228 protein-coding genes (1 of these 228 only partly in view) are annotated in these 226610 nt (G+C 66.1%); 94 read left to right on the forward strand and 134 right to left on the reverse strand.

The features are described from left to right. The first annotated feature begins 141 nt into the window (after positions 1-141). The 6 genes from BJ987_RS29520 (at position 142) to BJ987_RS29545 (ending at position 8376) form a co-directional block, all read left to right on the forward strand. A complete protein-coding gene (locus BJ987_RS29520; RefSeq protein ID WP_209896305.1) occupies positions 142-477 on the forward strand; it encodes a WhiB family transcriptional regulator in 336 nt (111 codons plus the stop codon). Positions 478-628: 151 nt separating this feature from the next. Then, a complete protein-coding gene (locus tag BJ987_RS29525) occupies positions 629-3991 on the forward strand; it encodes an ATP-binding protein (protein ID WP_209896306.1) in 3363 nt (1120 codons plus the stop codon). Positions 3992-4108: 117 nt separating this feature from the next. Next, positions 4109-4597 (forward strand): DUF1269 domain-containing protein, encoded by a 489-nt coding sequence (locus BJ987_RS29530; protein WP_209896309.1) that lies wholly within the window; start codon positions 4109-4111, stop codon positions 4595-4597. A gap of 28 nt (positions 4598-4625) precedes the next feature. Continuing rightward, positions 4626-6467 (forward strand): glycoside hydrolase family 15 protein, encoded by a 1842-nt coding sequence (locus tag BJ987_RS29535; RefSeq protein WP_209896310.1) that lies wholly within the window; start codon positions 4626-4628, stop codon positions 6465-6467. Continuing rightward, positions 6464-7840: an MFS transporter gene (locus BJ987_RS29540; RefSeq protein WP_307869796.1), complete on the forward strand. Its 1377-nt coding sequence runs from the start codon at positions 6464-6466 to the stop codon at positions 7838-7840. Before BJ987_RS29535 ends, BJ987_RS29540 begins: the two co-directional genes overlap by 4 nt. Next, positions 7837-8376 carry a hypothetical protein gene (locus BJ987_RS29545; RefSeq protein ID WP_209896312.1) on the forward strand — a complete coding sequence of 180 codons (540 nt, stop codon included), beginning with the start codon at positions 7837-7839 and terminating at the stop codon, positions 8374-8376. The genes BJ987_RS29540 and BJ987_RS29545 overlap by 4 nt, the downstream gene beginning before the upstream one ends. 114 nt (positions 8377-8490) lie before the next feature. On the opposite strand, the gene BJ987_RS29550 is transcribed toward BJ987_RS29545, so the two are convergent. Together BJ987_RS29550 and BJ987_RS29555 are read right to left on the reverse strand one after the other, a co-directional pair. Next, positions 8491-8799: a hypothetical protein gene (locus tag BJ987_RS29550; RefSeq protein WP_209892829.1), complete on the reverse strand. Its 309-nt coding sequence runs from the start codon at positions 8797-8799 to the stop codon at positions 8491-8493. Positions 8800-8859: 60 nt separating this feature from the next. Beyond that, positions 8860-10101: an oxygenase MpaB family protein gene (locus BJ987_RS29555; protein ID WP_209896314.1), complete on the reverse strand. Its 1242-nt coding sequence runs from the start codon at positions 10099-10101 to the stop codon at positions 8860-8862. A 524-nt stretch (positions 10102-10625) separates the two neighbouring features. Between BJ987_RS29555 and BJ987_RS29560 the strand changes: the two genes are divergently transcribed. The 3 genes from BJ987_RS29560 (at position 10626) to BJ987_RS29570 (ending at position 12737) form a co-directional block, all read left to right on the forward strand. Next, a complete protein-coding gene (locus BJ987_RS29560; RefSeq protein WP_209896316.1) occupies positions 10626-10841 on the forward strand; it encodes a hypothetical protein in 216 nt (71 codons plus the stop codon). Continuing rightward, positions 10838-11842 (forward strand): oxygenase MpaB family protein, encoded by a 1005-nt coding sequence (locus BJ987_RS29565; RefSeq protein ID WP_209896318.1) that lies wholly within the window; start codon positions 10838-10840, stop codon positions 11840-11842. The genes BJ987_RS29560 and BJ987_RS29565 overlap by 4 nt, the downstream gene beginning before the upstream one ends. Before the next feature lie 139 nt (positions 11843-11981). Then, entirely contained in the window at positions 11982-12737 is a 756-nt protein-coding gene (locus BJ987_RS29570) for a DJ-1/PfpI family protein (protein WP_209896320.1), read from the forward strand. A gap of 17 nt (positions 12738-12754) precedes the next feature. Here BJ987_RS29570 and BJ987_RS29575 read toward each other — a convergent pair whose 3' ends face one another. The 12 genes from BJ987_RS29575 to BJ987_RS29630 all read right to left on the reverse strand — a co-directional run bounded on the left by BJ987_RS29575 (position 12755) and on the right by BJ987_RS29630 (position 24921). Next, positions 12755-13423 (reverse strand): hypothetical protein, encoded by a 669-nt coding sequence (locus BJ987_RS29575; RefSeq protein WP_209896322.1) that lies wholly within the window; start codon positions 13421-13423, stop codon positions 12755-12757. 46 nt (positions 13424-13469) lie between these two features. Further along, positions 13470-14657, reverse strand: a complete 1188-nt coding sequence (locus tag BJ987_RS29580) for a nitroreductase family protein (RefSeq protein WP_209896324.1) — start codon at positions 14655-14657, stop codon at positions 13470-13472. Between the two features lies 1 nt (position 14658). Continuing rightward, positions 14659-15375 (reverse strand): class II aldolase/adducin family protein, encoded by a 717-nt coding sequence (locus BJ987_RS29585; protein WP_209896326.1) that lies wholly within the window; start codon positions 15373-15375, stop codon positions 14659-14661. A 5-nt stretch (positions 15376-15380) separates the two neighbouring features. Continuing rightward, positions 15381-16073: a dihydrodipicolinate reductase C-terminal domain-containing protein gene (locus tag BJ987_RS29590; RefSeq protein WP_209896328.1), complete on the reverse strand. Its 693-nt coding sequence runs from the start codon at positions 16071-16073 to the stop codon at positions 15381-15383. After that, on the reverse strand, positions 16070-16333 hold the full coding sequence (locus tag BJ987_RS29595) for an acyl carrier protein (RefSeq protein ID WP_209896330.1): 264 nt from the start codon (positions 16331-16333) through the stop codon (positions 16070-16072). Before BJ987_RS29595 ends, BJ987_RS29590 begins: the two co-directional genes overlap by 4 nt. Then, a complete protein-coding gene (locus tag BJ987_RS29600) occupies positions 16333-17775 on the reverse strand; it encodes a class I adenylate-forming enzyme family protein (RefSeq protein WP_209896332.1) in 1443 nt (480 codons plus the stop codon). Before BJ987_RS29600 ends, BJ987_RS29595 begins: the two co-directional genes overlap by 1 nt. Before the next feature lie 4 nt (positions 17776-17779). Beyond that, a complete protein-coding gene (locus BJ987_RS29605) occupies positions 17780-18922 on the reverse strand; it encodes an acyl-CoA dehydrogenase family protein (protein ID WP_209896334.1) in 1143 nt (380 codons plus the stop codon). 9 nt (positions 18923-18931) lie between these two features. Continuing rightward, positions 18932-21157 (reverse strand): MMPL family transporter, encoded by a 2226-nt coding sequence (locus BJ987_RS29610; protein ID WP_209896336.1) that lies wholly within the window; start codon positions 21155-21157, stop codon positions 18932-18934. Positions 21158-21190: 33 nt separating this feature from the next. After that, positions 21191-21634 (reverse strand): type II toxin-antitoxin system Rv0910 family toxin, encoded by a 444-nt coding sequence (locus BJ987_RS29615; protein ID WP_209896338.1) that lies wholly within the window; start codon positions 21632-21634, stop codon positions 21191-21193. A 44-nt stretch (positions 21635-21678) separates the two neighbouring features. Further along, positions 21679-22917 carry an aminotransferase class I/II-fold pyridoxal phosphate-dependent enzyme gene (locus tag BJ987_RS29620; RefSeq protein WP_209896340.1) on the reverse strand — a complete coding sequence of 413 codons (1239 nt, stop codon included), beginning with the start codon at positions 22915-22917 and terminating at the stop codon, positions 21679-21681. Positions 22918-23207: 290 nt separating this feature from the next. Continuing rightward, positions 23208-23996 (reverse strand): oxygenase MpaB family protein, encoded by a 789-nt coding sequence (locus tag BJ987_RS29625; RefSeq protein ID WP_209896342.1) that lies wholly within the window; start codon positions 23994-23996, stop codon positions 23208-23210. 28 nt (positions 23997-24024) lie between these two features. After that, positions 24025-24921 carry an oxygenase MpaB family protein gene (locus BJ987_RS29630; protein ID WP_209896344.1) on the reverse strand — a complete coding sequence of 299 codons (897 nt, stop codon included), beginning with the start codon at positions 24919-24921 and terminating at the stop codon, positions 24025-24027. Positions 24922-25634: 713 nt separating this feature from the next. Between BJ987_RS29630 and BJ987_RS29635 the strand changes: the two genes are divergently transcribed. The 13 genes from BJ987_RS29635 (at position 25635) to BJ987_RS29695 (ending at position 37651) form a co-directional block, all read left to right on the forward strand. Next, positions 25635-25859 carry a hypothetical protein gene (locus BJ987_RS29635; protein ID WP_209896346.1) on the forward strand — a complete coding sequence of 75 codons (225 nt, stop codon included), beginning with the start codon at positions 25635-25637 and terminating at the stop codon, positions 25857-25859. Beyond that, the gene (locus tag BJ987_RS29640; RefSeq protein WP_209896348.1) at positions 25859-26047 is read left to right on the forward strand and encodes a hypothetical protein; all 189 of its coding nucleotides are present in this window, start codon (positions 25859-25861) and stop codon (positions 26045-26047) included. Before BJ987_RS29635 ends, BJ987_RS29640 begins: the two co-directional genes overlap by 1 nt. A 12-nt stretch (positions 26048-26059) precedes the next feature. Beyond that, positions 26060-26935 carry an MlaE family ABC transporter permease gene (locus BJ987_RS29645; RefSeq protein WP_209896350.1) on the forward strand — a complete coding sequence of 292 codons (876 nt, stop codon included), beginning with the start codon at positions 26060-26062 and terminating at the stop codon, positions 26933-26935. Between the two features lies 1 nt (position 26936). Next, a complete protein-coding gene (locus tag BJ987_RS29650) occupies positions 26937-27800 on the forward strand; it encodes an ABC transporter permease (protein WP_209896352.1) in 864 nt (287 codons plus the stop codon). 8 nt (positions 27801-27808) lie between these two features. Next, entirely contained in the window at positions 27809-29239 is a 1431-nt protein-coding gene (locus BJ987_RS29655; RefSeq protein WP_209896354.1) for an MlaD family protein, read from the forward strand. Beyond that, positions 29236-30258 carry an MCE family protein gene (locus BJ987_RS29660; RefSeq protein WP_209896356.1) on the forward strand — a complete coding sequence of 341 codons (1023 nt, stop codon included), beginning with the start codon at positions 29236-29238 and terminating at the stop codon, positions 30256-30258. Before BJ987_RS29655 ends, BJ987_RS29660 begins: the two co-directional genes overlap by 4 nt. Beyond that, a complete protein-coding gene (locus BJ987_RS29665) occupies positions 30255-31274 on the forward strand; it encodes an MlaD family protein (protein ID WP_209896358.1) in 1020 nt (339 codons plus the stop codon). Before BJ987_RS29660 ends, BJ987_RS29665 begins: the two co-directional genes overlap by 4 nt. Then, positions 31274-32380, forward strand: coding sequence for an MCE family protein (locus BJ987_RS29670; RefSeq protein WP_209896360.1), 1107 nt, complete (start codon positions 31274-31276; stop codon positions 32378-32380). Before BJ987_RS29665 ends, BJ987_RS29670 begins: the two co-directional genes overlap by 1 nt. After that, positions 32377-33534 (forward strand): MCE family protein, encoded by a 1158-nt coding sequence (locus BJ987_RS29675; protein WP_209896362.1) that lies wholly within the window; start codon positions 32377-32379, stop codon positions 33532-33534. Before BJ987_RS29670 ends, BJ987_RS29675 begins: the two co-directional genes overlap by 4 nt. Further along, entirely contained in the window at positions 33531-34706 is a 1176-nt protein-coding gene (locus BJ987_RS29680) for an MCE family protein (protein WP_209896364.1), read from the forward strand. The genes BJ987_RS29675 and BJ987_RS29680 overlap by 4 nt, the downstream gene beginning before the upstream one ends. Before the next feature lie 8 nt (positions 34707-34714). Then, entirely contained in the window at positions 34715-35395 is a 681-nt protein-coding gene (locus tag BJ987_RS29685; protein ID WP_209896366.1) for an Rv1363c family protein, read from the forward strand. Positions 35396-35489: 94 nt separating this feature from the next. Beyond that, positions 35490-36716, forward strand: a complete 1227-nt coding sequence (locus BJ987_RS29690; protein WP_209896368.1) for a TetR/AcrR family transcriptional regulator — start codon at positions 35490-35492, stop codon at positions 36714-36716. Positions 36717-36793: 77 nt separating this feature from the next. Next, positions 36794-37651: an oxygenase MpaB family protein gene (locus BJ987_RS29695; RefSeq protein ID WP_209896370.1), complete on the forward strand. Its 858-nt coding sequence runs from the start codon at positions 36794-36796 to the stop codon at positions 37649-37651. A 24-nt stretch (positions 37652-37675) separates the two neighbouring features. Here the strand turns inward: BJ987_RS29695 and BJ987_RS29700 are convergent, their stop codons facing one another. Then, a complete protein-coding gene (locus tag BJ987_RS29700; RefSeq protein ID WP_209896372.1) occupies positions 37676-39325 on the reverse strand; it encodes an acyl-CoA synthetase in 1650 nt (549 codons plus the stop codon). Between the two features lie 266 nt (positions 39326-39591). Here BJ987_RS29700 and BJ987_RS29705 point away from each other — a divergent pair, with 266 nt between their 5' ends. The 4 genes from BJ987_RS29705 (at position 39592) to BJ987_RS29720 (ending at position 44013) form a co-directional block, all read left to right on the forward strand. Beyond that, entirely contained in the window at positions 39592-40452 is an 861-nt protein-coding gene (locus tag BJ987_RS29705) for an oxygenase MpaB family protein (RefSeq protein ID WP_209896374.1), read from the forward strand. Between the two features lie 363 nt (positions 40453-40815). Then, positions 40816-41253 carry an SRPBCC family protein gene (locus BJ987_RS29710; protein WP_209896376.1) on the forward strand — a complete coding sequence of 146 codons (438 nt, stop codon included), beginning with the start codon at positions 40816-40818 and terminating at the stop codon, positions 41251-41253. A 21-nt stretch (positions 41254-41274) separates the two neighbouring features. Beyond that, positions 41275-41718: a type II toxin-antitoxin system Rv0910 family toxin gene (locus BJ987_RS29715; RefSeq protein ID WP_209896378.1), complete on the forward strand. Its 444-nt coding sequence runs from the start codon at positions 41275-41277 to the stop codon at positions 41716-41718. A gap of 582 nt (positions 41719-42300) precedes the next feature. Continuing rightward, a complete protein-coding gene (locus BJ987_RS29720) occupies positions 42301-44013 on the forward strand; it encodes an acyl-CoA dehydrogenase family protein (RefSeq protein WP_209896380.1) in 1713 nt (570 codons plus the stop codon). A gap of 219 nt (positions 44014-44232) precedes the next feature. Here BJ987_RS29720 and BJ987_RS29725 read toward each other — a convergent pair whose 3' ends face one another. Next, the gene (locus BJ987_RS29725; protein ID WP_209896382.1) at positions 44233-44727 is read right to left on the reverse strand and encodes a hypothetical protein; all 495 of its coding nucleotides are present in this window, start codon (positions 44725-44727) and stop codon (positions 44233-44235) included. 620 nt (positions 44728-45347) lie between these two features. Between BJ987_RS29725 and BJ987_RS29730 the strand changes: the two genes are divergently transcribed. Further along, positions 45348-49076, forward strand: a complete 3729-nt coding sequence (locus tag BJ987_RS29730) for an nSTAND1 domain-containing NTPase (protein ID WP_209896384.1) — start codon at positions 45348-45350, stop codon at positions 49074-49076. 174 nt (positions 49077-49250) lie between these two features. Continuing rightward, the gene (locus tag BJ987_RS29735) at positions 49251-49514 is read left to right on the forward strand and encodes a hypothetical protein (protein WP_209896386.1); all 264 of its coding nucleotides are present in this window, start codon (positions 49251-49253) and stop codon (positions 49512-49514) included. 20 nt (positions 49515-49534) lie between these two features. Here the strand turns inward: BJ987_RS29735 and BJ987_RS38120 are convergent, their stop codons facing one another. Both BJ987_RS38120 and BJ987_RS29745 read right to left on the reverse strand, forming a co-directional pair. Next, positions 49535-50455 carry a pentapeptide repeat-containing protein gene (locus BJ987_RS38120; RefSeq protein ID WP_209896388.1) on the reverse strand — a complete coding sequence of 307 codons (921 nt, stop codon included), beginning with the start codon at positions 50453-50455 and terminating at the stop codon, positions 49535-49537. Between the two features lie 437 nt (positions 50456-50892). Next, a complete protein-coding gene (locus tag BJ987_RS29745; RefSeq protein WP_209896390.1) occupies positions 50893-51525 on the reverse strand; it encodes a winged helix-turn-helix transcriptional regulator in 633 nt (210 codons plus the stop codon). 120 nt (positions 51526-51645) lie between these two features. On the opposite strand from BJ987_RS29745, the gene BJ987_RS29750 reads away from it, so the two are divergent. Next, positions 51646-52047 carry a PPOX class F420-dependent oxidoreductase gene (locus BJ987_RS29750; protein ID WP_209896393.1) on the forward strand — a complete coding sequence of 134 codons (402 nt, stop codon included), beginning with the start codon at positions 51646-51648 and terminating at the stop codon, positions 52045-52047. Positions 52048-52083: 36 nt separating this feature from the next. Here the strand turns inward: BJ987_RS29750 and BJ987_RS29755 are convergent, their stop codons facing one another. Continuing rightward, positions 52084-52986: an alpha/beta hydrolase family protein gene (locus BJ987_RS29755; RefSeq protein ID WP_209896396.1), complete on the reverse strand. Its 903-nt coding sequence runs from the start codon at positions 52984-52986 to the stop codon at positions 52084-52086. Between the two features lie 118 nt (positions 52987-53104). Between BJ987_RS29755 and BJ987_RS29760 the strand changes: the two genes are divergently transcribed. Next, on the forward strand, positions 53105-53668 hold the full coding sequence (locus BJ987_RS29760; RefSeq protein ID WP_209899289.1) for a TetR/AcrR family transcriptional regulator: 564 nt from the start codon (positions 53105-53107) through the stop codon (positions 53666-53668). A gap of 123 nt (positions 53669-53791) precedes the next feature. Here BJ987_RS29760 and BJ987_RS29765 read toward each other — a convergent pair whose 3' ends face one another. Both BJ987_RS29765 and BJ987_RS29770 read right to left on the reverse strand, forming a co-directional pair. Further along, positions 53792-54190, reverse strand: a complete 399-nt coding sequence (locus BJ987_RS29765; protein ID WP_209896398.1) for an ArsR/SmtB family transcription factor — start codon at positions 54188-54190, stop codon at positions 53792-53794. Further along, complete coding sequence (locus BJ987_RS29770) at positions 54190-54846, reverse strand: SRPBCC family protein (RefSeq protein WP_209896400.1); 657 nt, start codon at positions 54844-54846, stop codon at positions 54190-54192. Before BJ987_RS29770 ends, BJ987_RS29765 begins: the two co-directional genes overlap by 1 nt. A gap of 836 nt (positions 54847-55682) precedes the next feature. Between BJ987_RS29770 and BJ987_RS29775 the strand changes: the two genes are divergently transcribed. Together BJ987_RS29775 and BJ987_RS38125 are read left to right on the forward strand one after the other, a co-directional pair. Then, the gene (locus BJ987_RS29775; RefSeq protein ID WP_245366185.1) at positions 55683-56816 is read left to right on the forward strand and encodes a DoxX family protein; all 1134 of its coding nucleotides are present in this window, start codon (positions 55683-55685) and stop codon (positions 56814-56816) included. Positions 56817-56921: 105 nt separating this feature from the next. Further along, a complete protein-coding gene (locus BJ987_RS38125; protein ID WP_209896402.1) occupies positions 56922-57884 on the forward strand; it encodes a tyrosine-type recombinase/integrase in 963 nt (320 codons plus the stop codon). A 126-nt stretch (positions 57885-58010) separates the two neighbouring features. Here BJ987_RS38125 and BJ987_RS29785 read toward each other — a convergent pair whose 3' ends face one another. After that, a complete protein-coding gene (locus tag BJ987_RS29785) occupies positions 58011-59366 on the reverse strand; it encodes a 2OG-Fe(II) oxygenase (protein WP_209896403.1) in 1356 nt (451 codons plus the stop codon). Positions 59367-59461: 95 nt separating this feature from the next. Further along, on the reverse strand, positions 59462-60919 hold the full coding sequence (locus tag BJ987_RS29790; protein WP_209896404.1) for an FAD-binding oxidoreductase: 1458 nt from the start codon (positions 60917-60919) through the stop codon (positions 59462-59464). A gap of 590 nt (positions 60920-61509) precedes the next feature. Between BJ987_RS29790 and BJ987_RS29795 the strand changes: the two genes are divergently transcribed. After that, positions 61510-62061, forward strand: coding sequence for a pyruvoyl-dependent arginine decarboxylase (locus BJ987_RS29795; protein WP_245366186.1), 552 nt, complete (start codon positions 61510-61512; stop codon positions 62059-62061). A gap of 70 nt (positions 62062-62131) precedes the next feature. Here the strand turns inward: BJ987_RS29795 and BJ987_RS29800 are convergent, their stop codons facing one another. The 3 genes from BJ987_RS29800 to BJ987_RS29810 form a co-directional block, all read right to left on the reverse strand. Continuing rightward, positions 62132-62539, reverse strand: a complete 408-nt coding sequence (locus BJ987_RS29800; protein WP_209896405.1) for a hypothetical protein — start codon at positions 62537-62539, stop codon at positions 62132-62134. Between the two features lie 61 nt (positions 62540-62600). Further along, positions 62601-63425 (reverse strand): SAM-dependent methyltransferase, encoded by an 825-nt coding sequence (locus tag BJ987_RS29805; protein WP_209896406.1) that lies wholly within the window; start codon positions 63423-63425, stop codon positions 62601-62603. Positions 63426-63456: 31 nt separating this feature from the next. Then, the gene (locus tag BJ987_RS29810; RefSeq protein WP_245366187.1) at positions 63457-64350 is read right to left on the reverse strand and encodes a helix-turn-helix domain-containing protein; all 894 of its coding nucleotides are present in this window, start codon (positions 64348-64350) and stop codon (positions 63457-63459) included. Positions 64351-64504: 154 nt separating this feature from the next. On the opposite strand from BJ987_RS29810, the gene BJ987_RS29815 reads away from it, so the two are divergent. The 3 genes from BJ987_RS29815 (at position 64505) to BJ987_RS29825 (ending at position 67909) form a co-directional block, all read left to right on the forward strand. Continuing rightward, on the forward strand, positions 64505-65944 hold the full coding sequence (locus BJ987_RS29815; RefSeq protein WP_209896407.1) for an NsdA family TPR-like regulatory protein: 1440 nt from the start codon (positions 64505-64507) through the stop codon (positions 65942-65944). A gap of 166 nt (positions 65945-66110) precedes the next feature. Beyond that, on the forward strand, positions 66111-66683 hold the full coding sequence (locus tag BJ987_RS29820) for a hypothetical protein (protein WP_209896408.1): 573 nt from the start codon (positions 66111-66113) through the stop codon (positions 66681-66683). A gap of 758 nt (positions 66684-67441) precedes the next feature. Continuing rightward, positions 67442-67909, forward strand: a complete 468-nt coding sequence (locus BJ987_RS29825) for a transglycosylase SLT domain-containing protein (protein WP_372446901.1) — start codon at positions 67442-67444, stop codon at positions 67907-67909. A gap of 6 nt (positions 67910-67915) precedes the next feature. Here BJ987_RS29825 and BJ987_RS29830 read toward each other — a convergent pair whose 3' ends face one another. From BJ987_RS29830 to BJ987_RS29860, 7 genes are all read right to left on the reverse strand, one after another. After that, on the reverse strand, positions 67916-69220 hold the full coding sequence (locus BJ987_RS29830) for a metal-dependent hydrolase family protein (protein ID WP_209896410.1): 1305 nt from the start codon (positions 69218-69220) through the stop codon (positions 67916-67918). 41 nt (positions 69221-69261) lie between these two features. Next, complete coding sequence (locus tag BJ987_RS29835; RefSeq protein WP_209896411.1) at positions 69262-69843, reverse strand: pyruvoyl-dependent arginine decarboxylase; 582 nt, start codon at positions 69841-69843, stop codon at positions 69262-69264. 12 nt (positions 69844-69855) lie between these two features. Then, the gene (locus BJ987_RS29840; RefSeq protein ID WP_245366189.1) at positions 69856-70506 is read right to left on the reverse strand and encodes a cupin domain-containing protein; all 651 of its coding nucleotides are present in this window, start codon (positions 70504-70506) and stop codon (positions 69856-69858) included. Then, on the reverse strand, positions 70500-71786 hold the full coding sequence (locus BJ987_RS29845) for an adenosylhomocysteinase (RefSeq protein WP_209896412.1): 1287 nt from the start codon (positions 71784-71786) through the stop codon (positions 70500-70502). Before BJ987_RS29845 ends, BJ987_RS29840 begins: the two co-directional genes overlap by 7 nt. 12 nt (positions 71787-71798) lie before the next feature. Next, a complete protein-coding gene (locus tag BJ987_RS29850; RefSeq protein WP_209896413.1) occupies positions 71799-72416 on the reverse strand; it encodes a hypothetical protein in 618 nt (205 codons plus the stop codon). A gap of 87 nt (positions 72417-72503) precedes the next feature. Continuing rightward, a complete protein-coding gene (locus tag BJ987_RS29855; protein WP_209896414.1) occupies positions 72504-73607 on the reverse strand; it encodes a carboxylate-amine ligase in 1104 nt (367 codons plus the stop codon). 566 nt (positions 73608-74173) lie between these two features. Next, on the reverse strand, positions 74174-75631 hold the full coding sequence (locus BJ987_RS29860) for a PLP-dependent aminotransferase family protein (protein WP_209896415.1): 1458 nt from the start codon (positions 75629-75631) through the stop codon (positions 74174-74176). 389 nt (positions 75632-76020) lie between these two features. Here BJ987_RS29860 and BJ987_RS29865 point away from each other — a divergent pair, with 389 nt between their 5' ends. Then, complete coding sequence (locus tag BJ987_RS29865; RefSeq protein WP_209896416.1) at positions 76021-77112, forward strand: methyltransferase; 1092 nt, start codon at positions 76021-76023, stop codon at positions 77110-77112. A gap of 40 nt (positions 77113-77152) precedes the next feature. On the opposite strand, the gene BJ987_RS29870 is transcribed toward BJ987_RS29865, so the two are convergent. From BJ987_RS29870 to BJ987_RS29905, 8 genes are all read right to left on the reverse strand, one after another. Beyond that, positions 77153-77782, reverse strand: a complete 630-nt coding sequence (locus BJ987_RS29870; protein WP_209896417.1) for a Pr6Pr family membrane protein — start codon at positions 77780-77782, stop codon at positions 77153-77155. A gap of 265 nt (positions 77783-78047) precedes the next feature. Beyond that, complete coding sequence (locus BJ987_RS29875) at positions 78048-79142, reverse strand: AMP-binding protein (RefSeq protein WP_209896418.1); 1095 nt, start codon at positions 79140-79142, stop codon at positions 78048-78050. After that, positions 79139-79816: an O-methyltransferase gene (locus BJ987_RS29880; RefSeq protein WP_307869798.1), complete on the reverse strand. Its 678-nt coding sequence runs from the start codon at positions 79814-79816 to the stop codon at positions 79139-79141. The genes BJ987_RS29875 and BJ987_RS29880 overlap by 4 nt, the downstream gene beginning before the upstream one ends. After that, positions 79813-80613, reverse strand: a complete 801-nt coding sequence (locus tag BJ987_RS29885; RefSeq protein ID WP_504739758.1) for a 3-methyl-L-tyrosine peroxygenase-related protein — start codon at positions 80611-80613, stop codon at positions 79813-79815. The genes BJ987_RS29880 and BJ987_RS29885 overlap by 4 nt, the downstream gene beginning before the upstream one ends. A 53-nt stretch (positions 80614-80666) precedes the next feature. Next, the gene (locus BJ987_RS29890; RefSeq protein ID WP_209896420.1) at positions 80667-82145 is read right to left on the reverse strand and encodes an aromatic amino acid ammonia-lyase; all 1479 of its coding nucleotides are present in this window, start codon (positions 82143-82145) and stop codon (positions 80667-80669) included. Between the two features lie 243 nt (positions 82146-82388). Then, positions 82389-83597, reverse strand: a complete 1209-nt coding sequence (locus tag BJ987_RS29895; RefSeq protein ID WP_245366190.1) for an aldehyde dehydrogenase family protein — start codon at positions 83595-83597, stop codon at positions 82389-82391. Between the two features lie 238 nt (positions 83598-83835). Continuing rightward, the gene (locus BJ987_RS29900) at positions 83836-84933 is read right to left on the reverse strand and encodes a serine hydrolase domain-containing protein (RefSeq protein ID WP_245366191.1); all 1098 of its coding nucleotides are present in this window, start codon (positions 84931-84933) and stop codon (positions 83836-83838) included. Positions 84934-85070: 137 nt separating this feature from the next. Further along, positions 85071-85661, reverse strand: a complete 591-nt coding sequence (locus BJ987_RS29905) for a GNAT family N-acetyltransferase (protein WP_209896422.1) — start codon at positions 85659-85661, stop codon at positions 85071-85073. Between the two features lie 929 nt (positions 85662-86590). Between BJ987_RS29905 and BJ987_RS29910 the strand changes: the two genes are divergently transcribed. After that, the gene (locus tag BJ987_RS29910; protein WP_209896423.1) at positions 86591-87535 is read left to right on the forward strand and encodes an alpha/beta fold hydrolase; all 945 of its coding nucleotides are present in this window, start codon (positions 86591-86593) and stop codon (positions 87533-87535) included. Positions 87536-87576: 41 nt separating this feature from the next. Here the strand turns inward: BJ987_RS29910 and BJ987_RS29915 are convergent, their stop codons facing one another. Then, positions 87577-88281, reverse strand: coding sequence for a TetR family transcriptional regulator (locus tag BJ987_RS29915; protein ID WP_209896424.1), 705 nt, complete (start codon positions 88279-88281; stop codon positions 87577-87579). Between the two features lie 79 nt (positions 88282-88360). Between BJ987_RS29915 and BJ987_RS29920 the strand changes: the two genes are divergently transcribed. Continuing rightward, positions 88361-89101 (forward strand): hypothetical protein, encoded by a 741-nt coding sequence (locus BJ987_RS29920; protein WP_209896425.1) that lies wholly within the window; start codon positions 88361-88363, stop codon positions 89099-89101. 40 nt (positions 89102-89141) lie between these two features. Here BJ987_RS29920 and BJ987_RS29925 read toward each other — a convergent pair whose 3' ends face one another. The 4 genes from BJ987_RS29925 to BJ987_RS29940 all read right to left on the reverse strand — a co-directional run bounded on the left by BJ987_RS29925 (position 89142) and on the right by BJ987_RS29940 (position 93226). After that, positions 89142-89582 (reverse strand): pyridoxamine 5'-phosphate oxidase family protein, encoded by a 441-nt coding sequence (locus BJ987_RS29925; protein ID WP_209896426.1) that lies wholly within the window; start codon positions 89580-89582, stop codon positions 89142-89144. A gap of 66 nt (positions 89583-89648) precedes the next feature. Next, the gene (locus tag BJ987_RS29930; protein WP_209896427.1) at positions 89649-90398 is read right to left on the reverse strand and encodes a class I SAM-dependent methyltransferase; all 750 of its coding nucleotides are present in this window, start codon (positions 90396-90398) and stop codon (positions 89649-89651) included. Between the two features lie 179 nt (positions 90399-90577). Further along, positions 90578-92038: an FAD-binding oxidoreductase gene (locus tag BJ987_RS29935; RefSeq protein WP_209896428.1), complete on the reverse strand. Its 1461-nt coding sequence runs from the start codon at positions 92036-92038 to the stop codon at positions 90578-90580. A 69-nt stretch (positions 92039-92107) separates the two neighbouring features. Continuing rightward, positions 92108-93226 carry a cytochrome P450 family protein gene (locus BJ987_RS29940; protein ID WP_307869799.1) on the reverse strand — a complete coding sequence of 373 codons (1119 nt, stop codon included), beginning with the start codon at positions 93224-93226 and terminating at the stop codon, positions 92108-92110. A 384-nt stretch (positions 93227-93610) separates the two neighbouring features. Between BJ987_RS29940 and BJ987_RS29945 the strand changes: the two genes are divergently transcribed. Continuing rightward, positions 93611-94591 (forward strand): AraC family transcriptional regulator ligand-binding domain-containing protein, encoded by a 981-nt coding sequence (locus BJ987_RS29945; RefSeq protein WP_209896430.1) that lies wholly within the window; start codon positions 93611-93613, stop codon positions 94589-94591. Between the two features lie 137 nt (positions 94592-94728). Continuing rightward, the gene (locus BJ987_RS29950) at positions 94729-95925 is read left to right on the forward strand and encodes a phosphotransferase (protein ID WP_209896431.1); all 1197 of its coding nucleotides are present in this window, start codon (positions 94729-94731) and stop codon (positions 95923-95925) included. Positions 95926-95991: 66 nt separating this feature from the next. Here the strand turns inward: BJ987_RS29950 and BJ987_RS29955 are convergent, their stop codons facing one another. Continuing rightward, entirely contained in the window at positions 95992-96720 is a 729-nt protein-coding gene (locus BJ987_RS29955; protein WP_209896432.1) for an SDR family NAD(P)-dependent oxidoreductase, read from the reverse strand. 104 nt (positions 96721-96824) lie between these two features. Here BJ987_RS29955 and BJ987_RS29960 point away from each other — a divergent pair, with 104 nt between their 5' ends. The 4 genes from BJ987_RS29960 to BJ987_RS29975 all read left to right on the forward strand — a co-directional run bounded on the left by BJ987_RS29960 (position 96825) and on the right by BJ987_RS29975 (position 100240). Then, entirely contained in the window at positions 96825-97220 is a 396-nt protein-coding gene (locus tag BJ987_RS29960; protein ID WP_209896433.1) for a winged helix-turn-helix transcriptional regulator, read from the forward strand. A gap of 331 nt (positions 97221-97551) precedes the next feature. Further along, entirely contained in the window at positions 97552-97764 is a 213-nt protein-coding gene (locus BJ987_RS29965) for a hypothetical protein (RefSeq protein WP_209896434.1), read from the forward strand. Positions 97765-98036: 272 nt separating this feature from the next. After that, on the forward strand, positions 98037-98762 hold the full coding sequence (locus tag BJ987_RS29970) for a GAF and ANTAR domain-containing protein (protein WP_209896435.1): 726 nt from the start codon (positions 98037-98039) through the stop codon (positions 98760-98762). Beyond that, entirely contained in the window at positions 98759-100240 is a 1482-nt protein-coding gene (locus BJ987_RS29975) for a PP2C family protein-serine/threonine phosphatase (RefSeq protein ID WP_209896436.1), read from the forward strand. The genes BJ987_RS29970 and BJ987_RS29975 overlap by 4 nt, the downstream gene beginning before the upstream one ends. Positions 100241-100264: 24 nt before the next feature. On the opposite strand, the gene BJ987_RS29980 is transcribed toward BJ987_RS29975, so the two are convergent. The 5 genes from BJ987_RS29980 to BJ987_RS30000 form a co-directional block, all read right to left on the reverse strand. Further along, complete coding sequence (locus tag BJ987_RS29980) at positions 100265-101320, reverse strand: cytochrome d ubiquinol oxidase subunit II (protein WP_209896437.1); 1056 nt, start codon at positions 101318-101320, stop codon at positions 100265-100267. A 3-nt stretch (positions 101321-101323) separates the two neighbouring features. Then, complete coding sequence (locus tag BJ987_RS29985) at positions 101324-102736, reverse strand: cytochrome ubiquinol oxidase subunit I (RefSeq protein WP_245366193.1); 1413 nt, start codon at positions 102734-102736, stop codon at positions 101324-101326. A gap of 65 nt (positions 102737-102801) precedes the next feature. After that, positions 102802-103176 (reverse strand): hypothetical protein, encoded by a 375-nt coding sequence (locus tag BJ987_RS29990; protein WP_209896438.1) that lies wholly within the window; start codon positions 103174-103176, stop codon positions 102802-102804. A gap of 144 nt (positions 103177-103320) precedes the next feature. After that, positions 103321-104607, reverse strand: coding sequence for an RNA polymerase sigma factor (locus BJ987_RS29995; protein WP_209896439.1), 1287 nt, complete (start codon positions 104605-104607; stop codon positions 103321-103323). A 13-nt stretch (positions 104608-104620) separates the two neighbouring features. Continuing rightward, a complete protein-coding gene (locus tag BJ987_RS30000; protein ID WP_209896440.1) occupies positions 104621-105040 on the reverse strand; it encodes a YciI family protein in 420 nt (139 codons plus the stop codon). Between the two features lie 243 nt (positions 105041-105283). On the opposite strand from BJ987_RS30000, the gene BJ987_RS30005 reads away from it, so the two are divergent. Beyond that, positions 105284-105499 (forward strand): hypothetical protein, encoded by a 216-nt coding sequence (locus BJ987_RS30005; protein WP_209896441.1) that lies wholly within the window; start codon positions 105284-105286, stop codon positions 105497-105499. Between the two features lie 168 nt (positions 105500-105667). Here the strand turns inward: BJ987_RS30005 and BJ987_RS30010 are convergent, their stop codons facing one another. The 7 genes from BJ987_RS30010 to BJ987_RS30040 form a co-directional block, all read right to left on the reverse strand. Further along, positions 105668-105916, reverse strand: a complete 249-nt coding sequence (locus BJ987_RS30010; protein WP_209896442.1) for an SCO4226 family nickel-binding protein — start codon at positions 105914-105916, stop codon at positions 105668-105670. A 102-nt stretch (positions 105917-106018) separates the two neighbouring features. Then, a complete protein-coding gene (locus tag BJ987_RS30015) occupies positions 106019-107116 on the reverse strand; it encodes a TIGR03857 family LLM class F420-dependent oxidoreductase (RefSeq protein ID WP_209896443.1) in 1098 nt (365 codons plus the stop codon). Continuing rightward, positions 107109-108215, reverse strand: coding sequence for a phosphotransferase family protein (locus BJ987_RS30020; protein WP_245366194.1), 1107 nt, complete (start codon positions 108213-108215; stop codon positions 107109-107111). Before BJ987_RS30020 ends, BJ987_RS30015 begins: the two co-directional genes overlap by 8 nt. A gap of 337 nt (positions 108216-108552) precedes the next feature. Further along, positions 108553-109101: a hypothetical protein gene (locus BJ987_RS30025; RefSeq protein ID WP_209896444.1), complete on the reverse strand. Its 549-nt coding sequence runs from the start codon at positions 109099-109101 to the stop codon at positions 108553-108555. Between the two features lie 119 nt (positions 109102-109220). Next, positions 109221-111026, reverse strand: a complete 1806-nt coding sequence (locus BJ987_RS30030; RefSeq protein WP_209896445.1) for an AMP-dependent synthetase/ligase — start codon at positions 111024-111026, stop codon at positions 109221-109223. Continuing rightward, on the reverse strand, positions 111019-111474 hold the full coding sequence (locus BJ987_RS30035; protein ID WP_209896446.1) for a MarR family winged helix-turn-helix transcriptional regulator: 456 nt from the start codon (positions 111472-111474) through the stop codon (positions 111019-111021). Before BJ987_RS30035 ends, BJ987_RS30030 begins: the two co-directional genes overlap by 8 nt. 205 nt (positions 111475-111679) lie before the next feature. Beyond that, positions 111680-112081, reverse strand: coding sequence for a PaaI family thioesterase (locus BJ987_RS30040; RefSeq protein WP_209896447.1), 402 nt, complete (start codon positions 112079-112081; stop codon positions 111680-111682). Between the two features lie 70 nt (positions 112082-112151). On the opposite strand from BJ987_RS30040, the gene BJ987_RS30045 reads away from it, so the two are divergent. Next, the gene (locus BJ987_RS30045; RefSeq protein WP_209896448.1) at positions 112152-112724 is read left to right on the forward strand and encodes a TetR/AcrR family transcriptional regulator; all 573 of its coding nucleotides are present in this window, start codon (positions 112152-112154) and stop codon (positions 112722-112724) included. A 9-nt stretch (positions 112725-112733) separates the two neighbouring features. Here the strand turns inward: BJ987_RS30045 and BJ987_RS30050 are convergent, their stop codons facing one another. Then, positions 112734-113399, reverse strand: a complete 666-nt coding sequence (locus tag BJ987_RS30050; RefSeq protein ID WP_209896449.1) for a TetR/AcrR family transcriptional regulator — start codon at positions 113397-113399, stop codon at positions 112734-112736. Positions 113400-113586: 187 nt separating this feature from the next. On the opposite strand from BJ987_RS30050, the gene BJ987_RS30055 reads away from it, so the two are divergent. Further along, a complete protein-coding gene (locus tag BJ987_RS30055; RefSeq protein ID WP_209896450.1) occupies positions 113587-114657 on the forward strand; it encodes an alkene reductase in 1071 nt (356 codons plus the stop codon). 80 nt (positions 114658-114737) lie between these two features. Here BJ987_RS30055 and BJ987_RS30060 read toward each other — a convergent pair whose 3' ends face one another. The 4 genes from BJ987_RS30060 to BJ987_RS30075 all read right to left on the reverse strand — a co-directional run bounded on the left by BJ987_RS30060 (position 114738) and on the right by BJ987_RS30075 (position 119683). Beyond that, positions 114738-116759 carry an ATP-binding protein gene (locus BJ987_RS30060; RefSeq protein WP_209896451.1) on the reverse strand — a complete coding sequence of 674 codons (2022 nt, stop codon included), beginning with the start codon at positions 116757-116759 and terminating at the stop codon, positions 114738-114740. A 146-nt stretch (positions 116760-116905) separates the two neighbouring features. After that, positions 116906-117721, reverse strand: coding sequence for an alpha/beta fold hydrolase (locus tag BJ987_RS30065; protein WP_209896452.1), 816 nt, complete (start codon positions 117719-117721; stop codon positions 116906-116908). Continuing rightward, on the reverse strand, positions 117721-119160 hold the full coding sequence (locus BJ987_RS30070; protein WP_209896453.1) for an NAD(P)/FAD-dependent oxidoreductase: 1440 nt from the start codon (positions 119158-119160) through the stop codon (positions 117721-117723). The genes BJ987_RS30065 and BJ987_RS30070 overlap by 1 nt, the downstream gene beginning before the upstream one ends. A 217-nt stretch (positions 119161-119377) precedes the next feature. Next, positions 119378-119683, reverse strand: a complete 306-nt coding sequence (locus BJ987_RS30075) for an NIPSNAP family protein (RefSeq protein WP_209896454.1) — start codon at positions 119681-119683, stop codon at positions 119378-119380. Positions 119684-120118: 435 nt separating this feature from the next. On the opposite strand from BJ987_RS30075, the gene BJ987_RS30080 reads away from it, so the two are divergent. Together BJ987_RS30080 and BJ987_RS30085 are read left to right on the forward strand one after the other, a co-directional pair. Continuing rightward, positions 120119-121372: a cytochrome P450 family protein gene (locus tag BJ987_RS30080; protein ID WP_209896455.1), complete on the forward strand. Its 1254-nt coding sequence runs from the start codon at positions 120119-120121 to the stop codon at positions 121370-121372. 498 nt (positions 121373-121870) lie between these two features. Then, a complete protein-coding gene (locus BJ987_RS30085) occupies positions 121871-123637 on the forward strand; it encodes an acyl-CoA dehydrogenase family protein (RefSeq protein ID WP_209896456.1) in 1767 nt (588 codons plus the stop codon). 148 nt (positions 123638-123785) lie between these two features. Here the strand turns inward: BJ987_RS30085 and BJ987_RS30090 are convergent, their stop codons facing one another. Both BJ987_RS30090 and BJ987_RS30095 read right to left on the reverse strand, forming a co-directional pair. After that, positions 123786-125135 (reverse strand): family 1 glycosylhydrolase, encoded by a 1350-nt coding sequence (locus tag BJ987_RS30090; protein ID WP_209896457.1) that lies wholly within the window; start codon positions 125133-125135, stop codon positions 123786-123788. 229 nt (positions 125136-125364) lie between these two features. Continuing rightward, the gene (locus tag BJ987_RS30095; protein ID WP_209896458.1) at positions 125365-126300 is read right to left on the reverse strand and encodes a GlxA family transcriptional regulator; all 936 of its coding nucleotides are present in this window, start codon (positions 126298-126300) and stop codon (positions 125365-125367) included. 72 nt (positions 126301-126372) lie between these two features. Between BJ987_RS30095 and BJ987_RS30100 the strand changes: the two genes are divergently transcribed. Further along, on the forward strand, positions 126373-126708 hold the full coding sequence (locus BJ987_RS30100; RefSeq protein WP_209896459.1) for a cupin domain-containing protein: 336 nt from the start codon (positions 126373-126375) through the stop codon (positions 126706-126708). Between the two features lie 6 nt (positions 126709-126714). Here BJ987_RS30100 and BJ987_RS30105 read toward each other — a convergent pair whose 3' ends face one another. Together BJ987_RS30105 and BJ987_RS30110 are read right to left on the reverse strand one after the other, a co-directional pair. Next, a complete protein-coding gene (locus BJ987_RS30105) occupies positions 126715-127578 on the reverse strand; it encodes a 3-hydroxyacyl-CoA dehydrogenase (RefSeq protein WP_209896460.1) in 864 nt (287 codons plus the stop codon). Between the two features lie 143 nt (positions 127579-127721). Next, on the reverse strand, positions 127722-128432 hold the full coding sequence (locus tag BJ987_RS30110; protein WP_245366195.1) for a GTP pyrophosphokinase: 711 nt from the start codon (positions 128430-128432) through the stop codon (positions 127722-127724). A gap of 163 nt (positions 128433-128595) precedes the next feature. On the opposite strand from BJ987_RS30110, the gene BJ987_RS30115 reads away from it, so the two are divergent. Together BJ987_RS30115 and BJ987_RS30120 are read left to right on the forward strand one after the other, a co-directional pair. Next, on the forward strand, positions 128596-129204 hold the full coding sequence (locus BJ987_RS30115; protein WP_209896462.1) for a TetR/AcrR family transcriptional regulator: 609 nt from the start codon (positions 128596-128598) through the stop codon (positions 129202-129204). Between the two features lie 53 nt (positions 129205-129257). Beyond that, the gene (locus tag BJ987_RS30120) at positions 129258-129692 is read left to right on the forward strand and encodes a nuclear transport factor 2 family protein (protein WP_209896463.1); all 435 of its coding nucleotides are present in this window, start codon (positions 129258-129260) and stop codon (positions 129690-129692) included. 127 nt (positions 129693-129819) lie between these two features. Here BJ987_RS30120 and BJ987_RS30125 read toward each other — a convergent pair whose 3' ends face one another. Next, positions 129820-130773, reverse strand: coding sequence for a ferritin-like domain-containing protein (locus BJ987_RS30125; RefSeq protein ID WP_209896464.1), 954 nt, complete (start codon positions 130771-130773; stop codon positions 129820-129822). A gap of 293 nt (positions 130774-131066) precedes the next feature. Beyond that, positions 131067-131666 carry a TetR/AcrR family transcriptional regulator gene (locus BJ987_RS30130; protein ID WP_209896465.1) on the reverse strand — a complete coding sequence of 200 codons (600 nt, stop codon included), beginning with the start codon at positions 131664-131666 and terminating at the stop codon, positions 131067-131069. Positions 131667-131721: 55 nt separating this feature from the next. Here BJ987_RS30130 and BJ987_RS30135 point away from each other — a divergent pair, with 55 nt between their 5' ends. Both BJ987_RS30135 and BJ987_RS30140 read left to right on the forward strand, forming a co-directional pair. Then, on the forward strand, positions 131722-133077 hold the full coding sequence (locus tag BJ987_RS30135) for a flavin monoamine oxidase family protein (protein WP_245366196.1): 1356 nt from the start codon (positions 131722-131724) through the stop codon (positions 133075-133077). A 35-nt stretch (positions 133078-133112) separates the two neighbouring features. Continuing rightward, on the forward strand, positions 133113-134270 hold the full coding sequence (locus BJ987_RS30140) for a lipase family protein (RefSeq protein WP_245366197.1): 1158 nt from the start codon (positions 133113-133115) through the stop codon (positions 134268-134270). Between the two features lie 33 nt (positions 134271-134303). On the opposite strand, the gene BJ987_RS30145 is transcribed toward BJ987_RS30140, so the two are convergent. The 8 genes from BJ987_RS30145 to BJ987_RS30180 all read right to left on the reverse strand — a co-directional run bounded on the left by BJ987_RS30145 (position 134304) and on the right by BJ987_RS30180 (position 143690). Continuing rightward, positions 134304-135302: a LacI family DNA-binding transcriptional regulator gene (locus tag BJ987_RS30145; RefSeq protein WP_209899320.1), complete on the reverse strand. Its 999-nt coding sequence runs from the start codon at positions 135300-135302 to the stop codon at positions 134304-134306. Between the two features lie 62 nt (positions 135303-135364). Continuing rightward, on the reverse strand, positions 135365-136615 hold the full coding sequence (locus BJ987_RS30150; RefSeq protein ID WP_209896467.1) for an alpha-hydroxy acid oxidase: 1251 nt from the start codon (positions 136613-136615) through the stop codon (positions 135365-135367). Next, entirely contained in the window at positions 136615-138075 is a 1461-nt protein-coding gene (locus BJ987_RS30155) for a rhamnulokinase (protein ID WP_209896468.1), read from the reverse strand. Before BJ987_RS30155 ends, BJ987_RS30150 begins: the two co-directional genes overlap by 1 nt. Then, entirely contained in the window at positions 138072-140108 is a 2037-nt protein-coding gene (locus tag BJ987_RS30160) for a bifunctional aldolase/short-chain dehydrogenase (protein ID WP_209896469.1), read from the reverse strand. Before BJ987_RS30160 ends, BJ987_RS30155 begins: the two co-directional genes overlap by 4 nt. Before the next feature lie 52 nt (positions 140109-140160). Then, complete coding sequence (rhaI, locus tag BJ987_RS30165) at positions 140161-141318, reverse strand: L-rhamnose isomerase (RefSeq protein ID WP_209896470.1); 1158 nt, start codon at positions 141316-141318, stop codon at positions 140161-140163. Then, positions 141318-142640 carry an MFS transporter gene (locus tag BJ987_RS30170; protein WP_209896471.1) on the reverse strand — a complete coding sequence of 441 codons (1323 nt, stop codon included), beginning with the start codon at positions 142638-142640 and terminating at the stop codon, positions 141318-141320. Before BJ987_RS30170 ends, rhaI begins: the two co-directional genes overlap by 1 nt. Before the next feature lie 47 nt (positions 142641-142687). After that, positions 142688-143023, reverse strand: a complete 336-nt coding sequence (locus BJ987_RS30175) for an L-rhamnose mutarotase (protein ID WP_209896472.1) — start codon at positions 143021-143023, stop codon at positions 142688-142690. 178 nt (positions 143024-143201) lie between these two features. Beyond that, positions 143202-143690, reverse strand: a complete 489-nt coding sequence (locus BJ987_RS30180; protein WP_307869800.1) for a MarR family winged helix-turn-helix transcriptional regulator — start codon at positions 143688-143690, stop codon at positions 143202-143204. Between the two features lie 89 nt (positions 143691-143779). On the opposite strand from BJ987_RS30180, the gene BJ987_RS30185 reads away from it, so the two are divergent. After that, a complete protein-coding gene (locus tag BJ987_RS30185; RefSeq protein WP_209896473.1) occupies positions 143780-144151 on the forward strand; it encodes a VOC family protein in 372 nt (123 codons plus the stop codon). Between the two features lie 63 nt (positions 144152-144214). Here BJ987_RS30185 and katG read toward each other — a convergent pair whose 3' ends face one another. From katG to BJ987_RS30200, 3 genes are all read right to left on the reverse strand, one after another. Then, positions 144215-146440 carry a catalase/peroxidase HPI gene (gene katG, locus BJ987_RS30190; RefSeq protein WP_209896474.1) on the reverse strand — a complete coding sequence of 742 codons (2226 nt, stop codon included), beginning with the start codon at positions 146438-146440 and terminating at the stop codon, positions 144215-144217. 30 nt (positions 146441-146470) lie between these two features. Further along, positions 146471-146875 (reverse strand): Fur family transcriptional regulator, encoded by a 405-nt coding sequence (locus tag BJ987_RS30195; RefSeq protein ID WP_245367620.1) that lies wholly within the window; start codon positions 146873-146875, stop codon positions 146471-146473. A 276-nt stretch (positions 146876-147151) separates the two neighbouring features. Continuing rightward, positions 147152-147565, reverse strand: coding sequence for a VOC family protein (locus tag BJ987_RS30200; RefSeq protein ID WP_209896476.1), 414 nt, complete (start codon positions 147563-147565; stop codon positions 147152-147154). Positions 147566-147692: 127 nt separating this feature from the next. Here BJ987_RS30200 and BJ987_RS30205 point away from each other — a divergent pair, with 127 nt between their 5' ends. Together BJ987_RS30205 and BJ987_RS30210 are read left to right on the forward strand one after the other, a co-directional pair. Further along, positions 147693-148556: a sigma-70 family RNA polymerase sigma factor gene (locus tag BJ987_RS30205; protein ID WP_209896477.1), complete on the forward strand. Its 864-nt coding sequence runs from the start codon at positions 147693-147695 to the stop codon at positions 148554-148556. Beyond that, the gene (locus BJ987_RS30210; protein ID WP_209896478.1) at positions 148553-148990 is read left to right on the forward strand and encodes a VOC family protein; all 438 of its coding nucleotides are present in this window, start codon (positions 148553-148555) and stop codon (positions 148988-148990) included. The genes BJ987_RS30205 and BJ987_RS30210 overlap by 4 nt, the downstream gene beginning before the upstream one ends. Before the next feature lies 1 nt (position 148991). Here the strand turns inward: BJ987_RS30210 and BJ987_RS30215 are convergent, their stop codons facing one another. The 4 genes from BJ987_RS30215 to BJ987_RS30230 all read right to left on the reverse strand — a co-directional run bounded on the left by BJ987_RS30215 (position 148992) and on the right by BJ987_RS30230 (position 152797). Continuing rightward, positions 148992-149633: a LysE family translocator gene (locus tag BJ987_RS30215; RefSeq protein WP_209896479.1), complete on the reverse strand. Its 642-nt coding sequence runs from the start codon at positions 149631-149633 to the stop codon at positions 148992-148994. Positions 149634-149882: 249 nt separating this feature from the next. Continuing rightward, complete coding sequence (locus tag BJ987_RS30220) at positions 149883-150713, reverse strand: LuxR C-terminal-related transcriptional regulator (protein ID WP_209896480.1); 831 nt, start codon at positions 150711-150713, stop codon at positions 149883-149885. Positions 150714-150765: 52 nt separating this feature from the next. Continuing rightward, complete coding sequence (gene secY / locus BJ987_RS30225) at positions 150766-152076, reverse strand: preprotein translocase subunit SecY (RefSeq protein WP_209896481.1); 1311 nt, start codon at positions 152074-152076, stop codon at positions 150766-150768. 169 nt (positions 152077-152245) lie between these two features. Beyond that, the gene (locus tag BJ987_RS30230) at positions 152246-152797 is read right to left on the reverse strand and encodes a dihydrofolate reductase family protein (protein WP_209896482.1); all 552 of its coding nucleotides are present in this window, start codon (positions 152795-152797) and stop codon (positions 152246-152248) included. Between the two features lie 240 nt (positions 152798-153037). On the opposite strand from BJ987_RS30230, the gene BJ987_RS30235 reads away from it, so the two are divergent. The 3 genes from BJ987_RS30235 to BJ987_RS30245 are packed head-to-tail and all read left to right on the forward strand — an operon-like array spanning position 153038 to position 155668. After that, positions 153038-154213, forward strand: coding sequence for a cytochrome P450 (locus BJ987_RS30235; RefSeq protein WP_443677978.1), 1176 nt, complete (start codon positions 153038-153040; stop codon positions 154211-154213). Positions 154214-154224: 11 nt separating this feature from the next. Then, the gene (locus tag BJ987_RS30240; RefSeq protein ID WP_209896484.1) at positions 154225-155442 is read left to right on the forward strand and encodes a cytochrome P450 family protein; all 1218 of its coding nucleotides are present in this window, start codon (positions 154225-154227) and stop codon (positions 155440-155442) included. 28 nt (positions 155443-155470) lie between these two features. Further along, on the forward strand, positions 155471-155668 hold the full coding sequence (locus BJ987_RS30245; RefSeq protein ID WP_209896485.1) for a hypothetical protein: 198 nt from the start codon (positions 155471-155473) through the stop codon (positions 155666-155668). Positions 155669-155676: 8 nt separating this feature from the next. Here BJ987_RS30245 and BJ987_RS30250 read toward each other — a convergent pair whose 3' ends face one another. Then, positions 155677-156447 carry a MerR family transcriptional regulator gene (locus BJ987_RS30250; RefSeq protein ID WP_209896486.1) on the reverse strand — a complete coding sequence of 257 codons (771 nt, stop codon included), beginning with the start codon at positions 156445-156447 and terminating at the stop codon, positions 155677-155679. Between the two features lie 226 nt (positions 156448-156673). Between BJ987_RS30250 and BJ987_RS30255 the strand changes: the two genes are divergently transcribed. Further along, on the forward strand, positions 156674-157960 hold the full coding sequence (locus BJ987_RS30255) for a PucR family transcriptional regulator (RefSeq protein ID WP_209896487.1): 1287 nt from the start codon (positions 156674-156676) through the stop codon (positions 157958-157960). A gap of 87 nt (positions 157961-158047) precedes the next feature. Here BJ987_RS30255 and BJ987_RS30260 read toward each other — a convergent pair whose 3' ends face one another. The 4 genes from BJ987_RS30260 to BJ987_RS30275 all read right to left on the reverse strand — a co-directional run bounded on the left by BJ987_RS30260 (position 158048) and on the right by BJ987_RS30275 (position 160537). Further along, positions 158048-158878 carry an EamA family transporter gene (locus BJ987_RS30260; protein ID WP_209896488.1) on the reverse strand — a complete coding sequence of 277 codons (831 nt, stop codon included), beginning with the start codon at positions 158876-158878 and terminating at the stop codon, positions 158048-158050. After that, a complete protein-coding gene (locus tag BJ987_RS30265) occupies positions 158871-159383 on the reverse strand; it encodes a MarR family winged helix-turn-helix transcriptional regulator (RefSeq protein ID WP_209896489.1) in 513 nt (170 codons plus the stop codon). Before BJ987_RS30265 ends, BJ987_RS30260 begins: the two co-directional genes overlap by 8 nt. A 79-nt stretch (positions 159384-159462) precedes the next feature. After that, on the reverse strand, positions 159463-160080 hold the full coding sequence (locus BJ987_RS30270) for a TetR/AcrR family transcriptional regulator (protein ID WP_209896490.1): 618 nt from the start codon (positions 160078-160080) through the stop codon (positions 159463-159465). A gap of 283 nt (positions 160081-160363) precedes the next feature. Further along, positions 160364-160537, reverse strand: coding sequence for a CsbD family protein (locus BJ987_RS30275; RefSeq protein ID WP_209896491.1), 174 nt, complete (start codon positions 160535-160537; stop codon positions 160364-160366). A gap of 160 nt (positions 160538-160697) precedes the next feature. Between BJ987_RS30275 and BJ987_RS30280 the strand changes: the two genes are divergently transcribed. After that, positions 160698-161351, forward strand: a complete 654-nt coding sequence (locus BJ987_RS30280; protein WP_209896492.1) for a hypothetical protein — start codon at positions 160698-160700, stop codon at positions 161349-161351. Positions 161352-161377: 26 nt separating this feature from the next. Here the strand turns inward: BJ987_RS30280 and BJ987_RS30285 are convergent, their stop codons facing one another. Beyond that, on the reverse strand, positions 161378-161659 hold the full coding sequence (locus tag BJ987_RS30285) for a hypothetical protein (protein WP_209896493.1): 282 nt from the start codon (positions 161657-161659) through the stop codon (positions 161378-161380). Positions 161660-161694: 35 nt separating this feature from the next. Further along, positions 161695-162282 carry a DUF3558 domain-containing protein gene (locus tag BJ987_RS30290; protein WP_209896494.1) on the reverse strand — a complete coding sequence of 196 codons (588 nt, stop codon included), beginning with the start codon at positions 162280-162282 and terminating at the stop codon, positions 161695-161697. A 200-nt stretch (positions 162283-162482) separates the two neighbouring features. Between BJ987_RS30290 and BJ987_RS30295 the strand changes: the two genes are divergently transcribed. Beyond that, positions 162483-163013: a hypothetical protein gene (locus BJ987_RS30295; RefSeq protein ID WP_209896495.1), complete on the forward strand. Its 531-nt coding sequence runs from the start codon at positions 162483-162485 to the stop codon at positions 163011-163013. A 67-nt stretch (positions 163014-163080) separates the two neighbouring features. On the opposite strand, the gene BJ987_RS30300 is transcribed toward BJ987_RS30295, so the two are convergent. Further along, a complete protein-coding gene (locus tag BJ987_RS30300; RefSeq protein WP_209896496.1) occupies positions 163081-163650 on the reverse strand; it encodes a CGNR zinc finger domain-containing protein in 570 nt (189 codons plus the stop codon). A gap of 103 nt (positions 163651-163753) precedes the next feature. Here BJ987_RS30300 and BJ987_RS30305 point away from each other — a divergent pair, with 103 nt between their 5' ends. Next, entirely contained in the window at positions 163754-164920 is a 1167-nt protein-coding gene (locus BJ987_RS30305) for an epoxide hydrolase family protein (RefSeq protein WP_209896497.1), read from the forward strand. Here BJ987_RS30305 and BJ987_RS30310 read toward each other — a convergent pair. Together BJ987_RS30310 and BJ987_RS30315 are read right to left on the reverse strand one after the other, a co-directional pair. Beyond that, on the reverse strand, positions 164868-165479 hold the full coding sequence (locus BJ987_RS30310; protein WP_209896498.1) for a DUF8020 domain-containing protein: 612 nt from the start codon (positions 165477-165479) through the stop codon (positions 164868-164870). The genes BJ987_RS30305 and BJ987_RS30310 overlap by 53 nt on opposite strands. A 38-nt stretch (positions 165480-165517) precedes the next feature. Beyond that, the gene (locus tag BJ987_RS30315; RefSeq protein WP_209896499.1) at positions 165518-166423 is read right to left on the reverse strand and encodes an alpha/beta fold hydrolase; all 906 of its coding nucleotides are present in this window, start codon (positions 166421-166423) and stop codon (positions 165518-165520) included. Positions 166424-166504: 81 nt separating this feature from the next. Here BJ987_RS30315 and BJ987_RS30320 point away from each other — a divergent pair, with 81 nt between their 5' ends. The 3 genes from BJ987_RS30320 (at position 166505) to BJ987_RS30330 (ending at position 168302) form a co-directional block, all read left to right on the forward strand. Continuing rightward, a complete protein-coding gene (locus tag BJ987_RS30320) occupies positions 166505-167200 on the forward strand; it encodes a TetR/AcrR family transcriptional regulator (RefSeq protein WP_209896500.1) in 696 nt (231 codons plus the stop codon). A gap of 180 nt (positions 167201-167380) precedes the next feature. After that, positions 167381-167857 (forward strand): DUF1772 domain-containing protein, encoded by a 477-nt coding sequence (locus BJ987_RS30325; RefSeq protein ID WP_209896501.1) that lies wholly within the window; start codon positions 167381-167383, stop codon positions 167855-167857. 46 nt (positions 167858-167903) lie between these two features. After that, the gene (locus tag BJ987_RS30330) at positions 167904-168302 is read left to right on the forward strand and encodes a PPOX class F420-dependent oxidoreductase (protein ID WP_209896502.1); all 399 of its coding nucleotides are present in this window, start codon (positions 167904-167906) and stop codon (positions 168300-168302) included. Positions 168303-168364: 62 nt separating this feature from the next. Here BJ987_RS30330 and BJ987_RS30335 read toward each other — a convergent pair whose 3' ends face one another. Together BJ987_RS30335 and BJ987_RS30340 are read right to left on the reverse strand one after the other, a co-directional pair. Next, positions 168365-169756 (reverse strand): outer membrane protein assembly factor BamB family protein, encoded by a 1392-nt coding sequence (locus BJ987_RS30335; RefSeq protein ID WP_209896503.1) that lies wholly within the window; start codon positions 169754-169756, stop codon positions 168365-168367. Beyond that, positions 169753-171084, reverse strand: a complete 1332-nt coding sequence (locus BJ987_RS30340; protein ID WP_209896504.1) for a hypothetical protein — start codon at positions 171082-171084, stop codon at positions 169753-169755. The genes BJ987_RS30335 and BJ987_RS30340 overlap by 4 nt, the downstream gene beginning before the upstream one ends. A gap of 137 nt (positions 171085-171221) precedes the next feature. Between BJ987_RS30340 and BJ987_RS30345 the strand changes: the two genes are divergently transcribed. Both BJ987_RS30345 and BJ987_RS30350 read left to right on the forward strand, forming a co-directional pair. After that, positions 171222-172175, forward strand: coding sequence for an NAD(P)-dependent alcohol dehydrogenase (locus BJ987_RS30345; RefSeq protein WP_209896505.1), 954 nt, complete (start codon positions 171222-171224; stop codon positions 172173-172175). 141 nt (positions 172176-172316) lie between these two features. Then, positions 172317-172784 carry a DUF4189 domain-containing protein gene (locus tag BJ987_RS30350; RefSeq protein WP_209896506.1) on the forward strand — a complete coding sequence of 156 codons (468 nt, stop codon included), beginning with the start codon at positions 172317-172319 and terminating at the stop codon, positions 172782-172784. 134 nt (positions 172785-172918) lie between these two features. Here BJ987_RS30350 and BJ987_RS30355 read toward each other — a convergent pair whose 3' ends face one another. From BJ987_RS30355 to BJ987_RS30370, 4 genes are all read right to left on the reverse strand, one after another. After that, positions 172919-173224 carry a hypothetical protein gene (locus tag BJ987_RS30355; RefSeq protein WP_209896507.1) on the reverse strand — a complete coding sequence of 102 codons (306 nt, stop codon included), beginning with the start codon at positions 173222-173224 and terminating at the stop codon, positions 172919-172921. Between the two features lie 203 nt (positions 173225-173427). Further along, positions 173428-174033: a dihydrofolate reductase family protein gene (locus BJ987_RS30360; protein WP_209896508.1), complete on the reverse strand. Its 606-nt coding sequence runs from the start codon at positions 174031-174033 to the stop codon at positions 173428-173430. Between the two features lie 277 nt (positions 174034-174310). Then, positions 174311-174877, reverse strand: a complete 567-nt coding sequence (locus BJ987_RS30365; RefSeq protein WP_209896509.1) for a winged helix DNA-binding protein — start codon at positions 174875-174877, stop codon at positions 174311-174313. Positions 174878-174970: 93 nt separating this feature from the next. Continuing rightward, complete coding sequence (locus tag BJ987_RS30370) at positions 174971-175417, reverse strand: hypothetical protein (protein ID WP_209896510.1); 447 nt, start codon at positions 175415-175417, stop codon at positions 174971-174973. A gap of 130 nt (positions 175418-175547) precedes the next feature. Here BJ987_RS30370 and BJ987_RS30375 point away from each other — a divergent pair, with 130 nt between their 5' ends. Beyond that, positions 175548-176180: a TetR/AcrR family transcriptional regulator gene (locus BJ987_RS30375; RefSeq protein WP_209896511.1), complete on the forward strand. Its 633-nt coding sequence runs from the start codon at positions 175548-175550 to the stop codon at positions 176178-176180. A gap of 245 nt (positions 176181-176425) precedes the next feature. Here BJ987_RS30375 and BJ987_RS30380 read toward each other — a convergent pair whose 3' ends face one another. From BJ987_RS30380 to BJ987_RS30390, 3 genes are all read right to left on the reverse strand, one after another. Then, positions 176426-176989 carry a hypothetical protein gene (locus tag BJ987_RS30380; protein ID WP_209896512.1) on the reverse strand — a complete coding sequence of 188 codons (564 nt, stop codon included), beginning with the start codon at positions 176987-176989 and terminating at the stop codon, positions 176426-176428. A gap of 12 nt (positions 176990-177001) precedes the next feature. Next, positions 177002-178006, reverse strand: coding sequence for a papain-like cysteine protease family protein (locus BJ987_RS30385; RefSeq protein WP_209896513.1), 1005 nt, complete (start codon positions 178004-178006; stop codon positions 177002-177004). Positions 178007-178260: 254 nt separating this feature from the next. Continuing rightward, the gene (locus tag BJ987_RS30390; RefSeq protein WP_245366198.1) at positions 178261-179187 is read right to left on the reverse strand and encodes a LysR family transcriptional regulator; all 927 of its coding nucleotides are present in this window, start codon (positions 179185-179187) and stop codon (positions 178261-178263) included. 134 nt (positions 179188-179321) lie between these two features. Here BJ987_RS30390 and BJ987_RS30395 point away from each other — a divergent pair, with 134 nt between their 5' ends. Beyond that, entirely contained in the window at positions 179322-179633 is a 312-nt protein-coding gene (locus BJ987_RS30395; RefSeq protein WP_209896514.1) for an EthD family reductase, read from the forward strand. A 51-nt stretch (positions 179634-179684) separates the two neighbouring features. On the opposite strand, the gene BJ987_RS30400 is transcribed toward BJ987_RS30395, so the two are convergent. From BJ987_RS30400 to BJ987_RS30415, 4 genes are all read right to left on the reverse strand, one after another. Beyond that, on the reverse strand, positions 179685-181157 hold the full coding sequence (locus BJ987_RS30400) for a DHA2 family efflux MFS transporter permease subunit (protein ID WP_307869801.1): 1473 nt from the start codon (positions 181155-181157) through the stop codon (positions 179685-179687). A 5-nt stretch (positions 181158-181162) separates the two neighbouring features. Continuing rightward, positions 181163-181780 carry an NADPH-dependent FMN reductase gene (locus BJ987_RS30405; RefSeq protein ID WP_209896515.1) on the reverse strand — a complete coding sequence of 206 codons (618 nt, stop codon included), beginning with the start codon at positions 181778-181780 and terminating at the stop codon, positions 181163-181165. A gap of 138 nt (positions 181781-181918) precedes the next feature. After that, positions 181919-182644, reverse strand: a complete 726-nt coding sequence (locus tag BJ987_RS30410; RefSeq protein WP_209896516.1) for a DUF8817 family protein — start codon at positions 182642-182644, stop codon at positions 181919-181921. 547 nt (positions 182645-183191) lie between these two features. Next, on the reverse strand, positions 183192-183812 hold the full coding sequence (locus tag BJ987_RS30415) for a TetR/AcrR family transcriptional regulator (RefSeq protein WP_209896517.1): 621 nt from the start codon (positions 183810-183812) through the stop codon (positions 183192-183194). A gap of 104 nt (positions 183813-183916) precedes the next feature. Here BJ987_RS30415 and BJ987_RS30420 point away from each other — a divergent pair, with 104 nt between their 5' ends. Continuing rightward, positions 183917-184108: a hypothetical protein gene (locus BJ987_RS30420; RefSeq protein ID WP_209896518.1), complete on the forward strand. Its 192-nt coding sequence runs from the start codon at positions 183917-183919 to the stop codon at positions 184106-184108. 62 nt (positions 184109-184170) lie between these two features. Here the strand turns inward: BJ987_RS30420 and BJ987_RS30425 are convergent, their stop codons facing one another. The 5 genes from BJ987_RS30425 to BJ987_RS30445 form a co-directional block, all read right to left on the reverse strand. Next, positions 184171-184557, reverse strand: coding sequence for a VOC family protein (locus tag BJ987_RS30425; RefSeq protein ID WP_209896519.1), 387 nt, complete (start codon positions 184555-184557; stop codon positions 184171-184173). A 12-nt stretch (positions 184558-184569) separates the two neighbouring features. Beyond that, complete coding sequence (locus tag BJ987_RS30430) at positions 184570-184914, reverse strand: ArsR/SmtB family transcription factor (protein ID WP_209896520.1); 345 nt, start codon at positions 184912-184914, stop codon at positions 184570-184572. After that, the gene (locus tag BJ987_RS30435; RefSeq protein WP_245366199.1) at positions 184901-185347 is read right to left on the reverse strand and encodes an SRPBCC domain-containing protein; all 447 of its coding nucleotides are present in this window, start codon (positions 185345-185347) and stop codon (positions 184901-184903) included. The genes BJ987_RS30430 and BJ987_RS30435 overlap by 14 nt, the downstream gene beginning before the upstream one ends. 320 nt (positions 185348-185667) lie before the next feature. Continuing rightward, the gene (locus BJ987_RS30440) at positions 185668-185949 is read right to left on the reverse strand and encodes a hypothetical protein (RefSeq protein WP_209896521.1); all 282 of its coding nucleotides are present in this window, start codon (positions 185947-185949) and stop codon (positions 185668-185670) included. Between the two features lie 138 nt (positions 185950-186087). Next, positions 186088-187041, reverse strand: a complete 954-nt coding sequence (locus BJ987_RS30445) for an NmrA family NAD(P)-binding protein (RefSeq protein ID WP_209896522.1) — start codon at positions 187039-187041, stop codon at positions 186088-186090. Positions 187042-187163: 122 nt separating this feature from the next. On the opposite strand from BJ987_RS30445, the gene BJ987_RS30450 reads away from it, so the two are divergent. Continuing rightward, positions 187164-187670, forward strand: coding sequence for a winged helix-turn-helix transcriptional regulator (locus BJ987_RS30450; RefSeq protein ID WP_209896523.1), 507 nt, complete (start codon positions 187164-187166; stop codon positions 187668-187670). Positions 187671-187738: 68 nt separating this feature from the next. Here BJ987_RS30450 and BJ987_RS30455 read toward each other — a convergent pair whose 3' ends face one another. The 4 genes from BJ987_RS30455 to BJ987_RS30470 form a co-directional block, all read right to left on the reverse strand. Next, the gene (locus BJ987_RS30455; protein ID WP_209896524.1) at positions 187739-187921 is read right to left on the reverse strand and encodes a hypothetical protein; all 183 of its coding nucleotides are present in this window, start codon (positions 187919-187921) and stop codon (positions 187739-187741) included. A gap of 95 nt (positions 187922-188016) precedes the next feature. After that, positions 188017-188544, reverse strand: a complete 528-nt coding sequence (locus BJ987_RS30460) for a GNAT family N-acetyltransferase (RefSeq protein ID WP_209896525.1) — start codon at positions 188542-188544, stop codon at positions 188017-188019. Between the two features lie 496 nt (positions 188545-189040). Beyond that, positions 189041-189487 carry a hypothetical protein gene (locus tag BJ987_RS30465; RefSeq protein ID WP_209896526.1) on the reverse strand — a complete coding sequence of 149 codons (447 nt, stop codon included), beginning with the start codon at positions 189485-189487 and terminating at the stop codon, positions 189041-189043. A 45-nt stretch (positions 189488-189532) separates the two neighbouring features. Further along, positions 189533-189880, reverse strand: a complete 348-nt coding sequence (locus tag BJ987_RS30470; RefSeq protein ID WP_209896527.1) for a hypothetical protein — start codon at positions 189878-189880, stop codon at positions 189533-189535. A 176-nt stretch (positions 189881-190056) separates the two neighbouring features. Here BJ987_RS30470 and BJ987_RS30475 point away from each other — a divergent pair, with 176 nt between their 5' ends. Beyond that, positions 190057-190920: a ribosome recycling factor gene (locus BJ987_RS30475; RefSeq protein WP_245367628.1), complete on the forward strand. Its 864-nt coding sequence runs from the start codon at positions 190057-190059 to the stop codon at positions 190918-190920. Positions 190921-190940: 20 nt separating this feature from the next. Here the strand turns inward: BJ987_RS30475 and BJ987_RS30480 are convergent, their stop codons facing one another. Together BJ987_RS30480 and BJ987_RS30485 are read right to left on the reverse strand one after the other, a co-directional pair. Further along, on the reverse strand, positions 190941-191831 hold the full coding sequence (locus BJ987_RS30480; RefSeq protein WP_209896529.1) for a Sco1979 family transcriptional regulator: 891 nt from the start codon (positions 191829-191831) through the stop codon (positions 190941-190943). A gap of 36 nt (positions 191832-191867) precedes the next feature. Further along, a complete protein-coding gene (locus tag BJ987_RS30485) occupies positions 191868-192695 on the reverse strand; it encodes an SAM-dependent methyltransferase (protein WP_209896530.1) in 828 nt (275 codons plus the stop codon). Positions 192696-192829: 134 nt separating this feature from the next. Between BJ987_RS30485 and BJ987_RS30490 the strand changes: the two genes are divergently transcribed. Continuing rightward, positions 192830-193339: a hypothetical protein gene (locus tag BJ987_RS30490; protein ID WP_209896531.1), complete on the forward strand. Its 510-nt coding sequence runs from the start codon at positions 192830-192832 to the stop codon at positions 193337-193339. A gap of 55 nt (positions 193340-193394) precedes the next feature. Here the strand turns inward: BJ987_RS30490 and BJ987_RS30495 are convergent, their stop codons facing one another. Further along, positions 193395-193868: a hypothetical protein gene (locus tag BJ987_RS30495; RefSeq protein WP_209896532.1), complete on the reverse strand. Its 474-nt coding sequence runs from the start codon at positions 193866-193868 to the stop codon at positions 193395-193397. 405 nt (positions 193869-194273) lie between these two features. On the opposite strand from BJ987_RS30495, the gene BJ987_RS30500 reads away from it, so the two are divergent. Then, a complete protein-coding gene (locus BJ987_RS30500; RefSeq protein WP_245366201.1) occupies positions 194274-196250 on the forward strand; it encodes an AfsR/SARP family transcriptional regulator in 1977 nt (658 codons plus the stop codon). Here the strand turns inward: BJ987_RS30500 and BJ987_RS30505 are convergent. Together BJ987_RS30505 and BJ987_RS30510 are read right to left on the reverse strand one after the other, a co-directional pair. Continuing rightward, positions 196222-197118 (reverse strand): alpha/beta fold hydrolase, encoded by an 897-nt coding sequence (locus tag BJ987_RS30505; protein WP_209896533.1) that lies wholly within the window; start codon positions 197116-197118, stop codon positions 196222-196224. The two genes, BJ987_RS30500 and BJ987_RS30505, sit on opposite strands and share 29 nt — an antisense overlap. 101 nt (positions 197119-197219) lie before the next feature. Continuing rightward, the gene (locus BJ987_RS30510; protein WP_209896534.1) at positions 197220-197630 is read right to left on the reverse strand and encodes a cupin domain-containing protein; all 411 of its coding nucleotides are present in this window, start codon (positions 197628-197630) and stop codon (positions 197220-197222) included. A gap of 114 nt (positions 197631-197744) precedes the next feature. On the opposite strand from BJ987_RS30510, the gene BJ987_RS30515 reads away from it, so the two are divergent. Continuing rightward, complete coding sequence (locus BJ987_RS30515) at positions 197745-198938, forward strand: MFS transporter (RefSeq protein ID WP_209896535.1); 1194 nt, start codon at positions 197745-197747, stop codon at positions 198936-198938. Here BJ987_RS30515 and BJ987_RS30520 read toward each other — a convergent pair. After that, positions 198919-199764, reverse strand: coding sequence for a helix-turn-helix domain-containing protein (locus BJ987_RS30520; protein WP_307869802.1), 846 nt, complete (start codon positions 199762-199764; stop codon positions 198919-198921). The two genes, BJ987_RS30515 and BJ987_RS30520, sit on opposite strands and share 20 nt — an antisense overlap. Positions 199765-200123: 359 nt before the next feature. Here BJ987_RS30520 and BJ987_RS30525 point away from each other — a divergent pair, with 359 nt between their 5' ends. Beyond that, positions 200124-201929 (forward strand): arabinofuranosyltransferase AftB family protein, encoded by a 1806-nt coding sequence (locus BJ987_RS30525; RefSeq protein WP_209899339.1) that lies wholly within the window; start codon positions 200124-200126, stop codon positions 201927-201929. Positions 201930-202018: 89 nt separating this feature from the next. On the opposite strand, the gene BJ987_RS30530 is transcribed toward BJ987_RS30525, so the two are convergent. Continuing rightward, on the reverse strand, positions 202019-202357 hold the full coding sequence (locus BJ987_RS30530; protein WP_245366202.1) for a MerR family transcriptional regulator: 339 nt from the start codon (positions 202355-202357) through the stop codon (positions 202019-202021). Positions 202358-202366: 9 nt separating this feature from the next. Here BJ987_RS30530 and BJ987_RS30535 point away from each other — a divergent pair, with 9 nt between their 5' ends. The 3 genes from BJ987_RS30535 (at position 202367) to BJ987_RS30545 (ending at position 204105) form a co-directional block, all read left to right on the forward strand. After that, positions 202367-202840, forward strand: a complete 474-nt coding sequence (locus BJ987_RS30535) for a DUF6194 family protein (RefSeq protein ID WP_209896538.1) — start codon at positions 202367-202369, stop codon at positions 202838-202840. Positions 202841-202892: 52 nt separating this feature from the next. Beyond that, positions 202893-203522, forward strand: a complete 630-nt coding sequence (locus BJ987_RS30540; RefSeq protein WP_209896539.1) for a LysE family translocator — start codon at positions 202893-202895, stop codon at positions 203520-203522. A gap of 100 nt (positions 203523-203622) precedes the next feature. Next, positions 203623-204105, forward strand: coding sequence for a Dps family protein (locus BJ987_RS30545; protein ID WP_209896540.1), 483 nt, complete (start codon positions 203623-203625; stop codon positions 204103-204105). An 83-nt stretch (positions 204106-204188) separates the two neighbouring features. Here BJ987_RS30545 and BJ987_RS30550 read toward each other — a convergent pair whose 3' ends face one another. From BJ987_RS30550 to BJ987_RS30565, 4 genes are all read right to left on the reverse strand, one after another. Further along, on the reverse strand, positions 204189-204407 hold the full coding sequence (locus BJ987_RS30550) for an EF-hand domain-containing protein (protein WP_209896541.1): 219 nt from the start codon (positions 204405-204407) through the stop codon (positions 204189-204191). 88 nt (positions 204408-204495) lie between these two features. Further along, positions 204496-205467 carry an asparaginase gene (locus BJ987_RS30555; RefSeq protein ID WP_209896542.1) on the reverse strand — a complete coding sequence of 324 codons (972 nt, stop codon included), beginning with the start codon at positions 205465-205467 and terminating at the stop codon, positions 204496-204498. A 114-nt stretch (positions 205468-205581) separates the two neighbouring features. After that, the gene (locus BJ987_RS30560) at positions 205582-206331 is read right to left on the reverse strand and encodes a Clp protease N-terminal domain-containing protein (protein ID WP_209896543.1); all 750 of its coding nucleotides are present in this window, start codon (positions 206329-206331) and stop codon (positions 205582-205584) included. 56 nt (positions 206332-206387) lie between these two features. Then, on the reverse strand, positions 206388-206816 hold the full coding sequence (locus tag BJ987_RS30565) for a DUF6010 family protein (protein ID WP_209896544.1): 429 nt from the start codon (positions 206814-206816) through the stop codon (positions 206388-206390). Between the two features lie 200 nt (positions 206817-207016). Here BJ987_RS30565 and BJ987_RS30570 point away from each other — a divergent pair, with 200 nt between their 5' ends. The 11 genes from BJ987_RS30570 to BJ987_RS30620 all read left to right on the forward strand — a co-directional run bounded on the left by BJ987_RS30570 (position 207017) and on the right by BJ987_RS30620 (position 218060). Next, a complete protein-coding gene (locus BJ987_RS30570) occupies positions 207017-207955 on the forward strand; it encodes a GlxA family transcriptional regulator (protein ID WP_209896545.1) in 939 nt (312 codons plus the stop codon). 20 nt (positions 207956-207975) lie between these two features. Then, entirely contained in the window at positions 207976-208959 is a 984-nt protein-coding gene (locus tag BJ987_RS30575) for a GlxA family transcriptional regulator (protein ID WP_209896546.1), read from the forward strand. A gap of 109 nt (positions 208960-209068) precedes the next feature. Then, a complete protein-coding gene (locus tag BJ987_RS30580; RefSeq protein WP_209896547.1) occupies positions 209069-210112 on the forward strand; it encodes a nuclear transport factor 2 family protein in 1044 nt (347 codons plus the stop codon). Between the two features lie 33 nt (positions 210113-210145). After that, positions 210146-210880 carry an HD domain-containing protein gene (locus BJ987_RS30585; RefSeq protein WP_209896548.1) on the forward strand — a complete coding sequence of 245 codons (735 nt, stop codon included), beginning with the start codon at positions 210146-210148 and terminating at the stop codon, positions 210878-210880. 45 nt (positions 210881-210925) lie between these two features. Beyond that, entirely contained in the window at positions 210926-211561 is a 636-nt protein-coding gene (locus BJ987_RS30590; RefSeq protein WP_209896549.1) for a DJ-1/PfpI family protein, read from the forward strand. A gap of 2 nt (positions 211562-211563) precedes the next feature. Continuing rightward, complete coding sequence (locus tag BJ987_RS30595; protein WP_209896550.1) at positions 211564-212835, forward strand: Dyp-type peroxidase; 1272 nt, start codon at positions 211564-211566, stop codon at positions 212833-212835. A gap of 71 nt (positions 212836-212906) precedes the next feature. After that, a complete protein-coding gene (locus BJ987_RS30600; RefSeq protein WP_209896551.1) occupies positions 212907-213956 on the forward strand; it encodes an ABC transporter substrate-binding protein in 1050 nt (349 codons plus the stop codon). A 71-nt stretch (positions 213957-214027) separates the two neighbouring features. Beyond that, on the forward strand, positions 214028-215023 hold the full coding sequence (locus BJ987_RS30605; RefSeq protein WP_245367633.1) for a FecCD family ABC transporter permease: 996 nt from the start codon (positions 214028-214030) through the stop codon (positions 215021-215023). Continuing rightward, positions 215020-215805, forward strand: a complete 786-nt coding sequence (locus BJ987_RS30610; protein WP_209896552.1) for an ABC transporter ATP-binding protein — start codon at positions 215020-215022, stop codon at positions 215803-215805. Before BJ987_RS30605 ends, BJ987_RS30610 begins: the two co-directional genes overlap by 4 nt. 1 nt (position 215806) lies before the next feature. After that, a complete protein-coding gene (locus tag BJ987_RS30615; RefSeq protein WP_209896553.1) occupies positions 215807-217054 on the forward strand; it encodes an MFS transporter in 1248 nt (415 codons plus the stop codon). Between the two features lie 82 nt (positions 217055-217136). Next, positions 217137-218060 carry a DAPG hydrolase family protein gene (locus BJ987_RS30620; RefSeq protein ID WP_209896554.1) on the forward strand — a complete coding sequence of 308 codons (924 nt, stop codon included), beginning with the start codon at positions 217137-217139 and terminating at the stop codon, positions 218058-218060. 9 nt (positions 218061-218069) lie between these two features. Here BJ987_RS30620 and yjfF read toward each other — a convergent pair whose 3' ends face one another. From yjfF to BJ987_RS30640, 4 genes are read right to left on the reverse strand one after another with little or no spacing between them, the layout of a single operon-like run. Further along, positions 218070-219092, reverse strand: coding sequence for a galactofuranose ABC transporter, permease protein YjfF (gene yjfF / locus BJ987_RS30625; RefSeq protein WP_209896555.1), 1023 nt, complete (start codon positions 219090-219092; stop codon positions 218070-218072). Then, positions 219089-220180, reverse strand: a complete 1092-nt coding sequence (locus tag BJ987_RS30630; protein WP_209896556.1) for an ABC transporter permease — start codon at positions 220178-220180, stop codon at positions 219089-219091. Before BJ987_RS30630 ends, yjfF begins: the two co-directional genes overlap by 4 nt. Beyond that, a complete protein-coding gene (locus BJ987_RS30635) occupies positions 220177-221727 on the reverse strand; it encodes a sugar ABC transporter ATP-binding protein (RefSeq protein WP_209896557.1) in 1551 nt (516 codons plus the stop codon). The genes BJ987_RS30630 and BJ987_RS30635 overlap by 4 nt, the downstream gene beginning before the upstream one ends. 27 nt (positions 221728-221754) lie before the next feature. Further along, on the reverse strand, positions 221755-222717 hold the full coding sequence (locus BJ987_RS30640) for an ABC transporter substrate-binding protein (RefSeq protein ID WP_209896558.1): 963 nt from the start codon (positions 222715-222717) through the stop codon (positions 221755-221757). Between the two features lie 132 nt (positions 222718-222849). Here BJ987_RS30640 and BJ987_RS30645 point away from each other — a divergent pair, with 132 nt between their 5' ends. After that, entirely contained in the window at positions 222850-223899 is a 1050-nt protein-coding gene (locus BJ987_RS30645; RefSeq protein WP_307869803.1) for a LacI family DNA-binding transcriptional regulator, read from the forward strand. A 19-nt stretch (positions 223900-223918) separates the two neighbouring features. On the opposite strand, the gene mmsB is transcribed toward BJ987_RS30645, so the two are convergent. Then, on the reverse strand, positions 223919-225235 hold the full coding sequence (mmsB, locus tag BJ987_RS30650) for a multiple monosaccharide ABC transporter permease (protein WP_209896559.1): 1317 nt from the start codon (positions 225233-225235) through the stop codon (positions 223919-223921). Continuing rightward, positions 225232-226610 carry the 3' portion of a multiple monosaccharide ABC transporter ATP-binding protein gene (gene mmsA, locus BJ987_RS30655; protein WP_209896560.1) on the reverse strand. Its footprint extends 172 nt past the window's final position, so the window shows 1379 of its 1551 coding nt (coding positions 173-1551); its start codon lies off the right edge, out of view; it ends in the stop codon at positions 225232-225234. Before mmsA ends, mmsB begins: the two co-directional genes overlap by 4 nt.

Raw genomic sequence — 226610 nt, forward strand, 5'->3', positions numbered from 1 at the left:
TCTTTTCGTAATTCTCGAGGGTTGCGGAACATCCAGATCTCACGGCTACATTAGCGACATTCCCGGCGTTTGAATCCGGAATTCACTTGCAGCAGCAGGGCAGTCGCGGAAGCACCGGGAATCCGACTAGGAGGTAGTTGCGTGAACTGGCGACAACGGGCCGCGTGCTATGGGGCGGCACCGGGCATCTTTCATCCCGCCCTGCCACCGAAAGGCGACCCGAGACAGGCGCTGGCCTACTGCCGCCGCTGCCCGGTGGTCGCCGCCTGCGCCGCACACGCGCTCCAGATAACCCAGCGGCGCGGGATCGTCGCCGGCGTGTGGCTCGGCGGAGACCCGGAAGGCCCCGCGCTATTGCGGGACATCGCGATGAAACAAGGCTGTCCGCGACGCTGCGTCAAGTGCTGGCGCGTCATCCAATCGGCGCGGCCGGACCGCACCTGCGGGCTTTGCGGATTCGCCGAGATCCCGGCGTGATAATGCGGATGACGTTGTCCGACAACGGGTTTGCTGGCCCCGCCGAGATCGCTCCAGTTTGTCGTACCGGTATGTTGAAGGTAATTTACCGGGCGTTCTTCAGTTCAATTTTATGGTGCTGAATTCCCGACAGTTGGAGGGACGCCGTGTCATGACGGAGCCACAGGTTCAAGTGTTCGGCCCGCTACAGGTTTCACTCGGCGGCCGGACCGCTCACATCGGTGCCGGCCGGCAGCGAGCGGTGCTCGGGCGATTGGTGCTGGCCGGTGGCCAGGCGATCGGGACCGATCGCCTGGTCGAAGATATCTGGGAGGGCGATCCGCCATCGCAGGCACCGGGCGTGCTGCAGGTGCAGATCCACAATTTACGGCGCGTCCTCGAGCCTTCTCGAAGACCTCGGACCGCGGCGCGAATTCTGGTGTCGGAAGGTGGTGGCTATGCCCTGCGTTTGGCGGCAACGAATGTGGACGCGTGGCGGTTCGAGGCACAGATGCGCCAGTACGAACAGCGGATGCATGATCCGGCCGACCGGCCCGGGCCACTGGAACGCTATCGGCTGCTCGATGAAGCACTGAATTGCTGGCACGGCGCCGCATTCGAATCCTTTTCCAGTGCTTCGTGGGCCACCGCTGAGGTTTCCCGGCTGACCGATTTACGCGTCAGCGCAACCGAGATGCGCGCCGAAGCCGCACTGGAACTGGGACGGCTCGGTGAGGTTGTCACCGTGCTCCGGCAGCAAGTGGAAGAGCATCCCGGGCGGGAAGAAAGCGTGCGTTTGCTGGCCGCGGCGCAGTATCGGCTCGGACAACAGGTCGAGGCACTGGCCACCGTGCGCCGAGCCCGGGAATTCTTACGCTCGGAATTCGGCATCGATCCGGGACCGCGGTTGGCCGACCTCGAATCCGCGATCCTGAAACAGAATGTCGAACCCGATCATGTGGGTGACTACACCACCATGCCGCTGGTGGTATCCGCACACCGCGACCGGCCGCGACCGCGCGCGCTGGCGGGGAGTTCGTCGGAACCGGGCGCCGAGCCGACGTTCTATCCCCGGCAGCGATCGGCCCTGTACGCCACCGCTGCCGAAGCCAAACGCTCCGGGCTGCGGCTGACCTGGCTGGCCGGAGCCGCCGGTATGGGCAAGACCACGCTCACGACGTTTGTCGCCGCGAATTTGCGAGCCGATGGCTGGAGCACCGCCATCGGCCGGTGCCCCGAAGTCGACGGTGCGCCGCCGGCGTGGGGGTGGTCCGAAATCCTCGCCGCACTCGGCGGTGCGCCGCCGCACCCGGAACCGGGCACCGGCCACGTGGACCCGTTCACGATCGTTCGCGCGGTGACCGAGCGCTGCCGGGAACTTGTCGGGAACGGCCCGGTCGCGATCATTCTCGAGGACGCGCATCGCGCCGACGACGCGACGCTGCAAGTGCTGCGCCAGTTGGCGAACTGGCTGCAGCACGAGCCGATACTCATCATCGTGACGGTCCGCGACCACGAACTGTCACCGGCCTTACGCGCCGCGGAAGCAGCGCTGGCCGATCGGATGACCGAGCGGCTCGAACTGGCGGGGCTCGATCTGGCCGGTACCCGCAAAGTCGCCGAGGACGCCGGGCTCACGACGATCGATTTGGCGGCGCTGCAGACGTTGCACGAACGCACCGGAGGCAACCCGTTCTTCATTCGAGAGTTGTCGAAACGGATTGCCGCGCGCGGGGATTCGCACGGATTGCCGGAGAATATCCGCGCGGTACTGATCGACCGAATCGGGCAGACGCCCGAGGGCATGCTGACCGTGCTGCAGTACATCGCGGTATGGGGCCGGGAGATCGAGTTCGATACCCTGCTCGGGTTTTCCGGCGTCGCCGAGGAGACGCTGGTCGACCTCATCGATTCCGCCGTGGCGGCCAGGCTGGCCGGTTTCGATCACCGAGAACGGATCGTGCTGGACCAGGCGATGGTTCAGGACACGGTGTACAACAGCATCTCGCCGCTGCGCCGCACGCGCATGCACTGGAGTGCGATGGAATTCCTGGAGAATCGCGGGGAGCACCATTCCGCCGACCTCGAGTACGCCGAGTTGTTGGCACATCACGCTGCCCGTGGCGCGACCAGAACCACCGCCGCACAAGCCCTGCGTCACGTGATCACGGTGGCCCGCAGATACGAGCAGCTGGGCGTCCACCAGGGCGCGGTCGATCTGTGGCGCGGTGCGGTCGAATTGCATGAATTGGCAGGGCATTCGGCACAGGCGGCCGATCCCGGCGATCGGCTGGCATTGTTCGAGACCCTGCGCGGTCTCGCGGACGCCCTGACCCAGGACGGCCGGGCGCTGCATGCCCGGGTCGTTCGCAAGCGGGCGCTCGGCCTGGCCGAAGAGCTGGATGACAAATTGCTGATGGTACGAGCACTCACCTGCCGGATCACCCCGACCATCTGGGTCGCACAAGACTGGGGGACGACCGATGCGCATCTGCTCGAGGCGCTGGAAGCCGCACTGGCCCGGACGGATTCGGTCATGGAGCGGACCTCGTTGCTCGTCACGCTGGCAATCGAGACGGCGGAGGCGATCCCGCCGATGCGCGAGCACGCGCAGGAGGCCCTGCGGCTGGCACGCCAAACCGGAGACGCCGAATTGATCTGCGCCGCTTTGAACGCCGTCGCCAATACGATCGACGAACCCGCCGCCGCGTCGAATCTGCGGACAATCGCCGAAGAACTGGTCGACGTCGCCCGCGGGGCGGGGCTGCGCGACTACCAGGCGCTGGCGCACTATCTACAATTCCTGGCGGCCTGCCGGGACACCGATCTGCTTGCGGCCAAAAGACATTCGGCCGACGTGCAGGGCTGGGCCCGCTACGGCCACCCGAGTCCCTTGCCGGACGTCCTGCTGGCCTTCGACGCGGTGATCGAGGTGCTGCGCGGCGACCTGGCCGCGGCCGAGCGCGAGTACCAGCGGTTCGTCGCCCGGATGGCCGAGGCCGGAGTCGCGGACGTCGAGCTGATCCGGCTCGTCGGCGCGCTCACCGTGAGCTGGGCGCGCGGTGACATCTCCGGCCTGCTGGACCGGGTGCAGCCGCTGTACGCCGCCGAGCCCGATCGAGTGGCGCAGCTGTACATCGTGACCCTGCTGCACGGCGGCGATGAAGCCCAGGCCCGCAAGCTGTTTCACGCGCACTCCGTGGTGCGGCGCGACGTGCACCGGCCACTGATGTGCGCGTTCCGGGCCACCGCCGCCGTCGCCCTCGGCGAAGTCGAGGCGGCCCGTGACATGTTCGAGGCGCTGCTCCCCTACTCCGGCACACTGATCGGATTCGACACCGGCGCCGCCTATTTCGGTCCTGTCGACGCCGTGCTCGCCGACCTGGCCGAACTCACCGGAAAAGCCGACGCCGCGACAGCCTTCCGAGCTCGGTCAGCGGCCGTGTTGCGCCGGGTCCACGCCGCACTCGACGCCCTCGCCCCGCGTGCGCTGCCCAGCCGAGCACACGACGAACCGCAACTCGCCACTCGCTGACACCGGACGTACATCCGCGATCTCGCCGCCGTTGTTCACCCGCGATAGGTGAAGAACCGGGGCCGCTGCCGTTCATAGCATCGAGTCGACAATCCGCCACCACACGAAGGAGACCCGATGACGGGAACATTGACCGTATGGAAGTTCGCCAGTGCCACCGGTGCCGACACCGCGGTTGCGACGCTGGAGGATCTGCAACGCCGTGAGTTGATCACGGTGCAAGACGCCGCGGTCGTCACCTGGCCGGAAGGCGCGAAGCGGCCCAAAACCCGTCAGCTGCACAGCCTCGCCGGTGTCGGCGCGCTCGGCGGCGCGTTCTGGGGCATGCTGTTCGGACTGCTGTTGTTCGTGCCACTGCTCGGCGCCGCGGTGGGCGCGGGGGTAGGCGCGATGTCGGGAGCGTTGGTCCATATCGGGATCGACGACGACTTCATCAAGAAGGTGCGCGCCACGCTCGCCCCGGGCACTTCGGCGCTGTTCGCATTGACCTCCGATGCCATTCTGGACCGGATCCACGACGAATTCCGCGGTCAGTCGGCCGAACTGGTCTCGACCAATCTGTCCCATGAGCAGGAAGCCACCTTGCGCGAGATTTTCGCCGCCTGAATCGCCGTCGTTGCTGGAAGGAGTGGTTATGAACGCATATCCACCGATCGCCGAGCACGGAATCATCGGTGATCTACAGACCGCGGCACTGGTTTCGTCCGCGGGCACGATCGACTGGTGGTGCAGCCCGCGATTCGACTCGCCGAGCGTTTTCGCGGCATTGCTGGACTCCGAGCGCGGCGGCCACTGCCGGCTGGCCGCGAGCCTGGACAGCGGCGAGATGACCGTGCGTCAGCTCTACCTCCCCGACACCGCTGTGCTGATCACCAGATTCATGGCGGCCGAGGGTGTCGGGGAGGTCATCGACTTCATGGATCCGATCCGGAGCCGCGACCCGACCGATCGGCACCGCTTGGTCCGGATCGCACGGGTGGTCCGCGGCAAATTGCCCTTCGAGTTCACCTGCCGGCCGCGGTTCGACTATGCCCGCGCACGGCACACCCGCACGGTGCCCGAGCCCCGCCGGGCGCTGTTCCAGAGCGCAGAGACCGACCTGCACCTGCAGGTCAGCGACCCGATCTCGCTGCACACCGACGGCGGTGACGTGTCCGCACGCTTCACCCTCGACGCCGGCCAGACCGCGATGATCGTGCTGACCTGCACCAGCGGCGGGGGTGCGGCGCCACCGCCGCCGGTGCGGGAGCAGATGCTGGCCGAATTCGAGGCCTGCCGCACGTTCTGGCAGTCCTGGCTGCGGACGTGCACCTATCGAGGACGCTGGCAGGACATGGTCAAACGCTCGGCAATCACGCTGAAACTGCTGACCTACGCTCCGACCGGCGCGCCGATCGCCGCCGCCACCATGGGCCTGCCCGAACAACTGGGCGGTGAACGCAACTGGGATTACCGCTACACCTGGATCCGGGACGCGTCGCTGTCGATCCGGGCACTGCTCGACCTGGGTTTCACCGAGGAAGCGGCCGCATACCGCGATTGGTTGCGTGATCGACTGGCGGCCGGGCCCACCGCCTCCGGTGAACCACTGCAGATCATGTACCGGGTGGACGGCGAGCCCCGGCTCGAGGAGGAGATCCTCACGCATCTGGCGGGCTATCGGAACTCGAGTCCGGTGCGGCTGGGCAACGCCGCGGCTGATCAGGTCCAGCTCGACATCTACGGCGAGGCCGCCGACGCGCTGGCTCAATTCGGCGATCTCGGCGAGATCGCGGGCTGGCTCGCGTTCGCCGAACTTCTCGACTGGCTCGCCGACAACTGGGACCGACCCGACGAGGGAATCTGGGAAACTCGCGGCGGCCGAAAGCATTTCACCTACAGCCGGTTGATGACGTGGGTGGCGTTCGAACGCGGAATCCGAATGGCCACGGCTCATGCCCGCCCCGGCGACCTGAACCGCTGGACCCGAGAACGCGACGCGGTGTTCGCCCAGATCGTGGAGTGCGGCTGGAGTAGTAGCAGGCAGGCTTTCGTCCAGCACTTCGACGGCGACGTGCTGGACGCCTCGCTGCTACTCATGCCCCGGATGGGTTTTCTGTCGCCGCGGGATCCGGCCTGGCTGAGCACGCTCGACGCCATGGACGCCGAACTCGTCAGCGACAGTCTGGTCTACCGCTACGACCCTGCCGCGGCGCCGGACGGCCTGGGCGGCACGGAGGGCACCTTCAACCTGTGCAGCTTCCTCTACGTCGAAGCGCTCGCCGCCTCGGGCCGAGTCGACCAGGCCCGCTACGCCTTCGACAAAATGCTCACCTACGCCAACCATGTCGGCTTGTTCGCCGAGGAGATCGGACCCTCTGGTGCACAGCTGGGCAACTTTCCCCAGGCCTTCACTCATCTGGCCTTGGTGGCCGCCGCCATCGCCCTCGACGAGCGGCTAGATCGCGACGAGTCCGATGACGCCGGCGCACCGTGACCCGGCCGCGCGGCGTCCTCATACCCCTCGCGCTGGCACAATTCATCTGCAGCTTCGCCGGCTCGAACATGAACGTGATGATCACCGACATCAGCGCCGACCTCGACACCACGGTGCACGGCGTCCAGCTGACGATCACCTTGTTCCTCCTGGTGATGGCGGCGTTGATGATTCCGGGCGGCAAGCTCACCGACCGCTACGGACGCAAACGCTGCTTCGTCGCGGGCCTGGTCGTATACGGTTGCGGCGCTCTGATCGCCGCTCTCGCACCGGCTTTGGGTGTGCTGATGCTGGGCAACTCGATCCTCGAAGGCATCGGCACCGCGATGCTCATCCCGCCCGTCTACATCCTGGCCACGGTGTTGTTCACCGAATCCGCCTCCCGCACCAGAGCTTTCGGCGCCATCATGGCCATGGGCGGAATCGGCGCCGCCGCCGGTCCACTGATCGGCGGGCTGATCACCACCGCGATCAGCTGGCGCGCGGCCTTCCTGTTCCAGGTGCTGATCGTCATCGTGATCCTGATCTCCACCCGGCATATCGTCGACCCGATCCCTCCGGCCCCGAAGCGCCCGTTCGATATTCGCGGCGCGGTCTGGTCGGCCACCGGGCTGGTCCTGCTCGTCGCGGGCATCCTCGCCGCGGACGACGGCCTGTGGTTGACACTTGCCTTGCTGGCGGCGGGCGCGGTGGTCCTGGCGATCTTTTTCGCCGGTGTCCGCGCAGCCGAACGCGCAGGGCGCGAACCGCTGCTGTCCACACGACTGTTCGGCGACCGCACCGCCAACCTCGGGCTCGTCACCCAGAACATCCAGTGGCTGGTCCTCATGGGCACGTCGTTCGTGGCGGCCGCCTACCTCCAGGTCGCACGCGGATACAACGCCATCGAAACCGGCGTCATCTTCACCGCGGCCACCGCCGGTATGCTGGCCACCTCACTGTCGGCCGCATGGCTGGCCCGCCGCTGGTCGCGGCGCACCCTCATCATGGGGGGCTTCGTCCTGACCGTCGCCGGCATCGCGGTCCTGCTGGGCCTGGCCGAATTCGCCCTCGGCCCCTGGGGATTCGCCCCCGGCCTCCTGCTCATCGGCCTCGGACTGGGGATGATGCTCACCCCCTCGGTCGACATCGTCCAATCCGCCTTCGGCGAACAACTCCAAGGCGAAATCTCCGGTCTCTCCCGCAGTGTCTCCAACCTCGGATCCGCCGTGGGCACCGCTTTGGCAGGCACCATCCTGATCTCCGCCCCCAGCGGACACTCCTACGCCACCGCGATGATCACGCTGGTAGTCCTCGCCGCCGTCGGGTTGTGCGCCGCCACCGCGCTACCCCGCACCACCGAGTCGATGACCCCGAGGCGGGACCCGGGGTGAACGCGCCCACCACTACCCGGCTGCTACACGGCCCGTTGTTCTCGCGGCGAGCCCCGCTGGACCGCGACAATGCCACGAGCCGGATCAGCGCCTACATCTACGGCAACATCCTCGTGCTCACCGCCCTCGTGCCCGTGGTCACCGCCGCGAAACACCTCGGAATCCTCGTGGTACTCGGCACTTCCGTGTCCACCTTCGCCGCCCATGGTTTCGCCGAAGCCGTCGCCCGCACCGTCCGCGAACAGCGCGGCACCACCGGCACCGACCGCATCCGCCACCTACGCAACTCCGTACCGATCCTCAGTTCCGCGGTCCTGCCCTGCGTCGTCCTCACCGCCGGTTGGCTGGGCTGGTTCTCACCACGCACTGCCCAGATCCTCGCCGAACTCGCCGTGCTGATCCGCATCGGTGGCATCGTTCTCGTCGTCGGCCATCTCCGCGGCGAATATCCCACCCGTGCCTCAGTGGTCACCGGGGTGCTGCTCACTCTCGCCGCCGGCGGCGTCGTGCTCGTCAAAATCGCTCTCACCCACTGAGTTCGATGTACGCACCGAACAGCAATCACGGGGATGGCTTCCGCCGCACGGTGCGACGATCGCGAAGTCCCTGTCACCTGGGTCCAGGGGCGCCATGAACAGCTGGGTCACGAGTCAGCGAGTGGTGCATGGGCTCGGCAGTCCCGAGCCGGTGGCGAGATCACAAATGCCGCCGGTCAGCGCTTGCAGCGGCGTGACAGCCAGCAGCACCAGCAGGCCGATGACGTTGCCCTGCTGGAACAGCCACACCGCCGAACGCGCGGCAGCCGAACCGGAATCAACAGCCGCCGAACCCGTTTCGTCCGCGACGGTGGTGACCGGCGGTGGGGTGAAAGCGACCGGTTCGGCCTGGGCCGACGCGGCCGCGGTCACAAGGGTCGTCGCAGCAGCCGAAGCCACGGCAAGCCGGAGAGTGGTACGCATCATCGCGCTCCTAATAAAAGAAATGTCCAGAGCCATAGAGGAAAGTGCGAAGCAAACCGTTCAGCGTGGCGGCTTGCTCATATCCCGATTCATCGTCGGGATCTCGATACTGATCGGCATCTGAAGCTCCGCCAAATAAATCAAAGCAGCCTGACGAAGAAACTCATCGAACAACCAATACGCATCCGGCGCCAGCGGAACCACCGGCAACAACCCCTCACGCACCGCGATAAACGGACCCCAACTCACCCGCAACAACGGATCCCACAACAACTCCCGCGGAATCCGCAACTCATCAGCGATCCGATCACCCAACAGAAAACGAGTAAACGAACCCAACACCGGCTTACTCAACACCGCGAAATCCAAATTCACACCCAACCGCAACAACCGATCCGCCAGCACCGCACCCTCCGGCGTCACCGCGATAATCGGATCCAGCACCTGCGCCGCCTGAGCATTCGCCTCCGGCCACGAATTCGGAATATACTCATCCCGAATCCCCAACATATGCCCCGCCACCTGCCACGAATGCAGAAACGCCTCCGACTCATGGGCCGGCATCGGCACCCCCCACGCCGTCAAATGCTTCATCACCGTCGTCGGCAAACTATGCCACGTCACCATCATATCGTTCTGACTGATCGGCACACCCTCCTGCGCCACACTCGCCCAATGCGGCGACCGCGGCAACAAATTACGCACCGCCGCATGCACCAACCGCGTCTTCACACACGTCACCACCATCTCCCCATCCGCCCCATACGCATTATGAGTACCGATGTCATACCCCAGCTTCGCGGTCTTGGTGATCCGATCCTTCAAATCATGACCCCCCTTCGAGTAATACACCGCCCGAGCCTCTTTCGGAATCACCGTGCTCATCATCCCGCTCGCCAACCCATACAACACCCCCAAATACAAACCCCGCTTCTTGTTGAACTGCACCGCCGTCGCCAACTTCCCCTGATCAGTCCACTGCGGCAACCGACGCGCATACTCCATGAAATCCCGCAACTCCGAAGGCAACCCCTCCGGCAACGGCTGACCATTCCTGGTCCACGTCCGCAACAACGCATTCACCCCCGGCACCTCACCGCGATCGATCAAACCACCCACCAACTCATCAACCTCCGGATCCCACACCCCCATCGGATCCAACCCATCACCCACCCCCGCCACCGAACCCTGCGGCGACCACGACCACGGCTCAGCCCGCGCCGGAACCATCACCGCCATCGCCCCGAACGCACCCAACACCCCACTGGCCTTCAACGCACTCCGCCTGCTGAGACTGTCCATGTCTTGACTACTCCTCGTTGAGCCGGGACCCTCGATCAGGTGCCCGCCATGCATGATGCAGTGTAAGAATTTCGAGTAACTTAACACTAGACTGACACTTTGTCAGTAGCTTCCGTCAACAGGCTCTTGCGAGTTCCAGCCCGGTTCATACCCTGGTAGCCACCCTCTGCATGAGAAGGCGATAAGAGAATTAGTAGTCACTTCGTAGCGCATCTCGCCACGGAACTCGCGCCGCCAGCGCACCCTCGCCCCGATCAGATCCTTGCCGCCGCAGCGGCACCGCAAGCCGATGACATCACCACGCACAGCGAGGCGAACGAAACGCGGCGTCGGATCCGCACGCTTACGAAGCACCCGCCGCGGCACCCAGACTGCCTGGATATGTGAACACTCAGGCACATACCGTCCCGAAAAGCGGTACCTTCCACGGTTGTTGTCGAAGATACTCCTGACATCTCGCGGAATGATCAGTAACATAGACCCTACGTTTCGACTGCACGCCGACCTGGGGAAGGAGCTACTCGATGACGGGCAGAGCAGATGAACTGCCGCGTCCGGCGGCACCGATCGGCCCGATTCCCCGGTGGCTCAACCGGATTCTCAGTGTGGAACTGACGGTCTTCGAGTTCGTCGGCTTCCTGATCCTTGCCCTGGGCGCGCTCGCGGCCACCCGGCTCACTTGGACCGGTTGGCGGGCGATGTACCGGGCAAGAGCACTATCGAGAAAGGACCCCAAATGACCACGGCAGCAACGACGCGGGAGCCGAACTACGATGACCCCCACAGTGATTCGTACGTCCGGGAGGAAGCGACCCCGGTTCGGCGACCTCAGCAGGCCGAGGCGGCGCAAGCGGCAGAACCGGGAATTCTGCCTCCACTGACCCTGGAGCAGGTCCGCATCCCCATCCCCGACACCTACCGGTTACCACGGAAGCGGCCCGCGAAATTGGCGGACTCACTGGACTTCTGGATGTTCGCCGGTGCCGCGGCCAATGTGGCCATGCAGTTCTCCCACCCCGGAGTGGCCGCCGGCGTCATGGAGAGCACCGTGGAGTCGGGCGCTCTGATGGTGCATCCGTGGAAGCGGCTGCGAACCACCGCGGCGTATCTGGCGGTGGCGATTCTCGGCACGCCGGAGGAGAAGAAGGAATTCCGCGAGGCCGTCAACGTCGCGCACCGGCAAGTCCGTTCGAGGCCGGATTCGAAGGTGAAGTACAACGCCTTCGACCGCAACCTGCAGTTATATGTAGCGGCGGCGATCTACATCGGCTTCGAGGACAGCCACCAGTTGATCCACGGCAAGATGACCCCCGACGAGCTCGAAGCCTTCTATCAGGGTGCCGAGACCTTCGGCACCACCTTGCAGGTACATCCGGATATGTGGCCGAAGACCCGGGCCGATTTCGACGAGTACTGGCTCGAAGCATGCCGCCAGGTCGTCGTCGACGATGACTTCCGCGCCTACATCAACGATCTCCTCCATCTGCGCATGATCGCCTTCCCGCTACGGCTGATCTTCGCGAACCTGCTGAAGTTCCTGACCATCGGATTTCTACCGCAGCACTTCCGCGACCAGATGGGTGTGGAGTGGTCCGAAACCGATCAGCGTCGGTTCGAGCACCTGTTCCTCTTCGTGGGTTTCGTCAACCGCTTCATCCCCAAGTTCATCCGCTTCGCCGGAACCAAGTCGATGATGCGGGATGTCCAGCGCCGAATCCGCAAACAGAAAGCACTCATCTGACCGACCTCACGCGTCCGTGAAGTCTCGACGGCGGCGCCCGGCGGTTCATCCGGGCGCTGCCGTCGCGGTCCGCGGACTACTGCCGGTAGTGGCAATCGTCCTCCTGCAACAGGTTTCGACGAGGCGGGGAGAACACGCTATGCAGATTGCGATACTGGTGTATCCGGGAATGACCGCGCTGGACGCGGTCGGGCCGTACGAGGCGCTTCGATTCATACCCGGCGCGATCGTGCGATTCGTCTGGCACCGGCCCGGACCGATTCTCGCCGACAGCGGCGTCTTGGCGCTCGGTGCCACCCATTCGCTGGCGGAGACGCCGAAACCCGATATCGTCGTAGTGCCTGGTGGGCCCGCTGCGATCGTTGTCGCCGCGGACCCGGCTGTGCTCGCCTGGCTACGCCGCGTCCACGAAAACACCCAGTGGACAACGTCGGTTTGTACCGGCGCGCTCATTCTCGCTGCCGCCGGGCTACTCGACGACAAGCCGGCCACCACGCATTGGGCCGCGCAGCGGGCTCTCGCACAGTTGGGAGCACGCCCACAGCGCGATCAACGCATCGTGCGGTCCGGCCGCATCGCGACCGCGGCGGGTGTCTCGGCCGGCATCGATCTGGCCCTGTGGCTGATCGGCGAGTTGTGCGGACCCGAACGTGCGCAGGCGGTGCAATTGGATATCGAGTACGACCCGCGCCCGCCCTACGACGCCGGCCATCCGGACAAAGTATCGCCGGCGGTGCGGCGTATGGCATTGAGTGATCAGTTGAAGCTGGTTCCGACCTCCGGAATGATTGCCGAGATCGCCTGTTCGTTGCCAGTAGTGATGTGGGGGAACGTATTACGGCGGATACGAGGACGCCACGCCCAGCCGATCGAGGTCGCCGCCCACGAGCCTTAGGTCCCACGTCCGCAGGTCTACTCGCCGCCACGGGGCCTGTCCCAGGCGCCGGAGTGTGACATTTCGTCCAGGCCCGGAGGTATCCAGCGGACCGGGGTCACTCGGCGCCCGTAGCCGATATCGACAGGTGTTGCGATGTGCCAGCGCAGAACTCGCAGCATCTCCAGCATCTGCGTGGCCTTCGCCTCGCCATACACCGGAAGCTGTTCCCGCGCGGACATTTTCATCACGCGCCGCATCAGCACGGCCCCGCCGCCGAGGGTGACCGATCCGGCGTAGTAGGCGTAGATATGCGGATGTGTGGGTTGTTCGGCCTCGGCGGCCAACGCCATCCGGGCCGACTGCACTGTCCGCGACCACCCGAGAAGCACCATGGCCGGTAGCCGGAAAAACACAGTCCACCAGGGGAATCCGCGCGACGTCCGACGGTAGGCTATGGCGACGGCGGATACGTCGCGGCGCTCATCGTAAGTCAGCGCCAGGTACCCGCGGAGAACGACCGCGATGGTGATTTCGCACCGAAAGATCCAGTACAGCGCGCGGTCGGCACGCTTCGAGCGGCGTGGCCGCAATTCCACCCACACCGGATCGGTGGTGAACGCCTGCGCCAGGACCCGCGCCGCCTGCCGACGCGCGGCACGAGGCACACTACGGGCGGGCGCTATCGGTTCGGTGACCGTCTTCATCTCGGAAAGCCTTCCAGCGCAATGGGTTCGGTTACTGTTGTCGGGTTCATCCGTGCGCTCCTGGATACAGCGCGTCGCGCTTGGTGCCGCCGCTCGATCGGCCCAGACCGAGCAGATACAGAGCCTGTTGCCCCGGCACCAAGGCGCGGTTCCAATACTCCGGCTCAATCCCGCCGATACCGGTGACCGCCACCGCGTTTCGGGTCGCACTCAGGTACACGGCTTGCCCTATGACGCCGGCGGCGACCAATAGCGCCTGCCGCCGCTGGTCGATTGTCTGCCCGTCGCCGCGAGGCACGCTGATGACGATGAACGCATCAGCGTCGACGAGCTGCTCCTGACCTCCCAGGCCGGTCAAGAGATCCCCGTCGGGCAAACGCTCGCCGATTCCGGCCCTGCTGAGGACCTGTACGCCGGGCCACTGCAAACCCACCTGGGTGAGCACACAGTTCGCGGCGGACATGGCCGCATGAACGACATCTGTCAAGATGTCCGTGCCGGCGCCGGCGCTCAGTGCGGCGGCCGACCGGCGCGTGGCCACGAAACCGTGCGGATCCCACGGCAGGTGCCGCACCCTGTCGAAGCGGACGGGGTCTTCGGGCCCGGCCGGACTTATCCGAGCCGCCCACTTCTCGAACGCCGTTCGCCCGGCTTGGATTTGGGCGTCCGCGACCCGGACGAGCCGCCACTCCCCTGTCGTTTCCGGCAGTGCGGCCGAAGGCGGAACGTGACCGACAGCGAGGAGGTCGCCCATTATCTCCGCACGCGGCGGGTTGACGACGGCCGGGCCGGCGACGCGCTTCGGGCTGCCCGGAGCGGAATGCATCAGGGCGAGATTGAACACCGCATGGCCGCAGTCGAGCAGGTGATAGAGATAGCCGCGCGGTCCGTACTTGCGCATGGACAGCCACGGCCGCCCGACGAGCAGGCAGTGATAGCCCGCCGCGTCGAGGGGAAATTCGTCCGCCACTCCTACCACCGCTTGCCGGCGGGCCAGATCCAGCACGGCGAGCGAACCGGAATCGGTGGGGGTGAGCAAAATTTCGTAGGGGTAGGTGGCGCCGGCAGACGGTACCCGCCTGGCCTGAGAATCGCCGCCGCGACCGATCATTCGTTCGATCTGGACGGCCGCGTCGGCCAGCGGGCCGGTCAGCGGTTCGATCCGGGCTATCGGACGGGCGACCGGATCGATGAGATCGTTCCAGGCCATCGGCGCAATCGCTATGGAACTCACGTCAGGTCCAGCTTTCGATGTCGGGGTGCTCCCGCCGGACCCGTCGGTTGGTGTGCTCCCAGTAGGAGCGGACCGAGAGATCGGCGAAAATGTAGTCGCGCTTGGCGATCACGTCGATGGCATTCGACACCGAGTAGGTGCGACCCGACGCCAGCGCGTCGAGCTGCAGACGGCACGCGCGTTCCAGCATGAGTGCGAAGACGACCGCATGGCGGACACTCCGGCCGGCGATGACACTGCCGTGGTTCACCAGGAAGACCGCGACGCCTTCGCCGAGACTTTTCGCGATCGCCGCGCCGACCTCGATGGTCAGCACCGTATTGCTGGTGTCCCGAAATCGGTGCACCGCACCGGCGAGCAGTGCCCCCTCGTGGCTCAGCGGCTCGAGTTCGGCATCGAGCGCACCGAAGACCAGCCCGGCCGGGGCGTGCGAGTGCACGATGCCGCCGATCTCCGGGCGAGCGGCGTAGATGGCTTGGTGCAGCGGCAATTCCGGCGGCGCCTTGGCGGCTACGGGTGCGGCCGGATCGACGACAGCAGCGACGAAGTCCGCCGGAGTGACCTCATCGAAACCGGTGAGCGCACCCTTGATCGTGAATTCTCCGGCTCCCGGGCGACGGCAGGAAATCTGCCCCTGATTGAAATCGTCGTGCCCGCCCGCGGACAGCGCACGTGCGCCGACGCAGGCTTGGACGACGAGTGCGGCAAGCCCCGGCATAGTCGTCACTCTCCTTCGTGCTGTTCGGTGATTCGTGCGTAGAGTTCGTCGGCGGTGTGATAGCCCGGCCCGGCAGTGGCCAGTTGCGCGGCCATCCGGAGTGCGTTCTTCGCGGCCGACTGCAGGTCCCGAACCGAATGGGTGATCTCGAAGGTCTCGCCGCCGACCGCGAACAGCACCCGGTGATCGCAAACCCGCACGCCGAACCGTTCGGAGATCACCTGGGCCGATGGGCCCAAGACCGCTGCCAGCCGCCGTGCCGTCGCCGAGGGTGCGTCCTGCTTGGCGGCGGTGTGCCGGTCGATCACGGTGATCTCGGCATCCAGGTCGAGCGCTGCGGCGAACCGGCCGGACAGCTGCACCGCCTGCGTCTGAATCCATTGCAGCGGGCTGAGATTCGCGATCCACGCCACCGGGATTTCGGCCCCTAACGCGCGCAGGTTCTCGAGGTCGTTCGGCGACGGATCGGAGACGCAATACAGCAGGGCGCTGCCGTGGCCGCGGCAGAAGTCGATCGTGTCGGCGAGGGCGGCGGGGCGGCTGGCATCGACCACTACCGCCGGCCGTCCTCCGCCCGAACTCCAGCCCGCGCTCGACGCACTCACCACAATCGGGACGTCGCCGTCCGCGCAAGCTTGCCGGATTGCCGTGCCCAGACGCCCGGTGACGCCGACGATGCCGATCCCGTCGATCTTCACTCGATCCCCTGCTTGCGCAGATAGCCGACGATGAGTGCCGCCGTCCGCATCGAATCCAGATCGTTTTCGAGATCGATCTCTATGCCGTAGGTGATTTCCAGGGCATCGACCAACCGCAGGAATGACAGTGAGGTCATACCCGCTTCGGCGAAAGTGTGTTCCGACCGGTGTGCGGTTTCGGCGTCGATGGTGCCGTCAGTGGCCGTGGCCACCAGCTCGGCCACGGCGCGGGTAACTTCTTCGGTGCTGCTGTGCGCCATCAGGACGCCTCCTCGGCGGGTGCGAATACTGCGGTGAGCAGGTCGATGACTTCGGCCGAACGAACCTTGCCGGTACTTCCGCGCGGCAGTTCGGGTACCACGACGACCACTTCCGGTACTTGGAATTCGGCGAGCCGAGCACGCAGATATGTCTTCAGCGCGCTCACCTCCAGGGCGGATTCGGCGGCCACCAGCGCGCCCACGCAGTCACGACCGCTCGGTGTCGTGAGTTGCGTGACGTGGCAGTCGACGACGCCGGGATAGGCGCGGATGGGGTCGCGCACGGTTTCGATGCTGAACTTGCGCCCACCTATGTTCAGGCCCGGTCGCACCCGACCGGTAAGACGCAGTCGCCCGGCGGTGAATTCACCCGTGTCGGAGGAGATGTAGCAGCCGTCGGCGGCCACGGCTCGCTCGAGTTCGCCCGGATAGTTGAGATATTTGGTCCCCATCGACTCGGTGCGCACATGCAGCACCGGAATTCCGTCCGTTTCGCGCGGCGCTACCCGCAGCGTCACGCCGGGCAGCGGTCTGCCGTGGGAGCCGCGCCGCGGCTCGGGATCGAAAGTGACCGGCCCGGTTTCGGCGATGCCGTAGTAGTCACACACCGGGCCTGACAGCGTTTCCACTGCCGCGGCAACGGTATCGGACAGCGCGGCGGCGGAGGACAACCGTAACCGGATGCCCGACAAAGCTTTTCGCAGCGTCTGATCGGTGTCCCGTACGGGATAGGCGGCAAGCCGTTCGTAGGCCGCGGGAAAGGCGACCAGGATACTCGGCTCGCTCGCGCCGATGTGCCGAAGGATCGCGCCCCCGGTGGGAAGGGTGCTGGGCAGCACCATGGCGGCTCCGGTCAGCAGGCCCGGTATCAGTGTGGTGTTGAAGGCCAGGCCGTTGTATACGCCCGCGAAGCAGAGGATGCGGTCGCGTGCGGTCAATCCGACCGCCGAGGACCAGGTGGAGGCGGCGTTCAGCACCGCCGCGGCCGAGAACTCGATGCAGGCGGGGGTACGTGTCGATCCTGAAGTCAGGCGGCATACTTCGGTGTCCGATGCTGTCTCGGGTCTCGGCCCGTCGAATCCGGTGCGATGCAACCAACTCCGATCATCGAGCGGTGTGGTACCGGCCGATTCGGTGATCACCGCGTCGATTCCGCAATCCTGGACCAAGGTGTCGATGTCGTGCGGCGTCGAGCTCGGATCAGCGAGGATGGGCAAGGATCCGTGCCGCCACACCGCCAGCAAGCTCGAGATGTAGCCGGGGTGGTTCTTGGTGGCCAGCAATATGCGGGCACCGCCGGAGCGGAGTACCTCGTCGAGCAGCTTCCGTTTGACCGAATGCTCCGCCAGCAGATCTCCGAAGCTGCGCGCCGCGGGCCCCGCGCCGACCAGCGTTCCAGGGTGCCGTCGCATCGCGGCGACGACACTCTCGTACAACAACATTCGATCACTCCCCCCTGTGTGCCGCTACAGCGGCGTCGAGCCGGGCCGCTATCGTCAGACGTTGAATTCGGTTGGTGCCCTGCAAGGTCTGCAGAAGTTTGGCCTGACGCATCCACATCTCCACCCGCTCGCCGGGCAAGTACGCGCTCGCGCCGAGGATTTCGACCGCCTCGCCGGTGACCCGGGCCGCGGTATCGGTGGCGAACAGCTTGGCCTGCGCGCACACCAGCGTCGCACCCGCCGGGTCCCGATCGAAGGTCGCACAGGCGTGGGACAGGAGTTGCTGGGCCGCGCGCAGACCCGTCGCCATGTCGGCCAGGGTGAAACCCACGCTCTGGTACTCGATGATCGGCTGCCCGAACCTGCGGTGCGACTTCGCGAAACGCAGGGCGCGCTCCAAGGCCGCCGTGCCCACGCCGATCGCGCACGCGGCCAACCCCAGACGCCCCTGCGTCGACAGGATGTCGGTGACCAGCCCGCCACGGTCCCGCCGACCCAGAATTCGATCGGCGGGTACCGCTACATCGCGAAAACCGATGCTGGACACCGGGATCGCGATCCCTTGCAGGTGCGCTGACGGTTCGGAGACTTCAACCCCTGGAGCATTTGCCGGCACCACGAAGGCCGTGATCCCGCCGATGCCCGCGTCTCGTGTCCGCGCATAGACGATCAGCTCACTCGCCGCCACAGCATGGGCGACCCAGTTCTTGTGTCCGTTGAGCCGGTAGGTGTCCCCCTCGCGGACGGCGCTGAGCTCGACTGCGCTCAGGTCGGACCCCGAGTTGCGCTCACTGAGACAGGAGACCGCCAGACTTCGCCCCTCGCGCATACCCGGCCCCAGTTCCGACCACAGCGAAGCGGTCGCATGTCGGCGAATTGTATTGGCGCACAGTGCCTGTACTTGTACGGCCTCGGCCAACTCCACCGAATGGCGAGCGATCGCCGTCAGCGCGTCGCAGAATGTCTCCGATGGATGTGCCAGGTTCGTGGTCGGCGCGAGCACCGGATCCAGCACCCCGGTGGCTAAAATTTCTGTCACTGTCTCGCGCTGCGCGGCGGCGCCGGCCGTCGCGGCGATCGACTCCACCTGTCGAACCAGCTCGTCCGAACCGCGGTCGGTATCCAAAGTGTCTCTCCCCCAATACATGCACACTCCTCAGTGCGTGATCTCGAACCGCGCCAGCATCGGTCGTAGCGCGGAAGGCGCCCACCAGTTCCATTTCCCGGCCATGCGCATGACGGCCGGCACCAGCAACAACCGGATGAGGGTGGCGTCGATCAGGATGGCCAGAGCCAGTCCGACACCCACGGCCCGGATGATCGCGACGTCGCTGGTGATCGTGCCGGCGAAAGCGACCACCATGACCAGCGCCGCCGCGGTGATGACCCGGCCACTGCGTGCGATACCGATCGCCACCGCGGTGTCGTTGTCCGCCCGGGTCATGCCCGATCGGCGCCACTCCTCCTTGAACCGGGCCAGCAGGAACACTTCGTAATCCATCGAGAGTCCGAACGCGCTGCAGAAGAGGATGATCGGCACCGTCGCGATCGTCGTGCCCGTCGCTTCGGTACCCAGGCCACCCAGGTGGCCCTCCTGGAAAATCCATACCAGCGCACCGAAACTCGCCGACAGCGACAGGAAATTGAGCACGACAGCCTTGAAAGGCAGCAGGACACTGCCGGTCAGCAACAGCAACAACAACAGCGTCGAGCCCATGATCCACGCCAAGGCCGGTCCGATCGCGTCCGCGATCCCCTCAGCGGTGTCCCTGCTCTGCTGGCCGAGCCCACCGACCAAGACCTCGGTGGGAGCCGGGACCGCGTGTACCGCGGACAGCAGTTTTTCGCCCTCGTTCGAATGCGGGTCGAATGTGGTGAGGACGGCGAGATACACCGGACCGGCTACGAAGTCGCCGATCGGGCTCTGCCGGGCTCCGCCGGAATACACGCCGAGGGAGCCGGTAACGGCGGCGACGCCGGGCAATCCCGAGACGGTAGCGGCGTAGTCGTGGACTCCGGCTACGGATTCGGGACCGACCTGTGGCAGAGCGAGATGGACGGTCCCCGCCAACTGCAGCGGAAAGTCGTTACGGACGGCGTCGCCGACCATATGCACGCCGGTGTCCGGAGGCAGCACGCGATCGTCGGGTAGCCCGAGCCGGATATCGCGTAGTGGCAGCCCGAGGGCGAGCAGTGTGAGCACGATGGCGACGGTCACCGGTACCGCTCGCCGTTGCGCGAATCGAGCCAGCTTGTAGAACCGGGTCTCCTCCACCGGCGCGCCTCGACGGCGGCGATGTTCGATCCGGCCACCGAACAACGCCAACAGCGCGGGTACACAGGTCAGCGCGAGGACCACCGACAACGCGACTACCGCTATTCCCGCGATCGCCACCGAGCGCAGAAATGTCATCGGGAAGAACATCGCTCCCACCAGCGACAACCCGACCGTGATACCGGAGAAGACAACGGCGCGACCGCTCGTCGCGGCCGCGGCGACTATCGCGGCCGGCCGATCCATGCCCTCGTCGAGGAATTCCCGGAAGCGATTGATGATCAGTAGCGAATAGTCGATGGACAAGGCCAATCCCATGGCCATGGTGACGTTCAGGGCGAAAACCGACACCTCTGATGTCAAGGCCATGAGCGCGAGTATGCCGACGGTCCCGGCGATCGCGATAATGCCCGACACCACCGGGATCGCGGCTCCGATGCCGCTGCGCAACAATAGTGCGAGTAGTAGCAGGCTCAGGGGTACGGTGATCAGCTCCGCGCGCGCCACGTCCTCGGCCGCGATCTTGTTCACGTCGTAGAAGGTCAAGGCCTGACCACCCGCGGAGATCACGGTCCCGGCCCGTTCACCCACATAGCGCTCGGCGAGGCGATGTGCCGATTTCATCGCGGTGTTGTCGTCACCGCGCAGGTTCACGATGATCGCGGCCGTCCGACTGTCCTTGCCGACCAGTTCGGCCGGTCCGCCGTCCCAAGGACCCTGTGCGCCGGCTACGTCGGGATCGGCGCGCAATTCCGCCACGATCCCGCGCCCGACCCCGGACAGGTCTGCCTCCGACGTCCCGTCGGACGCCGCGACCAGCAGAACCATCTGCATGCCGGTGAGTCCGAAGTTGTCGGTCAGCACGCGCGCGGCCCGCGAAGATTCCGAGTCCGGATCGAGAAAGCCTCCGGCGGAGAGCTTCTCGGTGAGTGAGCCGCCCAGCGCGCCACACATTGCCACCAGGACCGCGGCCACCACGAGAGTCAACCGCGGGGCGCGCATCGCGGCCCCCGCCAGCCTCGCGGCGATGCCGCGCGGAAGCCGCGGGTGGTTCGACGCCGGTCCGGTCTGCGAACCCGGCTCGTCGACGGTGATTTCAGATGCCATCGGTAATCCCCCTGGTGTCAAATCCGCCGATGGTCACGAAACCCGCTGCGCTGCACAGGCTGCGAGCTTCGTGAGGGTCTTGTCCAGCTGGGCGCGCCCCTGTTTCTCGAGCGCCGCACCGAGCAGGCCGGTAACGAGCGGTCCGCTGAAGTCGCCACCGGCGGTTACCTCGGCGCCGGTGGCAGTCGGCCGGAACTGGTACTCGAATTCACAAGTGACACCGGCTTTTCCGCGTCCGTGCAAGACCAACCGGTTGGGCAGCTCCGCCTCTTGGACAGCCCACTCGACGGTGTTCGTCATCCCCAGCAGCACCACCTTCGAGGCCAGCGTCGCACCCGCGGCCAACCGTTCCGGCGGGTCGCCGACGAAATGACGATGGATGGTGAACCAGTGCTCCCAGGTCACCGGGCGGGTGATCGTGTCGAACAAGGCTGCGGGGGTGGCGGGCAATTGCCTGGTGATGACGATCGTGCCCATAATCGAATCCTCTCCGGAAACGCGTAGAGTGGGGAAAATGCGGTTCAGGCCCGCGTGGGTTCCAATGCGGCGCAGTAGGTTTCGGCGACCGCATCCGCCACGTACTCGAGGTCGGCGGCGGTATGCTGCGCTTGCACGCACAGCCGCAGCATCGGACTGCCCATGCGGACCCCGGGAAAGACGCTGATCCCACAGAAGATCCCCCGGTGGTAGAGCTGATTCCACTGTTCGATCAGGGCGGGCTCGTCGGAAACCGGAACCGGCACGATGGGGCCGACAAGCTCGCTACCCCATGGTGTGCGGGTCATACCGCCAGCGGGAATTCCCCTGTGCAGCAAGAGATCTCGTAGCAATCGGGAATTGACCAGCAGGCGCTGAGCAAGCTCGGCGCCCTCCGCCGAGCGGATTACGCGCGTCGCGGCGAGCGCGGCGGCGATGGCCGAGGGCGAACCCGAGGTGGTGAACTGGTACCCGCGGGCGTGCGTGCGCAGGTAGTCGATGAGGTCACGTGATCCGGCGATATACGCGCCGATCGATCCGATCCCCTTCGACAAGGTGCCCATCCGGATGTCCACCTGATCGGTGACCCCGTACAACTCCACCGCGCCGGTGCGCCGCTCACCCAGCACTCCTACGCCGTGTGCCTCGTCGACCATCAGCGCGGCACCGAATTCCGTACAGAGAGCGGCGATTTCGTCCAATGGCGCGATGTCGCCCGCCATCGAGTACACGCTGTCCACGACCACCAGCGTCGGCGACTCCCCGGTCTGCGACAGCATCGCCCGCAGATCCTCCGGATCATTGTGGGCGAAGCGCCGCACGGTGGCCGCCGACATTTTGGCCCCGTCATGGATCGATGCGTGCGCGGACCAGTCCAGCAGCACACTGTCTCCAGCCTCGGCCATCGCACTGACTACACCGACATTCGCCTGGTATCCCGTCGTCACCACCATCGCGGCCTCGGCGCCATGCCACTCGGCCAGCTCGGCTTCCAATTCGGCGTGCACCTCGTAGCTTCCGTTGGCCACCCGGCTGCCCGTGCTCGCCGCGCCGAACCGGTCGATGGCGGCATGGGCGGCTTCGAGAACCTTGGGATGGTTGGCTAGTCCCAGGTAATTGTTGGAGCTCATCATGAGCCGGCTCCGGCCGTCCATCCGAACGTGAGTTGTGCTGGCAGACTGGACGATTCGGAAGATCGGCGACCTGCCGAGCTCCTCCAGGTCACGCACCAGCAGTGTCATACCGGCAAAATCGATCCGGTCGCGAAACTTGTCCAACGCCATCGATTTCCCCCTTCGAAAATAGTTGGCTAGCAGTGCATTCATCGATTCCGGTAGGCGGAATCAGACCACGGGGCGGTAGGCGACCTTGCCTGCTGACGGACGTCTGCGTCATCGCGGCCGAGATGATCCTCGCCGCCAACCCCCAAGCAGCACGCGACCTATGTTAGTCACAATTCTGGAATTTATCTCGCCGTGAGCTCGAGATTTGGCCGACTAAGTTGCTGAAGATGCTATAACAGCTGGACAAGTGGGTGCGGTGCCGGATCACCGGCTCGGTGCACAGAACATCACTATCGAACTCGCGTCTGGAGCAGGTAGCGCTGTCGCGGCGATGAGATCGCGGCCTTCGCTCGCACCGTGGCCGCATAGGCCGCGAAGGCGCGGCGATCCATTGCGCTACAACTGATCTCGAACAGTTCCGCGGCACGACCGTGCAGCAGGGCGCGCACCGCGTACGACGGCAACCGCCGCGGTAGCCACGAGTCCGGCCGCAGCACCTGAGCCGCGAGCGCGTCCGCGTGCGGACCGCGCACGAGGGTCGTCGCACACGTCTCCTCGAAGTAGGCGACGAATGCCGCCCAGGTTTCCGGCATGTGGCGGTCGGAGATCCCGTAGCCGCGAAACCACGAACAACACTCCGCGTACAGCTGTTCGCGCGCCGACGCCGACAGCCCACCCCCGAACGCTTCGACCGAATGCATCAGTGCCTCAACGTAAGTCGCGTGCTGGAAGAAGAAGATCTCCGGATGTAGCGCGTGATAGCGCCTCCCGAATCCATCGAGGCCTTTGACATGCTCGTGCCCGAAACGGATGACCGGGCGGGCGTCGCGATCGCTGTAAACCAGATAAATCATCTGCAGGACAGTGCGCTTCTTGTGTTCCCACAGCCGGTTCGGCGCATGCTCGGTCAGCGCGGCTCCGATAGCGGGATGCAGGACCTGGAGGGCGATCGCTCGCGGCAGGGTCAGCACGAAGCGACGATCCCCCAGGTGCCGGCGCAGCAACGAACTTCCCGATGGTCCCCCGTTCGCTGTCACATCGTCGATGTGCCTGGGCTGCACCCGGATCGGGTATCTCATCGTTCATCTCCCCCGGGAAAGTTCGCGGTCAGACCAGCGCATGGTTCTTCCGGATCCGCCAACGCACGTACCCCATCTGCGGGCGGCCGACGTCCCGGATGAATTTGGGGAGGAACCGGTTGACGAACCGCACGAACAGGAACAGGTGCTCGAAACGGCGCTGGTCCGCGGCGCTCCAGGCGATACCCATCTGCGCGCGCATATAGGGCGGCAGGTAACCAGCGGTCAGGAAGCGCAGCAGCCCCCCGAGCAGAAAGCGCAGGTACCAATGGATCATCCGCAGGTGCAGCAGGTCGTCGACGTAGGCGCGAACTTCCTCGTCTATGCTCACGCGCCGGCACGCTTCGGCCCAATATGTATCGAAGTCCGCGCGCGTTTCCGGCCACATCTCCGGGCGCACCTGCAGGGTGGTGCCGAGCGGTGCGCCCGACTGATAAAAGGCCTCAGCCTGCTCGGGGCTCATCTTTCCGTTCAGCAACTGATACGCGTCCTCGAAGCCGACGTACAGACATGCGGCCACCCACAGTTGCGCATCACGGTCGAAGGCGTTGTATTTCACCTTCGCACCCGGTCCGGACCGCACCTGCCGATGCGCGACGTTCACCGCCGCACGCATCGCTGCTTTCTCGTCATCGGAGCCCAGGATCGCTACGGCCAGATAGGAAGCGGTGGTGCGCAGGCGTTTCCACGGATGCACCATGAGTGCGCCCGACTCGACCGGGCTCTCCAGGACCCCGCGCCCCACCTCGGGCCGAGCCATCTGCATTGCCACGTTCGCCGGCGCGGTGGACAGCCCCCAGATGTCGAGGGCATCCGACAAGCGCGGCGGCCGCTTGGTAGGTAGGTGCCTCCCCGGGATGGGGATCCGTACCTGCGCGAGCGGCAACGGCGGCGCGCCTGGTCCTGCTGACCGCACGGCCGCCATCGGCCGCCGCGATAGCGGTGCGGCGGACGATCCGTATGAATCACCTTGTGGCTCAATGTGATCCGATTTCCCAGGTTGAGCATTCATGCTCATGATCGTCCTTTCTCGAAAACTGCTCGCTCCACATGGCGATGCTGAACGTGGGCCGGATCGACCACGGCGACGCAACAACGATGACGGTCCGGGCCGGGAGCCTCGAGTGATCCCGCCCACGTGCGCTATGTTACTGTCAGTTCTGTCTTATTTGGCAAGGCGTTAGGGATGTGACCAGCAGAGTGGCTGTCAATTTCCGCAGAAGTGTCCAGCAATTCTGCATCTTGTGGACCGAGCTCAGCGTTGGTCGCCGGAGTAGGACCGCGGCCGCACCGAGCGTCGCCTGCCGGGCAGTTCCCATCCACCGCTCGCAGTCCCCCGCACAGGCAACCAGGCCCCAGTGACCGCGCCGCGTTGGTCGGAGATCCGGAACACCTAGCGAACAGTTACTTACTTACTTAGCGGCATACATGGACAGCTGCGGCTTATATACCACCCTTGCAGGGACTTTGGATCAAGATCGGCAGCGGGTAGATCTTCCATTCTAGAGAATTACGAGTAACATACGCGAAGGCCATCCTCCTCCAGGAGCGAGGAATCGGCGTCAAACCGGGGGACACGACGCGACCAACCATGGGGCACGTGCCGGTTATCGGGCATAGCGAAAGGACTGACCAGAGATGCTCAAACGGTTGGATCGGATACTCAGCTACGAGATGAGGGTGTCCGAATTTCTCGGCACCCTGATCATCATCGCCGTCCCCTACGGCCTGATCGGGGTGATCTGGACGCTCACGCACACCTCCCATCTGAAGCAGATGCATGGAGTCGACATCGTCATGTCGTTCCTGGGATCCGTTGTGTGCTGGCCGGTCCTCACCTTCTCGAATGTGTACATGACCTGATGATGTTCCTGGTCTGGCTCATCGACATCTTGGTAATCGGCGTCAAGATCCTCGGTGGGCGAACAGAAGTCAATCCGGTACTCCGTTACGGGCTGTGGCTGACGGTGCTGTGCACGTTCGCCGCCGGCCTCGCCGTGCTCGGTTTTCTGGTGGTCCTGCTGCAGGGCTATCTGGAAGACCTGGACTGAAAGACACTTCACATGACTGCCACTCTAGAAAAGCCGCCAACCACCGGACCGGCTCCGGAGCCGAGCGAGCTGGCGAAAATTACGGCGAGTATCGGCGGGCTGTGGCGACGGCATCCGCAGCGATCGCTGGAGACGCTCGGCCGCCAGGTGGATCTGGGCCGGGAAGCCCTGCGCCAACTGATCGTGTCGATGGTGCGCAGGCGGTTTCCATATCAGGAGTTCATCAAGCAGTGCGCCTTCATGGCGAGTGTTTCGGCGGTGCCGACCGTACTGGTGGCGATCCCTATCGCGGTCGTGGTGTCCATCCAGATCGGCGCGCTGGTAAACCAGGTCGGCGCAACGACATTCATCGGCGCGGTGGCCGGACTCGGGATCATTCGACAAGGTGCGCCGCTGGTCACCTCACTCATGATCGCGGGAGCTGTCGGTTCGGCGATCTGCGCCGACCTGGGATCACGCACGATCCGCGAGGAAATCGACGCCATGATGGTGATGGGCGTAGATCCCGTGCGACGACTGGTCGCGCCACGCCTGGCAGCGGCCGTACTGGTCAGCATGCTGCTGTGCGGCTTCATCGTGTTCGTCGGCTTCGCGACGGCCTACATGTTCAACGTGTACGCGCAGTCGGGTACCCCAGGCTCGTTCATGTCCTCCTTCGCCTCCTTCGCAGTAGCCAATGACTTGGCGGTAGCCCTGCTGAAAGCCGCGATCTTCGGTGCTCTGACCGCGATCATCGCGTGTGATATCGGCCTGCATGCCCACGGCGGGCCCGGAGGGGTCGCGAACGCGGTGAACTCGGCGGTGGTGAGTTCGGCGCTCATGCTCTTCGCCACCAACATCATTCTCACGCAGCTGTACAACACGCTGTTTCCAACGAAGGTGATATGACGTGGGTAGTTCTTACACTCCCCCATCGCTCAAACCCGTGCGCATGGTGAGTAACGCGGTCGCAGTGCCGGTAAAAGCCAATCAGCAGCTCGGGCACATGGCAATCACGTTCTTCAAAGCGGTGGGTGCGATGCCGTACGCACTCCAGCACTACCGCAAGGAATTCCTGCGTCTGACCGCCGATGTCGGCTGGGGCAACGGCTCATTGGTGGTGGGCGGCGGCACGGTCGGCATCGTGATAGCCCTGTGCGGCTTCGCGGGCATCACGGTGGGCATGGAGTCCTACTCCGCGCTGAACCTGCTCACGATGAGTCCGCTTACCGGCGCGATCTCCGGCTTCGCCATCACCCGGGAACTGGCGCCGATCATCGCCACCCTGGCATTCGCCATTCAGGCTGGATGCCGGTTCACCGCGCAGCTGGGCGCCATGCGGATCTCCGAGGAGGTCGACGCACTGGAATCACTTGCCATCAGGCCACTTCCGTATCTGATCAGCACCCGCATGATCGCCTCCACGCTGACTCTCATCCCGCTCTACAGCGTCGGGCTGGCCGTCGCCTACCTCGCCACCAAACTGTCGGTCCTGTTCCTCGGCGGCACCACTTCCGGTACCTACGACCATTACTTCTTCCAGTTCCTCGTCGGGCCGGACGTGTTCTGGTCGCTACTCAAAGTCGTTGTCTTCGTGATGCTTTCGACTTTCATCCAGTGCTACTACGGCTTCACCGCCACCGGCGGCCCCGAGGGCGTCGGAGTCGCGGCCGGGCGGGCCCTCAAGTCGGTCATCGTCGTCGTGGTCTTCGCCGATTTGTTCATGACTCTTGCGATCTGGGGCATCGATCCCGGATTCCGGATCTCTGGTTAGGGGCAACGATGCTTCTCGATCCCAGTGGCCGCGGGCCGACCGCCCGCCAACTCACCCTCGCCGGCCTCGCCATGCTGACCGCCATCGCCGGCGCGCTCTATCTGCTCGCCCTTCGCTACGACGGTCGCTTCGAAGCCAAGGTGCCGGTCACAGCGGTGCTCACGAGCACCGGCGACGGACTGCCCGAGAACGCGGATGTGAAATTCCGCGGCATGATCGTCGGCCGAGTCGATGCCGTCGACATCGTGGCCAAAGGCGACCAGCAGCGGGCCGCGATCTGGCTGCGACCCGGCATCGCCTCCGCTATTCCGGCCAACGTCGCCGCTCGGGTCATCCCGAACAACCTTTTCGGCGTGACGGCGATCGAACTGGTCGACACCGGGCCGACCACGCAGACCTTGCGCGCGGGAGCCACCATCGCCGAGGACACCAGCGCGACAACCGTGCAGCTCCAAACGACATTGAACGTCCTGCGCAACGTCCTGAACAACATCCAGCCCGAGAAATTAGGGCGGGTACTGGCCACGCTCGCGGCCGCACTCGACCCTGCGGCGCGGGTGCCCGGTTCGACAATCGAGCGCCTGGACCACTGGATGACCGAGGTCCGCGCACTGCCCGCCATGGCGGATCTCCTCGGTGATCTGGGGCGCGCGGCGACCGCGCTGAGCCAATCCGCGCCCGAACTGGTCGGCGTGCTGTCGGAGTCGGTGACCACGGCCAAGACGCTGACCGAGGAGCGTGCTTCGCTCATCGCGATGTTGACCAGCGGCGGCGCGGCGGTCGACACGGTGAATTCGCTGTTCGCGGCGAACCCGGATTCGGGCAAGTTCCTGGTCTCGGGATTGAACGAGTTGTTCGGCAGCCTCGCCAAGGACACCGAAGCAATTCCGTTCGCGATATCGAATCTCAACACGGCACTGCAGCGGCTGCTCCCGGTGTTCACCTTTGGTTCCAGCCGTCAGATGGCGTGGAAAATGGATGTGAGTTTCACGCCCTTCCAGCAGTACACAGCGAAGGATTGCCCGCGTTACGGAGATGTCGCCGGCCCGCGGTGCGGCGGCGCCAGCGTGCCGGAAGTTGCCCCGGAACAACAGTATCCGCAGCAGATGTTGCCGCAGCACCTCGCGTCGGCCGGGCCCGCCCCGGTCCTCGCTCCCGGCGTCCTGGGCATTCCCGGCGCGCCGGCCGTTCCCGGACTCCCCTCGCTGCCGATGGTCCCCGGGCTCCCCGTTATCCCCGGCATCACCGCACCTGCCGCGCAGACCACGCCCACCACACCGAACGGGACCGCCGGTCCTATCGCGTTGCGCGGCAACGCCGCGGTCGCGGCGGTCGTCGGCGGCGAACCCACCATGGCGCAACTACTGCTGCTGGGACCGGCACTACATGGCGGATATATCGAAATCGCGGATGTGCCGACGACGGTGAGTGAGAAATGAAGTCAGGAAAGGCACTGATCGGATTCAGCGCGTTCGCCGTGCTCGCGGTAGCGCTGACCTACACGATGTGGTCGACCCTGCAACGCTCGATCGCAGGACCCACGAACGACTATTCCGCGGTATTCACCGATGTGCTCGGCCTCCGTGTCGGTGACGACGTACGTATGGCCGGTGTTCGAGTAGGCCGAATCGACAAGATCGACTTCACCGATGGCTATCGGGCGCGCGTCGACTTCCGCCTCGAGGACGACCAGCACCCGACGACCACCACCACGGCACTCGTGCGTTATCAGAACCTGATCGGGCAGCGCTATATCGCGCTGCTGCCCGGCGCGGAGCGCGGCACACCGATGCGGCCGGGCGAACAGATCCCGGTCGAACGCACCGAACCGTCGTTCGACGTCTCGGCGCTGTTGTCGGGATTCGAGCCACTGTTCAGTGTGCTGCAGCCCGATCAGGTGAATTCCTTGTCCGAGACGCTGATTCAGGCTCTGCAGGGCAACGGCGTATCGCTCAGCTCGTTGATCGTGCAGGCGGCGGAACTCGCGGGCACCTTCGGCCAGCGTGATCAGATTCTGGGCGACGTGCTCACCAACCTCAGCAGTGTGGTCGAAGGCCTGGCCAACCGCAGCGGCGAGCTGGAAACCCTGATCACTCAGGCACGCGCGCTGATGGAAGGCCTCTACTCCCAAGGAGAAGCCCTCAAAGGCTCGGTCGACCAGATCGCCACGGCCACCGACTCGCTGATGCAGATCATCACGACCGTGAAACCCGGACTGGTGCGCGCGCAGAACGATGCGACCGCGGGTGTCGCGCTGCTTCTGCTCAACGGCGCGGCACTGGATCAAGCGGCGTTCGAGCTGCCGACTTTCCTCAACGCCGTCGCACGTTTCTCCAGCTATGGCACCTACGGCAATGCCTACATCTGCCGGTTGGACGTCTCGTTGTGGGGTGTGCTGCTACCGCCGGGCCTGTTTTCCCAGGTCGGCGGACCGGCCCAATCGGAGGTGTGCCGATGATCGCGTCCTTGCGCAAACTACTGACCGGACTGTGGACCAATCGCTACCTGCGGTTGGGTCTGCTCGCCGCCGGAGCGGTCCTGCTCCTGGTTGTCGGCTCCACCGCCCTGTCCCGGGCGAAGTTGACCGACAAGACGATTCACGCGGAACTGGCGCAAGCGGCCGGGCTCCGAGCGGGTGCGACGGTGGATGTGTCCGGTATCGAGGTCGGCCAGGTCAGCGGGGTGCGATTGATCGGCGACAAGGTGCTCGTGGATATGAAGGTACGCCGCGATCTACGGCTGGGCCCGGACGCGCGGGCATCGGTCGAGATGTCCACCATTCTCGGCCGCCTGCACGTCGACCTGACTCCCGGCAATGGAAAAGGGTTGCCCGGCAATCGGATTCCGATCGAGAACACCACGGTGCCGTACAACCTCAGCAAGGTCATCCAAGATCCCCAGCACAAGAACTCCTTCGAACGGATCGAACGGATCGATCCGGCGAAGCTGCGCCAGGCGCTGGATCTGATGACCGAGCAGATGGGCGAGTCTCCCGAACTGGCCGTTGAGGCGTTGGACAGCATCGGCTCGCTCGCCAAGGTGATCAACGATCGCCGCGACGCCGTCGACACTCTGCTGAAGAGCATGGATGTGGTCTCGCAGCTGGCGTCGGACAACCAGAACAGCGTGCTGTTGTTGCTGACTCAGGGCGAGCGCATCGGTGCCGCGGTCCAGCAGCGCCAACTGGTGCTGCGCCAACTGCTCGACAACGTGGCGTCGTTGTCGGGGCTGCTGCAGGAGATGGGCTTGGAGAACAACAACCAGATCGGCCCGCTCATCGCCGATCTGAACACCATGTCGGAAGGTCTGGCCAAGAACCAGGCCAACTTGGACCGGCTCTACGAGATCGCACCCGTCACCCTCCGGCAGTTCAACAACGTGCTCGGTGACGGTCCGTACGGAAATGTGTACGCGCCGTGGCTCTTTCCGGACAACTGGTTGTGCTTCGCGCAAGTTACTCAGGGGTGCAAGTGATGAAAGGACGTATCACCGGCAAGCTGGCCGCACTGTGCGCCACCGCCATGATCGCGACGGGGTGCGGATTGGTGCCCGACAGCCTGACCACGCTGCCGGATCAGATTCTGGGTCAGCGCATGCGGATCAGCGCCGACTTCGAGAACGTGGCGGGGCTTTACGCCGGCAACGAGGTGGCGGTGCTCGGCGTTCCGATCGGGACCGTCGAAACCGTCACCGCCCGCGGCAGCTATGTCGAAGTGGTGCTGAGCATCGACGCGGATACCAAGATTCCCGCGGACGCCATCGCGGCGCTGGTGAATCCGCAACTGATCACCAACCGGCACGTCGAACTCGCACCCGCCTATACCGGCAACGGGCCGGTGCTCACCGACGGCATGCACATTCCGTTGCAGCGCACCAGGACTCCGGTCGAGCTCGACCGGATCCTGCAGAACTTCGATCAACTCGGCGCGGCGCTCAAGGGTGACAGCGAGACCGGTCCGATGGCCAGCCGGGTGCTCTTCCCGCTGCTCAACGGCAACGGCGACCGGTTGCGGGAAACCTTGGACGCGTTGTCCTCGGCCTTCGAGGTCACGCTCGCCAACAAGGATCAGATCGCCAACACCATCATCAAACTGAACGAGATCACCCAGATCATCGCCCAGAACGACCAGACAGTCCGCGATTTCAGCGGCCGGCTCACCGAGTTGGTCGATCTGATGGGCCAGCAGGCGCCCGGTCTGCAAGCGGTCATCACACAGCTCAACGACTTCCTGAACAACACCGCGGCGCTGGTGGGTGACAACAAGGACCAATTGGCCGGCGCGCTCTCGCGATTCATCGACATCACGGCCCAAATGCGGACCAACGCACGGGAGTTGACGGAGATCATCGACGTCGGTCCGTTGATGTTCCAGAACCTTTCGAACGCCACCAGTCGTGAGCACCGAGCACTGCGCTTGCACGGCTTGCTCGACAAAGTCGTGCTCGACAGCGAGGCACTGGCGTTGTTCTGCGACCGGGTCATGATGCGTCACGACGGTTGCCGTACGGGAAAGATCGCCGACTTCGGCCCCGACTTCGGGCTCACCGCGGCACTGCTGGGAATCACGGAGCTGAAATGACCAAACGAATCACCGCCATGGCGGCGGCCGTCGTGACCGCCGCGACCGTGGCCGGCGCGACCGGGTGTGCCGTGACCGTCCAGAACGTTCCGATGCCCAAACCCGGTATCGGCGCGCCCGGCTACACCATTCGCGCCTCCTTCCGCGACGCCCTCAATCTGCCTGATCGCGCCCACGTCAAGATCGGCGGCAGCGATATCGGTGTCGTCACGAAGATCAGCTCCAAGGATTTCGTCGCCGATGTCGAAATGCTGATCCGTGCGGACATTCAGCTGCCGCACGGGACCACCGTCGAACTCCGCCAGGCCACTCCGCTGGGCGACATGTTCGTGGCCATGACATTGCCCTCGGTCGCCGAGGCCGGGCCGCCGCTGCGTGCGGGCAACAGCATCGGGCTGGAGCAGACCGCGACCGGCGCATCGGTCGAACAACTGATGATGTCGGTATCGATGCTGGTCAATGGCGGCGGCATCAACCAAGCCGCGCGCATCACCTCGGAAATGAACTCGATGTTCGTCGGCCGGGGCCCGCAACTCGCGCACCTGATCACCGAGATGACCGCGGTCATCTCGGCCTTGAACCAACGCACCGGCGACATCGACAACGTCCTGGGCGGGCTGAACGTACTGGAGGGTGAATTGGCCCGGCGCAAAGCCGAACTCAGCCAGGCCGCCGACACTTTCCCCGGTCTGGTCGGGCTGTTCACCGAGAACAACCAGCGCATCGTCGAGCTGCTGACCAAAACGTCGACGACCATGGCCGCGCTGGAGGACTTCAGCGATACGACCGGCGATGACTTCGTCAGTCTCTTCGACAGCATTCAGCAACTCATGTCCGGTTTCGCCCGATCGACCGAGCTGACCGCCACGCTGGAGGGCCTGCACCAGCTCACTCCGCGCGTACTGGCCAGCATGGAGGGGCCCACCCTGGCGATCGCGGCGACAGTGTCGTACCTGAGCGTCGGCGCGCTCACCGACCCGTCCGGCAGCCGCTTGCCCGAACTGGCCGATGTTCCGGCCTTCATCGGCAGCTTCGCGCAGGTGCTGGAAAAGGTGTTCGGCCGCCTCACCAGTCCACCTCAGCCCGCGCCGACACCGCAAACGGATACACCGGCACAACCCCAGCCAGAAGCGTCCGAGGAGGGCCACCGATGAATTCACCGCTGTGGCAGTGGGCGGTGCGCCGCCGGATCGGCATCGCGAACGTCGGGCTGATCGTCGTCCTGGTGCTGGGCTGCGCGTACATCGGCGCGAATGTGTTGCGCTTCAACCCGATTCCGCACACCTACAGCGTGACGGTACAGCTGGCCACCTCCGGTGGCTTGATGGAAGGCAACGATGTCACCTTCCGCGGCACCCGGGTCGGGCGGATCGCGGAGCTGCGGGTGTCCGGCGACGGAATCGCCGCCATCGCCGAAATCGAGGACACCATACGCATTCCCGTCGGCGGCACGGTCGCGGTCGGACGGCTGTCGGCGGCGGGTGAGCAGTACCTCGACTTCCGCCCCGACACCGAGTCCGGCCCCTATCTGACGGATGGTTCCGTGGTGGAGCGCGCCGGCACCACCACACCGGTACCCATCCAGTCGGTGCTGGCCAACCTCGCCGAATTCATCGGCGGCATGAATCCCGAGCGGCTCACCGTCATCGTCGACGAACTGGACAAGGCACTCGCCGATGGCCCGGATCGACTGCGCAACATGGTCTCCGGGATCAGCCGGGCGATGGCCGGCCTGAACGACCTGCTGCCGCAGACCAGGCAGCTGCTGGAAAACCTTTCGGTGATCGCCGAGACCACCTCGCACGCGCAGCCGGACCTGGGCACGATCACCGGCGCCGGAACCACGCTGTTCGAGCAGCTCACCGCCTCCGACGCGGAGGTCCGCTCCCTGCTCGCCCTCGGCCCCGGCCAGCTGGCGACCATCGGCGGCTTCGTCGACGAAACCCAGGACCCGATAACGAATCTCGTGACGAATTTCGTCGCCATCACCAAAGCGGCGAAGTTGCGCGCGCCCGCGATCGCCGCGTTGTTCCCCTCACTGAGATTGTTCTCGGAGGCCATCGGTATTCCGGCGCACGACGGCGCGTACCACACGCTGGTCGACCCCTGGCCGCGGCCGTCTTGCGACTACGACACCATCCCCGTGGTGCCCACTCAGGTGCAGGACACCCGGGTGCGGCTCTACAACTACTGCGTCACCAACGATCCCGCGATCCAGGTGCGCGGCTCCGCCAACGCACCGCGCCCCAATGTTCCCGACAACGGGGCGACGGCACCGCCGGGTGTGACCGGCAACGAATTGTCCCAGCCTGTGCCCGGCCGATAGGAGATCCCATGAGTAGCAAGGAAACCGAACTGAAGAAGGTCGGCGGCGCCGAGAACGCCGCCGATGGCGTCAGCGAAGTGGTCGAAGGGCCGGAGAAAACTGTCGCTGCCGCCGACGACGATACGAAATCGATTGCCGGTGCGAAAGATACGCGCAGCTGGACGGTCACGCTGCCCTCCATCTCCCGGGCCGGCCGGATCGCCGTTCGCAGCGCGGCGGTCCTGTTGCTCGCGGCCGCGATCGCGAGCAGCGTCTTCTTGTTCCAGCGCAACGAACACCACAAGAATCTGCTCGCGGCCGAGGCCGACGCTCGAGCGGCGGCGTGCGCCTACGCGCCAGTGCTGGTCAACTACGACGCCAAGAAGCTCGACGACTACTTCACCGCCGTTCTCGCCGGCGCCACCGGTGAATGGCGTCAGCAGTTCGATGCCACCAGTAAGGATCTGCGTGAAGTGCTCGTCCAAGGCGAGGTGGTGGCCAAGTCCAGCGATGTCCAGTGCGCCATCCGCACCGCGGACGAGAACTCCGCCGAGGCCATCGTGGTAGTCGGGCAGACCATCACCAGCCTCGGCACCGAGGGAAAGCCGGCACCAGGACAGTTGTCGATGGTGATGCGCCTGGAACGTTCCGGCGACCGCTGGCTGGTGAACAAGCTCAATTCACCGATGGCGCAAATGCCGCGGTCGTGAGCAAGCCGCCCCATACCCTCGTGCCCGAGCCGGGCACGAGGGTGCGCTGTCACCCGATAGACCGGCGGCCCCGAACAGCGATGGCCGTTGTCGGATGAGTGCCACCCAGAAGTCGCCACGGCCCGTGCGCCGCCGCCCCAAGAACCGTCGAGCAATGATCGCCGCCGCCTCGGCGGAGGCCTTCAGCGCGCTCGGCTACCACGGCGTATCGATGGAAGACATCGCCACACGTCTCGACATCAGCTCCACAGCGTTGTACCGGCACTACCCGAGCAAGTACGCGCTGTTCCGGGAGGAGACGCTGCGCCTCGGCGCAGTCTGTGTCCAAGCCCTCGAGTTACCGGCCGAAGACCGATCACTGCCCGCCGACGAGCGCGCGAACCGGATCAGCGCCGCGGTGATCACCGCGGCCATCGCCAATCGCCGCAGTGCCGCACTAGTGCGATGGCAAGGCCGCTACCTGCTCGCCGAGGACCGCGCACAGCTCGGCGCCGATCTCACCACCGTCGGCAAAGCCGCCCGATCACTGCTGACCGAGCTCCGTCCCGAACTCGACGATGACGCCGAAGCCGTTCTCGCTCAGGCGCTGTTCAGTGTCGCGAGCAGTATCGGCGACCATCACCTCACCCTTCCCCCGAAGACCCTGGCCCGGAGAATGCGCTCAGCGTTCATCGCGATCACCTACTGCGAACTGCCACCGGAACAGATACAGCCCCACGCCGCGATGACGAAACAGCCATCGACATTCACACCGGAACTGTTGCTGCGTAAGTCGATCGAGCTCTTTCATGAACACGGCTACCCCAACGTGAGCATGGAGGACATCGCCGCCGCGGCGGGCCTGCTCGCACCGTCCGCGGTGTACCGGTACTACCGCAGCAAAAGTGACCTCCTCGCTGCGGCGTTCTACCGCGCCGCGAAACTCGTCTCCGATGCGATCGGGCCCGCGATCGCCGAAACCGAGACACCCAGGCAGGCCTTGAGCAAGCTGGTCGACCTGTACGTGGCAGGGTCGTTCGCCGAACGCGAGTTGACGTTCGTCTATTACGCCGAGATCGGCAACATCGCCTCCGACCAGCGCACCCAGCTGCGGAATATCCAACGGCTGAACGTCGATGAGTGGACCGAGTTGCTCACGGCCACACGTCCGGCCTTGTCCGCTGTGGAAGCGCGGCTGCTGGTCCATTCCGCACTGGCACTGGTAGTCGACCTGGGCCGGCGTTTCGGCTCCGAGGATCCGGCCTGCTCGCAGCCACGTGTCGCACACCTCATGCGCTGTGTGCTGTTCGGTCGGCACACAATCGACGTCGGGGCGCGATAAGCGTGGACTGACCGGAGTCGAGATGAGATGATTAAAGGAAATACTTATCACTCTCTCGGGAGGCCCCTGTGTCAGGCATGGCCGAAAATCCGCCACAGTCAGAATCTCCCGCGACGACGGCTGAGCCCAGGTCGGCGGACCGCTTCGTGGCCGGTCCCGCCGCCCTGCTCGGCGGTCCCGCGAATGTGATCATGCAGCTGAGCCTGCCCCCTGTCGGCCGGGGAGTTGTGGAGAGCAGCGTCGAAAGCGGCCGGTACAGCTTGCATCCGCGCAAACGAACGCGGACGACCCTCACCTATCTGGCCGTGGCCATGCTCGGCACAGACGACGAGCGAGCCGCATACCGAGAAGCCACCAACACCTCACATCGGCATGTCCGCTCAGGACCTGATAGTCCGGTGCGATATAACGCGTTCGATCCAGATCTGCAACGATGGGTCGCCGCGTGCCTCTACCGCGGCGCCGCCGACTCCCTCACCCTGCTCTTCGGGTCCATGGACGACGAATTCGCCGATGAGCTGTATCGCGAGTCCAGCCGATTCGGCACCACGCTGCAGATGCCACCGCAGATGTGGCCGCGGGACCGGGCGGCGTTCGCCGAATACTGGGAATCGCAACTGCCGAAGATCTCGTTCGACGAGGAGGTCAAGGCCTACCTGCTCAGCCAGGTCGTCGACCTCGGCCCTTATCGACGCAGGGAACGGTTGGCGTTCCGGGCTGTGAACCGCTTCTTCACCACCGGCTTTCTGCCGCAACACTTTCGAGATGAACTCGGACTGGATTGGGGGCCACGCCGGCAGCGCGCCTTCGAGCTGATCATGCGGGGTATCGGTGCGATCATGCGCCTCCTCCCCCCTCGATGGCGGCTGTATCCGCTCGACAGGCACCTGCGGGACATGCGCCGCCGGCGCGCCCTGGGTAAACCCCTGGTCTGACTCGAGCGGCGCGCGGCTTCCAGCTCACGGGATGGCGTCGTCCGCTTCGATGAGATTGCGCCGCAACAGTTTTCCAGTGGCATTGCGGGGCAGCTCATCGATGAAGATGACGTCGCGGGGCACTTTGTGGCGGGCCAGGTTCGCCTTGACGTAGTCCTTGATCTCCTGAGGATCGAGGGTCCCTGGCCCGCACGGCACGACGTATGCGGCCAACCGGGTGCCGAAATCCCGGTCGGGCACACCGATCACAGCGGCTTCCGCGATGTCAGGCCGGGCGACGAGCAGGTTCTCGACCTCGAGGGGAAAGACATTCTCGCCCCCGGAGACAATCATGTCGTCGTCGCGCCCGTCGATGTACAACCGCCCCTCGGCGTCGAAGTGGCCGACATCGCCGCTGGAGAGCATCCCATCGACGGTTTCCTTGTGCCGGCCGTCGGTGTAGCCGGTGAAACTGAGTCCGCTTCGCACGAAAATCGTTCCGACCACACCGGGGGCGGATATCTTCTCGCGTTGCGCGTCATAGAGAGCCACTCGGCAGCCGACCGGCGGACGACCCACGGTCCCGGGGGCAGCGCGCATGTCTGCGGGTGTGGCCACCGCGACGACGGCCACCTCGGTGGAGGCATACAGGTTATAGAGAACGTCCCCGAAGGCAGCAGCGGTGCGACGGCTCAGGTCGGGAGAGATGGCAGAGCCCGAAGCGAAGATCACGCGCAGACTCGAGGTGTCGTAGGCGGCCAGTTGCTCCGGCCCCAGGTCCACGATGCGCTGCAGCATGGTCGGAACGAGAACCAAGGTGGCGGCATGATGTTCGGCGATGTTGCGCAGCGTCTGGTGCACGTCGAACTTGCGCTGCTGGAACACGATCTTGTTGCCCAGCGCCCAGCCGAGGGTGAACTGCGACAGGCCGGTGCCGTGGAAGATGGGTGCCGCCATGACAATGGTGTCCGCACGCGGCAGCGGCACCCGATCCAAGAACTGCGCCGACTGCAGGGGTGAAACCTTGTCGCGCGGGGCACCTTTGGGCGTTCCCGTCGTCCCGCTGGTGAGGATGACCATGCCCCCGGCTCGTGCGGGTGCGGGCAGCGGTTCGCCGCTGTGTGCGGCGACGAGGGTATCGACGGTGTGGCGGTTCACGGCCGCGTCCGGCTCGTCGACCCAGGTGAGCACTCGCGGAGTGCCGGTAGGGATCGCGTCGAGCAAGTCGAGGAATTCGCTGTCGTGCAGGATCGCGGCGACCTTTTCCCGGCGTGCTACGTCGGCGAGTTGCGGTTTGGCGAACCCCGTGTTGAACAGCACCACTCGGGCGCCGAGTTTGCCGGCGGCCAGCAGGGTCAGCACCATGCCACGGTGGTCACGGCACAGCGCGGCCAGCACGCTACTCGGTCCGAGCCCGAGGCCGGACAAGCCGCGGGCCAGCGCGTTGGACTGCCGATCCAGTTCGGCGAAGGTGAGGGTCCCGCGCTCGTCGACGATCGCGGGAGCGTTCGGGCTGCGGCGCACGGCAAGGTTGAGCACGGTGACGAAAGGGCCCACCGCCGCCGCGTCACGCACCGAGCGCACAGTGTCGCCCAGGCGCAACGGGTCGAGCATGCCGCGCCGATGCAACACCCGCACGGCGGATACACCGTCGATCACGGTCCGAGCAACATGTCGTGGCGATCGTGCTGTCATCCTTCGCACCTTCCGAGTACTCGATCCGCATCATGCCGATGCGAGTGTCACGCGAAGCTGCACACTCCCGCGTGAGAATATCCCATAACTTAACTCTTCAATACACCGCCTTGTCGAGCTATAGCAAGCAATCGACTTGTTGACGCGTGATGGAATAGGTGATCACTTACCCGCAGAACCCGCGAGCGAATCGGGTTGCCTACTCATGGCCTCGGTGAGAGACTGAGCGAAATATCATCTCATCGACTCATGGAAGTGGCGCGTCTATGCAATCCGTGCCTGCACAGCAGACGCCGGAGACAGCGGACTCCAGCGCACCGGCGCGGCGCCGGACGTACATGATCGGGCTCGGCGCGCTGCTGGGCGGCGCCGCCAACGTTGTCATGCAGTTGGGCAACCCCGCCGTCGGCCGCGGCGTGCTCGAAAGCGTCGTCGAAAGCGGCCGATACGATCTGCACCCCCGCAAGCGTGGCAAGACCACGCTGACTTACCTGGCCGTCGCGATGATCGGCACAGAGTCCGATCGCGCCGCCTATCGCGAGGCGACGAACAATTCGCATCGGCACGTGCGATCGTCCTCGGACAGCAAGGTCGCCTACAACGCCTTCGATCCGGAACTGCAACTGTGGGTCGCGGCATGCATATACCAAGGGATACGCGACTATCTGACGCTGTTCTTCGGCAGCCTCGATGCCGCGACAGCGGACGATCTGTATCGGGAATGTGCCCGGTTCGGCACCACACTGCAGATGCGTCCCGAGATGTGGCCCGCCGATCGTGCGGCTTTCGAGAGGTACTGGGAGTCGAAGGCCGGCGCGATCTCCATCGACGATGAGGTCAAAGCATATCTACTCGACCAGGTGGTGAATCTGGGACCGCACCGGCGCAGCTATCAGATCGTATTCGCGCCGGTGCATCGCTTCTTCACGACCGGCTTTCTGCCACAACGGTTTCGCAACGAACTCGGCCTGCCGTGGAGTCCCCGTCGCCAGCGGACATTCGAAGCCATCATGCGCGCGTTCGGTCAGCTGCTGGTCAGGCTGCCGGTCCGCTGGCGGCTGTACCCATATGAGAACTACCTGGCCGATATGCGTCGTCGGCGCGCCCTCGGTAAGCCGCTGACGTGAACCATCGGGGCACACCCGCCTCGTGGTCACCACAGTCGGAATCGGCTCGGCAGGGGCGACAACCTGACATATGTTACTAGCTATAATGTCGATATGCTGCGCTATACCCGCAGATCAGCATTCAGTCCTTTCGGCCTAAGTTATGATCTATTCACACCAACTCAAGGAGGAGCCGGTGCTGACGGATCACGACAGGGCCGATGTGCTGCGAGACTCGGACGGCTCGCGCTTTCCACCGATGACGCTGCAGCGGGCCGGTCGGCGCAGACCCACACCGGGCCGTTGCCGCAGACGCGAGCCGCACGTCCGCCCACCGCACACGCGTCGCCGCCCGCGTGATCTACACCCGAGCAGGTCCGAGACATGCGAACAGTAGACATACGTCGCACCATCCCGGCGCCCATCCACGATGTTTTCGACTGGTTGACCGATGCCACCAACTATGCGCGTGTCCCGGTCGTCCATCGCGTCACCCTGGTGCGGCCGGGCGACCTCAACGGCCATGGCGTGGGAGCCGTGCGCAGAGTTCAGACACCGCTGCTATCCCTTACCGAGCACATCGTCGACTATCGACCGCCCGTACTCATGGGATACCGCATCACCGAGTCCTGGCCATTACTGCACCACGAGCAGGGATACATCGCCTTTCGAGAAGCGCCCGGAGGCACGCAAGTGCGCTGGTATACGCGCTACGAAGCGGCCGCCGGATGGGCACTCACGCTGGCACTGCAACCAGTCATCTACGCGGGATTCGACATCGTGTTACGCACCGCGGCGCGAGAACTTCGCACCTGCGGTTGACCAGGGGAAGGAGCTGGCGCCATGGGATCCTTGGTGCTGAGCAAGGAGGTGCCCGGCACCCCCGAGGCGGTCTTCGACACGATCGCCGATCCGGCCAGCTGGGAGAGCTGGTTCAGCATCCATCGCAGTTATGTACGCCGGCCGCCCGAACGGCTGAGTAAGGGTGCCACCTTGGTGTCACGGGTCGTCGTCCTCGGGATGGACAACGAATTCGAATGGACGGTCGAGGAGTTCGACGAGCCGCACCAGATCGTGCTACTCGGCAGCGGAACCTCCGGTGTCCGAAGCGAATTCACCTACTGGCTCCGGCCGACGGAGACCGGCACCAATGTCACCGTCGGCGGCGTGTTCACCGGACCGTTGATCACCACCGTGCTCTCGAGCGTCCTCGAACGGCACGGCCACGACGAACTGGGGCACACTCTCGACCGACTCGCCGCCTTGCCGGTGTTCGACCGGCACTGAGTCAACCGTCCTTGCGCGAAATACAGACCAGCGCAACCAGATCCCAACTTTTCGCCAACGACAAGCACCATCGAACCGTATGTGTGGTGAGTCCAGCGCCTCGGCACACCGCGCGCATCGTGACGCCAGCTGCCCCGCTTCCCGACGAGGTCCCGGGCGGCAGCCAGAAGTGCTGAACGTGGAAGATTTCTCAGTAACTTATGTAGCCAGAAGCTGGCCAGGAAACGGGGCCAGCTCGACCAAACATGCACCAAGAGACAGACATCTGCCGCCTGGCTCGCATCGGCAACCGACTCTACTGCAGATAATACGAGGCAACTTCGCCGTTGACGCGCAATCCGCCCTCTGAGAGACTGACACGGATCGCACCTCAAAGCCTCGACGCTTCGCCATCGCGCGCGCGACCGCCCTGGCTGCCGTCGGCAGGCGCGACCGGAGAGGACCGCCATCACCGTGGAATTACAGCCTGACGAGTCGAATTACTCTGCCCTGCACGGCGGTTCGTTCGTCACCACGGAACCTCCCAAACCTCCCGTGCGCAATGCGCGGGCGAGTGCCCATGACATGAGAGGCGGCGCTGAAATGGCACTGCTCAATCCGAAGACAGAGACGTTCGCGGAATTCGATCCGGATACCCGGGCACTGCTGCGGTCGGTCGTCGACTTCTTCGAGACCAAAGGCAAGCAAGCGCTGACAGCGGACGCGTATGCCGCGCACTGGTACGAGGATTGGATGGAGTTCCTCGCCGAGTCACGCATCCTCGCCTACTTCGCCACGCCGAAGGCGCACGCGGGCACCGATGCGGGCAAGCGCTGGGACACCGCGTTCATCTCGCGGTTCAACGAGATTACCGGCTTCTACGGCTCCCAATACTGGTATGCCTGGGGCGTCTCCACGCTCGGCCTCGCGACGATCTGGCAGAGCGCCAACAGCAAAGCCCATATCCGCGCCGCCGAGGAGCTCGACCGTGGCGGCATCATCGGGTTCGGATTGTCCGAGAAAGACCATGGCGCCGACATCTACGCCACCGATATGTTGCTCACCCCGGACGGAGCCGGTGGTTTCACCGCGAGTGGCAGCAAGTACTACATCGGTAACGGCAATGTCGCCCGCATCGTGCCGACCATCGGCCGTCGTACCGACCTCGACGGCCCCGACGCCTACGTCTGGTTCATCGCCGACAGCCAGCACCCGAGCTATCGACTGATCAAGAATGTGATCCACGGCCAGAACTTCGTCAGCGCCTACGATCTGGCCGACTATCCCGTCACCGCCGACGACATCTTGCACACCGGGCGAAAAGCATTCGACGCCGCGCTGGCCGCGGTGAACTGCGGCAAGTTCAACATAGGTATGGTCGCACTCGGCATCGTGCAGCACTCGTTCTACGAAACGATCAACCACGCGAGCACCAAGATCCTTTTCGGCCATCCGGTGACCGAATTCGGGCAGGTCCGGCAGATCCTCTGCGAGGCCTATATTCGTATGAACGCCATGCGGCTGTACCACGAGCGCGCGATCGATTACATGCGCTGTTCCAGCCCTGAGGACCGCCGCTTCGTCCTCTTCAATTCGATCGGCAAGATGAAGGTGACACGCGAGGCGGAGCGTGTCTATCGAGCGCTATCGGATGTCATCTCCGCCAAAGGGTTCGAGAAGGACTCGTACTTCGCGATGGCCCGGGGCACGATCGATTCGATGCCGAGGCTGGAGGGCACCGCGCACGTCAACATGGCGCTCACGTTGAAGTTCATGGCCAACTTCCTGTTCAATCCGGCGACACTGCCGCCGGTGCCGGTGCGCCGCGACCCCGGCGACGACGAGGCGCTGTTCCGCCAGCCGAGCGCCGCCGGTTTGGGCAAAGTACGTTTCGCGGATTGGCGCGCGGCCTACGAAAAGTACCGGCATCTGCCGAACGTGGCGATATTCATCGAGCAGGCCGAACGGTTCACCCAATTCGCCATCGAAGCGCCGCCCACCGAGGCTCAGCTCGCGGATCTCGACTACCAACTCGCCGTCGGCGAGTTGTTCACCATGCTCCCGTACGGTCAGCTGATCCTCGAGCAGGCGACCATCACGGGTACCTCCGAAGATATCGTCGAAGCGATCTTCGAGATCTTCGTCCGAGACTTCTCCACCTACGCGCTCGGTGTATTCGGCAAGCCGTCCTCCACTGCCGCGCAGCAACATTGGGCGCTGGACGTGATCCGAAAGCCGGCCGTTGACGAGCAACTCTCGACACGGATCTGGGAGGAAGCCCGCGGCCATGCCGGCACCTACGAGATGAACCCCTAGAACAACAGCGACATGTAGGACGTCCGGCTCGACGTTTCCAACCACCATCAGGCGTGGACCTATCCGAGTAAGACCCTGGTGCAAAACGTCCCGGTTCCAGCTGGAACCGGGACGTTTGTGTCCAAAGGTCGACGTACACAAGCGCCTCTCTTCGGTCATTTCCTGCGACCACGTTGTCCTCGGAGGCGTCATCAATGCAGTGCAGTTGCCGGCCTCGTCTCAGTTGAATGGCCATGGCCTCCAATCAGCTAAGCGAACCCCTGCCATCATTACGTCGCGCCGAGCGAGACAGTATTCGAGTTTTTTACCACTGAAAGCTGCTTCGCATTCAGCTTCCAGGTCGCGGGAAAGTTGATTGTCGCATTCTTCCAAGACGTTATTATCTTGTGCGTGCTCGTAGCACTTGTCGTGCACGGCACAGGCTCCTCGAAAGTCCGCGTCCGTGGGACTCGGCCACTTGACCTGGTTTTCTCCGTTGTGGCCGTTGCCGCTGTAGCTGCAGTAGTCGTGGATCTGTTTGCGTGGGCCGTTCGGGTTGTACTCGTATCCCTGCGGCACTCGGACTGCGCGGCCTCCGGATCCGGGCTCAGCGAAGGCCAAGCCGGATCCCGAAATCGTGAGGGCCACAGCGGCTGCCACGAACAGGCCGCGGCCGGTTGCGCGCCAGACACGGCCGCGCCGTGCCACCGCGGAAAAGAAGGTGCTGTCCTGCATGGCGGTTTTCCTTTCATTGAGCGTGTCAACGCCTGCTCAGCTGGGCATAGGCGAACATGCCCGCAAGTGGGATGGTCGTTGACCCTGACATTGAGCACTAGTTGGGCTCGCACCCGATATTCGTTACCGTCCCCGGGGTACATGGCGGCAGCGGCACCGCTGAGCCACTGGCGCCGACAGTCCGTGCGACCTCTCGCAGGATCTGTGTGAAGGGGTCGTCTGCACCGACAACGGCGGTCACGTTCTGCTGCTCGTAGGGTTGCGGTGCGGCTGCAGCGATCCCGCCACCGCAAAGAGTCAGGGCCGCAGTCAGCCCGATCAGGGCCGTCGCTCGGACCCGGGTGCTGGAGCTGGTCGTGGATCGTGCGGCGACGTCCTCGCTCTTGATGTGGCCCATGTCGGTTCTCCTAAAGAGTGATTCCCGGAGGGATTCAGTTGGCTGCCAGCGTCATTGGTGGCGCGGCTTCTCCACAGTGGCGGGTTGTCCGGAGGCTGGCCAGTGTGTCGACAAGGGTCCATACAGGTCCATACACGCAGGTCATACCTGCCAGGCGTGTGGCGCGGGTATCGATGTTGGGCAACCACGGGACGGGAGCCGATAGCGGGTGTTCAATGTCTGCGTGAGCGATCGGGGCGGGGTGTCACCGGCAATGGATCCAGTGCAGATCGAGTCTCGAGAACAGTTCGGTGCGGTACTCACCCGGCTGCGCCGCGAGGCGGGTCTGTCGATTCGCAAGGTCGCGGACCGGGCCGGCGTCCCGGTGCCGACGCTAGGCGGCTGGTATGCGGGCAACGCCGTTCCAGCGATCGACGCCGCGGCCTATCTGGAATCCGTGCTGAAGGTGTGTGGGGCGACTGATCGATTCGAAGAGTTGTGGGAGGCAGCGAACCGGATCCGGGGTACCGCTCGACCGGCGCGTCCGGCGAACTCCCCGTATCGCAGTCTCGAACCCTATCGGGCACAAGACGCTTGTCTGTTCTTCGGACGTGAGGACCTGATCGAAGAACTCAGCACCCGCGTGGGGCGAGGACTGCGTGGTGAGGGAACCCGTTTGATCGGAGTGCTCGGCTGTTCGGGGTCTGGCAAAACCTCACTGTTGCAGGCCGGGTTACTGCCCAAACTCGACGTACCGAACCGGTATTTCGAGCCAGGCGCCGATCCTGGCGATCGCCTCGATATGGCGATGGCATCCGACGGCACCGAGGGGCCGGCGGTGCTGGTGATCGACCAGGCCGAGGAATTGTGGACCTACGAAGATACCTCTGGAAGTTCCGAGGCCCGGATGGTCGTGGCAGGCGAGTTCGTGGACCGGCTCGTGGGATTGACCGAAACCGGGAAGGTCGTAGTGTTCGCGATGCGCGCGGACTACTTCGCACGGGCGCTCGAACTGCCTGTGTTGCGGGCAGCGTTGACCACCGACGCGGTGGCGGTGGGTCCGATGACTCGTCAGCAGCTCGAGCAGGCCATCGTTATGCCCGCGAAGGGGGCTGGCGTGCACGTCGAGCCGGCCCTACTCGCACTGCTGTTACAGGAGCTGGCCGTCGCTGGTGGCGGCGCGCACGATCCAGGGGCGCTGCCGCTGCTCTCACATGCGTTGCACGCCACCTGGATCGGACGCACCACTGCCTCGGAGCGACTCACAGTCGAGCACTACCGCAGCGCGGGCGGTATCCGCGCCGCGATCGAACTGACCGCGGAGAAGGTATGGAGCGAACTCGATTCCAAGGAGGCGCAAACCGCGTGTGAGCGACTGTTCGTGCGCGCGGTGCACCGCGGCGACACCGCGCTGGCCCGCATCACCGTTGACCCAGCCGAATTGGACTGGCCCGACATAGACCGCAGAAACACCGCAGCGGTCATCGACCGATTTGTCGCCGCTCGCCTGCTCACCATGACCAGCAGCGGGGTGCAGATCACCCATGAGGCGTTGCTGCACACCTGGCAGCGGCTGCGGAGCTGGCTTGCCGAGGACGCCGCCGGGCACGCCATGCATACCCAACTGACAGCCCACGTGCGGAACTGGGACCGTCACGACCCATCGACCCTGCTCAGCGCCGCCCGCACCGAGGAGTATCAACTCTGGGCCGGCAAGCCGAGCCGCGGCCGGAGCCTGACCGTGCTCGAGAGCGAGTATGTGGCGGCCAGCGCATCACATCACGCCGCAGTCGCGCGCGCGGAATTGTGGCAGCTGCGGCGCTTATATGCGTTGTCGGCGGCATTGTTTCTGGTCGCGGTCATCTCGATCGCGGCGACGGTGTTCGCGGTGCGCTACTCACGCAGCGAAGCAGCTCAATACCGGATATCGCATGCTCACGAACAAGCATCGGCATCGTATGTTGTGCGTTCGGGCGCCCCCGATGTCGGTGGTCTGCTCGCGGTCCAGGCTTTTCGCGCCCAACCCGACGTCCAGACCCGCAGCGCTCTGCTCGAAACTCAGGCCGACCGCTTTCTCGGCCGCATCTCAGTGGGCGACTTCCCTCTGTACGGAGTGGCATCCAGCCCCGACGGAAAGCTGATCGCGGCCTCGGGCTTCGACGGGAAAGTCCGGTTGTGGGACGCTCGAACTCGGCGGGAACTGACTGACTGGGTAGCAGCTCCAGAGGGAGGTTCCGCCGTGGTCTTCAGCCCTGACAGCACAAAGTTGGCTCACGCCCAGGGCGGCACCCTGCGGGTGTGGAGCCCCGTCGACTACTCCCTCCGCGGCGAACGACAAGGCATCGAAGGCGGTATGAGCAACCTCGCGTTCAGTCCTGACGGGCGCGTACTGGCCGGCTTCGCGAAGAACGCCTACGGAACCACCGTCCTCCAGTTCCTCGATCCTGCGACCCTGTCCCCCCTGCCCACCCCGCCCGGATCCATCAGCGGCGCGGGATCGCTGGCTTTCAGCGCGAGTACCGGAATCTTCGCCGCCGCGGGCACCGGGCCCGTGCAGGTATGGCCCAGCCTCGATACCGCGCCGATCACCCTGAGCCGCTCTTGGGCCGAGCGCGGTGTTGCTGCCCTGGCGCTCAGCCGAGACGGGCGCGTTGTGGCCGCCAGCGACAACGATGGCTGGGTCACCTTGTGGAACCTGGCCGATGGCGGACGTGAAATCGCGACAAAGAAATTCGACTCCGCGGCGTATGGCTTGGACTTCACCCCCGACGGCTCCGTACTCGCGATCGGTCTCGACAACCGCTCGGTACAGCTGTTGGACACCGCGTCCGGCCAGGCACCGTTCGCGACGCTGATCGGTCACAGCAACTCTATCCACCGCATCGCTTTCACCGAGGTCGGCGACACTCTGCTGACCGCGAGTTCGGATGGCTCGATCGGAATCTGGGATACCTCCGATCTGACCCTGCGCTCGGTACAGCCGATTTCACCGGTGTCCGCGCTGGCGCGCGGCCGAGACAGCGCGGCCCTTACAGCCGCAACTCGCGATGGCAGCGTGCACCAGTGGAATCCGGCGGGCGGGTATCGCCGCCAGTTCGATCCCCGCTGGCGTGAGCCGGCCGCAGCAGCGTTCGTCCGGAACGACCGATCTTTGGTCATCGGCGGCCAGCACGGCCTGTCCGTTCTCGACACCACAAGCTCAGCGGTGACCCTACTGAGTGCGGCCGCCGTCGTAGGCGTCGCTGTCAGCGCCGACACCTTTACCCTCGCAGTCGCTTTCGATGACGACAGCATTCAACGGTGGGACACCCGAAGCTGGAACCAACTGGCTCCGGTACCGGTACCCGAGGGTCAAGTTCTCACCGGCCTCACCTTCGGTGGCAATACGATGCTCGCGGCCACCGCTTACACTGACAATCTGCTGGTCTGGGATCTCTCCGCCACCGAACCACAGTTGTCGATGCTCCGAACCCACGTCACCGCAGCAGCATTCAGCCCGAACGCTCGATTTCTCGCTTACGCCAACATGACCGGACAGATCAAGGTGTACGACATCCAGGCGAACGACCGCCTGGACAGGGTTGCGGACTACGATCTGACCGTGTTGCACCCTGCCGCGCCCGACCGGAGCGCCGTCGGACGGCGCCACACCACCAATTCCCTGACGTTCAGCCCCGATGGCCAGCTACTCGCCGCAGCCAGCAACGACGGTCTCACTCGCATTTGGGCCGCCAACCAGCGCGCAGGCTTCACACCGCACGCCATCCTGCAAGGCCATAACGGTGCAACCTCCGCCGCAACGTTCGAATCCACCAGCACTCATCTCGTCACCGCCGGCGAGGACGGCGTACTACGCCGTTGGAACCTCGACACCGACATGGCCTCGACCCAGGCGTGCTCCGCGGCCGCAACGTCGGATCAATCGAGATGGCTCGAGCGTGACACCGCCCTACTCGACGCAGATAGCTGCTAACCCTCCTCAACGGCGCAGGTCGGCACCTACAGCCGTGAACTGGGTGTATGGACTTATATGGATGGCCGCCGAACCATGGCCGTCGCTCGGGCAGGCAGACAATCTGGATAGACCGGGATACCCGGCAACCACTTTGATTCCGCGCAGCGGAGCCACCAACTAGGAGGACCTGAGATGAGCACGGGTAACCAGAAGAAAAGAAATCAGATAATTCGCAGTTCGATCGTGGCCGGCACTCTCGCGATATTGGTATCGGCATCGCTGGGGATGGGATCAGCGGCAGCAGGCAATGCGCTCGTCACGGTCGCTCAGTGTAGAGATGCCGGCGGCCAAGCTATCCGCGATGACAACAGCATCGTCGATCCTGGCGACTACATCGACTGGGCAAGGTGCTATAATCCCGGCGGGCCCTACCACGACTACGAAATTGCTCGTTGATTAAGCGAGCGAGACGCTAGTCAGCGGCTTGGTGGAGGAACAAACCCGATCGGCCACTTGGTTGTGTGGTCATAGCGAATATTGCGCAGTATCACATCGGTTAGGTTTGACCGGCTCATATCCGAGCCGGTCAAATCTGTACCTATCAATTCTGCGCCGCTGAGGTTCGCGTCGGTCAGTACGGCACCAGTGAGGTCGGCCTTTGCAAGGACAGCATTGTTCAAGAAGGCGGAGTTGAGGTTGGCCATCGACAGTTTCGCACTGGCCAGATTTGCCATCTGGAGGCGGGCGTCGAGCAATTGTGCCCCGCGCAGGTCTGCGTCGCTCATATGCCCGCAGGTCAAGTCGGCGCCGGATAGGTTGGCGCCCTGAAGTCGCGCCGACCTCAGCACCGAGTACCGAAGATCGCTGTCCACCAGACTGATCGGATCGGGCCCATCCTTCGCAGTGTCTCGCCGACCGATAACAGTCAACGCGGCCTGCACATCCGGGAGATTAGCTCCCTTGGCCCCACATGAAGCGAGATTGTGCTCGGAGGAAGCACGATGAGTCCGAACGAAGGCGCTGACCACTTCGAAAATCAGCGATTGATTCGACACCCGGCTCGGTGGTGAGTCTCTGGCCAGCCACTCCAACGAGTAGATGCCACCGAGCCGAACATTCAACTCCGGCGACCCGAGATGCTCGGTTGCTTTGGCGAATCGGTCGGTGAACCAGGTCTGCTGGGAGAGGCTGTACTGGTTGTGGGTCGCGCGCAGGGATTGACCAGTGAACCACAGTGCTGCCACTGCGGTTGCCGCTGTAGCCAACGCGGCGACCTTCAACCAGCCATCCCATAGCAATGCCTGGTGAAGATACTTGCCAGCGGCCGATACCGCGCCACGCCATCCTCCCTGAGAGGGAGGCGTCGGTGGCGCCGGATCCGAGGGTTCCGAGGTCACGTGGAGCTCCTTCGGTCAGCACTCACATTCGAACAGGCCCGATCTTTCCAGGTTGATCGCCTGTAGCGCAGGCGTTTTCGCGGCCTCACCGACGAACTTCGCCGGGTCGAAATGCATCCAACTCGAGTTTGATCGCGTTCCAGTACCCAACCCCGTGGCAGCCAGTTCAGCAGGTTGATCATGCCCAATTGCGCTGCGATTACTGCGATGGTGGAAGCAGCACAAAGCCCGGCTCCAGTGGAGCCGGGCTTCGGCTATATCAGGTGTCGACGTCCAACAAGCGCCTCTCGGCGAGTGGTCGCTCGTAGCGACGAATGGGGTGCGGCCCGGGGCTGTCCGAACGCCGACAGCATGTTCAACGGCGAAAGGCCGTACTCGATTCCGCCGGCGACTGTGATCCCCATCGCGGCGTCTACCGGGGCCGGTACATCGAGGCTTCACAGTTCTCGTCGAGCGGGTGGCACGCTGGGCCGGAGGCGACGCAGGAGTCCGATGTCGCCGGTGATGGCCAGGCCGCGGCTTTTCGCTTCGGCGGGGTCGATGCGGTGGGCGAGGAGGCCGACCGCTGCGTCGGGTGGACCGGTCAGGACGAGGTCGGGGGCGCCGGCCTGGCCCGGGTGCACGCTGATCTCACCGTTGGCCGAGCAAATGGTCATGGGCTGTTCGTCGCATCGCACTTCGATCGTCAGGTCCGGGCGGGTGGGATCCTGACCGGGGAACAGGGCAGCCACGGGGTGGGCGATCCAGTGGCCGCGGAATGTGTCGTCCTCGGCCATGCGAGCCATGAGGGGGCCGGCCCATCCGGCGATCGCGGATACCACCTCACGCAAACCTTCGGCGGAGGCTGTGAGCTGGTAGTGGTCGTCCTCGGTCTTGGCCACCAGTCCGTTGGTTCGCATCACGCGCAGGCGCGCGGCGAGCAGGTTGGTGGCGATACCCGGAAGTCCATGGGCGAGTTCGCCGTACCGGCGAGGACCGTTGAGTAGCTCGCGAACAATCAGCAGCACCCAGCGGTCGCCGATGACATCGAGGCCGCGCGCCAACGCGCAGTACTGATTGTAGGGTTTCATATAACAAGCTTATATGGTTTAAACAGTAAGGTCCAGGTACTTGTTTTTTCAAAGTCCGCCCTCGTAAGCTGCTCCTGTCGGGGGCCTATCGCCGACCACCTATCGAGGAAGGTCAGCCCCATGGCACCACTCACCGAGCAGGTTCGCGCACTGTTCGACGGCAAGAATTTCGCGGTTCTGTCGACGCTGGAACCGGACGGCAGACCGCATTCGACGGTGGTCTGGGTCGGACGCGACGGAGACGACCTGCTTTTCGCGCTACCCAGAAGCCGCCGTAAGACCGCCAACCTGAGCCGAGACCCACGAGCGGCCGTGGTGATCTTTGATGCCGCCGATCCGTATAGAAGCGCACAGGTGCGCGGAACCGCGTCCCTCGAAGACGACCCAGCCGGTGCGCTCATCGATTCCCTGTCCCACAAGTACCTGAACGGCCCCTACCCCGGCTTCGCCGGACCGGACCCGCAATGGGTCATCGCCAGAATCACAGCGGACAAGGTCATTACGACCTGGCCGAACTCGTGAACCTCCCGGTACCAGGCTCTAGTTTCTGCGCTGTCGCTACTTGTTGTCGATCCGTCCGATCGGATCGGCGGTCCCGGCCAGCTCGGCCTGCACCTTTTCCCATGCGGCAGAGTCGATTCCGAGGGCGTGACACAGGTAGGCCCAGGCGGCTTGCCGGACGAGGGCAACGCGTTCGGGGCTCTCATCGGTAGTGTCCGCGGCGTTGTAGCCGTGAATTCCGCCGAGCATATGTTCGCCGCCGAACACAGTGAGCAGACTCCGGGCGCCGGGGCTGTGGGTGTATACATCGGTGAACCAGTCGGGCCCGCGGGTCGAGAGCTGGGACTGATCGCGATCGCCCGCGACCACGAGAACCGGCGTGGCCAGACCGCGGAAATCCGGGTTCATGAAAGCGAAGTTCGCCGCGGCGAAGGGCGACAGGTCGGCCCCGCCCAGACCGGTAGTCGCAAGCAGCACACCAGCTTTCACCCGGGCATCGGTCATATCGGGGCCAGCTTGCCCGTCCGCGCCGAGGACGCGGGCGCCGAGCAGCATACCGACGGTCTGTCCACCCCAGGAGTGCCCTGCGACGGCAATGCGCTGGCGGTCGGCACGCTCGGCGAGTCCCGGGACCGCGGCGAGGACCTGATCGAGTTCATCGAGAACCCGCACGACGTCCGCGACGCGGACACGCCAGATGTCCGGATAGCGCGGATCGGCGGGAGTGATGCCGAGCGTCTTCGAATCGAGGAATGTGGGTTGAACGACGACGAAACCACTGCCCGCCCAGTAGTCGACCAGAGGGTCATAGGAAGACATGGACTTACCGAAGCCATGGGCGAGGACGACGATCGGCAGGCCGGATCCGGAGACGGGTGCGGATACCCGGACCTGGAGGTCGGCACCGCGCTCCGGCGCGGACAGCGTGACAGGTTTGATGCTGATGATCGGTGCGGACATGCGAATTCCCCTTCCAGGGCGATAGACTCCGAAGCGGAGCACTGTTCCGAATATACGGAGCGCTGTTCCGCTTTACAAGTGCCGCCGCAGAAAGGAGTGCCGCGTGAGTGAGCCATCGATGCCCGCGAGCCAGGCCAAACGCGCAGATGCCCGGCGCAATGAGAAATCTCTGCTCGACGCCGCCGCCTCGGTCTTCGTCACCGACGGCGTGGACGCGCCGGTGCGCCGCATCGCCGCCGCGGCCGGGGTCGGCATGGGCACGATCTATCGGCACTTCCCTACGCGCGCGGACCTTGTCGCGGCCGTGTACCGCCACCAGATCGACGCCTGCGCCGAGGCCGGTCCGACCCTGCTCGCGACTACCCCATCGCCCTTCGCCGCGCTCCGCCGATGGGTGGACCTGTTCGCGGACTTCTTGGCGACCAAACATGGACTGGCCGCCGCGATGCGCACCGATCCCGAGGGCATCACCGCCCTGCACGCCCTGTTCCTCGACCGCCTCGTCCCAGTTGTCGACGAACTCCTCACCGCCGCCCGGAGCGCGGGCGAGGTCGCCACCGATTTCACCGCCTACCAACTGATGCGCGCCATCGGTGACATCTGCGCGGGCGCCGAGATGACCGATCCGCACTACGACGCCCGCCTCACCATTCGCCTACTGCTCGACGGCTGCGAACAGTAGGACCGCAACTGATCGCGCGTCGTATGCGGCGGACCCGATACTGCACACCCGAGCCCGACAGCCGATCCGTCTTGCTCCGCGAGGAGCCATGCCATGACTGCCGACGGTGGCGTGGGCGAGCGGTCAGCCGTGCTGGGCCTCGCCGTAGGAGGACTGTCCGGTCGGCCCGGACTTGCGACGGGCCCGCTTCCCGCGAGCGATTTCCGTACCCAGGGCGTCGAGCGGGTTGGCCAGTTGATGCAACGGGTCCACGAGGGTGGTGAGCCACACCAGTGCCGCACCGACACCGTCGGGATCGAGGGCGTAGAAGCGACGCGTGCCCTCGGCCCGAACGCGCACCAATCCGGCCTCTCGCAACACCTTGAGATGCTGCGAGACGCCGGGCTGGGAGATCGAGGTACGGTCACGAACCGTTCGCACGATGGCGCTGGCGGGTTGTTCGCCGGTTGCCACGAGTTCGAGGATGGAGCGGCGGATCGGGTCGCCCAAGGCCTCGAAAATATGGGCGGTGTTGGCGCCCATCAGGATTCGTGGCCATCCTCGGGCTCGGCGGTATAGGCGTCGAAGGTCTGCTCGGCCGCCACCCGCGCAGTGGTCGCATCATCGCCATCGGCAATCGCGGCCGCGCCCCAGGCGGTCGCGGCGGCACGAATGAACTCGATGCCCTCGGGCGTGGTGTGCAAGGTGAGCGCCACGGCCGGATCCACCGGTTCTCCGCTCTCGAGATGCATGCCGAGACCCATGAGGGAAAGGTCCCAGCCGACGCCGACCGCTCCGGGCCCGAACCGCGTCCACATCTCGGGGTCGATCGGCGCTTCGTGCATCAGGGTCAACTGCGTGCCGTCCTCGGCCGGGCTGAGGACAACCTCCAGCCAGGAGACCTGATCGCCCATTTCCCAGGTGACCGCAAACCCTTTCGGCGCGTCACAGCGCTCGATCACCCCGTGCGCATTGCCCTCGAGCTGATAACTCCCACCGACTTCGAGCGAACCGCTGATCGGCAGGAACCAACGTGGAATCCGCTCGATATCGGTCAGCGCGTCCCACAGATCGGACTGATCGGTGGGATAACTGCGCTGAGCTACGGCAATCCTGGTCGCCGCGCCGCCGCGCGAGCCGGTGCGCACCTCCCTGGTTACAAGACCGGCCAGAGCCGTGGGATCGGAAAGCAAGGGCATGACATCCTCCTAATATAAGTTTCAACTTATATTAGCGTACCCGCGCAGAGCGCGATGGTTGGCGACCAAGGTCATGAGCGGTGGCGGTGCCTGTGCCTGTGCCGGTGCCGGTGCCGGTGTCGATCGTTGTTCTCATCCGTACATTGCGAGTCGTCGGCCTTGCCCTTTCGGTTGCCGCCGTGCTCGCACTGACCATCCGCACTGCCCTCGCTATCGGTCTGCGCTGCGACCGGGCTGGGCGTACCCGAAGCAGTTACCAGGACGGGCGAAGCGTCGGCAACCGTCGCAAAGACAACAGCGACCAATGCCGCTCCACCGATGGCCACGGCGAGGCCGGTGGGTGGTTTCACTATTCGAGACACGGTTCTCCTCAACGTGGGAAACGATCCGAACGGCGTGATGATTCGATCTCAGTCGGCGACCGCCACTGCCTCCTCGACGCAGACGACAGCCCGGCTTGCGCATCAGCTACTGTACGGCAATCAAGATCGTTTCCGGTGTTACGAGACGCCCTCGAGGTGAAGCGAAATATGCCAAGCACGAGCAGCACACCGGTACAGTCGCGCCACAGCACAACCGCTGCGGTCCACACACCGGACACGCTGCAGGGTGCCCGATTCGGATGGTGGCGAGGAGGTGCCGGTAGCGCGATCACTGTCCGGGACGCACCGGATCAGGCAGCGACAGCGCGCTGGAATCCGTTCACTCGCATCGCCTTTCGGTTCTGCTTCCTGTACTTCGGATTGTATTGTCTGCTCTACCCTCAGTTGCTTACCGATCTTGCGGGATGGCTGGTTTCGGAGTGGCCCTGGTCTCCGGATCCCCCGACCTGGCAGATGCAACTGCTGCAGCCGCTGCTGCAATGGGTGGGATGGCAGGTCTTCGGGATCACCGCCGTTCCACTGGTGACGACCGGCGGCCGCGATCATCTCATCTTTTGGATGCTGCTGTTCTGCATCCTGGTGGTCAGCGTGGCGGGTACCGCGGTGTGGACGCTGCTGGATCGCCGGTCCGAGTATCGGCGGCTGGCGGGCTGGTTCTTCGTGTTCATCCGGCTGTGTGTGGCCGGGTCGATGATGAATTACGGTCTGGCGAAGCTGATTCCGACGCAAATGCCTCCGCCCGCACTGCGCACGCTGATCACGCCGTATGGGGACTTCACTTCGTTGGACGTGCTGTGGTATCAGGTCGGCGTCTCACTGCCCTACGAGGTGTTGCTCGGCGCCGCAGAGGTGCTCGGCGCGATACTGCTTTTCATCCCGCAAACCAGGATCGCGGGTGCGATCCTGGTGATGGTCGACATCGCTCTGGTGTTCGTGATGGACGTCTGCTTCGGCGTGTACGTCCGGACCTTGTCCGGGCACCTGCTGTTGATGTCGCTGTTGTTGCTGGCACCGGAGGCGCGGCGTTTGGTGAACGTTCTCCTTCTGGACCGGCCCGCCGGTATATCTACCGCACCATATCCGTTCCACACCAAGCGATCTCGCCGAATAGCAGCTGGTGCGCAGATACTTCTCGGGATCTGGGTCGGCACCGCGTTCCTCCCCATGAGCATCGACTATTGGCGCGAACAACATCCACCCGAATCGCCGGTCTACGGCATTTGGACGGTCACGGAGTTCACCCGGGACGGAATCGAGGTCCCGCCGTTGACGACCGACCGAACCCGCTGGCGCAAGGTCGTTTTCGACGAGCCCGGCTGGGTCACCTATCAGCGCATGGACGACAGCCTCGTCGACGTACGGTCCACGATCGACATCGCGACCCACCGCATCGAACTATCCGGCCCGAGCGACACCGAGCCGAAACCACTGGCACTCTTCACCTTTGAGCACGAAAGCGACGACCGCCTGCGCTTGACCGGCTCCTTGAACGGCCACCCGGTATCGATCACCCTCGACCGAGTCGACCTGAGCCAGTTCCCGCTCCGCAATTACCAGTTCCAGTGGGTGGAGCCTGAGAACTCCTGACCTGGTTCACCTATTCACACCACCCCTGACGGATCGGAGTGGCTCCGGGTTTGTCGGTCCCTGCTGCGATGCTGACCTCACCAAGAATCGCGAGGGAGGCCGAAGGTGAGCGTGAACGCACCGGACGCGCCGTTGGACCTGTTCTCCATCGAAGTCGCGGTGGCCCCGCTGTTGACCGGGTTCACCGCGCTGCTGGCCGGCCACCAGAATCTGGCACCGCGCGCGCGAAAGGCTTACCTGGAGCGGGTGACTCACTTCCTGGGTTGGATTCGTGAGACCGGCGGCTTCGCCGACGCCTTGCACTCCGCCCGCGGCCGAGACCGCGCCGTGGACGCCTATCTCGGTGCGGCCGTCGCGGATCGGGGCGTGGCCGGGCGCACGGTCAATTTCAGCCTGACCGCGCTGAACATCTTCTACGAATGGCTCGGCCTGGGCGAGTTGCCGATGCCGCGGGTGCTGGTCGACCCGGTCAACCCCCACACCCTGGAGCTGGCCGAGCAGCGCGCGGTGCTACGCGCGGCCGCCGCCCGCGGGCCCCGCGCCTACGCCCTGGTCGTGCTCGGCTTCGACGTCGGGCCCCGCAAATCCGAACTCGTCGACCTGGACCTGGCCGGGGTAGACCTCGCGAAATGGCCTGGGCAGCTGACGATTCCGGAAACCACCGGCGGATCCCGCACCGTCCCGCTGGGACCGGGCGCACGCACCGCACTGGTCGCCTGGCTCCCCGAACGCCGCCGACTCCTGCGCGGCCACGAACAACGCGCCCTGTTCATCACCGAACAGGCCCCACCGCGACGACTCGCCCAGCGCACCCTCGACGACGCGATCCGCGCCATCGGCCACGACGCCGGCGTCGACCTGTCCCCCGGCCTGCTGCGCGCCACCGCCGAACAGCGAATGCTGCGTGAAGGACTGGCCCCCGAATTGGTCGCCACGCGGCTGGGCCGCCGAAGCTCGGATCCGGATCGGGCCAGCGCCCTGCTCAGGGAGACGCCGCATCGACGTACCCGGGTGCCGCTGACCGACAGTGCGCAGCTCGACCTATTCGGCGACATCGCCGAGGCGTGAGACGCCGACAGAATCCGCCCGCCCCGGGTACGGGGCGGGCGCTGCCACATCGTGACGCCCATCCAGTGGCCGTCAAACCTCTGCATACCCAGCCGTAGTGAAGCGACACCTCGTCTGCTGGCTGATCTACTGACGCGGCCGGACGACGACCGCCGCGCGTCGATACCAGAAATTGGCGTTGTTTCCTTCGTTGCCCATATACCCCTCCAACTCCGAGGCGAAAGGCTCCAGCGCCGATGTTGTCCCGCCCGTGCACAACTCCTCGTCCCGGACCCGCGCCGTATCGGGCTTACCGCCAGTTCCTGACCGATCGATCAACCACGTCATCGTGAGGTCGGACCAGCGCAGCTCGCCGAGCTCGTCCGAGCGCGGGTCCAATGGAAGGTCGGAGCGCACCGGAAGGCTCGCGGGATCATCGGGCACCGGATCGACCATCTCGCCCTCGTCATCGAAGTCCATCTCGGAACTTTCGACGCATTTCCACCCGTCCGCAACGCGTTCCCAGCGCTGTCGATAGATCAGCATCGAGGTGGTGTAATCCTCTTCCTCGTAGCACTCCTCGGCCTCCGCCAGCGCCAGCGATGTGTCGTATCCCGCGATGTCGGCCGCCGCGAGCAGCATCCCGGTACGGCCCGCGTCGCTGCCTTTGAGCCGGTCCCAGCCGAAGCCGTTCTGAGAATATTGATGGTCCATCAAGTAGACGAGTTGACGGGGTGGCCGTGGCGCCGACTTGGGAAAGGAATCCGCCGCGGCTTCGATCGGTGTGGTGAAATGCGCGCGCAACTGCTCAGCCAACAGCGGGACCGACGGCTGCCGGGCGAAATCGGTGGTGTCCGGTCCGGTACGTCCCTTCGCCATCAGGTTGTAGGTCAACGCGATTCGGTATCCGTCGGTCACCGGCAGCACTTCATGCTCACAGTCGCTGTAGAAGGCGACGAAGGACAACCGCTCCGGCGCACCTCTGTCGATGACGCGCACCCCCTGCTGATCGATCACGAGTTCCCCGCCGGTGAACGCTGACGGCAGCGTCACCACCAACGTGCCGATCATGCCCTCGGCCTTCTCCGAATCCTGGTGGCGCTGAAAGAATTGCCCCGGCTCATACACCAGCATCGAATGCAGCTCCGCGGACAACTCGCAGTCCGGAGCCAGGCCCAGGTCAGCCCGCACGCTGTCCAGCAGGGGCAGCAATGTCTCCTGCCACCGCCCCTCCTCGATCGCTACCCGCTCGCGCGGAACCTCCCAGGTGTCACGAACATTCGCGTCGAGCAGGGTCTGCTCGCGCAGGCCATACCGCGCCGGACGCGCGACCTCGCATAGTCGCCGTGCCTGACTGGGCGGCACCGGCAAGTCGAGTCGCCCCACTCCCTCCACCGCAATCACCAGGTTCTCCGGCGACCCGGTGTGCTGCACGGCGAATGAACCCGCCGACCGCACCGAACCCAGGAGCTCCCCGATCGCCCGTAAAGTGCTGTCCGTCATCACATCTCCCTCGTTGAACAACGTTCGCGTGCATCCTCTCGAGACGCACCGACAGTCCTGCGGGGGGAGAGCGTGAGCCGGTGGTGGAGCAGGTCTCAACCGTTGATCCCCCAGCGCAGCACACGATCCGGGTCGATCGCCTGGCGAATGTATTGCAATCGGGGGAAGTTCGGTCCGAAACAGCGCTGCACCGTGTCGGTGGGTTCGACGTGGTTGAGATACCCGCCGGCGGAGTAGGGCGACAATGCCTGGTTGGCGCTGGTAATCCAGCGATATGCCTCGTCGAACCCGCCGGTAGTCATGACTGCCCACTCCAGGGCGGCCGCGTGCGCACGCCATGGGAAAGCGCTGGCGCCGGGCATGACCTCCCTGATGGCCCCGTCGATCGGTTCCACCATCACCTGGCCTGGCGCATTGGCGCGGGATCGCGCGGCGATGACATCGACGATGGCGTTGACAACCATGGGAGAAAGGCCCGCGACGACGTCGGAGCCGGCGATCCTGGTCGTTCCGGCCTCCGGCTTATCCAGGTTGACGTCATCTACTGCCGCCAAGTGCTCGAGTGCGGTCCGGTGGTCCTCCTTCGTCGGCGCCGTAGCGACCGCTGTGGTCAAGTCACGGACGACTCCGCCGCCGGCCCCGGCAGGGCAAACGATCAGCACATCGCATCGAGGGCCGTCCGGCGTCGCTACGACGTCCACGCGGGCATAGACGGCGCGGTCGGCGACCGGCATCCACTGCGCCCAGCCTTCGAGCACGCGGCGAGCCGCCTGGTCCCCGGGGAAGGTCAAACGGATTACGTCTTTCGCTATCGCCGGGATCGGGCGGAAAGTCAGGGAGGTAACGATGCCGGTAGCACCGCCGGCACCGCGCAAAGCCCAGAAGAGGTCCGGCGTGGTCGCGTCTACCCGGACCAGTTCGCCGTTGGGCAGCACGAGTTCGGCTGCGACCAGCCGGTCGCAGGTCATACCGTAGCGGCGCGAGTCGACTCCGAGGCCACCGCCGACCGTGAGACCGGCCAGACCTACGCTGGAGCAGGTCCCGACCGGGAGGCTGAGTCCGGACGGCACCAACTCTTTCAGCGCCGCAAGGCCCGTCAGTCCAGCCCCGAACGTGACGTGGTCGGCGTCGAAACCGACCTTATCGAGCTTCCGTACGTCGATCACCAGCGCGCCGGTGGCCGCGGACGCGCCGACGAAGGAGTGGCCGCCCGCCCTGACAGCCAACGGAAGCCCATGGCCTCGTGCGAAAGTTACGGCCGCTTGGACATCCCCGGTTTCGGCCGCACGGACCACACCGAGCGGCGCGTTGTCATCGAACCTCGGATCGACCAGTGCTTTCACCGCACCGTAGTCCGGTTCACCTCGCAGCACGAGCGCGCCGCGCAATTGTCCGCGCAGCCTCGCCCACTCGGCAGGGCCGACCGCCGCGGCGGCGGTCCGGGTGCTCACAGCCCCGGCTGCGGCGACGGCCGCGATCCCACTCGCCCCCCGGATCAACGAACGCCGCGAGAACCCGGATGCGCCGGGCAACGCGCCGTCAGGACTGGGCATGGCGGTCACACTGGCCCTTATCGAGCCCTGCGGCGAAGATCAAGGGTGAGCGCGAGATACACATCGATGCAGCAGTCAAAACTTGTCCTTTCATCGGGACGATATCGAGACCAGGAGCCGGTAAGGCGACAGGAGTGACGGCCGACCGCCGACTTCGGCAGAGATAATTCGGTGCGGCGTTCACCCGGGATGGCCTGCGGGCCCGGCTATTCGATTGCCGGTCCCATCTTCCGTTCGGACGGCACCGAAGACTACAAGGGTGTCCGGCGCGGGCGCGACCGGCCCACGGGTCGAACGAAGGCGGGGAGGTTGTCGATGAATGTGAGCGGACCGTGCTGTGCCGCAGTATTTCCAGCGCTGACTTGCACAGCGGTGGCGGTGGCCCGCAGCTCCGGCGGTCCCTCGGCGAGATGGTCCCCGATGTCATGAATCTGTAGACCTCATCAGCCGATCGAATACTTCGATGCCTTGAAGATCGTCGGCACGACAATCAGGGATTGGATCGAATACACATGGATTTCGGACGTGACGTGCGGCCTGCCGGAGTAGGTCGCCGGTCATTTCTCGTAGTCGGTGGTTTAGGCGCCGCGATGGCCTCCGCGGGCTTGGCCGGGGAAGCCCCCGCGCGCGCGGAAGAACGCGCCGGCAGCGAAAAGTTGACGATTGAAGTCGGACCGGCCCGCGGGACCGGTTCTACCGCCAAAGCCGCTTTCAATTCGGCACTGAGCGCGCTGGGAGTCAGCGGCGCCAACCTGATCAGGCTGTCCTCGGTGATTCCGCCGCACGCCAGCGTGCAACGAGTGGCACGCGTCGACAAGCAGATCCCGTGGGGTGACAAACTCTACTGCGTATACGCGGTCGAGTACGCGTCCGATCCCGGCAGCCGAGCCGCCGCCGGTGTCGGCTGGGTGCTGCGCGACGATGATTCCGGCGCTGGGTTTTTCGTAGAACACGTCGCCGAGACCGCCGAGGCCGTCGAGGAGCTGATCCGTTCCAGCCTCAGGGACATGGTGCACGGGCGACCGGAACGGTTCGGCCCCGTCCAACTCTGCACCAGCGAGGTTCGTTCGGACGGAACTCCCACCTGCGCACTGGTATTGGCCGCGTACGACTCCGCTTCGTGGCAGCACGGCGGCGAATAGCTTTCGCCGCCGCCGATTGCGCGATGTAACCCCGCACCCGGTCAGCCAACTGCTCGAACAGCCGAGTCGGTCAGCATGCGGGTAAGAGGAAGGCTGATCGTTCGAATTCGCGGTTGAGCACCGCGCGGACGAACGCCGTGTACTCGAGCTGATCGAAAGAAAGCCTGGCCATGCCCGTTGCGGCGCTGCCTGTCGGCGAGGCGCTGAATTCGTAACAGCCATCGGGCTTTCGGGTGATGGTCAAGGCGCCACGAACCGGCTGGCCCGATCGAATCGCCTGTTGGAGGACGTCGAACTGGGTGTGGTCGAGAACCAGGCATTGCTCTGGCGGGACACGTTGTGCCGCGGGGTCGCCGGGGACGGCGAGTTTGTCATCCCAGAGGAGGGTGCGGTGGTTGTCGCGATAGACCATGACGCACGCCTGCTGTGGAGAACTGGCGGTCGCTTTGCGGAACTGGGCGGCGGTCGGTGTCGGCAACAACATGGTGGATCCTTTCGAACTGCGCTGCCGGCGACGGTGCCGGCAGCACGGGTGCGCGCTACGGAAGGCTTCCGATAGCGGCGAAATTGCAGGGCCGGGCGTAGTCGTCGAGATCGACGGGCTGGTCCGGTTGCCAGTCGGTGGCATAGGTGATGCCCGGGTCGGCGATCGTCCATCCGTCGAAGAAGGTCTCGAATTGCTGACGGGTGCGCAGAGTGACCGGGGTACTGGCATCGGCGAAGATGGCCGCACCGGCGGCCACCTGTGCTTTGATCTCCGGGCCTGCGTCTTCGAGGGACACGTGCGTCATCGCGATATGGCTGCCGGGCGCGAGAGAATCGCGCAAGTGCGCCACGATCGCGGCCGGCTCGCTGGCGTCGGTGATCCACGGCAGGACCGAAACCAGCAGAAGTCCGACGGGTTGGGTGAAGTCGATCAGACGCTGGGTGTCGGGATGGGTGAGGATGCGTTTCGGCTCGCGTAGATCAGCGTCGACCATCGCCGCGGTGTCGGCTACGCCCTGTTCACGTAGCAGGTCCCGGGCGCGGTTGATCGCTTCTTCGTCGTTGTCGACATAGACGACGCGGCTGTCGGGGGCGAGTTCATGAGCAACTTCGTGGGTGTTCCCTCCGGTCGGCAGACCTGATCCGATATCGAGGAACTGACGAATTCCGGCACCGACCATGTAGCGCACGGCGCGGGTGAGGAACCGCCGATTGTGCTGGGCCCACATCGGGTAGAAGGGGATCTCGGCGTAGAGCCGGTGAATGAACGGCAGATCCGATTCGAAGATCACTTCGCCGGTGACCATGTGGTGATAGACACGTGCGGAGCTGGGCTTGTGGGTATCGATCTGGCGGGGCTCGAAGTCACTGTCGGACATCATGTTTCCTATGCGTCGAGGTGGCGCTGGGTCAGCGGTGGAAGGTCGGCCGACTGCGCAGCCCACGGACGATGTGGTCCATGAACTGTCGGGAGTCGTGGGGACTGAGTGCGGTCATCGTCAGTCGATTGAAGATCTTGTCGCGGATCGCGACAGCGGCTTTGTCGTCGATGTAGCGGATCTCGCCCTGGGCTTCGACCACTGCCATCTCGAGATCGCCTGCTGCGCCCGGAGAGGGCACTCTAACCAGGATGTAGCGGTCCTCCATGCCCGCCCCGGGTGCTTGGTGGGTGAAGGGCATGACCTGAATCTGGATGTTGGGGCGTTTGGACAGCTCGAGCAGGTGGGTGATCTGGTCGAGCATCACCGCGTCTCCGCCGTAGGTGCGGCGGAGGCACGACTCGGACAGAATCGCGTGGAACTCGGGCGCTCCCCGCTCCAGAAGTACTCGCTGCCTTGCGATTCGCGCTTGCACGTAGTCGTCGACCGTGACCGCGTCCGGATCGTCGGGATCGGGTTCCAGGGGTTCATGCAGCGCACGGACGTAGCTCTCGTGCTGGAGCAGGCCGGGAACTATCTCGGCGCCGGTCTCGCGTAGTCGATCCGCCACATTCTCGAGGTCGACGAGCAGTCGCAGTTCCTCGATATAAGCGCGACGGTAACCGGAGTTCCAGAAGCCGCGGCGGTGGCTGTCCTCGCGTAGATCGAGCAGGATTCCGATGTAGCCGTCGTCGGTGACACCGAGCTTTCTGACCAGCTCGTCGAGCGCCTGCGCGCTCAGGTTGCCTGTGCCCGCGATCACCGCCGCGATGCGCGACTGGCTGACCCCGATCATCTTGCCCGCGTCGGCCTGGGTGGTGCGGGCCCGGCGCAGGATCGCGTCAATCTCTCTCCCCAGCAGCACTTTTCGTGCGGTTCGTGCCATGGTCACCACCGTATCGGGCTGCCGCGCGGCGGATGCCACCTGTTTCGCAATCCTGATTATCAGGTTAAATTATCAACCACGATTATTCGTCGAACAAGCCGCAGGGTGAGTCCACACCGTGACCTGCCTTGCGGCGCAAAAAGAGTGGGCCCTCATGGACGTCACCGACCCGGAAACCGTGCACGGCGCTCCCGACGCGGGAGCCGCGCAGAGCTGGGGACAGCGGCTGCGGAGCTACCGGCGTACGCAATTAGGGCTCAGCCGTGGGGATTTCGCCGAGCTGATCAACGATCGAGCTCGCCGAGACCACCTCAATGTCGCGTGTTCGGAACGACACGTCGCGCGCTGGGAACTCGGCGAGGTCCGCCGGCCGAGCAAGACATATCGCGCGTTGCTCACCGCGGTCGGCGCACCAGTTCCGGAGGCCGAAGTGCCATCCTCGAACTCGAATGTCAGGCCGGCTCGCGACGTGGTGTCATGGTCCGCCGAATCCCCCGGAACCGGTAGCGCACACGACACGGGTGCGACTCTGCTGGAAGCCCTCGCCACCGCCGTCGTCGGCTCCCCTGACAGCCTGACACCCTGGCTGCCATCCCTGCACGGACCCGAGATGGCATGCGACACAGATGTACTCGATCCCGATGCCGTGTGCCGCGCCACGGCGAGATTGCGAGAACTCGACCAGCGGCACGGTGGCGGCGCGGTCGTCCGCACAGCTGTTGCCCTGCTGAAATCGACGACGGCGCTGCTGACCCTGCACCGTGGGCACGCCCTCGCACACTCACTACTGATCGCCGGCGCCGACTTGGCTCGCTTGACCGGATGGGCGTACCACGACATCGGTGATCAACATCGCGCCCGCCAATACGCCATGATGGCACTGGTTTTCGCGCGCCGGGCCGGGGCGGACAGCCTCGTCGCGTCGACGCTCTACGTCCTGGGGCGGATCAGCCTGCTCGAACGTGACCCGCGCGTCGCACTGCGCATGTTCCAACTCGGCCAGCTGCCTGCCCAAGATGCCGCCGGCGGCGCGGAATCCGCGCGGCTGTACGCCAATGAGGCGTGGGCGCACGCCATGATGGGCGACGCCGGCCGGATGCGGACCGCGCTCGCACGCGCCGAAGAAGAGATCGCCCGAGTCGGAGATCTCATCGATCCGTGGACCCGGGTGTTCTTCACCCCCGGCGAGTTCGCCGGGATGCAGTCGGTGATCTACAACGAGTACGCCCGGACCGCCGCCGGACGGACCGCCGAGCACTACACTTTCGCTGCCGTCGACGCCGCTCGAACCTCTTTGGCGACGTCCGCCGGAGAACGACCGGCACGCAGCATTCTGTTCGACAACATCACCATCGCGACAGGCGCTTTCCGCCTCGGCCACATCGACGATGCGATGTCATTCGCGACGACCTCCCTGGAGATGACCAGCCGGGTCGACAGCGGACGAGTCGGTGACCGGCTGCGGCAGCTGGTGCACTCCGCGACCCTCGCGTCCGCACGCTCCGATGTTCGGGACATGTGCAATGCGATCCGCCGAGCGGCCCGCTCTACCCGGCACACGCCGAGCACCGAACACCGGCTCGCGACCGCATAGCGATTCGGACAGAGGTCCAGTAGATGTCGTCCACCGACAACGCTCAACTTTCATCTGTCCTGTCGAATGTCATTGTGGCACAGTCGTTTTCGCGATTTACTCAAGATATGACTCTCTCCACCCCGAGTAGTGGCCGCCATCACTCGGGCAGGCCTCGACTCGCCGCATGTGGGTAATGGACGTCGTGCGGCAGACCGGCGCCTCCCCCACCAACCCCGAGGTCCGCACTCTGGACGGAGTGCGGAATCGGACCGCGGCGGGACTGCTGGAAGCGCGCCAACTACTCCTCGCCGCCGCCGGGAACCTACAAGGCGATTCCCCGCTGATCGCATGGGCACGCGAACTGGCGGATCTGCACTCGACATTGATCACCGCGGCGGTGTCGCACACCCGCCGCCCGGCCGACTTCGATGCCACCGCCACCCTCGGCCTGATCAACGCCGTCATCGGATCGATCGACGAATGGTCGGCCTGCCATCTGCCGCGCCCCACCCACGGCCGCCGCCACACCCACTCCCTCGGCGAGGTCATCAGCCACGTAGCCGGCACCTACGCCCATGTTCAGTGGACACTCCGCCACGCCGACAGCGCCGAACAGCAGCACCATGCCACCCTGCGCTTCGCCCAGGTCCAGGAAGGCTATGCCGACCTGGTCGACGAGATCCGAGCACTGCGCGTCGTACTGCCCCTGGGTCAGCGGTTGCCTTTCCCACCCCCTCCGGATACGTCGGCACCGTAGCGGTTCCTTTCGTTGATCACCGGGCGCGCGGAGGCTGTGGGCCCACTGACCGATGCACTTCGGCGGCAGGATCCTGCGATCGCACGTCCCAGGACGACCGGGTCGAGCTCGCTCAGCTGGGGCCCGCCCAGGCGCGGGCCGTCATGCCTTCCTGCCATGACAACCACAGGACTACGCGGGCGCGCCGGAGCCTGAGAACTCGCGCGGGGGCGGGCGGCCAGTACCAACCCTCACTATTTCTTTACGATTCGACAAAGCTGCCGCACAGCTACGGGTTCAGAGGCTGGAGCAGCGCGGTAACCGCTCCCTAACTCTTATTGTTCACCCTTAATACACCCTGCGTTAACCTTGGTTGCGCACTCTGTACGAGGTCACAACAGACCCGAAGTTGGTAAGTGCGGGAGTAATCCAAACCACATTCGGAAATCCACCGGAAGAAATACTGATCCGGTTCGGTTGATGGAACGAGCAACCGCTCGCGATCCTCATTCCGATTGCTCCCGCCGTTGTGACCGAGAGTTCCGCGCCACGCCGCGGCTGAGGGTGCGCCTAGGAGCGCCGGCCCGAGTCAATGTCCGGGGACAAGGTTCCCCACACAACCAAACCTCACAACAGCACAGCTCTGCGGCGAGCCGCTGGATGGCGGCCTGCCATGGATCCGCGCTGCTGCGCAGACGGACCGAACCCCGACCCCGAACAAGGAAATCGACTACACAATGAACTTTTCCTCTCTCCGACGATCGAACCTCCGCGACGGCGTGACCTTCGCAGTGGCCGCCGCGGCTCTCGCTGCCGTCGCCGCAACGTCCGCGGTAGGGACAGCAGACGGTGGCGCCCCCGCGCATGCGGCCGCGAGTTCCGCCGACAAGCCCGCGCAGACCGCCGCCGCTTCGGTGCACGCCCCTTCGGGCGACCTCGACGGCTGGATCCGCGAAGCCCTCGACGTCATGAAGGCCAACAACATCCCCGGCAGCTACGAGAGCATCCGAAAGAACATCATCCGGGAATCGGCCGGCAAGCCGGACGCGATCAACCAGTGGGACTCCAACGCCGCACTGGGCATCCCGTCCAAGGGCCTGCTCCAGGTGATCGACCCCACCTTCCAGGCCTACCACGTGCCCGGCACCCCGCACGATGTCTGGGACCCGGTCGCCAACATCGCCGCCGCGTGCAACTACGCCGCGCACCGGTACGGCTCGATGGACAACGTCAACTCCGCATACTGACCCCGTTCAAGCAGTACGCCGGTCCGAACCGCTCGGCTGCGCACCGAGAGCGCCTCGGTCGACCCGCACCGCTCGATCGAGGGTCACCGCGGGCGCGGAACGGACATCGCCGTTCTGCATGATGAACTCGACTCTGCCGAGGGCGTCGATATCGGTGAACGGGTCGCCGTCGACGGCGATCAAATCAGCGGTCGCGCCCACGGCGATCCGGCCCAGGTCGGGCCGCCGCAGCAACTCGGCGGCGACGGTGGTGGCGGCACGCAGCGCGCGCAACGGTGTGATACCGACGTCGATCATCGTGCGGAACTCCCGCCAATTGTCGGCGTGGGGAAACATGCCCGCATCTGTGCCGAACGCCAGTTTCACGTCGCTGTCCGCCAAGCGTTGTGCCGACTCCCGGAGGCGACCCGCGTACTCGCGGTATTTCGCGCGGGAGGCGGGAGCTTTGGCGGCCCAGAATTCGTCATCGTCGAGGTTGTCGAGGTGATAGCGCTGGGGGTACAGCGTGGGCACCAGGTAGACGTCGTGATCGGCCACGTAGGTGAGGGTCTCGGCGTCGACGAGGCAGGCGTGCTCGATACTGCGCACGCCCGCCTGGACCGCCCGGCGCACCGCCTTGTCGCTGAACGCGTGCGCGGCGCAAGGCAAGCCGAGATCATCGGCGGCCTCGACGATGGCGGTCATTTCGGCCAGGGTGAACGCGACTTGGTCGGGAGTGTCCTGCGGTGACCCGAAGCCACCGCTGGCGGCGAATTTGATCCAGTCGGCACCGGCCCGATGTTGTTCTCGGACACGGTTTCTCAGTTGGTCGGCGGTCGCCGCGAGCACGCCGACGGCGACGCCGTACCGTTGGGTGAGTTTGGGCATCTTGTCGGCGTGCCCGCCCGGTGCGGAGAGGATGCTCGGCGCGACGATCAACCGCGGCCCCTCGATCGTCCCCTGCTCCACCGCGGTCCGGAGCGCGACATTGATGGTGTCACCGACGCAGCCCAGATCCCGGACCGTGGTGAATCCCGCCTCGAGCAGAGCGCGCAGCGCGGGTAATGCTTGCAGCGTTTGCAAGGCGATGGTTTCGGTGTCGTATTCCTCATCGACGACATGCACGTGGCAATCGATCAGCCCTGGTAGGAGCGTGCGCGGTCCCAGCTGGACGACTTCACCGGGCGCGTCGCCATCCGAGTGATACCGGCCTGAGTCGACAGCGGTGATCTTCCCGTCCTCGACGGTGACAGCGACCGGTCCCGAGAGCGTCGACTGGACGCCGTCCCAGTGCTGGTCGGCGAAAACGGTGACTCGATGGGTTCCAGTCATGGTTGTCCTTGATGTCGGAAGCAGCCCGATCCGGGTCGGCCTCAGAGTAAGAAGACGAGGGTGGCAACGATTTTGCTGACGCGCCCGTTGATGTCCCCGACCGCGGCGGCGCCGATGCAATCGGTGCGCACCTCGGTGCCCTCGATCGAATAGCGGTCCTGGCCGTCGCGGTACTCGGCGGCGCCGTCGTAGCCCTCGACGCCCAGTTCGGCGGCCATCGCGGTCAGCGCCATCTCCACGCTCTTGCGCCGTGCCTGATCCTCGGTTTTGCCGATCGAGTCCTGCTCGTGAACCTCTGCGACGCAACCTATTCCACCTTGCACGGGGGTGGCGATGCCGACCGCGGTGGCGATGCGCTGCCCGGGCTGATCGGTTTCGGCCAGCGCCTGGATGGCGAAGAGGATCTGCCCCTCGTGGATCAGTTCCAAACCGGCTGTCCGAGAGAGTAATTGGCAGCCGGGCGGCACTCGGCTCGACACCTGGACTCGATTGACCCGTCCCAGCCCGGCGGCCATGTACATCAGATCGTGAGCTTGCAACTCCCGCTCGTGCATTCCGACAGCGCTGGTAAAGAACATATGGCTGGGCACGAGCGACCGCCCCAGCGCGAGTTCGGTGGCCATTGTTGTCTCCCTTCAGAGGATTTGGTAGTCGTCGTGGTCGAAGCCGGGTGACACGACGCAGGCGATAAGGGTCTCGGACGGTGACAGCGGTTCGGCGGCCATCCAGATCCCGCCCCTGATCAGAATGTGCAGCCGCTCCCCCGCATCGAGTTCAGGTCCGAGGGTGTGGGTGTCGGGGGCGACGGCAGGGCTGTCTCCGTCACCGCCGGTCAGAAAGCGCAACGAGCCGCCGCGCTGCCAGAACCAGAGTTCGTCGGAGCGGACGCGGTGCCAACGCGAGCGATCTCCCGGCCCCAGGACGTAGTGCAGCGCGGTCGCGCTCGCCCGTTCCCCTGGATAGCCCTCGGGTGCGACGGTCACCGAGGAAGACCAAATCGATTGGGCCCAGCCGCCTTCGGGATGCGGTACCAGATCCAGCGTTTCCGCCAGCGCCGGCCGCGCCATGATCTCGGTGAACCGCCCGGACAGATCCTGATAGAGGAACCGGACCCGCGGCGTGATGCCGGATTGCTTCTCCACCACCACGACAGGCTCGCCGACATCCGTGAGAACCTTGTTGGCGTATTCCAGGGCCTCGCCGTCGTGGGCGACGGAGTGGCCTTCGGCCGGGCCGTCGTTCCCCTGGCTCGCTCGCCAGGCGTGATAGGTCATCATGGTCAGCATCGGGTCTCCTTCCCATCGGTGGACGCGAGCGAGCGCTGGAATTCCTGGTCGGTCTCGTGGCTGAGCTGCTCGGTGTAGCGCCGTTGCTCGGCGGTGGCATGGTCGATACGAATTCCCATGGCAGCCAACTTCTCTCGGGCAATCGCGGCCTGCGTCTCCGGCGGGAGGTCGTAGACTCGCGGCTCCATCCGGTCGGCATGGCGAACCAATTCCTCGATCCCGGCGGCTTGCGCGGCGAAGCTGAGGTCCATCAGCTCGGGCGGATGCCCGGCCGCGGCCGAGGTGTTTACCGGTCCACCCTCGGACAGCACGTAGCGGCGGCGGCCGCGCTCGTCGCGAAATTCGGTAACCATCGGCAGCATGTCGCGCTCGGCGACCGACATCGCGCGCAGCGACTGGATATCGATTTCCGCTGCGCTGTGCCCGGCATTGGCCAGGATCACCCCGTCCCGCATGGCCGCCAGATCGGCGGCGGTGATCACCTTGATCGTGCCGGTGGCGGTGATGAAGACGTCGCCCGTCTCGGCAGCCTCGGCCATCGGGAGCACCCGGTAGCCGGTCAGCGCCGCGGTGAGCGCTCGGATCGGATCGACCTCGGTCACAACGACTTCCGCGCCGAGTCCGCGCGCCCGCTCGGCGACGCCACGGCCGACGTGACCATAACCGACCACCACTACGCGCCGTCCCGGGAAGGCGAGGTTCACCGTGCGCAGCAGTGCGTCCACCGTGCTCTGGCCGGTGCCGAGCCGATTGTCGAAGATCTGCTTGATGGGGCTGCCGTCGACGGCCATCACCGGAAAACGCAACCGCCCGCGGGCGGCCAGGCTGCGCACTCGCAGCACTCCGGTCAGCGTGTGCACCGACGCCGCACGCACGCCCGGGATGACATCGGCATGGTGCGCGTACAGCAATCCCAGCAACGCGTCGGCCTCGTCGACGATCAGGTGCGGGCGCTGTGCCAGCGCGTCCGCGAGCTGATCCGCCGCCTCGTCGGGCTCGGTCGCGGTGAGCACCCGGATGCCCTCGCGGCGGCTCAGCCAATCCACCACGTCGTCATCGGTGGAGGCCGGATTCGACCCGCACACAGTGACTTCCGCGCCCGCCTCGATCAGAGCGAGCAGCAACGGCACGGACGTGGCGATCAGGTGCAGGCTGGCCGCCACCCGCCAGCCCTCCATCCGGTGCTCCGCGGCGAACCGCCGCCGGAAGCCGGCCACAACCGGCATTCGTTCCTGAGCCCAGGCCACCTTGGCCGCGGCCCGGTTCTCCGTGGTCGTCATCGAAATCTCCTTTCACCGATCGGAGGCGCTCGCCGGCCAGGCTGTCGGGACGACCTCGGTATCCGCGGGCAGCAGTGCGATATTCAGTTCTTCGAGCAGCGCCAGAAATCCGCGGGCGAACGGGGAATGCGTAGTCGCGGCCCGCACCGTCGACCACTCGATCTGCTCGCGCAGTGGCCGCGAAAGCCGCAGCAGCGGACCGAAATCGCAATGCTGTTCGCTCAGTGACAAGAGTTTGAGAATTGCCAGGTCTGTCGCGGTGAGCACCGGCATCATGACCGATTCCACCAGCATCGGCTCCGCTCGCTCGATCAGCTCGCCCACCACCGGAATTCCCGCCGGGCGGAACAGGAAATCGACCATGCAGCCCGGTGCGCCCGACTCGTCGTCGAACGCTTTGATGAGCCAGTCCTCGGGCGGTCGCACCACCCGCAGCCCTGCTCCCCGCAACGTCGATTCCAGTGCGGGAAGCGAAGATTCGAGCACCACGAAGTCGACGTCGTGCGGTTCCGACCAGCCGCCGCGAGCGTAGGCGGCCAAACTCCCGGCCAGCGCGAAGTCGAGCTCTTCGGCTTTGAGCAGACCGGCTACTCGTTTCATGGTGTCCAACAGCGGACCGGCGTATGTCACCGGCACCTCCTCAACGGGCGAGAGCTCATCCGGACTCTCGCGCTGCTTTCCGGGAACGGGTTGTCTTGCCAGGGTTGAAATGTGTTGTCACCTCCCCGCTGTCTGTTCGGCGAGGAGGTCGACCACGTCTTCGAGTCGGCCACGACGCCGGAAGGCCGCGCGCTGGCGGTCGGCGCCGGTACCGTCACGCCGCACCGATCGGAGGATTTCCAGGACCATGTCCGCGCCGTCGGCGGCCTCCAGCGCCGGACGGATGTGGGTTATCAATTCGGCGGCGCCACCCACCCGGCCCGGCATCCCGCCCGCCCCGGCGATCGCGGTGATCGCGCCGAGGCCATAGCGCGCGGCGTGCCAGCACGCGGCGCGCAGCACTTGATCGTTGACCGGGGGTGACGCGGCGCCGGAACGTATTTCGGTCAGCGCGGTGGACACCAGTGCGCGCACCAGCGCCGCCAGCACCACCGCCTCGTCGACGGTGGGCGTCACATCGGCGACTCGGACCTCCACCGTCGGCAGATGGCGAGAAGGTCGCGCGTACCAATAGACCATCGCGCCGTCGAGGATCGCGCCGGTGTGCTGGAGCTCCGCTACGACGTCTTCATACTCCTGGTAGGAGCCCAAAAACGGCGGCGGGCCAGAAGCAGGCCACCTGGCCCACAACGGGGTTCGCCAACTGTGATAGCCGGTGTCGCGCCCCTCCCAGAAGGGCGAGTTCGCCGAGATCGCGAGTAGGGCGGGCAACCACGGCCGCAAATGATTCACCACCTGCACCGCCTCCTCACGGTCGGCGACCCCGACGTGGACATGACACGCGCAGGTGCACTGTTGATCGACCAGCGGCCCGAACCGGTCCGCGATCCGGTGATAGCGCGGCTTGTCCAGGATCGGCGGCGGCCCGCCGACACCGAGCACGGCCGTCCCGCTGGCGATCAAACGACACCCGCTCGCCTCCGCCGCGTCTGCCATCTCCCGCCGCAACCGCACAAGCTCGCTACGCAAAGCGGCCAAATCCGAACACACCCGACTGGCGCTCTCCACCTGAGTCTGCGCCATTTCCAGCTCGACCGCCCCACCCCCTTGCCGCGCTCCGTTCCCGACCCGCCGCAACACGGTCGCCGCGCGGCGGACGACCTGACGACTGTCCGCATCGGTGAGAACGAATTCTTCCTCGACACCTATGGTCAGGTCCACCGGCCTACCGCCTATCGAAACATTGCGCGCCGGTGCCAAACGCCGCGAACCCAAATACACCGGCGAATATAAATCTTCACATTCGATTTTGAATAACCTCGTCCAGAGGTACCGCGACCGAAATTAACGGCGGCACCGACAGACACCGGACAATTAGAACGCACAGTCGGACATTCCTGCGTGCAAGAAAGCCGGAAGGCACTCCATAACCGCTGTCAGGCAATCCGAGATGCGAACCTTTGTACTTAACTATCTTAATCTCCGAGATCACATACCGCAATAGTTCTGTCGTGAATTAGGTTGCGCTGTATCGTAATTCGGCTTACGCAGTGACGCGTGAGGTTTGGTTCGCATGGCCCGATAGCGTCGGTCGGTTTGGTCGACAGGTCTAGAACAAACCTCCGAGTTGGTTACTGCGCATGGTTCCAGGTAGAAGTACTTGCAAGCCCTGGGCCAGCCTCGACCGCCGAAGAGGTCGATCGCAGCATCTGCTCGCTTCTTGAGTTCCGGAAGGCTCGCAACCCATTCGAAGCCCGTCCCGCCGGGCAGCGAATCACAGTCCGACCCTAGGCATACGACGAGGGTGAACCCAGCCTGGCGATCAGGGCATCGATCTGTTCTCGGGTGGTGTCGCGCATGATGAAGAGATGTACATAGGGCCGGTCCACACCGTCGACCGGGACTGTCATGCCGGAGAGTCCGAATTCTTCCACCACATCTCGAGCTGGTCGGCGGAAGCGCAGGCTGAGCGACCAGGGCGATCTCCCGACCCACAAGTCCGGAAAATCATCGCGGTCGCCACCGAGCGCCCGCAACCTCGTTTCGGTGTACTGCGCCAGGCGTAGCGCCCGGACGACCTCCGCGGTTTGCGAATCGTAGGAATTGCGAGCGAGATAGTCCCACATGACCACGGCGGTCTGTCCATTACGCGAGCCGGCCAGCATGGTGTCACCCGACCCCACATATTCAGGAAAGGGAGGTGGGTCCATGCGGTAGCGATTTCGGGTCAAATACACGCCGCCAGGCCATGGGGAGCCGATCCATTTATGCGCGCTGACCACCATCGAGCACACACCGGGCACGTTGAAGTCGAAGGAAGGAAAGGGCGTTCCGGGCTCCAACTCGGGCCGATCGGAAGCCATCCGCAAGAACGGGAGGTAGGCCGCCCCTAATGCCCCGTCCACATGGACCCAATACCAGTTCCTGAAGTCAGCTTGTCCCTTGCGGTCCGGATCGGTCCGCCAGACACCCCCGGTGTGCGCATAGCACTGTGCAAGGGTCTCGCTCACCGCGGCGACATCGTCGCAAGCCCCCTTGAATGTGGTTCCCGCGTTGACCACAACGATCACCGGATGGTGCCGCTCGGCGAAATATGCCGCCAACGTCTGCAAAGCAGCGATGTCGATGGCCCCCGGCCCGGAGCCGCCCCCGGTCACCGGGACTGCGCTCGGCCACTCCGATCCGAGTGGGCACTCCCCTGGGTAGCGACGCTCCCCCAATGTTTCCGGTGTCTCCAACAGCAGGAGCCGGGCGGTTTTGGCCACCGAGTAGTGGCTTTCCGCCGAATACAGAAGCACCGGCTCCCTGGGCCGCGGCGTGGAACCCTCGCGGTCCGCGCAGACCTCGGGCAGCAGCAGGTCTTTTCCCAGGAAGTAGTCACGCGCGTTCCATAGGCCATAGATGTTTCCTTCGCTGGACCCCATTGTCAGCAGGAAACCCCAGTAGGACTCCGGGTTTTCGGGGGTGTGCGGCGGGGACAATCCCCAGAGCTCGGCGAAGTAGTCGAGGACAGCTCGCTCGAACGCTTTTGTCTCCGAGCTGAATTCATTGTCATCGAAGGGATCGCCGATGTTGTTGATATGACCACCCAACAGCCAGGAGAAGTCTCCGTAGTCAACGTTCCAGGTAATCTGCCACCCCATTTCCTCGCCGCCCGCCCGAATCTTGTCCGCCAAGGCAGCGAGAATTTCCCGCCGCTTTTCCAGCGGCAACGAATGGGCACCGATCTTGGACACGTCCGGCATGAGACGATCTCCCTTTTTCAACCGCAGTGTCTTCGAAGCGGATCTCGGTGCAACTCATCCGATGACGACTTCGCATGTGGATCTCGCCGAAGAGTCACTCCATAATGCCAGAGCGCACTCTCGCACGTCTCGCAAACGACGTCTGAAACCGCCTGTTGCACAGCCCCTCTCATGCACCGATGCCTCGTCTGGAAACTCGGACTCGGCCGATGGCCCCATTGCGCGAGGTGCTGGAGGGCTGCGGGCTCCCGTGACCGGAAAGGTCTCGTCCACGAGAAGCCGCCGGGTGCCCCATCCGGATCCACCACCCGCGCCGAATGTCGATAGGCCTGAACGAGCCAGCTCGGTCCTCGTCGTAGCCGGATATGTCAGCCACCAAGGAGTTTTTCATGTCGAACTATCAGCCGCGCATCCCACCGGTGCCGGCGCTGAACCTACTGGCTCGAGTTCGGGACCGGCTGGTCGGGATGCACCGCCGCACCATGCTGCCCTCGGTCGTGATGCTCGAGATCATGCAGGCCGGGCTGCTGGCTCAGGTGCTGGGCGCTACCGCCGAGCTCGGAGTAGCCGATGCGCTGGCGGATGGCCCGCTGGCCGCCGACGAACTCGCCCGCCGGCTCGGCGTGCGGCCGGATGCGCTGGTGCGGCTGCTGCGACCACTGGTGGCGGAAGGCATGTTCAGCCAGCATCAGGACACCTACGCACTGACGGCGTTGGGTGACCCGCTGCGCGGCGACGCGGCGAATTCGATGCGCGCCGGTGTCCGGATGTTCGGTGATCCCAGGCACCGTGCCATGTGGTCACATCTGGCGCAGGTCGTCCGCACCGGCGCAACGGGTGCCGAGTCGGTCCACGGTGCGCCGATCTTCGAATATGCCCGGCAGCAACCATGTTTCGGTGCCCTGATCGACGCGGCGATGACCGATTTCTCGGAGCTGGCGGTGGCGCCGATACTGGCCGCCTACGACTTCGCCCGGTATGACACGATCGTCGATATCGGCGGTGGCAAAGGCCGGCTGCTGACCGAGATCTTGACCCGGGCACCCAGGTCGCGTGGTGTGCTTTTCGATACCGCGGAGGTACTCGCCGACGTCCCCGCCCGGCTGGCAGCGCTCGGACTGGATGATCGCTGCGAGGTGCACAGCGGTTGCTTCTTCGAAGCCGTCCCCGAGGGCGGAGACGCCTACATACTCAAGCACGTCATCCACGACTGGCTCGATCCGCAGGCGGCCGAACTCCTTTCCACTGTGCGCGCGGCCATCCCCAGCTCGGGCCGGTTGCTGCTGATCGAGGTGGTACTCCCGGAGACCACTCGCCGGACCATGGGCAATCTGCTCGATCTCGAGATGCTGGTCGTCACCGGCGGCCGTGAACGTACCGAACGAGAATACCGGAAGCTGTTGAGCGCCAGCGGTTTCGAGCTGTTGCGCCGGGTGGATACGGGTACCCCGGACAGCATGCTGGAGGCGCGCCCCTGCTGAGGATGGTGGCGGGAGGCTGGAACAACCGCAGCCGAGTACGTCAAACGGTGCTTCGTCGGCTTCGAGAAGCCCAGTCGCCCAGCGCCGCGACAGCGACAGCGAGGATGGCGAAGACCACGGCGAGCGCGATCAACCCGAGACCCATGTGCAGGTACCCCTTTTCGCGGGGATCGATGAACGGGTAGGGATACCAGTCGACGATCCGGCCACGGACGAGGGTGTAAACGCAGTAGGCCAGCGGATACAGCAGCCAGGAACCGATCAGTCGCGCAGAGACTCCGAGTGCGACCGGAACCAGCAGCCAGTCGGCCAGCATCACCAGTGGAATCACCCGATGCAGGATGTGATTGATCCAGGGGTTGCTCAAGCTCACGTCGACGTCGGCGAGCAACACGGCGTAGACAACGCCGGTGATGATCATGTAGAGCGTGGCCGCACCGCGGAACAACCGCCAGTTCCGCCCTTGCGGGTCCCACAGTCCGCCGACCGACAACACCACGAAAGCGATGACGTTGGACTGAATCGTGAAGTAGCTAAAGAAGTTCGCCATCGAGTAGCCAGGATCATCCCAATTGGCGACCGGGCCATTGATCAGCGCGATGAGACCAAGTACGGCGAATCCGATGCGGAGTATCCGAATCCAGGCGGCGGTATGTCCCTCAGTGCCCATCGCTGGATCCTCTCACCTCGACAACACCGAGAGGACGACCGACACGATGGTCGCTGGAAGTTCACTGAATACCCCTCCACACGCCGCGAGTACCGGACCCTAGATCACAACCGGCGGCAGCCCTGACCGATCACGGTGCCCTTGTCCGCCAGGAAACCGTCGCATTGACACTCCTGATCTTCAGTTGGGCGAGCTCGACAAGGACCGACCACATCTCTATGTATTCGGTGCCCCAGCACACCAGGATTGCCGCGACCCCGGCGTCTCAGTACACACCCTCGATCACTTCGTGACCGCCGAACTCGGCGGTGGGAGCGATGCCCGATACTGCGCACCCGAGGGCGCCGGACAGCGGCGGCACACAGTAGGCGGTGTCACGCTCCGGATTGTTCGGGATCAGTGCGTATTTCGTAATGTGGTTCATCACCACCTGCCCGCGATGGCCGGGCGTGACGTCGCGACCGGTGTCCGGGTCCATGACGCGGAAGAACACGTACGGGCTGAAGGTGTCGAAGATGGGTTCGCCGTGAAAATCCTCGCCGGGTCGTTCGCGGGTACCTCCGAGGATCGTGGTGCTGCCGTAAGCGCCCTGAACAACGACATTCGGGAATACCTCCCGGCGGTAGAGATCTCGCGTGTCCGCATCCATTCGAGCACCGCCCCAATGGATTCGCCGCACCGACGCGTTGATCATGTCGACGAGCTCGCTGCGCCGCGCGAAACGCTCCAGCAACGGAGGTGTCGTGACGAGCAGGTCGATCCGCTGGGTGCGCAGGATATTCGCGGCCTGGTCGACGACGTGCTCGGCGTAGGCGTTCGCCTCCTCCTGCTTTCCCTGGGCTATCAGCCGTTTGACCCACCGCGGATCGAGGTCGACGGAGAACCTCAGCCCACCGGCACGGCGGGACTGGCGGGCGGCGAGTTCGCCGAGCATATGCGGCCCGGAGGGCACCACAGCGAGGATGTTCACCGGATCCCGTTGAGCGCGAAGAGATCCGGGCCAGTTCTCCCAGGCGACGATGGCTTCGACCCACTCTTCGAAGAACACCAGCCGTTTCGGCGCGCCCGTGGTGCCGCCGCTCTCGAAAACCCCGGCTATCGCCGGTGCCGGACCCAGACCCTGTGGAATGAGATCCTCGACCTTGACATCACGGAAGTCGTCGACAACGTTCGGGAACAAAGCCAGATCGGCGGCGGTCTTGATGTCGGTGCGGGGATCGAAATCGAGTAGGGCGGCGCGGCGCAACCAGTAAGGACTTCCGGTGTCCGAGCTGAAATGCCATTTCATCAGTTCACGCACATACTCATCCGGGTCGATACCGGACGGGTCGGAAACCAGGTCCAGGACAGCGCTGGTCATGACAATTCTTCCCGCGTCTTCTTTCGCGCCACGGTCAGGCCGTCCGCGATCGGTAGCACCACCGACTCCACGCGGCTATCGGCCCGGACGTGAGCGTTGAACGCGGCGATCGCCGCGGCGTTGCCTTCGGGCAGTTCGTCGGCGGCCTCGCCGTAATAGAGCACATTGTCGGCCAGAAGCATTCCGCCGGGCCGCACTCGTGGAACGAGTAGATCCCAGTACTCGATGTAGCCCGTTTTGTCGGCATCGAGGAACACCAGATCGACGTCGGCGGTCTCGGGCAGCCGCCGTAGCGTCTGCCCGGCGGGTCCGAGACGCAGGTCGATCCGGTCGGCGACGCCTGCTTGCCGCCAGGCGTCCTGCGCGATCTGTCCCCAGTCGGCCGAGACGTCACAGGTGATCAACTGGCCGCCCGATGGCATACCGACCGCGAGCGCCAGGGTGGAGTATCCGGTGAAGGTCCCGACTTCGACGATCTTCTTCGCGCCGGTCAGTTTCACCAGCAGTGTGAGAAAAACGGCTTGTTCGTGCGGTATCTGCATTTCCGCGGCACTACCCAGACGGCGAGTCTGTTCGATCAGACGCTGCTGGATCGCACTCGGCGGCTCGGCCTGCCGGACCAGGTAGGCATAGATCTGTTCCGTCATGGCCACGGTTTTGACAGTGTTCGTCACAGCGACTCCTCCAGACGCGACAGAATCGCGATGCTGTCGCGATGCATACGAGTGATGACGGCGGTGGACCGATGTGGCAGCCCTGGCCACGGACACGGGACATCGAGGGGATGATTGACCAGGTCGCACCGGACTTCGGCAAGCCGGGACGCGAACTGGGCGAGAAACTCGTTGCGGCACAGTGCCATTCGCTCGACGCGGAAGAACCTATCGCACAGAGCACGCTCGGCGGGTGTCGCCGGCGCCGTGGTGTCGTCGCGGGACCGGCGCAACAGCGAGCCGCCCGCCGGGACCAGATGGTCGGCCACGCTCGAGTGCACGAGGTGGTTGTTCCGCACCGCGGCAGTCAACGGTGCGAGCTGTTCGGGAGAACACGCGGCCCGTACCTCGCGCAGTAACGGTGGGATCGGTTCGTGATCACGAAGCCAGCGCCCGCTGAACGCCGGATCCGCCGCGATCATCCTCGGCCTGATTCGCTCCTGGTAGACCTCTGCCGAGCAACTGCCGCAATACAGGAACAACACCGAGTACGCGTCGTACAGCAGCGCGGCGCGACCGACAAGCTCAGCGGCGGGCGCGCTGGACCCGAGCAGGGCTCCCAGCGCTTCGGCCAATAGTCGCCACACACAGAACGCGGCGTGATGCCCGACGAACCAGCGATGCTCTGCGAGGTCGTGAACGCCCTGCGGTGCGGGCCGAGTGCGAGGCTCGACGGCATGCCAAGGCAGGCCACGCGGTGAAGGATCTACATGTCGGCATGGAGCGAACGCCGATCCCGGAAGTGGAAGGAACAACACCTCACAGGCATGTTCGTCCGGTGGGCCGATCGATTCGCCGCTGGGCGCACTGCTCAGCAAGGTGCACCCTCCTGCGCGTCCTCCTCGGTGGCAATCCAGTCGAGGAGAGCGGCGGCCGCGCGCACGTCGGTGTCCAGCGGGCGGTCGGGTTCGATCGGTGCCACGATGTCGAGAAGCCGATCGAGGATCCGCGCGCATCGCCGCGCTGTCGGCCGGCGTCGGCCGACATGCACAGCCTGGCAGAGCGCCACGGCCAGCGACCCGTGCAGCCACCGCAGCTTCTCCGCGAGCTCGAGTGTGTTGAGCGCGGCCTGCGTACCGAACGGTACGACATCCTGGTTGTGGCCGTTGGTCGGCAGACTCTGGATCGACGCCGGTGTCGCGGCACGCCGCATCGCGGCCACTGTCGCGGTGGCAGCCAACTGCACGCCCTGGACCCCGTGCTGCTCGCCCGGCCGCACCGCCAGCATGGGCGGCAGGCCGCCATTGCGATTCGAGTCCACCAGCAAGTCGAGTTGACGTTCGGCCAGATTGCCCATCTGTACGGCCGTCGACGACAACGAGTCGGCAGCGAAGGAGACGGGCTGGCCGAAGAAGTTTCCGCCATGCAGCACCGCGGCGTGCTCGGGCACGAAGATCGGATTGTCGCTGACCCCGTTGAGGTCTTTGTCTATGACACCCGCGGCGAATCCGATCGCGGTGCGAACCGCACCGAGTAACTGGGGGGTGCAACGAATGCTGTACGGCTCTTGCAGTGGGCGGCCGCCGCCGGCTTCGCAGCCCGCCAGCAACCGCCGCAGATCGGACGCCGTAGCCGCAGCATCCGGATGCCCGTAGGCCTCCAGCAGCTCCGGATGCACGAACGCCGTTGTGCTGCCCAGGATGTCGGTCAGCAAAGCCGTCAGCATCAGCGCCACGGAGTGCGAGCGACGCAACGACGCCGACGCCAACCCCGCCGCCGCCGCGGTGAGCGAGGTACCGTTCACCAAAGCCAGGCCATCACGGCCGTCCAGATGCAACGGTTCCAGGCCCGCTCGCGCGAGCGCGTCAGCGGCCGGCATCCGAGCCTCACCCAGGTAGGCATGGCCGTGACCGCGTAACGCCTGCGCGACGTAGGCCAGGGGTATGAGATCGCCACTGGCGCCCACCGAACCGAACTCGGGTACCGCCGGGGCGAACCGGGTGCCGAGCATGCGCGCCAACGCCGACAGCGTCGCGACCGAAACACCGGATCGTGCCTGCGACAGCGACCACAACCTGGCCAGCACGGCGGCCCGCACCACCCGCACCGGCAGATCTCGCCCTTGGCCGGCGAGCAGGTGCGCGATTGCGTTGTCGCACTGATCGGCCGAATCCAGCCGGCCGGAAAATCCGACCAAGGGACCGAAACCTGTTGTCGCGCCATAGACTTGCGCGCCTGAGGCAATCCGTTCGAGCGCGAAGGCACGGCACGCGGCCACCTTGTCCAGCGTGGACTGGGCGATCGCGACTTCGGTAGGGCCGGCAGCGCTTTCCAGTATCCGCGTGGTCAACCGGCCAGGAATACGAACAACGGAGGGAAGGGCAGAAAACTCGGTCGGCCTTTCCGTGGCTTCTTGCGACATACAAGCCTTTCGGCGAGCACAGATTGGGATTTCGCTGTCGTCGGGACGAAAATCCCGGCGCGAAATACGTGACTTACTGCCGCATCCCGGCACCGGCGAACCTGCGGAACGCACCTTGTCACACCATAACCGCAGTCGGATTTCTGTACGGATATCGACACGCTACGGACCTCAACGGACGAACGACTTGGTGCGCATGAGTAAATCGGCGAGGTAGCCATTGTGGGGCAAGGTGGACCGCATCCAGGTGGTGGGATACGGCCCGGCATACACGTTCGAGATGGTCGGCTCTCGAACCAGTGCCTCGATGAGGTCACGATCGTCGGTCAGCACGGTGACAGCCACCGATCGGCACAGCGGCCCGATTCCATCGGCCGGACTCCACGGCGCGACCCAAACACAGGGAAACGGCAGTTTGATATCGAGTTGCGGCGCGGTCGAGGAGGACACTTCATGCACGGCCGGCCGCAGTACGGCACCGCCGGTATCCAACTCGGCCACAACCGTATCCCCGCCCAGCCAGCAGCGGCTGTCACGGGCCACACCACGCAGATACCGATCGATGTGACGAGCGCGGTCCAGTGTTTGCGCCGGGAGTATCGCGCGGGGATGCTGCGGTGGCAGCGTGGGTATTTCGGACAGGTGATGAGCGAGGGCTTCGGCACAGCCCGACGCATCGTGTTCGACAAGGACAGAAGTCGTGGCGATACACGCGGCGCCGCCGAACCCGGTGACCGCACGGGCGATGAGCTCGATATGGTCTTGCCATCTCGCGTCAGCGGTGATCAACATCTTCGAACGGCCCGGACTTTCCGGAAGAACACGACGATTACTCGGGTCGTCGTCGCCGATATGCTGGGAGAAATCCGCTTCCGAAACGATGACTTGTGCGGTGGCGTCGTCACACGGTAATAGCGACACTGCGGCATTCCCGAAGCCGGTAGCCCGGATCGCCGAAACCAGCCGCGAGGCCGTGAATGGTTCACGGTTCGACGGGTGTACGACCACTTGATATCCCAACGCGAGTGCCTCTGGCCACACGGAGTGGACACCCGGGGTATTGCCCTCGGTATGAACGGCGAAAACATGCCCTCGGGGCACCCACACCGCGGTGCCGTCCGCAGCTGCGGGATCGTCCCACTCGGTGACTACCCCGGTCGGTCGTATCCGCTCTATTGTCGCTGCCATATCCCGCAGTGCCGCAGCGGTTGTGGCCAGTGACGCGTCGACCACGGGTCGCGGTACGCCGGACACTCGCGCGACCAGATCGAGGTAACCCTCCGGTTCGAGGCCGTCGATCTGTGCGGTCGCGAAGATGTCGGCCGCTTCGACCAGCCATCGAATCCGGCTGCTCAGGCCCGCGATCGGCGCCTGACGCATAGCCGTCATCTCACGGCGGACATACAAAGAGGGAACCTGTGCGAGTTGCCCGATGCGATCACCGGCGACCGTACACAGATCCTTCTGCGTTCGAGGGCGATAGTGACCGGTCGAACCGAGAGCGTCGATATGAATCAGGTCAGAAGTCAAGGCGCCCCTTTCGAATACCTCCGAACCCGACAATGTGCAGACGACTCCACCGGGTCGGATCAGATGGTGTTACGCGACTACGCTCCGGTTACGCCGTCTGGGCAATGGCTTCGAACGTTTCGATCGTGTCTCGGACGTCGGCCGAGACGTCGTGGTCGCTGAGTTTTACGATGACCGTCGCGCTACGCCGATCGACGTAAATGAACTGGCCGAAGATACCCTGCGCGAAAAGTTCCTGTCCGTCCCTGCCGTGCCACCATTGCGCCGAGTAGTGGTGTCCTTCGATGGGCAGCGGGGCGGGCTGCTGAATCCTTGCGATCCACGGCAGCGGCACAACCTGTGTCCCAGCGGCCCGGCCGTTGTCGAGGACCAACTGGCCGATCTTGGCGAAATCCCGAGCAGTGGCATTGAGGCAGCAGAACGCCTTTTCCTGTCCGGATCCGGCGTGATCGAGGTTCCACAGGGCATCATCCTGTGCGCCGACCGGGTGCCAGATCCCTTCCTGTAACAGTGCGGTGAGCGATCGGCCTTCGGCCCGTGCGATGACCATGCCCAGCAATTGGGCATCGATGCTGCGATAGCGCGCTTTGCTTCCGGGCGCGAATATCAGGCCTTGGTGCTCGCGCACGAATCGAAAGAGATCCTCGGTGAGGTACATCGCGGCGGCGTCATCGACCGCCGTGTCCGAGATGTCATAGCGCTCGGCGACATCGACACCGGAGGTCATGTCGAGCAGGTGCCGCACGGTGATCGCATCGTATCGAGTCCCGGTGGCGAGCTCGGGAAGGATGTCGACCAAGCGGTCGTCTTCGCGCAGCTTTCCGGTGCCGATCGCGCGCCCGGCCAGCAGGGACACGATCGACTTCGCGAGCGACCAGGACGATTGTTTGGTGTCCGCCGCGAATCCCTCGCCATACCACTCGTGGACTATCGCACCGTGGCGCAATACCACGAAGGAATTGGTGTGGGTGGTCTCGAGTAATTCACGTATCGAGATCCGCGATCCCTTCCAAGGCACCGTGTCCGGAAGGTGCCCCCTGCGGACCGGGAACGGTCGCGAGATGGGAGGGGCCGACACGGTGCGGCTCGCGAACAGCGCGCCCTGCCTGGACGGCGGTGTATTGCGCAGCTGTTGCGCGTCCACGGAAAGGGTGAACGATACGGATGGGGCGGGCAGGTGCAGCATCGCGAGCGCGGCGACGCTGCTTGCGATCGCGACGACTGCTACGGTCCGGATTCCGGTTCGAATACCGGGCGGCTTGGTGCTCATCGAAACCTTCCTTGACTGATGGGTGCAATTGCGAGTCGAACGCCGCCAAGGAATCAGCGCGCCGTCCGCAACATGCCCCATAGCCGCGGCCCGTCCGGAATTCGGATCTCTCCGGTGAGCACAGCACCGGATTTCTCATAGAAGGCAAGAGTGGACTCGCTGGTGCACACGCCGTAGATGTCGATATTGTGGCGGTCACAATATTCGAGCCTGTCTGCGATCAGCGCGAGCCCGGCTCCGCCTCCCCGGTGTTTTACCGCCGTCGCGAAATCATCGAGGTACCAATGCGGTGTGGTGGGCCGGGAGTCGTCGATAGCCGACACGACCGCGTCCACCGCATGCAACCGCGAACCGAAAAAGCTCCGCACTTCGGGCATCGAACGTGCTTGTGCCCACTCGGCTTTCGACGGCTCGGACGTATCCCACACCGCGACGGCCGCCGGCTCGCCGTCCTCGTCGCGGGCCATCCACGCCTGCTGCGCCAATGGCAACCGCAGAGTGAACAACTGCGGCAGTTTCGCGCGGCGCATCTGCTCGTCCGGCCAGATGAACGAGTACACCGGATCGTCGACAAAGGCGTCGGCGAATACCGCGACGCACGCTGGAAGGTCATCAGGCCCGAGCGGCTCTATGGTGAAGCTCATCGAGCCGGCCTATCGCGTGCCGGGCTCAGATCGGCGTTCATCGTGCCCCTTTCGCTTGTAGCGTCGTCAGTGGAAAGGCCCTTCCCCGCCCCGGGCACCAGGAGTTTGTTCGTCGCGACCACCGCCACGGATTGGCGGACATCGGTTCGGGAGCGCTGTGTGTCGGCTCAGAAGACGCGACCGCGAGGACGCCGGCTACCCACGTTGTCGCGCCTATCCTGGTCGTCACGCCCGCCCTGATCGACACTCCCGCGCCCGCCTCGATCAGCGTCGCGCCCCTGGCACCGGCACTGGCCTGCACGCCGATCCGCGTCCCTTTCTCGGCCCCGGTCCGCGGCCCGATCGACCGAAAGGTGCTGCGCCAGCGCCGTCGCCATTGCCGAACCCGAGGTCGTAGCGTCCGGACGGTGGGCTGCGGCTACGCCTCCGCCCAGCATCAGCGTTGCCGCCACAGCGGCCGAACAGGTCATCACCGCAACGGCGGTTTTGCGAAACATCCCGGTACCTTCCCATCGAACGAATGAATCGGCCGTAGGCAACGGCCGGTGTGAAAAGCGCAGCCCCGGCCCATGTAATCGATGTAAGCCGGTGAGCCAATAGGTACTTCGGAGCGATCTACGTGGTGGATGGGAAATCGCAACCGCCTGAATATCGCAGCCTCCTTTTGCCACGACCGCTTCTCCCTAACGCTGAAAACCCGGAATTATCCCGGCCCTTCGAGGACTGCGCTATGCGGAAAGCGCACCTGCCATTCACCGCCACAGGGCGCACGGACTGCGATCGAGCTGCTGTGGATGGGCCTATCCGCAGCTATCGCCGGAACTGGGCAGCGGCGGGAGAGGCGTGCCGAGGTGATCTACGTCATACCGCGTCACAACCTCGGACGCTCGCTCGTCTTGTTCGGTAGCTACTAGTGGAAAGGTCTTTCGATGAAAACGAACCAGATGTTCCGGCGCCTGGCCGGGTCGGTGGCTGTGTCGCTGGGAGTGCTCGCCGGTGCCACTGTCCCCATGGATCACGCCTGGGGCGAGCCGTCGTCGTCGGAATACCGATCTCAATATTTGGCCCGCGTGGAATCGCGTTACGTCGATACCGATTTGGCTCGTTTCCACTACACCCGCACCGGTACCGGGCCGCCCGTGGTGCTGGTCGCAGGCGGCGGGCTGTGGGGCTACTCCTGGCGTGATGTGATTCCGGCGCTGGCGGCCGACCATACGGTCTATGCCGTGGATCTGCCCAGCCAAGGTTTCACGGAACTCCATCGTGCCGACTTCGCCTACACGTTGCCCGCGATGTCGCAGGCCATCGCGACATTCCTCGACGCGGTGGGTCTGGGCCGGGCGGCGATCGTCGGCCACTCCTGGGGTGGTGCGTGGAGTCTGTATTTTGCTCAGCGGTATCCCGACCGGGTCGAACGGCTGGCGCTGCTCGACTCACCCGGGCTCGATGCCGAAAAGGCGCCTGTCACACCATTGTTCACTACACCGCTGCTCGGTGAGCTGGCCACGAACCTCACCACGCGTTCCTTCTACGCCGAGAGCATCCGCGGCACCTTCCACAACAAGCACCTTGTCACCGACGAGGTGATCGACGAACTCTATGCGCCGTTCTCCCGCCCCGCGAACCGCACCGGGTTCCTGTCGCTGTGGCGCAACCTGGACTTCCGGCTCACCGACACCGGCCTGGCCGGTGTCAGCGCGCCCACACTGATCCTGTGGGGCGCGCAGGATAGCTGGCTGCCACCGTCGCAGGCCGACGCGCTGGCGGCTCGGATCCCCGATGCCACGGCAACGATCCTCCCAGGGTGCGGGCACACCGTCCACGAGGACTGCCCGGCACAGACGATTCCGCTACTGACCTCATTCCTACGCTGAGCCCTGGGCAGACCATGTCTCGAAAACTAATCTTGAAAACTTTAGTTTTTGAGAATCCGATACATGGTGGCCCTGGACACCTCGAACCGGGCGGCGATCTCCTCGGCCCCGACGCCCGCCGCGGCCAGGGCGCGCGCCCGGTGCATATCGTCGGCGGAGAGCTTCGCGCGCCGCCCGCCGTTGCGGCCCCTGGGTCGTCCTCGTAGCTGAGGTTCGACCGGCTCACCCAGCAGCGCTCGCGCGCCGTTGAGGATCAGTCGCCGCAGCACCTCGGCCGGTTCGTTGCGGAACAGCACCACCGGATCGGCCAGACCCGCGACCACCTGGGAAGCTCGCACCCGCTCCTCGAGGCCACTCCCCGGTCCGGCGACCAGCTCGTTGGCCAGGGCGATAGCGGCGCGGAAGCGATCGGCGATGGGCGCCTGGACCAGCAAGGTCATGTCCCGGACCAGCATGGTGAGAGTGTGCCGATGGCGCAGATGTACATCGACATAACCCTCGATGGCCCGCCGGCGCACTTCCTCGACGGTCGGCGCGGACTCGGCGGCGGCCAGCACCGCGTCGAGTTCGTCGAGCAGCGGCAGCGTCAGCTGATGGAGAATCGCGTCCTTGGATTCGAAGTGATAGTAGAGCGCCGCCTTGGTGATGCCGACCTCATCGGCGATCGCCTGCATGGGGGTGGCCCGGTAGCCGCGGGCGGCGAACAGCATTCGCGCGGCCGCCAAAATTCGTTCCGATGTCGTCAATGCACTTACCTAGGGTCAGTGAAGGTCGTAGTCTGCTTACCGACAGTCAGTCTATTACCGTTCGAGAAAGAAACCTGCGATGCAGATAGTCAACGGCGATCAGGCCGTCCCGGTGCAACTCGGCACCCCCACCGCCAACGGCTTCATCCTCCTGGCAGCCGAAATCGGCGGCTGGGCGGGACCATTTTTGCTGCCGTCCAGTTCGCGACGGAAAGTGCTGGCCCAGATAGGACCGCTGTGCGAGCGTCTCGCCCAGCGCGAAGAAATCATCGAGGTAACAGCGTTCCGGGCGGCGCTGCGGCCTCCGGGCGAGGGAGCCGAACTACTGCGGCAGGCCCGGGTAGCTCCGGCCCGCTACGACGTGGTCGTGCTCGTCCGCACCCGCACGGCTTCCGACATCGACCCCGTCCGCGCCGATTCGGCTTGGACGCAACTGGTTACGCTGCTGGGCACCCATGCTCGCCGCGTCCACAATGTCGCCGCGAACAGTCCGGCACGCATCGCCGACGTCGACCATGCTCCCGGTAACTGGTTCCTGTTCAACTACTTTCATTGCAAGGACTTCCAAACCGTCCGCGGCATCTGGGAATACACGGCCGGCTGGTTCCAACGCAACACCCGGCTACCCGACTCGGTTCCGATGCAGCCGCTGCCCGGCGAACCGGACGACTTCAGCCTCGTCAACCACGCCGGCTGGCCGACACTTCGAACCTTCCTGCCCCAGCTGCTGTTCCGGCCGAGCTTCCGCAACTTCGTGCTGGCCAATTTCGCCGCCAACGACATCGCCGCACAACCCGTCATCTATCGCGTGCATCGATGACACGGCTGGTCAGCGCTTGCCGCATCGCACGTATTTCAGCCTATTCCTCGGAATAGTCGGCGGTGCACCAGCGGTCCGGGCGCACGGTGTACAGGGTGTTGTAGGCGACGGCGTCGGTTTCGTCCATTTTTCGAACGAACTCACGCCCGGCGTCCTCGCCCAGGTACCGGACCGCGATGTCTTCTCGAACCCGTGCCGGCGCGGGCTGGACGATATCGACGACGGTGCCTTCGACTATCACGTACTGATACGGCGGTTGCTCCCGTTGCACGACCAGGGTTACCGCGCGCGCCTTCTCGATGAGTTCAGCCCGTCGTCCCGATCCCCGCGAGACTATCCGGATGTCGCCACCGGGGACGTAGTCGTACCACATCGGGACACTGGCGGGTGGGCGGTCGTCGGTGGCGGCGACCGAGAGCACGGCGACATGCTCGGCGGCGAGGAAGTCCTGGCGCTCGGCCTCACTGAAATGTCCTGGCATACATTCAGCAAATCATGTCACCGGTATCGGTTGCCGGAACGAGAGTGTGGCGGCCTGTCGCTGGGTTCAATCCGCTGCGGGGACAGCATGGGTGGTCAGAACCATGTACGGGGCAACGCGCGACTCGGCAGCATCTGGAGGCATTGCGGCGGTGGGCAATTCGACCTCGGGGGCCGGGAATCCCGCGGCGGTGAGCATCGAGGCATAGGTAGCCGAAGATCGAAAGTGACAAGCCATGGTCACGTCGGTTCCGTCGAGCTGCCGGAGCACGACCGCCGGAGAGTCGCCGTCGGCATAGGTGATCCCGGGTTCGCCGTAACGAAGGGTGGAGAACTGCGCACCGGTGGCATCCGGGTTCAGGTCGGCGAGTATGTAGGGACCGCCGGGGCGCAGAACGCGGTGAATCTCCGCGGTCAGCGCCGCCAACCGGTGGTCGTCGGGATCGGTGCAGTACACCAGGCAGCACACGGCCGCGTCGATGCTGTCGTCCTCGAACTCGGACAGGGATCTGCCGCCGAAGAGAATGTAGTCGACGCCCGGGTGCGGGTTGTCGGTACGGGCGACATCCAGCATGTGGGGTGAGATGTCGAGCGCCTTGACGGTCCAGCCCCGGGCTCGGGCGATGTGGGCCGCGAGAACCCCTGTGCCACAGCCGAGATCGATGGCGACCGCGCCGGAGCTGGGCGGTGATCCCAGCCGGTCGAGCACTGCGGGGAAGATCAACTGCCGGGCCAGGCGCATATCACGCCTGCGATAGGCAGCCGCCCCCGCCGCGGTGTCCCAGATGAGCGCGTGCGCACGGTCGCTGTCGGCCATGGGAGGTCCTGGTTCTGTACAGGTCGACCACAGTTCGCGTCGAAACGACTGGATGTACTGCCTGAACTGCGGTGGACATTTGCGAATTCCCCTGCAAATGCAAGACTTCCACTGTTGTTGCCGCTACCTCGAGGCCTTCCAACCATATCCCCGTAACCGCCAGCGCGGGGCGTCTTCGATCAGTCCGTGGGCGTGTGGATTCGATTGCGCGGATCGACCGTCCGGCGCAGCGCTGCCAGCATCGCCGCATTGTGCGCGTAGCAGCGCTGCAGCGAGTCACCCGGTCCGATGTAGTTGACATAGCTACCCGCCGAGGCTTTTCGGAGCAGATGATGGGCGCGGCCGATCCAGGCGCGGGCGGCGTCGGCCGGGATGGGATGGAAGGCGCCCCACTGAATCAGCGCGGCGTGGTTGCGCCAAGGAAACGCGGAGGCCACCGGGTTGGTGTCACGGACCGCGCCGTCCAGAGGATCGAGTTGCACCCATCCGGTCCCGCCCGCGCGGGAATGCTCGGTAATCGCGGCGAGGATCTGCTCGATGGTCGAATCGTCCAGGTGGGTGAGCACATCGGAGCCATTGGTGTAGCTGGTTCGCCGAGTCATCTCCTCGAGGACGAGATGCTGCACCGTGTCCATCGAGGAGCAACTTTGGGTGTCGACTGTCAGCGGTTCTGTCGTAGCTTCGATCAGGGCGGCCGCGGCGTGTGCCCCGGTCCCGGCCGGGCAGACGAGTTGGATCGCACAGCGCAGCCCACCATGCCCGTCGGCGGCCACGGTGATATTCGCCCAGTGACTGCGATCGGCTGAGCGCAGCCAATGATTCCATCCATCGATGCACCGGCCGGTGCGGTCGCCTGGAAAAGACAGGGAGACAACGTCTTTAGCCGTGGCCGGGACGGTGCGATAGGTCAGTGAGGTGACTATGCCGACATAGGCGCCGGCACCGCGGACAGCCCAGAACAGATCAGGGTGCGACGTCGCGGATACCTCCGCTTCGGTGCCGTCCGGAAGCACCAGCGACGCCGACGTCAGGTGGTCACAGGTCAGGCCGTGCAGACGGGATTCGACCCCGACTCCCCCGCCGAGAGTCAGGCCGGCGATCCCGACCCCGGGGCAGACGCCCGCGGGAATCGTCCGGCCGTAGCGGTCGAGCGCCGTGTAGACGTCGTACAGCGAATTGCCGGGGCCGACGACGGCCGCACCGTCGTGATATCGGAGCTGGTTCAGGTTCCGCAGATCGACGATCAGCGCACCGGTCGCCGCGGACGCTCCGGCATAACTGTGGCCTCCGGAGCGGGCGGCAACGCGCAAACCGTGCTCCGCGGCGAAGGTTACCGCGGCTGCGACGTCACCGGGAGCGGCTACCTGCACCACCGCCGCAGGGGACAACCCGTCGAACCGCGTGTTGAACAGTTGCTTGGCGGTTCCGTAATCGCCGTCGGCCGAGGTGATCACCCGGCCTTCGATCCGCCCGCTGAGGCGCTTCCAGTCGGCGCCTGCCGACCGGGTGTCCCGCGCCGTACCGGGCTCTGCGCCGGCCCGCCAACTGTCCGCGGTCATGCCGACCGCGGACAGCGCCACCGCGCCCCGCAACCAATTCCGTCGAGTCCATTGAGTGTCGATGGCCAGGGAGGCTAGCACCCTCCCAGCGAATCACATGCTGTGGGACGCTGTTCGGTCCAACGTGCGGTAGGAGCGCCTGTTCCGGCTTTACCCGGGCAGTGCGGCCGTGGGCGGAAAGGTGACCGGCAAGCTCGCCAAGGCTCGATGGAAGGGACCGGGTCGCCAGGCCGGCGGGGCGTCCGGTGCGGCCGGTCGCATTTCGGGCAGGGCGTCGAGGAGTTGATCGATGGCATCCTGCGCGATCTGATAGGCCAGTGACTGAGCCGGGCAGGCGTGCTGGCCGATCCCCCAGGCCAGATGCGAGCGATTGCCCGTGTGATCGTCGGCGCTGGTGGTGAGATCGTGGTTGCAGGCGGCCATGCTGATCACGACAGGCTGATGGGCGGGCAGCCAGATATCACCGACGAGGATCGGCTGCCGGGGATAGGTGGTGAGGAAGTTGGCCAGCGGCGGATCGTTGAACAAGACCTTGTCCAAAGCGTCGCGGGTAGAGAGGTTTCCACCGAGGACGCTGCCCCCGAAGCTGTCGTCGGTCAGGATCAGTCGCAGGGCGTTGGCGATCAGATTCTGCTGGAACTCGATTCCGGCGCCGTAGTGCCCGGCGACCTGGTGGACCATCTCCTCGTCATCGAGTCCGGCCGGATGTTGCAGCAACATCGAGGTGATGTCGCGGCCGGGGCGCGCCTTCTTCAACGCCACCAATTCCATCATCGCGGCGCTGATCATCTGGTTGCCGTGCTCGGCGTCGACGCCCTCCACCAGGGCGGCCATCCCCGTGGCGACGCGTTGGCCGATCTGCGCCGGGCAGCCCAGCACGACATTGACGACCTCGAACGTCAGCGGAAAGGCGAACTGACGGATCAGGTCGGCGGTACCGGTTTCACAGAACCCGTTGATCAGCTTGACCGCGATCTGCTCCACCCGAGTATGCAGCGCGTACAGGTCCACTTCCCGGTTGCTGGCCGTGATCGCCTGCCGGTAGCGGTGGAACTCCGCGCCGGAGTTCCGGCTCGCGGTGGGACGCCACTGCATGATCGGCAGGACCGGACAGTCGGCCGGAACTGTGCTCTGCCAGGTACGGGGATCGGCGGGAAAGTGTTCGGGGTCGTTGAGGATTCGCAACGCGGTGTCGTAATCGATCACCAATGTCGCGGATACTCCCGGCGCCAGTTCCACCGGCGCCAATGCGCCGAACTTCGCTCGCATCGAACGGTACACCCGGTGCGGATCTGCGGCGAATTCCGCTGTGTACAAAGGAATCGGTGAGTCGTTCAGGGCGAGCGGCGAACCATGGGCGAACGTCGCCCGCGATGGGACGGGTGCGGGATTCCGGGGTGCCAATTTCGTCCTAACAGCTTGTGACAGCAGGGTTTTGGCCGCGCTCGTGGGCTCGGCGGGGGGCGAAACGGTTTTCGCTACGACGGTGCCATCCCGGCGCGCGATCGGAAAGTGTCGAATGTGCCAATGTGCCGGGCGAACCGCGCCAGCGCAGCGGCCGGATTCGAGTCGAAGCAGCCCGCCGTGGTCGACTACTGTCGCTGACGGTCGCATCTCGGCGGCATGTCGTTCACGGTGATTAGGTGTTCGTAAGTGGATACGGCGGACAATGTCGCGTTCTCGAAGTTCATCCTGGACAGCGTCGGTTTGACGGAGTCGTCCCGGCAGCAGCTCGCGCGTGCGGCGAGCCTCCCGTCGTGGTTGCTCGACGACGGCGATGCCATGGTGCCCAGTTCCGTGCAACTGCGGTTGTGGGAGTTGATCGAGCACCAGCTGGGCGATCCGGATATCGCGTTACGCGTCGGGCAGCTGAATACGCTGGGCCGCTTCGGTTTACACGACTACCTGTTCAGCACCGCGCCGACTCTCGCCGAGGGGCTGGCGCTGGCCGAGCGGCATGCCGATCTCATCACGACCAACATCGGGTTCGCGGTGTCGGGCGAGTCCGCGGACGAGGCGAACGCGGACTTCCGGCTACTGCGCGGCCAGGGCCGCGGACGTCAACTGGCGACCCAGTTTTCGCTCGCGGCGGTCGTTGCCCGAGCGCGGTTCGCCACCGGGCGCGACGTGCATCCGGTCCGGGTCAGGTTCCGGCAGCGCGCGCCGCGACGGCACCAGCACTTCGCCGAGGTGTTCGGCACGCACCGTATCGATTTCGGTGCACCGACCGACCAGATCACTTTCCGGACAACTGATTTGGCTCTGCCGCTGCGCACAACCGACGCCGCGCTGGCCGAGGTTCTGCGCCGGTGCGCGATGGCGCTGCCGCCACCGCCGCACCTCGATTCCACGTGGTCCAGTCAGGTGCGACATGCGCTGGCGACGATGCTCGGCGAAAGTCCCGTGACGATCGACCGGGTCGCGCGATACCTGGTGACCAGCAGACGCAGCCTGCAGCGCAGGCTGGCCGACGAGGGCACCACCTGGACGCGCGAACTCGACCGGGCCCGGAGCGCTCTGGTGGAGCACCAGTCGCACCTCGAACCGAACGACACTCAGGCGTCGTTGGCTCGACGCGTCGGTTACTCCGATCCCGGGACCCTGCGCCGCGCCCAAAAGCGCTGGGGGCGTTGAGGCGGGGTTGCACCCGCGCCAACTATCGGGCAAACCGCGCCACCTCGGCTCCTGCGCGCCGCGAAGCCGAATCGACTGCCACATACTGGCTTTCACCTGCCGCGGTGCGGCACGACGAGCCGAGGAAGGGCGAACGCATGGACGAGGCACCCGGCAACAGCCCAGCCCAACGCCTACTACCCGGGGTGCTGCGGCTCGGCGGTCACAGGCTGGCCGAGAAGGTGTTTCGGCGCGGAGCCGGTGCGATTCCGATGCGTCCGAACGAGATGAACGCGCAGTGGCTCACCCTGGTTCTAGCGTCCGAATATCCCGGGGCGGAAGTGGAGTCGTTCGATATCGCCGATGCCGGCGGCGGCACCACGAGCCGGTGGAGGGCGACGGTCAGCTACAACGAGGCGGGCCGTCGGGCGCGGTTGCCCGAGCACCTGTTCGCCAAGACCACCCTGACCTTCACCCAACGTTTGACGCAGTACTTGGCGCACGCGCTGCCCGGCGAACCCGGTTTCTTCCAGTACCTGCGCCCGGAGCTCGATATCGAGGCACCGCGCGGGTATTTCGGCACCGCCGATACGCGCACCGGCCGCTCACTCACGCTGCTCGAAGACATCGGCGTCACCAAGCAGGCCCGGTTCTGTACCCCGATGGAACCCATCGGACTGGTCCAGATACAGGGCCTGCTGGCGAATATGGCTACCTGGCACGGTCATTACTGGGAGTCTCCCGAGTTGACCCGCTTCGAATGGCTGAAGACACCGAGCGCGCATTTCAGCAACTTCGACCGGCTGCTGGGTATGCGGAAACGCGCGATCGTCGGGCTGCGGCGCGCCCCCGAAATCGTCCCGGACACACTGCCTCCCATCCAGGACAAACTCTATGACGCATGCGCACGGTCGCTGCTGATCGCCGAACGGGGCGCGCAAACCCTGCTGCACGGCGACCCGCATATCGGCAATGCCTATGTGTGCGGCGACGGCAGCATGGGTTTCACCGATTGGCAGTTGGTCCTGCGCGGCAGCTGGGCGTACGACGTGGCCTACACGATCACCTCCGGATTGGAGGTAACGGACCGCCGGGCTTGGGAACGCGAGCTCATCGCCTTCTACATCGACCGCCTGCACGCCGCGGGCGGCCCGGCGCTGTCCTTCGAAGACGCCTGGCTCGCCTATCGACAGCAGTGTCTCTACCCGTATTTCGCGTGGATGATCACTATCGGACGCAGCGCCCTCATGCCGGAATTCCAGCCGGCCGAGGTATGCCGGGCGATTGTGCACCGGACTGCCACCGCGATTATGGACCTCGACGCGCTCGAGGCCGTCGAAGTTCGATCCACTTGATCGGTGCGGCGGTTCTCTGCTGGGCCACGCGCTGACTGGGGCCTGCGAGCATGTTGCCCTGGTTCGTCACAGCCGGGCGGCGGGGTGACGGCCCGGGACGGCAGGGTGGACCTGCTCGATCCGGTCGCGGGCGACATACATCGACCAGTAGTGCTCGGCGAGGTCGTCCGGGTCGGCCATTGGCAGGGGCGAACCCGTTGTCGCGGAAGCGGACTCGGCGATTTCGCTGTTGGCGATGTAGGCCGCGACGGCGAGCATGCCGACATAGATTCCGGAGCCGGCCAGCTCGCCGTGCAGGGAGTGGGCATAGTTGCGGGCGGCGGCCATCACCGGCCCAACCCCGCTCAGATGTGGGAGAGGTTCCACCGCCGAGTAGCCGTGGGTCAAGAGGAACGCGCCGTCACCGCGGGCGGTCCACTCCGGAAGGAGTGCCCGGACCACTTCGACAGGAGTGAGTAGAAGCAGCGGGATCAGGCGTCGCAACGCGGTAGCGCCGAGTTCGGCGGCGGGCGTGAAGTCTTGCTCGCCACTGATCGGGCCGTACTCCACGACATCGATACGGCCGAAATGATCGCCGATGGCCGTGATGAGGGCCGGAACGCCTTCAGGATCGGACAGATCAGCGGGAAAGGCGGCCGCCTCGATACCGGCGGTATGCAGACGTTCGGTGAGCGCGCTCAAACGGTCCTTTCGGCGCGCCACCAAGGCGACCCGGAAACCTTCGCGACCGAAACGGCGCGCGACCGATTCGCCGAGGCCGCTCCCGGCTCCGAATACTGCGATGACTTTCGACACGAGTTCTCCCACTTCCTGTTTCCGGTGTGCAGGATCAGGATGAAAGATCGAAAGACTCGTTACAAAAGGCACATCCATGTTCGTGCCGGAGGGAAATGTGCGCAATGGCGGACGATGTGCGAGCTCGCCCCACCTCCCGCGTCGGTCCGTGCGCGGGCATTCCACCGGAGCGGATGGATTCCATCCGCCGTGTCCTGGGTCGCGTCGGCGACAAATGGAGCCTGCTGGTGATCGCGGTGCTGGAGAACGGGCCGCTGCGCTATAGCGATCTGCAATTCGGTGTCACCGGCATCTCCCAACGCATGCTCACCCGCACACTGCGCCAACTGCACCAAGACGGACTGGTCAGCCGCACCTCCTACCCGGAGGTGCCACCCCGGGTCGAATACACGCTCACACCGCTGGGCGAGGGGTTACTGGAAATCGTTGGCGCTCTGGTGGATTGGGCCTCCGAGCACCACGAAGAGATGGACCGCGACCATGCCGCCGGACCGGTCTGACGGCGCAGCACTCACCCGCCAAGGCTGATCGGGTGTGCCGCACGATGAGCGACTCGCCGCTCGAGAAGTCGATCCGGTCCCACGAAATCCTCTATGGCACAGGCGGTTCGCGGCGGCGGCCCGGCTGTCGGCGAATGTGCCGCAAACTCGTCAGCCGCATCGAGGCACGGACACTGGGCGGGGGGCGTGCCCGTAGTGCCCGTCGGCATCTGTATTGTCGCCGTCCGTCGGACCAGCACAGTGCCTGGTCTCCACGCTCGAATGAGTCGGTCAGCCGCCGCTCCGGCGCACCCGATCAGGCTGGACTCCCCATACTCGAGAGGTTCGAATCATGACTTCCAACGCAATTGCGGCAAAGACCGCGCAGACGAATTCCGATGTGCCGGTGCCTGTCCTGGCAGCGCCGTCGCTGGACAGTCGCTTGTCCTGGCAGGTCGAGAACGTATTGACGTGGTTGGCGGCTGTTCGCGCGGCGGAGTTGAGCGGAAACGGCGTTACGCCGGACCTTGGTTACGCCGGCCCCGTCGAGCCTGCCGCAGCGTAGGCCGAGAGCCATTCGGGCAGGCCGGCCCGGTCCGCCCGGCGCCGAGTCGCTGATCATGGCCTATACCCTGATCACGGCACCGCCGTCCAGGCCGTGACGGCGGCGGAACCCCGGGCCGACCAGCACAGCCGGTCGGCGGACTCAGCTGATGGCCGCACTGACTAATCCGCCGCCCTCCGGCGTCGGTGGGCATCATTCGCGCAAACCGGGGTACGACCACGAGGTGACCAGGTCGGTATCAGCGCCGTCCGCGCGTAGCGGAGGAGGTCGGAATGAACAGTACGGACACCTCGCTGGCGGATGAGCTGGCCGTGGCTTTCGCCAGAGCATCCGGTCTGCTGTTATCGGCCGACACCGTGCACACCGCATTACAACTGAGCACTTCACTTGCCGCACTGACCATTCCCGGCACCGCCGGCTCCGGCATCACCCTGTTGAATGCGCAGGGCGAGCGGGTCACCGCGGCCGCAACCGACGCCGTCGTGGAGCAGGCCGACGCGCTGCAATATCGGCTCGGCACCGGACCGTGCCTGGCAGCCTGGGCCGAACGGTGCCTGGTGCGTGTCGACGATCTGCACACCGACGACCGGTGGCCGGAGTGGGCGGGCAACGCGGCGGAACTGGGTCTACGCTCCTCGCTCAGCGCTCCCCTGGTCGCCGGATCGACGGCATTGGGAGCCTTGAAGGTCTATTCGACCCGGCCCCGCCGCTTCGGACCCGAAGAGGAGCACTGCCTCACCCTGTTCGCCACCCAGGCCGCCATCTTCCTGTCTAATCTGCGCACCACGGAGGAAGTCGATCGAGCTGGTGAGCTGCTGCGGAAGAGCATGCGGGAGCGTGACGTGGTGGCTTTGGCCAAGGGCGTCATCATGGCGCGCGAGGAAGTCGACGAACGCACCGCGTTCCTGAAACTCGCCGCCTGGGCCCAGGAGCACGGGACGACCGTGCGGCGGAGTGCGGAACGAGTGGTCGGTTCGACGACGCGGCGGCGGCGATGACAGCCATGAAACACGACGACGACGCCGACCGGCAGCGCCGCAGTATCGCGCTGGCCCTGCACCGCGCCGAGCTCACCCCCGGCGAACTGTGGTTGCGCTACTTCACCCTTGGCGGCGACATCGGGCAGAGCGCGGTGAACGCGTTCTTGGACGGTGCCGGGACGTTGCCGCCGCTGCAACGAGACATCCTCGCCCACACCGTCAACGAACGCCTCGACGAGCTGACCTGGTCACATCGCGCGTCCTATTCCCGGCCGATGCGCGAAGGACGGCCGCGCGGGCGGATGCTGCGCGCTCTGGTGTCGCTGCTGGAATCGGTGGAGTTGGCACCGCCGGATCGATTGCCCGCCTTGCTTTCCGCGGCGGGGCGGACGTTGGGCGTGGAAATCACGATGTACTTGATCGACTACGACCAGCGCTTCCTGCGTCCCGCGGTCACCGACGGCGCCGATTCGCTCGATGGCGCGCTGGACGTGGCGGCCACCATGGCGGGTCGAGCGTTCCGCGAGGTCCGGGTCCTGCCCCAGACCACGCCACAGCCGAAGTTGTGGGTTCCGCTGATCGACGGGGTGGAGCGCCTCGGCGTGCTGGAAGTGCGAGTCGAAGACGAGGTCGACTGCTATGACCACGCACTGCGTGCCCAATGCCGGTGGTTAGCGGCGCTGACCGGGCATCTGGTGCCCGCGATGAGCAGATACGGCGCGGCCTTGGACCGGATTCGGTTGCCCATCGACCGGACCATCGGCAGCGAATTGATTTGGTCACTGCTGCCGCCGCTCACCGCGGGGGTGGACAACTTCGTCGTGGCCGCGCTGGTCGAACCGCGACGCAGCAACTCCGGTGACGCGTTCGACTACGACCTCACCGAGACCACCGCACGGTTCCTCATCCTGGACGCTGTCGGTCACGACCTGCGGAGCGGGCTGATCGCGGCCACCGTGCTCGCCGCCTACCGCAAGGCCAGGCACGCCGGTTACGGACTGTACGAGCAAGCACAGGTGATCGACGACGCCGTCCGGGACCAGTTCCGGACGGCCACGTTCGCGACCGGTGTCCTCGCCGAGGTAGACCTGACCAGCGGCCGGTTACGTTACGTCAACGCGGGCCACCCGTTTCCGCTGATCATGCGCGCGGGCAAAGTGGTCAAACCACTCGGTGGCGGCCGACGCCCGCCGTTCGGGCTCGGAATCGGCGAGTTGGTCGTCGGCGAGGAAGCGTTGCAGCCTGACGATTGGGTGGTCCTCTACACCGACGGGGTCACCGAGGCGCGCGACCACGCAGGCGAATTCTTCGGGGAAGAACGCCTGGTCGACTTCCTTCGACGGGAAGCGGCGTCGGGCCATCCGCCGCCCGAGACGGCGCGCCGGCTGATTCACGCGGTGCTGGCCCATCAGGACAACAAGTTCCAAGATGACGCGACCGTGCTGCTCGCCCGCTGGGACAACCACCGCTCACGGTTGCTTCGTCCGCCCGGCTAGCCCCGGCCGTGGTTCTTTTAGCGGTCAGCCGGTCGGCTGCTGGGTCGCTTCGGATGACCCGCCCGCGGACGCCGGTTGTTCCGCACGGACCCATGCGTCGGTCTGGGTCAGCCAGAACAGGTAGGCGAGTGCGGGGAAGACTGTGACGGCGGCGAGCGCGACGACGATCAGCAGTGCCTGGAGGGTGGCTCGCGCGCCTGCCGCGTCGGCGATGAGCATGTGGTCCACGAGAATCCACGGGGTCTGGGCGAGCGCCCAGCCGATCACGATCGCCGCCACGGCGAGCACCGCGGACACGCGTGCCGGACGGTAGCGACGCCGGAATACCAGCACCAGCGTAAGCACCCCGGCGGCGGCGGATACCACGATCATGGGCAGCGCGCGACCGAGCAGGCCGGCGCCGAGCGTGGGCGCGTCATGGCGGATGGGCACGACCGCGGCGATCGCGATCGCACCGGTTATCGCGCCGACCAGCAGCGCGCGGGGGCGAAGGTATTCGGCGAGGGTCACGTCGTCGGAGCGGGCGGCGTCCGCGGTGAGAAACACCCCGGCCAGGAACGCCGACGTGCCCACCGCGAGGATGCCGCCGAGCAGGGAGGTCGGGTTGAGCCACGACGTTATCCGGTCGCCGTAGCCTTCGGCCGGAACCCGCCCGGACGCGACCGCGCCCACGACCGTCCCCAGAAAGAACGGCGTGATCAGAGATCCTCCGGCGAACAACGCGCCGAACAGCCGCGCTTGACTCATCGTCTCGGAGTACTTGCGAAACGCGAAGTTGGCCCCGCGCAACACGATTCCCAGCAACGCCAGGCTGAGCGGGATGAACAGCGTGGTGGTGATCGCGGCGAATACCCCGGGGTAGGCCGTCCACAGGAACACCAGAATGTAGATCAACCACACATGGTTGGCCTCCCACACGGGGCCGATGCTGTGGTCGATCAGCACCCGCAAGCGGCCCCCGCGCTGTGCGCCGCCCGCGGTCAGATCCCAGAAACCGGACCCGAAATCCGCGCCGCCGAACAATCCGTACAGCACCACCCCGATGAACATCGCCGTCGCTACCACATCCGACAGGTCCATCGGTCACCCCTTTCCGGCGCGCTCGCCCTGGTCGGACGGCGCCGCTCCGGGACCATACGGAGCGGAGATGCTCTCGGCGCCCGCGCGCCACCGCCGGGTCATCGACCGCAGCACGACGATCGCGCCCACCGTCATCCCGAGATAGACCACCAGCACCCCGATGTAGCTCCACCACAAACCGGTACTGGTGCTGGCGGCATCGGTGGTGCGCAACGTCTGCCACACCGTCCACGGCTGACGTCCGACTTCGGTCGCGATCCAACCGCATTCGAGGGCGAGCACGGCCAGCGGCCCGGCGACGACCGCCGCCCGCAGGAACCAGCGAGCACCGAGCAGATCGCGCCGCCGCCATCGCGAGAACCAGAACAGGACGACCATCACCGCCAGCAGGGTTCCGATACCCACCATGGTCTGGAACGCGAGATGGGTGACGTTGACCGGCGGCCGATCCGCGGGCGGCACTACGTCCAAGCCGGGGATCGGCGCGGTCAGCGAGTTGCGGGCGATGATCGAGCCGAGCCGGGGTATCTCCAGGGCTCCCCGCACTTCACCATCCACCAGTACGCCGCCGAGGCGCAGTGGAGCCGATCCCTCGGTGGTCGTCGCCAGTTCGAAAGCGGCCAGCTTCGATGGTTGGGTGTCGTGCACCCGCATGCCGAGTACGTGCCCGATGAGTGGTTGCGCCAGCGCGGCGACGGTGGCGAAGAGGAACGGCACCCTGAACCCGAGGCGGTGGTGTTCGTCGCGCCGACCGCGCAACAGACCGGCGGCATACACTCCCGCCACTACGAATCCGACCACCATGAACGCGCCGACCCACATGTGCGCGAATTGCAGATACGCCCCGTCGTTGAACATCGCCCGCCACGGATTCACGTCGGTGACTTCGCCGTTCACCAACCGGAAACCGGTGGGATTGTTCATCCACGCGTTCACGCTGACCACACAGAACGTGCCGACGACACCGGCCACCCCCATCGGAATCAGCATCGCGAGGTGCCGCCGCGGCGGCATCCGGCCCCAGCCGTACAGATAGATGCCGAGGAAGATCGCCTCGATGAAGAACGACAAGCCCTCGAAGGCGAACGGCAAGCCGAGCACATCACCGTAGCGGCCCATCAGGCCGGGCCACAGCAACCCCATCTCGAAGCTCAGGACCGTTCCCGACACCGCACCGATAGCGAACAGCACCGCTGACACCGTCGCCCACCGTTTGGCCAAGCCGATCGCCACCGCGTCGCCGCGCACGATCCCCCGGCGGTGCACTATGTAGATCATGGCGGGAAACGCGACACCGAAACACGCCAGGATGATGTGCCAGCCCAGCGAGAACGCCATCTGCTGACGAGCCGGCAACAGTCCCGGCGGCCCTTCCCCGGCCGCGCTGTACAAGGCGGCCAGCGTGTTCGACACCATGCACAGCCCTTTCCCTCGACGCACACACGCGGATGCTGCGCGGACTTTGCCCGGGCTGAACGCGGTCAGGCGCCCAGGAGCCGGACTTCGGTATTCAGCAGTTCGGCTTGCTCCGCCAATTCGGTCGTGTCCGGGTCTGCGCCGACGCGGTCCAGCAACTCGCTGCGGCTGATGAGGACCAGCCCGCCTGCCTCCGACGCGATGCCCACTTTGCCCGCTTCCAGCACCAACCGCGCATCGGCGACTTCGGTGCCGAGCAACTCACGAAGGATTTCCACAGTGACGACATCGCCGACGGCAGGCTCATGACTCGACGAATGTGCTTGATCATCGATACCCATGACGGCCGATTGCCCGCCGGGATGCCTACGAAACGTTCCCGGTGTGCTCAGGTGCGGACCGTCCATGCCGCGAGCCAGGGTGAGAGATTTGTCAGCCATGTCGACTCCCGGACCGAACTCGTGAGCGCCGTCGGTCGGCGTAGCTTCGGGTTACCGCGTGCCGCCGACGGCAAACATTTGGTTACTGAATCGGCCTTGGGTGTTACAGCAGGCCCGCGCGGTGGCCGACCAGCGTGGGCCGATTCAGGTGAGGTCTGCGAGTTTCCTTGCCAGAACAGACTTTTCGCGGTCGTTGGCACACAGCTGGATCGCCTCGGTCAGCGCGTCGCGCGCCTCGGCGGTACGGCCGAGGCGCGTGAGGAGTTCGCCGCGCACGGTCGGCAGCAGATGCGAATTCGCCAGTGCCCCGGCGGCGGTTAGTTTTTCGACGATCGGCAGTGCGGCGGCGGGGCCGCTCGCCATCGATACCGCTACGGCGCGGTTGAGGTCGACCACGGGTGAGGGTGCGAGCCGTCCCAGCGCTTCGTAGAGCAGCACCACCCGCTCCCAGTTCGTGGCCTCGACCGAGGGGGCAACGGCATGACATTCGGCGATCGCGGCCTGCAGACCGTAGGAACCGAGTCCACGGCCGACTTCCGCCGCCTTGCTCAGCGCGGCCCGGCCGCGCTGGATCGCGGATCGGTCCCAGCGCCGCCGGTCCTGCTGTTCGAGCAAAACCGGTTCCCCGTCGGGACCTGTGCGGGCGGGGAACCGGGCGGCGGTGAGTTCGAGCAGCGCGAGCAGCCCGTACACCTCGGCTTCGCCGGGCATCAGGCGCGCCAGAACCCGGGCGAGCCGCACGGCCTCACCGGCCAGATCCGGCCGGATCAAATCGCCACCCGTGCTGGCCGAGGAACCCTCGGTGAAAATCAGATAGATGACGCCGAGCACCGACCCGAGCCGGGCCCGGCGTTCGGCGGCGGGCGGCACCTCGAACGCGACCTCGGCGGCACCGAGTGTCTTCTTGGCCCTGGTGATTCGCGCCTGCACCGTCGCGGTCGGCACCAGGAAGGCCTTGGCGATCTCGTCGCTGGACAGGCCACCGACCACACGCAACGTCAACGCCAATCGGGCTTCGCGCGAGAGCACGGGATGACAGGAGATGAAGATCAGGGCGAGCACGTCGTCGTCGATCTGGTCGGGATCCCACAGGACCTGTGCGTCCTCCGGTGCCGGCTCGGCGGGCGCGCCGCCGGCCAGCACGCCGCCCTCGTCGAGAGTGCCCGCGAGGGTGGCGTACCGGTCGTCGAGGGCGGCGCGGCGCCGGAACGCGTCGATCGCGCGGCGCCGCCCGACGGTGAGCAACCACCCGGCCGGTTGGCGCGGCACGCCGTCGCGCGGCCACGTCACCAGCGCCTCGGCCAGCGCCTCCTGGGCGAGGTCCTCGGCCAGCGCGAAGTCACCGGTGTAGCGCGCCAGCGCGCCGACGATCCGGGCCGATTCGATCCGCCAGACCGCGGCCACGGCTTCCCGGCCCGGGTGGTGCGTCATCGTGGCGGTGTCCTCAGAGCTGGCCGGTGGCTTCGCGCCAGGCGCGTTCCTTCTTGATCCACTCGTTGTCCTGCGGGAATTCATCGATGGAGGTGACCCTGCGGATCTCGTTCTTGAACCCGGGGCCGGTCATCGGCATCCGCTTGGCCCACTCGACCGCCTCCTCCTTCGACGCGACATTGAGAATGTAGAAGCCGCCGAAGAGTTCCTTGGTTTCACCGTAGGGACCGTCGGTGACGACGGGTGTCTCCGAGGTGTAGTCGACAACCACGGTTTCGGCGGGATCTTCGAGACCCTCGGCGGCGACGAGGACCCCGGCGCGGATCAGCTCGTCGTTGAACTTGCCCATGGTCTCGAGGATCTGATCGAAATCGACCTCGCTGGTCGCGGCCCAGGCCTCGTCGGTCGCGCGCATGATCAGCATGTACTTCATGGTCTGTCTCCTGGATAGGTGTTGGTCCTTCTTACATCCCTAGGTCGAATGGGTGACGGCATAGATCGACAACCGACGGGAAACTTTTTTCGCCCGCCGATGACCGGCAGGCCTGACCGGCCGTTTCGGCGCCGAGGCGGGTGGACGGCAGTGGTGCAGCGAATGCGTTACGTGATGGGGTGTTGATACCGATATGGGCTGAACGGCCCTGCCGCCGATCCGATACCCCGGAAGTGAGACCGCATGCCCAGATCCCTGTTCGGCACCCTGTTCCGCGCTGTCGGGCGGATCATCGCCGGCGCACCGGTATTGGCTCTGTTTGTCGTCGTAGCGATGCTGGTCGCATTGTTCGGCGCGGTGCTGCTGCTGACCAATTCCGACCCCACCGACTCGACGCCGACGTCCCCGACCGTCACGACTACGCGCAACTGCGCGCCGTTCGCTTGCACGGTGGGCTGATAGGAGGCGATCCCTCGAGCCGACGAAACCGCCATCTCAGGTCGATACACCGAGACGGGACGATCGGCACCGGCGCGCGCTGTGGCGCGGTCGGGTCAGGATGAACGGAACAGTTGGGGTGTCGCTATCCTCCTCGGGCCATGGCACGGGAGAGGCGGGCCGGTGCGGTCAAGCCTGGATCGGCACCTGGTAGATGTTGTCGGCGGGGTGTCCCGCGCGCTGGTGGATCTTCTGTACCGCCTCGGCATCGGGCGCCTCGGACAGGCAGAAGATCATCCCCGTCTCGGGGTCTGCCCAGGCGTGTTTGAAGTTCACCTGCTCGTCGGCCTGGATGGCGAGGTCGGCGTTGTGAGCTTCGGTAAGGGCTTCGGGAGTAACTCCCGGCATCGTCCTGTGAACATCCATGAACTCAGGCATGGCAAGTCCCCTTTCTGTGAGACTTCCCACTATGCTCCCTTGTCCTTCACACCGCCATGCCCTTGCCCGCGCCGCTGCCACTCGCGGCCGGGTAGTCCACCCTCAGCGTTGCCCATTGCGGTAGGCGTCCAGGATGGGGGCCAGTTCGTCCGGGGTTGCTCCGTGCAGGATGACCCGATCGGCGCCGTAGTAGATCTCGTCGCGGACGCGCTGTGCGCACTGGGCGGAGGTGCCGGTGGCGGCGGGTCGGAGCCATTCCTCGGGGATCAGCTCGGCGATATGTTCGATCTGCTGGGCGGTGGCTTTGTGGTCGATGCCGCCGGGGATCGATTGCACCACGGGGTCTTCTCGGAAGCGTTGCAGCACAGCGGGATCCCAGTTATTGGTGCGAACCAAGAGGTCGCCGTATCCCTGTAGGTAGGTTGCCAAGCGTGCGACGGTCTTGTGGAGCCGAAGAGGTTCGGGCAGGTGGTCGCCGACTGTCGCCAGGCAGGACCACACCCGCACGGTGCCGGGGTCGCGCCCGGCTCGCTCCGCAGCCGTTTTCACGGTGCCGACGCACCGTTCGAGGGTCTCCGGCGTGAAGTAGGTGTGGAGAATGACGTCGTCGAATGCCCGACCTCCGAGTTCCAGTGTGCGAGGGCCGAACGCGACCAGGCCGAGCGGGATGTTCTCGCGAAAGTCGCTGTCGAGGAACAACACTGGGTATTTGCCCAGTGGACCGTCGTAGTTGAGGATGACCTCCCCGCGCCACAGTCTCCGCATCACCGCGGCGAAATCCTCCATCTGTGCGGTAGTTACGGCGGGAATGCCGAAACCGGAATAGATCGCGCCGATGCCGCGGCCGATGCCGAGGGTGAAGCGCCCGCCGGAGAGCCGGTGCATAGTCGTTGCCCACGAGCCGGTGATGAGTGGGTGACGCGTGTTGTGATTGGTGGCCGCGGTGGCGATCCGCATCCGTGTGGTCACGGCGCACGCCGCGCCGGTCAGCGAGGACGCCTCCTTGACATTCCAGCGTTCTGAGATGAACGCGGTGCCCAGCCCGAGTTCCTCACCACGACGCGCCTGGTGAATCAGGGCGGCCGGCCCGTCGGCCGCGGCGCCGGCGAGGAGATAGAACCCGAGTTCGGACAGGAGCTCGGGCACCGGCGGACCGGCCTCGGCGAACTCGTTGGCGGTGCCGGTGGCGGAATCAAGCATTGGCGAGTCCTTTGACGAGAGCGAAGGTTTCGTGGTCGCGCAGTGCTCGGCAACCGCGCGAAAGCATCGTCAGGACCATGTCGTCACCGCGGTCGGTCTCGGCGGAGAAGGCGAAACCCAAGGTTGTGATCAGGGGTACTTGGAGTAGGCCGAATCGATAATCGGTCCAGCATTCATTGTCCGAGTAGTCGAGTACGCCGCGCCGCCGCAGGGCGGCGTGATAGTCGGCGACCAGTCGCCGTTCATGTTCGCGGCGCAGGGCTGGTTGCAGGCAGGTGGCAAGAAAGTAGGCGAGGTCGCGCGCGGGCAACCCGACGGACAGTGTCTGCCAATCAACCACGGTGACGGTGTTGTCGGTGGTGTCGACGAGCAGGTTGTCCAGGCGATAGTCACCGTGCAGCAGGCTGAAACGGGCAGGCTCGGCCAGGAGCCAGGGTTCGACGAGATCGGCTGCGGCGCGCAAGGTCTCGCGATCTTCGGCAGTCATCTTCGCACCGAGACATCCGAGGGTCGTCGCGGTGGCGGCCCGGGCCAGTTCGCCCAGCCCGCGGGCGAAATCCGCGCCAGCCTTGGGCATGGTCGCGGCCGGAAATTCCAGCCATGCCGGGTCGCACCAGCGCGGTCCGTGCAATCCCGCGAGCGCTTCGACAGCGAGCCTGGCGAGGACCGCGTCGCAGCCGGCGAGTTGGTCACCCTGCACGGCCGGTGCCAGATCCGCCATGACAAGCACGAAATCCGCACCGTCCCGGTCGATCGCGCAGTGATACACCCTCGGAACGGGTACGGCGACGGTATGGGCGACATCGCGATAGAAGGCGTGTTCGGCGCGATAGCCCAGTGCGACTCGCGCGCGCACCGACTCGTCTTGGGAGGACAATTTCACGACCCGGGTGTCAGTCTTCCCGGCCGCAGACCGGTTCGAGCTGAAGCGAACTCGGTAGGTCGCACCGGTCTGCCCGGTCCCGAAGGGTGTGACCGTAAGGTGGTCGATCGGCATATCGAGTACGCGCGACAGCCATGGAGCGGTGATCTCCGCGGGGCCATGCGGAAGTGGGAGTTCGCCGGGCATTCGTTCGCTCAATCCTTCGAGATCCGGCATATGCCCTCCTGGAACCGGTTTCGTGACATCTCCGGTGTGCGGGGCGGCTCGGTTCACCGAAGGAATCGGCGGCTGATCGACCTATCGGGAGTGCGGGCTACTGCGCAGACCCAATGCTGGAGATTCTTGTTGTCCTGGTGTCCGGCAAGGTTACTCACTGTGACACATATGTCCAGACTAGTGTCCAGATTCGACGAGTCAGGACATCGCCGGGGTCACGAAGGACCTCGCCGAGGCCATCGGCGACCTCGGGAATGCGCCGGGCGAAGGTGGCGCAGGACGGGAATCCGTACCCGCCGACTGGGGCACAGCCGGCGGCGCGCATCGCGGCAGGGGATCAGAAGAGGAGGAATGTACCGGTGAGCGATGCCTTGGTCACGCCTGGGCAGGACTGGTCGGTGGTCGCCGTGTTGTCATCCGATGCGGTGTGCCGGGCGTAGGTCCCGGAGTCGATGGTGATCGGGAAGGTAGCCGGACCGGACCCTTTGGACTTGCTCTGGTTTCCCGCGGCCTTACTGCTGAACTTGCTGGTGCTGCCATCGGACCAGGTGATGGTGCCCGTGCCTTGATGAACGTTGACTTTCCCGTCGCACGAGGCGATTTCGGTGCCCTGCTCATCCATGCTGATCGGATGCGGCTCCCCCATCTCGACGGCGAGCCCCTTACATTCGGTGAATTGGGTGGTGGCCTTCCATTCGACATTCGACGGTTTGTCACCCAACCCGGAACCGGCCCAGGTGACCGTGCCGTTCCCGATGCAGGTGATGATCGCGTCCGCCGGTTTCTTACCGGATGGATCGGCCACGCCCGGTGCGGCGAACGGGATCACCCCGAGCGACGCGCTTGCGAGAACAACGGCTCCGGCCAGACGATATCGCGTGAACATTCGTCTCCTTGGGTCGTTCCTGCTCGGCTTTTCCGCTCCCGACACTAATCGGCGGCCGACCCCGGATCCGGTTCCCCGACACCGCGCGGCGTTGCGTGGACAGCGCGGGCCGGTGCTGGTCAGCGCCGATACAAGTGCTCGATCGCGTCGGCGTAGCGTTCGGCGATCACGTGCCGTTTGACCTTGAGGGTGGCGGTGAGTTCGCCTGATTCTTCAGTGAAGTCGTGCTCGAGCACAGCGAACTTCTTGATGGCTTCGGCGTGCGAGACGGTGCTGTTGGCGTCGTCGATCGCGTGCTGCACTTCGGCCTGCAGGGCGGGGTCGGTGCGCAGGTCGGCAATCGTCGCGTCCGCCGGTTTACCGTTGGCCGTCTTCCAAGCCGGGAAGGCCTCGGGGTCGATGGTGATCAACGCGGTGATGAACGAGCGTCCGTCACCGAGCACGACGGCTTGTGAGATCAGCGCGTGTGAGCGGATACGGTCTTCCATCGGTCCGGGCGAGACGTTCTTGCCGCCCGCGGTGACCAGTAGATCCTTCTTGCGGCCGGTGATCGAGAGGAAACCGTCCTCGTCGAGTTCGCCGAGGTCGCCGGTGCGCAGCCAGCCGACCGGCAGGGCCGCGGCCGTAGCCTCCTCGTTGCGCCAGTATCCGGCGAACACCACCCCACCGCCGAGTTCGATCTCGCCGTCCTCCGCGATCCGAACCGCGTTGCCGCCCAAGGGCTTTCCCACCGTGCCGATCTTCACCGAACCGGGCACGTTGACGCAGTGCGCCGCGGTGGACTCGGTCAGCCCATAGCCTTCGTAGATCGGGACGCCCAAGCCGCGGAAGAAGTGCCCCAGCCGAGGCGCCAGCGCGCCGCCACCGGAGATGACGAATTCACAGTGCCCGCCCAGCGCCTCCCGCAGCGGCGAGTACACCAACCGGTCGCACAGCGCATGCCGAAGGCGCGGCAGCGGCGCGGGGCGGCGCACGAATCCGCCTGTCTGATCGATGTTTTCACTCCACCGGACGGCCGTGCGCTCGGCGAAACGGAATACCGCGCCCTTGATTGTGCCGCCTTCGTGCGCTTTCTTGTACGCACCGTCACGCACCTTCTCGAACACCCGCGGGACGCCGAGGATCGTATGCGGCCGGAAGCGGGTGAACTGCGTGGTGATGGACTTGAATTCCGACCAGTGCGCCTGGGTCATACCCCCTTCCAGCGCGGCCATCGACACGGCGCGGGCGAGCACATGCGCGAGCGGCAGGAAGGTCAGCATCCGCTGCCCCGGGCGGGCGACCTCGCCGATGCTGGCGGTCAGGATGCCGCGCACCTCGGAAAGGAAGTTACGGTGCGTGAGCATGCACCCTTTCGGGCGACCGGTGGTGCCCGAGGTGTAGACCAGCGAGGCGAGATCGTCGGCGCGCAATCCGTCGAGCCGCTCGCGCAGCGCCGCGTCCGGGATATTCGCGCCGTCGGCGATCAAGACAGCTTCGGCCCCGTCACCGATGACCAGCATCCGCCGCAGAGTGTCCGGCGCATCGTTGAGCAGTTCCTTGTGCCGGGTGGTCTCCACCACCGCCAGCGTCGCGGCGGAGTCCTCGAGGATCCAGCGCACCTGGTCCGCCGAGGACGATTCGTAGACGGGGACGGTGACCGCGCCCGCGGCCAAGATCGCGAAATCGAGCAACGTCCATTCGAACCGGGTCGCCGACAGCAGCACCACCCGGTCCCCGCGCTGAATCCCATTGGCGATCAACCCTTTCGCGACCCCGGAGACCAGGTGCGCGAACTCCTCGGCCGTGACATCGAGCCACTCGTCCGCGACCGGCCGGGAGAACAGCACGCGCTGCGGCGCCCGTTCAGCCTGGTCGTAGACGGAGCGGACGATGGTTTCATCCGGGGCGATGGTGAAGGTGGTGGCCGCGGCGAACTCACGCATGATCGTCTCCCATGGTCGGAGCGGACTGACTGAAGCGCCGAAGCGCGCGGGCGAACTCGGCGAACTCCTGGGGCGTCCAGTCGGCCGTGCGCTCGGCGAGCCGAGCGAGATCGTGGCCGGTTGCCGCCGCGAGCACGTCACGTCCGGCAGCGGACAGGGTCAAGGGATAGCCGACGTTCAGGCTGCCCTCCCCCGCCTCGACCCAACCCGCGTCCATACACGCCCGCAGCTGCCGCGACACCGTCGACCGATGCACACCGAACGATTCAGCGATCTCAGTCGCCCGGCAGCCCGGATTCCGGCCGATATAAGACAGCGCCGCCTGCTGCGCGAACGACGGCAGCCCCGAGGCGGCAGGACGACCCGCGATGATCTCGCGGACGATGTGCGTCAGCGCGTCGTGGACTTCGACGAGTTCAGGCGGCCATTGCCCAGGTGGGTGTTGCATAGCGCAACTATATCCCTGGCCGCCGCGATCAGCGTTGAGGGAGGTGCTCGTCGCCGTCCGCAGGCGCGTCGCGCAGCGCCGAGGCGAGGCGAGGCGAGGCGAGGCGAGGCGAGGCAATGGCGATGGCGATGGCGATGGGGATGCTGCCCATCCCCGCGACCGAGGATGCGCTCTTGACGCCCCAGGCGACTCTAACGGTCGATTCTCAACCGCGGCCGGAGATCAACCGCACGGTCTGCACGATATGCGCGCACAGCGCACCTGCCCCGTCGCGCACCTCGACGGTGACCACGACTTGACGTCCGCTGACGCGGAGCGGAATAGCCGTCGCGATGGCGACATCGGTGACCGGGCTGAGGAAGTGGGTGGTGGAGTCGGCCGTCGCCGGAAGGATGCCGGGCGTTCCGTTCAAGGCCGCGCAGACCGCGGCGGTCGCGTCGCCGAGTGCCATGACAGCGCCGCCGTGCAGGCCGCCGCCGGTTGTGGACAGGGCGACGGAGTGGGTCAACCTGGCGACTACGGCGTCCGGCTGGATGCGATCGAACTCCACGCCGAGGGTGCGGACGAACGGGGCGAGGGCGTAGACGTCCTCGGCGGTGACAGTCATGGTCGATCCCTTCTAGTGAACATTCTCTAGAGAGAAGACTCTAGAGAGGTGGGCGCAGTAGTGTCCAGGCATGCCTCGATTGGTGCACGACACGGACCACATCCTGGATACCGCCGCCCGGCTGCTGCACGACGGTGGACCGGCCGGGGTGACGGTGAGCGCGGTCATCCGCGCGGCAGGGGTATCGAGTGGTTCTGTCTATCACCGGTTTCCGGATCGGGCCGCGCTGCTCGGCGCACTCTGGACGCGCACGCTCCTGCGCTACCACACCGAGGCATATCCGTTGTTCGACGGCGACCCGGTCGAGGCCGCGGTGGCGCTGGCGGAGTACACGGTGCGCTGGTGTGCGGCGAGCCCGTTGGACGCCCACGTATTGCTCACCGGCGCCGCCCGATTCGGCGCCGACGCGTGGCCCCACGCGGTACGTGCCGAACGCGACACCGAGAACGAGCGCTGGAACGCGGCCCTGCGCGATCTCGTGGACCGGCTGCGCACACGGACCGGCCGCAGTCGCACGGCGCTGCTGCTGGCGGCCGTCGATCTACCGACCGCCGCGGTGCGACGCTACCTGGCGTCCGGATCCACCATCCCCGAGGACTTGGCCGAGGTAACCGCCGCGATCGTGCGCGACGCGTTGCGGTGAGCAGACCGGTTATGTCGTCGCCGGTTGTCCGTCAGGGTCCAGCGGCTCACGCAGCAGGCTTTCCAAGTCACCGGGGGCGGGTCCCGCCAGAGGTGCGCCCCCGGTGGGTCGTAGACCGCTGACGAACAGGGTCAGGTGTCGGTCAGCGAAGGTGGACCACAGGGAAGTTCGCGGCAGCGGCTGCGTCAGCAGGGCGGCGCAGATGACGATATCCGTGGCGACGACGTCCGGGCGGATCGTGCCGTCGGCCCGGCCATCGGCCAGGAATCGTTCGAGCGTGGCGGCGATACGGTTCCGGGCGGCGAGCGCTTCGGAATCGATGAGCGGTGGAGCGCCACGCAACGGCAGCACCAGTTGATCCCCGAGGTCCAGGCAGCGGCGCAGGTAGGTCTCGATCGCCTCAACGCTGGTCTCGCCCGATGCGGTGATCTCGTCGAGAACGGCTTCCAGCATCGCGTAGGCGCGATGTTCGAGAGCGTGCAGCAGCGCCGTACGGTCGGGATAGCCGCGGTAGAAGGTGCCGACACCGACACCGGCGGCAGCGGCGATTTCGGTCAACGGCACCGAGGGCCCGCGCCGGGAGATCAACTCGGCCGCGACGGTGAGAAGTTTCTCCCGGTTCAGGGCGGCATCGCGACGCACGGCACGGTGGCGGGACGATCGGGATTCTGTCATCGTCTCGTCATTGTCGTCGCACGGTGCCGGTGTCCATCCGGCTGGGTGCGATCCGCTGGTCCGGATCAGAGCTCGTAGCCACCCCGCATCCCGCGCAACCAGTTATCCGGAATAATTCTTCCGGATAACTGTTGGACGAGGTGGCGCTCGCTCGGCGCCACGAACAACCCCCGAAAGGACCTTCGCCATGACTGATCTCTGGACCCCCACCACGGTCGGAACCATGCAGCTTGCCCACCGAATCACGTTGTCCCCCATGACCCGCGGCCGCGCGAACTATGACGGCACCCCGTCGCCGATGGCCGCCGACTACTACGCTCAGCGTGCCGCCCTCGGCATGCTCGTCACCGAGGGCACCCAGCCGTCGGCTACCGGCCAGGGATACCTCAAGACCCCCGGAATCCATACCCGTGCCCATGTCGAGGGCTGGCGCGCCGTCGCCGACGCGGTGCACGACGCCGGTGCGTATCTGGTCATCCAGCTCATGCACACCGGTCGCATGGGTCATCCCGACAACACGCCCGACCATCACATTCCCGTCGCACCCTCGGCGATCGCGCCGGAGGTGGACATCTTCACTCCCGCCGGCCCGCGGCCGGTTCCCGTCCCGCGCGAACTCACGACAGCCGAAATCGAGGGCATTGTCGGGGAATTCGCGGACGCGGCCTGGATGGCCGTGCAGGCCGGCGCCGACGCCGTGGAGATCCACGCCGCGAATGGCTACCTGCTGCAACAGTTCCTGGCTCCCAACGCCAACCGGCGCACCGATCACTACGGCGGCAGTGTCGCCAACCGCGCCAGATTCACCCTGCAGGTCGCCGAGGCTGTCGCCGAGATGATCGGTGAACACCGCACCGGTATCCGGATCTCCCCCGGTGCGCGCCTGGGCGACATCGACGAGGGGCCCGACTCGGCCGCGCTCTATCGTCACCTCGTCACCGGATTGGCCGAACTCGACCTGGCCTTCCTCGACGTGTTCTCCTTCACCGACGACGCCGGCCTGCGGGAGATCCGGGACCGGTGGCACCGCCCCCTGCTGCTCACCCGGGCCGGCCGCACGCTCGACCGGCTCGGCGACGACATCGATGCGGGCTTGGCCGACCTAGCTCCGGTCGGCACGGCCGCTCTGGCGAACCCGGATCTCGTGGACCGGCTCCGGGCGGGCGCACCGCTCAACGCTCCCGACCCCAGCACCTTCTACACCGGTGCCGCCGAGGGTTACACCGATTACCCCACCCTGCGACTGAACGCCGCGTAGCACCCCGGGTGACCGGACCCCGCCACAGTCGGCGGGGTTCGGTCACCGAGCCATCGAGTTCCGCTGCGGCACTGCCGCTCTCACTGCCCGTTCAATTCCTGATGCCACAGCAGATCGGTCATACGCTCGACGGCCGTGGCGAGGTGGCGGCGGTAGGTGCTGAACGGCAAGCCCAGCAGTTCGGCGGCGACCTCCTGGGTCGGCGCGCCTTTGAAGTAGCTGACGTTGACGGCCCGATGCAGCTTCTCCCCGCCTCGTTCTCCGAGTAGCGCCTGCGCGGCATCGGTGAGGAGCTCGGGCAGGTTCTTGCCGCTGTCGACCACCAGGCGGCTGCGGTTGAGTGGGTTGTCGGCCAGCGCCGCCGGTTTGCGCAGCCCCCGCAGCGCCTCGCGGACTGCCGCGTCGAACTCGGGGCGTGACAGTACGACCAGCTCATCCGGCCCGGCGATCGTCCCGTCGAGCATCGATGCGCCGGACAGCATGGTGTCGGTCTTCTTCCGCAACCAGGCACCGGGCGGTAGCGCGCGCCAATCGTGGCGGAACAACGCGTACTCGTGGTCACCGACCTTCGGCGTCGAGGCGATGCGATCCCAGCCGACGTCACCGAGGTGGTCGTTCCAGTAGCCGTCGTCGCGCATCACGATGAACGACCAGGCGAGTCGCTCGCCGCGGATCATCTCGCCCACGGCGCGCCACTGCGTCAATGTGGTCGGCGCGGAAGGCCGCTGGTACGCGGCGGGCCCGACGGTGTACCGGGCGACGGCCATGTACTCGCCCGCGCGCAACGGCCCGTGCGCGCGGGCGTGGTCCCAGGCCGCCGCGACGACGGGGTCGATATCGGCGCCCTGCGGCCCGATGAGTGTCAGCCAGGCCGAGAACGCGACCGGCTCGTCGGTGTGCGTGGAGTGGTACACGCGAAAAGCTTCCGGCTGCCGGTCCAGCCAGAAGGCCGCGATCGCGGCCGAACCGGTACCTTCGGTCCGCCGCACCATGTCCAGCAGGCGCTCCCGCTGGGTCGCGACATAGGGCCGGTCCTGCACCGACCCGACCTCGTGGAAGACATTGAAATCCGACATCTTCCGGTCCGCGCGATACAGGAAGATCAGCGCTCCGGTGCGTGGGAGCAACTCCGATTCCGGTGCGGCGCAGAGCTGTTCGAGATGGAAGTCACGCAAGCTGCCGTGCATCTCGGCGAAGCCCTCCGGATCACGCCATTTGAGGTCCGCCTCCAGCGCTTCGCGTACCACGTCATGGGGGAACAGCCCGGTGTCCGTCGATTCGATGAAGGGCTGGGTCCGTAGCCAGGCGAACAGGTCGGCGGCCTGCGCGCCCATGAGCGCGCGTAGCAAGGATTCGGAGGTGATATAGGAGTGCGCGCAGATCTCGAGCGCCCGCCGATGCGCGAGGGTCGGAGTATCACCGACCAAGCGGCGCAACAGTGTAGCGATGGTTTGCTGGTTCGGACGCCAATCAATGGGCGCCGCATCGCTTTTCGCCGCCACGGCCGCGGCCAGGGTCAGTGCGAGCGGATTGCCGCCGGTGAACCCGAGCAGCGCCGGTTGTGCGGTGACCGGAATCCGGCGGACCGAGAGGAATTCGGCCGCCTCGTCGGGCGCGAGGTTTCGTAGCGCGGTGACCCGCAGCAGGTCCGCCCACCCCGGATCGGAGGTCAGCACCGGGTCGGGCGCGACCCGCCCCGCGATGATCACGATCGTCCCGGTCGGCAGCCGCGGGAGAAACCGTTCCCACAGCCAGCCTTCCAACCCCTGGCATTTTTCGAAGGTGTCGACGAGCAGTACGACTGCCGGGTCTCGCACGGCGGCCGCCGCCGATTCCAGAAAGCCTTCCGGCGTCGGTGTCACCGTGCGGCCGTCGACTTCGACGACGGTGCGGCCGGCCAGCTCGGCCTCCCTGGCGAACCGGCGCAGCAGAGTGGACTTGCCGATACCGCCCGGACCGTGCAGATAGTGCACCGGGCGGCCACCGGGCCGGCCCGTCAGCTGCGCCCGGAACGCGTCGAGTTCGACCTGCCGTCCGACGAACGCCCGGTCGCGTCCGACAGCCAGACTGTCACCGAACACCTCAACGCCCTCGCTGGCCACGCCCATCCCTTTCCCTACCGGCGCGCCCGACGCTCGAGTACCAGCGCCGGATCGACCTGAATGCCGAGGTTACCGGCCGTCGAACAGCGCCCGGCACCGGACGGCCCGCGGACCAGTGGACCAGCGGGCCGTCCGGTGCCGCGGAATCAGTGGCTGGACAGGAACTCGAGCAAGAGCTCGCCGACGCGATCCGGGGCCTCCAGTTGCAGCCAGTGGCCCACACCGTCGAGTCGTTCGTAACGCCACGGTCCGGTGACGTATTTCTCGGTGCCGAGCATCGCCCGCTCGGTGAGATAGGGGTCGTCGCTGCTCCACACGCCCAGCACCGGCGCGGTGATCGGCGGCAGGACGGGCGGATCTACCAGAAGTTGCGGCCCGGCACCGGTGCGATACAGCGCGAGACTCGCGCTGAGCGAACGAGGATCGCGTAAGCGTTCGACGACTTCGTCGAGGTCTGGATGACCGGCCAGCCAGTCCCGCGCGTTGGCGAAATCGTGCTCGGCCAACCAGCGTTCGGCGATGCCGTGAAACTGGAAAAACAGGAAATACCAAGACTTTTCGCGCTGCGCCAGGCCCGCGTCCACGATCGCCGCCGGATTGCCGACCGAGAGGCTGGTGAGACTCGCCACCCGGTCGGGATGGTGTGCGGCGAACAGTTGGCCCAGCGAGGACCCCCAGTCGTGCCCGACCACATGGACCCGTGGCACGGCGAGTTCGTCCAGGATGCCGATCAGATCCGCCAGGTATCGGTCGAGCTCGTACTGCTCGAGTTCGGCGGGCTTGTCCGACGCGCCGAAGCCGCGGAGGTCCGGGGCGATGGTGCGGTAGCCTGCCGCGCGCAGGACCGGCACCTGGTGCCGCCAGACCGCATGTGTGTCCGGAAAACCGTGCAGCAGAAGCACATCCGCTCCCGAGCCGCCGACCTGGACTTCGAGTTCGACGCCGTTGGTGCGTAGGCGCATCACTTCGCTCCGAGCACGGCGAGCAGCTCCGCACGCGACGGACCCGCCTCCGGGTAGCGGGCCGCGCCGGTGCCCAACTGGATGGCCCGGTCCAGCACACCCGGCCGCGCCAGCGCTTCGTCCGGACCGGTCAGCAGTGACCCGACATCGCCGAACGCACGCAGCACGTCCGGATCGGCCAGCTTCGCCACCTCCAGCGCCTGCCGCAACGCCCACTCCGGATCGTCGGTCTCGTAAGGGACACCCGCCATTTCGCCGTCGATCTGCGCGAGCCGGTGCAGATCCCAGGCCGCGGTCCCCTGATGAAGCGGACCCAGTGTGGTCTCGGTGACCTCGTCGAAACGCAACGCGAGCTTGTCCAGGTCCTCGATACCTATCTCGCGCAACACATCCCGCAACAGCAGTCCATGGGTCATGCCCATGGTGATGCCCATCCCGAACGCGGGATTGGTTGTCGCCCAGGCATCTCCGATAGACAGCAACCCGGTCGCCACCGGACGGCCTTCGACTACCAGGCGCCGATGCCGGGCCTCCATCCCGGACATGGCGAGCACACCGGTGATCGGTTCCCCGTACGAAGCCCAGTGCGCCGTATCGGGATACCGCGCCATCGCCCGCTGCCACGCCTCCGGATCGCTCAGCGCGCGCAGGGCGCGGTCCCGGCCGGAGACGAACACCGCCAGCGCCCAGGTACCCGCATCGCCGGGGACGGTGGTGATCGACAGGCTGTCGTGGTGGTAGAGCGGCCAGGTGGCCTGGGCCGGCATGGAGCCGTCGGCCGAGCGGAAATACCGGCTGTAGGCGAGGAACCCCGCCTCATGCTTGTGCAGCGCCGGGGCGGCGGCTCCCGCCGCGGCGAGCAGTGCGCCCACCGGGGAATTGCGGCCGAGCGCGTCGATGACCAGGTCCGCGGCGATCGTCTCGCCATGGGCCGTCGTCACCCCGGTAATCCGCGGCAGTCCGGCAGCGCCTTCGGTCATGAATCCCGTGACCGCAGTATCGCGTCGGATCGCGATTCCGCTGTGCGCGGCCACTTTTTCGAGCGCCGCCTCGATGACGGGGCGACGAGCGGCGAGCGTATCGAAGCGGTCGTCACCGTCGAGCCGGCCGCCGATGGCCGGCAGATCGAAAGCACCGTCGAGCATATTGTGTGACCGAGCACCTGACCTCCGCAGCTCGGCCACGGCCTCGGGCAGTTCCCGGGTGAGCAGCCGGTAGGCGCCCGGCATCAGGATGTGCGGGTGCCGGAACTGGTTGACCCCGGTCCGCCGCCACTGCTCCCACGCGTGCTCCGGCTCCCCGGCCGGTGCACCGTTGTCTCTGTCCAGCAGCGTGACTCGATGTCCGTCCCGGGCCAGTAGCAGTGCTGCGGTCAGTCCGGTGGGCCCGCCACCCAGAACTACTGCGTGTACTGGTCGGCCTGTTTCGGTGGTTCGCATGGGAATCCTTCCAACTGTTCGAAGCGGTCAGGAGCCACTGTCGACGCGGAAAGAGCTCATTAGCCAGACCAGAAACTGCTCACTTGCCGCCCGACAAACCGCCACGCCGCAGAGGGGATGGCTGGGAAGTGAGCGGAATCGTACGAGGTTTCGCTAGGCCACTAGACGTTTGCCGCAAGCAGAAGTCCAGCCCCGGTGACGCGGTCTCGAGGCATCTTCAGGAGAGCAGCGGCCGCATGAACGATCGTTCATAGCGGAGTACACACCCGCTCTCGTCCCGGATCCGGTCGGCTTCGATGAAGTCGGCGTCGACCCCGAACAGCGCCCGGTACTGCTCATACGCCGCCAGACTGGAAAAACTGAACAAGGCCAAGGCCTTGTCGCTGGCACCTTCGCCGGGCAGGAAGTAGCCGTGGTGTGTCCCGCCGTGCCGGTTCACCAACTCGATCCAGCGCCGACCGAACCGTTCGAACGCCTCGATTTTCGTGGGATCTATTACATATTCGACGACACAGGTGATCATGGCCGAGCCTAACAACCGATGCGCTTGCTACCGGGTCACCCCGGGGTCGCCAAGCCGTATCGACGGGGCCACTGGGCACGGTCACCGGCTCTTTGTGGCGTCGCCGAGGTCGGCTGATGCGCAAAGGCTCCGACCGGCCGAACTCGCTCACGTGGGATTTCGGTGCGTCGGCCGGGTCACCGAGTGTTCTCGACCTGAGCGATACCGGCGTGGCAGGGCTGCCGCGTGCGACGGCGCGTGGCCGGACGCCTTCGATTCGACGTCGCCGCACGCCTGTCGGCTCCAGGCGAAGCGGTGATTGTACGCCGCGCGGCCGCCTGTCGCAGGGGGTTGGTCACGGCGGAGCGGGCTCGAACTTCATTAGCTGGATTAGCGCACACGTAGCCCCGGCCCCTTGGGTACTATTCTGCCGCAACCGATTTCAAGGGAGACTACGTGTATCCGCAGCATGCGCATCAGGATGCTACCTCCGGCTCACAGCCTGCGAGGGAGGGCACAGATCCGCGGATCCCGATCTACGATGCCGAGTTCGCGGCCGACCCGCACGGGGCCTACCGGCGGATGCGCGACGAGTACGGGTCGCTGGTGCCGGTGGAGATATGGCCCGGTCTACCGGCAACCCTGGTGATCAACTACGCGACGGCGGTGCGCATTCTCGGCGACCCCGATCATTTTCCGGCCGATCCGAGTACCTGGCAGCGAACTGTGCCGTCGGGTTGCCCGATCATGCCGATGGTCGAGGCGCGGCCCAATGCGATCCGCACCAGCGGCGCGGCGCACGCGCGCTACCGCGCGGCGCTCAACGATGCCCTCGCCGGGGTCGACCTGTACTCGGTGCGGGCCATGGTGGACCGTTCGGCAATCCCACTTGTCAATACATTCTGCGCGGACGGCAAAGTCGATGTGCTGAGCCAATACGCGCTGCCGCTGGTCTTCTCGGTCTTCTGCCAGACGCTGGGCTGCCCGCCCGACATCGGTGAGCGGGTCGCGGCCGCCTCGGCCGCGATGTTCGACGGCGTGGACACGGCCACGGTCAACGCGCAGATGGGTGAGGCGCTGCTCGATCTGACGGCGCTGAAGCGGGCTCAGCCGGGCGACGACGTCACCACCAGACTGGTCCAACATCCAACGGGCTTGACAGATGAGGAGATGGTGCATCAGCTGGTTCTGCTGTTCGCCGCGGGTGTCGAACCGCCGCTGAATCTGATCGCCAACACTTTGCTGTTGATGATGACCGACAACCGGTTCACCTCGACGGTCAACGAGGCGCCGCAGACCACGCGCACCGCGATCGACGAGCGGTTGGCCACCGACCCGCCGATGGCGAACTACTGCATCACCTACCCGCGGCAACCGACGCTGATCGACGGCGAGTGGCTGCCGGCGCACCAGCCGGTGGTGATCAGCATGGCCGCCTGCAATACCGATCCGCAGTTGTACACCGGCGCGTCCGCGGGCAACGACTGGAATCTGGCGTTCAGCTCCGGCGACCACGCGTGCCCCGATCACGCTCGGCTGTACGGGATTCTGCTCGCGCAGGACGCCATCGACCAACTGCTCGATCTCCTGCCGGACATGAAACTGGCCGTCCGCCAGGAGGATCTGGTGTGGCGTCCGGGACCGTTCCACCGAGCGTTGACCGCATTGCCGGTGGTGTTCTCCCCCACCAGCACGTTTGCCACTCTGTAGCTCTCCGCGGACCCACCGGGCCTGAATCTCCATTATGACGATTCCGGCCCGGTTCGGCGACCCCAACTGAGAGTGATCGCTCCAGGTTCACCATGGGACGATTTGTGCAACAATACAATTCGTGACTTGGTCGATGGCGATTGGGCGGCAACTCCGTTGTCGCACGGTCTCGCGACCGCAATGTCGGCTCGGCAGCCTTGACACGCTGTTACACCGCCCGCCCGCGCGAACAGACCACCCGTCCCCGATCGGAGCCGATCGGGCCACTGGGGTTCGGCGAACAAGCGTCATGTTCTCGCGCAACGGTTTCGACCCGAGGGGCGTGGTGCGTCGAGCTCTTGACAGGTGATCGTCCCGGCCTCTTCTCTCGGTCCGCGCGACGTCCGCATGCTCATGCGGCCTCGGCGGGTGCTGATGCGTCGAATGCCGGCAGCGATGGCCTCGTTTGCCCAGCGGCGCCGTAGTACCGCTGGGGTCGTAAGTGAGTAGGAGGCAGTTATGGATAGGCGCGGGTACACCGAAGGGACATCGCTGGCCGGGCTTCTCCGGCACGGCAGCCCGGATTTCCACCAGCGACTGCAACAGGTGCTGAGTAACCCGGACTACTTCGTCAACGAGCGGATGAGCCAGGCTCAACGGCGAGAAAATGCCTACGACCAGCTGCGATACCTCGTCAAGGAGATCGGCAGCACCCAGGCTGTCGCCACTGATCTGCCCAAGCTGTTCGCGGTCTTCGACTGGTCGGCGGTATTGGCGACAGATCTGATACCACTGATTTCGGGGCACTACAATCTGGCCTCCGGCAGTCTGGCCACGCTCACCGACTCCGATTCCGCCGCACCGTATCTGGAAGATCTGGACGACGCGTCCAGCATCGGCGTCATGCTGCTGACGGAGTACGGCTGTGGGTCGAACATCCAATTCATGCAGACCCAGGCGAGGTGGGACGGCGACGGATTCGTCATCGACACCCCGGCCCCACTGGCACGAAAGTTCATGCCCAGCGTAGGGATTCCGGTCTCGCGGGTCTGTGTCGTCGGGGCCCGATACATCGATTCCGCGGGCGTCGATCAAGGTGTGCACCTGTTCGCGGCGCGACTACGTGGTCCAGACGGAGCACCCGCGCCCGGCGTGACGATCACCCAGCTCGACCATCAGCCGTTGGTCATCATGGACAACTCGGTCATCAGTTTCGACAATCTCCGCGTCGAGCGCAGCGCCTGGCTCAGCAATGACCTGGCCACCATCGACGACAAGGGTGTGCTGACCTGGCACGACGAGAGCAGCCGCAAGCGCGGCTTCGCCTCGGCGATCAGCCAGCTCACCGTGGGACGGTTGGCGCTCTCGTCGTGCCTGAACGCCACCGCACGCGCCTCGCTCTACATCGCGCTGCGCTACGCCGCCAAGCGGGCGGTGCCGCTGACACCCACCGATACACCGCGCATGCTCGATCTCCCGCATGTTCGCGACACCCTGCTCACCGATCTGGCCGGGACCATCGCGCGAACCATCTACGGAAACGCGATCAAGACCTCGCTGGCCGTCAGCGATCTCACCGATCGCGACACCGTCGTCTCGGTGATGCTGGCCAAGCACTTCATCCAACCGCACGCGCTGGCGACGGTGACGAACGCTCGCCTGAAGATGGCCGCCCAGGGCATGTTCAGCGCCAACCGGGTCGCCGACTACCTCGGCGTCTGCCACGCGGCCATCACCGGCGAGGGCGATTGCCACGTGCTCGGTTCCGTCGCGGGCCGCGTGCTGGCCAAGCACCTGGCCGGTAAACCCGTGCCGGAACCCGGATTACACGACCCGCTGGACCCCGCCGACCGCTTGGGCCTGCTCAACGCGCGCACCCTGACGATCGTGCAAGAGGCACAGCAGTACCTGGCCTCACCGGATCTCGCCGACCGGTTGGCGATCATTCCGGACGCGCTCAGTCTCGCCGAGGCCTACTGCGCGGAGGAGGCGCTGCAACTGCTGCACCAGCACGCCGACCATGCCGAGATCGCGGCCGTGCGAGACGTTTTCGCACTGCACTATCTCAACCAGCATGCCGCCTGGTACCTCACCCACGGCATGCTCGACATCGACGGCGCCCGCTCGATCGCCGAGCAGCTCCGCCATGCCATAGCGTCCCTCGCCGATCACCTGCCCAGCCTGCTGGACGCTTTCGAGTTCGACGACGAAATCCTCGGCGCACCAGTACTTTCCATGGATCTACCGGCAGCGTGGGCGGAGCGCTGCACTTCCACGGCAGACTGACCCGATCCGAACAGGCACCGGGCGGGCGTTCACGTCCGTCCGGTGCCCGACTCGGCGGGCACGCCCGCTGCCTCCGATCGCCATCGAAGTGGCCGCACCACTCGCCCGGCCGATCAGGTGCAGCGCGGAAGCATCGTCTGGGTTCCGGTCAGGGAGCCCCGACCGGCGTCAGGCAGCTGGCGGGCGGGTCGACCAGGATGCAGAGGGCTGGGCTGCGGGTGGGGCGGTAGTCGGCGGGGACGCCGCCGTCGTGGACGAGCCGGGTGTAGGCGGCGACCGCGTCGGTGGGGCGGCGCACGAGGGCGGGGTCGGTGCGTACGTCGACGGTGTAGAGACCGAAACGGGGTGTGTAGCTGCCCCATTCGTAGTTGTCGGTGATGCTCCAGTAGTTGTAGCCCATGACATTCATGCCGTCCGCCTTGGCGCGCTGGATCCAATAGACGGTGTCGCGCAGGTGATCGCCGCGTGCGTAGCCGTCGGCGCGGGGGCGGCCGTTTTCGGTGGGCATCCCGTTCTCGACGATATAGAGGGGTTTGCCCGGGAAGCGACGTGAATAGTGTTGCAGCGCGTAGTAGATGCCCTCCGTGCGCAAAGGCAGATCCCAGATGTTCTGGCCGGGCAGGTTCGGCAGCGCGGATCCCAGGGCTCTGGTGATCGATCCGAGCAGCGACCGCGCCGGGTCGTAGCCGAAGTAGTAGTCGATGCCGACATAGTCGAGCCGGTTGCCGACGCGGTCGAGGAAGCCACCGTTGACCTCCGCCTCCGCGCCCGCGACATAGCCGACGTTGCTGGTCACCTGCGCGCCGGGCTGGACCTGGTGGATGTAGTCGTAGATAGCGTTGTGCGCCTGAGCGATTCGATCTTGCATCTCGCCCGCGTCGGCGGCTCCCCTGCGGACCTCGTGCGAAATGTACGCGGCGGGCTCGTTCACCGCGACCCACAGCGGCGTGCGGGCAGCATAACGATCGACCACCGCCCGCATATTGGTCAGCCAATCCTCGACCATGCCGGGATTGCGCCAGCCGCCGCGATCCACCGCCCAACCCGGATAGACCCAATGGTCGAGGGTGATCATCGGACGCATCCCCGCCGCAACGATTTTCGCGATGACCGCATCGTAGAAACGGAATGCCTGCTCGTCCCAGACCCCCGGCGCCGGCTGCACCCGCGCCCACTCGATCCCGATCCGGAAAACCTGTACGCCCAGCGCCGCCGCCGAGTCCACGTCCGACGCGTAGCGGCCGTAGAAGTCGACCGAATCGCCGAGCGGGTCATAGTCGGGATGCGACGGAATGTACCGGGTCCAATTGCTGTCGGGCGCATGGCCTTCGGACTGGAAGCCCGAGGCGGCGACGCCCCAGAGGAATCCCGGATCCACCGGCGCGATGGCAGCGGCCGTCCGAATCGGGGGCGCCGCCTGAGCGTGTGTACACAGCAGCAGGGCCGACGCGGCGGCGGCGAGTACAGCGAGGACATGCCTACGTAACTGGAATCGCATCACCTCAGGGTAACCACGGCGTGCGGTGGGCGTGCCGTTTGCGTGATAGCCCGCCCGTCGTTCCGCGAGGTCGTCTACACTGCGCATTTCGCAGGGCCACAGGCGGTTTCGAACCGGCACCTGCTACTCTGCGGCCGCGGGCACCTGGAATCCGAACCGCTGTCGATCAGGCAGATCGCCGGCGCGTTCGAGAGCCGCGCCAGACGCATCGCACCCAGGCGGCGGCGGGTCACGACCCCCGGAACGCGCGCCGGTAGGCACCCGGCGTCGTACCGACGTGGGCGCGAAAACGGCGGCGCAGGTTGACCGCCGAGGTGAGTCCCACCCGGGCCGCGATGGCGTCCACCGGCAGGTCGGTCTCCTCCAGCAGCAGGCGCGCCTCGGCGATCCGGCGGGACAGCAGCCACGCGCCGGGGCTGAGGCCGAGTTGCTCGGTGAAGCGCCGCGCCAGCGTGCGGGGCGAGACGTTGAGGTGCGCGGCCAGATCGCGCACCGTCAGCGGGGTCGCCAGGCGCGCGCCCGCCCACTCGAGCAGACCGTCCAGCGCGTCGGTGGGTGGCGCGGGTGGCGCGTATTGGATCTGGCCGCCCTCGCGGTGCGGCGGCATCACCATGTGCCGCGCGAGCAGCGCGGCGTGGGCGGCTCCGTGGTCACGGCGGACCAGATGCAGGCACAGGTCGATCCCCGCGCCCGCTCCGGCACTCGTGGCGACGTCGCCGTGGTCGACGTAGAGCACGTCCGGCTCCACGCGCACCTCGGGGAACTCGCGCGCCAGTTGCGCGGCCCGCGCCCAATGCGTTGCCGCCGAGCGCCCGTCCAGCAGGCCCGTGCGGGCCAGCGCGAAGACTCCGGAGCAGATGGTGACCAGTCGCGCCCCGCGAGCGTGTGCCTCCAGCAGCGCCTGGCGCACGCGATCGGACAGCGGCGCCTCCACCGGTGTCCAGCCCGGGATGAGCACGGTGTCCGCGTGCGTCAGCGCGGCGAGGTCCCGCGACACCGACATCGCGTAGCCCGATGTCGTCGCCACCGGGCCGGGGGTTTCGGTGCACACCGAGAAGTCGTAGTACTGCGGCACACCGTCGCGCTGGGTGCCGAATACCTCTGCGGCGCAGCCGAGCTCGAAGGTCGACTGCACCGGCCGGACCAGAGCCACAACACGGTGCATGACCAGAAAGTACCCAATGATGTCAAAGCGGACACCTTTTCCGAGCATGTCCGTGGGCGCAGCATGAGAACCATGGATTCCGACATTCTCACGCAGGCCGGGTACGCCGCCGCCTCCGTCAGCGACGCCCCGGTCCGCGAACTCTTTCCCGGCATTCGGCTGCGCCCACTCTGGAAAGGATCGGACGGCGCGCACGCGAACGTGCTGGAGATGGACCCGGGTACCGCATGGCCGCACCGCGACCTGCACGAGCCCGGCCCGGAGGAGGTCTACGTCGTCGCGGGCGTGTTCAACGACGGCGCCCGGGACTACCCGGCAGGAACGTTCCTGCACGCCCCCGCCGGCTCGTGGCACGTGCCGGCCACCACGACCGGCTGCACACTGTTCCTCTTCTATCCCGAGGGTTAGAACCGGTCACTTGCCGTAGGTGTAGAAGCCCTCACCACTGCTGACACCGAGTTTGCCCTTGTCGATGTAGTTCTCCTTCAGCCATGCGGCCAGTTTCTGCTCCTCGGCGCCGCCGTGGGACAGGATGTTGTAGGGCGTGTTGAGGCCGATGATGTCGTACATCTGGAACGGGCCCACCGGTGCGCCGGTTCCGATACGCCACACCTTGTCGACATCGTGCGGGGCGGCGTATCCGCCGGCGGCCAGCGCGGTGGCGGCGTTCAGGAACGGGACGAGCAGCGAGTTGAGCACGTAGCCGGCCTTCTCCTTGTGGACCGGGATGGGCACCATTCCGATGTCACCGGCGAACGCCACGACGGTGTCGAACACCGCGGGGTCCGTGTCGGCCGTGCCCATGACTTCGGCGGTGTTGTACTGCCATACCTTGTTCGCGAAGTGCAGGGCGAGGAAGCGGTCCGGGCGGCCGGTGGAATCTTTCATGTCGCTGGGCAGCAGGGTCGAGGAGTTCGTCGCGAAGATCGTCTTCGCCGGCGCCAGCTCACCGAGTTTGCGGTAGGTGTCCTGTTTGAGGCTCAACACCTCCGGGATGGCCTCGATCACCAGGTCGGCGTCGGCCACGGCCTTGGCGAGATCCGCGGACAGGGTGATCCGGGCGAGGGCTTGCTCCGCCCGGCCCTCGGCCGCGCCGGCGACGTTGTCGTCCTTGTACGCCTGGACCAATCCGCCGAGGGTCCGCTCGGCCTTTGCCAGGGCGTCGTCGTTGATGTCGTAGGCGATGACGTCGAATCCGTTGTACGCGCTCTGGAAGGCGATCTGTGCTCCCAGCACGCCGGTTCCCAGGACAGTTACCTTCTTGATCGTGGACATCATCTCTCCCTCGTCCTGCCTAGTCGGCTGCATGAGTGGCTTGTTCGTCCCTGCCGGAAAGCCTGCCATGAACGCCGGGCTCGGCGGCGAAGCTCGAGGTGCGCTGGTGGGTGTCTGCCCTCGGCACAGCAGTGCCGATCGACCCGTCAGCCGGGGAAGCGATGGTGCTGGGCGAGAGCTTCGAAAAGCTCCTGCGCCGCGGTCCCGCTTCCGGCGGAGTCCGCGATCCGGGACTGCGCGACCTGCTCGTGCAGATGTTCCATCCGCATGTCGAGCCGGTTGGCGGCGTCCGCCGCTTCGGTCAATTCCTTCAGCAATCCCGGCGGCACGTCGCCCCCGTACCGATAGAAGATCTTGTGTTCGAGACTGGCCCAGAAATCCATGGCGATCGTGCGGATCTGGAGCTCCACCGGCACGTGTTCGACGCGGTCGCTCATGAAGACGGGCAGCTCGAGCAGCAGATGCAGGCTCTTGTACCCGTTGGGTTTCGGGTGCGCGATGTAATCGCGCACTTCGGTCACGGTGACGTCCGATTGGCTGGTGAGCATATCGGCGATCCGGTAGGTGTCCTGGATGAAACTGCAGGTGATGCGCACACCCGCGATGTCGACGATGTTCGCCCGAATATCGTGCAGCGTGGCCGGTATGTCCTTGCGCTGGAGCTTGCGCAGGATGCTTTCCGGGGACTTCAGCCGGGACCTGACGTGCTCGATCGGGCTGTAGTCATGGATGTAGGTGAATTCGTCGGCGAGGATGTTGATCTTGGTCATCAACTCGGAGGTGACGAAGCGGTAGGACATCATGAACCGCGTGAACTCGCCCTGGAAGGTCGCGAGGTCGCTGTCGGGGATGCTCATCGATGAACTTGTCGCCTCCATGCTCGGTGGATCGAAACCGCTGGCCTTGGGGACATTCTGGCACTGCGATCTGAGACTGGGCTGAGCCGCTCCAGAGTCGCGTGCACGGGTTCCACGGTCCGCATTTTGTACTTTGAAGTACAGAACTGGTACCGTTTCGGCCATGGGCAGACCACGGGCATTCGACGAGTCCGCAGTCCTCGACGCGGCAGCACGCCAGTTCCGCGTGTTCGGCTTCAGCGACAGTTCGACCGAACAGCTGTGCGCGGTCGCCGGTGTGCGCAGGAGCAGCCTGTACAACACGTTCACATCGAAAGAGGAGCTCTTCCATCAGGCGCTGCGCCGCTACATCTCGGTCGCGGACCAGGCACAGGAGGCGATTCTCGGCGACGCGAGCCGGACCGGCCGGCAACGCCTGGAAGCGCTGGCCGAGGCGGTGCTGGATGAGGAACGCGTAGCCGCCGAGCAGGGGCACGCGGCCGGTTGCATGGTCGTGAGTACCTACATGACGCCCGGCGTGATCCACCGCGATGAGCGAATAGCTCAGGCACTGGCAGCTTCGTTGCGACGGCGACTGGCACTGCTGGCCGAAGCGATCCGGACCGGCCACGCCGATGGCAGCTTGCGGCGCGACATCGACGCCGACGACGGCGCTCTGCTCGTGGTGACCACGATCTCCGGGCTTCGCGTCCTGGCTCAGGCCGGCGCTACCCCTGATCAGTTGCGCCGCGTATGCATGCTGGGCCTAGAACCTCTACTCGCCCGCGATTGAACGAAACCATCTCCCGCACAACGCAATACGATTCGGCACAGAGGAGTATTTCGATGACCTCGACCACGCTTACCGACCAGCGCATCGCCATCGTCCGGCGCGCTTTCGAACTGATCGACGCGCGCGATCCGGCGCTACTGGACCTCTACACCGATGACGTGGAACTCTACTTCCCGAAATTCGGTGTGGGCCACGGCAAATCAGACATGGCCGAGTTCGCGCGGCGGCTCTGGGCCGATCTGTCGAGCCTCGAACACGATATCGACGGCCTGGACATCATGGTCGCGGGTGATCGGATCATCGTCGAGGGCCGCGAATGGGGCACCACCGCCGACGGGCGCCGATGGCCGGACCAGCGCGTCTCGACCGGTCGCTTCTGCAATGTCTTCACCTTTCGCGGCACCCTGATCAGCGCGGTCCACATCTACGTGGATCCGGACTTCACCAGCAGTCATCAAGAGAAGGTGCTGCAGCTGCACCGCCAGTGAACGGCGCCGAGTAGACCAGCGGTGGGTGCGGAAATCTTCACCGCGGCAAGAGAAATAGCGCATCGAATGGCGGTGGGCCTCCGATGCGCTATCGCTGCCACGCGCACATCCGCGCGCGAGCGGACCTTTAGTTGCGGCCGGTCACCTCGCGCGCGATCGCCGCGAGCCGGGTCTGCGCCGCCGAGACGACACTCTGCCGGTTCTTGTTCGCTTCCTCATAGGCGAGGATCGCGCGCACGTCGGCGGGGTTGGTCAATTCCTTGATGGCGGCGACGGATTGGTTGACGTTCAGCTCGTCGTAGTCGCCGATCGGCAGCTCCTCGGGTTCGAGAATGCCGGTGGCGGTCCGCACCGAATGCAACGCGTCGGCGGTGCCGCCCGCGCCTTCGCGACGGGTGACGCGCTCGGCGGTCTCGAGCGCGGCGTCGCGGGAGGCGGTGAGGGTCTTGACCGTCACGTCACCGGCCCGCACACCCCGCTCGAGGAGTTCGCCCAGCGCCGGCGGAGCGGAGCGGAAGGTATCCAGCGCCCGGTCCAGCCCACGGGCCGACCAGCTGACCGGAACGTTGACGAGTTTGACCGCGGTCCCGGTGGCCGCCTGAAGCGGCGTGCGGCGCAGGGCGGCCGGACCACCGAGGGCGTCCTCGGCCAGCACGGTGCTCAACCATTCCACTGTCGCCGAGTGCGCGTTGATCAACCGGTCCGCCAGTGCCGCGATGTCGGATTCCTTGGCGCTGACCGCCAGCGCCTTGAGGTAGCGCGCGCGGTCGAGCAGCTGATGCTCGAGGGCGAGGTCGCCGAGCAGGGCTTCATCGAACGGCTGCGCCTGTTCGGCCATCGCCTTGACCGCTGCGGCGAGGCGGCCCAGGAAGGGACCGATCACCGCCGGGACGCCACCGAGGTCGCGGATCGCGGCTTCGATCGCCTCGGCGCGGGCGCGCGCATTGTCGGCGTTCTCGGTCAACTCGCGTTGCACAGCTTCGGTTCGGGCTTGGGCTATCCGGGTTTCCGCGATCTGAATCTCGGTATTGGTCAGATCTCGGAGGGCGCGCAGCTGTGCCAGCAAAGTGTGAGTGCTCATGGAAATATTCGTCCTTCGCTATCGACGGCAGGCTCGGCGCGGCGATGCACCGTGACCATGACTGTCATCCACCATCGGTGGACACGTCTTCCGCCTACCACGAGAAGTCCGGGCCAAACTTTCCTCGGCCGACACCGGCAGGCCCCTCGGCCGGACTGACGATCGAGCGAATCATCTTGATACCGAGCCGATCTGCCGCGTGTACTGGTGCGACGTTGCCCGCCGCACCGGTGTCCGGCGGAGTGTGTTGATCTGGGTCACAATCCAGATGTGTGCGGCCCGAGGGGTTTCCGTCACTGGACGTCGCGCCGTAGCGAGTCGATCATGCCGAGCGCGATCTGGCCGGCTTCGCGGCGCACCTGCTCGTCGTTCGTTTCGGCGAGGCTCCAAGCCAATTCGGTGAGCAGCCCGTACACGGCTCGGACGGTGAGTTGGGGCGATCGGGGCCGGAAGACGCCCGCGCGGATCAACTCGTCGACCAGATCGCGGATCAGCCCGACCATGTGGCGTTCGTCGAGTTCGCGCCAGCGGGCCCAGCCCAGCGCGACGGGACCTTCCTGCAGCACGATCCGCTGATAGGCCACGTCGGTGCATTCGTCGAGGAAGACGTTCAGGGCTCGCACCGCGGTGTCCCAAGGGTCACCCGGCGCGCCGAGCGCCGTGGTCAAACGCTCGGTCAGCTCCTGCTCGACCTGCTCGAAGACGGCCTCGAAGAGTCCCTGCTTGCCGTTGAAGTGGTGGTACACGGCGCCGCGCGTCAGGCGGGCGGCGCCGGCGATCTCATCGGCGGACAGGTCCGAGTACTTCCGTTCGATGAACAGGCGGCGGGCCGTCGCCAGCAGAGCGGAGCGAGTGGCTTCGGCGTATTCCGCACGTCGTCCCTTGACAGTCACAGCAACCAGGCTACATTGACATACACCATGTATCTCAGATGTTAGGTGTATGCGAATGTCGGATCGCAGGGACGTGCTCGTAGTCGGGGCCGGGGCGGCAGGGCTGACGGCAGCGCGGGTCCTCGCCGCGGCGGGGCGCGATGTCGTGGTGCTCGAGGCCCGCGAGCGCGTCGGCGGGCGTACCCACACCGTCGCGATACCGGACAGCACCGGCTATGTGGAGGTCGGCGGCATGTGGGTGGGGCCGGGCCAGGATCGGGTGCGGGCCTTGCTGACCGAACTCGGGTGCGCCACCTACCCCACGCATGATCAGGGCTCGAAGATCGGCGAATTCGGTGGCCGCGTCACCCGCTACCCGGGCCGGATACCGCGCCTGAACCCGTTGGTGCTGGCCGACATCGCCCGCACACAGCTGCGCCTGGACCGATCGGCCCGGCGCGTGCCACTGTCCGCACCGTGGACGGCGCCGCACGCCGCGGAACTCGACGCGCAGACCTTCGACACGTGGCTGCGCGACAATTCCCACACCTCGACCGGACGCGCGTTCTTCCGGCTGATCACCCAGGCGGTCTGGTGCGCCGAGCCAGCGGAGATGTCGGCGCTCTGGGCGCAGTTCTACATCCATGCCGGCGGCGGCGTCGACTCCTTGATCAACACGACCGGCGGCGCACAGCAGGATCGGGTCGTCGGCGGCGCGCAAGGGCTGTCGATCGCGATGGCCGAGGACTTGGGCGACCGGGTCGTCCTCGGCACGGCGGTGACCGAGATCGACTGGGGCGGTGACAGAATCGGCGTCCGAGCCGGTCGGCGGCAGTGGTGGGCGCGACACGTGATCATCGCGGTTCCGCCGCCGCTGGTGCAGGGCATCCGGTTCACCCCCGACCTGCCCGCCGAGCGCGCCCAACTGCTGCAACGCCTGCCGATGGGCTGGACAATCAAGGTCAACGCGGTCTACGACGAACCGTTCTGGCGCGCGAGGGGGCTGTCCGGGCAGGCCAACAGCGACCGGCGCGCCCTCGGCACGGTTTTCGACGCGGGCCCGCCGAGCGGCGAACCCGCCGTCCTGGCCGGATTCCTCGAAGCCGGCCACGCCCAGACGGCGGCGCGCCTGGCGCCGGAACAACGTCGCGCCGCGGTACTCGACGACCTGGCGGCGTATTTCGGCCCCGAGGCCCGCGATCCACGCCACTACATCGAACGGGATTGGGCCGCCGAACCTTTCAGCCGCGGCTGCTACGGCGCGTTCGCGACGCCCGCGACGCTCACCCGCTTCGGCCCCGAACTGCGCCGCCCGACCGGCGCGTTGCACTGGGCCGGCACCGAAACAGCCACCCGCTGGGCCGGTTACATCGACGGCGCGATCGAATCCGGGCAGCGCGCCGCCCGGGAAATCCTCGAACGTCCTGAATGACTTACTGTTCCCACTCATTACCCGAAAGGTGTGTCATGAAGTTCCCCATGCGGCGCATGGCGGCGGCGATCTTCGCCGCCGGGTTTTCGGTCACCGCCGCTGGATTGTCGACGGCGGAACCGCTTCCTTCGACGGAGCCGGGAGCCATAGTGTCGTCCCGTCAGCTCGACGGCTCCGAGCTGATCCCGCAGGCGGGCAAGGGGTTTCGACTCGTGTACCGGACCACCGGTCAAAATGGCGAGCCGCAGGTCAGCGGCGGAAATATCTACCTGCCCGCCGGGAGCCCGCCGCCGGGTGGATGGCGGGTGGTCTCGTGGGGGCATGGCACGAGCGGCATGCGACAGGGTTGCGCGCCCAATCTCATGAACGGACTGGCGGATACGCACGATGAGACGCCACAGCTGTCCGCGTTACTGGCCGAGGGTTACGCCGTCGCGGCGACCGACTACATCGGGCTCGGCGCGCCCGGCCGCTACGAGTACCTGGCCGGACGAGCCGAAGGGCACGCGGTACTCGATATCGTGCGAGCCGGTCGGCTCGTCGACGCCGGCCTTTCCGGATCCTATGTGCTGGCCGGGCATTCGATCGGCGGGCACGCGGCGTTGCTCGCCGCGCACTTGTCGTCCGGTTACGCACCGGAACTCGAGCTATACGGAACGGCGGCCTTCGCTCCGACCAGCAACTACGAGGATGTGATCAACGTGCTCGCCGGACCTGATCTGGCCGCGCCGTTGCCCGCGGGGTTGCAGGTACGGGTCTTGATGATCCTGGCCGGACTGGACCACGCCCGTCCGGAACTGAACGCCCTGGACTACCTCAGCGAGCGGGGAAAGCACGTGCTGGGCCTCGCGGCGGACGGTGCGGGGTGCCTGGAGTCGGCCTCGGCCGCCGTCTCGGGACGGCCGCTCGGCGAGTTGTTCACCAGGCCCCTGACCGACCCGGCCCTGACCGCCGCCCTCCGCGACTACATGGGCGTGCCCGCTACCGGCTACCGGCAGCCGGTGCTGCTGCTGCAAGGTGGAGCGGACACGGTGCAGCCCGCCCCGACGACAATGCTGCTCCAGCAACAACTTCAGCAGGGCGGGGCGGACAGCCGCCTGCGGTTCTATCCGGCGGCCACCCACTTCACGCTCCTGCCGGAGGCCCGCTCCGACACGACCGCGTTTCTCGCCGAAGTCCTTCCGGATCGCTGATCCACGTGCGCCGGACCGCTTGTGCCGGTCCGGTCAGCGCTCGGCTGCGGTGTGCGGTTCGGTGGACGCGCGCGGGACAAGGGTCGGCTGGAAGGAGATGTGTTCGACGAAGCTCTGGTTGCCGGCCGCCGCGACGAGCAGATCGATGGCCGAGGTACCGATGAGGTTGCTCGGCTGCCGAATCGAGGTCAGCGGCACGAGCGCCGATTGCGCGAAGTCGATGTCGTCGTAGCCGATGAGCGCGATATCGGCGGGCACGCGTACGCCACGCAGGGTCAGTGCCTGCAAGACGCCGATCGCCAAGAGATCGTTGGCGCAGAAGATCGCATCGGGCCGGGCCGCGGTATCCGCGATCTGTTCGCCCGCCGCACGACCGGCCAAGACGGTCGGCGCGGTGGTTTCGATCAGGTCCAGGGTCGCGCCCGGGTGTTCCCGAATGGCGGATCGGGCACCGGCGAGGCGATCCGCGATCTGGTGCAGCGACAGCGGCCCGCCGACGAAGGCGAGGCGGCGACGTCCGGTCTGGCACAGATGCCGCACCGCGATCCGCCCGCCCGCTGTGTCGTCGACCGCGACCGACGAGAAAGGCGTGTCGCTGCCGTCGCGGTCGACCAGAATCACCGGAACCCCGCGCTGATGCAAGGCCCGCAGCCGGCCCAGGTCGTCGCCGGAGGGCGAGATCAGCAAACCGAAAACTCTTTGCTCATCGAAGGTTTCGAGGTAGAGCCGTTCCCGGTCGGCGTCGTCGTCGGTGGATCCCAGCAGTACGACCAGATTGTTCTCGGCCGCGCGTTGTTCGGCGGCGCGGGCGATATCGGAGAAGAACGGGTTGCCGATATCGAGCACGACCAATCCGACGCAGCGTGAGCGCCCGGCCCGTAGCTGGCGGGCGGCGTCGTTGCGGACGAAACCCAACTTCTCGATCGCGGTGTGCACCCGCGCGACGGTGGCCGGGCTTACTTTGTCCGGTGCGTTGAGGACGTTGGAGACGGTGCCGACCGAGACACCCGCGGTCGCCGCGACCTCCTTCATGCTCACCACCGGCTACCGCGCCTCCTTCGGGTGCCGCCGCGGTCGCGTCGACAGGTCTGGAATCATCCCCGATCTTCTATAAGTAACGGCCGGGGAGCAAGTCTGACCAGTTGGGTGACGTGTTGCGGTGTCAGCTCGTCCAGGCTGGTGACCCCGAGCAGACGCATGGTGCGTTCGACTTGTTCGGCCAGAATGGCGATCGCCCGGTCCACGCCTGCTTCACCGCCCGCCATCAGGCCGTACAGGTATGCGCGCCCGATCAGCGTGAAGCGGGCGCCGAGCGCGACGGCGGCCACGATATCGGCGCCGGACATGATGCCGGTGTCGAGCATGATCTCGGTGTCACGGCCCAGTTCGGCGGCCACCGAAGGCAGCAGATGGAACGGGACCGGCGCCCGATCGAGCTGCCGCCCACCATGATTGGACAACACGATGCCGTCCACGCCGACCTCGACGACCGCGCGGGCGTCGGCGAGGGTCTGCACGCCTTTGACCACGATCTTGCCCGGCCACTGGTCGCGGATCCAGGCCAGGTCGGCGAAGGTGACCGTGGGGTCGAACATCGTGTCGAGCAGTTCGGCGACCGTGCCCGACCAGCGATCCAGCGAGGCGAAGGCCAGCGGTTCGGTGGTGAGGAAGTCGATCCACCACGCCGGGCGCGGCAACGCGTCCAGAATGGTCGCCGGCGTCAGCGCCGGCGGGATCGACATGCCGTTGCGCTTGTCGCGCAGACGCGCACCGGCGACCGGCACGTCGACGGTCACCAGCAAGGTGTCGTACCCCGCCGCGGCCGCGCGCTCCACCAGCGCCATCGAGCGGTCCCGGTCTTTCCACATGTAGAGCTGAAACCAGTTGCGCCCATGGGGATTAGCCTGGGCTACGTCCTCGATGGAGGCCGTGCCCATGGTGGACAGGCAGAACGGGATCCCCGCCCGGCCCGCCGCGCGGGCGCCCCCGTATTCGCCCTCGGTCTGCATCATCCGGGTGAAACCGGTCGGGGCGATACCGAACGGCAGCGACACCGGAGCGCCGAGTACCTGCCGGCCGGTGCTCACCTTGGACACGTCCCGCAGGATCGCGGGATGGAACTCGATGTCGAGGAACGCCTGCCGGGCGCGGGCGATGGACAGTTCGGCCTCGGCGGAGCCGTCGGTGTAGTCGAAAGCCGCCTTGGGCGTGCGCCGTTGGGCGATCACGCGCAGGTCTTCGATCGTCAGCGCCGCGTCCAGGCGTCGCGTCCGCGGGTTGAGTTGCGGCCGCTTGAACCGCAGCAGCGGAGCGAGGTCACGGGGTTTCGGCAACTGCCGTTTCATCAGCCGGCCTTTCTGGTCGAAGTGTCGCCGCGCGGGGTGTAGCGCCGCAAAGCGAACGTAGTGGCCACTACAGCCCGTAACGCTTCCAGATCACCGCTCAGCAGCCCGTGGGTGCGCGCTTGAATCAGTATGTTGCCGATCGCGGTGGCCTCCACCGGACCCGCCACCACCGGCAGGCCGGCGTGATCGGCGGTCAACTGGCACAGCAATCGGTTCTGCGCACCGCCGCCGACCATGTGCACCGTGCGCACCGCGGTTCCGGACAGTTCGGCGGCGGTACGCACGCCATTCGCGAAGGCCACCGCGAGACTCTCCACGATGGCGCGCACCATATCCGCGCGACCGGCGGGCGCGGGCAGATCGTGTTCGGTGTACCAGTGCGCGATTCGGGCGGGGATGTCGCCGGGCGTCAGGAAGCGCGGGTCGTCGACATCGAAGACGGCCGCGGGCGCCGGGCGCGCCGCGGCGTGCTCGAGCAGTCCCGCAAGGTCGACGCGGGCGTCGTCACGCTGCCAGCACCGCACCGACTCGCTCAGCAACCACAGCCCCATCACGTTGTGCAGGAACCGGATTCGGCCGTCCGCGCCGATCTCATTGGTGAAGTTCGCCGCCCAGCTCGCCGCGTCGATCACCGGAGCGGTCAGTTCCACACCCACCAAACCCCAGGTGCCGCAAGAGATGTAGGCCGCAGATTCGGCGCTCATCGGCACCGCCGCCACCGCCGATGCCGTGTCATGCGAGGCGACCGCGCTGACGTGCACCGATGGGCGCAGGCCGTGTGACGCCATCGCCGGCAGGACGGGGCCCAGGATTGTGCCCGGATCGACCAGGGCGGGAAACAAATCCGCGCGCACGCCGGTGCGGGTGTGCAGTTCGCGGTCCCAGTGACCGTCCGGGCCGAGCAGTCCGGTCGTGGAGGCATTGGTGCGTTCGGTGGCCATCGCACCGGTGAGCCAGTAACCGATCAGGTCGGGTATCAACAACGCGTTGTCGGCCACATCGATGTCTCCGTCGAGGTGATCGGCCGCGAACTGGTAGATCGTCGTGAACGGCAGGAACTGTAAACCGTTGCGCGCGTACAGCGCCGGGGGCGGCACGGCGGCGTGCACGGTCTCGACCCCGGCGCGGCTGCGGGTGTCGCGGTAGTGGTGCGGCAGACCGAGTAGCCGCCCGCCACGCAGCAATCCGTAATCCACCGCCCACGAATCGATCCCGACGCCGCACAGTTCCGGGGCCTGCCGGGCGGCTTCGGCGAGCCCAGCGCACACCTGGGCGTACAAGCCCGCGATGTCCCAGTGCAGGCTCGCCCGTCGGCCGTTCCAGATTTCGACCGGCTCGTTGGCGAACCGGGCCACCTGCCGCATCTCCAGCCGATCCGGCCCGACGGTGCCGAGCATGACCCGGCCGCTGGTCGCGCCCAGATCCACGGCGGCCACCTGCCCGGTGCGCGGGCCGCTCATCGCAGGAATGCCGCGGCCACGCCCGCGTCGACGGGCACGTGCAGGCCGGTGGTGTGGGAGAAGTCCGCACTGCACAGCGCGAACGCCGCGTTGGCGATGTGCTCGGGCAGTACCTCGCGCTTGAGCAGGGTGCGCTGGGCATAGAACCGGCCCAGATCGGACTCCTCGACGCCGTAGACGGCGGCGCGTTGCGCGCCCCAGCCGCCGGCGAAGATGCCGGAACCGCGCACGACACCGTCGGGGTTGATGCCGTTGACCTTGATGCCGTGCTCGCCGAGTTCGGCCGCGAGCAGCCGAACCTGGTGTGCCTGATCGGCTTTCGTCGCCGAGTAGGCGATATTGTTCGGCCCGGCGAACACCGAGTTCTTCGACGATATGTAGATGATGTCGCCGCCGAGGCGCTGGTCGATCAACGCGCGCGCCGCGGCCTTGGACACCAGGAACGAACCGCGCGCCATCACGTTGTGCTGCAGATCCCAGTCCGCGGCGGTCGTCTCCAGCAGCGACTTCGACAGGGACAGACCGGCGTTGTTCACCACGATGTCGATCCCGCCGAAGGCCAGGACACAGGCATCCACGGCCGCCTGTACTCGCGCTTCGTCGGTGACGTCGGCACTGATCCCGATCGCGATGTCGGAGGAGCCGATCTCGGCGGCGACCGAGGCGGCCTTGGCACCGTCGAGATCGGCGACGACCACGCACGCGCCCTCGGCCGCGAGGCGATGTGCGATCGCCTTCCCGATGCCCGAGGCCGCGCCGGTGACCAGCGCGATCCGGGTGGCGAGCGGTTTAGGTGCGGGCATCCGGGCCAGCTTCGCCTCTTCCAGCACCCAGTACTCGATGCGGAACTTCTCGGCCTCATCGATCGGTTCGTACCGGGAGATGGCTTCCGCGCCGCGCATCACGTTGATCGCGTTCAGATAGAACTCACCGGCCACGCGCGCGGTTTGCTTGTCCTTGCCGTAGCTGAACATGCCTACGCCCGGGATCAGCACGATCGCCGGATCCGCGCCGCGCATGGCGGGTGATTCGGCGGTGGCGTGCCGTTCGTAGTAGGCGCGATATTCCGCGCGATAGTCCTCGTGCAGTTGCTGGAGACGGTCCCGGCATTCCTCGACGCTCGCGGTCGCCGGCAGATCGAGCACCAGGGGTTTGACCTTGGTGCGCAGGAAGTGGTCCGGGCAGCTCGTTCCCAGGGCCGCCAGGCGCGGATGCTGGTCGTGGGACAGGAATTCCAGCACCGCGGGGTCATCGGTGAAGTGCCCGACCTGGGCCTTGTCCGTCGATGCCAGTCCACGCACGAAAGGCGCGAGCGCGGCCGCCCTGGCCCGGCGCTCGTCCACCGGCAGCGCCGCGTATCCCGGCAGCGGTGCACCGAAAGGCGCTGGCCGGCCGTTGCTTTCGATGAAACGCTGGACGGTGTCGATGATCTCGAGGGAATGCGCCTCGGCTTGATCGGAGGTGTCGCCCCAGGCGGTGATGCCATGCCCACCGAGGATTGTGCCGATCGCCTGCGGGTTCCGCTTCCTGATCTCGGCGATGTCGAGACCGAGTTGGAAGCCCGGTCGCCGCCAGGGCACCCAGAGCACCCGGTCGCCGAAGATCTTGCGGGTCAGTTCCGCGCCGTCCGCCGCTGTCGCCAAGGCGATGCCGGAATCGGGATGCAGATGGTCGACGTGTGCGGCGTCGACCAGCCCGTGCATCGCGGTATCGATCGACGGCGCCGCTCCCCCGCGTCCGTGCAATGTGTAGTCGAGCGCGGCGACCATCTCGTCTTCCCGATCCGGGCCCGGGTAGACCTCGGTGAGCGCGCGCAGCCGATCCAGGCGCAGCACCGCCAAGCCCGGCTCGGTCAGGGTGCCCAGGTCGCCACCGGAGCCTTTGACCCACATCAGCTCGACCGGCCGACCGGTGACCGGGTCGGTGTCGGTGCCCTTGGCGGAGGTGTTGCCGCCCGCGTAATTGGTGTTCCTGGGGTCGGATCCGAGTCGATGGGAACGGCCGATCAACTCCGCGATCGTGGGGTGGGACATGGTTGCTGTTTCCTCGTTTCGGGTGAGGTCCGGATCGGTAGTTCTCATATCGTCAAGCGCCCCAACCGGATTGCGCACCGCCGACGCGTTCCGCCTCGATCTGCCGCTGGTACCCGGACCGCGCGAACGCGGCCATCGGATCCTCGGGCAAGCCGTGTTCCGCGCGCCACCGCGCTAGCCGTGGCCGCACATCGGTGTAGAAGGCATCCATGAAAACGCTGTTGGCGGTCAGCACGTCACCGTTCTCCTGTGCCTCGGTGAGCGCGTCGAGGTCGACCATTGCCGCCCGCGCGGTCATCTCCTGCACGTTGAGCACCGAACGGATTTGCCCCGGGATCTTCGCTTCGACGTTATGGCACTGGTCCAGCATCAGGGCGACACCGGAATCGGCGTCCAGCCCGCCGCCCCGGATCACCTCGAACAAGATGCGGAACAGCTGGAACGGATCGGCCGCGCCGACAATGAGATCGTCGTCGGCGTAGAAGCGGGAATTGAAATCGAACGAACCGAGTTTCCGCAACCGGAGCAACTGGGCGACGATGAACTCGATATTGGTGCCGGGCGCGTGGTGTCCGGTGTCCAGGCATACCATCGCCCGCTCCCCCAGCGCGGAAACCTGCGCGAAGGCGGTCCCCCAATCCGGAACATCGGTCATATACGTGGCGGGCTCGAAGAACTTGTATTCCAGAACGAGCCGCTGTCCCTCGCCGATGTGCTGATAGATGGTCGCCAGCGATTCCGCCAGCCGGTCCTGCCGACCCCGGATGTCGCCCTGCCCTGGGTAATTCGTGCCGTCGGCCAGCCAGATCTTCAGATCTGTGGAACCGGTCTCCGCCATCACCTCGATACAGGCCAGATGATGGTCGATCGCCTTCTCCCGCACCTTCTTGTCGATGTGGGTGAGACTGCCGAATTTGTAGTCGTCGTCCTGGAAGGTGTTCGAATTGACGGTGCCCAGTCGTACTCCGAGATCTTCGGCGTACGCGCCGAGGGCACGGTAGTCCGCGACCTCGTCCCAGGGAATGTGCAGTGCCACAGTCGGTGCCAGGCCGGTGAGCCGGTGGACGGTGGCCGCGTCGGCGATCTTCTCCCGGATGGTGCGGGGTGTGCCCGGCGTACCGAACACCTTGAATCTGGTGCCGGCGTTGCCGAATGCCCACGACGGCAATTCGATCTTGAGGTTGTCCATCAAGGTTTCGATCGAGCTCATCAGCGCACTCCCACCTGCTGATCGGAAGGGAACGTGTCGCCGTCCGGCGGCACGGGACTGCCGTATCGTTCGATTTCGATCTCCTGCAAGGTTTTTCCTTGGGTCCGCGGTGCGAACACCGCACCGATGATCAGCGCGACGGTCAGCAAACCGACCAGAAGCAGACCCACCGTGGTCAGCCCGGTCGCGGCGAGCATGGTCGGGAAGAAGTAGCTGAGCAGGCCGGTGGCCGAACGCACCACCAGAAACATGAAGCCCTGGGCGCTGGCACGATAGGGCGTGGCGAACAATTCGCTGGTCCACAGGCTGTAGAAGGCCTGCGCGCCGATACCGCTGGACACGCCCCACAGCACCGCGAACACCAGCAAGGTCGGCATTCCCGCGTCGGTGAAGAAGACGAGAACACACCACGCGAGCACACCCAGTGCGCCACCGATCACATACAGCAGCCGCTGCGAAATACGGTCGGCGTAGGCCATGAAGCCGAAATAGGTGGCCGCGACGGTGCAGCCCCACACCAGCACCTGGAGCAGATTCTGTTGCACGGCACTGTGCACACCGGCGCTGTCGTACACCCGCGGCATGAAGATGCCGGCCTGCCCGGCGACGGTGTTCCAGAATCCGTAGATACCCATCAGCACGAGCAGCGCGGTGATATTGATGCGGCGCGAGAACAAACCGCGCAGACCCGCACCTCCGACGGAAGAGCTTGCGCCGGTGCCGGATTCGTCCTTCCAGATCTGGGATTCGGCCAGACCCTGCCGGATCCACCACACCACCGCCGCGACGACGAAGAGGTGCAGGAAGATCAGCCGCGAACCGGCCAGCTCCAGCGGGGCCAGGGCCGCGGCCAAGGCGAATCCGATCAGCGGGCCGACCGACCAGGCCAATTGCGCGGTGCCGACATGGCGGGCCCGCTCGGTCGACGGCGCCTGCTCGGCGATGTAGGTCCACGACGCGGGGACGCCCGCGCCGACCGCCAACCCGGTGATGACGAACGCGATGAGCAGCATGGCGAAGTTGACCGCGAACGCGGCGAGCAGCACACCGACCATGTAGACGATCAGGTCGTAGGTGTAGATCGCCTTGCGGCCGAAGCGATCACACAGCGGACCGCCGATACCAGCCCCCACCGCGGCGCCGAACGCGTTGGCGCTCAAAGCCGCGAGCAATCCGACGGCGAAATTGCTGATATCGAAGGCGTCCTGCCAGAAGGTCAGGCTGGTGGCGATCGCGATGATCGAACCGGCTTCGATGTAATTGGACATGGCGACCGAGATCGTCGCCTTCCACCCGGTGGTGGATCTTGCGCCTACCTTCATGGTTTTCCTCATCGATCAGGGGCGAGCTTTGTGCGCGGCGGGGCAGGTCAGTCGAGATGGAAGTACTCGGTCAATCGCCGCATCGAGGTATCGGGCCGGGCGCCCGCGGGCGCCTGGAAGTATTCGGCCATCGAGCGCTGCCAGCGGGCGTTCACCTCGGTCGAGGCCATGGCCGAAACCGCGCGCTCGAAGTCGTCGGTCTCTAGATATCCGACGACGAGACCGTCCTCCGGGCGCAGGAACAGCGAGTAGTTCGACCACCCGGCCTGCCGGAGCGCGTCGAGCATCTCGGGCCACACCGTGGCGTGCGCGGCCAGGTAGTCGTCGACGCGGTCCGGGCGCAGCGTCAGCAGGAAGCAGACACGCTCGAGGGTGTCCGGCATCGCGACCTCCAGAATTGAAACGTTTCAAACAGTGAGTGGCATCACTGTACGTTCCAGAAGTGACCCGGTCAACAGGTTCGTTCGGTCGCCTTGAAGCGCCCAAGAGCTACCGTACGGCTATCGATTTCCGGATCCGCACGTACCAGCGCCCGCGGTGGCGCGATATCGAATGACTCGTTTACGCAGTGGTCTCGTCCGCGAGACGCTGCAGGTAGACGGCGAATTGACGCCGGTCATGGTCGGACCACGACGCGGTGAGCTGATCGAAGCAGCGCCGTTGCCAATCGCGAGCGGCGGCATGCAGTTCGCGCCCGCTATCGGTCAGACACAGGACGGCTCGTCGTCGATCATGGGCGGAGTCGCCGCGAGCGAGATACCCGGCCGCGACCGCGTCCCGGACCATGCGGCTGGCTCCGGAGTGGTCCAGGCCGAGCTGGGTCGCGACGGTGGTAACGGTAGCTTCCGTGGTGGTTCGCAGCGCGGCGGCGACGGCTTCGACGACCTGGATGTGCTGGATTTGCCGCAGGTCACCGGCAGGTTCACGCTCACGGGTGAACGCGCGACCGGTCCATCGGCGGGACCAGAAACGCACCAGCCGGAACAGCGCCGGTCCGCCGTCCGGCGTCGTCGCATCCGGTCGGCGGTTCCGCGTCGCATTGACATCCACCTCGACATCGTATGCGATGCGCACCTATATTTGTATGCGTATCGCATGCAAATGGGTCGCGGTCCGGCCCGCACCGCAGGAGGTTGGCCATGTCCATCGTTCTCAACCACACGATCGTTCCGGCGACCGACAAACGGGCGTCGGCCACGTTTCTCGCCGAGTTGCTGGGCTTGCCGGTATCGGCGCCGGCCGGGCCGTTCGTACCGGTAGTACTCAACGACGATCTGACCTTCGACTTCGAGGATCATGCGCAGGTCGACCCCGGTCATTACGCGTTCCTCGTCGACGAGCAGACCTTCGACGCGGTCTTGCACCGCTTGTCGAAATGGCCTGCCGTCGACTACGGCTCCGGCCCGGAGAATGGGTGGGACCGGGAGATCAACCACTTGGCCGGCGGCCGGGGTGTCTACGTTCGGGATCCCGACGGCCACGGGTACGAACTGTTCACCGCGGTCCCCTGAACCCGCCCGGGAAACGAAACCGGGCCGGCTCCGAAGAGCCGGCCCGGAATTCGATCGGAACGGTCAGGCGAGGTCGAAGCGGTCGTTGTTGGCCACCTTGACCCATGCGGCCACGAAGTCCGCGACGAACTTCGCGCCCGCGTCGCGCTGCGCGTACACCTCGGCTACGGAACGCAGTACCGAATGCGAACCGAAGACGAGATCGTTGGCGGTAGCGGTCCACTTGGTCTGGCCGGAGCGCCGGTCGACACCGTCGAACACGTTCTCCGCCGACTCGGAGGGCTTCCACTCGGTATTCATGTCGAGCAGGTTGACGAAGAAGTCGTTCGTCAAAGTGCCTGGGCGGTCGGTGAATACGCCGTGCTCGCTGCCGCCGTAGTTGGCGCCGAGCGCGCGCAGGCCACCGATCAGGACCGTCAGCTCCGGAGCGGTCACGTCGAGCATGTACGCGCGGTCGAGCAGCAGACGCTCCAGCGGCGCCTTCTCACCGGTGCGCACATAGTTGCGGAAGCCGTCGGCCCGCGGTTCGAGCACCGCGAACGACTCCACGTCCGTACTCTCCTGCGTCGCGTCCGTTCGTCCCGGCGCGAACGGCACCGTGATGTCGTGACCGGCGTCCTTGGCCGCCTTCTCGATGGCCGCGGCCCCGGCGAGGACGATCACGTCGGCCAGCGAAACCTGCTTGCCGCCGGTCGCGGAACCGTTGAAGTCCTGCTGGATCTGCTCGAGCACGGGCAGCACCTTGGCCAGCTCCGCGGGTTCGTTGACCTCCCAATTGCGTTGCGGCTCCAAGCGAATCCGAGCGCCGTTGGCGCCACCGCGCTTATCGGTGCTGCGGAAGCTCGCCGCGGACGCCCACGCGGTCTTGACCAGCTGCGCGATCGACAGGCCCGATTCCAGGACCTTGCCCTTCAGCGCCGCGATGTCCTGCTCGTCGATCAGTTCGTGGTCGACGGCCGGCACCGGGTCCTGCCAGAGCTGCGGTTCGGGCACCCACGGGCCCAGGTAGCGGCTGATCGGGCCCATATCGCGGTGCAACAGCTTGTACCAGGCCTTGGCGAACGCCTCGGACAACTGCTCCGGATGTTCCAGCCAGCGGCTGGTGATCTCCCGGTAGATCGGATCCTCGCGCAGCGCCAGGTCCGTGGTCAGCATCGTGGGTTTGCGCGCCGGACCGTCGAACGGATCCGGGATGGTGGCCTCGGCGTCCTTCGCGGTCCACTGCCAGGCGCCGGCGGGGCTCTTGGTCAGCTCCCACTCGTGGCCGTAGAGATTCTGCAGGAAACCGTTGCCCCACTTGGTCGGCGTGGAGGTCCAGACGACCTCGAGGCCGCTGGTGATCGCGTCCTTGCCCTTGCCGGTGCCGTATGCGCTCTTCCAGCCCAGGCCCTGCTGTTCGGTGGGTGCGGCTTCGGGCTCGGGACCGACGAGAGCGGCGTCGCCCGCGCCATGGGTCTTGCCGAAGCTGTGGCCGCCGACGATCAGGGCGGCCGTCTCCTCGTCGTTCATGGCCATGCGGCCGAACGTCTCTCGGATATCGCGCGCGGCGGCGACCGGATCCGGCTGACCGTTGGGGCCCTCCGGATTCACGTAGATCAGGCCCATCTGGACCGCGCCGAGCGGACCCGCCAGTTCACGGTCACCGCTGTAGCGCTCGTCGCCGAGCCAGGTGTCCTCCGGGCCCCAGAAGATCTCCTCCGGCTCCCAGATATCCGGGCGGCCGAAACCGAAGCCGAAAGTCTGGAAGCCCATCGACTCCAGCGCCACATTGCCGGCGAACACCAGCAGGTCCGCCCAGGAGATGCTGTTGCCGTACTTCTGCTTGACCGGCCACAGCAGGCGGCGGGCCTTGTCCAGGTTGGCATTGTCCGGCCAGCTGTTGAGCGGCGCGAAACGCTGCGCGCCCTGACCGCCGCCACCGCGTCCGTCGGCGATGCGGTAGGTGCCCGCGGCGTGCCAGCTCATCCGGATGAACAGGCCACCGTAGTTGCCGTAGTCGGCGGGCCACCAGTCCTGCGAATCGGTCAGCACCGCAGCGACGTCGGCCTTGAGGGCCTCGACATCGAGCTTCGCGAACTCCGCGGCGTAGTCGAAATCCGGGCCCAGCGGGTTGGACTTGGACGAGTGGGCGTGCAGCACCGAGACATCGATCTGCTCGGGCCACCAGTCCTTGTTGCTGTGCGGGCGGCGGTCGGTCTTGGGCTTCGGGGACGAGATCGCCGGGTTCTCGCTCTCGCTCTCGCTGTGTGTCGCGGTGTCGGGAGCGGGTGGACGACTATCGGATGTCACGAGGTTCCTTCCTGAATGAATGGGCTGCGGTCAGGGACTTGGTGATGCCGCACAGTCGGGACACAGACCCCAATAGATGACTTCGGCCTCGTCGATCGCGAAACCGCTGTCATCGGAGGCGGTCAGACACGGGGCTTCGCCGATCGCACAGTCGACATCGGCGATCACTCCGCACGCGCGGCAGACGACGTGGTGGTGGTTGTCGCCGACCCGGGTCTCGTATCGCGCCACCGAACCGGACGGTTGGATACACCGGAGTAGACCCGCCGCGGTGAGCGTGTGCAACGAGTCGTACACCGCCTGGTGCGAGACCGCCGACAGGCGGGCACGCACCGCGCGAATGATCGATTCCGTATCGGCATGCGGGTTTTCGTGTACCGCGTTCAGCACCGCCACGCGCGGTGCTGTCACACGGAGCGAAACTCCCCGCAGCATCTGCTGGAATTCCGTGGCCGTGGGCACGCCCAGAAGTCTCGTCCGCTTTCTTGAACGAGTCAAGGGTCCTCGGGGAGACCGACCGCCGGCGCGTGTCGGACGGGACGGCTGGAGGGCATCGACCACGAACTTCCACCCGGCACCTGGGATCGACTGCTCGCTGCCATCCTGGCCCGCCAGCTCGAGCCCGAGGGCGGGTCAACCGGCGCATAGCTGGTCGAGCATAGGAGCGAAGCACCGACCCGGCGTCGGCGCTTCGACCGCCTGCCCCGGGACTTATTCCGCGTAGAGCTGATCTTTGCCCTGCGCGCTGTAGCCGAGGCTCCAGATGTATCCGTCCGGGTCCGCGAAAGTGCCGCCGTACCCGCCCCACGGCAGCGCGCCGGCGGCTTTGAGGATGGTGGCGCCGGCCTGCTCGGCTTCCGCGATGAGCTCGTCGACCCGGGCCTCGCTGCGGACGACGTAGGTCAGAACCACCCCGCTGAAACCGTCGCCCTCCGGGCTGACGCCCACCTGCTGGGCCAGGCCGTCGCGGCCGTAGAAGCCGACGGGCGTGGCACCCTCCGACTCGAAGAACACCGAGACGCCGTAGTCGTTCTTGATCTTCCAGCCCAGACCGTCGGTGTAGAACCGCTTGGCCCGCTGCATATCCCGGACGCTCAGCAGAATAGAACTCGCGTGCGCTTTCATGATCATCTCCATTTCTTCGAGGGGTTCGTGCTACCTGAACCGGCGGCCCGAGCCGAGCCCGGATGTCACATCGGCGGCTCTTCGCCGGTCAATGGGTATGACAGGCCGAGACAAAGGAATGTGACAGATGGACCAGCAGGACTGGCTGAGCGAACGGTTCGCCGAGCACCGAGGCCACCTACACGCGGTGGCCTACCGGATGCTCGGCTCGCCGGGTGCGGCCGAAGACGCGGTGCAGGAAGCGTGGCTGCGGATCAGCCGCGCCGACACCGGGCAGGTGGAAAATCTCGCCGGCTGGCTGACCACGGTCGTGGCCCGCGTCTGCCTGAACATGCTCGAGTCACGCCGTTCCCGGCGGGAGGACCCGGCCGGAGCACTGCCGCCGGAACCGGACGCGCCGAATCCGGCGCTACAGCCGGCCTGCCCGGAAGAGGAAGCGCTGCTGGCCGATTCGGTGGGCGTCGCGTTGCTGGTGGTGCTGGACACGCTGACGCCCGCCGAGCGACTGGCATTCGTGCTGCACGATGTCTTCGGCGTCTCGTTCGGCGAGATCGGCGTCGTCCTCGATCGATCCTCGGCGGCGACGCGGCAACTCGCCAGCCGAGCTCGCCGCCGGGTGCAAGGCGTGGCGAGCGCCTCCGATGCCGCGCGCTCGGCGAACCGGGACCTCGTCGAAGCGTTCCTGGCCGCGTCCCGGAGCGGAGACTTCGCCGCCCTGCTGGAGTTGCTCGATCCGAACGCGGTAGCGCTCGAGGTACGCGGCGCGCACGCGGTGGCGGCGTTCTTCGCCGGGCGAGCCCACGCGGCCCGGCTCGCTCTGGTCGACGGCGTACCAGGGGCTGTCTGGTGGCATCGTGGCCGGCCGAAAGCCGTTATCAGGTTCACCATCACGAACAGCAGGATCATCGCGATCACTGTCGACACCGAACCGCACCAACTGCGTGACCTCGGCATAGTCCTGCTGCACTCCGGCAACGGGGAACGGCGATGAGCGGAACCTCCTGCGGCATAACCGGAGTCGAGGCCTACGCGTTGCTGGTGCACGATCTGGACGAAGCCCTCGGCTTCTACTGCGGCGTGCTCGGCTGCACACGCCGCGACGACCTCGAAGCTCGGCCATCGGTGTCGGTGAGCGTCAGCCCGCCGGCGCAGCCGCATGTGCGGATCGTGCTGCACTCCCCCGGCACCGACCCGGCCACCGCACCCGCCGACCGGCAGACGATCGCGGACCTGATGACCAGGGGCATACTCGCCCGGCGGCTGGTCTTCGGCACCGACAACTGCGCGGCCACCTTCGAGCGGCTGGAGGCCGCCGGGGCCGAAGTGCTGCAAGAGCCCATCGCCAGGCCCGACGGTGCCCGCGACTGCGCCTTCTTCGACCCCTCCGGCAATCTGCTGCGGTTCACCGAATCCCGCTCGGTGTGACCTAGGCCGGAACCGGGCGGCTGCGGTCGGTGGCCAGCAAGACGGCGACCGCACCGAGCAGGGTGCCGGTGACCCAGCGTTGTGCGCGCAGCCAGAGCGGGCGGCCGGAGAGGAACGCGGCGAGGGTGGCGGCGCCCAGCACGATCAAGCCGTTGACGATGAGCGCGATACTGATCTGTACGGAGCCGAGCAGCAGACTCTGCAACCAGACGCGCCCGTGTTCCGGCGTCACGAACTGCGGGATCAACGCCATGTAGATGATCGCGATCTTGGGATTGAGCAGGTTGGTCACCAGTCCCATGGTGAACAGTTTGCGGGCCGAGTCCGCGGGCAGGCCGGACGGCTCGAACACCGAGAGTCCACCGCGCAGTGTCTTCCACGCCAAGTACGCCAGATACGCCGCACCGGCCAGCTTCAGGCCCAGATACAACCCCGGCACCACCGCGAAGATCGCGGTAATGCCGACGGTGGCGGCCACCAGATACACCATGAACCCGATCGCGACGCCCGACAGCGAAACCAGACCCGCGCGCCGCCCCTGCGAGACGGTCCGCGACACCAGGTACACCATGTTCGGCCCCGGCGTGAGCACCATTCCCAGCTCGATCGCGGCCACTCCCAGCACCGCCGTCATTTCGATCATGCCTGCATCCTGTGACACGCCTCGGCCGCCTGTCGACAGGCATTACCGACTCGGTGGACCGCCAACCGGCGAGGCGGCGGCGCGCGCGATCCGAAATCGGTTGGGCCAGTGGCCGACTGGCGGTGATGCGGTGGTCCGGCGGGCACCGGAGAGAGTTCATGACGAGTCCCGAATCACGCTCGGTCGTGGTGCTCGTCGCGGCCGAACGCTTCGCTGTGGTAGACGCAGGCGCGTCCCGGCTCTCGCCCGCTACGACTCGAGCAACCCGATCCGGCGGCTGTGCGCGTACACCGCGGCCTGGATGCGGTCCCGGACGCCGAGCTTGGTGAGCACATGGGACACATGGGTTTTGACAGTCTGTTCGCCGATACCGAGGGCCTGCCCGATCTCAGGATTCGTGTACCCCTTCGCGATGCACCGGAGGACCTGATGCTCACGTGGAGTGAGGGTTTCGACTTCCGGAGTGGCCGGGAACGGTTCGATTCCGGCGGACAAACGGGTGATCAACTGCCTGGTCAGTGTCGGGTCGATGAGGACGGTGCCGTGCACCGCGGTGCGGACGGCGGCGAGCAGATCGTGGACTCGCCCGGATCGGGCGAGAAACCCGCTCGCACCGAGATGTAATGCGCGGTAGAGGTTCTCGTCGGTGTGCGCGGTAGACAGGGCCAGAATTCTGGTGCCGTCGGCATCGATCGGCCCGGCGTCGTCGAGTCCGGGCAGGTCGAGGTCGACGAGGGCCACGGCTGGTCGCAGGCGTCGAATCTCCCGAACGGCGGCGGGCCCGTCACCGACCTCGGCGACGCAGGTCATATCCGGTTGGCCCGCGATCGCCGCCCGCATGCCCATCCGGAAGAACGTCTGACCGTCGGCCAGCAACACCGAGATCGTGTGCTGCCGAACCGGATCAGCGCCGTTCGCCGCACGACCGGGTCGTGGGGCGCCGGGCTGCTGGTCCACCGCGCTGCTGGTCGAGCGTGTGTCCGCGTGCGCGGTCGCCACCGACAGTGTCATCGCGGTGATCGCGAGAACGAGCGAGGACACCACACGCAGCAGCGGATGGGTCGAGGGATTCGGAGCCATGGTTTCAGACCGTAGGCTCATCGGCCGCCGGTGCCCAGCGTCCGGCGCGTGTTCATCGCAGAAACCCCTCGTAGTTTCGGGTCAGCACTTGGCTTTCGAGCTGTTTGACCGTGTCCAGCGCGACGCTCACCATGATCAATGCGGATGTGCCGCCGAAGGCCAGGGCCGACGCGGATCCGGCAGCGCCGAAATCCAGAACCAGGTTCGGCAGCACGACAACGGCACCGAGGTAGCACGATCCGGGCAGGGTGATCCGGTTCAGGATGTAACTCACATGGTCGGCCGTCGGTTTGCCGGGCCGATAGCCGGGGATGAACCCGCCGAACTTCTTCATCTCCGCGGCGCGCTCTTCCGGGTTCACGGTGATCGCCACGTAGAAGTAGGAGAAGAAAACGATCAGGACGAAATAGCCGGTCAGGTGCACCGGATGATTCGGATTCGCCAGATACGTCTGGACGAACTCCTGGACGGCACCCGAGTTGCCCTGTGTTATCTGAACGAGCAGGTTCGGCAGGAAAAGCAGCGACGAGGCGAAGATGACCGGGATGACGCCGGCCTGATTGACTTTGAGCGGCAAGTACGTCGAGGAACCGCCGTACATTTTGCGTCCCACCACCCGCTTGGCGTACTGGACCGGAATCCGGCGCTGGCCCTGCTCGATGAAGACCACGCCGACGATCATCGCGGCTATCGCCAGGCAGACGCCGGTGAAGACCATCCCGCCCCGGCTTTCCAGAATCGATCTCCCCTGACCGGGAAGCTGTGCGGCGATGGCCGCGAGGATGAGCAGCGACATCCCGTTGCCGATACCGCGCTCGGTGATCAGCTCGCCGAACCACATCACCAGGGCCGCGCCCGCGGTCATGACGAGCACCGTGGTAACCATCGCGAAGAGCGAACTCTCGACGAAGATGTCCTCGGGACATCCGCTCAGCAGTTGTCCCCGGGCGGCCAGCGCCACCAACGTCGACGCTTGCAGCACCGCCAACGCCATCGCCAGGTACCGGGTGTACTGCGTGATCGTGGCTTGGCCGGACTGCCCTTCCCGCCGTAAGTCCTCGAACCGCGGGATCACCACAGTCAGCAACTGCGTGATGATGCTTGCCGTGATGTAGGGCATGATCCCCACGGCGAACACCGACAGTTCGAGCATCGAGCCGCCGGACAAGAGATTGACCAGCTGGTAGATACCCCCGGATTCGCCGCCTGTCTTCAACTCGACGCAACTGCGCACCGCCGCGAAATCCACACCGGGTGAGGGCAGCTTCGCGCCCAGCCGAAACAGGCCCAGCAGTCCGAGCGTCCACAGCACCTTCCGGCGCAGTTCCGGGGTTCGGGCAGCCGACATGAGGGCGGAAAGCACACAAGCTCCTGAGGGAGAGCGCAGCCGAGTTGATCCACCAGGAGTCAGCGGAATCGGCCTGCACGGGCCTTCGACGGTAGGGAAACCCGGTGCCCGCCCACGTCGCCCGCGAGACCGATTTCCCGCTCCCCCGATCGGGGGAGCAGGAGCCCCTGCCGGCGGCGTCGGGCTACGTGGCCAGGTAGCGCAGCAGCACCGCGTGCTCGAAGTGCCGCGTCTCGGCCAGCCGCAGCGCGACGCGTTTGTCCAGCGAGGGGAAAAACGGTGTGCCGCCGCCGAGTACCACGGGCAGCAGGAACATCTGGTACTCGTCGATGAGCCCGTGTGGCATCAGCGAGGCCGCGAGGCCGGCGCCACCGACCTCCATGACGCCGTCACCTCCGGCCTTGAGGCGGCGGACCTCATCCACCGCGTTCTCACTGACCAGCGTGCTGTTCCAATGCACCTCGGTCAGCGTGCGGGAGAAGACGACCTTCGGCTTCGTCGTCCAGAGCTCGCTGAATTCTCGCTCGATGGGCGGCGCGTCCGCGGGCACGTGCGGCCAGTATTCGGCCATCAGCTCGTACAAGCGGCGGCCGTGCAGCGAGACCTCGACCTGGCGATACCTGTCGTTGTGGAACTGGTGCAGCTCGTCGTCCGGGTCGGTCCAGTCGATACCGGCGTCCCGGTCGTTGATGTAGCCGTCGAGGGACACGCTGAGCCCGTAGATCAGTTTCCTCATGGTTGGTAGACCCCCTCAGCACCCGAAATTCACCGGTGAACTCTGCTCGGTCTGGTGGACGCAGGCAGGGTGATTGGCCATAGTGTGTCAGGCACGAGGGTATCCAGCTCAATTATTCTCGTTCAGTTCGTGTTTCGTTCGCGTCAGGAGTCACTATTGGCCAGCTCGCGCCTACCCAGCCCGCCGACTACCGTGCCCTGGGCAGTCGGTCCGTCCTCCGTGCAGGGGCCGCGGTTCCCGATGTATTCCGACGAATTCGCCGCCGATCCGCACGGCGCCTACCGCGAATTGCGCCGTACCTTCGGTCCTCTGGCGCCGGTGGAGCTGGCGCCGGGGGTGCCGGCGACGCTGGTGCTCGGCTATCACGAAGCGGTGCGCATCCTGAACGACCCGGAGCATTTCCCGGCTGATCCGCGCGCCTGGCAGGACACGATCCCGGACGACTGCCCGGTGAAGCCGATGATGATGTGGTATCCGAATGTGTTGCGCAACAGCGGCGTTACGCACCTGCGCTACCGGCAGGCCAACGTCAGCGCCATCGAAGGCGTCGACCTGCACACGCTGCACGCCATCGTCGAACGCGACGCCATCCCGCTGATCAACACCTTCTGCGAAAGCGGCGAGGCGGATCTGGTGACGCAGTATGCCTTTCCGCTGGTCTTCGCCGGGCTCAACCAAATGCTGGGCTGCCCAGCGGATATCGGGCAGCGGGTGGCGACGGGCATGGCCATGCTGTTCGATTCGGTCGACGACAACGCCGTGCGCGGCATGACCATGCTCAGCGCCGCACTGATGGACCTGATCGCGCTCAAGCGGCGCGAACCCGGCGACGATATGGTCACCCGCCTGCTGCACCACGAAGCCGCACTCGACGACACCGAGCTGCTTTACAACATCATCAGCATCTACGGCGCCGGCATCGAACCGCAGCAGAATCTCATCATCAATACGCTCCGGTTGATCCTGACCGATGACCGGTTCGCCGGTGACGTGCTCGGTGGCAGTCTGTCCACCCGGGACGCTCTGGACGAGGTGCTGTTCAACGACCCGCCGATGGCGAATTTCGCCATCTCCTATCCGCGCCAGCCGATTTCCGTGGGCAATGTGTGGCTGCCCGCCAACCAGCCGGTCATGATCAGCTTCGCCGGCTGCAACAACGACCCCGCGATCGGCGGCGGCGAACGCATCGGCAATCGGTCGCATCTGGCGTGGAGCATCGGGCCGCACGCCTGCCCCGCCAGATCGGTGGCCTCGCTGGTGGCGCAGGAGGCTGTCGATCAGTTGCTGGATGCGCTGCCCGAGTTGCGTTTGGCCGTTCCAGCGGATGAACTATCTTGGCGCCCTGGGCCTTTCCATCGGGCGCTGGCGTCGCTGCCCGTGGTCTTTCCGGCGAGCCCGCCATTGAATGTGATGTAGGGAGAACTACTGTGAGCCTTCAACCTCTTGCGCTGGATCTGACGGGCATCGACATTCAAGGCGAGAACGAGCGCATCCGCGCGCGCGGGCCGGTGGCCCTGGTGGAATTGATGGGCGTGCCCGCCTGGTCGGTGACCGACGCGGCGCTGCTCAAGCGGCTGCTCGCCGACCCCAGAGTGTCGAAAGACGCGTCCCAGCACTGGGGTTCGTTCATCAACGGCGAAATCACCGCGGACTGGCCCCTTTTCGCCTGGGTGGCGGTGGACAATATGTTCACCGCTTACGGGGCCGATCACCGCCGGCTGCGCAAACTGGTCTCCCCCGCCTTCACGCATCGGCGCACCGCGGCGCTGCGCCCGCGCATCGAAGCGCTGGTGACGTCGCTGCTCGACGACATCGCGAAGACCCCGGCGGGTGAAAGCGTCGACCTGCGCGAAACTTTCGCCTATCCGGTACCGATCCAGGTGATCTGCGAACTGATGGGCGTGCCCGAGGAGATGGAGCCGGCCCTGCGCACCTGCGTCGCCCGCTTCTTCGACACCGAGATCACTCCCGAGGCCGCCCAGGCCAACTATGTCGAAATGTTCGGCCTGGTGGGCGAACTCGTCGCCCTGCGGCGCGACAACCCGGGCGACGACATGACCAGCGTGCTGATCTCCACTCGCGACGAGGACGGCGAACGGCTGACCGAGAAGGAGCTGGTCGACACCCTGATGCTGGTCATCAACGCCGGCCACGAAACCACCGTCAACCTCCTCGACCAGGCCATCTACAACCTGCTCACGCACCCGGAACAACTCGCCGCCGTGCGCGAAGGCCGCGCCGGCTGGGACGATGTCATCGAGGAAACCCTGCGTTACGAATCACCGGTCGCCCACCTGCCGCTCCGCTACGCCGTCGACGACATCGAGATCGACGGCATCCGCATCGCCAAGGGCGACGCGATCCTCGCCTCCTATGCCGCCGCGGGCCGCGACCCCGAGTTGCACGGCACCACGGCGGCGACCTTCGATATCACGCGAATCAAGAAGGACCACTTGGCCTTCGGTCACGGCGCGCACCACTGCATCGGCGCTCCCCTGGCCCGGCTCGAGGCCGCCATCGCGCTCCCGGCCCTGTTCGAACGATTCCCTGCCCTGCGCTTCGCCGTCGACCCGGCGGAGGTGCCGCCGGTGATCGGCTTCATCTCCAACGGCCACCGGGAACTCCCGGTGTATGTGAGTTCGTAAGGGGCCGGGGGGAGATAGTCTGCGGCGCATGGAGTTCTCTGTGCAGCTGGCCGATGAAACCGTCGTGCGATACCACGACAAGGACACGTTCTCGATCGAGCAAGGTTCGCTCAAAGTGATCAAAGGCGATGGCGGGGTGGAGATCTACTCGCCGACGTTCTGGCGGAAGATCGACCAGCCGGTCGCCCCCGAACCGGTGGTCGAGTCCGTCCACTTGCCCGCGTAGCGAAAGAATCAGTCCCGCAGGCTGTTCCGCGCGGGATCGGGTTCGCTCGCGCGACTGAGTTGCTCGGCCACCTCGGGCAGATCGACAGCGATGCGCCGGTCCATCGCGCGTGCCATCAGCTCGTCGACGACCTGGTGCACCGCCGGGCGCAATTCGGTCAGGGCCGCACCGAGGTCGTGCACGTGGGTCGGGGAAGGGTAGCGCAGCACCGGCCCGAGCAGGTGCGTGCGGAATTCCTGCATGAACGCGAACGCCATCCGGTCGAAGGCGGCTTCGAGCTCCCAGCTCAACGCGAGCAGCGAGCGCAAGGGGTAACCGGCGGCGACGAATGTGGTGGCGCTGTCGAGCAGGCTCTGGCTGGCGTAGTAGAAGTCGGCACCGTCGACGCGCAGATACCCCAGCGCCACCGCCTCTGCCACGTTCTGCTCGGTGACCTGGTCACCGAAGCGCGCCAGCAGTTGCTCGAGCTCGACCCGGATCTCCTGGCCGCCCCACGAGGTCGCCGCGATCGACTCGAAACCCAGCAATTCCGAGACCCCTCCGCCGGATTCGGCGCTGGTGATCAGGTCGGCGATGCCTTCGAGGCTGTGCCCGCGCGCCAGCAGATCGGCGATCAAGGTCAGCCGCTCGAGGTGGCTGTTGTCGTAGATGGCGTGGCGGCCGCGCCGCTCCGGCGCGGCCAGCAGACCCCGTTCCTGGTAGTAGCGCACCGTACGCACCGGCACCGCCGCCGCCTCGGCCAGCTCCGCGACGCGATACTCGCGCTTCTGCTCTGCCATCCTGCACCACCCGTCGCTCCACGAACAACCCGATCCTACCCACTGTCTCAGTAGATGGTGGACGGATGGCATTGGACCGCAGCGCTTCTCGGGGTCGGATCAGTGTGGAAGAGAACCCTTGGCAACGAGCACTACAACGATTACAGTTCCCGCTGTAATCGTTAGCGGCGTCGCTAGTCGGCGAGCGGGGTGGGTGCGCTACGCGCCGCACAGGAGGTCGAAGTCGATGCCGACGAGCAGCACCCGTGCGCAGGAACTGCATATCGCCGGAGTTCCCGCGGTCGTGCACCTGCGCCGGAATCCCCGCCTTTCCCAGCAGCTGTTGACCCACGTCGCGGGCCCTGACGCAGCACCCGGTACGCGAATGGCCTGCGGGGTGGCGTGGGACGAGGCCGTCGAGGTGGTCGGCGGCTGCGTGAATCTGATCGCCGCCGCACTGCAAGGCCGGCCGCCCGCCAAGGTTCCGGCCGCGCTGGACACGCGAATCGGTGACTGGGCCGCCGAGGGCGTGGAACTCGAAGCCGTGCATCAACTGACCCACGCCGGGTTCCGGTTCGCGCTCGACGTGCTCGCCCGGCGCGCTACCAGCGCCGACCGCACGGCGCTGACCGCCGTGGAACAGCGCGTGGGAGCGGTCCAGGAAACCGTGGTAACCAGTTTCGCCAGCGCGTACCTGCGCCAAATCCGCGCCGAGGCAGCGAGTCCCGCCGCGGCGGCGGAAGCGCTGGCCACGGCTTTGATCACCGGAGCACCGGCACCGGTGCGGGGAGCCGGAGGAGGTGCGCACGGCGACGAGGAATACGCGGTCCTCGCGCTCGCCCACGGGCATCGACGTGACGACGACACCGGTCGCACCGAATTGGGCACTCGTCGCTGGCTGCGGCGGCTGCGCGCCGAACTGGCGGCCCGGCCCGGCGGGTCGCTGCCCGCGCTGCTGGACGACGGCGGCGGGATAGTCCTGATTCCACGTCCGGACGAGCACGCGCCCGCTGAACTGTTCGGCCGCTTGCAGATCGCGACACAAACGCCCTTGCGGGCCGCGCTCGTCCACGCCCGCACCGGCCAGGTGCCCGAAGCCGCCCGCGCGGCCGAGGAACTGCTCGATCTCGCCGAACGGCTGCACCGGCCCGCGGGCCTGTATCGAATGCGGGATCTGGTGCTGGAGTATCAGATAACCCGGCCGGGTCCGGGACGGGCGCGACTGGCCTCGATCCTGAAGCCCCTGCGCGACCATCCCGAATTGATCGAAACACTGGTGACCTACCTGCGCTTCGACCGCAATCGCCAACTCGCCGCCCGCGCCCAGCACGTGCACCCCAACACCGTCGACTACCGCCTGCGCCGCATCGAGACCTACACCGGCATGGACCCGAGCCACATTCGCGGCCTCTGGTATCTGCAAGCGGCGCTGGTGGCCGAGGCGCACGAAACCGGTGCGCGGCAACCCATGTCATCGATCTTTTCCCCCGGGCCCGCCGACCGGCGGACAGAATCAGCCGCCGAATCGGCATAGCGAATAGGCTTGCGCTTCGTCCCGTGCACGACCACTTTCTGCGGCACCACCCGACAACCTCGCGAGATAGCGCATCCGCAGACAGTGCTAGGCGAGCGCGATGCCCGCGATAGCCGCGGCGGACAGGGCCAAGCCGAGGGCTTGCGTGCGATTGATGTGTTCCTTCAGCACGGTTCGGCCCAGAACCACCGGGATAACCGGGTAGAGCGCCGCGAGCACGACGGCGACCGCGAGCAATTGCTGCCAGGTGGCCCAGGTGTAGAGCGCGATGGCCAGCGTGCCGAGCATGCCGGTGCCGAGCGTCGCGGCCAGCAGCCGCGGCGGCATGCGCAACGGCGCGTTCGCGGCCAGCGGCGCGATCGCCACCACCGAGGCCAGCCGGCTGGCGACCAGCGGCCAGAGCCCGGCTGCTTCACCGACCCGGGCCAGCGCGATGAATTGCACGGCGAACCCGACCCCGGCCAGCAGTCCATAGCGGACGCCGTCGAAGCGTTCGACGCCGTCCTCGTCGCGGGCCCGCGACACCAGCCAGAGGGCGGGCAGGGCGGCGGCGATACCCAGCCAGCCGACCGCGGCGGGGCGTTCACCCAGCAGCAGCACGCCGAACAGCACCGGAAGTGCCAGCGCGCCAACATCACTGAGCGGAACCACCACGCTCACCCGGCCTGTGCCCACCCCACGGTAGAGGAAGGTGACGCCCAGCCCGGTGCCGATCCCGGAAAGCGCACCCCACGCCAGCGCCGCAGCCGTCACCGAGTCCGCCGTGACCAGCGGCGCCGCCGCGAGAATCAGCAGGCACCCGCCGATCTGGGCATAGAAGGCGACGGCGGTCGCGTCAGCACGCCGTGCCAGCAGCGCGCTCAGGAAATGTGTCACACCGAAGCACACCGCTGACGCCAGCGCGAGCATCTCACCCATGCCCGGCCCCCGCACCGACCGGGCACGCCGCACCCGCCGCGATACAGACCGCCCGGTCGCAGAGCCGGCAGATCCGATCCGGCTCGGCACCTCCGGCACGCACCGCACGCAAGATCGATTCGAGCAATTCGGCCAGCTTCGCCAACTCCGCCGGAGCTACCTCCCCGAGCGCGCCCTCGAGCGCGGCGGCCCGCGCCGCGAGCAACCGTCCGGCCGCCGCCGCCCCCTCCGGCGTGAGACAGACTCCCACCATCCGCCCGGAGCCGCCGCGTCGGCGCACCAGCCCTCGCTCGGCGAGCAGGTCCACCATGCGCGCCGCCGCCGACTGCGTCACCCCGACCCGCCGCCCCAACTCGGTCACCCCGATCCCGTCACTGTCCGCGAGCACCACCAGCGCCGCCCCCGCGGTCGCATTCACCCCACCTGCCGCTATCGCCGCGCGCACGATCGCATCGGTCACGGCTAGCGACGCCGCCCCCAGCAGATTCGCCACTCTTTCATGCATGACTCATGCATGCCCGGCGACTCGGGGTCGAAACGTCACGCCCGGATACCCCTGCACGCCTCCGGCATTGGTGGCGGGCTTATCTGCCGGCGAGAGGAATCTGCTCGCGGGAGAGAGCGGGGGCAACCCACGTGGTGAGGTAAGCGCGGAGGCGTTCGCCGTGCCGCGGTGGACGACCCGGATCGATGACGAACGACTGGACGATTCGGAGCATGTGCTCGACCAGTTCGTCGAGACCGGTGTCGGTGAGTCCGGCAGCGGCCCAGTCGATGTCGAACCGTTGCAAGATCGAGCGACCCAAAGCCAGTGCTATATCTGAGGTGACATCCGCCGAAGCGGCGTTCGTGCTGTTCGGACCGAGGAGCAGGCCGAGGTATTTGTCTTCGGGTATCCGCTCGAGGGTGTAGGCGATTCCTTCGACGACGGCCGCTGCCGGATCGCGGATATGACCCAGGTGTTCGGCGAGGACATCGAGGAAAGCGCCGGTCTCGGCGATCGCGGTGGCGGTCAGCAGCGCTTCGGCGTTCGGGAAGTAGCGATACACCGTCTGGCGAGTGATGCCCAGATCCCGGGCGACCTCGGCGATGGTGAATTCCGCACCGGAGCGCTCGATTACCGCCTTGGCGGCGGCCAGGATGCGCGCGATCGCCTCGGTGTCGTCGGCCGGCTTCGCACCCGACCACCCGTGAGTTCGCATCGCCCTCCTGTCCGCACGCCCTCGCCGCACGAACATACCTCCGCTCCCCCGGGCAAGGCTCACCCGACAGCTCGATCGACGTCGACTCCCACCTCGACGCGCTGGGACCTGAACTGGCACAACTGATTGCACGGCGAAAGTGTCATCGGAGCGAACACTGTGGCCAACACATCAGTCCACGATGCCTTCGGACACCATCACTGGCTAGATCCGCGGATCGCGCTCGTCGAGTGGGCGGTACCCAGGGGGCACCGCCCACTCGACGGCGAAAGCGAAGACTCGGTCAGTTGCGGAAGGCGTCTTTGACCTTCTCGCCCGCGTCCTTGAGGTTGGACTTGATCTGATCGCCCTTGCCCTCGTTCTTCAGGTCTTGGTCGTCAGTGGCCTCGCCGAACTTTTCCTTCGCCTTGCCGGCGAGGTCGTCGGCCTTGTTCTGGGCCTTGTCAGCTGTGCTCATTGTCTAACCCCTTTCGTCGGGTCCGACCGACCATGCCTTGTTCAAGCCGGTCGAGTGGCGGGTAACCCGCCTGCGCCGCGGCAAACAAGTGTGGTGCCGGAAGCCGGACCGCCGCTGCTGCCGAATGGTGACCGCGACCACGTTGTCTTATGGTGATCGCATGGCCATGTTGCCGCCGCGGCAAAATCCTGCCCTTTCGATCGGGAATTACCCTGCCTGGACATTGCTCGGGCCCGGGCTCGCCACGGTGGTCGGCCTGGCGATGTGGACCGGTGTCTACCGAATCGACGGGTCGTCTCCGATTCAAGTCGAGTTCGGAATGTCGGGTCCGGTGTTTTTCTTGATCGGGTTCGTCGCCTACCTGATCGCCGCCGCGCTCGCTTTCTCGCTGGGATACCTGCTGGGCGGGCGCGCGCTGACCGCGGTGAGCATCAGCGCCGCGGGCGTCATGCTCCTCGGTGTGGTGCTGGTGGTGCTGGGTGGCGGCTCCGGAATACTGCTGGTAGGACGCGTGCTCGGCGGACTCGGTGCCGGCGCGGCGGCCGGAGTGACCACAGCGTTGGTGCGTTCGTTGCGGAGTCGGCGGGATCTCGCGGCCGTCGCCGCAGCAGCCGGGATCGTGGCCTTGGTGATCGCCCCGATCATCAATCAACTGATCTCTGACGCGTTCAGCTTCCGCCTCGCGTATCTGACCGCCACGCCGCTCCTGGTCGCCGCGTTGCTCGCAAGTGTGATCAGCGGAATCGCGCTCGCGGCATCGAATCGGCCGGGCCCGAACAGCGCTCCCTATCCCCCGCCGGGCTTTCACCCCTGAACGACCGCAACATTTGATTTCGCGGATTACGCCGTAACGAACGCAACCCACAGCAATGCCGTGCTGACTAGCAACACAGGCGTAGTGATCCGGGCAATTCGCGCCCGATGATGAGCAGCGAAGACGAACGGCACCGATATTGCCAGCACGAGCGCGGAGGGCACAGACAGCACGGCCCCGCCGATCAGCCCATATCCATGGGGGTCGAAAGCGGGATCGGTCACGATTCGAAATGCGAGTACGAGATAGACACAACGCAACCAGACCAACCCGGCGACCACAGCCGAAACTCCGGCCACCAGGGTCACCAACCACGAGAGTTCGGCTGGTCTCGGGTGTCCGTTCACCGTATTCGCCCCGCGATCGTTCCGGCGAGCTCGATCGCCGGACCACAGACGTCCTGACCCGCGACCGGCGATTCGGGGATGTACTCCACCTGGAAGAGCCCGCCGGAGGCGACCTGAACCCAGATCATGCAGTTACGCTGGCTTTCTCGGTGCCGATCGACCAGGAAGGCGGCCCGTCCCGCGATCTGCAAGGTCCGGAAATTCGCTTCCTCGCGTTTGATCTCTTCGAGACTTCCGAACCGCTCCCACGGGTTCGGCGCGAAAACCATTCGCGCGCCGCCCGTTTCGGCTCCGGGCGTCCGCCAGCGACAGTAGCTGGGCTTGGAGTTCAACGCCGGTTCTCCGGAGCCCGTGATCCCGAAACGGGTGAGGTCATCGGGTCCGAGCATCGTGCACGGATGGTTGACGAGCTCGGCCAACGTCCACGGCGGTGTCGCCGCCGGCGGCGTATCGGAGCCGAGCACCGTCGGCCGCGGTGCAGTCGTCGGGGTCCCGGAAATCTGGCAACCGGTACCGGCGACAAGCACCGCCCCCAGCACCACCCCACAGAACTTACGAACCCGGCTACGGACATTCTGCTGCATAGGTCATCCCTCCCTTCGACAATCGAACCACAGGTAGCTGGAACCCGCAGCCGCTGCTGGTGGGGGGTGGATCAAACGCTCCCCATCCGCGCCCGATTGGTCAACGAATACACCCGGGACTACGGATTCGGCCTACCCGACTCCTAGTCGATCCAGCGGCCTTCGATCACATTCGCCAACGATCGCACACGGGAGACATCGTGAAGACCACAAAATTGCCGATCAATGCGATAGGCGGCCGATACGTCCGTTCCGCCCTGGTCATCATCGCACTGCTGCCATTCTGGATCGCCGGTGGAACGGCAGACGCGACGGCCAAGGGATTTCCTTCGCCCGGAACAACATTCCTGATCCAGGCCGAGATCACCAAAGGCGGAACCCGCTGCGCCACACAGTCCGACGGCAAATCGGCAATCAAGTTCACCGGCTGCGACAAGACGGACAAGAACCAGCAGTGGTTCCAGCGCGAGGTGGACGGCGACGGCTACGGAATGGTTTACAGCGCGGCAGGAGTCTGCATAGACGAGAACGCGAAAGCCAAGTCGGCGGACAAGTGTGCGAAAAGCGCGAAACCCGAGCGTCTCATGTGGAAGCAAGACTCTGATGGCACGGTGCGGAACAACAACGAGAAGACCGCCTATTGGTCGGCGCGTGGAACCGGCGAGGACGCCGGGCTCACACTGACACCGAGGAGCGGTGGCGCAACGGAATTCACGGTAGTCCTGGTCTAGCTGGAACTGGCACGAGTAAACGCTGGATGCCTGGGGCCCTGACCGCACAACCGCGGACCTTGTGGCGTCAGGCTTTGATGTTCTTGGGGTGGTTGGCGTTGAATCGCGCCTTCTTCTGACGATTCCCGCACGTGTTCATGTCACACCATTTGCGGGTGCGACTTTGGCTGGTGTCGAAGAAGGCGGCGCGGCAGGTCGGCGATGCGCACAGGGCCAATTTTCCGTCTCTTTCGCCTGCGATGATGCTGATCGCGTCGGCAGCGATTACGCCTAGGGCGTCCTCTACGCAAGAACCCGAGCTGAGTTGCCATCGACGGTTGCGGTCGGGCGTCAGCACAGCCGCGGCCCGACCCTGCATGCTGCGGTCATTGATGACTCGAACCGCGGACGCGGGCAGCGCCTCCCGCAGCGCGGCCGCCGTCGCGGCGAGGTGAATCGCTTCTCGCAGTTCCCGAGCGAGTTCGAGCTGGGCGGTCGTGCAGGAATCGACGGCAAGGCCGCTCACTGTCAGCCAGTCGACGAGTCGCTGCGGCGTGGGAATGCGCTCGAGCGAGTCGCCCTGACGCTCCGTGAGAGTCGCCGTAAAGCTGGTCGCGAGCACGCTACCGAGACGAAAGTCCGGGAACTCGGCAGGCATGGAACCACCTTAGCAGGTTGCGCCGCAGCAAAATCGCGTGCTAGAACCATCTTAGCCGGTTCTCGAAACGGCGTAGCCGGCCCCCCGACGGCCAGGAGGTCTCATGCCCTGCCCCACCAGCGACGTGCAAGCATTCGAAATCCACGCGAGCGACGCCGACCTCGATGATCTGCGCGCACGATTGGCCGCGGCGCGGCTACCGGAAGCCGAGACCGTCTCTCGCGCGGGACCTCGCCGATGGGACCAGGGTGTTCCGCTCGCCGACCTCACCGAAGTCGTGGACTACTGGCGGACCGAATACGACTGGCGGCCGTTCGAAGCGCGACTGAACCGAATGGGCCAGTTCCGCACCACAATCGACGATCTCGGCATCCACTTCCTGCACCGCCGCTCCGCGCGCGCGGATGCCACTCCCCTGATCTTGACGCACGGCTGGCCGGACAGCATTGTTCGATTCATCGATGTGGTCGACGAACTGGCCGAGCCGGAAGATCCAGGGACACCGGCGTTCCACGTCGTGGTTCCCTCGCTGCCGGGCTTCGGCTACAGCGACAAGCCCGCCACCACCGGATGGGGAACCGAAAAGATCGCGGCCGCATGGGTGGAGCTGATGGGAAGGCTCGGCTACGGCGAGTTCGCCGCGCACGGCGGCGACTGGGGCGGCAATATCACCACCGTCCTCGGCGGCAGGTTCCCGGCGCACGTTCTCGGCATCCATACCACCTTCGCGGAAGCCCCACCCGGATTGTCCACGGACGGACTGACTACGACCGAGCGTGCATGGATCGAGGAAACTCGCCATTTCTGGCACCACCGCGCGGCATACGCGAAGCAGCAGGCGACTCGACCGCAGACCATCGGCTACTCGCTCGTCGATTCACCGGTCGGACTTCTGGCCTGGATCCTCGACAAGTTCGCTGAATGGACAGATACCGAAGACAGCCCGTTCGAAACGATTTCCCGCGACCGCGTTCTGGACGACGTCACCCTGTATTGGCTGACGCGAACCGGCGCATCGGCAGCCCGCATCTACTACGAAAGCCACAACTCACTCGACCCCGAACTTCGCGTCGACGTCCCGTCAGCACTGACCATGTATCCCCGCGACGTCGAGAAGTGTCCGCGCCCCTGGGCCCAGGAGCGTTATCGACAGATCGTCCGGTGGAATACCCCCGAATTCGGCGGGCATTTCCCGTCTCTGGAAGCGCCGGAATACTTCATCGAAGACCTGCGAGCAGGCCTCGCGGCAGTGCTGGCCGCCAATCAGTGAACACCAGGACCGAGGCGCTACCTGCCGCGATGGCCGCGATGGCCGCGGCCAGGCAACCGGGGCCGACGAGCAGACACGAACCGAGTCCGAGCACAGCGCCCACGGCGGCACCAGCTGCCAGTCCGGCCAGTCCGCCGATGCCAGGGTTACGGAGGAGATCGGCGGACAATTCGTTCATCGCGAGCTGGTTTTCGATCGGCGAGGCCACTGGACGCAACGCCGTCCGGTCGAGACCGGTGGTGTCCGGCGTAAGAGTCAGGGTGCGGCCGTCGGCGGAGATCTCTTGCTGCAGGGCCAGCGGTTGTCCGTCCAAGGAATACGCCAGCGGCAGTGTGTCGATGACCGCACCGGCGGTGTTGCGGACGGCGACCGAGTCACCACCGTCCTCGAAGGCGAAGGTCCCGTGGTCCAAGGTCGTGACCACGAAATGATCGGCCACCGCGGCGCGATAGGACACCGCAGGCGAAGGCAGGTTCGGGTCTGCGTGCGCGGTGATCGTTTTCGGCATGATGCTGATGGCCGCGAGTGCGGCCAGGAAGGTGGATCGGCTGAGTTTCATCGGTACTTCCTCGTCGAAAGCGGCTGCGTGGCAGCTGTTCACGCGTTAGTGTCCGCGAGTTCGCGGACCGCGGCAGCGAGTGGTTTCCAAGCGTGTTCAGGCAGGTCGTGCCCCACTCGGGAAAGCAGGAGCAGCCGGGCGCCGGGGATCTGGGACGCGATGACGTGCGCGGCGTTGGTTTTGATCAGCGGGTCGTCTTCGCCGTGCACGACGAGGGTCGGCCGAGTGATCTCGGTGATCGCTGGCCCGCTCCATTGGGCCCCGATCTGCCGGCTCTGTGCCTCCTGATCGTGAATCCCGCTGTCCGGGTTCGCTTCCAGTCGTGTGCGCACCATCGCCTCGTCGAATTCGTGCCGGGGTGAGGCGAGGAGCTTCGCCACCGTGACGCCCGCCTCGATCGCGCCCGCCGGAGTGTCGGGGAATTTGACCCGGGCGAATTTCGCGAGCGTGCCCAGCCGGATGTAGCGGAGTGTGCGCAGTCCGATGACATCCCCCGGCACGGCATCGACCGAGGTGAGCGTGCGTACACGGGTGGGGTGCCGGAGGGCCACCCGCTGGACGACCGCGCCGCCCAGGGAGACGCCGAGCAGATGTGCCGAACCCCAGCCCAGTTCGTCGAGCACCGCCGCGGCGTCGTCCGCCATGTCTTCGGCGGTGTAGGCCGCGCCGCGCCGCGCCAGCAGCGCCGTGATCGGGTTCCGTACAGCTGTCGGTGGCAGATGGGTCGATTCACCGCCGTCGCGCTGGTCGTATCGCGCTACCGCGAAACCGTATTCGGCCAATTGCGCACAGAACCCGTCGGGCAGCCAATGCCGGTTCGCGCCCAACCCGGTCGCGACGAGCAGTGGGTCTCCGCCTGCGCCTGGCATGAACTCGTCGAACGCGAGGCGTACCGCCCCGTTGTGCGCCCATCGTCGCGGTCCCCATGGTGCGTCGCGTGACATTTCGAACCTCCTAAACTGTGATCGGTGAACGCAGTTTAGGATAGGGCACAACAGGCATCGGCGATAGAGGGGGTACGGCAAGTGACGAAGTCCGGGAAGGCCACCCCGACCGTGTGGGAACGCACCGAAGGGAGGCGAGGGCCCGCCCCGTCGCACAGTCGGGACGACCTCACCGCCGCCGCGATCGAACTGGCCGACCAGGGCGGGCTGGCCGCCGTCTCCACCCGGCGGATCGCCCAGAAACTCGGCGTGAGCCAGTCGGCGCTGTACCGCTACGTGTCGGGCCGTGACGACGTGCTCGACCTCATGGTCGATTTCGTCGCCGGAAAGATCGATCTGGCCGTACCGCCGAGCGGCGCGGTGATCGATGACCTCACCGCCCTGGCGGTCCGCGCCAAGGCCATCCATGTCGGCTACCCGTGGTTACTCGACATCCCCGTCGAGCCGTTACGGGTCGGACCGCACGGAATCGCCTACCTCGAGTACGCACTGCGGGCCATGGCGAACGTCGATGTGCCGGGACCGATGAAACTGCAGGCAATCGCGGTACTGAACGCTCTGGTCCAACAGTTCGCCCGCGCCGAACTCGGTGACCGGAGCGCAGATCGGTCGCGTCGCATCGCCCAGGCGGCCTATCTCCACAAGACCGCCCACCAAGGGGACCATCGGTTCCTCGCGGCAGCGCTCGAGGTGTCGGAGCGCGGCGCGGAGGCGCCGGGTGCGATGTTCGAACTCATGCTGCGACGAGTGCTCGAGGGTTTGCTGAAACCGGACTGAATGCGCCTCCCCGCCTTCCGGATGCCGCATCCGCTCCGCCGGAACGGGCCTGTGCCACTTGCCGATTCAGTGTGGCGAAGCGGCAAGCGGGAAATCTAGCAGCGCTAGACAAGCTAGCCACCGGATGCTATCTTTGCTCCAGTTTCTAGCGCTGCTAGATTTTGGAGAGGGAAGCCGAAAATGCTCATTGTCACCGGCCAAATCATCGCCGTCCTCGCGGTTCTCGCCAACGCGGTCATCTATGGCACCGATGTCTGCGGGGCCGTGATCACCCGGTCCGTCTACCGCAGGCTCGACGACGCGACCGTGACGATGAGTGCGGGATGGGGTCACTACTACGGCGACAAGCGCATGCCGGTTTTCGGTGCGGGCGGTGTGGTCGCCGCGGTGCTCACGCTGCTGATCGCGCTGTTCGCCGGGCAGACGGGCGCCGCTGTCGCGGCGGGCATCTCGGTGGCGGCACTGCTCACGTGGCTCGCCTTCTATGTCCACGTCGCCAAGCCGATCAATACCCAGCAGACCGCCGCCGCACAGAGCGGCATCATTCCCGCCGATGCCCGTGCGCTGCAAGACAAGTGGGACAGCATTCTGAAGTACCGGGTCACCCTGCAGGCCATCGCCGTCGCCGGACTGTGCGCCGCGCTGATCCTGTTCTGATCTCGAGCGAACCAACGCACATCGCATTCACCGAGGAGTATTCGACATGATTTTCACCAGCAACGAACAGCAGTTTCTCGCGCAGGCCGGGCTCGGCCGGCTGGCCACGGTGTCACCGGACGGCGTAGTGCAGAACAATCCGACCAGTTATCGGGTGAACGCCGATGGCACGATCGACATCGGGGGCATGCGGATGCGCGCTACTCGGAAGTACCGCAATGTCGAGGCGGGCAGCCGCGTGTCGTTCGTCATCGACCAGCAGGTTTCGTTGGATCCCTACGTGATTCGCGGCATCGAGATCCGCGGCACGGCCGAGGCGCTGGACGACGAGGAACCACCGTTTCCGCCCCAGGAACGCGCCGTCATCCGAATTCGCCCTGAGCGGGTCATCTCCTGGGGTATCGACGGCGGGTCCTTCGACTTCACCAGCCGGGTCGTCGAGTAGCAAAAGGCTTGTCCGACAGCAGGTCTCGGGGCGAGGTGCCGGATCCTAGCGGGCACCTCGCCTCAGCGTTCGAGCGGACGAAGTCCGATCATCGTGTGGGCACTGCCGTAGGTGTAGCGCCCCTTCCCGTGTACGGCGAGCCGACTCGGTTCGGTGAAAACGTCGGGGTCGGTGTCCACGGCGAGAAACGGAATGTCCCACGCGATAGCGCCGGTCCGGGCCTCGACCGCCCAGAGTCCAGTGGAGTCGGAAAAGATGACCCTGTCTCCGTCCCAGCCCTGGATCGTGCCGGAACGGGTGGCCTCGGACCGCCATAGCCGATGTCCGGTACGCAGGTCCAGGCCGGTTTCGGTGCGCGCGTGGGTGTCTCGCAGTAGGGCGACGTCGCCGAGAACGGCCACCGCGGTGCCGGTCGTGGCATTGACGTTGTATTCGTTGGTCTCCCCGGCCGCGGCGATCAGGTCGGGACTGCTCCAGATCCGGTTACCGGTACGCCGGTCATGGGCGCTGTCGCCGAGCAGGACCGGAATCGTGTCGTCGGTCGGAAGGTCGATTGAAAGGCTCTGCGCGACTTCGCTGTCGGTGGTGGCGATGACGCGGCCCGTGCGGTCCAGGATGGTGCTGCCGGTGATTTTGTGGCCCCGGCAATCGATCAGGGTGCGCACGACCAACGCGCCGCTGGTCGCGCCAGCGTCGGAACATCCGTCCTGCGTGGCGCTCCAGGTCGACCGCCCGGTGGCGAGATCGAAACCGGCGAGGTCGATGCCGAGGCTGAAGACGCCCTGCCCATGGGAGACATCCAAGGAGTCGTACGGCAGGTCCTCCCACGCGGTCCCCATACTGAACGCCTTGGACCAGTAGGCGTCCGGATCGGCGAGCGTTCCGGCATGAACACGCACGTCATCGGATTCCACGTCGCCCTCGGCGACAAACACGCGATCATCGAGTGTCGCGATCGCGAAGGGATACCAATCCGTCGGCGTGCGCGTCACTTTCCCGGTCTCGACGTCGTAACCGACCAGCGCTCGGTCGGAGGTGAAACATACGACCCGGCCGTCGACGGGAAGCGGCCCGCAACCGCTCAGGTCCGCGGCCGGGGCCTGCCAGCGCTGGGCACCAGTGCCCGCGTCGATGCCTACCAGCACCGGGTCCCGCAGGTACATGTCGTCGTCCGGCACACCGACCACCGTCACCAGCGTGTCACCGGCCTCGACGAATCCAGCTCCGCCGGAATCGAATTCGGTGCCCGCCCGGGGATCGCGGAATTCCGCGTTCGCTCGTCCGTATCCGGCGACGCTGACCGACCACGCGAGCCCCGGCGCGGAATCCGCGGTGCCGGTGATCTTGCGCGTGCTGTCTTCGGGCTGCAGGTGCACGACAACCGCACCGGCAGTGGTGATTACGGCCGCCGTGGCGGCGAGCACGAGATTCCGGAGCCCGGGGATCGTTGTCACCGCGACACCTCGAGTCCCGGATTCAAAGCGATTTCCTCCAGTAGCGCGAATGTCGCGGTCTCGGTCGGGTTTCCGCTGGAGCTGGCCCGGACCTGCGTCCCGGATGGCCGGGTGACTGTGACGCTGCGGGTCGTTCCCGGCGAGGACGACGGTTCCATCGACGTGGTCGTCCATTCGCTGGTCGCGACTATCGTCCCGTCCGGCAGCCGACGCGACACCGTACCGTCGTTCGATGCGGTATCGGGCTCCTGTGGGAGAGGCTGGCCGGTGCTGATCGTGACCCCCAACTGCGATTGGCGACCGGGTGTGGTTACTCGAACCATCTGGCACACCCCACCCGTGCTCGCTGGTAGTAGCGCCCCGAGCGGCCGGTCCAGGGTCAAGCCGTCAAGAGGCATCTGGGCCAGCACCGCATTCCATTTACGGGCCTGGGCCTGATCGATCGCGGCGGAAGATTCCGAGGCGCCGTAACAGGATTCGGGTGGGTTCGGTGTTCCGGGCGGCACCGGCGCGGTGACGCGCAGCCCGGGGGCGGTGACTAGTGCGACGAGGTCGTCGATGGTCAAGGGGACGGCTCGGGTACGGCCGCTTCCGTCGCGGGCGTCGTCGGTGGCGCTCGCGTGCGCGACGGATCCGTCCGGAAGGTAGGCGGTAGCGGTGCGCGAAAGAGTACGGACCCCATTCGTCTCGTGCCAGGTGTCATCGGTGTCGACGATCGTGCCGTCCGGGAGGTGTCGCCGTTCGTCGAGATCGCCTGCGACACAGGGTGGTATCGGCGTAGTGGACATCCGCACGGTCACCGTCAGCCCGCCCGCTCCATCGCCGCGCAGCAGCGTGGCCTGTGCGTTGGTCCAACCGCCGAATTCCTTGTGCTCGGTGGAATCGCCGGGAATCGGCTGGAATATCAGCGACCGTTGCACCGACGCGAAGGCGATCTCGACACCCGCGGGCAGCGCTTCCTGGAGCGCTTGCGTCATCGCGCCGGCTTTGGGACCGGAGAACCACGGATAGGACGGATTGTCGTATTCGGGAGTGCCCAAGTATGCCATCCCGAAAAATCGCGGTTGCTGTGGCGGTTCGACGACATCGCACCCCGGGATCTGTACCGGAAACGTAACCGGCGGAGTGACATAGGAATATTCGGCCGGTGCCGGCGGCTCCGAAGTGGTGGGTGTGACCGGTGTGGTCGTCAACTCCGGCTCCGGCTCATGCAGCAGCCCGGCGACGAGAAAGGCGGTCGCGACAACCGCTACGCAGGTCAAGCCCACCGTCCAGCGGGTGACCGCGGGCGACGGCTCGGTCACTTCTCTCTCGTCGTCGTTCTCCATATATCGCATTCTGTCTGCCCCGCTTGATCGACCGCCACCTGCGCCTGTTCGTAAGTTGCCGTTCGCCGGTAGCGGGGCGGGCCGCCGACTAGGCTTTGCCACGTGTCAGGCTGTCGTCCGATCCGGAGCGAAATCGTATGCGGGCCGTAGTATATGACCGCTACGGCGGCCCCGAGGTGCTCTCTGTCGCGGACATCCCGATACCTTCGCCAGGACCCGAACAGGTACTCGTTCAAGTACATTCGACGTCGATCAATCTCTCCGACTGGGAGACACTGCTGGGCACACCGCTGTATTCGCGCCTCGGCGGGCTCCGGACACCGAAACGCCGAGTTCTCGGATCCGACATCGCCGGGCGCGTCGAAGCCGTCGGCTCCCGAGTCACTCTGTTCGCGCCGGGTGACGAGGTCTACGGCGACAATCTCATGCTCAAGGGCGGATTCGCCGAATATGCCGTGGTTCCCGAAAAAGCATTGGCACGCAAACCGGAGTCGCTGAGCTTCACCGAGGCGTCGACCCTGCCGCAGGCGGCAGCGATCGCACTCCAGGGCACAGCCGGCGTCACAACAGGTATGTCGGTCTTGATCAACGGAGCAGGCGGTGGATCCGGCGCGTTCGCGATCCAGTTGGCCAAGCGTGCCGGAGCCCACGTGACCGGCGTGGACAACGCCGCCAAACTGGCTTTCATGCGCACCCTCGGTGCCGACGAGGTAATGGACTACCGCGCAACGGATTTCACCCGAACCGGACCATACGACCGCATACTCGACCTCGTCGCCCACCGCTCGGTCTTCGCCTATCGCAGGGCGGTCGCGCGCGGCGGCCGCTATCGCTGCGTCGGCGGCACCACCCGCGCGTTGCTGCGAATGACGACCATCGGCGTCATCGCCGGCATCGCCACCGGCCGCAGCCTCGGTGTTCTCGCGGTGCGGGAGGGACCCGCCCACTTCACGCCCCTAGCGGAGGCTTGTGCCGCGGGACAAATCGGTATCCATATCGATCGCGTGTGCCCGCTCGAGGAAACCGCGGAGGCGCTCGCCCACGTCGGCGCGGGTCGCGCCCTGGGCAAAGTGGTGGTCGAGATCCGCTGACCTCCGCTGCTGCAGACCCCGGTTGTCCCTATAGCTAATGGTGCAAATTGTGATTCTCCGGACTGGATGGGCGAATCCGGCGGAATTCGTGGATGATTCGTCAAGCTTTCTGTCGGTCTTTGTTTGCGGAGGAATATTTTGATGAGGTTTATCGGCAAGGCCGCTTTCGCGTTCGCGGCGTTGGGTCTGGCGGGAGGGTCGGTCACCGGTGCTGGTTCGGCTCATGCCGACAACCCGGCGGATGAGCCCGGATTGTTCGGGGCGATCGCCTTCAGTGAACAAAATTGGTCCTACGGCACCAGTGTTGATGCGGACAGTGTCAAGACCGCGATCGACGAGGCACTCGACAGCTGCGGGTGGGACGGTGCCTCCGACTGCGCTGTTGTGGTGACTTGGGCCGACGGCTGTGGCGCGCTGGTTTATGTCGACAACGACTCGATGTACGGGTACGGCAGCGGCGCGGGTCCTGACCGTTCGTCCGCGCTCGCCGCCGCCCACGCCAGCCTGGGCCGGTACTACCCGCAGGCGCTGCTGGCCAACGTCGGTTCCGCAGACCGTGCGGGGACAGGCATCAGCGAAGTGATCTGTACCGCCAACGCGCAACGCTGAGAATTTCCGTCCAGGCCGGCTGAAGGTACGTCCCGCTGAGCGGCCGGTGGGGTTGTGCTGCCGACCGCGCAGCGGCATGCCGGTGCATCTGGCGAATCCGCTGAAAGCCGTATTCGTCTCCGGCTCACTGGAACTCAGTCAGTCTGATCGGCGTAAACGCGACCACTGTCGGCATGCTTCGCACGTAGCGCGGCACGTCGTTCGGCGTCGCGGGCCGCACGACGTTCGCGGGTCCGCGCGGTACGGCCGGTGTGTGACACCTGCTCCGGTTGCTCATCGAACCCGTGGTCCTTCCGGAAGCGATCGAGCACCCAAACTACGGGCACGCTGATCACGTCCCATGCGTAGGCGGCGAGCACCAGCAGGATCAAACCGCCGATCACGAACCACAGCAGGTCGCCGAGCAAAAGATCGAATCCGAGCTTCACCAAACGCGACATGAGAATCCCCCAAGACAGCCACGAACGCGCCGGACCGGCTGCGACCGGGCTGATGGTAGTCGGTTCGGGATGCGGTCCAAAGATCAACTCCCTCAAGGTGATTCATCGGCTCGGGACAGCGTCGTCGACCGCGATCCAAGACAACAACACCTAAGCGCGTTCCGTCGGGTGCGGCTCGGTCGGTACGCCGGCCTACTGGGACATCACGCAGGGGCACCGAGCGGCGGGTGCTCGAGGACGCGTGGCTTGTACTCGACCAACTGGATGCGGCCGTCGAAGGTGCGGTGCTCGATCATCTCGAGGGCAACGTCCGGATAGCCGTCGTAGATGCGCTCTGCGCCCGTGGCGCCGGTGATGACGGGGAACATCACCACCCGGAATCGGTCGACGAGTCCGGCGCGCAGCAGGGACCGGCACAGACTCAGACTGCCGATCGTGGTGAGGAGCCCCGAGCCGCTCGATTTCATGGCGCGGACCGCCTCGATGGCGTCGCCGCGGACGAGCGTGGAGTTGGCCCACGTCAGGGGCTCCTCGAGCGAGGAGGAGAACACCACTTTGGACGCCCGCGTGAGCCCGTCGACCGACGCCTCTTCTTCGGGCCTGAACTCGTCTTGGCCATCCGGGACCTCACCGGCGGCGAAGCCCGACATCAGGCGGTAGGTGTTCGCTCCCATCAGGTGGGTGGACTCGGGCTGCTCGCCTAACCACGCGAGATACTCCGGGCCCTCGAGACCCCAGAAACCGGGCCATCCCTCCCCCGATGCGTAGCCGTCGAGCGAGGTGATGAAATCGACGAGAAGCTCTGACATAGCGGTGTCCTTTCCTAGGCTGTCATGAGCTTTGACCGGACGGGAGCCGCGAACTCATCGGCCGTCGCCGAACGATCTCGATGCAAATCCCTGAACGGCGTCTGTGGATGTCTCGAGCCGCAGCGGCTCCCGGACCCGCGCCGCACGCTTCGCGGCGTCTTCTTGCGTCAATTAGAAATACTTTGGGCCAGAGGCTAATTAGAGCCATGACGGATCCCTCAGGCAGCCAGCGCCGCACACAACTCGCCACTGCACTTGGGGCCTGCGACCATCCGGTTCAGCCGTGGGCCAATTCCTCGGCCATGCGGGCGGTGATGACGGCCAGGACTCGAGCCGCGGTGGCCAGATCTTCGGGCGAAACCACACCGTAGGCGGCGTCCACGATCGCCCCGGATTCGCTGCGGACCTTGCCCACTATCGCCTTGCCCGCGGTGGTGGACTCGAGTCTGCCGTGGGGTGTGTTGGCCAGTAGCCCCTTGGCAAGTAGTGCGTTCAGAGCAGTTTCGACCTCGGCGGACGTCCATTTGGTCAAGCCGGCGATCCGGTCGATGTGCGCGGTCCGCTCGACCGGCTCGCCCGTGGCCTGATTCAACACAATCCACTGCTTCTCATCCAATGTGGTGCCGTTCAGCGCGCGGGTCAGCACCGCGGTGTGGTGCTTTTCGGCTTGGCCGATGATCGAGGGAGTCAAGGTGGCGGGGTCCGAAGCCTGGCTCGTGGTCGCGGCGACGGTGCTGCTCGCGGGCGGTCCGGCCTCGACGGTCGTTCCGCTGCAACCGGTAAGCAGCAATGCCGCACCGATGGCTGAAATCGCCACGCCGACAACGGTAGTTCTGCTGTTCATTTCGTGAACCTCTGTATATGGTTGGACGAACTCCGCACCGGTGCTCGTTGTGCCGCCACCCCGCGGAGGCTGTGGGCCGGCGGCGAATTCGGTTCAGGCGTGGGCCAATTCCTCGGCCATGCGGGCGGTGATAGTGGCCAGGACTCGAGCAGCGGTGGCCAGATCTTCGGCGGGAACCGCGCTGTAGGCGGCGGCAACGATCGCGCCGGATTCGGCGCGAACCTTGCTCACCACGGCCTTGCCGGTTGCGGTGGGCTCGAGCAGTCCGTGCGGCGTAGTCGCCAACAGAGCGCTGGCGAGCAATGCGTTCGCGGCCGTTTCGACCTCGGTGCGGGTCCACTGAGTCATCGCGGCGACCCGGGCGATGTGGGCGCTGCGCTCGATCGGCTCATCGGCGGCACCGGCTTGATTCAGCACGATCCACTGCTTCTCATCCAAGCTCGTGCCGGTCAGCGCGCGGGTCAGGACCGCGGTGTGATGCTTCTCGGCCTGGCCGATGATCGAGGGGTTCAGGGTGGTCGGGGCGGTAGTGGTGCTCATCGCGTTCTCCTCATTCGGGTGGTGCTCGGTGACGTGATTGATTCTGACACTAAGTATCAGAAGTGCACAAGTCCCAACTAGAACTAAGTTTCTTTTGGGTCGCAGGTTCTTCGGGCGCTAGGATCAGGGCATGCCTGCAGACGATCGCGCCCTGCCGCTTCGGGAACGCAAGCGAGTCCGCACCCGACGTGCCCTGGCCGACGCCGCACTGGCGCTGTTCACCGAAAAGGGTTTCGCCGCCACCACCGTGGAGGAACTGGTCGAGGCAGCCGAGGTTTCGCGCAGCACGTTCTTCCGCGCATTCCCCACCAAGGAGGCCGTGGCCGTCGAGGCCGAGACCGAGCTCTGGACCGGCTATCTCCAAGCCCTCGCCGCGCGTGAACTCACCGGACCGATCCTGACCGCGTTACGCGACGTCCTCACCGACGCGGCCACCGCGCTGCCCGACGACTGGGATAAGCGCTACATCGCCACACGCAGCCTGATCCTGACCGCCCCCAGTCTGCTCGGCTACCTCGAATACGCCCGCTCGGGTGTGGAAGCCGAAGTGACAGCACATCTTTCGGAAAAGCTCGCCCTGCCTCCCGGCGATCTACGCCTCCGCATCCTCGCCGAGCTGACCACTACGGCCTGGAGTATCGCCGGGCGGGCCTGGGTCACCGCCGACGGCGCCGGCGGCCGATCCGCGCTCATCACCCGCCTGCACGAGGCCTTCGCCGCCATCCCCGACGCCCTGCGAACAATGGGGCCCACGCTCACATAACAACGCGGGATCGCGCCCCGCCCAACAGCATTGCGATCGCCGGGAATCGGATTTGCCTATGCGCTGAGCACAGCGGTCTCGTTCGCCGACTGCGCGGAAGCTCGGCCGGTACAGACACCGTAGAGCCCGAGAAGCCGCGCTGGCCGGATCAGTCAGCGCGGCTTGCGGCGATCGAGAAGTTTCAACCACCGGGGCTGGGTTCGGGGGTCCGGCGCGTTGCCGAGTCGAACCGGACACGCGAACCTTTACGCCGGCGGGCTGGCGTGAGCCAATTCGGCGAGTTCGGACAGGAACTGGACTGAGGAAACGGGCTTGCCTTCCTTTCCGATCGGTGAGGGGTCCAGCGGCACGAGAATGTCGGCAGTCGAGGCGTGCAACCACAGCGCCATCACATAGAGGGCGGGGATGCGCAAGAGCCGGAGTTCGAATCCGGTAGCCGCCAACTCGGGCAGCTTGCGGACCATTTTCAAGGTTCTGTCGGTGGCGAGGACGAACGGTCCTTCGGTGAATTGCGACATCTCCTGGGTGCCGTCGGGGGCCTGCGTGGTTTCGGCGCTGGCGACAATTTGCGCGCCGTCCACGACGAGGTAGCGCCAGCCCACCGGCTGTGCGGCCTCGAGGCCGGCGCCGTCGACGATGTCGTCCAGTCCCATGCTGAAGATCTGATGGGGAGTGGACAGGTCGAGTTGGTCCTTGCGGGCTCCGCGTAGCGCCTTGGTCGAGAATTTCGCGTCGTCGGCGAAGGCCCGGAGTTTCCCCTTGACCTTGTCCGGAACCTCGGCGGGCGGGTTGGGCAGATGCAGTGGCATGATCGGATCTCCTCAGCGCTTGGTCTTGTAGCTGACGTTCCAGGTTCCGTTGCCCTGGTACCTGTTTCGGAAGACGTCGTAGGTGACATCGGAGTCGCCGTACCAAGGATCGGCGACGCTGACGTAGTCGACACCGCCCGACACCGAACGTCCGCGCAGCGCGGCGATGTGGCCGCCGCCGCCCTGCCAGGCGATGTTCACGATGACCGGCGCGGATTTGGCCAATTCGGCACCGAGCTGAGCGCTGGTCAAGGCGTTGTTCAGACGCGCGTTGAGCCGCCCGATCCGCGTCAGCGCGGTATCGGGCCAGCGGCCCTGGTTGCAGGGCGATACGGCGCCCGCGCCGACCACGCAATCATTCCTGCCCAACTCGGCGTTGGCCATTTTGCCCTGGGTCCAGGTGGAAGCCGGGTTGTAGTACGCCTCGGTGCTGACCGTGGCCGCGTCCCAGCACCACATGGTTTGCTCTTGGTGCTGCATGGCGAAGTCGAGCCGTTGGTCGTCCATGGCTAGAACGAACTTCTCATGGGTGCCGCCATCGGCGCCGAATTGGGCGTTGACTGTGCCGCCACCGCCGTCGGTCAGCGCGGTCAGCCCGGTGCCGTTCAACCGTAGGTACACCTTCGGGAAAGCGATCGACTCCAAAGAGAACGATCCGTCTGCCTGCGGGCTGGGATGGAACTTCTCCCACGGGCCGGGGGCAGTCGCGTTGTACTGGGCGTTGACCGTGCCGCCGCCGGATACGGTCTGGGCGCTCACTCCCGTGCCGTCCATACGTAGGTAGACCTTCGGAAAAGCCACCGACTCGAACCCGACCGAGCCATCGGCTTGAGGTCGCACCCGATACCGCTCATAGTGGCCGGACCCGTACTGGCAGTTGACTTTTCCACTGCCACGGTCGGCGGGGGCGGTCACCCCGGTGGCGTCCATCCGCAGGTACACATTGGGAAACGCCGTCGACCGAATGGTGATCGGCGTCTCCCCCAGCGTTGCGAGGTCGGCTACTGACAATGCCATGATGAGCCTTCTTCCATGCAGGGTTATCCCAGGTCAGGGTCGAAACCCGCTGCGCTGAAGGCTATTTCGGCCGATGCCGGTGAGATGGACTCAGTTCAACACAAAAGACGGCGGCGCGCACCGTCTTCGGCTCCGGAACGGTTACTCGTTCGGCAAGCACCCTGAACACGAACAATCTTGCCGCTCAGAATAATTGGTATCGCAGCTAAGGCAGCAACCACGGCCACCATCAGCGTTCTGCGTGAACTGCTGCGTCAGTCCGTCAGCCAGTGCAGTTCGTGTGCCACGGTTTTGGCGACGGTACGGATGCGGCGGTGTAGTGGCGACTGCTCGCGTGGAAGGACCAAATGGATCGTCAAGGTAGCTGCGCCCCGCAACGGCCGCCACGCGAGCCCTGCGGCTAGTGCCGTGACCGCGGCTTCTCCGGCCGGGGCGAGGGTCAGACCGTCGCGTAGGTCGTGCTGCGACATGTCGAAAGACACTGCGAGCGTGTGGAATCGGGGGGTCGGCTGGATGTCGCGAAACAGTGCGGACAGCTCATCGTGGATCACGGGGTTGGCCGCGCGGTCCGGGAGTCGCAGCGGATACGCGGCGGCGTCGGCGATCTCGATCTCCGGGTGTTCGGCCAGCGGATGATGCTGTGCCAATTGGACCCCGACGCGCTCGCGCCGCAGCAGGAACCGGCGCACGCCACGACCCGGCTGTTCCCCGCGGGTGATCCCCGCGTCGATGCGGCCGTCGGCGACCGCGGCCGAGATCTCCGGTGTCGCCATCGGGATCGCGCCGACCGCGAGACCTGGGCTGCTTCGGATGAGCCTGTCCACCAGGGCCGGTACCGTCTCGGCCCCCGTACTGAGGCTGTAACCGATGCGCAGCGTGCCCAGTTCACCAGCCCCCGCATTCCGGGCGGTGTCCCATGCCCGGTCCAGCGCAGCCAGCGCGGGCGGGCCGGACTCCGCCAAAGCCGCACCGGCCGTGGTCAATACGACGCTACGCGTGTTGCGAACCAGCAGGGCTGTACCTAGTTCCGCCTCCAATCGGCGCATCCGGGCGCTGAGCGCGGGCTGTGCGATACCGATCCGTGCGGCCGCGCGAGTGAAGTTCAACTCGTGCGCCAGCACCAGGAAGTACCGCAGGCTCACCGTATCCGGCGCCACATGCCCCCCTCGATTGATAACCATTCGTTCTGAGTTTATCCCGTATCGGTCTTTCCCTCGACCGCGCAGCAAGCCCTAACCTGCGCATATGACGATTCAACCAACCGCGGTAGCGGACATCGCAGTCACAAGCATTTCTGATCTGGACGGAGGTCGTCATGCATAAGACGGTGGTCCTGTATCCCATGCCTGACGACCCTGACCATTTCCGCGACTACTACGTGACCAACCACCTTCCACTGGTCAGGGAGTGGCCCGGCGTCCTCGCGTGGCGCTACAGCTTCGACGTGGCGGCGATCGACGGAGAAGCGCCGTATTTCGCGGTCTTCGAAGCCGACTTCGCTGACGCCGCCGCCCTGGCCGCGGCGCGGGAGTCGCCGCAAGGCCGGCGACTGGCCGCCGATGTCGTCAACTACGCCACCGGCGGTGTGGTCGTCATCGACTATCCGGTCCAGGACGGCACCGGCTGAGGTCGGCCGGCATCGCTCTCGCCGTGAAACGCCACGGCGACAAGATGCTCATCACTGGTGATGAGCAGCGACCACAGCCGACCGGCGCGGTAGCAGCAAGGCGGGGATCAACGCGAGCGCTATCACGACCGGAGCGATCAGGTAGGTGTGCTGGAACGCTTCCGCCAGGGCGGGAGCGATCTCGGCGCGCTGCGCCGGACCCATACCGTGCAGCGCTTGCAGCCCGCCGGTCACTGGGAGCAGCGCGCCCAGGGTGACCGAGGACACCGCGGTGCCGACCGCCAGGGCGGTGGTGCTGATCATGTTCAGCACCGTCGATCCCGCCGGTTGATCCACCCGGCTCAGCGACCGGGTCGCGGTGGTCATGACCGGCATCATGGTGCCGCCGCCACCGGCGCCCATCAGCAGCATGCTCGCACCGAGCGCCCAGTACGGCGCGTCCGCGTCCAGCTGGACGATGAACAGCACGAAACCGGTGAGCGCCACCGTGATCGACACCGGCAGGTAGCGGCCGGGCGGAATCCGATCGATCAACCGGCCCGCCACCTGCATGGTCAGACCGGAGGCCAGCGCGAACGGAATACCCAATGCGCCTGCCACCAGGGCTGATTCGCCACGAACCACTTGAAAGTACAAGGGTAGTAACAGCATCGAACCGAAGTAGCCGCTCGCGAACAAAGCCAGCAGCAGCGCGGCGGTGCCGCTGACCCGGTTGCCCAACACCCGCAGATTCAGCAGCGGCTGCGCGATGGTCAGCGATCGGCGCACGAAGGCGGCGATGAGCCCGGCCCCGGCCAGCAGCGGGACCAGCACGGCGGGCGTGACGAATCCGGCCTGTTCACCGGCCGCGGTCACCCCGTAGATCAGCAGGGCCAAGCCGGGTGACATCAACAGGAGTCCGGGCAGGTCGAGCGCGTGCCGCGGTTCCGGCAGGTCGTCGGGCACGATCCGGGCGGCCAATACCAGCACCAGCGCACCCATCGGCAGATTGATGAAGAACATCCACCGCCACGACACCTCGTCGATCAGGTAGCCGCCGATTACCGGGCCGAGCAGCGGGCCGACCAGAATGGCCAGACCCAGGGTGCTCATCAGCCGTCCGAGCCGATCCGGCCCGGCCGCACGCAGCAGGATCGTCATCGCGACCGGCATGAGCAGGCCGCCGCTGGCGCCCTGCACGACTCGAAAAGCGATGAGCGACTCCATGTTCCAGGCCAGTCCGGCCAGCATCGAGCCGACCGCGAAGGCGGCGACCGCGGTCAGGTACAGCCGTTTGGCGCCGAACCGGCCGACCAGCCACGCCGAGGCCGGCACCACGGCGCCGAGTGCGAGTGAATAGCCGGTCGCCACCCACTGGATGGTGTTCAGGCCCGCGTCGAAGTGCGCGGACAGCGTGTTGATCGAGACATTGACGATCGTTTGGTCCAGTGTGGCCATGATCGTGCCGAGCACCAGCACCAGCACGATCGTCATCGGGTTGCGGGCGGCGGTCGGCGCCGCGGAAGTCGTCGCGGTAGTGGTCACGACCCTCACGCTCCGTACGGGTTGGCGGCACGGGCGGCGCGCAATGCCTCACCCCACCAAGTCAATTGCTTCAGCAGGGCTTTGGTGGCGGTGACCGCGTCGGTCGGTTCGGTGAGTTCGCCCGCGTCATCGAATCGGCGCCACGGGTTCGCGAAGCTGACGGTGTCGCGGATGGTGACCGCGTGCAGTTCGGCGAAGACCGGCCGCAGGTGTTCCACCGCGCGCAGACCACCGGAGATGCCGCCGTAGGAGACGAAACCCACCGGCTTGGCTTGCCATTCGACGTGATGTTCATCGATCAGGTTCTTCAGCGCGCCCGGGTAGCTGTGGTTGTACTCGGGCGTCACCACCACGAACGCGTCAGCGCGCGAGAGCTTTTCGGCGGTCTCCGCCCGTGACGGATGATCGGTGACCGCACCGAAGGCGTGCGGCAGCGCGACCTGCAGGGTATCGACGATCTCGACCTCGAGGGTGTCGTGGCGCCGGAGCTGACCGACGAACCAGCCCGCGATAGTCGTGCCGAAGCGGCCCTCCCGCGTGCTGCCGACGACGACCGCGACCCGCAGCGGATCCGCGTCCCGAACGCGTTGCGACCCTTCGGTATTGACGTGCCAGTTGCTCATGAGGCCCCTCCTCTGGACGATCGCGCCGGCCTTGGCGCTGTCCACAGCCTCCAACCTCAACCAATCTTCGGGTCAACCCCTGTGATCGAGGCGACATCGCCCGGCTCGACCACGTGCTGTCCGAAGCACAAAAATCGGCTAGGTCGCCAGTCCGATGACGGCCTCCAGGTCGTCGAGGCCGGCCAAGTGCGCGGTGAGTTCGCTGCGTTCGGCCGCGGTGAGGGGGACGGCGCGGGCACGGGTGAGGGCATCGACCGCGGTGGTCGTGTCGTCGGCGCGAATGGCGAGTTCGGCGCGGTAGGCCAACGCCTCGACCAGTTCGGCGGCGGGCGCGCGATACTGCTCCCGGACCAGCATGGCGTCCAAAATCTTTGCCGCCTGCAGAATGTCGCCCTTGGAGTCGCCGAGCACGACGGCATTCTCCAGCGCCCTGGCCAGCTTGCCGACCTCGGACGCACCGGTGCCGCCGGTACCCGGGGAAGCGAAGATCCGGATCCAGTTCCCGCCGGGGTCGATGACCGTGAAACCGGAGTAGTTGTCGGCGTTCTTGCGTTTCCGCGGGCGGGTCATCCGTGGGATCCCGGAGACCAGAAGTTTGCCGTGGACCGCGCGCATGCCCGCGGCAAACGCCTCGAACAGCTGCTGAGTGTCGGGCACGAGGACCACACAGCTTCCGTAGGAGTCCTCGGGTTTGAAGTCCGGCAGGCCGAAGAACTGCAGTTGCAGGTCTTCTCGCTGCAGGCCCACGCAAGGATACGGGCGGGCCTGATAGTAGGTCCGGGTGAAGCTAAGCATGGTGTAGAACTCGTCGATGTCGTCGATAGACCCGCAGGGAAGCAGCGGGACGGTTATCTCGTGGGCCATGACATTTCTCCGTCTCGCAAAGGTTCGCCGATGCTCGCGGCGGGCGCTTGAAACACGGAACCCTTTGTGCCAGTGGGCCACTCCTGCACACCCCATGACTTCGAATCCGATAGCCGTGTGCGCGCCCGCGCAGCGCTCCTAGAACCAGAAGTCGCACCGGCTTCATCGAGCCTCTTCCGCCTGCAGTAGCCGGTTTTGGCTACTGCAGGAAGAATACTCCACGTCGATCCATTAGCCAAACTTGGTTACATGCGGATCGCGCGCCGTGGCAACCGAATCCGGTAGCCGCCACACCATCGGCCGCAGTCACACAACTCGCGCTTCCCCGCCGGCTCGACTCCCTCGGGTGTGACCTGATTGCTGACGTCGCCGAAAATCCTTGCACGCTAACATTTCTCGGCGCAGCTGCCGGTCCACGTGTCTCCGACGCGGCGAAGCTGAGCGCCTGGGCACTGTCACTCGCCCTGCCTCGAGTCAGCCCGTGCGGGGGGTAGGTTCGAGCTTCTCCGGTGCGCGGATGGTCGACTCTTCGCCGCAGGACCCGGAGTCAGCCAGATACTTGGCACCCGCTGACAAATGAATCCAGCCGAGCGAAAACTATGTGGCGGGCTTGATCCGCAGTGATGTTGCCGGTCAGAGTGAGTCCGGCAAGGCCGGTGGACAGCGCGAGGAGTTCGCGCGCGGCTTCGACGACGTCGAGATCGGTTGTTACCGTGCGGCCCAGCAGAAGTGCGATCAGGTCGATCAGCCCGCTGTAGCCCTCGGTCATCTGGATGGCGAGATTCGGGCGCGGCAGCGCGTGTGTCTCGAACGCCTGCATGATCCGGAACAGTCGGCGGTCGGCGGCTGTTCGCGGAATAGTTTCGGCGAGTATGGCGCGTAGTACCGCGATCGGGTCGTCGGTGCCCGCTATCGCGACTTGCTCGCGAACTCGGTTGCCGCCGACCTCGGTGATGCTGGTGAACGCTGCCGCCAGCAGATCCTCCTTAGTCGGGAAGTAATGCTGGACTCGGCCGATGGAGACGCCGGCCTGCTGGGCGACGTTGCGGATGCTCACCCCTTCCACCCCTTCGGTATCCACGATCGTGAAAACCGCCTCCAGAATCGACTGCCGTCGCTCGTCGTGCGCGGCACCCACACCGCGCACTGGCGCACCCTTGCCGCTCACCGCCGCCTCCTTTCCGTTTCGATCGTATTGGTTTGACTCTAGTCCAGGGCCAAGGCTAATCTGGCGATATCAAATCAATACGATCGTATCGATAAGGGAGAATCATGCTCGAAACACTGGGGTTGCTTCTGCTCATCCAGGGCGTCGGCGGGCTGATCAACAACCTCGCCGGGGGCTCGAAAAGCTGGTTCTTACTGAACTATGTCGACCTTCCGGACTGGGCGCGGCTGGTCGGGTACCTACTCCTGAGCGCAGCCGGTGCTGTGGTCCTGCTGTGGCGCAAGGGGTTTCGCTGACAGTCTTTGCCAAGCCGGACCTCACCGTCGAGCCGGACAGATCACGCCAGCGGCAATCCGGCTCAACCGTTGTCGGGTAGACGGACGATATGCGGGATGCCGACGGGGTTACTGATCCAGTGGGCGTCCATGCCCGAGGGCATCGGTTCCAGCTCGTCCTGCACGAAAACTCCGTGTGCGGCGAGGTGTTCGGTTGCGCGGTCGACGTCGTCGGTGAACAGTTCCAGCCAGAGGTCGGCACGAGCATAGTTATCGACACGGTCCAGCCACAGGGTTACGGGCCCGAACTGGATGGAGGCGCTCTGAATCACGCCTTCGGCGACGGATTCGCCGCTGTTATCAGTAACTTCCATACCCAGGGTGTCCCGGTAGAAGGCGACCGTCCGATCGAACTGCGCTTTGGGAAGTTTCATGGCGATATTGTGTCCGCCGCGGAATGTGGGGGTCATGATTCGGTTCTCCTAGAGGCGATCAAGGTGGTCGCGGAGCGCGCTGAGGCGTCCGTCCCAGTTGTGTGCGAGTGCGGCGAGAAATGACTGAGCAACGGTCATCGGCTGGGTCTGCAGGTAATAGTGGATCCGGCGTCGCTCGCCGGGTTCGGCGCGGACGAGGCCGGCATCGGCAAGAAGACCGAGATGTTTGGCGATCGCCTGTCGCGAGATCGGCAACCGGTCCGCCAGATCGGTCGCCGTCGCTGGACCGTGCGCGGCGAGTTCGGCGAGAATGCCGCGTCGCGTCGGGTCGGCCAGCGCTGTGAATACCGCCTGCGCGATCAGCTCCGCGTCGGGATGCTCAGGCACTGACATCGAGATACTCGACGAGCTCGGCCAGTTCCATCGCCCACCCCTCGACGTTGCCTTCGTATGCCCCCGCCAAATGGTCTGGCAGTTGCGCGAACCCTATTTCCACCACCGTGAGCCGGGTGCCGGTGGGCGTCGGTCGCAGGGTGAATTCGACACGTGTGCGGCGCGGATCGCTGGGCGGCAGCCCCTCGATCGGCCAGGTGAACGCGAACCTGCTGGGCGGCTCGACAAGCTGGATCCGCAGTGTGTGCGGCCCGTCCTCGTGCCACCACACCCGCACTGTGCCGCCGGGACGCAAGTCATCGATGTCAGCGCGGGAACCGAACCAACTTCCGAGACCTTCGGCCGTGGTCAGGGCGTTCCACACCTTCTCAGGCGGGTGCGGCAATTCGAGCTCCCGCTCGATGCGATCGGGTACCGGCAACACGGCCTCCATGTATAGCAACCAGATGATTGCAATACTGTATCGCAACCGATCGGTTGCAACAAGTTGAGTTCGGCATCTTTGCTGACGGGTTCGATCCATCGCCACCTCGAGCACCCATACCCGACGGGGGCACAGGCGATCATCACAACACTTCATCGAACGCGACGGTGTGAGTGAGCGCGAGCTACACGGGCACAAGCGAAAAAGGCCGTAGCGCAGCAAAATTCGAACACGCCGAGGCTCGGATCGCCGTAGTGCTCGGCGCCGGAACGCTCGCCAGCCGAGGCAGACACGGCCTCCTGGCGAAGTCCGTTCGCACTGACAGCGAGTCAGCAGTTTCGTTCGTCGGACCCGTCACCACAGTCATCGTCGCCGTCGCACAGCCATTGCTTCTGCACACACCTGTCGTTATCGCATTTGAATTCGTCCGGCCCGCACAGGCGCAACCCACTGTGGCATTCGCTGCGCGCTGCCCCTGGGCCGAAATCGAAGGACATCAGCGTCTCAGGGTTGACCGGGGCAGCGGATTCGGCCATCGCTGGCGCCGACACCAGTGTCAGCCATATCGCGGTAGCCCCCAAAGCTGTCGCAAAGACGGAAACGACACGCATGCAGAAACCTCCGTAGTGAGATTCGGTCAGGTACGGAAATTCGGTATCCAGCACAGAATCGAGCGCTTGTCCTGCCCAGGATCGCACACTCGATCGTCGAATCGACGGAGGCCGACATGCCGAAGGCGGGGTCGACTATCAGCGATCAGCAGTCGCAACGAAGTGGTGACGGTGTTCGTGGAGGAACTCGGTGAACGTCTGCGGCGGGTGGCCGATGGCCTCCGCGAAAGCGGCGGGATCGATCGGCGGAGCTGAGGGCAGGCGGGAGAAGACCGCACCGATGGCCGAAATGTGCTGTGCCATCGCTGGGTTGACCGACGACTCGGTGCCGCTGTGCGCCAGGTCTTCCAATTGGCGCTGCCATTGTTCGGCGGACACAGGGGTGTACTTAACCGGTGCTCCCGTTTCGGCGCCGATGAGGGTGGCGATCTCGGCGTGGCTGTGCACGGTCGCCGCCTGCGGGTAAACCGTGGTGCCACGGGGGTATCGGGTCGGGTCGATCAGAGCCGCCACGGCGAGGTCGGCGGCGTCCCGACCGCTGATCCACGGCACCACGGCATCGCCGAAGCTATTGGCGAAACCGCCTGTGCGGCGGATGGATTCGCCGTGCAACAACACGATGTTCTCGTAGAACAACGCCGCGATCCGCAAGATCGTCGGTTCGAGTCCGGCCCAGGACAGCACCTCCTCGGCGATCCACTGCGCGCGTCCCAAACCGCTCGGGCTGTCGGAGGCGGAGACCGCCATCGACATCACCACCACTCGCGGCTTGGTTTCCGCACGGCGGATCGCGGCGGCCAGATCGGCCGCAGCCTGGACGATGCCGGGAGCTACCGGATAGGTGAAATACACAGTGTCCGCGTCCTGTACGGCCGCGTCGAGCGTCCGGTTGTCCAGGAGATCGCCGATGACGATCTGCGCGCCGAGAGCCCGAAGACGTTGTGCGCGTTCGTCATCGGCGCGTACCAGTACCCGGACCGCGTGTGCGTGTTCGCGCAGACGCCGCACCACGTGGGAACCGGTTCCGCCATGCCGGCCGCCCGCGCCGATGACCAGCGTGCGGGGTCCGGAGCTGTCGGGAAGAGAAGTCACAGTGCGCCTATCGGTCGTTCACCACGAGGTGAGATGTGGCGGCTCCAGGTCGGCCGCGGCGCTCACACTAAAACCAGTGACTACTATTATGCAAGTAACTCAGTTGATGAGAGGATCAGTGGGTGCGACGAACGAGTTTCCAAGCGATGGGGTGCCCGATCGCGGGCGCACTGGAGTACGTCGGCGACTGGTGGACGTTGCTGATCGTGCGCGACGCACTGGACGGGTTCACCAGATTCGACGAGTTCGAACGCAATCTCGGCATCGCCCCGACCATGCTGACCAAACGATTGCGCACGCTGGTCGAATCCGGGTTGCTCGAACGTAGGCGCTACAGCCAGTCCCCGCCCCGCTACGAGTACCTCATCACAGACATGGGGCGCGACCTTTCCCCGGTTCTCATCGGCCTGTACGTCTGGGGCCGCAAGCATGCGGGAACGGATACGCCGAGCGTGGTCCTGACCGATCGCGACACCGGGGCTGAGATCGTGCCCGGCCTCGTGGACCAACAGAGCGGTCGCCCCCTGTCCGCCCTGAACCTCAGTTTTCTCGCCGGACCGGGAGCCGATCAACCCATGCGTGAACGTCTCGACCCCGAGTTGCGGGCAGCGCGGAACCACGAGAAGTGATCGGCCGGAAAGAACCGATGAGGAATAGCGCCCAGCGAGATTACGGCGGGCAAAACTCATTGGACGAATTACCCGCGTGCGGAACCGCTTTCGATGAATTCACGGATGAAGCAGAGCGGGCAGATGGGATCGAACGGTGCGGTGACCTGGGTCGAGGCGGTGGGCGACGGTCCGATCGGCGCGGCCACGGCCAGGGCGGGCTGTAGGGCGAGAGCGACAGTAAACGCGCCGCCGACAATGACATTCAGCATGGGACGGTACAAGAGATCCTCCACGTGGATGCGATGAGACGTGAGAGTAGCAAGGCCCGGCGCGGCGGGTCATGCCCCCAATTCCAGCGAGGCATTCATCCAGCCTGATCTTCTCCAGGTAACGGATTCAGCCGAAAACTCAGCTGCGTGCCGAGCTCTCGGAAGCCCAGAGCGGCGGCGACCCGCCTGGACTCGGTCGTGCGGGCACGCCACTGCGGGACCAGGCCCTGCCTGAGGGCGTGCTCTACGGCGGCCGAGGCAGCAGCACGGGCCAAGCCCTGACCGCGCCGATCAGACGCGGTCAGCACCGAGACATGCGCTGTGCGGTTCGGCCAGACCCGATACCCGGCGGCCGAGACAACCACCCCGGCCGAGCACACGACGAACGCCGACGAGGTGATCTCGTCCAACCCGCTTTCGTCGCGGTCGGCCGCCCGGGACTCCTGCAAGGATTCGCCCAAGGCCGCGTTCTGCAGCGGTACTCGATCGACTTTGCCCGCCGTGACCGGTCGAAACAGGTCCACGTCGAAGTAGGCAAGCACCGCGGGACCGCGCACCTCGGCAACGGACAGCACAGTGCCCAGCCGCTCCGCGTTGCCGATCTCTGTAACCGGGATCTGCATTCCAGCGACTCGAATTCGCTCTGCCGCAAAGGCATCGGGTGCAGTCGCAATCGCCGAACCCCGCACCACCACGACACCGGCCCACGCCGCTGGACACATCAACGACCTCGGCGACACCGCCACTTGCAGACGGCCGGGCGTGCAGGAAACCGGCACTACCGCCAGTTCCGCCCACAACGCCTGCGCGTGAGCAACCACAGACGCCAACGACATAAATCCCCCCGGAGTCCAGTATCGACAGCGAACTTGCCCGCGCATCGGCAGTAGCCGATGTACTGAGCAACCGGGTTACGGCCGCCGAACAACGACAAAAAGTTGCAGGCCACCATGTTCCAAGTTTCAACGGCCACTCGGCGGCCGAGAAAGCCTCGCCGGGCAGCCCACCGGCCACAGTAGTCACGGTCGGCACGCACAATGCTCATCGGCAGATCAGCGTGCCGGCCCAGGAGCCGGTGCGGTGCGGTCCGCGGCTCGGCCGGGGGTTGTCCGACGAGGTTCAGTGGGTGCGACGGAGTTGTCCGACCTGCCTCGCGTTGTTTATTTCCATACGCGCGGAAGTCACACTTCCTGCTCGGTCGCATTCAGGGTTCATCAATTCCAGCCTCCAGGTGTCACCATCGGAATCTTTGGCGACGATGCGAAACACTTTCGACCGGACGCTAGAGCTATCGTACCTACCTTCCAGGGTCCACAGCCTGTGCCCGTCGGGCGATTTGGTCAGATCGGTCAGACTGTGGTTCTCGAATTTGATGTGATGCTTGATCAATTCCGGATCGACCGAATTTCCTGTCGTTCCGGCATAGACGGCCAAATCCCTGTCGCCGGTCCAGCTCTTCAAATCTGCACCGCAGGTGCTGGATGGCGCGGCCGACGCGATCCCGGCCGTTACCGCAGACATCAGGCACAAGCCGATCTGGATCGGAACCAGAACACGCAATGGCATTTCCGTTCTCCTGGGGCCCGGGAGTTGACCTGAACGCTGTAGTCTCTAATCGTCGATGCCGCTGCGATGGGAGTCGGACTCGCCCGATCCATCGTCGCCCCGGTTGTCTGCACTCCTCGAAGACTCCTTAGTGCCGGCCCCACTTTTGCCTTTGCCCTTTCCCTTGCCTTTGCCCTCGCCCTTTCCCTTGCCCTTTCCCTCACCGCCGTCCTCGCTCGGCGCGCCGCCACCCGAGGCGATAACCGACCCCTGACCGAAATCGTGCAAGATGGGCTCTGCCGCCAGCGCCGACGAGGGTGCCGGATTATGGCCAAGCTGGCCCGTGGCCCCTGGGGCGGACGCGGCCAGCACCCCGGCCGCAACGAACACCCCGACAATGACTCGCTGAATCATGGTGGTTCCTCTCTCACTGGTGGAGCGGCACGACCGATCAACCGATCCAGCCTAAGAGTGACGAGCAACCGAGTCCGACACCCCTGACCACACGGCGATTCCGCGATGACCGTCCTGGGCACGATGAAGAGCATCACGGAGCACCGCGTTACGCTGCAGCCAAGCGGGTGAAGATCATGAAGACAGGTTGTGAGGGCGGCGACGTGATCAGCGATGTACATAAAGAAGCTGTCATCCTGGCCGGTGACCGCTACACGCAATTTTCGAACGCGTTGTCGGCATTGCTGGGGACGGGTCCGCTCGACGACATCGTGGTGGAGTACGCCGGGATGAATGTGCCGCTGCCGAAGTTGGCCGAGGTCGATACCACAGGGCCGATATCCTTGATCGCCGCTTTCGACAATGCGGCGGGTGACGCGATTCGAGATGCCCTCGTGCGAGCCGGTTTCCGGGTTCGCATCTCCGCGAAGATCATCAGAGTCACGGCGCCACAGTCGGATCCGCGAGAACAGATCGCGAGAATTGCGGAGCATGCCCACAAGGCCCGCTGCGACGTACGCGACGTGTATGAACACCTCACCGGGCGGTGCCGTCTACTCTTGGCCGACGGGACATTCAGCGCGGACGAAGAGCGCCGCACCCGACGGGCGATCCAGCGTTTGACCGATATGACCATCAGCAATATCGATCTCGACGCGACCAGGTTCATGGCCATGGCGAAGGGGCATCGTCCTGTGCCGTTGGACGACGCCGATGACTGGGAACTCGCCAGGTTTGCCGATACCTACGACGGCTATGCGGCATTCGATGACGACCCGATAGCACGGGGCCGGGCAGTCCAGCAGGTGCGGCGGTTGTGGGACGAGACGGGCTTGCTGTCGAACGACTTGAATTTGCTGCGTACGTGCCTGTTCCTCGAAGTAAAAGCGCATCGGCGGCGCGGCGGCGGCCGACCGTTGAGCGAACAGCCTTTTGTCCGCGCTCTGGTAACCCGAATCAGGGACGTTTCAGGCGGCACCGTGCTCTGGGACGATTTGTAACCGGCCGCTCACTCAGCTGATTACAGCTGGGCGGCAAGGGTTCTCAGTCGGTGGCGGGCGCGCTCCGGTTGTTCGGCTTCGATGACGATTCGTTCCATGACCTGGCGGTAGCGCTCGAGGTCTTGTCGGCGTTCCAGGTAGAGCGCGTTGGTCAGCAGCTCCACGTAGACGATGTCGGGGAGTTCTTGTTCGGCGAATCGGAGGAGTGTGAACGAGCAGCAGCCGGCCGCGGCGGAGATGCCGGCGGTGTAGGGCAAGACCTGGAGTGTCACGTTGGGCATGGTCGACATGGCCAGCAGGTGCTCGATCTGGGCGCGCAGCACCTGGGTGCCGCCGATCGGCCGGTGCAGCACGGATTCCTCCAGCACCGCCCACAGTTTGGGGCCGTTCGGTGCGGTAAGGATTTCCTGACGCCTGCGGCGCAGTTCCACTTGCCGTGCCGCTTCGGTGGTGTCGGGGCCGAGGGCGAGGACAGCTCGGGCGTAATCCTCGGTTTGCAGTAAGCCCGGAACAAGTTGGTTCTCGAAGGTTCTGATCGAGGATGCCGCGCCCTCCAGGCCGAGATAGGTCTCGAACCAGGGCGGAAACAGATCGCCGTAGGTATGCCACCATCCCGGGTGGTTGGCTTTGCGAACCAGATCCAGGAGTCGCTCGCGCTGGTCCGGATCGCTGACGCCGTAGAGGGTCAGCAGGTCGGTGATATCGCGTTCCTTGAAGGCGTGGCGCCCGAGCTCGAGGCGGCTGATCTTGGCATGCGAGCCGCGAATATGTTCACCGGCGGCTTCGCGCGTGATGTCGCATTCTTCCCGCAGCTTACGGAGTTGGCCACCGATCGCGATCCGCAGTGCCGTCGGCCCGCGTTCGGCCACATCGGATCCGAGAACGTCGAGCTTGACCGGTTCCGTACTCATGAATTCCTCAGACGGGTCACCGGTTCCGCGCACCCCTCAACGCTTGCGGCCGACGCCGCCGGCGATGCAGTGCCGAACCGCGGACAGCGGACCCAGCCGCGGGCCGTCGGGCCACCAGTCGTCGCACAACACCAGCCCGGGTTCGACCATCTCCAAATCGCCGAAGAGTGCCTGAATCTCGGCCCGGGTGCGGAAGAGTCCGCAGCCCATCGGGCTGTGCACGAATTTGTCCTCCATCTTGCGGGCCAACTCGCTGTATTCGTCGACCTCCGGATCGAAGAAATGCGCGATCGCCACATAGGACCCCGACGGCAGCGCGTCGATATAGGTGCTCATCAACGCGGCGGCATCCGCGCCCAGATAGTGATGCAGCGTGCCCACCTGGAACAGTGCCAGCGGGCGCGAGAAATCCAATTCCACTCGCACCGTCCGGTTTCCCAGTACCTCGAGGGGCTGGAAGATATCGCTCTCGACGATGCTGGTTTGCCTGTTCTCCTCCAGCAGCACGCGGGCGTGCGCGAGGACCATCGGATCGTTGTCCACATAGACCACCCGCGCATCCGGGATGATCCGCTGCACCACCTGGTGAGTGTTCTCCGATGTCGGCAACCCCGAACCGAGATCCAGATACTGTGTGATCCCCGCCTGTCCCGCGAGGAAACGGCACGCCCGGATCAGGAAATCCCGGTTGGCCCAGGCTAATTCGGCCACGCCGGGAGCCACCGTGCGGACCTGCGCCAGCACCTCACGATCGATCTCGAAATTGTCCTTCCCATGCAGTGCCGCGTCGTAGACGCGCGCGATACTGGCACGGCTGGTGTCCACTCCCACCGGCACCACACTCGGATAGGACGGCTGCGACATCGGAGGCTCCCTGCGTCGTTCACTGTTCGTGACACGACCAGTCTGCCCCAATTCGCCTCCGCCGGACGGGTCTACAGCCCGATCGGCGTACGCAGCAGGTGACTTCGAACGACCGCCCGAAATAGCATCCGGAGATGTCCGCAGGTGACCAGACCCGAGTCCGGGCCTATATCGAGGAGTTTCGCGCCCGAGCCGGCCATCCGCCGCTGCCCGCGCAACGCTTGGACGAACTCGTCGACGCGATATCCGCCGACCCGGGCGGCGGTACCGAGCTCTTGGTCCTTGCTCTGTCCGAAGGGCGAACTTTGTCCCGGCGTGAGCGGATCGTCGAGCTCTGGACGGCAGGGAAGCGCGCGGCGGCTGAGCGACTCGCCCTCGACGCCGCCGCGACCGGCGAGCCGATGCCGCTGCGCGACTTGATCAATCATCATCGGCGAGCAGCCGATCGGGAACGCAAGGAAGAGCTGGCTCGTCTCGCCGCGGAAAACGGAGATCACCAACCGTTGCGTACCATCGCCTATCGCTACGAACGCGGTGGCGACCGCCGGCGTGCCGCCCAGTTGTACCAGCAAGGACTGGAACGTGGTGACCAGCAGGCCGGTGCGGAACTCCAGCGTTTGGCGCGTGATCTCCGTGGCGATTGACCGGACCGGCGTGTGCACCTGTTTCACGCACACGCTGGTAATCCGTCAGGCGATATCACAGGAAAAGGACGTCGATGATCTCCACCGAGCCCGCACCGCCGCTACCGCCGCCCACCGATCCGGCGTTGGCGATCTGGCGGGTGCCGAACACTATCTGCTGACCCGCGCCGGGGCCGCTCATTACGCCGAGCGTGCTGATGGCATTCTGGCCTACCGGCGAGGTAACCCAATTGCCCGACACCACGCTTACCGAGCCGTCGGACCAGACAATGGTTCCGTTGGCCGGATTGCCGCCCGCTCCCGTACCGGAGTTACTGCCGGTGGCCGCATTGAACGGGTAGCTGATGTTCAGCATGCCGCCGGTGACGTCGGGAAGTTGCGGGCTGCCGCAGTCGGTGAGTCCGCCGGTCACGTTGGTGTTCATGCCGGCGCTGCCGCTGCCTGGGACGTTGGTGGTAGTGAGCTGACCGCCGTAGCAGCCACCGACAATCGGGTCGGCGGTCGCGGTGGCGAGGGAACCTGTCAGCACCGGGAAAGCGAAAATCGCACCGAGCAGAACTGCTGTACAGCGCTGTAATCGCATTTCTGTACCTTTCGTCGTGATGCACCGTTGCATCTCGATGGCAGTACGAATGACAAATCCATCGTAGGCCGATATTTCGAGGGATGCGACGAGAAATATGCCCCAATGGGAGCCTTATCCGCGACCGCCGAAAGCATGCACCGCCGGGTACGGACAATTGAGACATTCGGCACCGGCATTGTCCAAATGCGCTGGGCAGCAACAGCTGCCGCCATTGCGCAGTGTGCCACCGAAATCCTCCACACCGCCGGTCTGATGTCATGGACGAACTCGGACATAAAGGCGATGTCGGTGCCGGCCGACGTTGTCGCATGAGCTTGAATAAGGCCATGGCTGATCGGGTTCGCCGCAATGGCTGAGGTTATGGGCACCAGCTTCGGCGTGCTCGGACCGGTGATCGCTCGTAACGAGGCGGGTCGGCCCATCGACCTCAAGGGTCCACGCCATCGAGCGGTGCTCGCTCGGCTGCTGGTGGCTCGCGGACGTGTCGTTCCGGTGCATGTGATCATCGAGGATCTGTGGGCCGACCCGCCCGCTGGCGCCAAAGGTGCTGTGCAGACCTTTGTCTCGGCGTTGCGACGCGCGCTCGAGCCGCAGCGCGCAGCCCGTTCGTCCGCCCGGCTACTTGTCACGGAGGGGCCCGGGTACGCGCTGCGCGCCGATGCCGATTCGGTCGACGCGTGGCGTTTCGAAGATGCCGTCGCGCGGGCGATGACCGCCGCGCCACGGCAGGCATCGGCTGTGCTGGCGGAGTCGCTGGGGTGGTGGCGCGGCCCGGCCTACGCGGAGTTCGCCGACGAGCCGTGGGCGCGGGCCGAGCGAGCACGTCTCGAAGAGCTGCGGCTTTCCGCCGTGGAGCGCCTGGCACGAGCGCGTGTGGACCTCGGACTGGCCGACGCCGCGGTACCCGACCTCGACGCGCATGTGGCCGAGCATCCGTGGCGAGAAGAGGCATGGCGGTTGCTGGCGCTGGCGCTCTATCGCGCCGGGCGGCAAGGTGACGCGCTGGCGGCATTGCGCCAGGCGCGAGAGTTGCTCGCCGACGAACTGGGTATCGACCCCGGCCCCGAGTTGCGTGCGCTGGAAACCGACATCCTCCAGCACGCGGAACACCTCGGTGCGGGCCGAGGCGCGGCCGGACGGGTCTGGGAACAGGCGGCCGCCGCCTATGACCGCACCGTCGCCGCAGGGTCCAAGGCGCGACTCGAATCGACCGTCGGGCTGCTGCGGAGCTTGGCGCTCAGCGGCGGCGGCGGGCTGGAAGCCGCCCGGCAGCAACGACTCGGAACCATCACCGCCGCAGAGCAATTGAACGATCCCGAACTCACCGCTCGGGTGATCGGCAGCTATGACGTCCCCGGTATCTGGACCCGCTCCGACGACCCGGAGCAAGCCGCGCTCATCGTCGCCGCGGCCGAACGCACGCTCGCGCGGCTTCCGGCCGACGCACCCGAAACCACTCGGGCCCGGCTGCTGGTGACGATCGCGCTCGAGACCCGCGGGACGCGCACTGAGCGCGGGTCCCGAGCCGCGCGGGCGGCCGAGGAGATCGCCCGCAGACTCGACGATCCCGCTCTACTCGCCTCCGCGCTGAGCGGGGTGTTCATGCATACGTTCCAGCGCACGGGCCTGGCCTCCCGGCGCGACGCGATCGGGCGGGAATTGATCGACGTGTCGACCCGGCACGGGCTGGTGACATTCGAGATCCTCGGACATCTGATCCGGATGCAGGCGCTCGGCGCGTTCGGGGATTTCGACAGCGCGGACCAGCACGCTGCCGCGGCCGAAGTCCTGGCCGAGCGGCACGAGGCTCCGCTGGTGACGGTGTTCACCACGTGGTACCGGGCGATGCGGGCTGCCGCGACCGGTGCTTCGGTCGCCGTCGCCGAGGCCGGTTATCAGCGAGCGGCGGAGTTGCTGCACGGCAGCGGCATGCCCGGCCTCGAACGCGGCATCCTCGCGCTGGCGCTGCTGTGCTTACGCGTCTCCCGTGGCCAGGCGGTGGCGCTGGACGCGGACGCCGACTTCGGCCCGTACGAGCCGTGGGCGCGCCCGCACCTGCTGCTGGCGAACAATCGATCCGAAGCCGCCGCCGCGGCGCTGCGCCGAATCCCCGATCCCCCACCGGATCTCCTGCTCGAGGCGCTGTGGTGCCTGACCGCCCGCGCGGCCGTCATGGTGGGCGACCGTGCGATGATGACCCGCGCCCGGATCGAATTGTCCACTGCGGCAAACGAAATCGCCGGAGCCGGATCCGGCGTGCTGTCCGCCGGACCCGTCGCCGCCTACCTCGGCGAACTCACCGCGGCCCTGGACGCGCGACCCTGAGCAGGTCGCGCAGCACCCCGGCGACCTCGCCCGGAGCCTGCTCCGCCATGAAGTGACCCCACCCCACCGTGGCGTGGGTGAGGTCGGGGGCCCAGGCGCGCCAGAGCTCGGCGGCGTCGAAACCCAGTGCCGCGCCCCAATCCTGCTGCAAGACCGAAACCGGCATCCGCAGCCGGTTACCACTGCTTCGATCGCTCTCGTCGTGCTCGATGTCCACACCGGCCGAGGCCCGATAGTCAGCGACGATGGACGGGATCGCCGCCCGCGAAGCCGCCAGGTAGGCGGCGCGAACATCGGCGGGGATCGCCGCCGGATCCGTGGACCACACGTCGAGGAAGTGCGCGAAGAAGGCGTCCGGAGCGCCCGCGATGAGTTGTTCTGGCAGGTCGGCGCTTTGGGCCATCAGGTAGAGATGGAAACCGACTGCCGCGGCACGTCCCCGCATCACCTCCCACATGTCCAGCGTCGGCAGGACATCCAGCGACGCCAGATGGGTGATCACCTCGGGATGGTCCAGGCCGGCGCGGATGGCGACCAGCGCACCGCGATCGTGACCGGCCAGCGCGAAGCGATCGAAGCCGAGGGCGCGTCCGAGCGCGACGATGTCGGCGGCCATGGTCCGCTTCGAGTAGGCGTTGCCGTCGAGGTCGACCGGCTTGTCGCTGGCACCGTAGCCGCGCAGATCCGGGCAGATCACGGTGTGATCGGCGGCGAGGTCGGCCGCGACATGCCGCCAGCACAGGTGTGTCTGCGGGAACCCGTGCAGCAGGACGATCGGCGCGCCACTGCCGCCCACAGCGACATTCAGCGCGACGCCGTCGGCCACTTCGACCCGCTGATAGTCGAATCCGGGAATCGTAAGAGTCATTGAACAGCCCTTCACGTGCTCGATCTGTTGGACGACCTCAGCCTGCCCAACCCCGATCAGCATTCACTGAGCAAAGACTCTGATCGAGCACCGGCGGGACGCTAGTCGAGCCGGAAATCCGCGAAATCGAACCCGGGCGCGACGACACAGCTCACCAGGACATACTCGCCGTCCAGTGGACGCGCGGACTGCGAGACCCCGCCCGGGACCAGCACTTGCGGGCGCTGCCCGCTCTCGATATCGGGTCCGAGGATGACCTCCTCGCCGCCGATATTCAGCGACAGCGCGCCGCCCCGATGCCACATCCACAGTTCGTCCGACGCGACGGTGTGCGGTGCGGACCGCTCGCCGGCGAGCAGCAGGAAATAGATCGCGGTGCCGCTCGCCCGCGGTCCCGAGTAACCGTCCGGGGTGAATTCCACGGCGCTACGCCATGTTTCGCGGTACCAACCGCCTTCCGGATGCGGTTGCAGGTCCAGTTGGGCAGCCAGCTTCGGCCGGTGGTCGCTCATTCCCACACTGTAAGTCGAACTCGCGCCGTTCCCGAGACCCAACGTTGGCGTTCGGGACGATCGCTGTGGCGTTTCAGTCGCGTCGCGGGGCGGGTCCGGGCTGTTGTACTCGACATGACCACGACATCGACAACCGGCACCGCGGCGCCGCGGCTCGCACGCGGCGCGGCCTGGCCGGCCTTGCTGACCATGTTCCTCGGTAGCTTCACACTGGTGACGGCGGAGTTCCTGCCGCCCGGTGTACTCACCACGCTCGCGCACGACCTCCGGGTAGCCGAAGGAGTGGTCGGGTTGTCGGTGAGCGCGACGGCACTGACCGCGCTGATGGCCGCCCTCGCGCTGGGGGCACTGTTCCCGCGGGTGGATCGGCGCACGTTGCTGATCTGGTTGACCATCGCGGCGGCCGTGTCGAATGTCGTTGTGGCGCTTGCGCCGAACATCGTGTTGCTGCTGATCGCGCGACTGCTGCTCGGAGTGGCGGTGGGCGGGTATTGGTCGATGGCGCTGATGATCGCCGCGCAGTTGGTGGCGGCCGAGCGGCTGGGTAAGGCGATGATGATCGTCAACACCGGAACCACGGTGGCCACGGTGGCCGGAGTTCCGCTGGGGGTGCTCCTGAGCACCTATGCCGGCTGGCGGGTGACATTCGTCGTCGCGGCGGGGCTGACGGTGGCGACCGCGGTCGCGGTCCGGTTGACGCTGCCGCCCATCGCGCCCAGCGAGGGCGTCGGATTCGGCGCACTCGCCAGCGCTGTGCGGGCGCCGGGAGTGGCACTCGGCCTGGTCAGCGTAGTTTCGCTGATCGGCGGGCACTTCGCGGGGTACACCTACATCCGCCCGGCCCTGGACGAATTGCTGCATGCCGGTCCGGCCGTGATTCCAGTGCTGCTCGCGCTGTTCGGCGTCGGCGGGCTGATCGGCAATTTCGTCCTCGGATCGCTGGCCGACCAGCGACTCGGCGTTCTGCTGGTAGCGGTACCCGTAGCCATCGGCGTCTCGCTGCTGGTCATCATGGCCGCCGGGTCCCTTCCGGTGCTCGGCTACCTGGCGGTGCTCCTCTGGGGCGGCGCGTTCGGCGGCATCCTGAATGTCTTGCAGGTGTGGGTGTCGCGGGTGCTGCCGGATCGTATGGAAGCAGGCGGCGGGCTGATCGTCGCCGCGTTCCAGACCGCGATCATCCTGGGTTCCGCTGTCGGCGGGCGCGGTGTGGACAGCATCGGCCTCCCGGCCACTTACGGACTCGCCGCCCTTGCGGCGGTACTCGGCGGCGCGCTGGTGCGAGCATCGCTCAGTCGGGCCCAGCGCTAGCCGATGTTCCCCGGGCCACCCGCCGCCACTGCGACGGCGTGTGGCCCGTTTGCCGCCGGAACGCCCGCCCGAACGCGGTCTCCGACCGGTAGCCCAGACGGCGGGCCACCGTCGCGATCGACATGTCGCTTTCCGACAGAAGGCGTTGCGCCCGTTCCACTCTCAGCTTGGTCAGATACCGTCCGGGCGTGAGCCCCGTGGCCGCCTGGAACCGGGCGGCGAACCCCGAACGTGAGGCCAGCGCCACCCGGGCCAGCGCCGCCACGGTCCACTCCTGCCCGGGATCGGCGTGCATGGCGGCCACCGCCCGCGCCACCCCCGGCTCGTGCACCTTCAGCAGCCACCGCTGCGGCGCGCAGCCCCGAGCATGCCAGGATTCGATCGCCATCGAGGTGATCAACGTGGCGACCCGGTCGCCCTGCACCCCGAACGGATCGGGGCATTGCTCGACCAGGTGGCGCATCATCGTCGCGGCCAGGGGTGCGTGCTCGACGAAATCGGTCAGCAGCACCCGTTGCGGCAACGCGGCCATGGCGCCGGCACTGCCGACCGGTTCGAGCCGTGCGCACAGCACCTTGCCCGGCGCGAGCGCGTTGATCGCGAATCGGCCCGCACCCGGAACGAACAGGAAGTCCCCGCCGGCCAAATCCTCGGTCACGCTGAGACCTTCGACGCGAACCAGGCCGTCGACTACGACGAGCGCGCAGGGTTCGGCCAGGAACTCCCACTGACCCGCGGCCAACTCGAACTCATCGCGTCCCGCGAAGCGCCACTGCAAACCGGCCAGGACGTCATCGAGGCCTCGCACTCCCGCGACCTGCGTCACCGTATACCCCTCATGTCGAACTCCAGCACGATGCACGGTATCAACGGCCGGAACCGCATCCCGCTGCCCGGAGGCGGTGTGCGATCGATGACAAACGAGCCGCTATCTTGGTGCCTCGTCGGTCGAGCGCACCGCCGGAAGGGTGCGCGGCTCCAGATCAACGAACCTGCTGTCGAGCTAGCCACGAAACGTCCTACCATCCAACGTAAACCACCCGTCATATTCGCGCGACGGGTCTCCTCGCACGGGATCGGAGGGTTCAGGTGTCGCTGTCGGTGTTACCTTCCTCGCCAACGCGACTCGACGGCGGCATCCGAGACCTACAGCCTGACCAGGAGCTCGCGTCGCGCCGGCCCGGAATGCTCGCGCGCGCGGTGTTCCCGAGCGGGGTGGTGCTGATCGCGGCCGGATTCGCCGCCGGCGCCTGGCAGCGCCGCTGGATCTCCGATGATGGCTTGATCGTGCTGCGCACTGTGCGAAACCTGTTGGCGGGTAACGGCCCGGTCTTCAATCTGGACGAACGCGTCGAAACCAGCACGAGTACGGCGTGGACTTATCTCGTCTGGTTCTTCGGCTGGCTGACCCAGGCGCGGCTCGAGTACGTCGCCCTCGGACTGGCGCTCGGCTTGTCGGTGCTGGCGATCGTCGTGGCGATGCTGGGGTCGTCGCGATTGTGGGGCGGGCCCGCGGCGGCACCGCTGGTGCCGGCCGGCGCGATCGTCTATGTCGCGCTACCACCGGCGGCCGATTACGCGACCTCCGGACTGGAGACCGGTCTGGTCATCGCGTGGTCGGCGGTGCTGTGGTGGTTGCTGTTGCGGTGGTCGCAGCACGCGGGCGGTGTCGTCGCGCCGGTGTTCTGGGCGGGGCTCGCGCCCCTGATCCGACCGGAGCTCACGGTGGTCGGCGGGTTGGCTTTGCTGGTCCTGTTCTGCGCACCGGTTCCGTGGAATGTGCTGCGGCCGTGGGTCTTCCGGATGCTGCTGATCGGTATAGCGGGGGCCGCGCCGGTCGGTTACCAGATCTGGCGGATGGGGTACTACGGCCTGCCCTACCCGAATACCGCGGTCGCCAAGGAGGCCGGTGGAGCGAAGTGGCCGCAGGGGTGGATCTACCTGTGGGATCTGGCCGGGCCGTACCGGCTGTGGCTGCCGCTGCTGCTCGTGGCCGGAGCTGCGGTCGTCGTGCTGCGGCAGCGGAAGGGCCGCCGTAGCGCACCGGACGGGTGGCGTGATCGGCTGCGCTCCCCCGCTGCCGTCGTCGCCGTCATGGTCGGCGGCGGCGTCGTGCTGATCGTGTACGAATTGCGGGTCGGCGGTGACTTCATGCACGGCCGCATGCTGCTGCCGCAGCTGTTCTGCCTGCTGCTGCCGGTCATGGTCCTGCCGGTGCCGAAGCCGGAGGCGTTCGCGCCGGGAAGGCGGCGTCTCCCTTCGGCTTTCGTGGTCGTGCTCGCGGCCCTGCTGGGCATCGCCGCCTGGGCAGTAGCGGCGGCGCGGACCACGGCCCTGACCGACGGCACCGACATCGGCGCGAACGGCATTGTCGACGAACGCGTCTACTACGTGCTGGGCACCGGACACGATCACCCCATTCGCGCCGAGGACTACCTCGATTACCCGCGGATGCGGCCGATGCTGCGGGACATGGCGGAGACGCCCAATGGCGGACTGCTCGTGAATCTGCCGGATCAGACCTATTGGTACGTTGTGCCGCCGCCGCAGCCCATTCCCGAAGGCGGCGCCGGACACACCGTGTACTTCCTGAACCTCGGCATGACGAGCATGAACCTGCCACTGTCCGTGCGCGTCATCGACCCCATCGGACTGGCGTATCCGTTGGCCGCGCACACCGACCGCCTCACCGACGGACGCATCGGACACGACAAGAACTTGAATGCGGGCTGGGCGGTGGTCGATACCGGCATGGTCGACAAGCACCCGTGGTTGCCCGCGCACATCGATGAGACCTGGGTGCGGCGAGCGCGCACAGCGATGTCCTGCCCGAGCACCCAGGACCTGCTGGCCTCGGCGCGCGCACCCCTGACGTTCACCCGATTCCGGCGCAACATCGTGCAGTCACTCGAGTTCGCGGGCACCCGGATCGATCGCATACCCAGCTACGAGATCGCGCGCTGCCATCTCCCGTCTCCCACACCGAACTGACCGCCGTCACCCAGGGCCGCGGATCCGCACCGGAAGCGCCGAAGTGCTTGTCGAACAGAACATCAGGTCGCGCGGCCATCGGCCTCCTGCTACTGGCAGCGGATGATCTCGCCCAGCGTGGCCGCCGCGCGCAGGAGTGCCAATTCGCGTTGGGCGATCGCGTGCAGGCGATCGTCGAGTGCCGCGAGGGAGTGACTTACATCGTGCAGGTCACGAATCGCCGTGAGGGCGCGGTACACATCGGGGATGCCATAGCCGGCGGCTCGCAACGCGGTGGTGATGCGCGCGTCTCGGATGGCCGCGAGGTGGTAGCGGCGGGCCGACCCCGATCGGGTTCGAACCCGATCGGGCGTAATGAGCCCGGCCTGCTCCCAGAATCGCAGCGTCGACGCCCGGAGACCGAGTGCTCCGGCGCACTTCAACTTCATGCTCGAACCATGAGTATGGACCAGATTCTCGAAGAGATCCGCAGTGCGGACGGGGTACTCGAGCTCGCTCCGGAGCCGGGCGGCCCGTTCCCGGAGATCGCCTGGGGCGATCATTTCTTCTACTACGCACCCGACGGGCAGCTACCCCAGCGGGAACAGCCGTACGCGACGATCGTGACGAAGAACTATCCGGACGACAGTTCCGGTGACCTCGATCCGGCCGGACGGTGGCGCCTGAACATCCACGTCGGCAGGCGTGTATTCACCGAATTGCTCGGCACGGATCCGCGCGAGCAGCCTTCTCCCGCAGTCGATTTCACCGCGGTCGATACGGTCCTCCCGCATCCGGTGTATCACCGCCAGGGCTGGATCGCGATCATCAACCCGGACGTCCGAACGACCGCGCCCGCGATCGCCCTCCTGCGCGCGGCACACGCCGCGGCGCGGCGGCGAGCGTCCCGCCGGACACCTGCCGCAGGCTAGCCGTCACCTGTCCCGATTGCCCGGACGGGCGGCAAGCGCCAAGATCACCGGAATGCCCGTCGATCCGCATTTGCTCGCCGCCTTCACGGTTACCACGATCGTCGCCCTGGTCACACCGGGACCGGACATGCTGTTCGTGCTCGGATGCGGCATGCGCGGCGGGCCCCGCGCCGGAGTGCTGGCCACACTCGGGATAGTCACGGGGGACGCGCTCTATATCGTGGCGGCCGCGGCCGGGCTCGCCGTGCTGTTGACCACGTTCCCGGTCGTGTTCACGATCCTGCGCTTGGCAGGAGCCGCCTACCTGATCTACCTCGGCATCCAGCTGATCCGTCAGCGCGAAAGCGCCCACCTCGATGATCCGGCCGCAGGAACGATGCCGGGTCGGCGCGCGTTCTTCAACGGTGTGGTGTCCTCGGCGGCGAACCCCCAGACGTTCACCTTCATGGTGGCGCTGCTGCCCCAGTTCATCGACCCGGCGGCGGGTCCGGTGTGGTTACAGTTCGCCGTCCTCGGGGCCGTCCTCATCGTCCTGGAGTTTCTCGCCGACGGCACGGTCGGCGTCCTGGCCGGGCGCATCGGCGGCTGGCTGCGCGAACGGCGGGCGGTCCGGCGCCGAATCGACGCCGCGACCGGAAGCTTGTTCATCGGTCTGGGCGTTCGGCTGGCAGCCGACCATTGACTGCTCGAACAGATGTGACCGACCAGACCCGGCGGTCGGGCATAAGCGACGCTAAAATGGAATTGTTCCAGAAAAGGTCAACCCTGAAGAGGAGCGGATCGTGACTGCAACGCTGTCCAAGAGGGCCATCGCCGGGACACTCGGCAAGGCCGAAACCAAGGTCGTCGGCGTCGTCCTACAGGAGGCGCTCACCGACCTGATCGATTTGGGTCTCACCGCCAAGCAGGCGCATTGGAATGTCGTCGGCCCCCATTTCCGGTCGGTGCACCTGCAGCTGGACGAACTGGTCGACAGCGCCCGGGAATTCTCCGACTCGGTCGCCGAACGCGCTGCCGCGCTAGGCATTTCGCCGGACGGGCGAGCCGCCACGGTCGCCGCCGACGCCACGGAGTTCCCCTCCGGGTACCTGTCCGACAGCGAGGTCATCACGCTGATCGTGTCCCGCTTGGACGCCAGCGTCCGCAAGCTGCGCAAGCACATCCAAGCCACCGAGACCGCCGACCCGGTCACCCAGGATCTGCTCATCGGCATCACCGCCAAGCTCGAAGAACAGCACTGGATGTTCCAGGCGCAAGCCGTGTGAGTTGATCGTGCTCGACCCCTGGGCCGGTCCCGGCGCACTGCGCTGGGACCGGCCTTCGCGTTTCCTCGGCCGAGGAGACTTCCTCAGCTGACGAGGGTCAGGAATTCCTCGAGGCTGATCTTCTTGTCGCCGTTCAAATCGGCCTTCTCCAAAATGCTCAGCGCGGCCCGCTTGGCCGACTCGCTCGCGAAGCCGTACGCCTGCACAGCCTGCGCGTACTCGTCGAGGGTGATGAAGCCGTCACTGTTCGCGTCGACCTTCCCGAATACCGCCTTGGCCTCCGCGACAGTAAACCCGCCCATAACCCACTCCTTCGTTCACGTCCGACTATCGAATCAGCCACCGGAGTATCGCATTCGCCCTCGGCCGGAGGTTTTCCCGGCGGCCGTCTCACAGCTGTTCGAACCACTGGCGGGCCGCGGCCACACCGCCGCCCGCGAGCGCGGCCATCAGTGCGATGCGGGCGTGCGCCGGGGGCAACCCCCCGGAACTGATCGCGCCCACCGTCGTAGCCATCGCGGTGCCGTCGAAGGGTTTGCCGACAGCGGCCGGGCGGGTGCGGGCGCGCGACGCCACGACGACTGGGATATCCCAGCTGGTCAATTCGCTGATGGCGGTGAACAGTTCGACAGGCACGTTCCCGAAACCGGTGCCTTCGAGCACAATTCCCCGCGCCCCGGCATCGACGGTGGTGGTCAGCATTTCGGCGGTCATGCCCGGGTAGGTTTTGATCAGTGCCACATCGGTTTCCGGTGTGCCGTCCAGATCGGGCGGTCGCGGCGGCGCGGGAGCGGTCCGGGAGATTTCACCGCCCGGTGCGACGTAGCCGAGGCGGGGATACGGGGCCGACGAGTACGCCGGCGAGCCGGTCGTGTCGGCCAGCGTCGCCCAGCGGGCGGCGTGCAGTTCGCGGTCGAAGCAGACGAGCGCGCCGAGTCCACGCGAGCCGGGATCGACGGCCGCCGCGAGCGCCGCGGACAGGTTGTCCGGGCCGTCGCTGCGCGGATCGTCCAGGGCGCGCAGGGCACCGGTGAAAACGATCGAAGCCCGGGCCGCCGGACCGGCCATCAGGTCGGTGAGGAAGGCCGTCTCTTCCAGGGTATCGATGCCGTGGGTGACGACCACGGCATCGAATCCGTCGTCGAGTACGGCGGTGTGCACCCGGCGCGCCAAGGTCAGCATGGTGGCGGGTGAGGTATCCCAACTGGGCTCGGCCATCACGTCTTCGACAGAGACGTCCGCCACGGTGGCGCCGATGCCCGCGGCTGCCAGCAGTTGCGCACCCGAGGCGACCGCGGGCCGGGTCGAACGCAGGCGGTAAGCGATCGTGTCGCCGGTGGCTATCAGGAGTACGCGCGGCATCAGAGGATCCCCGCTATGAGCAATATCAGGATCGCGAACAGTACGGAGGTCGCGGCGGCTCGAACGATGTCACGCCACCGCACGGTCTCGATACCTGTTCTGTGACAAGATGACTCAGCCCTGCGACACATCGGAACGCTGTTCCAGCCGTTCGATCCGGTCGAGCACGGGGCGCAATTCCGCTCGCACCACCGCGGCGATCATCGCCGACGCGTCCGTCGTCGCCGTCTCCGCCGACTGGGCGCGCAGATGCGTATATCCGGCCAGTGCGGCGACCACTGCCCGGCGTGCCGAACGCTGGTCGATACCCATGTCTCGCAACACCTGCCCGCCGGTGCCGTCGGGTTCACCGATCAGACCCAGCAGCAGATGCTCGCACCCCACGTAGTTGTGGCCCAGCGCCATCGCTTCGATCACCGTCAACTCGAACGCGTTGGCCGCGGAACCGCTGAACCGGGTCCCGGACGAATCGGTGGTCGATGCGGTCGTGGATGACGTCGCGGCAGCAAGGGCGCGTTGCACCTGAGCGGGGTCGACCTCCATAGCGCGGAGCACCTGCACGGCCAGGTTCGTCCCTTGGGCGAGCAGGGCGTGCAGCAGATGTTCGGTGCCGACGTCGTGCCCGCGCTCGATCCGTGCTTGCTCGACGGCCAGCCGGATCACCTCGCGCGTGCGGTCGGTGAATCGGGCGAGCTGAGCGGTCGGATCGTCGGTATCGAGATCGCCGAGCACCGTGGCGCGGATCGCCGTCACCCGCCGCACCGACTGCTCGAGCGCACGTTGGCAGATCGCCGAAACCGGCACACCCGTCACCTTTATGGCTTCGGCCAACTCGTCCGGCACATAGACGTTGATCTTGGGCATCGCGCGCCCTCCCGCTACTGGAGAATGAAGTAACCCCATATATACCCCTATTGGGGTTACTTATCAATAAAGGTCGGCTCGGCGGAGCGTTTACGCAGGAAAGCAAGCAGATCGGGGCCGCCACGCAGGCACCACAGCGCGATCACAGGGTCGCAAATCGCGCAGCCGAAGGAGGAATTGTGCGCGAAGGGAACGATCGGGTTGCCTTTCAGGTGATGCAAGATGTCCGAAACGGTGTGCAACAGCCAGGCGATGCCGATGAACGTCCATGAATCCAGGCCGCGGAACGCACAGTAGGTGATCGCCGCGGCGAACACGTACTCCCAGGCGCCGAGGCCGCCGCCACTGAGATAGGCGGCTCCGGCACCGGCGACCATGATCGCGTTGAACTTGCGGCGATGCGGTTCGCGGATCAGTGACATCAGCACGGCGTAGACGCCGCCGATCAGTATCGGCACAACGATATTGGCGACAGTGGACAGCATGACCGGGCAACTCCTCGTAGCGGCTCAGGGTGAATCGGACACGAAGTTATCGCCCGGCCGGGACGGGTCCCAGTGGCATTTTCGTCAGGTATCCACGGAAAAACGCCACGGCCGCTATCGAGGTCCGGTCAGCGTTGTCGTCGCCCTTATCGGCCGTGCACGGCGATGACCCGAATCCGGTGATGGGGTAGCTTCACGCCATGCACACGGTCGCGGTTCTGGCCTTGGACGGGGTCATACCCTTCGATCTGTCCACCCCCGTCGAGGTTTTCGACCGCACCCGCCTGCCGGACGGCCGCCGCGCCTACCGGATCCACATCTGCGCCGAGCGGCCGGAGGTGGACGCGGGCACGTTCACGCTGCGGGCACCGTGGGGCCTGGAGGCCGTGGCCGCCGCCGATACCGTGATCGTCCCGGGCGTCGCCGATCCGACCGCGCCGCTCTCGCCGGCCGTGCGCGACACGATCCGCGCCGCCGCCGCGGCGGGCACCAGAATCGCCTCCATCTGCACCGGAACCTTCCCCTTGGCTGCCACCGGCCTGCTGGACGGACTGCGGGCGACCACCCATTGGATCGTGGCGGACCTGCTGGCGGCCACCTATCCGCGGGTCGAGGTCGATCCGGACGTGCTGTACGTCGACAACGGCCAGATCCTCACCTCCGCCGGTGCGGCGGCGGGACTGGATCTGTGTCTGCACCTGATCCGCCGCGATTACGGCTCGGCCGTGGCGGCCGACGCGGCGCGGCTGTCGGTGATGCCGCTGGAACGCGAAGGCGGACAAGCCCAGTTCATCGTCCAGCAGCTCCCGCCCGCACCGCACGGCACCGCCTTGGAGCCGCTGCTGCTGTGGTTGCAGGACAACATGTCCCGCGATCTCACCATCGCCGAGATCGCCGCCGAAGCGGGCACCAGCGCCCGAACCCTGTTGCGGCAGTTCCGCACGCAGACCGGCACCACGCCACTGCGCTGGCTGCACCGCGCCCGGATCCGCCGCGCCCAGCATCTGCTGGGAACCACCGACCACACGGTCGAACGCGTCGGTGCGCAGGTGGGTTTCGGCTCACCGACCGCGTTCCGCGACAACTTCAAACGCACCGTCGGCGTCCCCCCGAACGCCTACCGCCGCGCCTTCAGGTGAGCGCCCGCTAAGTTCTGGCCATGGCGATCGTGACAGTGCTGGCATTGGATGACGTACTCGGATTCGAGGTGATGCTGTCGGGCATGGTGTTCGGCGCGGCGAACTCGATCTCGGGCAGCGACCACTACGACATCAGGGTCGTGGCGAAGGGCCGTTCGGCCACCGTCGCTCCCGTGCACGGAGCGGTCCAGCTGCGGACGCAGTGGGATATCGACAGTGTCGCCGAAGCCGACATCGTCATGATTCCCGGCAAGGCCGGATTCCTGTGCGAGCCGGACGCACTCGTCGTCGACGCCCTCCTGGCCGCGGCCGAGCGCGGCGCCCGGCTGGCCTCGGTCTGTGTCGGCGCCTTCACCCTCGCCGCCACCGGACTCCTGGATGGGCTGCGGGCGACCACGCATTGGGAATACGCCGCGGAGCTGGCGCGCCGGCATCCGCGGGTGGAGGTGGATTCGTCGGTGCTGTTCATCGACAACGGCGCGGTGCTCACCTCGGCCGGCGCCGTCGCCGGCCTGGATCTGTGCCTGCACATGGTGCGTCAGGATCTCGGGGCGGCGGTCGCCGCCGACACCGCCCGGCGCCTCGTGATGCCGCCGCAGCGGGACGGTGGGCAAGCGCAGTTCATCGCCCATACCGATCCCGAGAGCACGGATGTCTCGCTGCGACCCGTGCTGGAGTGGATGCAGCGCAACCTGCACCGTCCGTTGACGCTCGACGACATCGCCGGGCACGCCGCCATCAGCGTGCGGAGCTTGAATCGCCGCTTCCGCGCGGAGATCGGGACCACACCGCTGCAATGGTTGTTGCGCGCCCGCGTCCATCGGGCGCAGCAGTTGCTGGAGACCACCGAGTTGTCCGTCGAGCGCATCGCCGAGGAAGCGGGATTCGGCGCCGCGACCACGCTGCGCTATCACTTCGCACGAGTGACCCGCACGTCGCCGCAGGCGTACCGCAACAGTTTTCAGCATCGGGAGGTTGCCCGGGAGGACCGGATGGCGGGCTAGATCGGAGACCACCCCCTGGCCAGAATTGCGCGGTACGTGGCTATCTGGCCACTGGGCAACCGCTTTCGACGACCCGAGACTGGGTGGGCACCGTCGGAAGGACCCTCAAATGACTGTTCAGCACATCGATCCGGCCCAGTTCGGATTCCCCACAACCGATCTCGCCGTCGCGGCCGACGAGTTGGTCGCCCGGGTGTCACCGCCGCTCGTCTACAACCACTGCGTCCGCAGCTACTTGTTCGCACGTGAGGTCGCGGCCGCGGAGGGACTGCGCGCCGACGCGGACTACGACGCGGAGTTGCTCTATCTCGGCAGCGTGCTGCACGACCTGGGCGCGACCGAGCACGCCAACGGCGATCAGCGTTTCGAGGTCGACGGCGCCGATGCCGCAGCGGAATTTCTCCGCGGCCGCGGTGTCGAGGAAAGCAGAGTGCAGACCGTCTGGAACGCGGTGGCGCTGCACACCAGCGACGGGATCGCACACCGCTTCGGTCCGATCGAGGCGTTGGTCCAACGCGGCACCGGTGTGGATATCGTCGGCCGCGACCGAGAGCTGTTGCCGGACGGGTTCGCCGATCGCGTTCATGCCGTCTGGCCGCGCCACGACCTCGGATACGCGTTCGGCGAGATGCTGGCCCGGCAGGTGCGCGACAATCCGGCCAAGGGCAGCTCGTTCACCTTTCCCGGTCAGGTGTGTCAGCTGTATTACCCCACGCACGGAACGGTGACCTGGTTCGACATCGTCGACAACGCGGGCTGGAACGACCGGCCGGTCCGAGTCGGTGGTGGAGCTGTCGGGGCAGCGACCCCGCACGAGCTGGCGGCGCTGTTCGCGCGATTCTTCAACGCCGGCGACCTCGACGCGTTGATGTCGCTGTATGAACCCGCGGCCGTACTGTTCACCGGTCCCGGTGTGCGGCAAGCCGGTACGGCGGCGATCCGGACGGCGCTCGAAGCCATGATCGCTTCGGGGGCGAAGATCGAGCTCCACTCCCGCCGGATCCACGTCGCCGGAGAACTCGCGTTGATCGCCAACGACGCCATTGTGTCCGGCACGGGCGAGCCCGTCCGATCCGCGTCTACCGAAATCGCCCGGCGCGGCAGCGACGGATCTTGGCGTTACGTGCTGGACGACCCCTACTTCTCGGTCTGACGCGGCACCGTGCGACCTCGAGCGGAGACACCTGTGTCACTATCCCGACGTGCCGCCATCGCGGCCGGAATCGCCGGCACCGCGGCGGTTTCCATGCCCACCCGAGCGCGGGCGAACGCGGACCCGCTGGCCCTTCCGGCCACACCGCTGGCCGACGACGCCTTACGAATGATCACCGGTGCGCTGGAGCCGCATCTACGAAATCACAGCGTTCGGGGGTTTCTGTTCGGTCGCGCCGTCTCGGCCGAACGCGGACTGCGACCGGGGACGGACTACGACGAGGAGACCATGTTCCTCATCTGTGCGCTGCATGACCTGGGCCTGTCCGAAAGGGCCAATGGCGCACAACGTTTCGAGATGGACGGCGCGGATTACGCCGCACAGTATCTGGAGGCGCGCGGCATCACCGACGACCGGGTCGACATCATCTGGGACGCTATCGCCGCGCATACCTCCGGGTTCAGCGACTCCCCCGTCTACCGGCGCCGCCGCCCCGCCGAAATCTGGATCTCGGTGACCGGAATCGGCCTCGATCTGAGCGGTGGCCCGGAGGATCTGCCGCCCGGATTCGCCGACCATGTGCACGCCGTCTATCCACGCCTCGGCGGCGTCCGCGCGCTCACCGCCTCGGTCGAGCGCCAGGTGGTCGCCGATCCACGTAAGGCGCCGCCCGGCAGCTTGCCGGGGGAGATTCTGCGGCTCCGGCATCCGGAACTGGCGCCGTTCAGCTGGGACACCGTGCTGGAGACCAACCGCTGGGGGGACTGATCGTCCAGCAACGTGCCGAACCACGAGTGCTACAGGAGAATTGATATGACAACCTACGGACTATTGATCTTCGACCAGGTCGAGGAGCTGGATTTCGCCGGACCCTGGGAGGTCTTCACCGCCTCCTCGAGGCTGCGCGGCGACGTCGATACCGCGGTACTCGTCGCCGAGACGCCCGACGTCGTGCGCTGCGCCAAGGGTCTGCGAGTGCTGCCCGACCACACGGTGCACGATCATCCCGCGCTGGACGTCCTCCTGGTCCCGGGCGGGTACGGTGCCCGCGTCATCCAGCCGCACAACCCGGTGGTGACCGAGTGGATCGCCGGCACCGCCGCGACCGCCGCCTGGACGACCGGCGTCTGCACCGGCGCGTTTCTGCTCCATGCCGCCGGAGTGGCCCGGGGCCGCCGAGTGGCCACGCACTGGAAATACGAGGACGATCTGGAGCGGCTCGGCGAGGTCACCGTCGTCCGCGACGCCCGCTACGTCGTGTCGGGCAATCTGGTTACCAGCCAAGGGGTTTCGGCCGGGATCGACAGCGCTCTGTGGCTGGTCGGGGCGTTGCACGGTCGCGACCACGCCCGGGCCGTCCGCCGCGTCATCCAGTACGATCCCGCACCGCCCTATCTCGCCGACGAGCCCCTTACCGTCCCCGGAACGGCCGGAAGTGGTTGGGAGTGAGGATGTTTCCGGAGCGACTGTCCCGGCGTGCGCTCGTCGGGACGGCGCTCGCCTCGGCCGGCGCGGCCACCGCCGGTGCCGTGCTTACCCGCATGCCTGAATCCCCTGCTCCCGCCGTGGAGCCGTTCCACGGAAAGCATCAGGCAGGTATCGCCACTCGCGCCCAATCGCACGCACTGTTTCTCGCATGCGATATCGCACGGCCGGATCGGGGCGCGCTGCGCGATCTACTGGCGACCTGGACCGCGACTGCCGCCGCGCTCACCGCAGGCGACCCGGCTCCCGAAAAGCCGGACACGCCAGTGGGACTGAGTGCGCACACCGATTTCGCGACCGGCCTGAATCCAGCCCATCTGACCGTCACCTTCGGATTGGGCCCGGCCTTGTTCGACGACCGCTTCGGGCTCGCCGACCGGCGACCGGCGCACCTGTGGACGCTGCCCGAATTCGCCGGTGACGCACTGAATCCCGCCTGGTGTGGCGGAGACATCCTGGTGCAGATCTGCGCGGACGACGCCCAGATCGTCAGCCACACCTTCCGCGCACTGCGGGCGGGCATGCCCGGCCTGGCCCGGATGCGCTGGACCCAGCAGGGCTTCCTGAGCCGACCGGCCGACGGCGGTACACCACGGAATATGTTCGGGCACAAGGACGGAACCGCCAACCCGGCTTCCGGCACCCGGGAATTCGCCGATACGGTATGGGTCGACTCCCCCGCCGAGCCCGCCTGGTTCAGAAACGGAACCTACCTGGTGTTCCGCAAGATCCGGATGCGGACCGCCGAATGGGACCAGCTACCGACGGTGGTCCACGACCAGATCATCGGGCGACGACGGAGCGACGGCGCTCCACTCGGGGCGCACGGCGAATTCGATCCGATCGATCTCGAAGCACGTACCGCCAGAGGGGATCTCGCCATCCCGGCCGATGCCCATGTGCGCTTGGTACACGGCATTCCCATGCTGCGCCGCGGCTACAACTACGACTACGGCCTGCTCACCACCGCCGACCAGGATACGGAAGCAGTCGCACCGCACAGCCATGCACCGGGGACCGATGCCGACCATACGCACGGCGGCCACGATCGACTCGACGTCGGCCTCCTGTTCGCCGCATACCAGAACAACCCGCCCGGCCAATTCATCCGGGCCCAGCGACTCATGGCCGCCACCGACCCGCTGACGCCGCTGATCCAGCACACCGGCAGCGCACTGTTCGCCATCCCGCCGGGCGCTGCCCCTGGCGCACCGATCGCCGCCGCTCTCGACCTCTGAGCGGCGGCCGGATGCCCCCATGAGCAGCCGGGATTCCGACCGGCAAACCACGTTAGGTTAGGGTTACTTACGTGAAGTTTTCTGTGGGCCGGATCGGTTTGGTGTGCGTTACCGCGGCGTTGGCGAGTGTGCTCGTCGCTTGCGGAGAGTCCGAGCAGGTCGGTGGTACGGGTGCGGCGGCGGGCGGGGAAGGCAGCACGAGTTATCCGCTGACCCTCGACAACTGCGGCCAGACCGTCACCCTCGACGCCGCGCCGCGGCGGGTGGTTTCGCTGGACCAGGGCTCCACCGAGATCCTGCTGTCCCTCGGGCTCGGTGACCGTGTGGTCGGCACCGCGTCGTGGACCGATCCCATTCGCGAGAACCTGGCGGAGGCGAACAAAGCGGTGCCGCGGCTCGCGGACAACGCGCCGACCTACGAGGTCGTTCTCGATGCCGACCCGGACTTCGTGACCGCGTCGTTCGGCCGGCACTTCAAACAAGGCGGCGTCGCGGAGCGCGCCCGCTTCGCCGAGACCGGAATCGAGTCCTACCTCTCGCCCACCGACTGCGAGAAGGGCATCAGCATCAACGGCGGCGGCAAGCGCACCACACCGCTGGCGATGGAATCGCTGTATCAAGAGATCACGGAGCTCGCGACCGTGTTCGACGTGCGGGAGCGGGGCGCGCGACTCGTCGGCGAACTGCGCGCTCGCGAGGCCGCGGCGATCGCGGGGATCGAGAAGTCGAAGATGTCGATGGCGTTCTGGTTCGCCGACACCAAGAGCCCCTATGTCGGCGGCGGACTCGGTTCGGCCAATCTGCTCGCCACCACGGTCGGCGCGACCAACGTGTTCTCGGACCTGACCGACGACTGGCCGGCTGTCGGCTGGGAGACCCTGGTGGAGCGCAACCCGGACGTCCTGGTCCTCGGCGACCTGCTGCGCAACCGCTTCCCCGGCGACCGGCTGTCCGACAAGATCGCTTTCCTCGAATCCGATCCGGTGACGCGCACGCTCGACGCGGTACGCGCCAAGCGGTACATCGCCCTGCACGGTGCGGAGATGAACCCGTCCATCCGGGCTGTCGACGGCCTCGAGAAGGTCGCCGCCGGCCTTCGTGAGCTGAAGGCGCCCAACTGACCGCCTCCCGCGACACCGTCGATATCGCCGTCCCCGAACCGGTTCGGGGACGGCCATGGGTCGTCGGGTCGCTGGTCGTCGCCGGTGGGCTCGTCGCGCTCGCGCTGTCGGTTCTCGTCGCGGTGACGCTCGGTCCGGCGGATGTTTCGCTGGTGAACGTCCGCGACGTCCTGCTCAATCACTTCGGTCTCGCGGACATCCCGGTGCGGGTATCGAAGGACGCGATCGTCTGGGAGGAACGGCTGCCGCGCGCGCTGGTGGCGGCCGCGTGCGGCACCGGACTCGGCATCTGCGGCGTGATCATGCAGTCGATGCTGCGGAACCCGCTCGCGGACCCGTTCGTGCTGGGCATCTCCTCCGGCGCGTCGACCGGTGCGGTGATCGTGGGGGTGCTCGGTATCGGCGGGGCCGCGCTCGGGCTGTCCGGCGGTGCGTTCCTCGGTGCGCTGGTCGCGTTCGGGTTGGTGTTGCTGCTGGCCCGCATGTCCGGCGGCAGCAATGATCGCGTCATCCTCGCCGGCGTCGCCAGTACGCAATTGTTCTCGGCGCTCACCTCGTTCGTCATCTTCGCGTTCGCGGACTCCGACGAGACCCGGGGCGTGATGTTCTGGTTGCTCGGCTCGCTCGAAGGCGTCCGCTGGGACGACGTGACGCTGTGCGCGGTGGTGGTGCTGCTGGGAACGGCGGTGTGCCTGCGCTATTCCTTTGTGCTGGATGCCTTTTCCTTCGGCGACGATGTCGCGGCCTCGCTCGGCATCGCCGTCGGGAAGGTCCGGCTCCTGTTGCTGATCGTCACGGCACTGATCGCCGCGACCCTGGTGAGCGTTGCCGGTGCGATCGGGTTCGTCGGACTCGTGCTCCCGCACGCGGCCCGGTTCCTGGTCGGTCCGCGGCACAGCCGGTTGATTCCCGCGACGGCGTTGCTGGGCGCGGTATTCATGGTGTGGGTGGACGCCGTCTCCCGCGTGGCTTTCGCGCCGACCCCGTTGCCGGTGGGCGTCGGCACCGCGCTGGTCGGTGTGCCCGCGTTCATCGTCCTCCTGTCCCGGCGTAGGAGTGCGCAGTGAGTTTGCACGCGAACACCGTCACCTGGAATCGCGGCGGCGCGCTCGTCGTCGACAGCGTCACGGTGACGCCGGCGCAGGGCGAGACCGTCGGCCTGCTAGGGCCGAACGGGTCGGGCAAGTCGTCGCTGCTGCGTCTGCTCAACGGTGTCGTGCGCCCGACCTCGGGTGTCGTGACCCTCGACGGCAACGACGTCGCCGCCACCAAGCGCCGAGAGATCGCGCGGGCGGTGGCCGTGGTGAGCCAGCACGCCGACACCGACGTCGACATCACCGTGCGCGACGTCGTTCGCCTCGGGCGCATTCCGCACCGCGGCGCGTTCGGCGGGAATCGGACCGCCGACGAGGCCGCGGTGTCGGCCGCGCTCGCGCACACCGGCCTCACCGCCAAAGCGGACCGGCTCTGGCATCGGCTCTCCGGCGGGGAGAAGCAGCGCGTGCAGATCGCCCGCGCGCTGGCCCAGGAACCGCGGGAACTGCTGCTCGACGAGCCGACCAATCATCTCGACATCCATCATCAGCTGGAATTGCTGGCCTTGGTCCAGCGATTGCCGGTCACCAGCGTGATCGCCCTGCACGACCTGAACCTCGCGGCCATGTTCTGCGACAAGGTGATCGTCTTGCAGGAGGGCCGGGTCGTGGCGGGCGGGCAGCCCGCCGAGGTGCTGACCGCCGAGTTGATCGCGCGGGTCTACAACGTGCGCGCGGAGGTCCTCGTGGACGAGGCGAAGGGGCGGCTGTCCATCCTGTTCGAACCGGGGCCGGTTCCGGTCACCGCACACTGAGGTGCGCGGCACTACGCCCCGGACCGGACGCCTCGTCGGCCGATGGCCGCTGCTGACGAACTTCGCCGCGGCATCCCCTGCCGTCCGGTTGCTGGTGCTCACCCAGCTGGCGTTCAATGTCGGCTTCTTCATGGTGCTGCCGTATCTGTCGGTGTATCTGTCCGACGATCTCGGGTTGCGTGCCGCGTTCGTCGGCGCGGTGCTCGGGTTGCGCACTTTCTCGCAGCAGGGGCTGTTCTTCGTCGGTGGCTCGCTCGCGGACCGGTGGGGTGTGAAACCGGTGGTGATCACCGGATGCGTCTGCCGCATCCTGGGTTTCGCCGGCCTGGCCGTGTTCACCTCGGTGCCGGGGATCTTGCTGGCGACCGTGTTGATCGGATTCGCGGGCGCACTGTTCTCCCCCGCTGTCGAGAGCGCGCTCGCCGGCGCGGCGGGAAGCGCCGAGGACGGCGGCCTGTCCCGAACCGATGCGTTCGCGCTGTTCTCCGTGGGCGGTCAGGTGGGCGCGTGCACCGGGCCGCTGGTCGGATCATTGCTGCTGATGGTCGATTTCGCCGTCGCGTGCCTGGTCGGGGCCGGGGTATTCGTCGCCATCCTGGCAGCGCATCTGCGGTGGCTGCCCGCCACTCCCGGCGCGCACGCCGGCGAGTCCTGGCTCGACGGCTGGCGAGAAGTGTTCGCCAACAAGAGGTTTCTCGTGTTCGCGGTGGCGATGAGCTCCCAATTGGTGGCCTACAACCAGATGTATCTGCTGTTGCCGCTGGAGATCGAGCGCGCGTGGGGATCGCAGGCTCCCCTGGGCTGGTTCTTCGCACTGTCGTCGGTGTTCGTCATCGTCGCCCAGTTAGCTGTCACCCGACGTGCGCGCACGGTCGCGGCTTTGCCCCTCGGATTGACGGTGACGGCAGCCGCCTTCGTGGTGCCGGCGCTGCTCGCGCCCGCGCGTTTGCACGGTGTGCCCGGGTTGCTGCCGTCCGCCGCGTTCGTCCTGCTGCTGGCACTGGGACAGATGATCGTCCTTCCGGTGTCCCGAGATCTGGTGCCGCGCATCGCCGGCGAACGCCGGCTCGGGTCCTACTTCGGGTTCCTCGCCTCGATCGGTGGACTCGGTGTGCTGGTCGGCTCGGTCGTCACCGGAGCTCTGATCGATCTGCTGCCGAGCACCGGATGGGGAAGTGCCGCACCGTGGTTCGCGATCGCCGTCGCCCTGCTCGGGAGTGCGCTCGTGCTGCGCCGCGGACAGTGGTAGCGCCGGCCGCCGCAGTTGTGGCGTGTCACAGACCCGGTCGGCTTCGGCGTCCCGCGACGCTCGGCGGCCTTAGGCTCGATCCATGCCGGGGCAACGAAAACTGAACCGCCGGACCGCGATCGCGCTCGGTACGGCGCTCGGCGGCGGACTGGCGGCCGGGCAGGTGCCCGGTCCGGTGGCGGCCGACACGGGGGGCGACGCACGGTACCGCGGCTACTCCGCCGAGGATCGGGCGGCACCGTATGCCGGATACATGGCGGCACGAACCGCGGAAGTCCACCCCTCGGTCACCGCGGCCTATCTCGGCGATCCCGCACCCGCGGCGTTGATTTCCGAGTTCTCCGCGCTGACCGAGGACCTGTCACCGGGCGGCATCTCGGCCGTGGAGACGGGTTACGGGCATACCGCCTCGGGCGCTCTCTGGGTCGCGGTCCACACCCCCATGCGGGATGTCACCGCGGCCATGTGGGACTGGTGGTTCGCCTGGCACCCGGTCGAATCGGCGCGATACAAACTCTGGCACCCCGACGCACATCTGTATTGCGCGACCGCCGAGGACCGGTCCGCCCGCCCGATCCCGGACCGGGACAAGTACATCGGCAATGTCGCCTACGTCGACGAATACATCGGCCTAGAACTCCAGCAGCTGGCTATCGCCTTCGCCGACCCGCGATCCCACGGTTTCGACGTCCCGCCGGAGCACACGGTTATCCTCGCCCGGGTGGGCAGTATCGTCGCGCCGATCGACCTGGGCTGGCTGGCCCACCAGGTCCGGCCCACTGCGAGCGGCTGCGAAATGCGCAGCCGCTTCTACCTCAACCTCCACGGTCTCCGGCAGCCCGACCTGCCCCGCGCACGGCAAGCGGTCGAGCGCGGGCCCAGTCTCGACCCGCGAGATCTCGTCCTGGGCCTCGGCCTCGCGCGCGAACTTCTGCTGCACTGCGGCCAGGAGATGAATCACCTCGCGGGCTTCCTGCCTCGGCTCTATCACGAATTCGCCCGCTGACGGCGCCGGTCAGCCGCCCCGGCCGCCGCGTCCACCGAGGACCCGCTGCAGCAGGATGAACACCAGCAGCAGGCCGCCGATGACGATCTTGGTCCACCAAGAGCTCAGCGTGCCTTGGAAATTGATGACCGTCTGGATGACGCCGAGGGTGAGCACGCCGAGCACGGTGCCCAGCACGAAGCCGGAACCGCCGGAGAGCAGCGTGCCGCCGATGACCACCGCGGCGATGGCGTCCAGTTCCATACCGACCGCGTGCAGGCTCCAGCCCGACAGGGTGTAGAAGGTGAACAGGATGCCGCCCAGCGCCGAGCAGCCGCCGCTGATGGCGTAGGCCGCTATCTTGGTGCGCGCCACCGGAAGTCCCATCATCAGCGCGGACTGTTCGTTGCCGCCGAGCGCGTAGACGGTGCGGCCGAGGCGGGTGTAGTGCAGCACGACGAACGCGGCGGCCACCACCGCGATCGCCACCACCATGCTCACCGACAGGAAGACGCTGGAGCCCAGGTGGATTCGCTGCTGAGCTAGCCGGGTGTAGGTGGCGTCGGTGATGGTGATCGAGTCCGTACTGATCACATAGGACAGCCCACGGGCGAGGAACATGCCGGCCAGCGTGACGATGAACGGCTGGATTTCGAAGTAGTGGATCACCGCGCCCATGCCCGCGCCGAACACGGTGCCGCCCAGCAGGATCAGCACCATCACCACCGGGGCGGGCCAGTGATGCACCGTGACCAGCCAGGCCGAGATCACGGTGCTCACCGCGAGGACCGCGCCGACGGACAGATCGATGCCGCCGGTGAGGATCACGAAGGTCATGCCGACGGCGAGGACCAGCAGAAACGCGTTGTCTATGAACAGGTTCACGAAGACCTGCGGATAACCGAAGGCCGGATAGCGGGCTACGCCGATGCCGTACATGACCGCGAACAAGACCGCGGTGGCCAGCACCGGCACGTAGCGATTTCGTTGCCGCGCAATATCCTTCAGCGCCGCCGCCGGTCGCGCGGTCGGCCGGGTGGTGATCGTACTCATCGCGACACCGCCTGACCGGTAGGCTCGGCCGTCGTCAGCGCGACGGTGGGCTGGGATGTGCCCGGCGGTGGGCGATGCCGATCCGGACGCGTCCGCAGCACCTTGGCCCGGAAGGCCGGCGATTGGATCAGGCAGACCGCGATCACGACCAGCGCCTTGAACAGCAATGTCGTTTCCGGCGGGACGCCGATGGTGTAGACGGTGGTGGTGAGCGTCTGGATGACCAACGCGCCCAGCACCGTTCCGCCGAGATAGAACCGCCCGCCGGTCAGCGCCGTGCCGCCGAGCACCACCGCCAGGATGGCGTCGAGTTCGATCCACAGCCCGGCGTTGTTGCTGTCGGCGGCCGAGACGTTGGAGCTCATCATCAGACCGGCCACCGCGGCGCAGCAGGCGCACACGATGTACACCCCCATGATCAGGGTGCCCGCGCGGACTCCCACCAGCCGGGACGCCTCGGCGTTGCCGCCGACCGATTCCAGCAGCATGCCCAGAGCGGTGCGCCGCAACAGCAACGCGACCAGCACCGTGACCGCGGCCGCGATCAGCACCGGCACCGGGACGGCCAGCAGGAAGCCGCTGCCGATCACGTGGTACGGGCTGCTGTTGACGGTGATGATCTGTCCCTCGGTGAGCAGTTGCGCGAGACCCCGCCCGGCCACCATGAGGATCAACGTCGCCACGATGGCTTGGATGCCGAAGCGCGCCACCAGGATTCCGTTCCACAATCCCAGCACCGCACCGACCGCGATTGCCAGCGCGACGGCCGCGAGGACGCCGCCGACGGCGTTCTGGTCCGACATCTCGCCGATGCGCAGACATGCCAGCGCACCCGCGATCGCGACCACCGCGCCCACCGACAGATCGATGCCCCGGGTGGCGATCACCAAAGTCATGCCCACCGAGATCAGCACCAAGGGCGCGCCGTAGCGCAGGATGTCGATCAGGCCGCCGTAGAGGTGGCCGTCCTGCATGCGGATGGCCAGGAAGTCCGGCGTGTGGATGACGTCTACGGCCAGCAGCGCGAACAGCGCCACCGCGGGCCAGAACAGCCGGTGCCGCAGCACGGAATTCGTCCACGTCCTCATGCGACCGCCCCGCTCGCGATGGTTTCCATCAGCCGGTCCACGGTCAGCGCCGCGTCGTTGGGCAGTTCGGCGACCACCTTGCGATCTCGCAGCACCTCGACCTTGTGCGACAGGCGCAGTACCTCCTCGAGCTCGGCGGAGATGAACAGCACCGCCATTCCCTCATCGGACAGCGACAGCACCAGGCGCTGGATTTCGGCCTTCGCGCCGATATCGATGCCGCGGGTCGGCTCGTCGAGGATCAGCAGTCGCGGTTGGGTGACCAGCCACCGCGCCAACAGCACCTTCTGCTGGTTGCCGCCGGAGAGCGCTTTGACCGGCAGCGTGGGATCCTCGGGGGTGATCCGCAGCGCCGCCATGTATTTCGCGACCAGTTCGGTTCGCTGCCGCGCCGGGATGGGCCGCGCCCAGCCGCGGGCCGCCTGCGCGGCGAGCAGGATGTTCTCCGCGACCGAGAGTTCGAGCACCAAGCCCTGGGTCTTGCGGTCCTCCGGGCAGAAGGCCAATCCCTGTGCCACCGCGGCGCGTACCGACCGCAACGGGAGCCGACCGCCCGCCACCTGGACGCTACCGGTGGCCGGACTATCCGCGCCGAACAGCAGCCGGGCCACCTCGGTGCGCCCGGAGCCGAGCAGCCCGGCCAAGCCGACCACCTCCCCCGTGTGCACGGTGAGATCGAAGGGTGCTACCGAATTATGCTGTCCACCAAGCCCTTTCGCCGTGACGACAGGTGCGGCGTCGACGGCCTGCTCCCGGGGTACCCGCTGCTGTGCGCTCTCGTGCTGCTGCTCGATCTGTTCGAGCGCGTCGGCCGCGCTGCCCAGCATGCGGGCGACCATCTCCTTGTGGGTCAGTTCCGCCACCGGATACTCCCCCACCAGAGTCCCGTTGCGCAGCACCGTCGCCCGATCGCACAGCTCGAAGATCTGATCGAGGAAGTGGGTGACGAACAGGATCGCCACCCCGTCCGCGGCCAGCCGGCGCATGAGCGTGAACAGCCGCCGCACCTCGTCCGCGTCCAACGACGAGGTCGGCTCGTCCAGCACCAGCACCCGCGCGTCCAGGTCGACGGCGCGGACGATGGCGATAAGCTGTTGCACCGCAAGGGAATGCGTGCCGAGCGGCGTGGTGACGTCCACGTCCAGACCCATCCGGGCCACCAGCGCGGCGGCGGCCCGGCGCATGGCGCCGAACCGCACCAGCCCGGCCCGGCGCGGTTCCCGCCCGATGTAGATGTTCTCCGCGACCGAAAGATTCGGGCACAGATTGACCTCTTGATACACCGTGCTCACACCGGCGCGCTGGGCCTGCTGCGGTCCGCTGAAGCGCACCGGTCGCCCGTCGAACCGGATGGTGCCGGTGTCGGCGGCCTGCATTCCGGTGAGCACCTTGATGAGGGTCGATTTACCCGCACCGTTCTCCCCCACCAAGGCGTGGATCTCACCGGGGAAAAGCCGCAGATTCACAGCCGACAGCGCGGTCACCGCGCCGAACCGCTTGCCGATGCCGGACATCGACAGCAGCGGGCCAGTAGTCGATTCCGACATTGCGTCCGCCTCAGCCCTTCTCGACGATCAGTACTTACGGCTGGGCAGCGCCGCGGCGGCCTGCTCCGGAGTGAACGTGGTCTCGGCGGTGACGATGCGGTGCTCCACCGGCGCACCGGCCGCGACCTTTTCGACCAACTCCATCAGTTGCGGCCCCAGCAGCGGGTTGCATTCCACGACAAAGTTCTTCTTGCCGTCGACCAGGGCTTGCAGGGCGTCGCGGACACCGTCGATGGAGACGATCTTGATGTCCTTGCCCGGCTTCAGACCGGCTTCCTCGATGGCCTGGATCGCGCCCAGCGCCATATCGTCGTTGTGCGCGAACAGCACGTCGATCTTCTGGTTCGAGGCGAGGAAGGCCTGCATGACCTCCTTGCCTTTGGCGCGAGTGAAATCGCCGGTCTGCGAGGCGACGACCTTGAACTTCGGATCGGCCGAGATGAGGTCGAAGAAGCCCTTCTTGCGATCGATCGCCGGCGCGGAACCGGTGGTGCCTTGCAATTCGGCGATGTTAACGGTCTCATTGCCGCCCTTGTAGCTGTCGATCACCCATTGCGCGGCCTTTTTGCCCTCGGTGACGAAGTCCGAACCGAGGAAGGTGACATACAGCGAGGTGTCCGCGGAGTCGACGGCCCGGTCGGTGAGGATGACCGGAATCTTGGCGTCCTTCGCCTCCTTCAGCACGGTGTCCCAACCGGATTGGACGACCGGCGAGAAGGCGATGACGTCGACTCGCTGCTGGATGAAGGACCTGATCGCTTTGATCTGGTTCTCTTGTTTCTGTTGGGCGTCAGCGAATTTCAGGTCGATGCCCGCCTGTTTGGCGGATTCCTGGATGGATTGCGTGTTGGCGGTGCGCCATCCGCTTTCGGCGCCGACCTGAGAGAATCCGAGAGTGGTTCCGCCGCTTCCGGAATCGCTTCCGCAGCCTGCGGCCGCAGCGGCGACGAGAGTAAGGGCACTGGCGACTGTGACAAGCCTCTTGAACACGAGGGCTCCCTTGTGACGAACGATGTGGGGAGGAAGTCCTGCTAGTGTTAACGCTCACATCGCTTCCGTCAAGGGTCGGAGCGAAGGCCGTACCCTGAATCGGTCGGGCCGATTCAGGTGAAAGGTGGGGATGTGCACGACACGGACAAGGCTGCCGGCGGTGTCCCGCCGCAGCAGGCCCGCCCGGCGGTCATGATCGATGTGGCCAAGCGGGCGGGCGTCTCCCACCAGACTGTCTCCCGGGTGCTCAACGACAGTCCGCGGGTGCGACCGGAGACGCGCGAACGCGTGCTGCGGGCGGTCGAGGAGCTGGGCTATCGACCCAATGCCATGGCCCGCGGTCTGGTGAGCCGGCGCTCGAAGGTGCTGGGGGTGGTCACCTTCGACACCGTCCTGCACGGACCCGCGTCGATGCTGCTCGGCATCGAACGCGCCGCGCGAGCGGCCCACTACGGTGTCAGCATCGCGACCCTGCAACGCGCCGATCGGGCCGAAGTACTCGAGGCCGTCGGCACGCTGGCCGATCAGGGCGTAGACGGCATCATCATCATCGCCCCGCTGATGAGCGCCGCTGCGGCGCTGCACAGCCTGCCCGCCACGCTGCCCGCCGTGGCGGTGGAGGCCGGGCAGGACGCCGGCCTACCGTCGGCTTCGGTGGACCAGATCGAGGGCGCGCGACTGGCGGTGCGGCATCTGCTGGAGCTGGGCCACGAAACGGTTTGGCACGTCTCCGGACCCAACGGCTGGCTGGAGACTCGCGATCGCCTGGACAGCTGGCGGCGCACCCTGGAGGAGGCGGGCGCACCGGTCCCCCCGGTGATCGCCGGTGACTGGAGCGCGCGCTCCGGCTACGAGGCGGGCCCGGTACTGGCCGCCCAGCCGGACGTGACCGCGGTCTTCGCCGGCAACGACCAGATGGCACTGGGATTGTTGCGTGCCTTCGCCGAGCGCGGCATCCGGGTACCGGAGGACATCTCGGTGGTCGGCTTCGACGACATTCCCGAAGCCGCCTACCTGACCCCGCCGCTGACCACCGTGCGCCAAGACTTCGACGAGGTCGGTCGCCGCAGCATGCGGTTGCTGCTGCGGCTCATCGAGGCCGAGGATTCCGCGCCGCCGCCGACCCAGGTGATTCCCACCCTGGCGGTCCGGGACAGCACTGCCGCACCGCGGCAGCGCTGAACCCTCGGGCGCTGAATCCTCAAGCCGCGGCGCGCTTTTTGTTGTAGACGTCGAAGGCGACTGCGGCGAGCAGCACGAGCCCCTTGATCACGAGCTGCCAGTCGCTGCCCACGCCCAGCATGGACATACCGTTGTTCATCACGCCCATCACGAGGGCGCCGACGATGGCTCCGACGACCGTGCCGATGCCGCCACTTGCGGACGCGCCGCCGACGAAAGCCGCTGCGATGGCGTCCAATTCGAAATTCTGGCCCGCTTTGGGCGTGGCGGCGCCGAGCCGCGCGGCGAAGATGATGCCCGCCAGCGCCGCCAGCGCGCCCATGTTCACGAAAACCCAGAAGGTATTGCGCCTGGTGTCCACGCCGGACAGCGCCGCGGCCTTCTCGTTGCCGCCCACCGCGTAGATGCGTCGCCCGATCACCATGCGGTTCATGACGAAGGAGTACACGACTATCAGCACCACCAGGATCAGTCCGATCACCGGCAGGCCGTTATAGGACGCCAGCACGAACCCGAAGGCCCCGATCACCCCGCCCAGCGCCACCATCTGCGCCACGAACAGGGCGCGCGGACCAGCGGGCAGCCCGTAGGAGCGGCGGCGCTGCCGCACCCGCAGCCGCGTCCACACCAGCGCACCGATGGCGGCGACCGCGAGCAGCAACGTCAAGCCGTGCAGCTCACCGGTTTTCAGCCGCACCACGACGCCGTTCTCGAAGCCGTCGAAGACCAGTGCCTGAACGGGCAGCCAGTTGGGCAGATAGCCGCCCGCGATATTGACGAACCCCTTCGGGAAGGGCCCGATCGACTGTCCTTCCAGCACCAGCTGGGCCAGACCGCGGAACAGCAGCATGCCGCCCAGGGTGACGATGAACGCCGGGATCTTCACATAGGCGATCCAATACCCTTGCCACGCGCCGATCAGCCCGCCCAGCAGCAGACCCGCCACCACCACGACCGGCCACGGCCAGTGCCAATGCACGATGGCGATGCCGGTGAGCGCGCCCACCAGGGCGCACACCGAGCCCACGGACAGATCGATGTGCCCGTTGATGATCACCAGCATCATGCCGATGGCCAGCACCAGGATGTAGCCGTTCTGCAAGATCACATTGGTGACGTTGAGCGGCGTCAGCAGGCTCACTCCGTCGCTGAGCTGCGCGGTGGTGAGGATCTGGAACAGCACCACGATCGCGACCAGGGCGACGATCATTCCGTACTGACGCACGTTGCCGCGCAACGCTTTTCGCACGGTTTCCATGGCTCCGGGGCGGTTCCCGGCCGCGGCGACGATGGCGTCGGCACCGTCGTCGTCCTGCAACTTGTCCAGCAGCGTCATGGGGCGGTCACTTCCGCGGGTGCCGCGCCGCGGGTCATCAATCGCATGAGTGCCTCCTGGGTGGCTTCGGCGGCGGCCAGTTCACCGGTGATGCGCCCCTGGCTCATGGCATAGACGCGATCGCACAGGCCGAGCAGTTCAGGCAGTTCCGACGAGATCACCAGTACCCCTTTGCCTTCCGCCGCGAGTCGTTGAATGATCAGGTAGATCTCGTATTTCGCACCCACGTCGATGCCGCGGGTGGGTTCGTCCAGGATCAGCAGATCGGGCTCGGTGAAGATCCATTTGCCGAGCACCACCTTCTGCTGGTTGCCGCCGGACAGGTTGCCGACCTTCTGGAACACCGAGGGCGTCTTGACCGTGAGCCGGGCGCGCAGGTCCTCGGCGGCGGCCACCTCGGCATGGGTGTCGATCACCGAATGCCGGGATACCGCACCGAGATTGGCCAGGGTGAAATTGCGGCGGATGTCCTCGTCGAGAATCAGTCCGAGCTGTTTGCGGTCCTCGGAGACGTATGCGATACCGGCGGCAATCGCCTCGGAGACCGTCGAAACCCGAATGGGCCCACCGGCTTTGCGCACGGTGCCGCCGATATTGCGGCCGTAGGAGCGGCCGAAGACGCTCATCGCCAATTCGGTGCGGCCCGCGCCCATCAGCCCGGCCAGTCCGACGATCTCCCCGCGGCGCACGTGCAGGGAAGCGCCCCGCACCACCTGCCGTCCGGCGATGGTGGGGTGATCGACGGACCAGTCGGCGATATCGAAGAACACCTCCCCGATATGGGGTTCGAGTCGCGGCGGGAAGCGGTGGTCCAGGTCGCGGCCCACCATGCCCTTGATGATCCGATCCTCGGTGACCGTCCCGTCCACCTCGAAGGTCTCGATGGTGTGCCCGTCGCGCAGCACGGTGATGGTGTCCGCGACGGCCAGCACCTCGTTCAACTTGTGCGAGATGAGAATCGAGGTGATCTCCTGGCCGCGCAGTTCCCGCAGCAGCGCCAGCAGGCTGTCGCTGTCGGCCTGGTTCAGCGCGGCGGTGGGTTCGTCGAGAATGAGCAGCCGCACCTGCTTGGCCAGCGCCTTGGCGATCTCCACCAACTGCTGTTTGCCGACACCCAGTGCGGCGACCAGTGTTTCGGGGTCCTCGATAAGGCCGACCCGCTGCATCAGCAGCATGGCCTGCTGGTTGGTCTCCTGCCAGTCGACGGCGCCGCCGCGGGTGCGCTCGTTGCCGAGGAAGATGTTCTCGGCAATGGACAACTGCGGCACCAAGGCGAGTTCCTGGTGGATGATGGCGACGCCCGCGGCCTCACTGTGCCGGATGTCCTTGAAGGCCATCTCGGTGCCGTCCACCAGGATTCGCCCCCGGTAGGAGC

It is taken from the genome of Nocardia goodfellowii (genome assembly GCF_017875645.1).
Lineage (GTDB): Bacteria > Actinomycetota > Actinomycetes > Mycobacteriales > Mycobacteriaceae > Nocardia > Nocardia goodfellowii.

Coding starts and splice junctions, on each gene's coding strand:
- BJ987_RS29900 (WP_245366191.1), bottom strand. CDS start 84,933: ATGCTGCACCTGCCCGCCCCATCCGTATCGTTCACCCTTTCCGTGGAC.
- BJ987_RS29700 (WP_209896372.1), bottom strand. CDS start 39,325: ATGACAGCACGATCGCCACGACATGTTGCTCGGACCGTGATCGACGGT.
- BJ987_RS30630 (WP_209896556.1), bottom strand. CDS start 220,180: ATGAGGACGTGGACGAATTCCGTGCTGCGGCACCGGCTGTTCTGGCCC.
- BJ987_RS30155 (WP_209896468.1), bottom strand. CDS start 138,075: ATGAGCGGCCCGCGCACCGGGCAGGTGGCCGCCGTGGATCTGGGCGCG.
- BJ987_RS30485 (WP_209896530.1), bottom strand. CDS start 192,695: ATGTCGCAGCCGTCCTATCCGAGTGTGGTGCCGGTGGGAGTGGACACC.
- BJ987_RS29775 (WP_245366185.1), top strand. CDS start 55,683: ATGCAACTGCTGCAGCCGCTGCTGCAATGGGTGGGATGGCAGGTCTTC.
- BJ987_RS29920 (WP_209896425.1), top strand. CDS start 88,361: ATGCAGATAGTCAACGGCGATCAGGCCGTCCCGGTGCAACTCGGCACC.
- BJ987_RS29785 (WP_209896403.1), bottom strand. CDS start 59,366: ATGACGGACAGCACTTTACGGGCGATCGGGGAGCTCCTGGGTTCGGTG.
- BJ987_RS30620 (WP_209896554.1), top strand. CDS start 217,137: ATGCCGGGGCAACGAAAACTGAACCGCCGGACCGCGATCGCGCTCGGT.
- BJ987_RS29845 (WP_209896412.1), bottom strand. CDS start 71,786: ATGACGACCACGGAGAACCGGGCCGCGGCCAAGGTGGCCTGGGCTCAG.
- BJ987_RS29610 (WP_209896336.1), bottom strand. CDS start 21,157: ATGGCATCTGAAATCACCGTCGACGAGCCGGGTTCGCAGACCGGACCG.
- BJ987_RS29655 (WP_209896354.1), top strand. CDS start 27,809: ATGCTTCTCGATCCCAGTGGCCGCGGGCCGACCGCCCGCCAACTCACC.
- BJ987_RS30480 (WP_209896529.1), bottom strand. CDS start 191,831: ATGAGTACGGAACCGGTCAAGCTCGACGTTCTCGGATCCGATGTGGCC.
- BJ987_RS29865 (WP_209896416.1), top strand. CDS start 76,021: ATGTCGAACTATCAGCCGCGCATCCCACCGGTGCCGGCGCTGAACCTA.
- BJ987_RS29930 (WP_209896427.1), bottom strand. CDS start 90,398: ATGGCCGACAGCGACCGTGCGCACGCGCTCATCTGGGACACCGCGGCG.
- BJ987_RS30005 (WP_209896441.1), top strand. CDS start 105,284: ATGCCCAGATCCCTGTTCGGCACCCTGTTCCGCGCTGTCGGGCGGATC.
- BJ987_RS30280 (WP_209896492.1), top strand. CDS start 160,698: ATGGCCATGTTGCCGCCGCGGCAAAATCCTGCCCTTTCGATCGGGAAT.
- BJ987_RS30475 (WP_245367628.1), top strand. CDS start 190,057: ATGAAGACAGGTTGTGAGGGCGGCGACGTGATCAGCGATGTACATAAA.
- BJ987_RS30560 (WP_209896543.1), bottom strand. CDS start 206,331: ATGCCCAAGATCAACGTCTATGTGCCGGACGAGTTGGCCGAAGCCATA.
- BJ987_RS29750 (WP_209896393.1), top strand. CDS start 51,646: ATGGCACCACTCACCGAGCAGGTTCGCGCACTGTTCGACGGCAAGAAT.
- BJ987_RS30100 (WP_209896459.1), top strand. CDS start 126,373: ATGGATTCCGACATTCTCACGCAGGCCGGGTACGCCGCCGCCTCCGTC.
- BJ987_RS30530 (WP_245366202.1), bottom strand. CDS start 202,357: ATGAAGTTGAAGTGCGCCGGAGCACTCGGTCTCCGGGCGTCGACGCTG.
- BJ987_RS30065 (WP_209896452.1), bottom strand. CDS start 117,721: ATGCGCCTACGCACCAACGGCGTCGAACTCGAAGTCCAGGTCGGCGGC.
- BJ987_RS30420 (WP_209896518.1), top strand. CDS start 183,917: ATGCTCGAAACACTGGGGTTGCTTCTGCTCATCCAGGGCGTCGGCGGG.
- BJ987_RS30430 (WP_209896520.1), bottom strand. CDS start 184,914: ATGTCAGTGCCTGAGCATCCCGACGCGGAGCTGATCGCGCAGGCGGTA.
- BJ987_RS29990 (WP_209896438.1), bottom strand. CDS start 103,176: ATGGCTGACAAATCTCTCACCCTGGCTCGCGGCATGGACGGTCCGCAC.
- BJ987_RS29925 (WP_209896426.1), bottom strand. CDS start 89,582: ATGCCAGGACATTTCAGTGAGGCCGAGCGCCAGGACTTCCTCGCCGCC.
- BJ987_RS30050 (WP_209896449.1), bottom strand. CDS start 113,399: ATGACAGAATCCCGATCGTCCCGCCACCGTGCCGTGCGTCGCGATGCC.
- BJ987_RS29585 (WP_209896326.1), bottom strand. CDS start 15,375: ATGCCGGGGCTTGCCGCACTCGTCGTCCAAGCCTGCGTCGGCGCACGT.
- BJ987_RS29720 (WP_209896380.1), top strand. CDS start 42,301: ATGGCACTGCTCAATCCGAAGACAGAGACGTTCGCGGAATTCGATCCG.
- BJ987_RS30120 (WP_209896463.1), top strand. CDS start 129,258: ATGACCTCGACCACGCTTACCGACCAGCGCATCGCCATCGTCCGGCGC.
- BJ987_RS30265 (WP_209896489.1), bottom strand. CDS start 159,383: ATGCATGAAAGAGTGGCGAATCTGCTGGGGGCGGCGTCGCTAGCCGTG.
- BJ987_RS30570 (WP_209896545.1), top strand. CDS start 207,017: ATGCACACGGTCGCGGTTCTGGCCTTGGACGGGGTCATACCCTTCGAT.
- BJ987_RS29710 (WP_209896376.1), top strand. CDS start 40,816: ATGCGAACAGTAGACATACGTCGCACCATCCCGGCGCCCATCCACGAT.
- BJ987_RS29980 (WP_209896437.1), bottom strand. CDS start 101,320: ATGGACCTGTCGGATGTGGTAGCGACGGCGATGTTCATCGGGGTGGTG.
- BJ987_RS29620 (WP_209896340.1), bottom strand. CDS start 22,917: ATGGCGTTGGACAAGTTTCGCGACCGGATCGATTTTGCCGGTATGACA.
- BJ987_RS29685 (WP_209896366.1), top strand. CDS start 34,715: ATGAGTAGCAAGGAAACCGAACTGAAGAAGGTCGGCGGCGCCGAGAAC.
- BJ987_RS30035 (WP_209896446.1), bottom strand. CDS start 111,474: ATGCAACACCCACCTGGGCAATGGCCGCCTGAACTCGTCGAAGTCCAC.
- BJ987_RS30070 (WP_209896453.1), bottom strand. CDS start 119,160: ATGCGAACCACCGAAACAGGCCGACCAGTACACGCAGTAGTTCTGGGT.
- BJ987_RS30340 (WP_209896504.1), bottom strand. CDS start 171,084: ATGGAGAACGACGACGAGAGAGAAGTGACCGAGCCGTCGCCCGCGGTC.
- BJ987_RS29530 (WP_209896309.1), top strand. CDS start 4,109: ATGACGGGAACATTGACCGTATGGAAGTTCGCCAGTGCCACCGGTGCC.
- BJ987_RS30375 (WP_209896511.1), top strand. CDS start 175,548: ATGCCTGCAGACGATCGCGCCCTGCCGCTTCGGGAACGCAAGCGAGTC.
- BJ987_RS30075 (WP_209896454.1), bottom strand. CDS start 119,683: ATGATCACCTGTGTCGTCGAATATGTAATAGATCCCACGAAAATCGAG.
- BJ987_RS30270 (WP_209896490.1), bottom strand. CDS start 160,080: ATGCGAACTCACGGGTGGTCGGGTGCGAAGCCGGCCGACGACACCGAG.
- BJ987_RS29705 (WP_209896374.1), top strand. CDS start 39,592: ATGCAATCCGTGCCTGCACAGCAGACGCCGGAGACAGCGGACTCCAGC.
- BJ987_RS29875 (WP_209896418.1), bottom strand. CDS start 79,142: ATGACCAGCGCTGTCCTGGACCTGGTTTCCGACCCGTCCGGTATCGAC.
- BJ987_RS29640 (WP_209896348.1), top strand. CDS start 25,859: ATGATGTTCCTGGTCTGGCTCATCGACATCTTGGTAATCGGCGTCAAG.
- BJ987_RS29695 (WP_209896370.1), top strand. CDS start 36,794: ATGGCCGAAAATCCGCCACAGTCAGAATCTCCCGCGACGACGGCTGAG.
- BJ987_RS30540 (WP_209896539.1), top strand. CDS start 202,893: ATGCCCGTCGATCCGCATTTGCTCGCCGCCTTCACGGTTACCACGATC.
- BJ987_RS29550 (WP_209892829.1), bottom strand. CDS start 8,799: ATGCGTACCACTCTCCGGCTTGCCGTGGCTTCGGCTGCTGCGACGACC.
- BJ987_RS30275 (WP_209896491.1), bottom strand. CDS start 160,537: ATGAGCACAGCTGACAAGGCCCAGAACAAGGCCGACGACCTCGCCGGC.
- BJ987_RS29755 (WP_209896396.1), bottom strand. CDS start 52,986: ATGTCCGCACCGATCATCAGCATCAAACCTGTCACGCTGTCCGCGCCG.
- BJ987_RS30370 (WP_209896510.1), bottom strand. CDS start 175,417: ATGAGCACCACTACCGCCCCGACCACCCTGAACCCCTCGATCATCGGC.
- BJ987_RS30010 (WP_209896442.1), bottom strand. CDS start 105,916: ATGCCTGAGTTCATGGATGTTCACAGGACGATGCCGGGAGTTACTCCC.
- BJ987_RS29835 (WP_209896411.1), bottom strand. CDS start 69,843: ATGGCCACCGAACTCGCGCTGGGGCGGTCGCTCGTGCCCAGCCATATG.
- BJ987_RS30115 (WP_209896462.1), top strand. CDS start 128,596: ATGGGCAGACCACGGGCATTCGACGAGTCCGCAGTCCTCGACGCGGCA.
- BJ987_RS30110 (WP_245366195.1), bottom strand. CDS start 128,432: ATGAGCATCCCCGACAGCGACCTCGCGACCTTCCAGGGCGAGTTCACG.
- BJ987_RS30135 (WP_245366196.1), top strand. CDS start 131,722: ATGTCGGATCGCAGGGACGTGCTCGTAGTCGGGGCCGGGGCGGCAGGG.
- BJ987_RS29675 (WP_209896362.1), top strand. CDS start 32,377: ATGACCAAACGAATCACCGCCATGGCGGCGGCCGTCGTGACCGCCGCG.
- BJ987_RS29635 (WP_209896346.1), top strand. CDS start 25,635: ATGCTCAAACGGTTGGATCGGATACTCAGCTACGAGATGAGGGTGTCC.
- BJ987_RS30175 (WP_209896472.1), bottom strand. CDS start 143,023: ATGCCGGACACCCTCGAGCGTGTCTGCTTCCTGCTGACGCTGCGCCCG.
- BJ987_RS29805 (WP_209896406.1), bottom strand. CDS start 63,425: ATGTCCGACAGTGACTTCGAGCCCCGCCAGATCGATACCCACAAGCCC.
- BJ987_RS30365 (WP_209896509.1), bottom strand. CDS start 174,877: ATGAACAGCAGAACTACCGTTGTCGGCGTGGCGATTTCAGCCATCGGT.
- mmsB (WP_209896559.1), bottom strand. CDS start 225,235: ATGACGCTGCTGGACAAGTTGCAGGACGACGACGGTGCCGACGCCATC.
- BJ987_RS30030 (WP_209896445.1), bottom strand. CDS start 111,026: ATGCGTGAGTTCGCCGCGGCCACCACCTTCACCATCGCCCCGGATGAA.
- BJ987_RS30465 (WP_209896526.1), bottom strand. CDS start 189,487: ATGCCATTGCGTGTTCTGGTTCCGATCCAGATCGGCTTGTGCCTGATG.
- BJ987_RS30250 (WP_209896486.1), bottom strand. CDS start 156,447: ATGGCAGAGCAGAAGCGCGAGTATCGCGTCGCGGAGCTGGCCGAGGCG.
- BJ987_RS29535 (WP_209896310.1), top strand. CDS start 4,626: ATGAACGCATATCCACCGATCGCCGAGCACGGAATCATCGGTGATCTA.
- BJ987_RS30055 (WP_209896450.1), top strand. CDS start 113,587: ATGACTGATCTCTGGACCCCCACCACGGTCGGAACCATGCAGCTTGCC.
- BJ987_RS29810 (WP_245366187.1), bottom strand. CDS start 64,350: ATGGCACGAACCGCACGAAAAGTGCTGCTGGGGAGAGAGATTGACGCG.
- BJ987_RS29815 (WP_209896407.1), top strand. CDS start 64,505: ATGGACGTCACCGACCCGGAAACCGTGCACGGCGCTCCCGACGCGGGA.
- BJ987_RS29820 (WP_209896408.1), top strand. CDS start 66,111: ATGTGGGTAATGGACGTCGTGCGGCAGACCGGCGCCTCCCCCACCAAC.
- BJ987_RS29830 (WP_209896410.1), bottom strand. CDS start 69,220: ATGACTGGAACCCATCGAGTCACCGTTTTCGCCGACCAGCACTGGGAC.
- BJ987_RS30025 (WP_209896444.1), bottom strand. CDS start 109,101: ATGTTCACGCGATATCGTCTGGCCGGAGCCGTTGTTCTCGCAAGCGCG.
- BJ987_RS29985 (WP_245366193.1), bottom strand. CDS start 102,736: ATGGTGTCGAACACGCTGGCCGCCTTGTACAGCGCGGCCGGGGAAGGG.
- BJ987_RS30580 (WP_209896547.1), top strand. CDS start 209,069: ATGACTGTTCAGCACATCGATCCGGCCCAGTTCGGATTCCCCACAACC.
- BJ987_RS29760 (WP_209899289.1), top strand. CDS start 53,105: ATGCCCGCGAGCCAGGCCAAACGCGCAGATGCCCGGCGCAATGAGAAA.
- BJ987_RS29615 (WP_209896338.1), bottom strand. CDS start 21,634: ATGGGCACGATCGTCATCACCAGGCAATTGCCCGCCACCCCCGCAGCC.
- BJ987_RS29950 (WP_209896431.1), top strand. CDS start 94,729: ATGGACGAGGCACCCGGCAACAGCCCAGCCCAACGCCTACTACCCGGG.
- BJ987_RS30195 (WP_245367620.1), bottom strand. CDS start 146,875: ATGCTGCGGGGAGTTTCGCTCCGTGTGACAGCACCGCGCGTGGCGGTG.
- BJ987_RS30000 (WP_209896440.1), bottom strand. CDS start 105,040: ATGAAGTACATGCTGATCATGCGCGCGACCGACGAGGCCTGGGCCGCG.
- BJ987_RS30390 (WP_245366198.1), bottom strand. CDS start 179,187: ATGGTTATCAATCGAGGGGGGCATGTGGCGCCGGATACGGTGAGCCTG.
- BJ987_RS30635 (WP_209896557.1), bottom strand. CDS start 221,727: ATGTCGGAATCGACTACTGGCCCGCTGCTGTCGATGTCCGGCATCGGC.
- BJ987_RS30490 (WP_209896531.1), top strand. CDS start 192,830: ATGTCCGCAGGTGACCAGACCCGAGTCCGGGCCTATATCGAGGAGTTT.
- BJ987_RS29560 (WP_209896316.1), top strand. CDS start 10,626: ATGACGGGCAGAGCAGATGAACTGCCGCGTCCGGCGGCACCGATCGGC.
- BJ987_RS29975 (WP_209896436.1), top strand. CDS start 98,759: ATGACAGCCATGAAACACGACGACGACGCCGACCGGCAGCGCCGCAGT.
- BJ987_RS30140 (WP_245366197.1), top strand. CDS start 133,113: ATGAAGTTCCCCATGCGGCGCATGGCGGCGGCGATCTTCGCCGCCGGG.
- BJ987_RS30170 (WP_209896471.1), bottom strand. CDS start 142,640: ATGAAGGTAGGCGCAAGATCCACCACCGGGTGGAAGGCGACGATCTCG.
- BJ987_RS30575 (WP_209896546.1), top strand. CDS start 207,976: ATGGCGATCGTGACAGTGCTGGCATTGGATGACGTACTCGGATTCGAG.
- BJ987_RS29600 (WP_209896332.1), bottom strand. CDS start 17,775: ATGTTGTTGTACGAGAGTGTCGTCGCCGCGATGCGACGGCACCCTGGA.
- BJ987_RS29665 (WP_209896358.1), top strand. CDS start 30,255: ATGATCGCGTCCTTGCGCAAACTACTGACCGGACTGTGGACCAATCGC.
- BJ987_RS29680 (WP_209896364.1), top strand. CDS start 33,531: ATGAATTCACCGCTGTGGCAGTGGGCGGTGCGCCGCCGGATCGGCATC.
- BJ987_RS29995 (WP_209896439.1), bottom strand. CDS start 104,607: ATGACGCACCACCCGGGCCGGGAAGCCGTGGCCGCGGTCTGGCGGATC.
- BJ987_RS30440 (WP_209896521.1), bottom strand. CDS start 185,949: ATGCGTGTCGTTTCCGTCTTTGCGACAGCTTTGGGGGCTACCGCGATA.
- BJ987_RS29525 (WP_209896306.1), top strand. CDS start 629: ATGACGGAGCCACAGGTTCAAGTGTTCGGCCCGCTACAGGTTTCACTC.
- BJ987_RS29630 (WP_209896344.1), bottom strand. CDS start 24,921: ATGGCGGCCGTGCGGTCAGCAGGACCAGGCGCGCCGCCGTTGCCGCTC.
- BJ987_RS30385 (WP_209896513.1), bottom strand. CDS start 178,006: ATGGCATTGTCAGTAGCCGACCTCGCAACGCTGGGGGAGACGCCGATC.
- rhaI (WP_209896470.1), bottom strand. CDS start 141,318: ATGAGCTCGATCGAAACCTTGATGGACAACCTCAAGATCGAATTGCCG.
- BJ987_RS29895 (WP_245366190.1), bottom strand. CDS start 83,597: ATGCGTCAGGCGCCGATCGCGGGCCTGAGCAGCCGGATTCGATGGCTG.
- BJ987_RS29770 (WP_209896400.1), bottom strand. CDS start 54,846: ATGCCCTTGCTTTCCGATCCCACGGCTCTGGCCGGTCTTGTAACCAGG.
- BJ987_RS30220 (WP_209896480.1), bottom strand. CDS start 150,713: ATGGCTCCGAATCCCTCGACCCATCCGCTGCTGCGTGTGGTGTCCTCG.
- BJ987_RS30315 (WP_209896499.1), bottom strand. CDS start 166,423: ATGTCACGCGACGCACCATGGGGACCGCGACGATGGGCGCACAACGGG.
- BJ987_RS30435 (WP_245366199.1), bottom strand. CDS start 185,347: ATGGAGGCCGTGTTGCCGGTACCCGATCGCATCGAGCGGGAGCTCGAA.
- BJ987_RS30200 (WP_209896476.1), bottom strand. CDS start 147,565: ATGAAAGCGCACGCGAGTTCTATTCTGCTGAGCGTCCGGGATATGCAG.
- BJ987_RS29660 (WP_209896356.1), top strand. CDS start 29,236: ATGAAGTCAGGAAAGGCACTGATCGGATTCAGCGCGTTCGCCGTGCTC.
- BJ987_RS30125 (WP_209896464.1), bottom strand. CDS start 130,773: ATGAGCACTCACACTTTGCTGGCACAGCTGCGCGCCCTCCGAGATCTG.
- BJ987_RS30405 (WP_209896515.1), bottom strand. CDS start 181,780: ATGAGCAACTGGCACGTCAATACCGAAGGGTCGCAACGCGTTCGGGAC.
- BJ987_RS29570 (WP_209896320.1), top strand. CDS start 11,982: ATGCAGATTGCGATACTGGTGTATCCGGGAATGACCGCGCTGGACGCG.
- BJ987_RS30245 (WP_209896485.1), top strand. CDS start 155,471: ATGGAGTTCTCTGTGCAGCTGGCCGATGAAACCGTCGTGCGATACCAC.
- BJ987_RS30145 (WP_209899320.1), bottom strand. CDS start 135,302: ATGAAGGAGGTCGCGGCGACCGCGGGTGTCTCGGTCGGCACCGTCTCC.
- BJ987_RS30350 (WP_209896506.1), top strand. CDS start 172,317: ATGAGGTTTATCGGCAAGGCCGCTTTCGCGTTCGCGGCGTTGGGTCTG.
- BJ987_RS30230 (WP_209896482.1), bottom strand. CDS start 152,797: ATGAGGAAACTGATCTACGGGCTCAGCGTGTCCCTCGACGGCTACATC.
- BJ987_RS30205 (WP_209896477.1), top strand. CDS start 147,693: ATGGACCAGCAGGACTGGCTGAGCGAACGGTTCGCCGAGCACCGAGGC.
- BJ987_RS29905 (WP_209896422.1), bottom strand. CDS start 85,661: ATGAGCTTCACCATAGAGCCGCTCGGGCCTGATGACCTTCCAGCGTGC.
- BJ987_RS30310 (WP_209896498.1), bottom strand. CDS start 165,479: ATGAAACTCAGCCGATCCACCTTCCTGGCCGCACTCGCGGCCATCAGC.
- BJ987_RS30510 (WP_209896534.1), bottom strand. CDS start 197,630: ATGAGCGACCACCGGCCGAAGCTGGCTGCCCAACTGGACCTGCAACCG.
- BJ987_RS30525 (WP_209899339.1), top strand. CDS start 200,124: ATGCTCGCGCGCGCGGTGTTCCCGAGCGGGGTGGTGCTGATCGCGGCC.
- BJ987_RS30095 (WP_209896458.1), bottom strand. CDS start 126,300: ATGCACCGTGTTGTGGCTCTGGTCCGGCCGGTGCAGTCGACCTTCGAG.
- BJ987_RS30085 (WP_209896456.1), top strand. CDS start 121,871: ATGGATAGGCGCGGGTACACCGAAGGGACATCGCTGGCCGGGCTTCTC.
- BJ987_RS30515 (WP_209896535.1), top strand. CDS start 197,745: ATGACCACGACATCGACAACCGGCACCGCGGCGCCGCGGCTCGCACGC.
- BJ987_RS29645 (WP_209896350.1), top strand. CDS start 26,060: ATGACTGCCACTCTAGAAAAGCCGCCAACCACCGGACCGGCTCCGGAG.
- BJ987_RS29965 (WP_209896434.1), top strand. CDS start 97,552: ATGACTTCCAACGCAATTGCGGCAAAGACCGCGCAGACGAATTCCGAT.
- BJ987_RS30410 (WP_209896516.1), bottom strand. CDS start 182,644: ATGGCCCACGAGATAACCGTCCCGCTGCTTCCCTGCGGGTCTATCGAC.
- BJ987_RS30330 (WP_209896502.1), top strand. CDS start 167,904: ATGATTTTCACCAGCAACGAACAGCAGTTTCTCGCGCAGGCCGGGCTC.
- BJ987_RS30590 (WP_209896549.1), top strand. CDS start 210,926: ATGACAACCTACGGACTATTGATCTTCGACCAGGTCGAGGAGCTGGAT.
- BJ987_RS30505 (WP_209896533.1), bottom strand. CDS start 197,118: ATGACTCTTACGATTCCCGGATTCGACTATCAGCGGGTCGAAGTGGCC.
- BJ987_RS30380 (WP_209896512.1), bottom strand. CDS start 176,989: ATGCCACTGCATCTGCCCAACCCGCCCGCCGAGGTTCCGGACAAGGTC.
- BJ987_RS29940 (WP_307869799.1), bottom strand. CDS start 93,226: ATGCGAGCGAAGTTCGGCGCATTGGCGCCGGTGGAACTGGCGCCGGGA.
- BJ987_RS30215 (WP_209896479.1), bottom strand. CDS start 149,633: ATGATCGAAATGACGGCGGTGCTGGGAGTGGCCGCGATCGAGCTGGGA.
- BJ987_RS30290 (WP_209896494.1), bottom strand. CDS start 162,282: ATGCAGCAGAATGTCCGTAGCCGGGTTCGTAAGTTCTGTGGGGTGGTG.
- BJ987_RS30555 (WP_209896542.1), bottom strand. CDS start 205,467: ATGCCGCGCGTACTCCTGATAGCCACCGGCGACACGATCGCTTACCGC.
- BJ987_RS30425 (WP_209896519.1), bottom strand. CDS start 184,557: ATGACCCCCACATTCCGCGGCGGACACAATATCGCCATGAAACTTCCC.
- BJ987_RS29555 (WP_209896314.1), bottom strand. CDS start 10,101: ATGGACAGTCTCAGCAGGCGGAGTGCGTTGAAGGCCAGTGGGGTGTTG.
- BJ987_RS29790 (WP_209896404.1), bottom strand. CDS start 60,919: ATGCCCAGTCCTGACGGCGCGTTGCCCGGCGCATCCGGGTTCTCGCGG.
- BJ987_RS29575 (WP_209896322.1), bottom strand. CDS start 13,423: ATGAAGACGGTCACCGAACCGATAGCGCCCGCCCGTAGTGTGCCTCGT.
- BJ987_RS30090 (WP_209896457.1), bottom strand. CDS start 125,135: ATGCGATTCCAGTTACGTAGGCATGTCCTCGCTGTACTCGCCGCCGCC.
- BJ987_RS29625 (WP_209896342.1), bottom strand. CDS start 23,996: ATGAGATACCCGATCCGGGTGCAGCCCAGGCACATCGACGATGTGACA.
- BJ987_RS30260 (WP_209896488.1), bottom strand. CDS start 158,878: ATGGGTGAGATGCTCGCGCTGGCGTCAGCGGTGTGCTTCGGTGTGACA.
- BJ987_RS30470 (WP_209896527.1), bottom strand. CDS start 189,880: ATGATTCAGCGAGTCATTGTCGGGGTGTTCGTTGCGGCCGGGGTGCTG.
- BJ987_RS30235 (WP_443677978.1), top strand. CDS start 153,038: ATGTATTCCGACGAATTCGCCGCCGATCCGCACGGCGCCTACCGCGAA.
- BJ987_RS30550 (WP_209896541.1), bottom strand. CDS start 204,407: ATGGGCGGGTTTACTGTCGCGGAGGCCAAGGCGGTATTCGGGAAGGTC.
- BJ987_RS30160 (WP_209896469.1), bottom strand. CDS start 140,108: ATGTCCCACCCCACGATCGCGGAGTTGATCGGCCGTTCCCATCGACTC.
- BJ987_RS30395 (WP_209896514.1), top strand. CDS start 179,322: ATGCATAAGACGGTGGTCCTGTATCCCATGCCTGACGACCCTGACCAT.
- BJ987_RS29735 (WP_209896386.1), top strand. CDS start 49,251: ATGAGCACGGGTAACCAGAAGAAAAGAAATCAGATAATTCGCAGTTCG.
- BJ987_RS29910 (WP_209896423.1), top strand. CDS start 86,591: ATGAAAACGAACCAGATGTTCCGGCGCCTGGCCGGGTCGGTGGCTGTG.
- BJ987_RS29605 (WP_209896334.1), bottom strand. CDS start 18,922: ATGTATTGGGGGAGAGACACTTTGGATACCGACCGCGGTTCGGACGAG.
- BJ987_RS30040 (WP_209896447.1), bottom strand. CDS start 112,081: ATGACTGTCACCGCCGAGGACGTCTACGCCCTCGCCCCGTTCGTCCGC.
- BJ987_RS30300 (WP_209896496.1), bottom strand. CDS start 163,650: ATGCCTGCCGAGTTCCCGGACTTTCGTCTCGGTAGCGTGCTCGCGACC.
- BJ987_RS30535 (WP_209896538.1), top strand. CDS start 202,367: ATGAGTATGGACCAGATTCTCGAAGAGATCCGCAGTGCGGACGGGGTA.
- BJ987_RS30020 (WP_245366194.1), bottom strand. CDS start 108,215: ATGCCGGATCTCGAAGGATTGAGCGAACGAATGCCCGGCGAACTCCCA.
- BJ987_RS30015 (WP_209896443.1), bottom strand. CDS start 107,116: ATGCTTGATTCCGCCACCGGCACCGCCAACGAGTTCGCCGAGGCCGGT.
- BJ987_RS29725 (WP_209896382.1), bottom strand. CDS start 44,727: ATGCAGGACAGCACCTTCTTTTCCGCGGTGGCACGGCGCGGCCGTGTC.
- BJ987_RS29870 (WP_209896417.1), bottom strand. CDS start 77,782: ATGGGCACTGAGGGACATACCGCCGCCTGGATTCGGATACTCCGCATC.
- BJ987_RS30255 (WP_209896487.1), top strand. CDS start 156,674: ATGCCGACGAGCAGCACCCGTGCGCAGGAACTGCATATCGCCGGAGTT.
- BJ987_RS30305 (WP_209896497.1), top strand. CDS start 163,754: ATGCCCTGCCCCACCAGCGACGTGCAAGCATTCGAAATCCACGCGAGC.
- BJ987_RS29745 (WP_209896390.1), bottom strand. CDS start 51,525: ATGAAACCCTACAATCAGTACTGCGCGTTGGCGCGCGGCCTCGATGTC.
- BJ987_RS30595 (WP_209896550.1), top strand. CDS start 211,564: ATGTTTCCGGAGCGACTGTCCCGGCGTGCGCTCGTCGGGACGGCGCTC.
- BJ987_RS29860 (WP_209896415.1), bottom strand. CDS start 75,631: ATGCCGGACGTGTCCAAGATCGGTGCCCATTCGTTGCCGCTGGAAAAG.
- BJ987_RS29960 (WP_209896433.1), top strand. CDS start 96,825: ATGGCGGACGATGTGCGAGCTCGCCCCACCTCCCGCGTCGGTCCGTGC.
- BJ987_RS30045 (WP_209896448.1), top strand. CDS start 112,152: ATGCCTCGATTGGTGCACGACACGGACCACATCCTGGATACCGCCGCC.
- BJ987_RS29595 (WP_209896330.1), bottom strand. CDS start 16,333: ATGGCGCACAGCAGCACCGAAGAAGTTACCCGCGCCGTGGCCGAGCTG.
- BJ987_RS30185 (WP_209896473.1), top strand. CDS start 143,780: ATGTCCATCGTTCTCAACCACACGATCGTTCCGGCGACCGACAAACGG.
- BJ987_RS29670 (WP_209896360.1), top strand. CDS start 31,274: ATGAAAGGACGTATCACCGGCAAGCTGGCCGCACTGTGCGCCACCGCC.
- BJ987_RS30455 (WP_209896524.1), bottom strand. CDS start 187,921: ATGCTGAATGTCATTGTCGGCGGCGCGTTTACTGTCGCTCTCGCCCTA.
- BJ987_RS30460 (WP_209896525.1), bottom strand. CDS start 188,544: ATGCAGATCCCGGTTACAGAGATCGGCAACGCGGAGCGGCTGGGCACT.
- BJ987_RS30565 (WP_209896544.1), bottom strand. CDS start 206,816: ATGCTGTCCACTGTCGCCAATATCGTTGTGCCGATACTGATCGGCGGC.
- BJ987_RS29565 (WP_209896318.1), top strand. CDS start 10,838: ATGACCACGGCAGCAACGACGCGGGAGCCGAACTACGATGACCCCCAC.
- BJ987_RS29970 (WP_209896435.1), top strand. CDS start 98,037: ATGAACAGTACGGACACCTCGCTGGCGGATGAGCTGGCCGTGGCTTTC.
- BJ987_RS30360 (WP_209896508.1), bottom strand. CDS start 174,033: ATGTCAGAGCTTCTCGTCGATTTCATCACCTCGCTCGACGGCTACGCA.
- BJ987_RS29795 (WP_245366186.1), top strand. CDS start 61,510: ATGGCCTCCGCGGGCTTGGCCGGGGAAGCCCCCGCGCGCGCGGAAGAA.
- BJ987_RS29840 (WP_245366189.1), bottom strand. CDS start 70,506: ATGCTGACCATGATGACCTATCACGCCTGGCGAGCGAGCCAGGGGAAC.
- BJ987_RS29690 (WP_209896368.1), top strand. CDS start 35,490: ATGAGTGCCACCCAGAAGTCGCCACGGCCCGTGCGCCGCCGCCCCAAG.
- BJ987_RS29715 (WP_209896378.1), top strand. CDS start 41,275: ATGGGATCCTTGGTGCTGAGCAAGGAGGTGCCCGGCACCCCCGAGGCG.
- BJ987_RS30150 (WP_209896467.1), bottom strand. CDS start 136,615: ATGAAACGGCAGTTGCCGAAACCCCGTGACCTCGCTCCGCTGCTGCGG.
- BJ987_RS29765 (WP_209896398.1), bottom strand. CDS start 54,190: ATGGGCGCCAACACCGCCCATATTTTCGAGGCCTTGGGCGACCCGATC.
- BJ987_RS30325 (WP_209896501.1), top strand. CDS start 167,381: ATGCTCATTGTCACCGGCCAAATCATCGCCGTCCTCGCGGTTCTCGCC.
- BJ987_RS30210 (WP_209896478.1), top strand. CDS start 148,553: ATGAGCGGAACCTCCTGCGGCATAACCGGAGTCGAGGCCTACGCGTTG.
- BJ987_RS30355 (WP_209896507.1), bottom strand. CDS start 173,224: ATGTCGCGTTTGGTGAAGCTCGGATTCGATCTTTTGCTCGGCGACCTG.
- BJ987_RS30105 (WP_209896460.1), bottom strand. CDS start 127,578: ATGATGTCCACGATCAAGAAGGTAACTGTCCTGGGAACCGGCGTGCTG.
- BJ987_RS30345 (WP_209896505.1), top strand. CDS start 171,222: ATGCGGGCCGTAGTATATGACCGCTACGGCGGCCCCGAGGTGCTCTCT.
- BJ987_RS30500 (WP_245366201.1), top strand. CDS start 194,274: ATGGCTGAGGTTATGGGCACCAGCTTCGGCGTGCTCGGACCGGTGATC.
- yjfF (WP_209896555.1), bottom strand. CDS start 219,092: ATGAGTACGATCACCACCCGGCCGACCGCGCGACCGGCGGCGGCGCTG.